Genomic DNA, 229,015 nt, shown 5'->3' with positions numbered 1-229,015 from the left:
GCACTTCCTGCGGGATCAGGACGAGGTCGGCAAGGGCGCCAAGCACGCGCTGCGCCACATCGTCGACGAGGCCGCTCCGTCCGGCAGCTACTTCGTGCTGTCGCACATGGTGGTGGCCGACCCGGAGAAGAAGGAGTGGATCAAGCAGTTCGCCGCCAAGGCAGGCATGCCGGTGCAGATCCGCACGACGGACGAGGTCGACGCGTTGATGGCGGGCCTCGAGCCGGTCGAGCCGGGTTTGGTGAACATCAACGACTGGCGCCCTGACCCGGCTCAGCCGGATCTGAACCCGGTTCCACCGGAGTTGCATCCGTTCGTCGGTGCCAGCGAGAAGAACAAGGAGCTCTTCGAGTACGGCGGCGTGCTCCGCAAGCCGTGACGAGACAAGGCGGCCGCCGGGAGACGGCGGCCGCCTTGTCTCGTCAGCTGGGGGACCACTCGGTGTTCGCCCCGCAAAGGATCACGCACGGGCGCTCGCCAGGCACCTCGCCGCTCAGCAGCGCGGCGAACGCGACAGCGGCGGCGGGTTCGACCGCGAGTCGGAACTCCTCCCAGAGCCGGTCACGGGCGGCCACGATCTGCTCCTCGGACACCAGAACGGATTGCGCCTTGGCCTCGGTCAGCAGCCCGAACGCGATCGTGCCGATGCGATTGGCGCCCAGCCCGGACGCGGCGATCGAGTCGACCGGGGCGTCGACCGGTTCGCCCGCCCGCACCGCGGCGTTGAAGCAACAGCAGCCTTCCGGCTCGGCGGCCACCACGTGCCTGCCGTCCGCGGCCAGCGCCACACCGGAGGCGAGCCCGCCACCGCCGACCGCGACGATGATCGAGTCGACCTCGGGCGCGTCCGCGACGATCTCCGCCGTGACGGTGCCCTGACCGGCGACGACGTCCGGGTCGTCGTACGGATGCACGTAGCGGACGCCCGGCTCTTTGCCTTCCTCGAGCGCGGCCGCGAAGACCTCGGCCATCTCCGGGTGCCGCACCAGCTTGGCCCCTGCCGCGGCCATCCGCTCGGCCTTCTGCGCGGGGACGAAGTCCGGCGTGTGCACCGTGACCGGCACACCCACCGAGGCGGCCGCCGTGGCGACGGCGAGCCCGTGATTGCCGCCGGACGCCGTGACGACGCGCTCCGGCAACGGGTGGCTGAGCAAGGCATTGGTGGCGCCGCGCAGTTTGAACGACCCGGTCCGCTGCAAGTGCTCGAGCTTGAACACCACCGGCCTGCCGTCCACCTCCGTCGACAGGATCGGCGTGCGGCGAACGTAGGGCCGGATGCGGTCGGCCGCGGCGGCGACGTCTGCAATCGTGGGGGTTGAAGTCACAAGCTCCAGTCTGCCGAAGGTCGCGTGCGCGAGTCAGGCGCTCTGCTGGCGGCGGAACGAGCGGACGGCACCAGGCGCTGCACGCCGATGGGCAGGGGCGGCTCCGCCAATGAGCGGCCCCCCGCCGGACGATCTTCGGGTCGGCGCCTGGCGAGCCCCTTGCGCGATCCTCGGCCGGTCGGTTGCGTGCAGCATCGGCCCGGCCGGTGGAACGAGACGATCTTCAAGCCGCCCCGAAGACGATCATCGTCCGTGCCGCGCGAGCCGCTAACCCGGCTGGGTGATCACGATCGGCCGGGACTGATCAACTGACCCAATCCGAGTGACGTCAGGTGTTCCAGGGAGTGGCCGGACGCGGGAAAACTGCGCAGAGTTGCGAATCCGGCCATCCCGATGGCGGAGTTGCTCACAAGATGCGGTGATCTTGGCGTGTCGCTACGCAGGCACCGGATCAGGTCATGCGTCAGCCGGTGGGATGACCTCGGTAGTGGGGGGCGCGGTCACGGAGTACGGATGGAGACGCGAAGACGCCGAGGGGCTGACAAGGGAGTGCACCATGAAACACACCGTGACCCGAGCGGTCACCGTCCTCGTCACCTGTGCGGCCCTGGCCGCCGGAGGCATCGGGATGGCCACCGCAGCACCCGACGACCGGGGCAAGGGAATCAGCAGCACCACGTCCACCGCCGCGGAAGTGCAGAAGCTGCATGACGACCTGGCGCAGGCGGTGGAGAACGAGGATGTCGAGGCTGTCGAAGGCGTCCTCGGCAAGGTCGACAAGACGATGGGAGCCATTCTCACCGCCAAGCAGTTCGACCGAGCCGCCGAAGTCCGCGCGGATGCCGGCAAGGCCCGCGATCTGAGCCGGGAACTGCAGACGAAGCTGACCACGGCACGCGTCGACAACCCGCTGGCGACGTTGAACGGCCTGCTGCAATCGCTGCTGGCCACGCTGTCCGGGTTGATCGACAGCCTGCTCGGCGGGGGTGTGCCGGTCCCGGAGGTGCCTGAGGTGCCCGGCGTGCCCGATGTGCCGGGCGTGCCGGATGTTCCCGAGGTGCCGGAAGTGCCTGGGACACCGGACGTCCCGGAGCTCCCGCCTGCTCCGCTGCCCTAGCCCAGGGGCAGCGTCGCCAGGGAGGCGAGCTCATCCATGGGGGAGGAACCCGGCGCTGGTGCCCCCGGCGCCGGGTTCTGTCGTGTCCGGGGCCGGTGAGCCGCAGCGGCGTGGCCGACCCCGGTGATGCGGACGCGGTGGGCCCGCGGGCCGAGGCTGGGGCGGAAGCAGTGGACCGGGGCGCCGTGGCTGGGGCCGGTAAGTCGGGACCGGCGGTGGGCCGGCGTGCCGTGACTGGCCCGGCACGCCGGGCGGCCCGAACCCCTCAGCGCGCGTAGGCGAGCCCGGTACGCAACGCCGCAGCGATCTCCAAGGTGGCTTCCCGGAACCGTCCGCCGAGCGGCACGAAGTTGATGAACCCGTGAATCAGGTCCCGGTGGCAGCGGTACGACACCGGCACACCTGCCTCCTGCAGCGCCTTCGCGTACGCCTCGCCGTTGTCCCGCAGCGGGTCGAAGCCGGCGGTGACCAGGTAGGCAGGCGGCAGCCCGGACAGGTCGGGCGCCAGCAGCGGCGAGAGCCGGGGATCGCTGCGGTCGTCGCTCGGAGCCAGATAGTGCCCCTCGAACCACCTCATGTCCGCATCGGTCAGCAGGAACTTGGTGGCGAACAGCCGCCGGGACCGCCGCCGGTTGACGAAGTCGACCTCCGGGTAGACGAGCAGCTGGAACACCGGCGCAGGCCCACCCCGCCGCGTGCTCTCCAATGCCGTGACCGCGGCCAGGTTGCCGCCTGCGCTGTCCCCGCCTACCGCGATCCGCGCCTGATCGACACCCAGCTCGTCGGCGTGCTTGTGCGCGTAGTCGAACGCCGCCAGCGCGTCGTCGACCGCCGCTGGGAAGCGGTGCTCCGGGGCCAGCCGGTACTCCACCGACAGCACCCGGACCCCGGCCTGTTCGGCCAGGAAGCGTGCGGCGTGGTCGTGTGACTCCACGCTGCCGATCACCCACCCGCCGCCGTGGAAGAACACCAGCAGCGGGGCCGGTTCCGGCACGTCGCGCGGACTGTACAGGCGCGCGGGAATCGGGCCGTTCGAGCTGGGAATCTGCAGGTCACGGGTCGGCACATCCGGCGAGGGGCCCGGCATGAGCCGCATGTTCATCTCCATTCCGGCGCGCGCCTGCTCCACCGACGGCGCGCTGAGGCTCACGCCGTTGAGCTCACCCATGCGCAGCAGAAGCTGCGCGTCGAGGGCGAGAGTCTGGCCGTCGAGGGTGATCGGCTTGCCCGCCAGGAGGCGTTTGAAAGCCTGCGGGAGGCGGAACACTGCACGCATGGTTGCGGCCTGCACGCCGAACGGCAGCCGGGCGGCCAGTCTCGTCATGGGCGACCTCCTTGTCGGGAGACGACGGATGACGGGAGTTTGCCACGAGAGGAGTCGCAACAGTGTTGGGTGCAATCCACGACACGTCGACTGGACCTCGAGTGCGCTGGAGGTCGTAGGGTGCGGATATGAAGGTGATCGGGATCGGCGGATCGCTGCGGTCGGGGTCGCAGAGCGAGTACGCGGTGCGCGTCGCCCTGCTCGGCGCCGAGGAAGCCGGAGCGAGCACCACCTTGATTGCGGGCGAGCAGTTGCAGTTGCCCTTCTACGACGTGGCGATTGCCGATCGCGCCGAGGCCGCGCGCAGGCTGGTCGAGGAGATCCGGCAGGCGGACGGGCTGATCGTGGGCTCGCCCGGGTACCACGGCGGGCCGTCCGGGCTGATCAAGAACGCCCTCGACTACCTGGAAGACCTGCGGGACGACGAACGGCCGTATCTCACCGGGCGGGCCGTCGGGCTGGTCGCGGTGGCGGCCGGCTGGCAAGCCGCGGTCGGCACGCTGAACCAGCTGCGCACGACGACGCACGCGCTGCGCGGCTGGCCGACCCCGCTCGGGTTGGCGATCAATTCCCGCGAGACGAAGTTCGACGACACCGGCGGCTGCAACGACACCGGGGTCTACGACAAGCTGCGGCTCATCGGGCGCCAGGTCGCCACGTTCAACGCAGATTGAGCTTGCGCAGCGCGAAGAACACCTCGATGGCCGTCTGCCGGATCACCTCGGCGACCACCAGCGAACCGTGCCCGGCGTCGTAGCGGTAGAAGGCGAAGTCCGCGTTCCGCTCGGCCAGTCTGTCCAGGTAGTTCTCGATCTGCCGGATGGGGCAGCGCGGGTCGTTGTCCCCGGCGAGCACCAGCACCGGCGCCCGGACCGCGTCGACGTAGGTGATCGGCGAGCACTCCCGGTACAGCTCGGGCAGCTCGTCCGGGGAACCGCCGAACAACGACCGGTCGAAGGCCCGCAGCGGCTCCATCTCGTCGGCGTAGGCCGTCACGTAGTCGGCGACGGGAACACCCGCGATGCCGACAGCCCAGCGTTCCGGCTGCACGCCGAGCGCCAGCAGCGTCAGGTAGCCGCCCCAGGAGGCGCCGTTGACGACACAACGCTGCGGATCAGCCAGCCCGCTCGCCACCGCCCAGTCGTGCACCGCGGCGATGTCCTCCAGCTCGGTCAACCCGGGGCGGCCCTCGATCGCGTCCCGCCATTGCGACCCGTAGCCGTCCGAGCCGCGGTAGTTGACCTCGACGACGGCGAACCCGGCGTCGACCCACACCGCGCGATAGGCCGAGAACCGGTCGGTGTCCGCGGCGTGCGGCCCGCCGTGAATGGCGAAGACGGTCGGCAGCGGCCCCGTGGCGCCCTCGGGTCGCGCGACGAGGGCGTGGATGGTTCCAGCGGGGCCCTCGACAAACGCATCGACCACGGGCACCGATCCGGGCGCTCGCGGACCCGGCGGGGCGAGCAGGACGTCGTCGGTGCCATCGGGCAGCCTGCGCCGGACGACCGACGGATGGGCGGCCGACGACCACGAGTACTCGATGCTGCCGTCGGGCCGCACGCCGGCGCTGCCGATGACGCCTGCTGGGGTCGGCAGCGGGGTGAGCTCGCCGGTGTCGAGTCGGTAGGTGTGCAGGGTGTCGAGTCGGTAGGTGTGCAGGGTGCTTCGTGCCTGGTGGTGCTGCAGGATCAGCAGCGCCTGGCCGTCCGGGTACCAGGTCCCGGTGATCTCGCCGGGCAGGTCGATGCGCAGCTCGGTCTGCTCGTCGGTGCGGACGTCCCACACCAGCAGTTCTTCGTGTCCGCGGCGTTCGTGCTGCACCAGCAGGCGCTGATCACCCGCGACCGGTGAGAACTCCAACGCCTCCAGACCACGGCCCGGACCGTCCCACAGCTCGCCGACGGTGCTGTCGTCCGCCAGCGCCAGCACCCGCAACGCGGGATGGCGCGAGTCGCCGTGCTCGGAATGCGAGATCGCCAGCAGCTTCTCGTCCCGGGAAAGGGCCGAAATGCCGGCGTCGTGCTCGCTTTCGTACACCGCGCGCGTGTGGCCGTCCGCGTGCACGAACAGCTTCGAGCCGTCGTCGGTGGAGACGCCGACACCCACGAGCCGGTGTCCGATGACCAGCCCCGCCGGATATCCCGCGTGCACGTCCTCGACTGCCACCTCGGCCGCGCCAGGTCCCGAGGTGAACGGCTGGCGCATCCAACGGCCGAACTCGTCGCCGTCGGTGTCGTCGAACCACCAGATCGCCGAGCCGTCCGGCGCGATGTCGGCGTGCATGGTGCCGTTCGGCCGGTCGGTCACCTTGCGGTGCTCGTCGCGGTCGCGGTCCCACGCGTACACCTCCCACACGCCGCTGGCGTTGGAGACGTACAGGTTGGCCGACGGAGCGTCCTGAGCCCAGTCCGGGGCGGACATCCGCGGCGCGGTGAACCGCGCACGCCAGCGAGATTCCGCAGCGTCGTCGTCGAACAGCCGATCGGGGACCTCAGGCGTTGGATACTGCACGGGAAGATCGTTGCACGGGCGGGCCGGAAACGACGAAGCGGCCTGCGAGAGAACTCGCAGGCCGCTTCATCAGGCACCGTCGGGGTGGCGGGATTTGAACCCACGACCTCCTCGACCCGAACGAGGCACGCTACCAAGCTGCGCCACACCCCGATGGCTAACGGGCCGAGACAGAGTTTAGCTGACCCCTTCGCCACGCTTTCAACCGGGAGTCTCGCTGCGTGCGATCGTGCTTCCAGTCCCGCGGAACCAGCGTCAAAAGGCTGGCCTCCGGCGGGCAGGCAAACCGCACCGGCGCATACGGAGAAGTGCCGAGACCAGCGGAAACGTGCAACCACATGTCCGCACCCCAGCGGCTGGCGCCCCGGGCTCGGGAGCGGTCGAGATCGCAATTGGTGACCAGCGCGCCGATGCCCGGCACCCGCAACTGCCCGCCGTGCGTGTGGCCGGCCAGCACCAAGTCGTAGCCGTCCGAGGCGAAGGCGTCCAGAATCCGGGGCTCCGGCGAGTGCGTCAGCCCGATCCGGACGGCCGCCGAAGCGTCCGCCCGCCCGGCGATCTCGTTGTACCGGTCGAACTGCAGGTGCGGGTCGTCCACGCCCGCGGCGAACAGCGACTGGCCGGCCACCTGCAGCGGCACCCGCTGATGGGTCAGGTCGTGCCAGCCGTGCTCGATGAACGCCGCGCGCAGGTCCTGCCACGGCAGCTCGGGACCGTGGATCAGCTTCTTGCGCCCGCGCGGCATCAGATAACGGGCCGGGTTCTTCGGTTTCGGCGCGAAATAGTCGTTGCTGCCGAAGACGAAAACACCCGGCACGTTCAACAGCGGCCCGAACGCGCGCAGGACCGCGGGGACGGCGGCGGGATGCGCGAGGTTGTCCCCGGTGTTGACGACCAAGTCGGGAGCCAATGCAGCCAGCGAGGCCACCCAGCGCTGCTTCGACGTCTGCCCGGGCAGCATGTGCAGATCGGAGATGTGCAGCACGCGCAGCGGGCGAGATCCCGGCTGCAACACCGGCAGCTGTGCGGTACGCAACGTCCAGAGCCGACGCTCGATCGCGGATGCGTAGGTCACGCCCGCGACGCCTGCCGCGGCGAGGGTTCCCACTGCTGCTCGCAGCCTGCTGTTCACCACGCACCGAGGATACGTCGGCGCAGGCAGCGACGTGGGCCGTTAGTTCGCCGCATCACGTCCCGAGCCGGTCAGCCGTTGCCGTGCAGGTACTTCTTGGGGGCCTTCGGGATGCCCTTCTTCGGCAGTCCCTCGTGGATCGGCTTCATCGCGTTGAACCACGTCCTGGCCGGGATCACACCACCGAACATGTTGCCTTCGCTGCACGTGTGCGCGCCCATCGGACCGCCGACGCACAGCGGCTGCGCATTGCCGTCCGGTTGGAAGATCATCGCCGCGCCGGACATGAACGGCGTGGCGCCCACGAACGTCGACGCCTTGTGGTCCTGCGCCGTGCCGGTCTTGCCGATCATCGGACGGTTCCAGCCCGCCTGCCTGGCCGCGCCCGCCGCGGTGCCCGAGACGTGGTCCTTGCTCAGCCCCTCCGCCAGTGCGTTCGCCAGGCCCTTGGAGATGACCTGTTCGCACTTGGCCTCCTTGATCGGGACCTTTTTGCCGTTGCGGTCCCGGATCTCCATGATCGGCGTCGGCGGGCACCAGCGGCCGTCGCTCATGATGGTCGCGCCGACATTGGCCAACTCGAGGCCGCTCAGCGGCGCCGGGCCCAGCGTGAACGAGCCCTTGCCCGGGGAGGTCTTGGACGGTCCGAAGTGCTGCCGCAGATCCTCGGCCACCAGTGGGTCGTCCGACGACGGGTCGGGCTTCTTGCCCTGCATGTTGCTGCTCATCGTCTTACGCATGCCCAGCTTGTAGGCCATGTCGACGATCGGCTTCATGCCGGTGCGCTCTTCCAGGATGACGAACGCGGTGTTCGGCGAGTTCGCCAGCGCCTGCTGCAGCGTCGGGTTGCCGCCCGGTGTGCCTGCGTAGTTCTGCACGCAGTACGGCACCACGCCGTCCGGCCGCTGACCACACCGCGGGTTACCGCCGCCGAACACCTTCGACGTGTAGCGGCCAGGGGCCGGGATCCGGTCCTGGATGCCGACGACACCCTTCTGCATCGCCGCGGCCGCGGTGAAGATCTTGTACGACGAGCCCGCGCCCTGCGTGTTGTAGACGCCCGCGGGCAAGGCGAGGAACGTCTCGTTCTTCTCCTTGTCACCGCCGTAGTCCCGGTTCGCGGCCAGCGCCACCACCTCGTGCCGCTTCTTGCCCGGCTTGACCAGCGACAGGGTGAGCGCGACGTCGTCGTTCTCCTTCGGCACCTGCTCCTCGGTGGCCTTCGCCGCCGCCCGGTTCGCCTTGCGGTCCAACGTGGTGCGGATCGTGTAGCCACCGGTGTAAAGCTGGTCGCGGCTCAATCCGACCTCGTTGACCAGGTAGTCCTCGACGTACTGGCAGAAGAAGCCGTCGGTGGCACCGGCACCCACGCAGTTGGCGGGCGGCTTCTTCGGCCCGCCCGGCACCACCCCGAGCGGCTGCTTCTTGTAGCGCTCCGCATCCTCCTTGGCGAGCTTGCGGTTCAGCACCATCTGGTCGAGCACCAGGTTGCGGCGCTTCTTGGCCGCCTCCGGGTGGGTCCACGGGTCCAGCGCCGCCGGGTTGTTCACCATGCCTGCCAGCAGCGCGGCCTGCGCCGGATCCAGCTCCTTGGCGGTGGTGTTGAAGTACGCCTTCGCCGCCGCGCCGACGCCGAAGATCCGCCGGGAGAACTCCACCACGTTCAGATACCCGGTGAGGATCTCCTCCTTGGTCATCTTCGACTCGAGGTTGATCGCGATGCGGGCTTCCTTGAGCTTGCGCGCGATCGACTGCTCCTGCGCCTTCTGCCTGCCGATCCGGTGCTTGGGGTCGTTGTCGTTCCAGTAGACGACGTTGATCAGGTAGTTCTTGACGTACTGCTGCGTCAGCGTGGACGCACCCTGCGTCTGGCCGCCCGACGTATTGGAGATGGCCGCGCGGACGGTGCCCTTCCAGTCGACACCCTTGTGCTCGTAGAAGCGACGGTCCTCGATCGAGATCAACGCCCACTTCATGGCGTCGGAGATCTCGTCCGGGGCGGTGGGGATGCGGTACTGCTGATACCACGTGGCGATCGGCTTGCCGTGCCGGTCGGTCACCGTGGTGACCAGCGGCGGAGCCTCGTTGGCCAGCTCGGTCGAGGTGTTCTCCACCGTGGCGCTGGCCTGGTTGGACAGCACACCTGCCCCGCCCACGATCGGGAACAACAGGCCGGCCACCAGCACACCGGCCAACAGACACAGCCCGAGGAGCTTGAGGATTCCGTCCGTCCTACGCACGTTTCGATGCTACGTGCTACCCCCGTAAGGTCGGCGTCACACGCTGGAGTCACCCCTGTTGGTCACGATTTGACCGGACCCGACTCGCCAAGGGGAACCAGAAACCTCTACAGTCCGTCAACGTCTCACGTTGGCACTGGGGAGTGCCTTGGGTGGAGTGTGAGAACCGTGACCAGTGAGGGAGCTGGGGGTTTATGAGTAACACGCAACCGGATTGGCGCGTGCACGCCGCGTGCCGTGACACCGATCCGGATGGCTTGTTCGTTCGAGGGGCGGAGCAGAACCGGGCCAAGCTGATCTGCATGGGGTGTCCGGTGCGTACCGAATGTCTTGCCGAAGCGCTGGACAACCGGATCAGCTTCGGCGTGTGGGGAGGAATGACCGAACGGGAGCGGCGGGCGCTGCTGCGTCGCCGTCCCGAGGTGGAATCCTGGGCGGACCTGTTGGACGCCGCCCGGCGGGAACACCACGAGGAGCTGCCCGCCAGGGCGGGCTGAGGCCCTCGCTGTTTCTCAGGCGTTTCCGTTGCCGGCCAGGCGCTCGCCGATGATGCGCAAGCCGGCGATGTCGTGCACGTCGCGGGGGAGCGCGGGCACGCCGACCATGGGAACGTCCGGATGAGCTCGGGTGAAGCGCTGCAGCAGCCGGCGTTCGCGTTTGTCCAGCGCGACCCGGTCGGCGTGCAGCCGTAACACGGCCGCGGCCAGGGGCGCGGACTTCTTGGCTTCCAGTGCCTCGGCCGCGGCCAGCGCGCGCGGCGCGGGCAGGTCGGCGAGCACCGGGTGGGTGCGGTTGGCCACCAGCCCGGTCAGCGGCATCGACTCCGAGGAAAGCCGCTCGACGAAGAACGACGCCTCGCGCAACGCGTCCGGCTCGGGCGCGGCAACGACCAGGAACGCGGTACCCGGCGAGCGCAGCAGCTCGGCGGTCTTCTGCGCGCGCTCCTTGAATCCGCCCGCGGTGGAGTTGAACGCCTGCATGAACGCCGACGCATCGGTGAGCAGCTGGCCACCGATGACGGTCGACACCGCTTTCATGCCGAGCGCCAGGCTGGCCGTCAGGGCTTTCCGGATGCCCCAACCACCCGCTCGCGCCGGTGCGGTCAGCAACCGGATCATCCGGCCGTCCAGCGCGCTGGACAGTCGCTTCGGCGCGTCCAGGAAGTCCAGCGCCGACCGGGACGGTGGGGTGTCGACGACGATCAGGTCCCACTCCGCGTCGGCCACCAGCTGGCCGAGCTTCTCCATCGCCATGTACTCCTGTGTGCCGGAGAACGACGTGGAGATCGTCTGGTAGAAGGGGCTGGCCAGCAGCTCCTGCGCCCGCTGCGGGTCGGTGTGGGCGATGATCATGTCGTCGAACGTGCGACGCATGTCGAGCATCATCGCCCAGAGTTCACCTTTCGGGTCGAATCCTTCGACCTCGACCTTGCGCGGCACGTTGTCCAGTTCGTCCAGGCCGAGCGACTGGGCCAGCCTGCGCGCCGGGTCGATGGTCAGCACCACGGTGGTGCGGCCACGTTCGGCGGCCCGCAACGCGAGTGCGGCGGCCGTGGTGGTCTTGCCGACGCCGCCGGACCCGCAGCACACGATGACCTTGGTCTTCGGGTTGTCGATGAGCCGGTCGATCTGCAGCGCCCCGCGCGAGGCCATCAACGAACTCCCTTCTCGACCAACAGCTCGGCCAGTTCGTACAGCGCGGCGACGTCGATCCCGTCCGGGAGATCAGGCAGTTGCAGCATCGGCTGGTTCGCGGCGGTGAGCTGTTCGGCCGCCGAACGCTCGGCGGCGACCCGGATCGCGTGCTCCACCGTCTCGGCGACCAGGCCCTCGATGACCTCGTCGGAGATGTCCAGCCCGGCTTCGACGAGCCCGGCACGGACCCGCGAGGCGTCGACTCGGCCGTCCGCGGCAGCGACCACCGAGCGGTCGGGCAGCCGTGGCGGACGGACCCGGTTGATCAGCACGGCGCCCGGGCGCAGGTCCTCCGCCTGCAGTTCGTCGATCGCCTCCAGCGTCTCGCGGATCGGCATTTCCTCCAGCAGCGTCACCACGTGCACCACGGTCTGATCCGAGTGCATCAGCTTCACCACGCCGTCGGCCTGGTTCTTGATCGGGCCGCTGCGCGTGACGTCGGTCAGCGCTCTGGTGACGTCCAGGAACTTCACCACCCGGCCGGTCGGCGGGGCGTCGACCACGACGTGGTCGTAGACGTAGCGGCCGTTGTCGGTACGGGTGACGCACTCCTTGATCTTTCCAGTGAGCAGCACGTCCCGCAGGCCGGGCGCCAGCGTGGTGGCGAACTCGATGGCACCCATGCGACGCAGCGTGCGGCCGGCGAAGCCGAGGTTGTAGAACATCTGGAAGTACTCCAGCAGCGCGGCTTCGGCGTCGATGTGCAGCGCGCGCAGCTCACCGCCGTCAGGCGCGGAGACCAGATGGCGCTCACCGTAGGGCAGCGGTTCGGTGTCGAACAGCTGCGCGATGCCCTGGCGGCCTTCCACTTCGACCAACAGCACCTTGCGGCCGCCCGCGGCCAGCGCGATCCCCAGCGCCGCGGCGACGGTGGTCTTGCCGGTGCCGCCCTTGCCGGTGACGAAGTGCAGGCGCGCACGTCGCAACTCGGGTGTCCAGACGCCCGCCGTGCGCGGGCCGACGGTAGCAGGGGAACCGGTGGTCACCGCACGAGATTATGTGAGCTGTGCTCAGGACGCCAGGACCATGACCGTCACCGTGACCCCGGCCACGACGACGAATGACCAGGCCAGCCAGGGTGCCAGCACCGTGGCCATGAGCACGCCGACGATCAACGAGGCGGCCAGCACGACGGCGCCCGCGGCGGCGGCCTTGCCGCCGGAGTCGGTGCGCTCGCGAACATTGGCCATGACGAACAACACCAGCGCCAACTGGGCCGCTGCGAACAGCGCAGTTGCGATGATGCGCCATGTCTCCATGGCCGAAAGGCTACGAGTGCGGTGATCGTTGTGGCGGCGCAACCCCCGCTGCTGTGGGCAGGCTCGCTTCCGCCTGGGCGGGACAGCGCGGCTACAACGGTCGTAGGCTGCCCCAGACGAAGAGGAAAAGGAGTGTGCCTTGAGCGCGACGAAGTGGGAGTACGCGACTGTTCCGTTGCTGATCCACGCCACCAAGCAGATCCTCGACCAGTGGGGTGAGGACGGCTGGGAGCTGGTGACCGTGGTGCCTGCCCCGACCGGTGAGCAGCACGTGGCGTACCTCAAGCGGGAGAAGGCATGAGCTGGAAGGCGAAGCTGGACGAACTCGGGATCTCGTTGCCCGCGGTGCCCGCCCCGGCAGGCGCCTACCTCCCCGCGGTGCAGACCGGGTCACTGGTCTACACCTCCGGTCAGGTGCCGCTGGCCGACGGCAAGCCGATCGCGACCGGCAAGGTCGGTGCGGACGTCAGCCCGGAGCAGGCGAAGGACCTGGCCCGCACGTGTGCGTTGAACGCGCTGGCCGCGGTGGACTCGCTGGTCGGCATCGACGCGATCGTGCGGGTGGTCAAGGTCGTCGGTTTCGTGGCGTCCGCGGAGGGCTTCGGCGGTCAGCCGGGCGTGATCAACGGCGCGTCCGAACTGTTCGGGGAGATCTTCGGCGAAGCGGGTCAGCACGCCCGGTCGGCGGTGGGAGTGGCCGAGCTGCCACTGAACGTGCCGGTCGAGGTGGAGATCATCGTCGAGGTGTCCTGACGTGGAGCCGATGCGGTTGCCTGACGGCTTCGAGTTCTCGCCACCCGAGCGGCCTGCGACCCCGAAGGACGCCGCCACCGTGATGCTGGTGCGCGATCACGACGGCAGGCTGGAGGTGTTCCTGCAGCAGCGGGTCTCCGCCATGGCGTTCGCCGGCGGGATGACGGTGTTCCCCGGCGGAGGGGTCGACCAGCGCGATGCGGATGCCACGGTGGCGTGGAACGGCCCGGGCCCGCAGTACTGGGCCGACGTGTTCGGGTGCTCGACCGAGCTGGCGCGCGCGTTGGTGTGCGCGGCGGTGCGGGAGACGTTCGAAGAGTGCGGTGTGCTGCTGGCCGGCCGCTCGGCGGACACCGTGGTCGACGACGCCGAGGAGTACCACGACGTCCGGCAGCGCCTGGTGTCCAAGGAACTGTCCCTGGCCGAGTTCCTCGACGCCGAGGGGCTGGTGCTGCGTGCCGATCTGCTCCGGCCGTGGTCGAGCTGGGTGACGCCGCCGCAGGAGCCCAGGCGCTACGACACCCGGTTCTTCCTGGCCGAGATGCCTGCCGGGCAACGGGCGGACGGGGCGACCTCGGAGGCCCAGTCGGCTGCCTGGAGCACGCCGGCCAGTGCGCTGGCCGACGTCGAGGCAGGCCGGACGCGGATGCTGCCGCCGACCGTGCACACGCTGCGCGAGCTGAGCAGCTACCGCACGGTGGCCGATGCGTTGTCCGCCGAGCGGGAGGTCTTCCGGGTCAGGCCCAATCTGGTGGCCGACGACGAGGGTGTCCGCGTCGAGTTCGACTAGCGAGGAGCGAGTGTGAAGCACCCGGCGTACGAGCAGCTCAGGCAGGTCAGCCCGATCGCGGGCGTGGTGCTGGAGAACAATCCGTCCGCGATGACGCTGGACGGCACCAACAGTTGGGTGCTGCGTGCCGAGGGGCACGGTGGCGGGATCGTGGTCGACCCCGGCTACGACGACCGCGAACACCTGAACGCGCTGCTCGGTGTGGCCGGTGACGTCGAGCTGGTGCTGTTGACGCACCACCACGGCGATCACTCCGAGGGCGCCGCCTGGTTCGCCGAGCAGGTCGGTGCGCCGGTGCGGGCGTTCGAACCGTCGTTGTGCCGTGACGCCGAGCCGCTGACCGATGGTGAGCGGCTCAGCGCAGGCGGGCTCGAACTGTCCGTGCTGCACACGCCGGGGCACACCGCTGACTCGGTGTGCTTCGTCATCGACGGCGAGCAGCCGCACGTGCTGACCGGGGACACCGTTCTGGGCAGCGGCACCACGGTGCTGGACGACCTTGGTGACTACCTCGACACGCTGGCCGAACTCGCCGACGTGCCGTCCGGCTCGCTCGGGCTCCCCGGCCACGGGCCCGAGCTGCCGGACCTGCTCGTCACCGTCAAGGAGTACCGCGAGCACCGCGAGCAGCGGTTGGACCAGGTGCGCGCGGCGCTGGCCGAGCTAGGCCCGGACGCCACTGCGCGACAGATCGTCGAGCTGGTCTACGCCGATGTCGACCCCGTTCTGTGGGGTCCGGCCGAGGCCAGTGTCCGGGCTCAGCTCGACTACCTCCGGCGGCGTGGCTGACATCGTCTTCCGGCGTAGGAAGACCACGGTGGCCAGCACGGTGCCGACGGTCAGCGCGGCGAGGAACGACCACGGTGGGCCATAGGCCTCCACGATCTGGCCGCTGAGGGAGTGACCCGCGGACAGGCCGAGGGTGACCGCGGTGACGATCCAGCCGAACGCTTCGGTCGCGGTGCCGCGCGGAGCCACCAGCTCGATCACCGACGAGTGTGTCGTGGACTGTGGCGTGATGAGGATGCCCGCCAGGATCATCGACAACCCGAGCGCCGGCATCGACTCCGGCGCCAGCGACGTGGGCAGCGCGACCAGGCCGACGCAGATCGCGAACGCGCCGAGCAGCACCGGCAGCCGCAGCTCGATCGAGCGCGGGATCGGGCGCAGGCTGTAGGCCACGCCGAACAACACCGAGCTCAGCGACCACACCGACAGCAGCAGGCCACCCAGCGTCGGCCGGCCGACTGCGGTGGCCGCCGCCGGGACGGCGACCTCGACGAATCCGATCACGATGCCGAACCCGGCCGCGGCGATCACCACGGTCCGCATACCCGGGCTGACCAGGGCGCCGAGCAACCGGCGCCGTTCACGATTCGTGGTCGGCCCCCAGGCCCGCACCACCCGGCTGAGCGCGAAGATCACCGATCCGACGACCATCATCGCCGCGCCGATGACCACTCCGAGTCCCGGCCACGGCAGGGCGATCATGACGCCGGCGAAGCCGGGCCCGATGATGAAGAAGACCTCCATGGAGATGGCTTCGTAGGCGTAGGCCGCCTCACGGAGCGGGCCGGACGGCAGGACGCGGGTCCACAGCGACCGGGACGACGACGCGACCTGCGGCTGACTGAGCCCGGACAGTATGGCGAGCGCCATCATCGTTACGGTCGGCGCGCCGTTCTCCACCGACAGCACCAGCCCGGTGATGGCCATGCCGAACAGGGCGGCTGCGACGAGCAGCGGCCACATGGGTCCGAGCCGGTCGATGATGCGGCCCTGCAGGACCGATCCGACGGCCACACCGATCAGCGAACCGGCGCCGACCAGCCCCGCGGTGGCGAACGAGCCGGTCGCACGCTGCACGTACAACAGCACCGAGAAGCCGACCATGGCCACCGGCAGCCGGGCGAGCAGCGACGACAGTACCGGCCGGAGCATGCCTGGCGCGGTCAGCGCGGCACGGTACGACGCGAGGGAAGTATGACCTGTCACCAGACCAGTATGAGCTTTTTTGGTACGGCAGTACCAGTCGATTTCCGGTTAGCTCCGTCACCGTGCGACCGGGCAGGTCTCGGCCAGAGGTCGGGCCGGTGAGGTGACTTGTGGTCGCAGGTCGGCCGGCTGGCCCCCGACCTGGTGTCGGCTTGGATCGTGGGGATGCTTGCCGCCGGCGCCAGGGGCGCCTGTTTCCCCCCAGGAGCGGCACGCGGCGTGAACGCCACGAACACCCCAGAGGAAACGCAATCCGTACATCTGTCTTATAAGCAATGCCCTGGCCGGAAGATCGCCTTCTCGGGTGCCGAACAACGGGGCGGGGAAACGTCGGCCCGGCGAATCTCGTGAATGTTGTTCGCGTCGGCGACGGTTGCAAACGCAACGCGGCGGACCGGCATCGCCGCCCGTCAACGGCCTACGGCGACCCGCGGCGGCCCGTCGGGCCGAATGGGATCAGCACCACGGGATCTCGGTTTGATAACGGTCAGTGATATTTGGCCGATATGGCGCAACATCTCGGCCGCAACGACGTCCTTGAGGGTGAACGGCCTTGAATTGTGGGGTACAGGTCGGGGATTGTGGGTATACCAACTGCAGAAGACTCCCTCCGGCAACACGGGTCGGGGCCTATGACCGGAGGGCGGGGAGCGCGGAACGTCGGGGGATGGGCCGCGCAAAGATGAAGGGCCGGTGCGCCACGTCGGGGGTGGCGCCCGGCCCTTCATCTCTGTCTTGGGGCGGCTCCTGACGAGCTCACCGCGCGCGGCGGGCGAGCCGCTCGGGGTCGAGGATCAGCACGCTCTTGCCCTCCAGCCGCAGCCAGCCGCGCTGTGCGAAGTCGGCGAGTGCCTTGTTGACGGTCTCGCGGGAGGCGCCGACGTACTGCGCGATCTCTTCCTGCGTCAGGTCGTGCGTCACGCGCAGCAGGCCGGCTTCCTGCGAGCCGAAGCGCTGGGCGAGCTGCAGCAGCGCCTTGGCCACGCGGCCCGGCACGTCGGTGAAGATCAGCTCGGCCACCATGTTGTTGGTACGGCGCAGGCGGCGGGCGACCACGCGCAGCAGCTGCTCGGCGATCTCCGGCCGAGTGGAGATCCACTGGCGCAGCGCGGGACGGTCCATGGTCACCGCCCGGACCTCGGTCACCGTGGTGGCGGTCGAGGTACGCGGACCGGGGTCGAAGATGGACAGCTCGCCGAACATGTCCGCGGGCCCGAAGATGCCGAGCAGGTTCTCCCTGCCGTCGGCGGACTTGCGGCCGATCTTCACCTTCCCGGACAGGATGATGTACAGCTTGTCACCGGGCTCACCCTCTTGGAAGATGACGTGGCCGCGCGGGAACTCCACGCTCTCCAACGTCTGCGCCAGCGCCTCCGCGGCGGCCGGCTCGACGCCTTGGAAGATGCCCGCCCGGGCAAGAACCTCGTCCACCTCATGCCTCCTGTCGCACGCGACATTTGCCCAGCTCATGGACCGTGTCGCTGATCGCTCCGTGCAGATCCTATCTACGGGTGGCGAGGGTGCGCCAACCCACCGGGTTCATCGGCGGTGCGCGTGTCTACTGACGGCGGGCGCGGACCCGCGCAGCGCGGCCGCCGAGACGACGCAGCCGGAACAGCTCAAGAGCCCGGCCGATGCCCTGCTTGTAAAGCGCTTTCACCTCGTGAGGTTGCGCCGACTCGAGGAACTCCTCGACGTCCGTCTCCCGCACGGTGACGTTGGCGAGCTTGCTCTCCACCCGTTCCATGAACAGGGCGAAGAAGAGAACGACCAGCGGTACGGCGATCACGAACCAGACAGTCATATCGGACAATCCTCGCTCACTGCCTCGGAATCCGGTCGGCAACCGGCTCTCCTTGGCGTGTTGTCGCGCCTGCTTGCGGTTGTTCCCGCGCCCCGCAGCGGGTGGAGCCCTGGCAGCGCTGGTGTGCGTGCTGCCGGTGCGCCATGGACCCCGCCTGCGTGTGCGACGGGATCCTCGCCCGTAGGCTATCCAGGTGCCCTCCGTAGCTAACACGCACCCTGGCGCCCGATCGGGTTCCCCCAGAAGGACGCGCAAGTTCGACGCCGAAAGCCGGCTGGCACTGACGAGACGCGCGCGGCGGATGAATCGTTGCCTCGGGGAGGCATTTCCGAACGCGCACTGCGAGCTGGACTACCGGACACCGTTGGACCTGCTGGTCGCGGTCATCCTGTCCGCCCAGTGCACCGACGAGCGCGTCAACCAGGTCACGCCGGAGCTGTTCCGGCGCTACCCGACGGCCGCGGACTACGCCGGAGCCGACCGCGCCGAGCTGGAGGAACTCATCCGCCCGACCGGGTTCTTCCGCAACAAGGCGAACGCGTTGATGGGCTTGGGCGCCGCGCTGGTGGAGCGGCACGGCGGCGAGCTGCCCAGCAAACTCGAGGACCTGGTGAAGCTGCCGGGTGTCGGCCGCAAGACGGCGAACGTGGTGCTGGGCGAAGCCTTCGGGGTGCCCGGGATCACCGTCGACACCCACTTCAACCGGCTGGTGCACCGCTGGAAGTGGACCGACGCGGAGGATCCGGTCAAGGTCGAGTTCGCCGTCGGCGAGCTGATCCCGCGCAAGGAGTGGACGGTGCTGTCGCACCGGGTGATCTTCCACGGTCGACGGGTCTGCCACGCCCGCAAGCCCGCGTGCGGAGCGTGCCTGCTGGCGCGGGACTGCCCCGCGTACGGCGCTGGACCGACCGAGTTCGACGCGGCCGCGAAGCTGGTCAAGGGGCCGGAACGCGAGCACCTGCTCGCACTGGTGAAAAAGCAGCTGAAGATCGACGAACCGGACGAGCCCGACGGAGCGGGCGCGGGGCAGTGACCAGAGCGGCGTGGGTGGCGCTGGCGGTCGGCGGGGTGCTGCTCGCCGCGCTCATCGTGCTGCTGCCGCAGTCACCGTCGAACGGCGGCACGGAACCCTCGTCCGCCGGCTCATTGGCTGACGCGCGCAACCAGGCCCATCTACGGCCCTGTCCGCAAGGTGCGGGTGAGCCGGTGTCCAAGCTCGCCGGGGTGAAGGCGACGTGCCTGGCCGACGGTCGTCAGGTCGATGTGGGACAGATGCTCGGCGGTCAGGTCACACTGATCAACGTCTGGGCGACGTGGTGCCCGCCGTGCCGTGACGAACTCCCCGTGCTGGAGGAGTACGCGCAGAGCTACGGCGCGGTGCAGGTCCTCACCGTGCAGGTCGACAGTCCGCAGGACGACGGTCTGCGCATGCTGAAGGATCTCGGCGTCCGCCTGCCCGGCGTGCATGACGGTGATCAGCGCTACGGTCCGTTGCGGCGGGCGCTGTCGACGCCTAACGTCCTGCCCGCTTCCTACCTGGTCGATCAGGACGGCACGGTGCGGTTCATCAGCAACCCACGGGTGTTCGCCTCCGTTGACCAAGTACGATCCGCCGTCACGCGCCACCTGAAGGGGGCGGAATGAACCGAGGCGCCCTGGTCGACGTGCACGCGGTGCCGCCGTGGCTGCGCAAGCTGGTGGAGGTCGCGGGCAGCACGCAAGCGCGCGACATCACCCGGTTCGTCCCGCCGCCGGACGAGAAGACCAAGGCTGCGGCCGTCCTCGTGCTGTTCGGTGACGGGGAGGCGGGCCGCGGGCACGACGTGCTGTTGCAACGCCGCGCGCACCATCCGAACGACCGGCACAGCGGCCAAGTGGCCTTCCCCGGCGGTGGCGCGGAGGACGGCGACGACGGCCCGGTCGGGACCGCGTTACGGGAGGCGGAAGAAGAAACCGGGCTGGATCCTGCCGGGGTGCTGCCCATCGCGGTGATGCCCGAGCTGTGGATCCCGGTGTCCGGCTTCGCCGTCACCCCGGTGCTGGCGTACTGGCAGCGGCCGAGCCGGGTGTGGGCGGTGGATCCGGCCGAGACGGCGGCGGTCGCTAGGGTGCCGATTGCCGATCTGGCCGACCCGGCGAACCGGTTCATGGTGTTCCGGGAGGACACCGGGTGGCGCGGGCCGGCGTTTTCGGTGCACGGCATGTTGGTATGGGGTTTCACCGCGGGCCTGCTCAGCGCACTACTGTCACTGGCCGGCTGGGAGCGCGAGTGGAACACCGAGGACGTCCGTCCGATCGAAGAGGCGCTGCGTGAGCACGGCGAGCGGCTCTGGACGGGCCGGGGACGGGAAGGCGACGGGTGAACTGGGTCGACGTGTTGGTGGTCGTGGTCGCCGTCATCGCCGCGGCGTCCGGGGCCAGGCAGGGAGTGATCATCGCCTTGCCCGCGTTTCTCGGTGTGCTCGCCGGCGCGGTCATCGGCATCAAGGTCGCCCCGCTGATCGTCGACATGTTCGACCACCCGGCAGCGAAGGTGGCCTTCGCGGTGGCCACCGTGGTCTTCCTGGTCGCGCTGGGTGAGACGTTCGGCGTGTGGATCGGCCGCACGATCAAGGAACGCGTCGATTCTCCGAAGCTGGCATGGCTGGACAACTCCCTCGGCGCCATCGTGCAGGGCATCGTGGTGTTCGTCGTCGCGTGGCTGATCGCGCTGCCGCTGACGTCGGTGAGCGGGCTGCCCGGGTTGGCGTCGGCGATCAACGGCTCTGCGGTGCTCAGCCAGGTCAACGACGTCATGCCGGAGCAGGCGCGGGCGCTGCCGAACGACCTGCGCAAGCTGCTCGACGTGTCGGGTCTGCCGTCGGTCATCGCACCGTTCGTGCAGCCGCCCGCGGCTGAGGTGCAACCGCCGGACAAGCGGCTGCAGCGTTCGCCCGTGGTGCGCGAGCTGCGGGACAAGGTGTTGAAGATTCGCGGTGACGCGCCGTCGTGCTCGCGGACGTTGGAAGGCAGTGGCTTCGTTGTCGCACCGCAGCGGGTGATGACGAACGCGCACGTCGTCGCGGGTACCACCAGCGTGCGGGTGGAGACCGACGAGGGGACGCTACCCGCGCGCGTGACGCACTTCGACCCGGACGTCGACGTCGCCGTGCTCGCGGTTCCGGACCTGAACGCAGCGCCGATTCCGTTCGCCGACGTCCCGGCGGCCAGTGGCGACAACGCGATCGTCCTGGGCTACCCGCTGGACGGCCCGTACACCGCGACGGCCGCGCGCATCCGGCAGCGCACAGAACTACGCGGTCCGGACATCTACGAGTCGAAGACCGTGCGCCGTGACGTCTTCACCGTGCGCGGCTCGATCCGTAGCGGGAACTCCGGCGGGCCGATGGTGAACCCGGACGGCGAGGTCATCGGGCTGGTGTTCGGCGCGTCGGTGCAGGACCCGGACACCGGTTTCACGCTCACCGCGGCGGAGGTCGAGCCGGAGGCACGCAGGGCGCCCGAGATGGTCAACGACGTCGGCACCGGCCGCTGCACGGCCTAGCGGGCGAGCCACTTCAGCAGCAGCTCGGTGGTCTTCTCCGGCGCTTCCAGCTGGGGATAGTGACCGACACCGGGAAGTTCCTGCAGCCACGACCCGGGGCCGGCCCAGGCAGCGGAGGCCTTGGCCGTGCGGGGCAGTACGCAACCGTCGACCCGACCGTGCAGTTGCAGCACCGGCGCCGGGCTCGGATCACGCATCGCGGCGGCGAACCGCCGGCCGTCCCCACGGAACAGCGAGCGGAACGCCCACCGGTAGAACTCCAACGCGCAGTGCGCCGCGCCCGGGATCTGCATGGCAGAGCGCAGATAGCGAGCGGTTTCGCCGAACTCCGGGGTGTCCACCCACGCGGGCCCGGCCCATTTGCGCAGGTAGTGCTCGACCGCCGCGGCGTCGTGGGCGACGAGGTCGCGCTCCGGCTTCATCGGAACCTGGAAGCGGTAGAAGTGCCCGGTCGCGCGCCGTTGCTCGCTGTTGTACAAGCACCGGCGCAGCCCCGGACGCAGCGCGAGCGGATGCCAGCCGCCGAGCACGCCCACCGAAGAGACGACCCGAGGGTGCAGGACGGCCGCCGTCCACGCGAGTGCGCCACCCCAGCCCTGTCCGATCAGATGCGCCTTACTGGCGCCCAACGCCCGCACCAGCCCGGCGATGTCACCGGAGAGCGTCCACGCGTCGTAACCACGTGGGGGCTTGTCCGAATCGCCGTAGCCGCGCAGGTCGGCGGCCACCACCCGATAGCCTGCCGCGGCCAGCTCGGGCATCTGCCGATGCCACACCCACCAGCAGCCGGCGAACCCGTGCAGCAGGACGACCAGCGGCCCGTCGGCCGGACCGTCCGCTTGCGCGACATGCAGCGAGATGCCGTTCGCGGAGACCGTGCGGTGGGTCCAGGGCCCCGGCGTGCGCACGCTCGACGGGTCGGGTGCCTGCTTCACATCAGCCGGTGGTCAGCTCACTCGACGCGGGCTGCTCGGACTGCTTGGGCCGCAGCGCCGCAGCGGTCTGCTTGACGCTGTCGATGGTGCGTTCCGGTGCCTTGATCTTGCGCACCCGCTGGTATCCCAGGAACGCGCACAAGCCGGCGACCAGCAGCATGATGCCGAAGACGATCGCGAACGACGCCCACCTCGGCAGCCACTCGGACAGCAGCTCGGCGAGGAAGAAGAAGAAAAAGAACGAGCTGTACAGCGCCACGGTCAGCGCGACGATGAACAGGACGCTGCCCTTGACGCCCTTCTTCACCTCGCCGACCAGCTCCGCCTTGGCCAGCTCCACCTCGGCACGGACCAGCGTCGACATGTGCGTGGTCGCGTCCTTGACCAGCGCGCCGATCGAGCGGTCGTCGCCCGCGCCGTTGCCGGCGCCCGGCTCGTCGGGGGTCAGCGGGAGGTACCCCACCGTGCCGCCTGCCTGGGACAATTGATCATCGCGCCTGCTCACCCTTGACATCGTGCCATGGGGTGGGCGGAGCGCAAGGCAGGACCCGGGCGAGTCGGCTGCTCAGCCTGCTTCGGCAGCTCGTTTGCGATGCGAACGGGAGCGGCGGCTCAGCATGAGCGCGGCCAGCAGCGAAGCCACCAGTGAGCCGAGCAGGACCGCGGCCTTGGCCGGTTCCCGCACGTCGTCCGGCAGGCCGAGATCGGCGATCAGCAAGCTGACGGTGAATCCCACGCCGCCCAGCAACGCCAAGGCCGTGATGTCGAGCCACCCGGTTCTGGCGGGCAGACGGGCCAGACCGGTCGCGACGGCCAGGCCGCTGGCGCCCAGAATGCCGATGAGTTTGCCCGCGACCAGGCCGACGGCGATGGCCAGCGGGATCGGTGTGCTCACCACCGTGGACAGCGCCTCCCCGTTGACCGGAACCCCGGCGGCGAACAGGGCGAACAGGGGAACCGCAAGCATGGCGGAGTACGGCTGCAGGCGATGTTCCAACCGGGCCGCCGGGGCTTCCTCCTCACCCGGATCGGTTCGGACGCGAGTCAGCATGCCCATCGCGACACCGGCGAGCGTGGCGTGCACGCCCATGGAGTGGACCGCGACCCAGATGACGACGGCGAGTGGCACGTACAGCCAGGAGGAGCGGATGCGTCGCCGCTGCAGCCACCAGTACAGCGTTAACCCGGCGGCCGCGATCAGTGCGGCGACGAGATCGATGCCGCTGGTGAACAGCACGGCGATGATGACGATGGCGCCGAGGTCGTCCACCACCGCCAGCGACAGCAGGAAGATTCGCGCCCCGCTCGGCAGGTGCCGTGCGGTCACCGCGAGCACGCCGAGCGCGAAGGCGATGTCGGTGGCCATCGGCACGGCCCACGCGGTACCCGAGCCCTCTTCGCCCCACGACATGACCAACGTGATCACGGCGGGAGCCAGCATGCCCCCTGCCGCCGCCAGGATCGGCAGGGTCGCGTCCTTGATCGATGCCAGTTCACCGAGGACCAGCTCGCGTTTGAGCTCCAGCCCGACGACGAAGAAGAACAGCGTCAGGACGCCGTCCTTGGCCCAGTCGCCCACGGTGAGGTCGAGATGCAGCTGCGAGGGGCCGAACTTGTGGTCACGGACCGCGGTGTAGACATCGCCGAGATCGGAGTTCGCCCAGATGAGCGCCACCGCGGTGGCGATGAGCAGGACGACACCGCCTGCGGTCTCGGTACGCAGGTAACGAGCGAACTCGGCAATGGGCCGGGGTGCGCGGCGCGGCCGTGTCGTCACGAAAACTCCCTGTCACGAGGGGACATCACGCCGACCAGACTTCCCGGCACACCTTTGCCGATCCTAACGGCTGAGGCGGCCCCGTCAGCCCACTGTGATACCGAACACGACTCCTACGTAGTACGTCACGAGCATGGCCAACACACCGACGCCGACGTTGCGTGTTATCGCCCGCCGTGCTCGGGCGCGGCCCAGCCGGGCGCTGATGTAGCCGGTCAACGCCAAGCCGACGACCACCGCGGCACCACACGCCCACACCCGCAGCGAGACGGGTGGCAGCGAGATCGCGACCAGCGGTAGCAGGCCGCCGATGGTGAAGGCCAGGAACGAGGCCCAGGCCGCCTGCCACGGGCTGGTCAGGTTGTCCGGGTCGATGTTCAGCTCCGCCTCGGCGTGCGCGCGCAGCGGATCCTTCGCCGTCAGTTCCTCCGCCACCTGCCGCGCCAGCGTCGGCGACAGGCCCTTCTCCTGGTAGATGGCCGCGAGCTCGTCGAGCTCCTCCTCAGGCATCTGTTCCAGTTCTTTGCGTTCCAGCCGGATCGCCGCCCGTTCGGTGTCGCGCTGCGTGCTGACCGAGACATACTCGCCACCGGCCATCGACAGCGCTCCCGCGACCAACCCGGCGATCCCCGCGGTCAGGATCGCGGTGGCGCTCGTCGTGGCGCCCGCGACCCCGACCACCAATCCAGCCATCGAGACGATGCCATCGTTCGCGCCGAGGACCCCGGCTCGCAGCCAGTTCAGCCGCTCACCGAGGTCCTCGCGCCGATGTTTCTCGCCCTCGTGGTACGAGGTGTCGCTCATCAGTCGGCGTTCTTGCCCGACTTCAGCCGGTCGGCGATCTGGTCCATCACGCTCGAGTCGGCCAGCGTGGTGACGTCTCCGATCTCCCGGTTCTCCGCCACGTCCCGCAGCAGCCGCCGCATGATCTTGCCGGAGCGCGTCTTCGGCAGCTCGGGGACGACCATGATCTGGCGCGGCTTGGCGATCGGGCCGATCTCCTTGGAGACGTGCTCGCGCAGCTCGGCGATCGCCTTCTCGCCCGCGGCCGCGGTGTCCGCGGAGCCGCGCAGGATGACGAACGCGACGATGCCCTGGCCGGTCGTCGGGTCCGGTGCGCCCACCACCGCGGCCTCGGCCACGTTCGGGTGGGACACCAGCGCCGACTCCACCTCGGTGGTGGAGATGCGGTGGCCGGAGACGTTCATGACGTCGTCGACCCGGCCGAGCAGCCAGATGTCGCCGTCGTTGTCGTACTTCGCGCCGTCACCGGCGAAGTAGTAGCCCTGGTCGGCGAAGCGCTGCCAGTAGGTCTCCTTGTAGCGCTCGTCGTCGCCCCAGATGCCGCGCAGCATCGCGGGCCACGGCTGGTCGAGCACCAGGTACCCGCCGCCGCCCTTGCCGACCTCGTTGCCCTGGTCGTCGACCACCTTCGCGGAGATGCCGGGCAGCGGACGCTGCGCCGAACCGGGCTTGGCGGCCGTGACACCGGGCAGCGGGGAGATCATGATCGCGCCGGTCTCGGTCTGCCACCAGGTGTCCACCACCGGCGTCTTCCCGGCGCCGATGTGCTCGCGGTACCAGACCCACGCCTCCGGGTTGATCGGCTCACCGACCGACCCGAGCAGCTTGAGCGACGACAGGTCGTACTTGGCCGGGATGTCGTTGCCCCACTTCATGAACGTGCGGATCAGCGTCGGCGCCGTGTAGTACTTGGTCACCTTGTACTGCTGCACGATCTCCCAGTGGCGGCCCTCGTGCGGCGTGTTCGGCGTGCCCTCGTACACCACCTGAGTTGCCCGGTTGGCCAGCGGGCCGTAGACGATGTAGCTGTGCCCGGTGACCCAGCCGATGTCGGCGGTGCACCAGTAGACGTCCTCGCCGGGCTTGTGGTCGAACACCACGTGGTGGGTGTAGGCGACCTGGGTCAGGTATCCGCCCGAGGTGTGCAGGATGCCCTTCGGCTTCCCGGTCGTGCCGGAGGTGTACAGGATGAACAGCGGGTGCTCGGAGTCGAACGCCTGCGGCTGGTGCTCGGCCGACTGCTTGCCGACCAGGTCGTGCCACCAGACGTCGCGCTCGTCGTTCCACGGCACGTCCGGCGTCTCGTCACCGGTACGCCGCACCACGATGACCTTCTCCACCGACGCTGCGCCCTCCAGCGCCTCGTCGACCTTCTCCTTCATCGGCGCGGCCTTGCCCCGGCGGTACTGCCCGTCGGAGGTGATGACGACCTTCGCGTCGGCGTCGTCCACCCGGGAGCGCAGCGCGGCCGCGGAGAAGCCACCGAACACCACGCTGTGCATGGCGCCGATGCGGGCGCAGGCCAGCATGGCCACGACCGCCTCGGGGATCATCTGCAGCTGGATCGCCACCCGGTCACCCGGCCCGACACCGAGCGACTCCAGCGCGTTGGCCGCCTTGCAGACCTCGTCCTTCAGCTGCGCGTAGGTGATGTCGCGGGTGTCGCCGGGCTCGCCGACCCAGTGGATGGCGACCTGGTCGCCGTAGCCGGCCTCCACATGGCGGTCGACGCAGTTGTAGGCGACGTTGAGCTTGCCGCCGACGAACCACTTGGCGAACGGCTTGTTGGACCAGTCCAGCACCTGGCTCCACCGGGTGTCCCAGTGCAGCCGGTCGGCCTGGGCCGCCCAGAAGGCCTCGCGATCGGCCTCCGCCTCGTCGTAGACGCTGGCGTCGACGTTCGCCGAGGCGGCGAAGTCCTCGGGCGGCGGGAACGTGCGATTTTCTGTGAGCAGGTTCTGCAACGTTGCTTGCTGCTCTGCCATTGTCGTGACGCCTCCTGGTGCTCAGGTGCTGGGCCTAGCAGTGTGCTGATGACAACACTCTTCCAGTGCCGACGTTAGCGCCCCGCACAATGGCGCGCACCACCGTTCGTCCCGCGCTGATGACCGTTCGTCCGCCGGTCGGTGTAACGTCCGGGCACGTGACCGATCCGCTTGCCCCGCTGCTCGAGCTCGCCGGGGTCGACGATGCCGTGCAGTCGGCGCGCCAGGCCGTCGACGCCGTCCACCGCCACCCGACCAACCGCAAGGGGTGGCCGACCACCGCCGCGGAAGCCTCGGTACGGGCCGCGCGTGCCTCGGCCGCGATCGACGGCGGCGATGCCGAGATCCCGCCGGACGGCGAGGTTCGCGAGCCGGTGCTGGCCGGAGCGCTGCGGGTGGCGGAGGCTCTCGGCGGGATGCTGTCGACGTGGCAGCGGTCGCCTCTGCAGGTCCTGGCGCGGCTGCACGTGTTGGCGGCGGCGGACCTGATCGAGAATCCGGATCGGCTGGGCAGGCCGCGGCAGGACGAGGCGGTCGCGCGGCGGCTGGAGTTGCTGGCCGAACTGGTGACCGGTGGGACGAGCGTGCCCGGTCCGGTGCAGGCGGCCGTGGTGCACGGGGAGCTGCTGGCGTTGCGGGCGTTCGGCCCGGGTGACGGCGTGATCGCCCGGGCAGCCGCCCGGCTGACCATGATCGCCACCGGCCTGGACCCCAAGGGGCTCGCGGTACCCGAGGTGGCGTTCTTCCGCCGGTTGGGGACCTACCAGGAAGCCGCGGAAGCCTTCGCGAGCGGGACGTCGGACGGCGTGCGCCAGTGGTTGTTGTTCCACTGCGAGGCGATCGAGACCGGCGCGAAGGAGGCCGTGGGGATAGCCGACGCGGCGGGTGAAGCGCGGTGAGCCGCCGCGGGCTCGCCGTGCTGGTCGCACTGGTGATGCCCGCGGGATGTGCGGTGGCCACCGAGCCCGGTGTGCCGACCGCGACGAGCAGCGCGCAGCCCGAGCAGTTCACGCTGGTGGCGACCGGTGATGTGTTGATCCACCCGGCGCTGACCGAGCAGGCCGAAGCGGATGCGGAGAGCGGGCGGGATTTCCGGCCCCTGTTCGCCGGTGTCCGGCCGATGATCAGCTCCGCCGATCTGGCGTTGTGTCATCTGGAGGTGCCGCTGGCCGGGCCGGACGGACCGTTCTCCGGCTATCCGTCGTTCAGTGCTCCGCCCGAGGTGGCCGATGCGCTGGCCGGCACCGGCTACGACGCGTGCTCGACGGCGTCCAACCACACGTTGGACCAGGGCGAAAAAGGCGTGCGCAGCACGTTGGATGCGCTGGACAAGGCGGGTTTGCAGCACACCGGCTCCTACCGGTCGGAGAAGGAATCGCGCGAGCCGTTGCTGCTCGAGGTCGGCGACGTGCTGGTCGGTCATGTTTCGATGACTTTCGGCTTCAACGGGATTTCGCTGCCGGATGACAAACCGTGGTTGGCGGACGAGCTGGATGTGCAGGCTGCCGCGCGGAAGGCTGCGGCGGCGCGCAAGGCCGGCGCCGACGTCGTGGTGGTGAGCGCGCACTGGGGTGTCGAGCACCAGCACGACCCGTCGCTCGAGCAGCGGAAGATGGCCGAGCAGCTGCTGGCGGACGAGAACATCGACCTCGTCCTCGGTCATCACGCGCACGCGGTGCAGCCGATGGAGAAGATCGGCGGCGAGTGGGTGGCTTACGGACTCGGCAACCATGTGGCGCGGCACGAGGACCCCACCGGTGACACCGAGGACGGGATAGCCGCGCGGTTCGCCTTCCGCCGGAACGGTTCCGGCTGGACGGTGCACAAGGCGGAGTATCTACCCACGTTCGTCGACCTCGGGCCGCCGATCCGGCTGAAGGATCTGTCCCGCGAGGAGGAAGGCGCGTACGCCGAATCGCTCGAGCGGATCGACGAAGCGGTGTTGTCGCTCGGGGCCGACGAGGACGGGCTCACGCGCCCCGGTCGGTGACGCGGTGGTGCGCCCAGGACGAGAAGACTCCCGTCCTGGGCGCATGGATGGCGCCGGGTGGCCGCCGCTTGCCGTCCCGGCGTCCCCTCACCTGTGGAGATGGTCCGGTGTCATCGGGTGCGGCCGTTTCCGCCTGCGGTCCTGCCGCACGCCGAGGCGGTGCGTCCCGGTGACGTCCTTGGCCGGGTCCAACGCCGCGGCCGCCGCCGGGCCGAGCCGTTGTGCGACGCCGACGAACAGGCAGTCGATCACGGTGAGCTGGGCGATCCGGCTGGCCGCGGACCCGGACCGGAACGTCGTCTCCCGGGCCGCGGTGGTGAGCGTGTGGTCGGCCGACGTGGCGATCGGTGACCGGGGGAAGTTGGTCAGCGCCACGGTGGTGGCGCCGCGCTCCTTCGCCGCACGCAGTGCCTCCAGGACGTCGGTCGTGGCGCCGCTGTGCGAGATGGCGATGGCGACGTCGCCGGAGTGGAGCACGCCTGCGGAGGTCAGCATGAGGTGCGTGTCCGACCAGGCGAAGCTGACCTTGGACAGCCGGTGCAGCTTGTGCTGCAACTCGTTGGCGACCAGCGAACTGGCACCGACGCCGTAGATGTCGATCCGCTCGGCCGCGGCGACCGCATCGACGACCCTGGTCAGCGCGGTGAGGTTGAGCTGACTGGCGGTGTCCTCGATCGCTCGGGCGTCGGCGAAGGTGACCTTGTTGACGACGGTGGCTATGTCGTCGTCGAGCTCGATGGTCCCGCCGTACATCTGGTTGACCCTGGCCTGCATGCGGGCCGCGTCGGCGGCGAGCGCGATGCGCAGCTGCGGGTAGCCGCCGACCCCGACGGCCTTGCAGAAGCGGGTCACGGTCGTTTCGCTCGTGCCTGCTGCCAGTGCCACTTCGGTGATGCTGCGGGTCGCGACCGCGGACGGGTCCTCCAGCACGACCTTGGCCACTCGCTGCTCGGCGCGGGCCAGCCCGGGAAGCAACGAACGGATGCGTACCAAGGGTCCCACGTCGGCGTCGTTGGCTTCGAAGAAGGGAGCGTCCAACGGCGTGCGGCCAGCGGGTTGTTGCGGTGGGGAGTCTGTGAGCGACACCGGCGATCACGCCCTTCGTAGTGGTGCAACCGTGAGGGGAGGTGGCGGCCGAGAAGCATTGGACAAACCGTACTTTTCAGCCCAAAGGTTGCTTGGGTTCGCCAGTTAAGGTCGCTCGATGGTGTGACTGCGTTAGCAGTCGGAAGTTAACGGATTGGCAAACGGCTTGGTGGGCCGGTCACCGGCGGTGATTTTCCGCGGACATAACGCAGGCGGCGGTCGTCGACACGAATGTCGGCGACCGCCGCCTGCTCGCGCGGGCACTCGGGTTACCAAGCGTGCAACTCGTGTCGTACCTATCGGGTACTCGGCGCCCAGCGTCCTGGTACGCAGTCCCTTGACGACAAGCCTCCCGCGGCGTGCTGCGCGTGGGTGCCCGGAGTCCGCGCACGGAGCCCGAACGGGGTGGATCCGGCTTCTCTTCGCCGGCTCCCTGGCCGAACCGGAGTCCGCACCTCCCTTTCTACCCAGTGACGGCGGTCACTTCAAGACGCCGGACGGGGTGCACCGGTCAAGACGTGTTCAGCTGGTGACACAAGCACCGATGGTTAGTAGGATTTTTCGTCGGCCCAAGGGGCGTTATCGCTGATCAGAGCCCCTTTCGGGGGTTTTATCCGTTCCGGTTCTCGCGTTTGCGGCGGCGCACGCCGTACCATGTCGCGCCCACCGCGGCGGCCGCCCCGACACCGACCCCCAAAACCACGGCGGCCGCGGTCGACTGCGGGATCCTCGAGCGCAGCGTGACAGGGCGGGAGAAGGTCAGAATCGGCCATCCGCGCTCGGTCGCGACCTTGCGCAGCAGCTTGTCCGGATTGACGGCGAACGGGTTGCCGACGGTCTCCAGCAGCGGGATGTCGGTGCTCGAGTCGCTGTAGGCGAAGCAGGTGTCCAGGTCGTATCCGCGCTCGGCGGCCAGCTTCCTGGCGGCGTTCGCCTTCTCCTGCCCGTAGCAGTAGAACTCCACCTCGCCGGAGTAGCGCCCGTCGACGATTTCCATCCGCGTGGCCACGGCGTGGGTGGCGCCCAGCATGTCGGCGACCGGAGCGACGACCTCTTGTCCGGTGGCCGACAGGATGATCACGTCGTGCCCGTCGGCCTTGTGTTTCTCGATCAGCTCGGCTGCCTCCGCGTACACCAGCGGGTCGACCACGTCGTGCAGGGTTTCCTCCACCACCGCCCGCACTTGCGCGACGTCCCAGCCGGCGCACAGCGCGGAGATCTGGGCGCGTAGCCGCTCGGTGGTTTGTTCGTCCGCTCCGGCCAAGCTGAACATCAGCTGCGCGTAGGCGCTGCGCAGGGCCGCGCGGCGATTGATCAGGCCTTGCCGCAGCAGCGGCTTGCTGAAGGCCAGCGCACTGGACGAGGCAATGATCGTCTTGTCGAGGTCGAAGAATGCCGCGACCGCCCCGGCTGACTCCATGCCGCCACGATAGCCGGACGAGTTGTCCACAAGAGGGTGGTTGTCCACAGCGGCACCGTCGTGCCCTGGCCGGCCGACGGTCCCCACCGGAACCTGGAGTAAGCGATCGCGCAGGCGATCGCGGGCACTCACGGACTGGGGGGAGCGATGTCGGAGCAGCACCGGCCGCTGGTCGTCATGCAGGACGAGGCGCTGCTGGACGAAGTGTTACGGCTCGCCGCCGCGGCGGGTTGTGAGGTCGAGGTCGCGCCGGATCCGCCAGCGGCTCGGGGTTCGTGGCTGCGCGCGCCGCAGGTGCTGGTGGACGGCACCGCGTTGCAGGCGGGCTTGCGTGGGCAGGTGCCGGCCCGAAGCGGTGTGGCGCTGGTGTGTCGCGGGCAGCCGCCGGACGGCTGCTGGCGGTCGGCGTTCACCGCGGGCGTCGAGCAGGTGTTGACGCTGCCGGAGGACGAGCAGTCGCTCATGGCGCTGCTCGCCGAGGTCGTGGACGGGCCGCCGGCGGGTGACGGCCGCGTGCTGGGAGTTGTCGGTGGCCGCGGCGGTGCGGGCGCTTCGGTGTTCGCGGCCGCGGTCGCCGTGGAGTCCGCGCGGCGCGGGGAGGATGCGTTGCTGGTCGACTGTGATGCGCTGGGCGGCGGGATCGATTTGCTTCTCGGCGCCGAGCACGACGGTGGATTGCGCTGGCCGGACGTGTCGGTGCGCGGCGGCCGGGTGTCGATGCAGTCGTTGCGATCGGCCTTGCCGCGGCTCACCTGCGGTGGCGGGTCCCTCGTCGTGCTGTCGTGCGCCCGCGAGGGCGCCGGCCCGAGCGCGCAGGGAGTTGCGGCGGTGGTCGACGCGGGCGTGCGCGCCGGTCACACGGTGGTGTGCGACCTTCCGCGTGAGCTCGATGCGGTGGGCTGGGAAGTCGTCGATCGTGCGGATCTGCTGGCCGTCGTGGTGCCTGCGGAAGTGCGCGCCACGGCTGCGGCGATGCGCGTGGTCGAGCGGCTCAGTGGTCGCGCACGGCGGGTCGGAGTCGTGGTGCGCGGGCCGGCCCCGGCCGCGTTGCCGGAAGCCGCGGTGGTCGAAGCGCTCGCTGTCGAGCCGCTCGCGGTGATGCGGGCCGAGCCGCGGCTGGCGCGGCGAACCGAGTGCGGCGAGTTCGGTCCGCGCCCCGGAGGGCCGCTCGCGCGGGCAGCGCGGGACGTGCTGAGCGCGTTGTGGCAGGAGCCGACCCCGGCGGAGGTCGCCTGATGCGCGCGGATCTTGTCGAGCGGGTGCGGCGTCGGCTTGCCGTACAGGGTGCAGATGTCAGCGCGGCCGCGGTGGCCGATGCGGTGCGTGCCGAAGCGGGCGGGGTCGCCGGGCATGGTGACGTGCTCGAGGCGGTCCGCCGGCTCCGCCAGGAGCTGGTGGGGCTCGGGCCGCTGGAGGAGCTGATCGCCGACGAAGCGGTGACGGATGTGCTGGTGACCGCGCCGGACCAGGTGTGGGTGGACGGCGCGGAAGGGCTGCGCCGGACCCGGATCCGGTTCGCCGACGAGTCCGCGGTGCGGCGACTGGCGCAGCGATTGGCGCTCGCGGCGGGCAGACGCCTGGACGACGCCCAGCCCTATGTGGACGGTTGGCTTCCTGGAGTGGGGCCACACGGGCGGGTTCGGCTGCACGCCGTGCTTCCGCCGGTGGCCGCCGACGGCACCTGCATCGCGTTGCGGGTCCTGCGTCAGGCGACGTTCGATCTGCAGCAGTTGCACAGGTCGGGCGCGTTCGACGCGGAGACAGCCCGGGTGCTCGAGGCAATCGTGTCCGCCCGGTTGGCGTTCCTGGTCAGCGGCGGGACGGGTGCAGGCAAGAGCACGTTGCTCGGTGCGTTGCTGGGCGTCGTACCGGCGCGCGAGCGCGTTGTCTGCGTCGAGGACGCGCAGGAGTTGGCGCCGCGTCATCCGCAATTCGTCCGTTTGGTTTCGCGTCCGCCGAACATCGAAGGTGCCGGGGAGATCACGCTGCACGACTTGGTGCGGCAGGCGCTCCGCATGCGGCCGGACAGGCTGGTGGTCGGCGAGGTTCGCGGAGGCGAGGTCGTCCCGATGCTCAACGCGCTGAACACCGGCCACGAGGGCGGCGCGGCCACGGTGCACGCCAACGCTCCGGCAGAGGTGCCCGCCCGGCTCGAAGGTCTCGCCGCGCTCGGCGGCCTGTCCCGCGAAGGGCTGCACAGCCAGCTTGCGGCCGCGGTGCACGTCGTTCTCCACATGCGACGGCAGGACGGTGGGGTGCGGGCGCTGACCGAGATCGGTGTGCTGCACCGAGAGACCACGCTGGTGCGGGTTCTCCCGGTATGGCAACGCGGGACGTGGACCGAGCACGCCGACCGGTTCGCCGAGTTGTTCCGCGCAAGGGGAGTGCAGCCGCCGTGTTGACATCGCTGATGCTGCTCGCCGCCGTGCTGTGCTGGCCGCCGTCGCCGGCGTTCCGGCTGCGGGCCGTTCGCGCACATCGCGGCCTGCGCCGGCGGAGGAAGCCGTCGGAGCGGGTCATCGCGGCCGCGGCAGTCGTCACTGTGGCCGTCGCCGGGTGGGTTCTTCTGGGGCCTGCGGGCGCCGTGGTGGGTGGACTGGCTGGGGTTGTGACGGCGCGGCGGCTTCGAGCTCGTCGGCAACGCGCGGCCGAGGCGGTGGAGTACCGGGTGATGGCGGAGGCCCTGGGCGGCTTGGTCGCCGAGCTCCGAGCGGGTGCACATCCGGCCGCTGCAGCCGCGTCCGTGGCCGCGGACGTTCCGGAAGGCACTGGTGCTTCGCGCGGGTTGCGCGCTGTGGCGGCGGCCGCGCGCCTGGGTGGCGATGCCGATATCGCATTGGCCGATGCCGCCCAGTCGTCCTCGATCGGCGCTGAATTGCTGCATCGGGTGGCGCGGGCATGGCGGCTCGCGCAGGAGCACGGTGTCCCGTTGGCCCCGGTGCTGGATGCGGTGCGTCGTGATGTGGAAGCGACCGCGCGGTTCGCCGATCACGTGCACGCGAAGCTGGCCGGACCACGGGCGAGCGCCGCCGTCCTGGCTTGCCTGCCGCTTGTCGGCATCGTGCTCGGCGAGGTCATGGGAGGCGCACCAGTGCGAGTGCTGTCCTCCACACCCGCCGGTCAGGCCCTGCTGATGGTCGGGAGTCTCCTGGTCTTCGCAGGAATGACCTGGGTAGGCAGGCTCACGCGAAAGGCGGTGACGGGGTGACGTCGCTGTGCCTGGTGGTCGCGGCTTTGCTGACCGCGCCCGCGGCGACCAATGTCAAGGGCCGCCTGGCTGCGGTGGTCGGCCCTCGCGCGGGATCTGGCTCGGTTGGGCCGTCGGCACCGCGCACGGACACCAACGACCGCCGCGGAAGCACTGCCGACCCGCTCGCGGTGGCAGCAGGTTGGGATCTGCTGGCCGCATCCCTGCGCGCGGGCCTTCCGATCGCCGAAGCTCTTCGCGCGATCGCCGACGGCCTTCCGGCGGCGGCGGCCGATGCGCTGCGGAGGACGAGCGAACTCCTCGCGCTGGGCGCCCCGGGCGATGAAGCATGGCGGCCGGCCGCGGCCTGTCCGGCGACGGCACCGTTGGCGCACGCGGCTCGCCGGTCCGCGCAATCGGGGAGTGCGCTGGCCGAGGCAGTCGACGACATGGCTGCTCGCTTGCGAGCCGAGCAGATCGAGGCGGCGGAGACGAGGGCCCAGCGTGCAGGCGTCCTCGTCACCGGCCCGCTCGGACTCTGCTTCTTACCGAGCTTTTTGTGCCTGGGCGTCGTGCCGGTGGTGATCGGTCTCGCCGGTCAGCTCACCGTGCTGCCCTGACTTGTCGGAGTGTCCGAATGGGCGCTCGCGGGAGAAGCGGCTGACTCTCACACCTGGGAGGGCTGATTCATGAATCTGTCACATCCTGCAACGAAGACCGTGGCTCGAGCGCTCCGCCTGCCGCTGCGCCGGTGGCCACTGCTTCGCGTGCCGCGACTGGTGGGTGACGACGGCATGACCACCACGGAATATGCCATCGGCACCGTAGTCGCAGCCGCGTTCGCCGCCGTGCTCTACGCGGTGGTGAGCAGCGACGAAGTGGTCGACGCACTGACTGGCTTGGTGCAGGACGCGCTAGCCGTCGACTTCTAGGCGGGCGCATGGAGCCGCACGAGGTCCTCGGTAAGGATCGGGGCGCGGTAACGGTCGAGGCGGCGATCGCGGTGAGCGCGCTCGTCATCGTCGTGGCGCTGTGCCTGGCCGGAGTGGGTGCGGTGGTGGACCAGATGCGGTGCACCGATGCCGCGCGAGAAGCAGCTCGGCTCATCGCTCGCGGTGACCGGCAGCTGGCCGATCGCGCCGTCGCCGAGATCGCTCCGGCCGGGGCTCGCCTCGACGTGGAGAAGTCCGCCGAGCTCATTCGGGTGCAGGTGAGCGCCGAGCCTGCCGGGGGCCTGTTGCCGATGAGCTTGACCGCGGAGGCGTTCGCCGTTGGCGAGCCCGGCGCCGAGCCTGCGCCGGAGACGGCGACCCCGGCGCAGGCATCGTCGTCGAGCAGCAACGGCTCCGGACCGGGAGGCCGGGTTCGATGACATCCGCGTCACGCGAGTGCGGAGACGAAGGTGTCGCCACAGTGTGGGCGGCGGGGGCGATCGCCGCTGTGTTGCTGGTATTCAGCGTCGTGGTCTGGCTCGGCGCAGGCTTGGTCACGCGACATCGCGCGGCATCCGCCGCCGATCTGGCTGCCCTCGCGGCAGCCACGTACGCCCGCGACGGCGAGTCGGTCGCCTGCGATCAGGCGAGGCGAATAGCCGAGCTGATGCGTGCCGATCTCGCAGGCTGTCGATTGCAGGAATGGGATGCGCTGGTGCGCGTCCGGGTGGACCCGCCCGGACCGGTGGCGATGTTCGGTCGCGCTGCTGCCAAGGCTCGGGCTGGGCCGATCGACAGCGTCGATGAGCGGTCGATGAACGGGCGTGGTAGCGAATTTGCGACCGGTTGGACGGTCATTGGGCGACGGTGAGCGGTATCACTACCGCCCGGCGTGAGCGGTTTCACGTCAGTTGATCACGGCGACACGTTCGGTTGAACCGTTGGACGTCCGTCGTTCAACGTTCGGTGACTACCGGTCGCCGAGCACCCACTACCCGCAATTTGCATGTTGCAGTTCACTCAATGGGGCGGGCAGGCCGTCCTGCGGTCGAGCCCCGAGAAAACGCAGGTTCACCTGCACCATTGCGCACGAATACCGAGGAGACGGAAAGACCGATGTTGCACACCGAGGGGCCGGAAGCCTGGCGCAGTGCGTTCCGTATCGAGCTGCGCACCGAGGCGGTAGATCTCGCGCTGCGCGGTTGGCCGGTCTTTCCGGGCAGCTATCCGGGAAGCGGCGAATGGCGCGGCCCGCAGCCTGTGACGGACGACTGGCGCCGCGGTGTGCGCGTCGACGCCAAGGCGGTCGCCGAGAAGTGGCACGAGGAGCCCTACAGCGTGCTCGTGGCGACCGGCACCGTGGTGGACGCGGTGGAAGTCGACGCCGAGCTGGGGCGCGCGGCAGCGGGTCTGCTGCGTGCCGAGGACAGGCCTGCCCCGATTCTGGCCATGCCGAACGGCCGGTGGATCTTCCTGACCGCCTCCGGGCCCGAACTCCCCGCACAGCTGGCCAACCGGCCCGGGGTGGTTCACCACGGCAAGGAAAGCTGGGTGCCCCTCCCGCCCAGCCCGTACCCCGGCGGCATCGTGCACTGGCGGGTCAAGCCCGAGGTGTGGGGATGGAAGCTCCCGCATGCAGCCGCGGTGCACGGCGTCCTGGCCAGGGCCGCCGGTCTGGTGGACGGCGCGCAGGCGAGGTTGCAGCCGAGCGCGGCGTAAGCGACAGGTGGCAGCGCCCCGACCGCTGCTCGCCGGTCGTGCCGGCATTCGCGGCCTGTTCAGCCCCGGTCGGCCGTGGATGCCGCGCCACAGCTCGAGACGGCACCGCCGCACCGAAGCCCATCCCCCCGATGCGGCGGTGCCGACCTCGAGCCACAGCTTCACAGGACAACTGAACAGTGGACCACAGTGTGGCCGTGCGAGCGCGCCGACGGTGGGCGGATCACCGCCTCCGCTGGTGAGGGGATTCCCCCCGCGTCCCCTTGCCATGATCCGCCCCGTTGATGGCACCCAGCACGGTGTCGAGCACGGCCACCGCCCCTGCCTTGTCCAGAGGTTCGTTGCCATTCCCGCACTTCGGCGACTGAACACAGGACGGGCAGCCGGTCGAGCACTCGCAGGAGACGATCGCCTCCCGCGTTGCGGCCAGCCAGGGCACCAGCGCCGCATGCCCACGCTCGGCGAATCCCGCGCCCCCGGGATGACCGTCGTGCACGAACACCGTGGCCTCCCCGGTGTCGGCATGCAGAGCGGTTGACACGCCCCCGATGTCCCAGCGGTCGCAGGTAGCGAAGAGCGGTAGCAGGCCGATCGCCGCGTGCTCGGCAGCGTGCAGGGAGCCGGGGATGCGCGCGGGTTCCAGCCCAGCGCCCCCCGGCCCCCTGCCGCAAAGCAACGACTCGCTGACCGTGTACCACACGGCGCGGGTGTGCAGGGTTTGCGCGGGCATGTCCAGCGGGGTCTGGTCCAGCACCTCTCCCGACGGCAGACGCCGCAGATAACTCACGACCTGCGAGGTCACCGCGACCCGGCCCAGGCACACCGTCACCCCGCCGTAGACCGCCTTCTCGTCGGTCTCCAGCACCTCGATGTCGATCACGTCCCGTGGCGAAGTGGTCCACTCCGGTTCCTCGGCATGCACCAACGCGAGCCGTTCCTCGAAATCCAATTCGTCCACCACATACGTGGCGCCCTGATGGAAGTACACCGCGCCCGGGTGCACGGTGGCACAAGCAGAGCTGGGATCGACCGTTCCGAGCAGCCGCGCCGTCTCGCTCTCCACCACGGCCACCTGCTCGCCGCCGGAGCCGCGAATACTCACCTCGTGATGCGGACGGTCACGCGCCGTCCAATACCAACCGCTGGACCGCCTGCGCAGCATCTTGTCCGCCACCAGGTCATCAAGCACCTCACGTGCGACCGACCCGCCGAAAATCGGCAGGTCCTTCGTGCGCAGCGGTAGCTCTGCGGCAGCGCAGGCGAGTTGCGGGGCCAGCACGTACGGATTCATCGGATCGAGCACCGCAGCCTCGACCGGCCGATCCAGCATCGCCTCCGGGTGGTGCACCAGGTAGGTGTCCAACGGGTCGTCCTTGGCGATGAAGACGACCAGCGCCGACTCCTCAGCCGTACGGCCCGCGCGACCGGCCTGTTGCCAGAACGAAGCGCGCGTGCCCGGATAACCCGCAAGAAGCACGGCATCCAGGCCGGAGATGTCCACCCCGAGCTCGAGTGCGTTGGTGCTGGCCACCGCCAGCAGCTCACCGGACATCAAAGCCGCTTCCAGCTTGCGGCGGTCCTCGGGCAGGTAGCCGGCGCGGTAGGCCGCCACCCGCTTGGCCAACGCAGGATCGACCTCGGTCAGAGTCCTGCGGGCAGACACGGCAGCGAGCTCCGCGCCGCGGCGCGACCGGACGAAGGCCAGCGTGCGGGCGCCTTCGATGACGAGATCAGCCATGATGCGCGCCGCCTCCGCACCTGCCGAGCGGCGAACCGGGGCGCCGTTCTCGCCAGTGATCTCCCGCAGCAGCGGTGGCTCCCACAGCGCGATGGTGCGGGGCCCGCGCGGCGAGCCGTCATCGACCACCGGCACGCACTCGAGCCCGGCAAGCCGCTGGGCGAATTCGGCCGGCTCGGCCACGGTCGCGGAGGCCAGCACGAAGGTCGGATTCGCGCCGTAGCGCGCGGCCACGCGGCGCAGCCTGCGCAACAGCAGCGCCACATGTGAACCGAACACGCCCCGGTAGCTGTGGCACTCGTCGACCACCACGTAGGCCAGCCGCTGGAAGAACCGAGCCCATCGCGAATGGGCCGCCAGCAGCCCGTGATGCAGCATGTCCGGGTTGGTGAACACCCAGTTCGCGTGCGCTCGCACCCAGTCGCGCTCCTCGAGCGGGGTGTCCCCGTCGAACGTGGCCGCCCGCACGCCGGAAATCTCCAGCGAAGCGACCGCCCGCAACTGGTCGTACCCCAGCGCTTTGGTGGGCGACAAATACAACGCCGTGCGTTTCGGCTTCTGCGTCAGCAGCGACAGCACCGGCAATTGATAGGCCAGCGACTTCCCGGACGCCGTGCCGGTCGACAGCACCACGTGGCGCTGGTGCCAGGCGTGGTCGGCAGCCTCCGCTTGGTGCGACCACGGCTGCTGCACACCGCAGTCGACGAACCGGCGCGCAACCTCCTCCGGAACCCACGATGGCCAGGGGACGCAGCGCGCCGGGCGTGCGGGCAGCGTACGCACGTGCGTGACCGGCTGCTCCCCTTCGGGAGTGCCCGCCAGCACGCGGGCCAGCAGGGAGTCAGCCCGCTTGAGCTCGGCGTCGGAATGCTGCACGACTTCGAGCTTGACACACCCCACCGACGCCGTAGCCGCGCGCAGGTGACACGGCCGAACGGGCGTGCTCCTTGGTGACCGACGGCAGGTCGCACGCTCGGCGGACGACGCATCTCGGTGCGGCCGAATGCAGCCGTGGGGTGTGGTCCGCACAGCACTGCAGTGGCGTCGAGCGGCGCCGTGGCGTCCGGCCCCGGCGTCGAGCAGTCTCGCGGCGTCCGGCCCCGGCGTCGAGCAGTCTCGCGGCGTCCGGCCCTGGCGTGGAGCAGCCTCGTGGCGCTCGATCCACGCCGACAGCGCCACCGGCGCGCCGGCAAGAAGCGCGTTCACGGCCGCGTCACACACCGCCGTCGGCTGCCCGAACGTCCCTGAGCGGAGGCAACTTTCGTCCCCGATGCGCCCCTGACGTGACGAAACCGACGGAGAACTGGTATGGGCCGTTGTCAGTGCTAGGAGGCCCAACCAATAGACTCCGGGCCCGAACATCGTCAGTCGGTGCACCGGCGGGAGAGAACCCGCACCTTTGCAGTACCGACCAACATGCGACACAGGAGGACGAATGTCCCGGCAGATCCTCGCGGACGGCATTTCGCTGTCCGGAGGCGACTACGGCATCGTGGCCGTGGTCGCAGTGATCGCCCTTGCCGCGCTCGGTATTGGTTACATCCTGCTCAAGGAGGTTCTGGCCGCCGGTCAGGGCACCACGAAGATGCAGGAGATCGCCAAGGCCGTGCAGGAAGGCGCGATTGCCTACCTCAAGCGGCAGCGCAACACCTTGGTCATTTTCGGCGCCGTGGTGTTCGTACTGCTGTTCTTCCTCCCGGCGGAGGACTGGGGCGAGCGCATCGGCCGCTCGCTGTTCTTCCTGGTCGGCGCCGGCTTCTCGTTCGCCATCGGCTACCTCGGCATGTGGCTGGCCACGCAGGCCAACCTGCGGGTGGCCGCGGCGTCGCGGGAGTCCGGTGGCCGGGAGAAGGCCATGCGGATCGCGTTCCGCACCGGCGGCACCGTCGGCATGATCACCGTCGGGCTCGGCCTGTTTGGCGCCGCGCTGGTGGTGCTGGTCTACGCGGGCCAGGCCCCCAAGGTGCTGGAGGGCTTCGGTTTCGGCGCCGCGCTGATCGCGATGTTCATGCGTGTTGGTGGCGGCATCTTCACCAAGGCCGCTGACGTCGGCGCGGACCTGGTCGGCAAGGTCGAGCAGAACATCCCGGAGGACGACCCGCGGAACGCGGCGACCATCGCCGACAACGTGGGTGACAACGTCGGTGACTGCGCCGGTATGGCCGCCGACCTGTTCGAGTCCTACGCGGTGACGCTGGTCGCGGCGCTGATCCTCGGCTCGGTCGCGCTCGGCGCGGACGGCCTGGTCTTCCCGCTGATCGTGCCCGCCATCGGGGTCATCACCGCGGTCATCGGTGTGTACATCACCAAGGCCCGCTCCGGCGAGAACGGCCTGGTCACCATCAACCGCTCGTTCTACATCTCGGCCGTCATCGCGGCCGTGCTGTGCACGGCGGCCTCGTTCATCTTCCTGCCCACCGACTTCGCCGGTGCGGAGGGCAACCCGGCCGTCATCGCCACCATCTCGGTGATCATCGGGATCGTGCTCGCCGGCGTCATCCTGTGGCTCACCGGCTACTTCACCGGCACCGAGCACAAGCCGGTCAAGACCGTCGGCGAGGCCTCCGAGACCGGTGCGGCCACCGTCGTGCTGTCCGGTATCTCCATCGGTCTCGAGTCGGCCGTCTACACCGCGGTGGTCATCGCCGCCGCCGTGTTCGGCGCCTACCTGATCGGCGGCACCGTCGCCCTGTTCGCCGTGGCGCTGGCCGGTACCGGCCTGCTCACCACGGTCGGCGTCATCGTCGCCATGGACACCTTCGGCCCGGTCAGCGACAACGCGCAGGGGATCGCGGAGATGTCCGGTGACGTCGACGAGAACGCCGCGGCGATCCTGACCGAGCTGGACGCGGTGGGCAACACCACCAAGGCCATCACCAAGGGCATCGCCATCGCCACCGCCGTGCTCGCGGCGACCGCGCTGTTCGGTTCCTACGTGACCGAGATCGTCAAGGCGGTCGAGGAGGCTGCGGCGGGCGGCGAGCTGCCGGATTCCTTCGGCTTCGAGGTGGTCAACCCGAACGTCCTGGTCGGCGTCATCGTCGGTGCCGCGGTCGTGTTCCTGTTCTCCGGTCTGGCCATCAACGCGGTCTCCCGCGCGGCAGGCGCCGTGGTGTGGGAGGTCCGCCGCCAGTTCCGGGAGATCCCGGGAATCATGGAGGGCACCGGCAAGCCCGAGTACGGCCGCGTGGTCGACCTGGTGACCCTGGACGCGCAGCGCGAGCTGGCCACCCCGGGTCTGCTCGCCGTGTTCGCACCGATCGCCGTCGGCTTCGGCCTCGGCACCGGTGCGCTGGCCGGTTACCTCGGTGGCGCCATCGCCGCCGGTGTCCTGATGGCCGTGTTCCTGGCCAACTCCGGTGGTGCCTGGGACAACGGCAAGAAGCTGGTCGAGGACGGCCACCACGGTGGCAAGGGCTCGCCCGCGCACGAGGCCACCGTCATCGGTGACACCGTCGGTGACCCGTTCAAGGACACCGCGGGCCCGGCGATCAACCCGCTGATCAAGGTGATGAACCTGGTGTCGCTGCTGATCGCCCCGGCGATCGTGCAGCTGTCCGTCGGCGAGAACGCCTCGGACGCCGCCCGGTTGATCATCTCGCTGGTCGCGGTGGCGATCATCGTCGTGGCGATCGTGGTGTCCAAGCGGCGTTCCAGCTCGCTGTCCGACTCCTCCCCGGCACAGCAAGCGGCGAACGTCTGATCGCCTGATTCAACGCTCGACGGCCCGTCCGGCCCGCTGAACGCGGCGCTGGGCGGGCCGTCGTGTTGGTCGCCGCATCTGATCGATGTCGACGTCGATGTCGCCGTAGTGGAGCAGCCAGAGGCCGACGGCGATCACGACGGTGAGGGTCAACGCCCGCGACAGCAGCCGTGCCCAGCGCGGCCACGCCGTCTCGGCGGGCACGTCGTACTGCAACGGCTTCCAGTGCGGAAGCATCGGCCCGGTCAGCCCTGCCATGTCCGCCATCCGATCCACAGGTTGGCTCGCGGGCTGTAGAGCCGGGGAGAGTACGCGGGCACCTTCCTGCCCTGCCGGTCGAAGCACCGCAACCGGGTCACCGCAAGGCCGCCGGACGGCCCGCAACTGATGCCCTTGGCGGTCAGCGTCTCGTCGGGCGAGACCGAGATGAACACGATCGCCCCACTGCGTGAGCCGGTCAGCACCAGCTCGCCGGTCCGGTAGTCGATGCGAACCGAGCGAACCCCCAGGCACGCGTGCGCCCTGTTCACATGCTTGCGGGCCAGCGTCCGGCCCATCCGGTCCTTACGGTCGAACCGGATGACGCAGCCGCGCAGCTGCACCTGCTCCTGACGCGCCACTGTGGTGGCCTCCGCAGGCGGATCGGCGCTCGTCTCCGGAGCCAACCGTGGACCTTCTGCGGCCAGCGAGACCGCTTCAGACTGTGTGGGTGTTGCCAGCTGCACGCCGACGGCCACCGCCGTCAGCCAGGCCACGACCAGCAGCACCACCGCTACGACATTGCGCACTTCCCCTGCCCCCCCCTCGGCGTGATCTGTCGCCCCTTAAAGGCGGGGCATATGCCGCAAACGTTGCGTGCCATTCGGAACAGACCGCGCTACGCCACCGTTGGCGAGGTAGGTGCGGCAAATGGCCGAGCGAGGCGGAGAGTGCCTGCTCGCCCTGAAAAGCGACTAGGCAATACTGAGGGGCGGGGCGGCATACTGACGATCACCCCCCGGGGGATTGACCACGGGTGGTGACGGGTAGCACACACCATGTCCGCGTATGCTGGCCCGCCAGCCGGCGGGCACCCGGTGTCGTCGGCCGTGCTAAAGCTGGAAAGGGAATGTCGCGCAGACCCGCCACTCGTCCGCGGCCAGGGTGGCGGCAGAGGAATGGAGGCAGCCGAACGTGGCTGGATCGACCAAGAGCTCGGGCGGCGATGACGTCCGTCGGCTGGTGATCGTCGAATCACCCGCTAAAGCTCGCAAAATAGCCTCCTACCTGGGCCGCAACTACGTGGTCGAATCGTCCAAGGGGCACATCCGCGACCTGCCGAGGGGCGCGGCGGACGTGCCTGCCAAGTACAAGGGCCAGCCGTGGGCCAGGCTGGGCGTGGACGTGGACAACGACTTCGAGCCGCTCTACATCGTCACGCCGGACAAGAAGTCCACGGTCACCGATCTGAAGGGCAAGCTCAAAGAGGTCGACGAGCTGTATCTCGCCACGGACGGTGACCGCGAAGGGGAAGCGATCGCGTGGCACCTCATCGAGGCGCTCAAGCCGAAGGTGCCGGTGCGCCGCATGGTCTTCCACGAGATCACCGAGCACGCCATCCGGGACGCCGCGGCGAATCCGCGTGACCTGGACACCGATCTGGTCGATGCGCAGGAGACCAGGCGCATCCTGGACCGGCTGTACGGCTACGAGGTCAGCCCGGTGCTGTGGAAGAAGATCATGCCGAAGCTGTCCGCGGGCCGGGTGCAGTCGGTGGCCACCCGCATCGTGGTGGAGCGGGAGCGCGAGCGGATGCGCTTCACATCGGCGGAGTACTGGGACATCGCGGCCACCATGTCCGCCGACGGCCAGGACTTCGGCGCCAAGCTGGTCGCCGTCGACGACGACAGGCTGGCCACCGGTAAGGACTTCACCTCCGACGGCGAGCTCAAGGCGTCGCTGAAGAACGTGCGGGTGCTCGGCGAGGCCGAAGCCACCCGGCTTGCCGAGGCGCTCACCGGCGCGGAGTTCACCGTCACCAGCGTCGAAGCCAAGCCGTACACGCGCAAGCCGTACGCGCCGTTCATGACGTCCACGCTGCAGCAGGAAGCGGGCCGCAAACTGCGCTTCTCCTCGGATCGCACGATGCGCACGGCCCAGCGGCTGTACGAGAACGGCTACATCACCTACATGCGTACCGACTCCACGACGCTGTCGGAGACGGCGATCGCGGCGGCCCGCTCCCAGGCGACGCAGCTGTACGGGGCCGAGTACGTGTCGAAGACGCCGCGCCAGTACACCCGCAAGGTGAAGAACGCGCAGGAGGCGCACGAAGCCATCCGGCCTGCGGGCGAGGTGTTCCGCACGCCGGGTGAGGTCGCCGCGGAGCTGGACCCGGACGAGTTCAAGCTGTACGAGCTGATCTGGCAGCGGACCATCGCCTCGCAGATGGCGGATGCGAAGGGCACCACGATGTCGGTGCGCATCACCGGCACCGCCGCGTCCGGCGAGGAGTGCACGTTCGCCGCCAGCGGCCGCACCATCAGCTTCCCGGGTTTCCTGCGTGCCTACGTCGAGGCGCTGGACAGCGAAGCGGGCGGCGAGGCCGATGACGCCGAGCGCAGGCTGCCGAACCTCACCAAGGATCAGCGGGTTCGCGCCGAGCGGCTGGACGCGGACGGCCACTCGACCTCTCCGCCGCCGCGCTACACCGAGGCCAGCCTGGTCAAGACGCTCGAGGAGCTGGGTATCGGCCGCCCGTCGACCTACGCGTCGATCATCAAGACGATCCAGGACCGCGGCTACGTGTGGAAGAAGGGCTCCGCCCTGGTGCCGTCGTGGGTGGCCTTCTCCGTGGTCGGCCTGCTCGAGCAGTACTTCGGCCGGCTGGTCGACTACGACTTCACCGCGGCGATGGAGGACGAGCTGGACGCGATCGCCGCGGGCAGGCAGGAGCGGACCAGGTGGCTGTCCGGCTTCTACTTCGGCGGCAACGACGGGGTCGAGGGCTCGGTCAGCAGGCTGGGCGGGCTGAAGAAGCTGGTCGGCTCGGGTGTCGACGCCATCGACGCCAGGGACATCAACTCGATCCCGATGTTCACCGACGACCAGGGCCGCACCGTGTACGTGCGGGTCGGCCGCTACGGCCCCTACCTGGAGCGCGAGGTCGACGGGGCGTCCCAGCGGGCCAACCTGCCGGAGGACCTGCCGCCGGACGAACTGACCGCGGAGATCGCCGAGAAGCTGTTCGCCACCCCGCAGGAGGGGCGTTCGCTCGGTGTGGACCCGGAGACCGGGCACGAGATCGTGGTCAAGGAGGGGCGCTTCGGGCCGTACGTCACCGAGGTGATCCCCGAGCAGGAGCAGCCCACCAACGGCTCGGGCAAGAAGAAGGCGGCCAAGGTCAAGCCGCGCACCGGCTCGCTGTTCAAGTCGATGACGCCCGAGACGGTCACGTTGGAGGACGCGCTGAAGCTGCTGTCGCTGCCGCGTGTGGTGGGCACCGACCCGGAGAGCGGTGAGGAGATCACCGCGCAGAACGGTCGCTACGGCCCGTACCTGAAGAAGGGTACGGATTCGCGATCGCTGGCCAGCGAGGAGCAGATCTTCGACATCACGCTGGACGAGGCGCTGAAGATCTACGCCGAGCCCAAGCGCAGGGGCAGGCAGGCCTCCGCCGCGCCGCTGAAAGAGCTCGGACCGGATCCGCAGTCGGGCAAGCCGATGCTGGTCAAGAGTGGTCGCTTCGGTCCGTACGTGACCGACGGCGAGTACAACGCGTCGCTGCGCAAGAGCGACAGTGTCGAGGAGCTGACCGTCGAGCGGGCGGCCGAGTTGCTGGCGGAGAAGAGGGCGAAGGGGCCGGCGCCCAAGAAGCGGGCCGCCGCACGGAAGAAGTAGCGGAACTTCACCGCGTGTAACTGGGGGGTAGCGGATTGCACCTGAACGATTGCGTGGTCGGATGACGACAGCGAGTTACCATCGTCCGGGAAGCAGCGCCGTGAGATCGGAAGCCGCCGTGGGGCACACCAGCTGGACGCCGGATGGAACGCAGTCCCTGCCACCGCTACCCCTGTTCCCGGACCCGCTCGCCGGTTTGGTGACGAGCGCACCCGCGGGCCTGGACGTCCAGGGCGATTCGTACGACGAGCCGGTCATCCCGGTCGCCAAGCCGGTGGAGCCCGACGAGGAACAGTCGCGTGCGATGGTCGAGGCCTTGTTGGCCGCGGAGGACGCGCCACCGGAGGGCCCGAGGGTCGCGCTGCCCCCACCTCCCGGCGTTTCCGCAGGTGGGCTCCCGCCCGGCATGGTCGCCACGCCCGAGAAGGTGCCCGCGCGTCAGCGCATGCGGCAGGCGCTCAGCGGCCGCAGCGATGCGGACGTGCAGAGCTGGCGTGAGGCGGTGCGCCAGCGCCGCGAGCAACTGCGGGCGAAGTCGAAGAGCGACCGGGAGTCGTCCAACGGCAGCGCAAGCGGCGGGTCGACCGTCGGTGGTGTGGTGGTCGCGCTGGTCGTCCTGGCGATCTTCGCCGTCATCGCCATACAGGTGATTTCCAGCATCGCGACGGGTATCGGCGAGTTGTTCCAGTAGCGACACCAGCGCCCCTACGCGTGGCATAACGCCTGTGCCGACTACCCTGGGTCGCGTTCGCCAGACGCCGACCATTCGAGTGATGTCGGTGGTCGACGAAGCGGAAGCGGGGTGTGGCTCATCGCAGGGGTGCTGGGTCCGACGCAGGTGCCCGAGTCCGGTGCGCCGGGGCTGTCGTCCGCTTCGACGCTCTACCGCGTCCGCCGGGTACTGGCGATCAAGCCGTTCCGGCGGCTCATAGGGGTGTCGTTCCTGTGCAGCACGGCGGACTGGCTGACGCTGCTCGGGCTCACCGGTTACGTCACCAAGCTCACCGAGTCCTACACCGCGCAGAACTTCGCGTTCACCGGTGTGGTGCTCACGCTGCTGCTCCCCGGCCTGATCTTCGCCCCGCTCGGCGGACTGCTCGCGGACAAGTTCGACCGCCGCGTGATCATGGTGATCGCCGACCTGATGCGGTGCGGTCTGCTGCTGTCGATCGCGATCGTCGGCTCACCGTGGTGGCTGTTCGTGGCCAACTTCCTGGTGGGCCTGTCGTCGACGATGTGGATTCCGTCCAAGGACGCGGCCGCACCCAACCTGCTGCGTCGTAAGGACCAGGTGGAGACGGCCAACCAGCTGGGCCTGGTGGTCACGTACGGGGTCTCCGTGGTGGCAGGCGCGGGCTTCTATGCGCTGGTCAGCGGTCTGCCGCAGGTGCTTGGCCTGCCGGAAGGAACGACCGGCGAGTTCGGCCTCGCGCGCATGGTCGTGGTCATCACCGGGCTGTTGTTCCTGTGCAGCGCGCTGGTGGTGTGGCGGATCCCCGAACTGTCGTTGCGCAACGTGCACGACGAGCCGGTGCTGCGCGCCGACGACGACAAGCCGAGCATGCTGCAGATGATCAAGGACGGCTTCACGTTCGTCCGCAGCACGAAGCTGGTGCGTGGCCTGCTGATCGGCATGGTCGGAGCGTTCGCCGCGGGCGGTGCGGTGGTCGGCTCGGCCAAGCCCTACTCGCAGAGCCTGCTGGCCGGCGACACCGCGTTCGGCATGATGTTCGTGGCGATCTTCATCGGGCTCGCGCTCGGGATGGCGGGGGCGCCGAAGCTGGCGCGCCGCCTGCCGCACGACCGGCTGTTCGGCGCGGCCATCGTGTTCGCCGGTCTCACCCTGTGCGTGGTGGCCCTTGCGCCCCACCTCATCGTCGCGATGTCGGCGATCGTGCTGGTCGGCGCTTGCGCGGGCGTTGCGTTCCTGACCGGCGTGACGATCATCGGTACCCGCATCGAGGACGATGTGCGCGGGCGGATCAACGCGGTCTACCAGTCCCTGATGAAGATCATCCTGGGCGGCTCGGTCGCCCTGGTGCCGCTGCTGATCGGTCTGGTCAAGCCGCGCAGGGTCGAACTGTTCGGCACCACGGTGCAGATCGACGGCACGCGCCCGGTGCTGCTCGGCGGCGGGATCCTGGCCACGCTGGTCGGCATCATCGCCTACCGGATGATGGACTCGCGGCGCGACGAGCCGATCATCAGCGACCTGCGCAATGCGCTGCGTCGGCGGCCTCGCCGGGTCAACGGCTTGCTGATCGCCATCGAGGGGACGACGGCCACGGACACCGCGGCTCAGGCGGCCAAGCTGGCGTTGTGGCTGCGCCGGACCGTGACGCCGCCGATCGCGTTGGCCACCGACCCAGCTCTGGACGACCAGCGCCTGCAGTCGATCTTGCACAACGCTTCGCTGACCGGAGCGCGGGCGAAGGCCTTGGCCGCGGCCGCCGTGCGAGCCGACATCGTGGAGCGCGACGTGCGGCCCGCGCTGGACGCCGGTGCGATCGTCGTGATGGAGCGGTTCGCCGACTCGTCGCTTGCGCACCTGTCGGCGGTGGCCGGGCTGGACATCGACGAGCTGGAGGGCCTGGCCGACTGGGCGATGGAACAGCTGCGCCCGGACCTGACCATCATGCTGGACGTCGACCCGGGCCAGCCGCAGGAGGACGGCAGCCCGGCGGAGACGGCGCTGCGGATCGGCGGGCTGCTGAGCGAGTGGGCCGCGGCCGATCCGGAAAATTATGTCGTGGTCGACGCCGAAGGTTCCCAGGACGAAGTCGCCGAGCGTGTGCGTGAGGCGGTGCGCCCGCTGCTGGACAAGCGGGGCATCCAGCCGTTGCAGCAGGCCGAGAAGCCGGTGGAGGCCGCGTCGTGAGCGTGTGGCAACAGCTCGTGGGGCAAGAGCCTGCGGTGGAGATCCTCTCCGCTGCGGCCGCAGGCGACGGTATGACGCACTCGTGGTTGTTCACCGGCCCACCGGGGTCCGGTCGCACGGTGGCCGCGCGGGCGTTCGCGGCGGCCCTGCAGTGCGAGAGCCGCACCGGGTGCGCTGACTGCGTCCACTGCCGGACGGTGATGGCCGGCACGCATGGTGACGTGCGGTTCGTGGAGCCCGAGGGCTTGTCGATCTCGGTGGCGGACATGCGGTCGTTGGTGCAGACGGCAGCGCGGCGGCCGTCCACCGGACGGTGGCAGATCGTGATCATCGCCGACGCCGACCGGCTGACCGAGGGCGCGTCGAATGCGCTGCTCAAGGCTGTCGAGGAGCCGCCGGAGCGCACCGTGTTCCTGCTGTGCGCGCCGTCGGACCACCCCGAAGACGTGATGGTGACGATCCGTTCGCGGTGTCGTGCGGTCAATCTGCGCACCCCGCCTCCCGATGCCATCGCCCGTGTCCTGGTGGAACGGGACGGGATCGACGAGGAGCGCGCCCGCTGGGCAGCGTCGGTGTGTGGCGGACATGTCGGGCGGGCACGACGGCTCGCCACGGACGAGGCTGCTCGTTCGCGTCGCGCCGATGTCCTCCGTATCCCGGTCGGGCTGCGGCGGCCGGATGATGTGTTCGCCTTCGCCGACTTGTTGATCACGGCGGCCGAGGCCGACGCCGTTGCGGAGAGCGCCAAGCGGGACGAGGTCGAGGAGTCGGAGCTGCGGGTCGCCATGGGTGGTGAGGGCACCGGGCGTGGGACGGCCGGTGCCAAGCGCGCTGCCGAGGCGGCGGTCAACCAGCTCCGGAAGCGGCAGAAGTCGCGGGCGACGCGGACTCAGCGGGACACGATCGATCTCGCCCTGGTCGACCTGGCGAATTTCTACCGTGACGTGCTGGTCTTCCCGACGGGTGCGACGCTGACCCATCCCGATCACGAGGAGCAGATCAAGGAGGCCGCGTCGCGCTGGAGCCCCGAGTCGACGCTGCGGCGGCTGGAAGCGGTGTTGGAGTGTCGCGAGGCGTTGAACCTCAACGTCAAGCCGCGCATCGCCGTCGAGGCCATGGTGTCCGCGCTGGCGAAAGGCTGAGTCACTCGCGACGTTTGCGGGGTCGTGCCACGGCGAGCAGGTACGCGCCGAGGAGTACGAGTCCCGCGCCGCCCCACAGCAGCACGCGGGTCGGGATGATGTCTGCGCTGCTCGGGGCAAGGGCTTCGGGCGGTGCCGCGACGGTGACTTCGCCGGCGCCCGGCGCGCCGCAGCGCGGGCCGGACGGCGGTGCTGCTGCCCGGACGACCTGCTCGCCGATCGTGTAGTGCGCGAGTGTGGAGGGCAGGTCGTAGCGGCCCTTGAGCGCATCGGTCAGCGTCTTGGTGGGCAGCAGTTGGACGTCGAGCAGCCGGGCCGACGCGGTGATCTGGGTGCCGTGGAAGGGTTTGTCGACCGCGGTCGACTGGGTGGTCAAGCCGCCGACCGAGAGGCGGAGCGCGAACAGTTCGGTGACTTTGCGCCGGTCGGCCCCGGACAGCCGGATTTCCTTGCCGCTCGGGTGTCGGGCATAGCCGTCGACCACCGGCATGGTCGTCCGTCCGCGCGTGATCACACCGATCCGGACGTCGCGGGTCTCGCGGGTTCGGTCCAGGCGGAAGAGCGTTCGGTTCCCGCGTTTGAAGTCCACGATGGGCGTGTCGTTGACGACGCGATCCTTGTCGGGCTTGCCCGTGCCGTGCGCGGTCAGGACCGGGGCATGGCGAACAGTCGCCGTCATGCCTAGGACTTCCAGACGGTCGGTCTGCACCTTCGACGTCGCGCGAACTTCCTTGCCGGAGACGTCCACCGTCGACGTGGTGGTCAGCGTGCCCGGTACTTCGACCAGGGGCTTGCTGTCACCGAGGAGTTGGCCGAGGGTGGCGAGGCTTCCGTTCGGCATCCGCCCGCGGCGGTCGAGTTCGGAGAACGGGATGTCCGGGAGCGTGGCTATCGCCGTACCCAGTCGGATCGATCCGGTCGACGTCGTCGCCTTCACGACGCGGCCGACGCAGGGGCCGTGGTCGGTGCTCCAGCGGGCATGCGCCTGGCCGGTCTGCCGCTCGGCTCGTATCAGCAGGTCAAGTGGGCTCTCCTGGTGCTTCAGCGTGCCGCGGCTCGGCTGGGGGTTGCTGGGTGGGGCGGTCTGGACGACTCCGCCCGGGACAGCGGCTCGCGCGTTGAGGGCCGTGCCCGACGGGCCGGCTTTGGCTATCGCGCGTTCGAACGGCAACTCGGCGCCGGTGTCGACGCTGACGGTGCTGAAACCGACGCCGCCTTCGAACGCGCGGGTCGACGATTCGAGTTGGGCCACCGCGGGCAGGGGAGAGGTTCGCGGAATCGAGCCGGGAAGCACACGGGTCAGCGCGGCGGCGGTGCCTGCGTCGCCGACCGCCGCACCCACGTCGACCTGGGCGTTCGCCTGGGCAGGATGGGCAGCGGCGGGCGCCGCGGAAGCGCCGAGCAGCCCGACCGTGAGAGCGAGCGCCCCGAGCTGTGACCGCACCTTCGCCTCCCACTCACCTCGTCGGCACGATCGTATGCGCCAACAGGGGTGGGGTCGCTGATCCACGCCAAGCGATGTCGCTACACTGTTGGGCGTTGCCGCCTTAGCTCAGTTGGCCAGAGCGATTCACTCGTAATGAATAGGTCGCGGGTTCGATTCCCGCAGGCGGCTCAGACGGAAGCCCCGTCGGACCTGCGTAGACGAGACCAGGTCCGACGGGGCTTCTGCATGGTCAGGTCGTGCGGTCTGACATTCGTGCCTCCTCGCGCGTCGGCGGCGTGGATCAGGTGCCTTCGTTCCGATCTCGAAACAGCTGGTCCATGACGATCGCGCCGTCCTCGATGACGGGCCGGATCTGCTTGCGGTAGACGCGCTCGGTGGTCGACGTGGTGCTGTGGCCAACAGGCGTGCGATCGTTTCGATCGGAACGCCCTTGTCGGACAGCAGCGACACGAAGCTGTGCCGGCGCTCCCTTGGTGTCCACTCGGCGCGCGCTGACGCAGGGCTGCGCGTGGATCTAGCAATAGCGCTACGCCAGCGTGGTGATGTCGTCGCGTCAAAGCAGCCGGCGCCGCGAGCGGCCGAGCCGGGTCGGTGCGTCAGCGCCGTCGGACAGCCAAGCTGCTTGCCGCCTGATCTCCTAGCGCAATCTATCCAGAGTCATCAAAAGTCCTACCAGCGAGCCAGAATTTTTGACTTCTCCTTCCGTGATGAGGCCTCGAACCCGATCCAAGGAAACCCATTCAAATTTTCCCTCATTCTTCTCGGTCGGATCGCCGACGTATTCGGCCCCGCGGCCAAGAAACACATGATGCGGGTTTCGAAGCATGCCGACGGCGGGCTCGAATGTAATTAGGTGCTCCAACGCGCGCGGCTTGTAGCCGGTCTCCTCAATCAGCTCGCGGGCTGCAGCAGCTTCAGGAGATTCGCCCTCGTCGACGATCCCGCCGGGCAGTTCCCAGTTCCAGATGTCCGGCGCGAAGCGATGACGCCACGCCATAAGAACGTTCTGCTCGGCGTCGTCTAGCAGGACAGTCATAGCCGGAGCGGGAAACCACACCACGTGGTGTTCGAATCGATCGCCCGACGGTTGCGAGATGTCGGCAAGCGAGACGCGCACCCAGTCGCTCTCATAGACGGGTCGCTCGCCATGGACGGTCCAGCGTTGGTCGTCGCGCAACGTGTGGTTCCTCCCTGAGTTGCCGTTCCGGCTGAATCCAGTGTGGCACGGTCCAGGCTTGGCGGGCGGTGCTTGTAACGGCCGCCTTGCGGCTCTGAAAACGCCCGTGGCGTCACGTCGCTGTAGGCTGGAGGGGAAGGGCGGCGTTGAAAATGATCTCGTCAGGAGAAGGTTCAGCCGCTGCAATGCGCCGGAAACGGCCGCCGCATTTGGCTTCTGAGGCGCTCGCGCACATTGCCTGGGGCGTTTTGGACGCGGCAGGTTCGCTGGGCGATCTACCAGATCGCTTCACGATGGCCTGCCGAGTGTCCGCACTGTCACACCTGTCACGGAATCACTCAAGCGCGACTGACTTGGGAAAACATGACTGACACCAGAGTGGCAGCTACGCGGAAGTTCACGTTCCCACACTCTCTACCTGACACCACCGCCAGTGCGGCCGCCACGAGATGGCTGGAACAGGGGACGATGTTCCAGCCCCGAGGTCCGGCGAAGGCTTTGAGCATCGCGGCTCAGGCCCGCCTGATCGGGGATGTGGCCACGTCTGACATCTGGTCTGACAACCGCAGTGGCTATCAAGGTTTCGCGGTGGACGTCTATGGAGGACGGGAGCAGGGTAAAGCGCACATCAGCACAGGTTGGCGACCTTGTAAGAGTGGCTCGTAATGAATACGTCGCGGGTTCGATTCCCGCAGGCGGCTCGCAGGTCAGGGCCCCATCCGCAGCACGCGGATGGGGCCCTGGTCATGTGGTGGACGACAAAGCGGATGACACCGATGCCGAGGTGGGCCGGTGCCCATGGCTGAGGTCACACCCGCCATCGCGGCGCCTTCGCCCGGTGGCTACCGTGAAGACGATGGGTAGGACACGTCCGGTCCACGTCATCGGAGCAGGCCTCGCAGGCAGCGAGTGCGCCTTTCAGCTCGCCGCGCGCGGCATTCCGGTGGTATTGCACGAGATGCGGCCGGAGCGCATGACTCCCGCGCACAGCACCGGCCGGTTCGCCGAACTGGTGTGCACGAATTCGCTGCGCTCGGACGACCCGGAGCACGCTGCTGGGCTGCTGAAGCGGGAAATGGAATCCTTCGGCTCCTTGGTGATCGGCGCGGCGCGTGCTTCGGCGGTGCCCGGCGGCGCGGCTCTGGTGGTCGACCGCGACCGCTTCTCCGCGCGCATCACGGCGACCCTTGAGCGCATGCCCACCGTGACCATCGAGCGGCACGAGGTGACCGAGCTCCCCGACGGTGACGTGGTCGTGGCGACGGGACCGCTCACCTCCCCCGATCTCACCGAGCGGATCCAGGAACTCCTCGGCTCGCGCCACCTCTACTTCTACGACTCCATCGCTCCCATCGTGGAGGCCGACAGTCTCGACACGAGCCGTATGTTCTGGGCGTCGCGCTATGGCAAAGGGGAAGGCGACGACTACCTCAACGTGCCGCTGACCCGGGACGAGTACCTTGCCTTTCACCAGCAGCTGGTCACCGCCGAGGTGATCGAGCTGCACGACTTCGAGCGCAACCTCTTCTTCGAGGGTTGCTTGCCGATCGAGGAGATGGCGCGGCGCGGCGTCGACGTCCTGCCGCACGGTCCGATGAAACCGGCGGGGCTCACCGCTCCGGACGGCACCCAACCCCACGCCGTGCTGCAGCTGCGTCAGGAGAACCTGTCCCGCAGCCAGCTCAACATGGTGGGCTTCCAGACGCGCATGAAGTGGAGTGAGCAGCGGCGTGTCTTCCGCACGCTGCCCGGCTTCGCCGATGCGAAGTTCGCGCGCTTCGGCCAGGTCCACCGCAACACGTTCATCAACGCGCCACAGCACCTGGACGAGTTCTACCGGCTCCGGAAGGAGCCGCGGATCCGCCTGGCCGGGCAGATCACCGGCGTCGAGGGGTACCTCGAGTCGGCCGCTGCCGGGCTCGTAGTGGGGCTCTACATTGCCCTCGAGCGCCACACGGAGTCGGCGTTCGAGCCGTTGCCCACGACCACTGCTCTTGGGGCCTTGGCACGCCACCTGACGCAGTCGGACCCTCGCCACTTCCAGCCGTCGAACATCCAGTACGGCTTGTTCTCCGAGCTCAACATGCGGCTACCGCGACGCAAGCGGCGTGCCGCTTACGCCGAACGCGCCCGCGGTGACTTGGCAACCTGGCGACGGAAGTTCGAGATACCCGCCGTCGTGCCCGTCTTCGCTGACGACGAGGCGCGCGATGACTCTCGGATGGATGTCCCGCCGGAAGTGGCCTGACCGCTCGAAGCTACGTAACAGCGGGACCCTCGGCCTGAATCCTCTCCCACCTGTCGCCGTCGGGGTAGATGATGTCGATACCGGCTCCCGTTACGTAGCTGACCAGGTCTTACTGCGGGCACGACGGGACAAGGACAGCCTTCTTGGCGTGCACCACAAAACGCCCATAGTCGAGTAACTGACCTACGGCCATTCGTAGCGCGTCGCGTGTAACAGTGCTTTTGCTTCGATCAGGGTGTCCTCTGTCTGGTCCCAGATATCGCCGTACAGGGGACGGCTTTCGCCAGCCGGAACAACTTGCATGCGCCCCACTTTGTGGCCTTCTTCGTGCAGGCGCTGACGATCGCCCCGTTGGCCCGCACCCACGTAGTGGAACAGGCCGTCTGAGCCCCAACCGTCGTAGTACCCGTGTTGATGCCCTTTCTTAGGATCCGTGAAGAACAGTACGGCCGCTGCTTGCTGGGACGGGGCGATACCTCCCTGTCGTATCCCGCCGAACTTGGCGTGTAGTTCGCGACGTAAGAGTTGGTCCCCGGGATTGAGCCCTGGCAGCATCTGGCCTCCCGTTGCGGTGAGGCGATTGGTTCGGCTTACTTGTGAGAGTCGAAAAACGGGGACGTATGTTGCACGATCCTGTGATCGGTTCGAGGTGGGAGTCTTCGCGCTGCAAGGCGGGTGAGCGCTCAGTTCAGCTGCGCATCGTTTGGAGCGGTCCGTGCCGCGCGCGGACTGACTCCTAGCCACCCACGTTATTGAGGAAGTTCGCGATACCATCGATCGCCTTGCCAGCCCCGCCGGCAATTGCGACTACCCAAGAAGCGGCATCGCCTGGGTGTCGCACCACGGTGAAGATCAGGGTGGCGATGAGTGCCAAACCGATGAGTTTTGGGATCGAGCTTTTGCTACTCGTGGTGAAGGTGACGCTGTTCTTTGTCATCGTGTTCTCCGTGCCAGTCGTGTTCTGTGGCGACTCATGCAATGCATCGAGCGTCCGGTACACGGAGAGTTCTGAGAACTGCCTCACGGCCTCACCCGCGCTGAACTTTTGCTGAACTTCCGCCCCTGAACTTTCACTGAACTTCGGGCTGGGAAGTGTGCCGTCCGACCGGGTCGGATGGGAGGCTGGAGGGATGAAGCTGAACGGTTCACCGGTGACGGCCGATGCGCTCAAGGCGCTGGCGCTGACGAACTTTGGGCACTTCACATCCATGCTGGTCGAACAGGGTCGTGTGCGCGGACTGAGTCTTCACCTGGGCCGTCTTGCACGGGACGCGCGCCAGCTGTTCGACGTCGACTTGGATACGGACCGTGTTCGTGCCTACGTTCGGGACGCACTGGAGAGCTCGCCGGAACGTGTCGTCGTTCGCGTCACGTGCTTCGACCCTGAACTGGACCTGGGGCGGATTGGGAACGACGCGAGCCCGCAGATCTTGATCACCACTAGGCCGGCGTCCGGCGCTCCTGCGCCACCGATGCATTTGCAGGCTGTGGCTTATCAGCGTGACCTTCCCGCGGTTAAGCACGTGGGCCTGTTCGGCGCACTGAAGCAGCGGCGCGACGCGCAACGACAGGGCTTTGACGATGTCCTTTTCGTCAATCGCGACGGGACCATTTCAGAAATTGCCACGTCGAATATTGGCTTTGTGCGTGGTAGCCAGGTTGTCTGGCCACGCTCGCCGTATCTGGCAGGCATAACGATGACGCTGCTGAACCAGGAGCTGGATGAGCCCGTCATTGCGGAGCCGCTTACTCCGTCCGATCTGGTAGAGATGGACGCAGCCTTCGCTACCAACGCCGCAACCGGAGTGCGGGCGGTGTCAGGGGTGGATGAGACCCGATGGCCAGTGGATCACCCGGTCCTGAGCAAGCTCAGGGAGCTGTACGAGGGTATTCCCGGGGAGAAGGTGTAACTGAGCGAAGTCAACCGGCTACTCTGCTGCGTGAGGTCCGACTGGGGAGAGGTACGTGGCGACTGTCGAACAGTGGTCAGGGGATTACGTACGGGCATTACGTGAAGCCAAGCGGATGAGCATTCGCGAGTTCGCAGCGCACCTTGGTGTCAGCGAGCGGATGATCTCCAAATGGGAAGCCGGCAGTACGCCTCGCCCGGTCAACCAAGCCGCTCTGGACACCTGCCTGGCGCGGAGCGATCCCGATACACAAGCGCGCTTCGTTCACCTCACCGGCGGAGCGTTGATCGGCGGCAATAGCGATTCAGCCTCGGTGGAGCTCATCGGCTCGAGCCAGCGTCGCCACCCACTCGACGGGACGCTGATGGTCAAAGTGGACGGAAGCGTGTTCCAGTACGGCCCGAGCAACGAGCCGGTATGGCTGCCTACCTACTACATCGATGTCTACCCCGTTAGCAATGCGGAGTACGCCCGCTTTCTGGCTGCAACCGGGCACAACGCCCCACGTCACTGGAAGGACGGTCAGCCACCGCCAAGGAAGGACGATCATCCCGTTGTCTTCGTGACTTGGAAGGACGCGAACGCCTACGCGCAGTGGGCCGGCAAGAAGTTGCCCAGCAGTCAGCAGTGGGAGAAGGCCGCTCGGGGCACGCGTGGAAACGTTTACCCGTGGGGTGATCAACCGACTCCCGCCAAGTGCAACGTGCGGGAGAACGGCGTTGGCGATACCACTTCAGTGAGCTGCTACCAGAGCGGCATCAGCCCGTATGGGGTCTACGACATGTGCGGCAACGTCTGGGAGTGGTGTGAGACCGAAAGCCGCCCCGGTCGCCGCGAGCTCAAGGGTGGGGCATGGACGAGCCCGTTTGATCGAGCGACGCCGTCGTCGTTCAACGATGCGGCTGAATCGATGTGTGATGACGACACAGGGTTCCGCTGTGTCGCTACTCCGGAAAGTTTCGACGAGACCTGACAGGCGCAAACCCCGCCTCCCGGGCCTCAGCGCGGCACTTTTCGGCCGCGCAGGCTTGCCCCTTGGGACATTGTGCGCCCCTGGCCTTGAAATCGATCCAGATTACCTGACCTGCGTAGACGCCGTGACTATCGAACGCGCACCGCGCCTATAGCGAGAATAATTCACGTTCTGCCTGGACTGTGGCGAAAAACTGGAAGTATTCTTATCAGAACGTTGTGGCTGACCTCACACCGCAACGGCAGCCGTGGGCCCGCGCTGCTCGACAAGACACCACATCCGTCCGAAATCCCCCTGCTATCGGAAGGAAAACGCATGTCGAGGAAGAGATGGCGGCTGCCCGCGTTCGGCGCGGCCGCACTCACCGTGGCGGGTCTGCTGGCTGCTGCTCCCGTCAACGCCGAGCCGGCGGCTACCCCGGCGAACGACGCCAAGGCCGCGGTCAGCGACGTGACACTGGGCTACTTCGTCCAATGGGGCGTCTACCAGCGCAACTACCACGTGAAGGACATCCATACGAGCGGGTCGGCGGAGAAGCTGACGCACATCAACTACGCGTTCGGCAATGTCGCCAACGGCAAGTGCCAGATCGGTGACGCCTACGCCGACTACGACAAGTTCTACGATGCCGCGTCCAGCGTCGACGGCGAAGCCGACACGTGGGATCAGGGCGCGCTGCGGGGCAACTTCAACCAGCTGCGCAAGCTCAAGAAGATGTACCCGCACCTGAAGATCCTCTACTCGTTCGGTGGCTGGACCTGGTCGAGCGGGTTCGGTGAGGCCGCCAAGGACCCCGAGGCGTTCGCGCAGTCCTGCTACGACCTGGTCGAGGACCCGCGCTGGGCGGACGTGTTCGACGGCATCGACATCGACTGGGAGTACCCGAACGCTTGCGGCGAGACCTGCGACGAAAGCGGGCGGGAGGCCTTCACCAACGTCATGAAGGCCATGCGGGACAAGTTCGGCCAGGACAACCTGGTCACCGCGGCCATCACCGCGGACGCGTCGGAAGGCGGCAAGATCGATGCCGCTGATTACGCGGGCGCCGCGCAGTACGTCGACTGGTACAACGTGATGACGTACGACTTCTTCGGCGGATTCGACGCCGACGGCCCGACCGCTCCGCACTCGCCGCTGACGTCCTACGAGGGCATCCCGACCGAGGGCTTCAACTCCGACGCGGCGATCCAGAAGCTCAAGTCGCTGGGCATCCCGTCCGACAAGCTGCTGCTCGGCATCGGGTTCTACGGCCGTGGCTGGACCGGCGTGACGCAGTCCGAGCCGGGCGGATCCGCCACCGGCCCGGCGGAGGGCAAGTACGAGAAGGGCATCGAGGACTACAAGGACATCAAGGATCGCTGCCCGGTCACCGGCGAGATCGCCGGCACCGCGTACGCGCACTGTGGCAGCGACTGGTGGAGCTACGACACCCCGGAGATCATCGCCGGAAAGATGGCCTACGTCAACGAGCAGCAGCTCGGCGGCGCCTTCTTCTGGGAGCTCAGCGGCGACACCAGCGACGGCGAACTCATCACCGCGATCGACGCCGGTCAGCGGGCCGGAAACCAGTAGGAGGAGGGACGACCCATGAGCAAGCGACGCACCCGCACCCTCGCCGTAGCCGCAGCACTCGGGGCGGCCGCCACCGTTGCGCTGGCCGCGCCCGCGACCGGCGCCCCGGCGAGCACGGTCGACCGGCAAGCCCAGCTGGCCGGGCACGCCGCCCCGTACCTGTACCTGGGTTGGGGCGAGCCGCCGAACGCGACCGACATCATGCAGCAGACCGGGATCCAGGGCTTCACGCTGGCCTTCATCCTGTCCTCCGGCGGCTGCGAACCGGCCTGGGACGGCCAGCGTCCGCTGACCGGTGGCACCGACGAACAGACGATCAAGGCGATTCAGGACGCAGGCGGCTTCGTCGTCCCGTCCATCGGCGGCTGGGGCGGCAACAAGCTCGGCCCGAACTGCTCGTCGCCCGAGGAGCTGGCCGGCGCGTACCAGAAGGTGATCGACGCGCACAACCTGACCGCGATCGACATCGACATCGAGAACTCCGACGAGTTCGAGAACGAGACGGTGCAGGACCGGATCCTCGGCGCGTTGAAGATCGTCAAGGAGAACAACCCGGGTATCCAGACGATCGTCACGATGCCGACCACGACGACCGGGCCGAACTACTACGGCAACCGGCTCATCGACCGGGCGGCCGAACTGCAGGCGAACATCGACGTGTTCACCGTGATGCCGTTCGACTTCGGCTCGAGCGACATCTACACCGACACCGTCAACGCGGTCACCGCGCTGAAGGACAAGCTCAAGGCCACGTTCGGCTGGTCGGACGAGGAAGCTTGGACGCACACCGGTCTGTCCGGCATGAACGGGCTGTCCGACCAGCACGAGGAGACCTCGGTCGAGACGTGGACGCAGATCCGCGACTGGGCGAAGTCCAACAACCTCGGCAGGCTGGCCTTCTGGTCGGTCAACCGTGACCGCGGCGGCTGCGACGGCCAGGTGGCCGCACACTGCAGCGGTATCCCGCAGGAGGACTGGGCCTTCACCAAGGTCACCGCGGACTTCTGAGTCCCGCACAACTCAGGGCCCCATCCGCGCCCGGATGGGGCCCTGAGTGTGTTCACACCTGGTCGGCCACCGGATCGTCGTCGGCGCGCTCGGGCACCGTTTTCGTCCTGACCTTCTGCAAGAACGTGGTCAACTCACGCTTGACCACCGGCGCCAGCAAGTAGAGCCCGATGATGTTGAACAGCGCGAGCAGGAACAGCACCGCGTCGGTGAATTCCAGCACGGCGTCGAACGACAGAACGGCGCCGCAGACGATGAGGACACAGAACACCACCTGATACGCACGCTCCGAGACGCGCGACTTGCCGAACAGGTACGTCCAGGCCTTCTGGCCGTAGTAGCACCACGTGATCATCGTCGACACGGCGAACAGCGCGACGGCCAGCGTCAACACGTACGGGAACCACGGCATGACCGTCTCGAAGGCGGACGACGTGATCGTGACCCCGTCGGGATTCTTGCCCTCGCTGGCGTAGACCTGCTGCGCCTCGTGCCAGGTCGGGGTGTTCGCGATGATGACCGTCAACGCCGTCATGGTGCAGATCACGACGGTGTCGATCAACGGCTCCAGCAGGGCGACCAGGCCTTCCGTCGCCGGGTAACGCGTCTTCACCGCCGAGTGTGCGATCGGCGCCGACCCAAGACCCGCCTCGTTCGAGAACGCTGCCCTGGTGAACCCGACGATCAGCGCACCGATGGTGCCACCCGCGACGCCCTCGCCGGTGAACGCGCTGGAGAGGATCTCGCCGAACGCGGCAGGTACGTGGGCGAGGTTGGTCCCGATGACGATCAGGCACCCGGCGACGTAGGTGACGCCCATGAACGGCACCAACTTGCTGGTCACCGCGCCGATGGACTTGATACCGCCGATGGCGACCGCGCCGACGATCACCGTGAGCAGGAGTCCGAGCAGCAGAGCCGACCCCTTGCCGCCGAGCAGACCGTCCTCCCCACCGGTGATGTCGCGCAGCTGGGCCACCGTCTGGTTCGCCTGGAACATGTTCCCGCCGCCGACACCGAAGAGCAGGATCATGACCGCAGCCAGGGCTGCCAGCACCTTGCCGACGGTCTGGCCCACCGGGTTGGGGAATCGCTCCGCGATGCCTTTCCGCAGGTAATGCATCGGACCGCCGGAGACCGTGCCGTCGGGGTGCTCGGTCCGGTACTTCACCCCCAGCGTGCACTCGACGAATTTCGAACACATGCCGAGCAGCCCGGCCATGATCATCCAGAAGGTCGCGCCGGGACCACCGATCGTCACGGCGACGCCGACACCGGCGATGTTCCCCAAACCCACTGTTCCGGACAATGCCGACGACAGCGCTTGAAAATGTGTGATCTCGCCGGGATCGTCGGGATCGCTGTATTTGCCCCGAACGAGGCGCACCGCGAGTTTGAGCTGCCGGAATTGGATGAATCTGAAGTAGAGCGTGAACACGAGTCCGGCGAGTACCAGCCAGAACACGATCCATGGAAATGTGAGTCCGAACACTGTCACTTCGCCGAAAACGAACGTACTCAGCGCGTTCGCGGCCGGCTCGAAAACGCTGTTGATCGCGTTCTCGATACTGCCGAGGATGCCGGTGTCCTGGCCTTCCGCTTGGGCCAGGAGCCCGCTGGCAAGGTCGGCTCCGGAGGCTGCACGAAACAGCACGAAATCTCCTTGGTCTTGACCTTAGATATTTGAATGGGCGGACGATAGCGCGGGCGCTAGCGGTTGCTTACGAGTAACTTGTGTTGCTTTTCCTTTTTGGACACCACAACGGCACAACCGCCCGTGACCTTTATCACGTGCCCGCCCCTACATGCTCTACACGGAAGAGCGACGCATTGAGTTCACGCAGGGTTGAGCGCTCGGTCGCGACGACGGCCGAGCGAGAGACAGCGGGGGCGCGAGCTCAGGTGGCCGATGGATTACCGAGCGCGGTGAGCTCCAGCAGAAGTGTCGGCGCCTAGTGGCTCGGGTTTTCAGGCAGCGCGAGCGCCGAGGCGAAGCGTTTGACCGTGGCGATCGCGTCCGGGTTGTGGCGGAATTCGCTGATTCGCGCCACGTCGTGGCCGATGGCCAGAATCGCGTAGACCCTCAGGGCCAGCTCGGCTTCGGTGCGGCCGGGTCTGGCTGAGAGCATCAGGTGTATCCATTCCTGGATGTACTCGCTCTGCAATTGCGCGGTTTGCGCACGTTCGGCGTTGCCCAGATGCCGGGCCTCGCTGAGCAGCACGTCCACGTGCTGGGGATGCCGGACCGCGAAATCAATGTAGGACTTGACCAGCCGGACGAGCCCTTCGGCGGGGCTTTGGCTGGACCGCAGCGCCCAATACAGGCCGTGCCGCAGCCATTCGTCCACCCTGGCCATGGCGGTCAACAACAAGTGTTGCTTCGACTCGAAGTGGTGGTACACGGTCGGCGCGGCGATGCCGGCCTGCCGCCCGATGTCCTCCATGGCGACGGCGGTGTAACCGTACTCGGCGAACAAGTTGATCGCTGCCGCAAGCAGCCGTTCGCGGCGGCCGACAGGACTGAGGCCGGGCTGGTCCGGCGGCACGACATCGGGCTCGCCGCCGCTGACCGGGTGCGCGTTCAGAATGGTGCGTATGATGTCGGTGAAGACCGTCCGCGCGCGGTTTGCCGGCAGCTCACCGGTAAGCCGCGACAGCCCGCACACTGCCGAGTAGGTACAGGAAGCCAGCAGCCGGGCGGACCACGAGTCCAGCTCGGGGCGGTGCGCCATGACCTGCTCGGCGAACACATCCACCGTGCGTGACACGGCGGCCCGCAGCGCGCTGAACTCCTCTCGCGGCAGGCTGCGCGCCTCCCGCTGCCACAGTGTGCCGAGCTGCTTGCGGTTCTGCGCGATCACCGCAAGCCGCTCGGCCACCGCGTCGAGGTCGTCCGGCACGTCGGCGAGCCAGCCGCGCACCTGCTCCATCTCGTCGATCACTGCGGCGGTGAGCAAGCTGGCTTTACTGGAGAAGTGCCGGTACAGCGCCGACGGCCGCACATGGACGGCGTCGGCGACCGCGCTCATGCTTACCCGCTCGTAGCCGTCGATGAGGAACAGCTCGGTGGCCGCCGCGATGATGAGCTCACGACGGTTGCGCGGGCGTGTTCCCCATGCCGGCGCCGTCCCGGTTTCCCCGCTCATCGCCATCCTCCCGCGGCTCACAGCGGCCATCGTAGAGATCAGCTGTTCAGCCGCACGACACTAGCTCGACGCCGTCTCCCCGTGACGCTCTGCCCAGTGCTGCCGGACTTCTCGGCGGGCGAGTTTGCCGATCGGGGTGCGCGGAACCGCGTCGACGAAATCGATTGAGGTGACCTTCTTCACCGAGCCCACCTTGTCCTTGGTCCAGGCGATGAGCGCTTCGGCGGTGACTGCATGCCCGTCGCGCAGGGCGACCTCCGCGTGTGGCGTCTCGCCCCACTTCGGGTGCGGCACGCCGACGACGGCTGCCTCAGCCACCGCGGGGTGCTGCTGCAGCGCATCCTCCAATTCCTTAGGCCAGATGTTGTAGCCGCCGGAGATAATCGTGTCTTCCTTGCGGTCAGTGAGGTAAAGGAAGCCGTCCTCCGACATCCAGCCAACATCACGCGTGCGCACCCAACCGTCCGGGCTCATCCGCTCGGCGGTTGCTTCCGGCGCACCCCACAGCTCGCGCATGGCTCCCGGACTACGGCCCACGATTTCGCCGACTTCACCCGGCGGCAACTCGTTGCCGTCGTCGTCCATGATGACGACCTCGGAGTTCGGCGTTGGCCGCCCCACCGACCGCAGCCAGCTGCGCTGCCGCTCGTCCCCATCGAGCACGTGGTGCTGCGGGGCCAGGATGGTCAACGGCAAGGCCTCACTCTGGCCGTAGATGTTGTACATGATGTTGCCCCACAGATTGATCGCGGCCGTGAGCGTGGCGACCGAGATCGGGGCGGTGCCGTAGATGACGGTGTGCAGGCTGGACAGATCGCGTTCGCGTACCCCGGGAGACTCGGTGATCATCTGGATCATGGTCGGCACGGCAAGAGCGACGGTCGCGCGCTCCCGCTCCACCAGGTCGAGGAAACCGGTGGTGTCGAAGGCCGGCATGACTACGGTGGCCGCGCCGACCGCCACCATCGGCCACACGAACAAGCCGGCCGCGTGGGTCAGTGGAGCCGGAGCCAGATAGCGGTCGTGCTCGGCCAGGCGCGATACAACCAGCGCCATCTCGTTGCCCATGTCCATAAACCCACGGACCGTGTGCAAAATGCCTTTCGGCTTGCCGGTTGTGCCCGCGGAGAAGCGAATGACGTGCGGGTCATCATCGGACAGCGTGACCGCGGGTGGGTGCGGGTCCGCATCCTGCATCGCCAGTTCGTAGTCGCGCTCGTCGTGGTCGCCGCCGATGACCAAGACGACCTTCAAGCCGGGAACTTCTGGCAGGACTGGTTCGAGCGCCTCGAGATGCGACTGATGGACGATGAGGGCCGTGGCTCCGGTCAGCTCAAGCAGGTACTGATGCTTGTCCGGGGTGTCATGGGCATACAGCGGGCAGCGGACGAAGCCGCCGAGCGCCAGGCCGCCGATGTGTTCCATCGTCTCGGCGGAGTTCGGGCCGAGCAGCGCCACTCGGTCGCCCTGCTGGATACCGCGTGCGCGCAGCGCGTTCGCCAGTCGGGCCGAACGTTCGAGCAATTCGGCATATGTTTGCCGCCGCTCGCCGCACACATAGGCGGTGTTGTTCCCGTAGAGCCGGGCCGACTTTTTCAACAGTGTTGCCGGATCCATCGGACCTCCTTGTGGTTTCCGGACTCAGCCGCGCATGATCGATCGAGCGACGATTTCCTTCATGATTTCGGTGGTGCCGCCGTAAATTCGGGCCACTCGGTTGTCCGCCCACATGTGCGAGATCGGGTACTCGGACATGTAGCCGTATCCGCCGTGCAGTTGCAGGCACTGGTCGATCGCCCGCATCGCGCGCTCGGTAGTCCACCACTTGGCCATCGCGGCGGTGACCTCATCGAGCTCTCCTGCCACGTGCTTCATGATGCAGTCGTCAATGAACGTTCTGGCCAGCTTGGCTTCGGTGGCCACTTCGGCCAGCGCGAAGCGGGTGTTCTGGAACTGATTGAGCGGCTTGCCGAAGGCGCGCCGATCCCGCGTGTAAGCCAGTGTGTGCTCCAGCGCGGTCTCCATCGCCGTCGTCGCGACCAGGGCGATGGTCAGCCGTTCCTGCGGCAACTGGCTCATCAGCTGGATGAAGCCTCGCCCCTCGACGCCGCCGAGCACGTTCTCCCGAGGTACGCGCACGTCGTCGAGGAAAAGCTCCGAAGCGTCCTGGCCGCGCTGGCCGATCTTGTCCAGGATGCGGCCCCGCCGGACCCCTGGCCGGTCGGTCTCCACCAGGATCAGCGAGATGCCGCGATGGCCCGCGTCCGGGGCGGTCTTCGCCACCACGATCACCAGGCCGGCTTGGCTCAGGTTGGTGATAAACGTCTTGGCGCCGTTGATGACGTACTCGTCGCCGTCGGCCACCGCGCGAGTGGTGATGCCCTGCAGGTCGGAGCCCGTGCCCGGCTCAGTCATCGCGATGGACACGACCGTTTCGCCGGAGGCCATCTTCGGCAGCCATGCCCGGCGCTGTTCCTCGGTCCCGTAGGCGAGCACGTAGTGCGCCGCCACCACGCAGTGCACGCCGATGCCCCAGGCGGTGTCGCCGACCCGGGCTTGCTCCTCCAACAGCACGGCTTCGTGAGCGAAAGTCCCGCCACCGCCGCCGTACTCTTCGGGTATCGACAGGCACAACAGGCCCGCTTTGGCGCCGGTGAACCAGATGTCACGGTCGACGTGGTGCTGTTCTCGCCAGCGTTGCTGGTTCGGCAGCAGCTCCTTCTCGCAGAAGGTACGAGCCAAGTCGCGCAGATGGTCGAGGTCGTCGGTCATCCACGGCGACCGGGTGCGGATCGCGGGTGTCATACCGAGAACCCCCCGCCACAGAGCAGCGTCTGGCCGCTGATGTAGTCCGACTCGGGGATGCACAGCAGGTACACCGCGCCCGCGGCGTCCTCCACCGTGCCGGCCCGGCCCAGCGGGATCGACCTCTCCATCGTCGCCATCAGGTCCGGATTCAGCCCGACCTTGATCTCCCGGCCGCCGACCTCGATCTTGGCGTCGGAATCGGCGGTGGCCTCGGTGAGCCGGGTGCGGATGAGGCCGTACGCAACCGCGTTGACCGTGACGTTGTAGCGGCCCCATTCCTTGGCCAGCGTCTTGGTCAACCCGAGGATGCCTGCTTTGGCCGCGGAGTAGTTCGCCTGCCCGACATTGCCGCCGGTGCCTGCCATCGAGGAGATGTTGACGACCTTCCGGCAATGCACCGGTTCGCCCGCTGCCCTCGCCTTTTTCACCGCCGCAGAGATCACCGGCTGGGCCGCCCGGAGAATCCTGAAGGGGGCCTTCAAATGCAGATCGACAATGGTGTCCCATTGTTCGTCGGACATCTTCTGCACGACGTTGTCCCAGGTGTAGCCCGCATTGTTGACGATGATGTCCACGCCGCCGTAGGCCTGCTGCGCGGTGTCGACGAAGCGTTGGGGAAAGTCGTCGTGAAGCACGTCGCCGAGGCAGGCGACGGCCTCACCGCCCGCGGCTTCGATCTGGGCGATCGTCTCTTTCGCCGGGTCGGCGTCGAGGTCGTTGACTACCACCCGGGCGCCCTCGGCGGCGAGCTTGCGCGCGATTGCCTGGCCGATGCCCCGACCGGAGCCGGTCACCAATGCGGTGCGTCCGTTGAGTTTGTTCACTGTGGCTCTCTTTCCTCTCTTGCTCTTAGGCCAGCGCCACGCGGGCTTGGCCGGTCAGGGTGGTGGTGCCGTCGGGGAGGGTCACCTGCAGCGAGATCGTCGCGACCGTCTCGTCGCCGGCCCGGTCGATGGCGGTGACCGTCCCGCGGCATTCCGGATGAGCGCCGACCGGTGTCACCGCGACGAACCGGGTTTGCAGGGAGCGAATCCGCTGTTGCGGGACCCAACGGGTGAGCAGCCGCCCGAGGTAAGCCATGCTGAGCATCCCGTGGGCGAAGACATCGTCGTAGCCGGCCGCGCGGGCCGCGTCGATGTCGACATGCACCGGGTTGTGGTCGCCCGCACCGCCGGCGAACAGCGCCAATGTGGTGCGGGAAATCGGCTCGACCCGCAGCGGCGGGAGCTCCGTCCCGACACTGAGCTGGGCGGCGTCGATCGGGGTTGGCATTGGTGGTGTCACTGATGGCCTCCCGGGATGACGACGATGTCCTTGAGTTCGGCCACCGTCGTCTCTCCGCGGCGCACAATCGAGTTGCGCACAATGAAGTTGAGCGCACCTCCTTTGCGTTGATAGATGTCGGCGATCCGGCTGGACAGAACCAGCCGGTCACCGGCATAGGCCAACGCGTGATACGTGAAGTGCTGCTCGCCGTGCAGCACCTGAGTCAGGTCGGAGCCGAGTTCGTTCAGCCAGTCGAATGGGTTGTCTCGCTCGTGCTGAATGGCGCACAGGAACGTCGGCGGAGCCGGAAGATCGGGATGCCCGGCGGCACGCGCGGCGTCCACATCGGTGTAGACCGGGTCCGTTTCACCGATCGCTTTGCAGAACAGCCGCAGCCTGCCGCGCTCGACGAGCATGCTCGCCTCGGGCAGCTCACGGCCGATGGCGGAGGTGTCGATCGTGGACATCAGCGCACCCGCCGGTACAGCGAAACCACGCAGGCGCCGCCCAGCCCGAGGTTGTGCTGCAGGGCGACGGCGGCCCCTGCCACCTGACGCGCGCCAGCTTGGCCGCGCAGCTGCCAAGTGAGCTCGGCGCATTGGGCCAGGCCGGTCGCGCCGAGCGGATGGCCCTTGGACAGCAGGCCGCCCGACGGATTGACCACGGTGCGACCGCCGTAGGTGTTGTCGCCATCCGCGATGAACTTCTCCGCCGAGCCTTCCGGCGTGAGGCCTAAGGCCTCATAGCTGATGACCTCGTTGGTGGTGAAGCAGTCATGCAGCTCCACGACGGGGATGTCTTCCGGCCCGATCCCAGCTTCCTCGTATACCTGCCGAGCTGCCCGCGCTGTCATGTCGTAACCGACCAGGCTCAGCATGTCCGGCGGGTCGAAGCTCCCCGGCTGGTCAGTCGTCGTCGACTGAGCGGTGATCTCCACCGAGGCGGCCAGCCCACGGCGGGCGGCGAACTCCGCGGAACACACCACCGCCGCCGCCGCGCCGCAGGTCGGCGGGCAGGCCTGCAACCTGGTCAGCGGGCCGTATAGGTGCGGCGAGTTGAGAACCTCCGCCTCAGTGACCGGCTCGCGAAACACCGCATGCGGGTTCTGCGCCGCGTGCTTGCGGGCTTTGACGGACACCTTCGCGAACATCTCCGGGGCCGCGCCGTACTTCTCCATGTAGGCCAGGCCCGCGCCACCGAAGTGCCGCGCAGCGATGGGCACTTCGGCAGGCGCCGCCTGCACCGCGTCCGCGACCGCGTTCAGCCTGTCGAACGGAGACGGTCGATCTGCCCAGTGCGAACCCAACGCGCCGGGTTGCATCTGCTCGAAACCGAAAGCGAGCACGCATTCCGCGGCGCCAGAAGCGACGGCCTGGCGTGCCAGCCACAGCGCCGACGACCCGGAAGCGCAGTTGTTGTTCACGTTCACTACCGGCACGCCGGTCATCCCCACGCGATACAGCGAATTCTGCCCTGATGTCGAATCACCGTACACATAGCCCGCGTAGACCTGATTGATGTCCGTCAGGCTCAAGTCGGCGTCAACTAGGGCGGCACGGATGGCCTCCTCGGCAATCTGGTCGTACGGAGCACTTTTCCTAGGCGTGCTGAATTTCCCCATGCCGACTCCGGCAACCCGAACGCTCACGGTCATCCCGCCACTCCTCGTCGCTCTCTCTGGTGACTTGCGCCATACATCGACTAATGATTCACTTAGGGGTATACCAGTCGGCAGTGGCGCTTGCCAAGAGGGCGAGCGCGGAAGGGCGGAGTGATGACCGAGCAGACCGCAGAAGTCCGCTACGACGGCTTCCAGTACCTCGAAGGGGCTCGTTGGCACGACGGACAGCTGTGGTGCTCCGATATCCCGCGCGGGAAGGTGTATCGGATCAACCCGGAGAGTGACGAGGTCGTCGTGGCGGCCGAAGAGGAGGGGGTGAAGCCGTCCGGTCTCGGCTTCCGGCCGGACGGCACGCCGCTGGTGGTCACGCAAGCAGATTCGAAGCTGCGCAAGATCACCCCGGAGGGGCGCATGGAGGTCGTCGCAGAGCTCGGCCACGTGGCCTTCGCGGCCAATGACATGTGGGTCGACAAGCACGGCCGTGCCTACATCACACAGATCGGCTACGACTTGTTCAACGGAGCCGAGGCGGAAGGCAGCCATGTCATCGTCGTCAGCCCGGATGGTGAGGTCAGCACTGCTGGGAAGGATCTGGTCTGTCCGAACGGAGTCGGCCTGAGCCCGGACGGCAAGACGCTCTACGTCGCCGAGACGTTCACCTTCCGGCTCAGCGCATTCGACGTGGACGAGAGCGGCCAGCTGTCCAATCAGCGGGTGTTCAAGCAGTTCGACAGCCTGGAGGCGGACGCCGTCGACGGGCTGTGCATGGACTCCGAGGGCGCCGTGTGGGTGACCTGCCCGTTCAGCAGCGAGGTGCGTCGGGTGCTGCCCGACGGCACTGTCACCGACGTGGTGCACACCGCCACCGAGGGGCACTGGGTGGTCTCCTGCGCGCTCGGCGGACCGGACCGGCGCACCCTGTTCCTGTGCGCGGCTGAGACGGATCTGGAACGGATGTCGGACAACTTCACCGGCACTGCCCGCATCGAGACAGCGCGCGTTGCAGTGCCTGGCTGATCACTCAGCAGAACGCTGCCCCGCTCGCCTTGGTGCGAGTGGGGCAGCGGAGTTCCTGTGTCCTTCAGGAGCGAATGAAGCGGGTATCGCCCGGCCGCACCGGAACCCAGCACCCCCGTGATTCAGCGGAGTCCGGCGTTTCCTCGGGGAGGGCAAGCATGGCGTCCAGAACGCCGGTGACTTCACCGTGGGTCTGCCACAGCACAGTGCGTGGCTCCATGATGTCCTGTTCGCCGACCGGCATCCGGGTAGCCGTGACGTCGTCCTCGGCGTGGATCTGCACCAGGTCGATCACCTGGCTGTGCACCCGGACGCCGACGACCGCCTGCACCTGGCCTTCGGCGTTGGTCGGGTGGAGGAACTGGAATCCGCGGTCGATCAGTTCGACCAAGCGGTCGCTGATGGGATCCGACTGTGCGGTCATCGGACCCTTTCCTCGCCGCAATCGGGCGACTGCCAATCCAGCTTGCCGTCCCACCGGCGCCTGTCGCGCCGGCGAGTCACTCGCGTTCCGGAAATGACCCCCGCCATCGCTCTGCCTCTTCACGCTGAGGATGCATTTGCACATGCATCAGTTCGTGAGCGCACACTATTCAGCGCCGACGGCGCTGGCAAGTGTCCATTCGGGTGGGTGGCACCCCTCCGTGTGCGCCGCCGGGGTGCGCTCGACTCGGTATCACCCGGACGGCCCACCGGGTCGTGATCGGGATGGCAAGCGGTAGGGAATCGGTGTGGCGACGGTCACGCGGGGTACGGCGAAAGGCGGAAGTTGGGGTGCACCGGGTGGTCCTGGGTATCTCTCGCCCGCCATGGGGATCCCGGCGTCGGCTCGGCTACCTCGCGGCGTTCGCTGCAACCGGCTCCCGCGCCGCCGTGAACTGGCCAAGACAGCGTTCATCCGACGCTCGGTGGCACCGGTGTCGGGATCGCACCTGGCCCGTTGCAGTTCGCGGCGAGCCATCACGATCTGCACCGTCGACAAGGTGATCCGCGACGTCCTCTCGCCCCGGCCACGGATGCCCGTCGCCGGATGGGTCGTTCACCGCTGGGTGCTCGTCGTGCGCAAGCGCTCACGAAGCGGTATTTTCCCTGGTCAGAATCGATTCTCCGGATTGTGGGACGGACGCGGGCGAACCGCTGATCGACCGGTTTCGACCCCTCGCGGCATGGCACTCCATCTGCGTCGGGGGCAGCGGTTAGATTGGGGCTTCAGCCGGCCTCGCGGGGGCCATCGGCGAGCGGTGCGGGAGGTAGTTGCAGGCGATGTCCGACAGCTCGTTCGTCCATCTTCACGTTCACACCGAGTACTCGATGCTCGACGGTGCCGCGAAGATCGGGCCGCTGTTTGCCGAGGCCGAGCGGTTGGGCATGCCGGCCGTGGGCATGACCGACCACGGCAACATGTACGGCGCCGACGAGTTCTATCAACAGGCGGTCAAGGCGGGCATCAAGCCGATCATCGGCATCGAGGCGTACGTGGCGCCGCAGAGCCGCCACCACAAGAAGCCGGTCTTCTGGGGCCAGACCAACCAGCGCGACACCGACGAGTTCGGTGAGGGCGGCGACGTCTCCGGTGGCGGTGCCTACACGCACATGACGATGCTCGCGGAGAACGCGCAGGGCCTGCGGAACCTGTTCACGCTGTCCTCGCTGGCCAGCATCGAGGGCTACTACCGCAAGCCCCGGATGGACAAGGAACTGATCGCCGAGCACGCCGAGGGCATCATCGCCACCACCGGGTGTCCGTCCGGCGAGGTGCAGACCAGGCTGCGGCTGGGGCAGAAGGACGAGGCGCTCGCCGCCGCCGCCGAGTACCGGGACATCTTCGGCAAGGGCAACTTCTTCCTCGAGCTGATGGACCACGGCCTGCCGATCGAGCGCGCCGTCCGCGAGGGCCTGCTGGAGATCGGCCGCAAGCTCGACCTGCCGCCGTTGGCCACGAACGACTCGCACTACGTCACCAAGGACCAGGCGGACCCGCACGCCGCGTTGCTGTGCGTGCAGTCCGGCAAGACGCTCAACGACCCGAACCGCTTCAAGTTCGACGGCGACGGCTACTACTTGAAGTCGGCCGACGAGATGCGCGAGTTCTGGGACGCCGAGGTCCCCGGCGCGTGCGACAGCACGTTGTTGATCGCCGAGCGGGTGCAGTCCTACGAAGAGGTCTACGCCCACCGGGATCTGATGCCGCGTTACGAGGTGCCGGAAGGGCACACCGAGGCGTCGTGGCTGCACCACGAGGTCATGGAGGGCCTCAAGCGCCGGTTCCCGGACGGCGTTCCGGACGGCTACATCGAGCGTGCCGAGCACGAGTTGAAGGTCATCGAGGAGAAGGGCTTCCCCGCCTACTTCCTGGTGGTCGGTGACCTGGTCCGCTATGCGCGCAGTGTCGGCATCCGGGTCGGCCCCGGTCGTGGGTCGGCGGCCGGGTCGCTGGTGGCCTACGCGCTGGGCATCACCAACATCGACCCGATCCCGCACGGTCTGCTGTTCGAGCGGTTCCTCAACCCCGAGCGCGTGTCGATGCCGGACATCGACATCGACTTCGACGACCGCCGCCGCGGCGAGATGATCCGCTACGCCACCGAGAAGTACGGCTCGGACAAGGTCGCGCAGGTCATCACGTTCGGCACGATCAAGACGAAGGCGGCGATCAAGGACGCCGCGCGCGTGCACTTCGGTCAGCCGGGTTACGCGATCGCGGACAAGATCACCAAGGCGTTGCCGCCGCCGATCATGGCCAAGGACATTCCGCTGTCCGGCATCGTCGACCCACAGCACGAGCGGTACGGCGAGGCCGCCGAGGTGCGGTCGCTGATCGAGAACGACCCCGAGGTCAAGACGATCTTCGAGACGGCCCGCGGCCTGGAGGGCCTGATCCGCAACGCGGGTGTGCACGCGTGCGCGGTCATCATGTCGAGCGAGCCGTTGATGGAAGTCATCCCGCTGTGGATGCGCGACGACGGCGCGATCATCACCGGCTGGGACTATCCGTCGTGCGAGGCCATCGGCCTGCTGAAGATGGACTTCCTCGGCCTGCGGAACCTGACCGTCATCGGCGACGCGATCGACAACATCAAGGCCAACCGCGGCGAGGAGATCGACCTCGACACCCTGCCGCTGGACGACAAGAAGACGTTCGAGCTGCTCGGCCGCGGCGACAGCCTCGGCGTGTTCCAGCTCGACGGTGGCGCCATGCGGGACCTGCTGCGCCGCATGCAGCCGACCGAGTTCAACGACATCACCGCGGTCAACGCGCTGTACCGGCCCGGCCCGATGGCGATGAACACGCACAACAACTACGCGGACCGCAAGAACGGCCGGCAGGAGATCACGCCGATCCACCCGGAGCTGGAGGAGCCGCTCCACGACATCCTGGCCGAGACCTACGGTCTGATCGTCTACCAAGAGCAGATCATGCAGATCGCGCAGAAGGTCGCCGGCTACTCGATGGGCCGAGCGGACATTCTGCGGCGCGCGATGGGCAAGAAGAAGAAGGAGGTCCTCGAGCAGGAGTTCACCGGTTTCGCCGAGGGCATGCGCGCCAACGGCTACTCCGAGGACGCGATCAAGACGCTGTGGGAGACGGTCCTGCCGTTCGCCGGCTACGCGTTCAACAAGTCGCACGCTGCCGGGTACGCGCTGGTCGGGTACTGGACGGCCTACCTGAAGGCGAACTACCCCGCGGAGTACATGGCCGCGCTGCTCACCTCGGTGGCGGACAACAAGGACAAGTCCGCGGTCTATCTGTCCGAGTGCCGCAGGCTCGGCATCAAGGTGCTGCCGCCGGACGTCAACGAATCGGTGGAACGCTTCTCGGCGGTCGGTGACGACATTCGCTTCGGCCTCGGCGCGGTGCGCAACGTCGGCGCGAACGTGGTGCAGTCGATCATCGCCACCCGTGAGGAGAAGGGGAAGTACTCCTCGTTCACCGACTTCATGGACAAGTCGGACCTGGTGGTGTGCAACAAGCGCGTCCTCGAGTCGCTGATCAAGGCGGGCGCGTTCGACTCGCTGGGCAACACCCGCCTGTCGCTGATCCAATGCCACGAGGAAGCCGTCGAGGCCGTCGTGCCGCTCAAGCGGCAGGAGGCCATGGGGCAGTTCGACCTGTTCGGTGGCTTCGGCGACGCCGAGGAACAACAGGAGACCGGCCACTCGCCGCTGGCCCACCTGAAGTTCACCGACGAGGAATACCCGCGCAAGCAGAAGCTCGGCTACGAGCGCGAGATGCTCGGCCTGTACGTGTCCGGGCATCCGCTGGACGGCGCCGAGCGCATCCTGCGCAAGCACGCGCCGAAACCGATCGCGGCGATCCTGGCCGACCCGCCCAAGGAAGGCGAGATCGTCATCTCCGGGCTGATCACCAGCATGGAACGCCGGGTGAACAAGAACGGCGAGCCGTGGGCGATCTGCACGGTGGAGGACCTGGACGCCGGCCTCGAGGTGTTGTTCTTCCCCAAGGCGTACGCGATCTTCGCCGCCGAGCTGCACGAGGACAACGCCGTCCTGGTCAAGGGCAGGGTGAACTGGCGCGAGGACAAGATGTCGGTCTTCGGCGGCGCGGTCGCCCCGCTCGACCTGTCGAACGTCGAGATGGGCGGGGAGGAAGAGCCGTTCGTGCTGCAAGCCGCCGCGGACAAGCTGGACGCCGCCGTGGTCACCGAGCTCAAGCGCACCCTCGAGGTGCACAAGGGCGACACCCCCGTGCAGCTCAAGCTGGTCGGCGGCAAGCACGAGACGCTGCTCGCGCTGGACAACTTCTCGGTCCGGCCGAGCCCGTCGTTGCTGGGTGAGCTGAAAGCGATCCCGGGCATCAGCGTCGCCAAGTCCGCGGTGAAGTCGGTCTGACGGTCCGCGAAGACCGCGCTGAGACCAGACATCGGCCCCGTGTGGACGTCGCTGCGATCGCGCTGACCTCGCCGCGAATGCGTCGGTGGGTCACAGCTGGGACGCCGCGAAGTCTGCGGAGCGATCGGCATCAGCGCGGGGCGGGCTGACGCCACTGTGAAGCTCGCCGGTGAGATCAGGCTGACAGGCCGCGAGGACCGTCAGGCGATCGGCATCAGCGCCGTGCGGGTCGTGGTGCCGTCGGGCTGACGCCACCGCGAAGGTAGGGCTACCCGGAGCACCGGGTGGGGTAGACCTCAGGGTCAATTCGGGGATCTTCCGGATGGGCTCTGACCTGCGGATTCGCCACCGTAATAGGCATGGCGAACATCGTTGTGGCACCCGCGCCGGTCGCATCGGCCCACCCATCCGTCCCTCGGTTGTCCTGGCCGCACCCGTTGGCGGTCGGGCGGTTCCTCGGCCTGACCGGCGTGGCGGGCGCCTTCGCGTTCATGCTCCTGCTGCACCTGTTCGCCGGATCCGCCATCCAGCCGGTGACCGAGACGCTGTCGAACGCCGTCTTCGCCCCGCAGGTCGGATGGATGTTCCCGGCCGGAGTGTTGAGCATGGCGGTCGGCGGGGTCGGCGTGATCACCACGCTGCGCGCCAGCGGCCTACCCATCGGCCGCGTGGCCATGCTGGGGGCGTGGCTGACCGCTCTGGGGTTGTTCCTGGTTGCGTTGTTCCCCACCGACCCGATCGGCCACGCGTCACTGTCGGCGCAGATCCACCGCTACGCCGCCGCGGTCGCCTTGGTCGCCGTGCCGGTCGTCGCGCTGCTGGTGGCGGCCGTCCTTCCGCGGGGACAGCGCGGCAGGCGAATGCTGCAAGCGGCCGCGATGGTCACCGGGGCGATCGTTCTGCTCACCGGCGTGGCGATCTTTCTCCCCGGCACCTTCGATCCGGTCCGCGGGGTGATCCAGCGAGTCCAGCTGATCAGCGAGCTGCTCGTGCTGGCGTTGCTGATCCAGCTGTCGGTGCGCTGCGCGCAGCATGGCCGACGTCACTGAACCGGGCACCGGCGGTCGGATAACGTTCGGCTATGCCTATCTACTCCTTCGAGGGGAAAACCCCGCGGGTGCATCCGGACGCCTGGGTCGCTCCGACCGCGACGCTGATCGGTGACGTCGAGGTAGGCGCGGGCGCGTCGATCTGGTACGGCGCGGTGCTGCGCGCGGACTTCGGCCGCATCGTCGTCGGCGAAGGCGCCAACATCCAGGACAACGCCGTGGTGCACGTCAACGACGGTGTGTGCGAGATCGGCAAGAACGTCACCGTCGGCCACCAGGTGCTGGTGCACGACTGCACCGTCGGCGAGCAGGCGCTGATCGGCAACGGGGCGACCGTGCTGGACAAGGCGGTGATCGGCAAGAAGGCGATGGTCGCCGCGGGCGCGGTGGTCACGCCCAACACCGAGGTGCCCCCGGAGTCGATCGCGATGGGCGCGCCCGCCAAGAAGATCCAGCCGCTGAGCGAGTCGCAGCGCGGTTGGGTGGAGTTCAACGCCACGGTCTACCAGCAGATGGCGCGCAGGCATCGGGACGGCATCGCGCCGGTCGACGAGGGCTGACCGGCACCGCGTGGTGCACCTCGCAGCGGTGCGACCCGAGTGCCGGTAGGGCGCTAGGCTCGGCTGCATGACGCACCAGCCGCAGATTTCCACCCTGTCCGCCACCGACCCCGAGGTGGCAGGCCTGATCGAGGCCGAAGCGCAACGCCAGCACGACAAGATCCGCATGATCGCCTCGGAGAACTACGTCTCCGAGGCCGTGCTGGAAGCGACCGGCACGGTGCTGACCAACAAGTACTCCGAGGGGTACGCGGGCAAGCGCTACTACGAGGGTCAGCAGGTCATCGACCAGATCGAGCAGCTGGCCATCGAGCGCGCGAAAGCGGTGTTCGGGGTCGAGCACGCCAACGTGCAGCCGTACTCCGGTTCGCCTGCGAACCTCGCGGTCTACCTGGCGTTCGCCAAGCCGGGCGACAAGGTCATGGGCATGGCGCTGCCCGACGGTGGACACCTGACCCACGGCTGGGGCGTGTCGGCCACGGGTAAGTGGTTCGACCCGGTGCGCTACGGGGTGCGCAAGGACACCGGCCGGGTGGACATGGACCAGGTGCGCGAGCTCGCGCTCGAGCACCGGCCGAAGGTGATCTTCTGCGGCGGCACGGCCATCCCGCGAACCATCGACTTCCCCGCATTCGCCGAGATCGCGCGCGAGGTGGACGCGGTCCTGGTGGCCGACATCGCGCACATCGCGGGCCTGGTCGCCGGTGGTGCGCACCCGTCGCCGGTGGGCCACGCGCCGGTGATCACCACGACGACGCACAAGACGCTGCGCGGCCCGCGCGGCGCCATGATCCTCACCGACGCCGAACACGCCAAGGCGATCGACAAGGCGGTGTTCCCCGGCCTGCAGGGCGGACCGCACAACCACACCACGGCGGCCATCGCCGTCGCGCTGCACGAGGCGCAGCAGCCGTCGTTCTCCGAGTACGCGCACACCGTGGTGGCCAACGCGAAGGCGCTGGCCGAGGCGATGATCGAGCGCGGCTTCGAGCTCGTGTCCGGCGGCACCGACAACCACCTGCTGCTGGTCGACCTGACGTCGAAGAACATCGGCGGCAAGCCCGCAGCGCAGGCGCTGGACCGCGCGGGCATCGAGCTGAACTACAACACGGTGCCGTTCGATCCGCGCAAGCCGTTCGACCCGTCCGGGATCCGCCTGGGAACCGGCGCTCTGACCACGCGAGGCCTCAAGCCGGAGCACCAGCCGCAGATCGCCGAGTGGATCGACCGCGCGGTCGCGGCCGCGGTGGCCGGGGACGAGCCCGCCATCGAGAAGATCGCCGCCGAGGTGCGGGAGCTGCTCGCGAGCTTCCCCATGCCCGGCTACCTGGTCTGAGACCACGAGAAAACGCCCCGGCCGAGAGCCGGGGCGTTTTTCTTCGCCGACAAGTCAGGCGTCGTGGTTGCCGTCGCCGGCCTCCTCGTCCGCCTTCTGCTGCTGGGCGCGCTCGTACGACGCGCGGATCTCGGCCTCCGCTTCGGCCCGGCCGACCCACTTGGCGCCTTCGACGCTCTTGCCCGGCTCCAGATCCTTGTACACCTCGAAGAAGTGCTGGATCTCCATCCGGTGATAGGTGTCCAGGTGGTGAATGTCCCGCATGTGCTCGGTGCGCGGGTCCTCGGCGGGGACGCACAGCACCTTGTCGTCGCCGCCCTTCTCGTCGGTCATCCGGAACATGCCGATCGCTCGTGCTCGGATCAGGCAGCCGGGGAACGTCGGCTCCTGGACCAGCACCAGCGCGTCCAGCGGGTCGCCGTCCATGCCGAGCGTGTCGTCGATGAAGCCGTAGTCGGCCGGGTACTGCGTGGCGGTGAACAGCGTGCGGTCCAGCTTGATCCGGCCGGTCCGGTGGTCCAGTTCGTACTTGTTGCGTTCCCCTTTGGGGATCTCGATCGTGACGTCGAACTCCATCTTTCTCCTTCGTCGCAGCCGGCCGGAGGGCAACGTGCACGGGTGTCCGTGCGTCACTCGAGCGACCACCTTCATCCGCCCGCGCTGCCGGACGCGTGGCGTGTCTAGTGTGGACCAGGCACGGGGCGGTTGCACCAAGAGGCACGGCGAGGGAGACATAGGTGACAGGTGAGCGCGGAGACGGCCAGGCGCGGGACGAATGGCCGACCGACGATCTGGATGCCCAGCAGTCTCCGCCGCCACGGCAGCAACCGCCACGGTATCCGCCGGGCTACGTGCGCCCGCCGGGCGAAGGGCTGCCGTTCCAGCCGCCGCAAGGACCCCCGCCGCCCAGGCAAGGGCCGCCGCGTCCCCCCAGCGAGGTTCCCGAGGTGCCGCTGCACGCGATGCCCACCCGCATCGTGCCCGCGGTGAACCTGCCGCCCAAGCCCACGGCGACGGAGCCCGAGCCGGAGCAGAAGCCGCGGAAGAGCCGACGCAAGCTGATCATCGCGCTCGCGGTGATCGTCGTGCTGCTCGCCGCCGCGGCGGTGGCGCTCACCCGGCCCGAGGTCGCCAACCGGCTCATGCTGCCGTGGGCGCCGAACAAGCCGAAGGGCGACGAGCCCGCGCCGGTGGCGGTGCAGCGCAGCATCACCACGCCGAAGGCGAAGCAGCAGCCGACCAGCGACGGGGTCTCGCAGGCGCTCGGCTCGGTGGTGGACGATCCGGCGCTCGGTTCGCTCTCCGGGGCCGTCGTCGACCCGAAGTCCGGTGACGTGTTGTGGGAGCGCGATCCCGATCGGCCGCTGGCGCCCGCGTCGACGTTGAAGGTGCTGACCGCCGCGGCCGCGTTGCTCGAGCTCGGCAGCGACGCCAGGTTGACCACGACGGTGGTGGAGGGCGATCAGGGCGAAGTGATCCTGGTCGGCGGCGGCGACCCGACGTTGACGGCGTTGAAAGACGCCGACGACTCGTTCTACCCGGGCGCGGCGACGCTGGACGAGCTGGCCGCCCAGGTTCGCAAAGCCACCGGCGGTGACGTCAAGACCGTCTCCGTCGACGTCGGTGCGTTCAGCGGCCCGACCACCGGGCCTGGCTGGGCGTCCGAGGACGCGCCGTCGACCTACGCCGCCCCGGTCGAGGCCGCGATGCTCGACGGCGGCAGGCAGAACCCGCGCGAATTCGACTCGATGCGCACCGGCGACCCCGCGGGGCACGTCGCCAAGGAGCTCGCCGACCGGCTGAACGCCCAGGTCGGCTCGACCGACGCGACCGCTCCGGAAGGCGCCAAGACGCTGGGCAAGGTGCAGTCGGCGCCGTTGGACGAGCTGGTCGCGATCGCCCTCACCGACTCGGACAACGTGCTGGCCGAGGCGCTGGCTCGCTGGGTGGCCCGCGAGGTCGGCGAGGAACCGTCGTTCGCCGGCGGCGCGCAAGCCGTCCGATCGGTGCTGGAGAAGGCCGGCTTCTCGCTGGACGGCCTCGAGCTGGCCGATGCCAGCGGCCTGTCCACCCGCAACAAGGTCCCGGCACGCCTGCTGACCGACATCCTGGCCGCGGCGGCCGGTGACGGCGAGCAAGCGGCCAAACTGCGGCCGTTGGTCGAGGGACTCCCGGTCGCAGGCGGCACCGGCACGCTGTCGGACCGGTACGTCGACGGCGAGGCCGAGCAGGCGAAGGGCTGGGTGCGGGCCAAGACCGGCACCCTGGACGGCGTCAACACACTCGCCGGCACGGTGCTCACCGAGGACGGCTCGGTGCTGGTGTTCGCGTTGATGTCGTCGGGAACCAATCCGTTGGACGCCCGGCCCGCATTGGACGAGGTTGCCGCGGCTCTGCGTGCCTGTGGCTGTTCATAAGCGGGTAGCGTCGAGGCTGTGAGTGAGCCGACTACCCGAGGCGAGTCCGCCGGCCCCGCGTTGGTCGACTGGGACATCGCCGCATCGACCGCCGCGGTGTTCGTCGGCGGCGGTCCCGCGGTACCGCCCGCCGAGGCGCAGGAGGCCGTCGCCGAGCTGACCCGGTTGGCCCGCGCGGCCGAACACCACGTGCGCGAGCTGACCGGGATGGGCGCGGGTCTGCCGATCCCGGAGGCCGTGGTGCTGGACCGGCGAGCCTGGGTGAAGGCAGCGGCGAGTGGACTGGACGCGTTGACCTCGCGAGCCTTGGCCGCCCAGCCACAGACCGCGGAAGCCATGACGGGCAAGCGGGTGATGGCCAAGAGCGCGGGGGTGCAGACCGGCCTCGCGCTGGCGTTCCTCGGCACCAAGGTGCTCGGCCAGTACGAGCCGTTCGGGCAGGACGGCAGTGGCGGACGGCTGCTGCTCGTGGCGCCGAACATCGTGCACGCCGAGCGGGCGCTGAACGTCCCCGCGGAGGAGTTCCGGCTGTGGGTGTGCCTGCACGAGACCACCCACCGGTTGCAGTTCTCCGCCGTGTCGTGGCTGACCGACTACTTCGTCGACGAGGTGGGCCGGTTCATCGCAGGCATCGAGGACGGCCAGTCGAACTTCTTCAGCCGCTTCCCGGACGTCATCCGGTCGGCCCGCGGCGGAACGCTCGGTTTGGTCGAGGCGATGCAGTCGCCGTCCCAGCGCCGCGCGTTCGACCGACTGGTGGCGTTGTCGACCCTGCTGGAAGGGCACGCCGACTTCGTCATGGACGCGGTCGGCCCGCAGGTGGTGCCCTCGGTGGTCAAGATTCGCCGCCGGTTCACCGAACGCCGCAAGGGCGGCAGCTTGCTCGATCGTTTGCTGCGCGTCCTGTTGGGGGTCGACGCCAAGATTCAGCAGTACGAGCAGGGTGGCGCGTTCGCCCGCCATGTGCACGAGCGTGTGGGCATGGAGGGCCTCAACGCGGTGTGGCGCTCGCCGAACACCTTGCCGACCAGAGCAGAGATTTCCGCACCGGACGCATGGCTACGCAGGATCAACCCGTAAAACACGCCGAGACCTCGCCTCATCGACCCGGCGCAGCGTCGTTGCAGGTCCGTGCCGCCGTCCGCACGCTGCTGGACGAGGCGAACGTGGAGGGGCCGGTCGGCGTGGCCGTCTCCGGCGGCGCGGATTCGCTCGCCCTCGCCGCAGCCGCCACCGCGACCGGTCGCGAGGTGCATGCCGTGGTGGTCGATCACGGTTTGCAGGAGGGGTCGTCCGAGGTTGCCGAGGTCGCCGCGATTGCGGCACACAAGCTCGGGGTGACGACGGCGAAGGTGGTTCCGGTGCAGGTCACCGGGCGGGGAGGGCTCGAGGCGGCGGCCCGTCGGGCGCGCTATGCCGCGTTGATCGAGGCGCTGCCGAACATGCCGGTGCTGCTCGGACACACCAGGGACGACCAGGCGGAGACGGTGCTGCTCGGCCTCGGCCGCGGCTCCGGGCCGCGGTCGATCGCGGGCATGCGGCCGATCGACTGGCCGTGGTTGCGGCCGCTGTTGGACGTGCCGCGGTCGGTGACGGTGCAGTCGTGCGCCGAACTCGGTGTCGAGCCGTGGCAGGACCCGCACAACTCGGACCCCTCGTTCACCCGCGTGCGGCTGCGCAGCGAGGTCATTCCGCTCCTCGACGACGTCCTGCAGGGTGGCGTGGTCGGCGCGCTCGCCCGTACGGCCAAGCAAGTCCGCGAAGACCTCGAGGCGCTGGACGCGCTGGCCGAGGACCTGCTGAGCGCCGCGCGGCTGCCCAGCGGTGAACTGGACGTCGATCCACTGGCCGCCGCGCATCCCGCGATCCGCCGCCGCGCGCTGCGCCGATGGCTGCTCGATCTCGGGGCGCGCGACCTCACCGAAGGCCACTTGCGCGCGGTCGACGAACTGGTGGGCAGGTGGCGAGGACAAGGGGGCGTGTGGCTTCCTGGAGACTTGGTAGCGGTCAGGGCGCGTGGCAGGGTTGCGCTGGCCGGCAGTCGGGAGCGTTGAAGCGAGGAGTGCGGATGAACGACGGTGGGGCCAAGGCACCCGCACCGGACGCGGCCCACGGGCCGTACGAGGGCGAGATCGCCGACGTACTGATCACCGAACAGCAGATCCGGGACAAGACGGCCGAACTCGCCAACAAGGTGGCGGCCGACTATCGCGGCATCGTCGCCGAGGGGGAGGACCTGCTGCTGGTCGGGGTGCTCAAGGGCGCGGTCATGTTCATGACCGACTTCGCCAGGGCACTGCCGATCCCCGCGCAACTGGAGTTCATGGCGGTCAGCTCGTACGGGTCGTCCACGTCGTCGTCCGGCGTGGTGCGCATCCTCAAGGACCTGGACCGCGACATCGCGGGCAGGCACGTGCTGATCGTGGAGGACATCGTCGACTCCGGGCTGACGCTGTCGTGGCTGCTGCGCAACCTGGCCACCCGCAACCCGGCGTCGCTGGCGGTGTGCTCGCTGCTGCGGAAACCGGAAGCGGTGAAGGTCGACGTGCCGGTCTCCTACGTGGGCTTCGACATCCCGAACGAGTTCGTGGTCGGCTACGGACTGGACTATGCGGAGCGTTACCGGGACCTGCCGTTCATCGGCACGCTCGACCCGAAAATGTACGCAGCGTGACGGCTTTTCCCGTCGGATCTGACGCCGTTGCTTTGCCGCTTGCGATCGGGAACCCTGATCGCCGTGAATGCGTCATAACGGCACAACAGGTGCGTTAACCTAAGCGAACAGGTGCCGCGCTGCGGGGCGCGGACTGGGGAACAGGGGAGAGTGACCATGGCCAAGACCCTCGCAGACGCGGAGGCGTTCGCCAGGGCTGCCGCTGAAGGCCAGATCGGCATCGATCCGGATGCCGCCAGGTCGGTACTCAGCAAGATTCGCACCGGCAAGGACCAGGTGGAAGAGCTGCTCCGCGCGTCCGCGTCGCTGCACACCAAGCCGCAGCTGGGGGCCAACCCGGTCGGCACCGCGATGGCGAAGAAGTGTGCCGACCGCGCGGCGGGCAGCGACGACTCCTACGAGCAGGCGCTGCGGAACTTGTATGCGCACTACGACAAGGTCGAGCGTGCCTTGGTCGCGGCCATCAAGAACTACGAGGAGATGGAGGCCGCGGGTGCCGACTCCTTCCGGCGGCAACTGTGATGTGCCACCCGCCCAGCCAACCGTCCTTCGTGTCCACTAGCAGGGGGAATCGTGTACGAGTCCACTGAGCAGCCGGGCGGCCACGACACACCAGCGCCCGGGCAGCCGACGCAGGATCTCCTCGGCGACAACTCCACCGCCGAGGCGCTGGTCCGCAACGCGCAGCGCAACCGCGACGACTTCCACTACGGCGACGACCGCGCGATCAGCAACCCGCCGAACTGGCCGTCGTACTCCAGCCGCGAGCTGTACGAGGGCGCGGTCAACAACAACGACCCGGGGTCGGCCGAGGAGCTCGGCGCACTGTGGATGTCGCAGGGCAAGCAGCTGAGCGAAGCCGCGGACGCGCTCTACGAGGCGATCACCCAGCTCGGCGGCGTGTGGGTCGGTAAGGCCTCCGGCGCCGCGCAAGGTGCGTTGGTCGGCGTGGCCAACGCCAGCAGCACGGCGGGCGACGCCGCGCGCACCATGGGCAAGCGGATGCAGGACCAGGCGCTGGCGGCCGCCGAGGTGAAGAAGATGCCGCCGCCCAAGGACTTCGACGTCGACCGCGCGCTGGCGGCCAGCCTGGCCGGTGGTCCCGCGGCGCTGGCGGCGGACATGAAGAAGCAGGCCGACGAGGCACGCGCGGTGCAGCAGGAGCAGCAGCGCTACATGAACGCCTACACCAAGGCGATGGCCGAGGTGGACTCGTCGACGCCGAGCTTCGCTCCGGAGTCGATCGGCCTGAAGCCGGTCGAGCAGGAGCACAGCGCCACCAGCTCGCGCTCGCAGGTGCACGGCTTCGGCGGTGGCGAGAGCCGCAACCTGTCCAGCATCGGCGGCAATGTCGACGGCATGAACGTCAACAAGCTGAGCGCAGGCAACTTCCACGCGGGCTCCGGCAGCGGCAGCCACGGTGGATCCGGTGCGATCTTCGCCGACGACGTGCGGCACGCGGCGCATGAGGGACCGGTCAGCGCCAGCGGCACGGCACAGGTCACCAACCAGGGCTCCGGCCCGAGCACGGGTGCCGCGCTGGGCACCGCTGCGCTGGGTGCCGGGCTCGGCTACGCCGGGGCGAAGGCGTTCAACAAGGCAGGTGGCAGGCACCAGGCGCGCAAGTTCGACGAGCCGGAGCCGCAGGAGTACGTGGCCGAGGGCGCCAAGACCACCGCGATGGACCCCGACGAGCTCGCCGCGCAGGGCGCCGCCACCGGTACCGCCCAGGTGCCCGAGCCGAACCAGCCGCTGCCGAATCCGGCGCAGCCGGGTGCCACGTCCGCCGTGGCCGCCGGCGACCCGCAGCACCAGCAGCAGATGCAGGCGAAGGCGGCGCAGGCGCAGATGTTCCAGCAGCAGCAGGCCGCCGCGATGCAGCCGGGCCCGGTGCAGCCGATGGGTGGCACCGCGGGCATGGGCGGCGGAATGGCCGGTGCTGCCGGAGCGGGCGCAGGCGAGGCGGAGGACAAGGAGCACAAGGCGGCCTCGTACCTCATCCAGCCGGACCCGGACGACGTGTTCGGCCCCACGGAAGCCGTCACCTCCGGTGTCATCGGGGCGGACTTCGAGGACGACGACGAGTAGCGCTGGGCCGGCTTACCGATGAATCAGCCCGCATCGCGGCCGATCACCGCGTTGGAATTCGATTTCCTGTGGGAGTTGGCCGAGCTGGGCGAGGTGCCGTACCCACTGGTGCGCAAGTCGCATGGCAAGACCATGGACGAGCGCGCCCACCTGCGCCGTCAGGTGCTGGCGGACCTCGCCCGGCGCGGTATCGTCGACGGCAACGGTCACCTGGAGCCGCAGCTGGCCGGGTACTTCGAAGTACTCGCCGGTGGTGAGCTGACGGTCGACTCGGTGCACATCCCGGATCAGGGCGCCAAGGCGGTGCTGGCCGTGGTCGGTTCGCTGCAGGGGCGCGGATTGCTCGCCGTGCAGGACGAGCGGGGCCTGTGGCTCAAGGAGGTCCCGCACGACGCATTGGCCAGCACGATCGTCTCGCTGCTCCCGCCGGGGCCGCGTGGCACGCTGCGCTCCATCACGATGCCGGTCGAGCAGCTGATGAGCGGCGCAGGCGCGGACTTCATGCAGCGCAAGGACCCGTCCGGCGAGTCCGGCGCGGCCGCGGAGGACCGCAAGATCCTCGCGCAGCTGCACGCCGAGGAGCGGATCCGTGGCGGGCAGATCGGCGCGAACGTCCGCACCGAAGTGGGCACGAAGTCGCGGTCGCCGGTGCTGAGCTGGTTCGACACCGCGTCGGGCCGCTATCTGACCAGGGCGAGTACGGGCAGCGACGGCCGCGAGTGGATCACCATCGCGCCTGCCGACGCGGCCACGCTGCGACAACGCATCAACGAGATGATCGGCGGGGTGCAGCGCACGGACAGGGAGGTCGTGTGAGCGAGCGTTTCCTCACCCCGATGCAGTTCGATTTCCTGTGGGAGCAGCTGCGGCTCGGCGAGTATCCGTATCCACTGCAGGTGCGATCGCACGGCAAGACGATGGACGAGCGCATCCACCTGCGGCACCGCGTGGAGCAGGAGCTGAAGTCGCTCGGGGTGAAGAACTCCTACGGCGAGGTGGATCCGCAGCTGGACACGTGGCTGCGGACGCTCGCGTTCCCCCGGGTGAGCGTGGACGCCGCGCACATCCCCGAGTTCAAGCACCCGCCGGTGTGTGCCGTGGCCGCCAGTGACGGCGAGAACGCCGTGCTGGTGAAGCAGACGCAGGACGGCATCAGCTTCCGCCCGATCTTCCCGGAGGCGCTGGCGTCGGAGATCATCTCGCTGCTGCCGCCCGGCGAGCGGGGTACGGCCCGGTCCATCACGTTGTCGTTGGACGACGCGCTGCGGACCAAGCCCGCGCTGGTCAAGGTCGGCGGGCCGGAGGAGAAGAGCGAGGAGAAGGAGAAGGCCGAGGCGCAGTCGAAGTCCCGGTTCGGCCTGTTCCGTAAGGAGCCGGAGAAGCCCAAGCCGGAGCCGCCCCGGCGCAGGCCGCTGTCCGAGCGCACCGCAGGCAGCCCGCAGGAGGACTACGCGATGCTGCTTGCCCAGCCGCGGCTGCGCGGTGGTCAGCTGGCCGCGAACGCCAGGGACGAGGCGGGCCGCAAGTTCCGCTCGCCTGCCCTGGCCTGGTTCGACACGGTCACCGGCCGCTACCTCAGCCTGTCCCGGACCGGTCCGGACGGCCACGAGTGGATCACCGTGTCCGGCGCGGATGTCAAGACGTTGCGCAGCAGGCTCGCCGAACTGGTGTCGTCGGTGCAGGCGCAGGCGAGCTGATGCCGGGATCGGTTGACGGGCCCGGTGGAACCTCAGGCAGGATTGCGACGTTATAAAAACAACGTGTCGTGTTCTGGGCTGTCCAGCTGCGCGCGTGTGCGGGTAGGAGTAGCTTCCGCGAGGGCGGTACGCTGGTAGGACGTGGTGTCTGCCCGCCTTTTCCAGGGTATGCACGCGCCGTGATGGCAGTCCGCGCAATCAGGGAGGTCAAGGCCGCCGAGGCCGATCAGCATGGACCGTAAGCGCCTGCTCAAGAACCCCCTGCTATGGCTCGTCGTCGCCATCGCAGCGTTCTTCGTGATCTCCACCCTCACCGACGAGAACCGTGACTACACCGCGGTGCCCACGTCGCAGGCGATGCAGCAGATCTCCGCGGACAACGTCAAGGAAGCCGTCCAGAAGGACCGCGAGCAGGAGATCCTGCTCACGTTGAAGGAGCCGATCGAGGTCGACGGCCAGCCCGTCGGCAAGATCATTTCCCAGTACCCGGCCGGGGCGGGCGAGGACCTGGTCAACCAGCTGGTCAAGAACAACACCAAGACCACGTCCGAGGTCACGCAGGACTCCATCTGGGGTCAGCTGCTGATCTACATGATCCCGCTCGGCCTGCTGCTGTTGCTGTTGTTCTGGATGATGAACAACGCCCAGGGCGGCGGCAACCGGGTGCTCAACTTCGGCAAGTCCAAGGCCAAGCAGCTGAGCAAGGACATGCCGAAGACGACGTTCGACGACGTCGCGGGCGCGGACGAGGCGGTCGAGGAGCTGGAGGAGATCAAGGACTTCCTGCAGAACCCGGCCCGCTACCAGGCGTTGGGCGCCAAGATCCCGAAGGGCGTGCTGCTGTACGGCCCGCCGGGCACCGGTAAGACGCTGCTGGCACGCGCGGTGGCCGGTGAGGCAGGAGTGCCGTTCTACACCATCTCCGGCTCGGACTTCGTGGAGATGTTCGTCGGTGTCGGTGCCTCCCGGGTGCGGGACCTGTTCGAGCAGGCCAAGCAGAACGCGCCGTGCATCATCTTCGTCGACGAGATCGACGCGGTCGGCCGCCAGCGTGGTGCGGGCCTCGGCGGCGGGCACGACGAGCGCGAGCAGACGCTGAACCAGCTGCTGGTGGAGATGGACGGGTTCGACTCGCGCGGCGGCATCATCCTGATCGCGGCGACGAACCGTCCGGACATCCTGGACCCGGCGCTGCTGCGTCCCGGCCGGTTCGACCGGCAGATCCCGGTGTCCGCGCCGGATCTGCGGGGCCGCCGGGCGATCCTGGAGGTGCACGCCAAGTCCAAGCCGCTGGCGCCGGACGTGAACCTGGACAGCCTGGCCAAGCGCACCGTCGGCATGTCGGGTGCGGACCTGGCCAACGTGCTCAACGAGGCCGCGCTGCTGACCGCACGACAGAACGGCACGCAGATCACCGACGCGGCGTTGGAGGAGTCCGTCGACAGAGTGATCGGCGGACCCGCCCGCAAGAGCCGGATCATCTCCGAGAAGGAGAAGAAGATCACCGCCTACCACGAGGGCGGGCACGCGCTGGCCGCGTGGGCGATGCCGGACATCGAGCCGGTGTACAAGCTCACCATTCTGCCGCGCGGACGTACCGGCGGGCACGCCTTGATCGTCCCGGAGGACGACAAGGAGTTGATGACCCGTTCGGAGATGATCGGTCGTCTGGTGTTCGCCATGGGCGGGCGCACCGCGGAGGAGCTGGTCTTCCACGAGCCGACCACCGGTGCCTCGTCAGACATCGAGCAGGCCACCAAGATCGCCAAGGCGATGGTCAAGGAGTACGGCATGAGCGCCCGGCTGGGTGCCGTGAAGTACGGCCAGGAGCAGGGCGATCCGTTCCTCGGTCGCTCCGCGGGCCGCGAGGCGGACTACTCGCTCGAGGTGGCGCACGAGATCGACGAAGAAGTGCGCAAGCTGATCGAGACCGCGCACACCGAGGCCTACGAAGTGCTGTCCACCTACCGCGACGTGCTCGACGACCTGGTGATGGAGCTGCTGGAGAAGGAGACGCTGCACCGCAGGGATCTCGAGCGCATCTTCGCCAAGGTGGAGAAGCGGCCGCGGATCACGGTGTTCAACGAGTTCGGCAAGCGCAAGCCGTCGGACAAGCCGCCGATCAAGACGCCCGCCGAGCTGGCCGCCGAGCGCGGTGAGCCGTGGCCCCCGCCGCAACAGCAGCCGGAGCAGGCAGGCGAGCCGCGTCCGCAGGAGGAGCCGGCCACCCAGCGCGTGGTGACCGCTCCGCCGGAGGAGCAGCCTGCGAACGTGCCCGGTACCAACGGTGGCGGCAACAGCGACAACCCGTACGCGTACCGGCCGGCTGGTGGCAGCAGGTCGAACGGTGGTGCGCCGCCGAACTACGGCGCTCCGCCCGGGTGGCGGCCGGCGACCTGGCCGAAGAACCGCAACCCCGGCACGTACACCCCGCCGCCGACGCCGCCGCACGGCACGGGCAACCAGCCGGGGCAGCATCGACGGGACGACGAGGACGGTCATCATCAACGGTGAGTTCCCGCGGCTGCGGGTGGACGTCAACGAGTACGAGGACGTCATCGAGCCGCGCGAGGAGTCGACGTTCGACGTGGCTCGCGCCGAGAAGGCGGTGCGTGAGCTGCTGCTGGCCTGTGGTGAGGACCCGGACCGGCCCGGTCTGCGGGACACGCCGGCACGGGTGGCGCGGGCCTACCAGGAGCTGTTCGCGGGCCTGCACACCAATCCCGACTCGGTGCTGGACCGCACGTTCGACGAGAGCCACGAAGAGTTGGTGTTGATCACCGACATCCCGATGTTCAGCACGTGCGAGCACCATTTGGTGCCGTTCCACGGGGTGGCGCACGTCGGTTACATTCCCGACGAGCGCGGTCGGGTGGCCGGGCTGTCCAAGATCGCGCGCCTGGTCGATCTGTACGCCAAGCGCCCGCAGGTGCAGGAGCGGCTGACGTCGCAGATCGCCGACGCGCTGGACCGCAAGCTGCAGCCACGCGGGGTGATCGTGGTGATCGAAGCCGAACACTTGTGCATGGCCATGCGGGGTATCCGTAAGCCGGGTGCCCGCACCACGACGTCGGCGGTGCGGGGCATCCTGAAGACGTCTGCTGCCTCCAGGGCGGAGGCGCTTGACCTGATCAAGGCCCGGCGATGAGTTCCCGGTTGCCGCGCCCGGGTCGTTGCGTGGTGATGGGGGTGCTGAACGTGACGCCCGATTCGTTCTCGGACGGCGGGCGGTATCTGCACCTCGACGAGGCGTTGGCGCACGCGGCCACGATGGCCGAGGAAGGCGCGGACCTGATCGACGTCGGCGGGGAGTCCACCAGGCCGGGTGCCGAGCGGGTGGCGGCCGAGGTCGAGCGTGACCGGGTCGTTCCGGTGATCAAGGAGCTGGCCGCGGACGGGCTGGTGCTGTCGGTGGACACCACGCGCGCGGCGGTGGCCGCTGCGGCGTTGGAGGCGGGCGCGGCCGTGATCAACGATGTGTCCGGCGGCTTGGCCGACCCGGAGATGGTGCACGTCGCCGCGGATTCCAAGGCGCCGATCGTGTTGATGCACTGGCGGGGCCACAGCCGTGACATGGACCGGTTGGCCACCTACGACGACGTGGTCACCGATGTGCGGAACGAGTTGAGCCGCCGGGTCGACGCGGCGCTGGCCGCTGGGGTCGCTCCCGAGCAGATCGTGCTGGACCCCGGCCTGGGGTTCGCCAAGCGTGCCGAGCACAACTGGGCGCTGCTGCACCGCCTGGCGGAGATCCGGGAGCTCGGGTTCCCGGTGTTGATCGGAGCTTCCCGCAAGCGCTTCCTGGGCAGTCTGCTCGCCGACGGCGACAGCCCGCGTCAGCCGAGTGGCCGGGAGGACGCCACGACGGCCATCTCGGCGTTGGCGGCGGTCAACGGGGCGTGGGGAGTTCGGGTGCACTCGGTGCGGCCCTCCTTGGACGCCGTGCGGGTCGCGGATGCCTGGGTGCGGGGCGAGCCGTGAGCGATCGCATCACGCTGACCGGATTGCGGGTGCGCGGCAGGCACGGGGTGTTCGAGCACGAGAAGCGGGACGGCCAGGAGTTCGTGGTCGACGTGGTGGTGTGGCTCGATCTCGCCAAGGCAGCCGCGACCGACGACCTGGCGGACACCTTGGACTACGGTGCGCTCGCCGAGCAGGCGGCGGAGATCGTCGGCGGCGAGCCGTGCGACCTGATCGAGACCGTCGCGGAGCGGATCGCCCAGCAGGTGTTGACCGACGCACGGGTGCGCGCCACCGAAGTCACGGTGCACAAGCCTTCCGCGCCGATCCCGCGCCAGTTCGCCGACGTCGCGGTGACGGTTCACCGCAGCCGGGACGCGTCATGACCGAGGCGGTGCTGTCCCTGGGGTCCAATCTCGGGGACCGGCTCGGGTATCTGCAGCTGGCCGTAAACGGTCTCGGCCACCGGGTGCGTTCGGTGTCGCCGGTGTACGAGACCGAGCCGTGGGGTGTCACCGACCAGCCACGGTTCTTGAACGCCGTGGTGCTCGCCGCGGACGAGGCGCTGGATCACTGGGGTTGGCTGCGGATCGCGCAGGAGCTGGAGCAGAAGGCGCACCGGGTGCGTCAGCTCCGCTGGGGTCCGCGCACGCTGGACGTCGATGTGGTGTCGGTCGATCGGGTGCGCTCGGACGACCCACGGTTGCTGCTGCCGCATCCCGGCACGCCGGAACGCTCCAGCGTGCTGATTCCGTGGCTGGCGGTGGACCCGGACGCGCAGCTGCCCGGCCACGGGCGGGTGGAGGCGCTGCTGGCGGCACGTCCCGAGGACGAGCGGGCAGGCGTGGTGCTGCGCGAGGATCTGGTTCTGCGCGCCGAGTGACGCCGTCGACCTGGGTGGCCGTCGCCCGTCCTGCGCCGGCGGGGGACTGCCACTGCCCGGCTCGCGCGGGCAGCAAACGACGCGCGATACCGACGCACCTGCGGCCGTCATGCGCGGCACGGTGTGCCGGCCGCGCCGGCGGTGGCGCCGTCCGGGCTCGCGGGCAGCGGCATCGTGCGCCCGACTGCGCGGGAGTCACACCGCCCGGCCACACGGACAGCCGCACCGTCCGGCTATCCAGGCAGCGGCTAGCCGTCACACCGCCCGACGGCATGGGCAGCGACAACACGCCCCGCTCGGGCCGCAAAGCCATCGACTCCACCACTGGCGCGGTGTGTCGCGGCGGGAAGATCTCGTACCTGCCCTCAGGTGGCTACGCTGGCGTCGTGCATTTCACCCGCGTCACCGACCTGCTGCTGGCGGGCCTGATCGGTCTGGGTGCGGGCTATTTGGTCTTCGACGTCGCCTCGTCGCAGATTCCCCGGCTCCCCGTCGGAGGCGGCGGGCTGCTCGCGGTGCTGGCCGTCATCGAGGGCGGGCTCGCGCTCTGGGTCAAGGCGCGCATCAAACAGCGGCAGATCACGCAGCCCATCGTCATCGCGCGGTGCGTCGTGCTGGCCAAGGCCTCCTCGCTGCTCGGTGCGCTGATGCTCGGTGGCTGGCTGGGCGCCTACCTCTACCTGGCCGGGCAGTCCAGCGTCGTCGCCGACGAGGAGATCCCGGCGACGATGGTCGGCGCGGTGTGCGCCGCCGCGCTGATCGGTACTGCGCTGTGGTTGGAGTACAACTGCCGGACGCCGGATCAAAAGGACGAAAAGCACGACGATCAGGCAAGGGACTCATAGATCTCGATACGAGTTGGTCTCGGGGAGATAACTACCGGGTACGCTCGAGGCCATGTCTCAGGACGCACACCGGTCGAGCCGTGCCTGGCTCATCGCCGGAGGGATCTTCGCCGTGGTGGCCACGGCGTTGCTCGTGCTGTCCGATGATGCGCGCTGGCTGCGCCTCGGCATCGTCGCCGCGCTGTGGGCCGCTTTCCTCGGCGGGTTCCTCGCCACGCACTACCGGCGGCAGGCGGACCGGGTCATCGAGTCGATGGAAGACGCCCAGGCGATGTACGAGCTCGAGCTGGAGCGCGAAGTCGCCGCTCGCCGCGAGCACGAGCTCCAGGTGGAGGCGGACGCGAAGCAGGCCGCGGAGGAGACCGCGCGCAAGGAGTTGGACGCCTTGCGCCACGAGGTCGCCACGCTGCGCGAGACGCTGCAGAAGCTGATGGGCGGCGACGTCCTCTACGAACGGGTTGCGCTGACCGCCCAGTCGACCAGGGTGCGCTCGCTGCGCAGCGAACCGAAACCCAAGACGATCGAAGCGTCGCCGCAGCCCAACGGAGCGGAAACCCGCAAGGGGCTGCGCAGGGCATCCGCCATGGCAGAACAGCACACCGAGGTGATCGACCGCGTGCTGGACCCGGTGCGGACGGAGCCCGCGCCACCGAAACCGCCGGGCGGGGCCCGTCGCCCCGCCGGCCCGCCGATCAACGACGGCCACATCAACGAGCCACCGTTGGGGCCGCGGCGCAACGGCGCAGACGGCCCCGGAGAGCCGGCCCTCGCACGGTCGCAGCCCACCGAGCCCGCGCCGCCGGTAGGGCCTCCTGCCGGGCCTGTGCGTGGGCGTCCCGGTCGACCAGCGCCCACCGAGCCTCCGCTGTCGGACCGTGCCGACGAGCCGCCGCGCCGGATCGACGAACCGACACGCGTCGAACAACCCCCGCTTCGCCGGGCCGAGCCGGAACGTGCCGAGGAACCCCCGCGCCGTCGAGCTGAGCCGGTGGGCGCCGAGGAACCCCCGCGCCGTCGAGTCGAGCCGGTGCGCGCTGAAGAGCCCCCGCGTCGCCGAGCTGAGCCGGTGGGCGCCGAGGAACCCCCGCTTCGCCGGGCCGAGCCGGTACGTGCTGAAGAGCCCCCGCGTCGCCGAGCTGAGCCGGTGGGCGCCGATCTGGACGCCGACGACGCCCCATGGACCGGCGGCCGCAGGCGCCAGGAAGCGCCGCCGCCCGCAGGCCCAGTGCGTCGCAGGCGAGCCGAACCGGACGGGGAGGTCTCGATGCCGTGGCTGGCCGGATCGGAGCCCAGCAGGCCCGCCAGGCGCCGCGCCGCCGATGACGACGGCCTGGACCGCGTCAACGGTGAGCCGAGCACGCGCTACGGCGACGAGGATCAGCCGAGCGGGCGCCGGGCGCTGGATCGCGCCGGAGAAGAGTCGCGCCACGCGGTGAACCTGACGCTGCCGGAAGCGGCTCGGCAGAACCTGCGCCCTGGTGGCCGTCGCCGCAAGCCGGAGCAGGACCCGGTGGACCAAGCGTCCCGGCATGGTGTCGACGAGCCGTGGTCCGACGGCTCCGTCACCTCGCTGCCCTCCGTCGAGCCGGACGTGGCCGACGACGACTCCGGCTCCCACGCCGAAGGTCGCTCGGTGGCCGAGCTGCTGGCCGCGTACGGCGATGTGCCGCGCAGGCGCCGCCGCCGCGACTGAATGTGTCGTAGAACGCACCGTCACCGTCGGTGTGATCGGTCACCTCGGCACAGCAGGATGCAATTGCAGTGAGTTACGCTGCGTCGCGTCGTCCGGTACCCACAACTGGAGCGTGGGACTGGAACGAGCGAAGGAGCAACGATGCAGTTGAGCTCCCCCATGCCGCAGGACGACGGGCGGCGGGAGGCCAGGTTGGCGGTCGGCGTGGTCTCCGCGGGCCGCGTCGGGAGCGTGCTCGGAGCCGCGCTGCGGCGCGCAGGGCACACGATTGTGGCCGCTTCCGGGGTGTCCGCCGCGTCCGTCCGCCGGGCGGAAAATCTCCTGCCGGATGTTCCCCTGTTGTCGCCGGACGAGGTGGCGCGGCAGGCCGATCTCGTTCTTCTCGCTCTTCCCGACGATGCCCTGGCCGGGACCGTGCGCGGGCTGGTCGCCACCGAGTCACTGCGAGCCGGGCAGATCGTCATCCACACTTCCGGCGCCCACGGTGTCGACGTGCTGCAGCCGGCAGCCGAGATCGGTGCGCTGTGCATCGCTTTGCACCCCGCCATGACGTTCACCGGGCGCGAGGAGGACATCGAACGCCTCGGCACCGCCTGCATCGGGATCACGGCGGCCGACGGCGACGACGCCGCCGCCAACGTCGGTGAAGCCCTCGCGGTCGAGATGGGGGCGGAGCCGGTACGGATTCCGCAGTCCGCCCGGCCGCTGTACCACGCGGCGCTGACGCACGGCGCCAATCACCTCATCACGCTGGTCGCCGACAGCACGGACCTGCTGCGTCGAGCGGGCATCGAGAACGCCGACCGGGTGCTCGGGCCGCTGTTGTCCGCCGCGTTGGACAACGCGCTGCGCCATGGAGACCGCGCGCTGACCGGTCCAGTTGCTCGTGGCGACGCAGGCACGGTGCGCGCTCACCTAGGCGTGTTGGTCGACGAGGCGTCCGACGTCCTGCCGTCCTACACTGCGCTAGCCAACCGCACAGCGGTCAGGGCGCGCGCGTCCGGCATGTTGCGCGAGGACGGGTACGCAGCCATCAACGGTGTTCTGGGGGGAGGAAACCAATGACGTCCAGCAAGCCGCGATTCGTGCGCGGCAAGGCGAACGTGATCGTCGAGCCCGACGAGGTTTCCCGCACCACGGCCGCCCTGCGCGCGGTCGGCCAGACCGTCGTCCTGGTGCCGACGATGGGTGCGCTGCACGCCGGCCACCTCGAGTTGATCCGCCGGGCCAAGCGCATCCCGGGCAATGTCACCGTGGCGGTGTCGATCTTCGTCAACCCGCTGCAGTTCGGCCCGAACGAGGACCTGGACAAGTACCCGAGGACCCTGGAGTCCGACCTGGAGAAGCTCGAGCAGGCGGGCGTCGAGCTGGTGTTCACCCCGACCGTCGAGCACATGTACCCCGAGGGCGCGCAGGTGACCGTGCACCCCGGCCCGCTCGGCGACGAGCTGGAGGGCGCCTTCCGGCCGGGACATTTCGCCGGCGTGCTCACCGTGGTGGCCAAGCTGTTCAACATCGTGCGGCCGGCGTATGCGTTCTTCGGCGAGAAGGACTACCAGCAGCTGACGTTGATCAAGGCGATGGTCCGGGACCTGAACATGGAAGTGAAGGTCATCGGCGTGCCGACGGTGCGTGAGCCGGACGGCCTGGCGTTGTCCTCACGCAACGCGTACCTGTCGCCGCACGAGCGCGAACTCGCCGTGACGCTGTCGGCCGCGCTGGCTGCCGGGGCGCACGCCGCCCACGAAGGTGGTCCGGCCGCCCTCGCTGCCGCCGAAGCGACGCTGGCGGCGCGGCCGGAGGTCAAGGTCGACTACCTGGAGCTGCGGGATCCCCAGCTCGGACCCGCACCCGAAGCCGGCGCCGCCCGGCTGCTGGTGGCCGCCAAGGTCGGCACGACGCGGTTGATCGACAACGTGGGAATCGTGCTGGGGGAACCGGCTGAGTAGGAAGGCACACTCATGCTTCGGACGATGCTGAAGTCCAAGATCCACCGGGCCACGGTGACGCAGGCGGACCTGCACTACGTCGGCTCGGTGACGGTGGACGAGAGCCTGATGGCCGCGGCGGATCTGCTGCCCGGCGAGCAGGTCGCGATCGTCGACATCACCAACGGCGCCCGCCTGGAGACCTACGTCATCCCCGGCGAAGCGGGCAGCGGCATCATCGGCATCAACGGTGCGGCCGCACACCTGGTGCAGCCCGGTGACCTGGTGATCCTCATGTCGTACGCGCAGATGGACGAGGCGGAGGCGCGCAGCTACCAGCCCAAGATCGTCTTTGTCGACGCGGACAACAAGATCGTGGAGAAAGGGAGCGACCCGAGCAGCGCCCCGGAGGGCTCGGGCCTGATCAGCGGCTCGGTGCCGGTCAGCAGGACGGCATCGGAGGCGCCGGAGACAGTGGACGCGGCGAAGCTGGACGCTTTGCTGCACGCTGAGAGCTGATGCTGCTGACCGTCGCCGCCCGGGACACGGACCTCACGTTCGGCCTGTACGCGGGCCGGGGCGACAGCGCGCGCCTGGTGCGGGATTGGCGCATCCGCACCGACAACCGGCACACCGCCGACGAGTTCGCGCTGACCATTCGCGGCATGCTCGGCGAACATGCCGACGACGTCACCGGCGTGAGTGTGTTGTCGACCGTGCCGCCGGTGCGCCGCGAGCTGCGCGCCATGCTGAGCCGTTATTACCCGGACGTCCCGCGTGTGATCATCGAGCCAGGGGTGCGGACCGGCGTGCCGCTACTGGTCGACAACCCGAAGGAAGTCGGCCAGGACCGCCTGGTGAACGCGCTGGCGGTGCACGCGCTGCACCCCGACCGGGCGTGCGTCGTGGTGGATTTCGGGACGGCGACCGTGGTCGACGCGGTGTCTTCCCGCGGCGAATTCCTCGGTGGCGCTTTCGCGCCGGGAATCGAGATCTCACTGGACGCATTGGCGACGCGCGCCGCGGCGTTGCGGACCGTCGAGCTGGTCCGTCCCCGTTCGGTGATCGGCAAGAACACCGTGGAGTGCCTGCAGGCAGGCATTCTGTACGGGTTTGCCGGACAGGTCGACGGACTCGTCAGCCGGGTACTGGCCGAATGGGGGGCGAATCCTGGCGAGGTGGCGGTGGTGGCGACCGGTGGCCTGGCCGGGCTGGTTTTGGCGGAATCGCGCACGATCACCGAGCACCGACCCGATTTGACCTTGCTCGGCTTGCGATTGGCCTACGAGCGCAACAAGCGAGAACGGTGAGTCCACCTGGGCGAACAGCTCGGCAAGAATCGACGTTTTGAACCGCTGACAGTCCACTGTGGACTTTGCTGCTACCAGTATTTGTCCGCGGTGAGGTCATCACCGTCAACTGCGGGGAACGGTCCGTACTTGCCGATCGCCGCCCGGCGGGGCGAGAAACGCAGAACGTACAGCATAAAGTCGACCAGGTCAGCACGCAGCGAGGCGCGCGCACGACGTGACTCATTTCACTGTGCGGCCACCGTTGACTCGGCATTCTGCTCCGTCCGCCTTGCGCGGGCCACGGAAGTGTTTTCTCAAACCGTGCGATGTGGGCGCTCTGGACAACGCGTTCGAGATCATCCGAAACTTCTTCGGCGGAGCGGGGCGGGCGCCGATCGGTGCCGGTCACGCTTTCCGGTCGGGCCGATCACCATCTGTCAGCAGCACGTAGCCACTGGTCAGGGAGGTTCTGCGGCGGCAACGCCCGCTATCCGGATCCTGCCGGGTCGGGATCGCTGAGAAGTGGGATCTTTATCTGCACCGATTCGGACTGGTTGACGGGCAAAAGCCGAGCTGGTCGATGCGATGCCGAAACGGCAACTGCGCGCTGTGGCCAGTTGACCACCGTCGCTTGCGGTACCGCCGAAGCGATGCAGCTCGACGCGGTTTTTCTTGCGCGCGTCGGAGTACGTTATGCCGCCGACCGGCGGCATCGGAATGGGTAGCCGAAGGTGTACCCGGTGTCCGGTTATAGGTGAGACGAACCTGTTCAGCTTGGCGCGCGAGGAATACCACCCCACATTAGGTACTGTTTGCGCCGGCCGTAGAATGCAGGTATTAATGACTTGTCCTGCCTTGCTGTGGCATGCACGGACGTCTGATCATTCAGCCGGAGCATTACCCCGGGAGGAAAGCTATGGCGCAGAAGGTGCTGGTCTCGCTCATTGACGATTTGGACGGCTCGGATGCCGACGAGACCGTCGAGTTCGGCCTGGACGGGGTGACCTACCAGATCGACCTGTCGGCCAAGAATGCAAAAAACCTGCGCGACGCGCTCGCGAAGTATGTGGACCACGCGCGTCGTTCGGGTGGCCGTAAGCGCCCCGCACGCTCGGCGTCGGCGGGCAAGTCCGCGACGGTCGACCGCGAGCAGAACCAGGCCATTCGCGCGTGGGCGCGGAAAAACGGTTACACCGTCTCCGATCGTGGCCGTATCCCGACCGAAGTTGTCGAGGCGTACCACAAGAAGAACTGACCCTCCGGTGGAGCGAGAATTCGCTCCAAAGACTCCGGCAGAGCGAGGGGCCGTCCGCCGAGCAGGCTGGCGGCCCTTTTGCTGTGCGCCGGACCGTGGTGCGCGGGCGGCTGGAGCCAGTCGTGCGGGCGCGCGGGCGGCGCAACCCGATTTCCCAGCGCCTCGTTCCGCCGCCCTTGCCCGCAAACTCCTCCTGCCCACCTCGTCGCCGTCCTAGTGTTGGCACCGTGATCACCGCGAGCCGCCACGTGCTGCGCTGCGTCTACGTCATCGCCACCGCCGCGATGCCGGTCCTCGAGGTCGCCCGCCCCATCGAACTGCTCAAGAACAGGGGCTGGACGGTCGGTGTCATCCTGAGCCCGACCGCAGCGGAGTGGCTCGACGACAAACGCCTGGCGGAGTTCACCGGCTGCATCGTGCGTTCGGCTCCGCGTATGCCGACCGAGGACGACCCGTTGCCTGACGCAGACGCTGTGCTCGCTGCGCCACTCACCTTCAACTCACTCAACAAATGGGCCGCCGGCCTCGCCGACACCGTCGCCGTCGGCAATCTGTGCGAATCGCTCGGCACGGGAGTTCCCATCGTCGCCGCCCCTTGCGTCAACGACGAGTTACGGCGCCATCCCGCTTATTCGGACAGCATCGAACGGCTCAGTGCCGCCGGCGTCCATTTCATCGATCCGGACACCGTGAGCCGCCAGGACGACAACGCTTTCGACTGGGACGCCGTCCTGCGGGAGTTCGAACGGCACGTCGGGCGCTGAGAATCACCGCTTGGGGACGGTTCGGGGGCAGTCCGCACACGCCTCGCCGTCATTGACCAAGTAAGAAAAGCAGCACGACTCGCGCCTCCTGCTCCAGCACGGCGAACCATCGACCGAGTGGCAGCGCAACGTGCTGGCCGAGGTGAACGGCTTCGTCGCCTCCGGCAGAACGAGCGCGGCGTCGGCCACGCCCGCCCCTTCGTCGCCACCGAGCTGGCCGGCCATCCAGAGCCCGGTGTCCAGCGCGTCCGTGGCCGTCGCCCACAACGTGTGCCGTCCGAAACGCACCTTGGGCCGGTAGCTGGCGATGAACCGAGCGGCGTGACCGGCGAACCGTGCCCGCAACAGAGCGGCAAGCGCGTGCGGGGACGCGACCGTCGTCGCGGTGCTGGTGCCCTCGGCCGGGTCGCCGGGGAGGCACGCGAACTCGTCGGACAACACGGCCACGCCCGAGACATCCGGCCGGCCTTCGGGAGAGATCCGTACCAATAAGTCGGAAGGACGCAGCGACGGCACCCGGCGTTGGTGGTGGAACAGCATCGCCGCCGACGTCGCGATGGCGCACAGGTACCACCACCGCAAGAAGCCCGCGGCGGTGCGCTCGGGAGCGTGGCCGTACTCGGCGTGCAGCCATTCCAGTAGCCGGTCGTGCCACGCGGCGAGTCCGGTGCTGCCCGGTGACAGCAGGTCGTCGCACCGGTGCCAGCCGGGCTCTCCCGCCGGAACGCCGTACTCCAGGCGCAGCCAGCCGACCGGGAACAGGTCGTTGATCTTCGAGATGGAATCGGCCAAGCCGAGCGAATCCGGCGCGAGTGGCAGCGACGTGTGCAGTGCCACACGATCGACCGCCATCCGTGCCTCCTTCGAAGCTTAGGCTTGCCTAACCTTAACGCTGTGTGCAGTGGACTGGTCGACAGGGGTGACCGACGCCGCCTGCGCCGAGCACGGCTGTTCGCGGTTAGCGGACACGCTGCGTACTGGGGAATCCCCTGACATGCGGGCACGTTGTCACGGGCGAGCCCGCAGGGTGGAATACAACTGAGTGGTTACGCCGAGGCCATGGTGTGGCTACTACAGTGGCATTACGGTGCTGCACACATCACGTCGTCAGGCGTGATGGCCCAGACACCGCCAACGCAGTCAGGGAGTAGAGATGTTCGAGAGGTTCACCGACCGCGCTCGGCGGGTGGTCGTCCTGGCCCAGGAAGAGGCCCGGATGCTCAACCACAACTACATCGGCACCGAGCACATCCTCTTGGGTCTGATCCACGAGGGTGAAGGCGTAGCCGCCAAGGCTCTCGAATCGCTGGGCATCGCGCTGGAAGGCGTGCGTCAGCAGGTCGAGGAGATCATTGGCCAGGGGCAGCAGGCGCCGAGCGGGCACATCCCGTTCACGCCGCGGGCCAAGAAGGTGCTCGAGCTGTCGCTGCGGGAGGCGCTGCAGCTCGGTCACAACTACATCGGCACGGAGCACATCCTGCTCGGCCTGATCCGCGAGGGCGAGGGCGTGGCTGCCCAGGTGCTGGTCAAGCTGGGTGCGGACCTGAACCGCGTGCGGCAGCAGGTGTTGCAGCTGCTGTCGGGTTACCAGGGCAAGGAGCCCGCTGAGGCGGGCACCGGGGGCCGCGAGGGCACGCCGTCCTCGTCGCTGGTGCTCGACCAGTTCGGCCGCAACCTGACCGCGAGTGCTCGCGAAGGCAAGCTCGACCCGGTGATCGGCCGGGAGAAGGAAATCGAGCGGGTCATGCAGGTGCTGTCCCGCCGGACCAAGAACAACCCGGTGCTGATCGGCGAGCCGGGTGTCGGCAAGACCGCGGTCGTCGAGGGCTTGGCGCAGAACATCGTCAAGGGCGAGGTGCCCGAGACTCTGAAGGACAAGCAGCTGTACACGCTGGACCTCGGCTCGCTGGTCGCGGGTTCGCGCTACCGCGGTGACTTCGAAGAGCGGCTGAAGAAGGTCCTCAAGGAGATCAAGACGCGCGGCGACATCATCCTGTTCATCGACGAGCTGCACACGCTGGTCGGTGCCGGTGCCGCCGAAGGCGCGATCGACGCCGCGTCGATCCTCAAGCCGATGCTGGCCAGGGGCGAGCTGCAGACCATCGGCGCGACCACGCTCGAGGAGTACCGCAAGTACGTCGAGAAGGACGCGGCGTTGGAGCGGCGGTTCCAGCCCATCCAGGTCGGTGAGCCGAGCCTGGAGCACACGATCGAGATCCTGAAGGGTCTGCGTGACCGGTACGAGGCGCACCACCGGGTGACGATCACCGACTCGGCGCTGGTGGCCGCCTCCACGCTGGCCGACCGCTACATCAACGACCGGTACCTGCCGGACAAGGCGATCGACCTGATCGACGAGGCGGGCGCGCGGATGCGGATCCGCCGGATGACCGCGCCGCCGGACCTGCGCGAGTTCGACGAGAAGATCGCCGAGGTGCGGCGGAACAAGGAGTCCGCGATCGACGCGCAGGACTTCGAGCGTGCCGCGCGGCTGCGCGACGAGGAGAAGACGCTGCTCAACCAGAAGGCCGAGCGGGAGAAGCAGTGGAAGGACGGTGACCTGGACGTCGTCGCCGAGGTCGACGACGAGCAGATCGCCGAGGTCCTGGCCAACTGGACCGGCATCCCGGTGTTCAAGTTGACCGAGGAGGAGACCACCCGCCTGCTGCGGATGGAGGACGAGCTGCACAAGCGGATCATCGGCCAGGAGGACGCCGTCAAGGCGGTCTCGCAGGCGATCCGCCGGACCCGTGCGGGTCTGAAGGACCCGAAGCGGCCGAGTGGCTCGTTCATCTTCGCCGGCCCGTCCGGTGTCGGTAAGACGGAGCTGTCCAAGGCGCTGGCGAACTTCCTGTTCGGCGACGACGACGCCCTGATCCAGATCGACATGGGCGAGTTCCACGACCGCTACACCGCCTCGCGGCTGTTTGGTGCCCCTCCGGGGTACGTCGGCTACGAGGAGGGCGGCCAGCTGACCGAGAAGGTTCGCCGCAAGCCGTTCTCCGTGGTGCTGTTCGACGAGATCGAGAAGGCGCACCAGGAGATCTACAACACGCTGCTGCAGGTGTTGGAGGACGGCAGGCTGACCGACGGCCAGGGCCGCACGGTCGACTTCAAGAACACGGTGCTGATCTTCACCTCGAACCTGGGTACGCAGGACATCTCCAAGTCCGTCAGCCTCGGGTTCTCGTCCAAGTCGGACGACGTGGGCCGCTACGAGAAGATGAAGCAGAAGGTCCACGAGGAGATGAAGAAGCACTTCCGGCCGGAGTTCCTCAACCGGATCGACGACATCATCGTCTTCCACCAGCTGACCGAGGACCAGATCGTGCAGATGGTGGACCTGATGATCGGCCGGGTCGAGGAGCAGCTGAAGAGCAAGGACATGGACCTCGAGCTGACCGACAAGGCCAAGCGGCTGCTGGCTCAGCGCGGGTTCGACCGGGTGCTGGGTGCCCGGCCGCTGCGCCGGACGATCCAGCGCGAGATCGAGGACCAGCTGTCCGAGAAGATCCTCTTCGGCGAGGTGGAGCCGGGGCAGATCATCATCGTCGACGTCGAGGGCTGGGACGGCGATCCCGGGTCCCCGACCGACAAGGCCACGTTCACCTTCCGCGGTGAGCCGAAGCCGAAGGATGTCCCGGACGCCCCGCCGGTGGATGTCGCCGCGGCCAGCGGTGGCGAAGCCGGAGAGGCCGCCGAAGGCGAGTAAGACGCCGAACTGACGACGGCGGGCCCGCACGTGGTGCGGGCCCGCCGTTCGTTTGTGTGCTGGTGGTGGGTGGCCGGGGGGGGGGTTGGTGCCTGCAGAGCCCGGCCGCACGAGGGGGCAGTTTGCCTCGGGGCTCGGCTGATGCGAGTGGGTGGCAGGTGCCCCGGTTCGGCGCCGGCGGTCCGGCGCGTGGGCGGCAGCGTCCCCTGGTGTTCGGTTTGGCACGAGTGGGCAGCGGCGTCCCCTGGTGTTCGGCGGCACGAGTGGGCGGCAGTGTCCCCTGGGGCTCGGCTGGCGCGAGTGGGCGGCAAATCCCCCTCAGGGCTCGGCTGATGCGAGCGGGCGGCAAATCCCCCTCGAGCTCGGTCCGGCGGGGTGGCCGCACCGGATTGCCCACGGCCTCGGCCGCTGTCCCGCCAAGATCCGGTTTCGGCCCGGCATCGAACGATCTTTCCGCCCGGTTTTTCCGCGCGCCGTGCGGCATGCTGTCGCCGTGACCGTGCTCCCAGGGGGCTTCGACGCGCCGGAACAGCCACGGCGCCGCCGACCCGGCGGCCCGGTGTTCGGCGGCTTCCTCGTGGTCACGGCCACCCTGTACGCAGCGTTCGCGCTGTGGCGGCTGGTGGTCTCCGGTCTGTTCGACTGGGACGGCATCAGCCTCACCATCGCCGGGCTGGCGCTCACGCCGTACGTCGTCGCCGCCGGTCTGCTGCTGACCGTGTTCGTCGCCGTGTTCCGTCGCTGGGGATCGGCGGTCGTCGTGTTCTCCCTGAGCCTGGCCCTGGCGCTGACCGTGCTTCCCCGCTACATCGCCGATGCCCAGCCCGGCACCGGTGGGCCGGTCATGCGCCTGCTGGCCGTCAACATGTACTACGGGCGCGCGGATGCCGACGCCGTCGTCTCCCTGGCCAGGGAACGCGCGGTCGATGTCCTGGCCATCTCGGAGATGACTCCCGAAGCGGCCGCGGCGTTGCAGAGCGCCGGCCTGTCCGAACTGCTGCCACATCGGCACTTCCAGCCCGGGCCGGGCGCATCCGGATCCGGCGTGGCCTCCCGCCACCCGCTCGACGCGCTCGATCTGACCGGGCGGACCACCTTCGCGCAACCCTCCGTCGCCCTGCAGATCGAGGAACAGCCGGTCGAGGTCGTCGCGGTGCACTCGATGCCGCCGGTGAGCGATTCCGACGCCTGGCGGTCGGACCTGCGCAGCCTGCCGCGGGCCGACAAGCAAGGCGCCGTTCGCATCCTCGCGGGCGACTTCAACGCCACGCTCGATCACGCGGAATTCCGCCGACTGCTCAACGGTGGCTACGTGGACGCCGCTGATCTGCTCGGCAAGGGCTTGGCGACGACCTGGCCGAGCATCGGGAACTGGCCACCGGTCACGCTGGATCATGTGCTGATCGATTCCCGCGCGGCCGTGCGCAACTTCCAGATCATCGACGTACCGGGCTCCGACCATCGTGCGGTGCTGGTGACCGTGCGGCTGCCTGGTTCGGTATTCGCCGAGTGAGGCCTATTTGCTCAACCTGCCGGGGTACAGGTACCGCTCAGCGGGCTTCTCGGTGCCGCGGAACCAGGCGTCGAAGAATCCGTCGAGGTCCTTGCCGCTGACCCGTTCGACATGCCGCTCGAACTCGGGCCAGGTCGCGTTGCGGTGCCGCTTCTTCGCCGCCCACTCGGTCAGGATCTTGTCGAACGTCTTGTCGCCGACTTCGGCGCGCAACGCGTGCATGGCCAGCGCACCTTTGTCGTAAACGCCGTCGAACTCGTGGCCGCGGCCCATGTCGTACAGCTTCGACGACCACAGATCGGCCGAGGCGATCTCGACCTCGGCCTGATAGCGGGTGTCCAGGTCTGCGCCCTCTTCGGCCTCCGCCCACAACCATTCCGCGTAGCTGGCCAGGCATTCGTTCAGACAGATGTCCGACCACGAGGTCAGCAGCACCGAATTGCCGAACCACTGGTGGGCGTATTCGTGCACGATCACCGACAGACTGACCCACGGCGCATAGGTCGGCCGCCCGTTGGTTTCCAGCGCGAACGGGATATCCACATCCAGGTAGATCCCACCCGCCGATTTCTGTGGATAACTGCCGAACCGACTGCTGAGAAACCGCACGACCTCGTCGAGTCGGGAAGCGAGCGCCTTCTTGTCCTCCGCGCCCGGTGCGAAGGCGTCGACGACCGGGACGCCGGAGGACAGCTTGCTCTGTCGGATGTCGAACTTGTCGATGGCGAGAGTGGTGAGGTAACTGGGGATCGCGGTCGATTCTTTCCAGCGAAAGGTCGTCCACCCGTCGCCCGAGCTCGTCTTTCCGCGCCGGCCGATGGACACCGCCGTCCATCCCTCCGGCACGTGCGCGATGAGCTCGAACGAGGCCGGGTCGCGCGGCGTCTCGTTGACCGGGTACCAGAACGACGCGGAGTGCGGCTCCCCGAGCGCGTACACGGCGCCGCTGCGCTTCGTCAGCCAACCGAGCTGACCGACACCGGACTTCGCCTCGCGGGACGGTTGGCCGCCGTATCGCACGCGCACGGTGAACGTCGACCCCTTCGCCAACGGCTTCGCCGGGGTGATGGTCAACTCCGAGCCACGGTGACCGAAGCGGGCGGGCTGCGCATCGACCTCGACTTCTCCGACGGTGAGCGTGCGCAGATCGAGGTTGAAGCGCTGCAACGTCTGGGTGGCTTCGGCGGTCATCGTGCTGGTCCCTGCCAGCCGCCGGGTTTGCGGGTTGTAGCGCACTTCCACGCGGTAGCTGGTGGCGTCGTAGCCGCCGTTGCCGTCGGTGGGGTAGTACGGATCGCCTGCGCCGGCCGCCCCGACGCCGGGCGCGGGCTTTGCGGTGGCGGGCGGCTGCTGCGGGTCTTGTGCCGTGCAGGCCACTAGGGTGCTGATCAAGCAGCAGACCAGCCACATCGTCGTCACCCGCACAAAGGGAGCTTAGGTGAGCGACCGTCAAGGTCTCGTTGAGTTCGGCGGTTCCGGCCGCCTCATCGTGTTGTTGCACGGGCTGATGGGCCGAGCGACGACGTGGTGGCCGGTGGCGCGATGGCTCACCGCCCATGGGCGCGTGGTCGGCTGGGACGCCCGCGCGCACGGTCGTAATCCACACCGCGAAGCGGCGTCCACCGAGGAATTCGCGGACGACGTCGCTGCGTTGGTCGACGAGTTGGGTGGCCCGGCGGTGGTGATCGGCCACTCGATGGGTGGCCTGCACGCCCTGGTGACCGCGGCCCGGCATCCCGAGCTGGTGCGTGGCGTCGTGGTCGAGGACATGGCCCCGGACCAGCGCGGACGCACCGTTGAGGCGTGGCGCCCGTATTTCGACTCCTGGCCGGCCGTGTTCGCATCGCCGGCACACGTGCGGGAGTTCTTCGCGCCCTACGGGGACTACTTCATCGAGTGCGTGGAAGAGCGCGACGGTGGCTACCACCTGATCGCCGACCTGGAGGTCATGTACCGGATCGCCGCGGAGTGGGGTGAGCGGTCGTACTGGCCCTACGCCGATCAGGTTCGCTGCCCGCTGTTGGTGATCGAGGCCGAGCACACCGCGATGCCGGAAGGGCAGCAGGTCGAGCTCGCGCGCCGGACAGGAGGACGTCACGTGCGGATTCCCGGCACCGGGCACGTGGTGCACGCGGACGCTCCGGACGCCTATCACGAGGTCGTCGAGGAGTTCCTGACGGAGATCAGCGACTAGCAGGCTGAAACAGCTCGACGAGGTTCCCCGACGGGTCGGCCAGCAGGATCTGCTGCCCTCCGGGACCGGAAACGACCTCGCTGCGGAAGGTCAGCCCGCGCTCCCGAAGGCGGGCGATCTCCGCCGCGAGATCGTCGAATTCGAGATGGATGCGGTTGCGCCCCGGCCCGGCAGCATCTTCGGGAGTCGCGCGTGCACCGGAGCTCGTGGCGCCGGACAACAACAACCGCAGCGGTCCGCGCACGACATCGGCGAACCCGGGCGCCAGGTTCATCCGCACGCTGAACCCCAGGTGCTCGGTGTAGAAGTCGACCGCCGCCTGTACGTCGTCGACGAGGTAGCGAACGCTTGCCAGCTGCTCGGTCATGCGGGTCTCCTTTCCTCGGCGAGCAGCGGCAGCAGGTGCCGTACTCGCGCGTCGATCTCCCGCGCCGTGTCGAGGAAGCGCCGGAAGCTTTCGTGCTCCGGGCCGCCCGCGGGGTCCGGCAGGCTCCAGTGTGTTCGGTGTGCGTCGACCTGAGGGAGCGCTTCGCGGGCCCTGTCGCACAACGTGATCACTCGGTCGAACCGTTGGTGGGACAGCACGCTGCCCACGTCCCGGGGGTGCTGCTCGGCGATGTCGACACCGATGATCTCCCGTAAAGCACGGGTGACGAGGGGGTGCTGCCGTGGTCTGGGCTTGGTGCCCGCGCTGATCGCGCGCACGCGACCGCGAGTGTGATGGCGCAGCAGGGCTTCGGCCATGGGTGACCGCGCGCAGTTGCCGGTGCAGACGAACAACACCACGGCGGTCTTCGGCTTTCCCGGCGGTGTCGAGTTGAGCGCGATCGCGGGATGGAGCGCGTGACCTGCGGCGGCGACGGCGTCCGAGCACCGTTCGAGATCCAGGTGGTAGTAGGACTCCCGCCCGTCGAAGCTGCTGCGCCTTGCGGTGACGAGGCCCTGATCGCGTAGCAGGCGAAGGTGGTAGGAGACGAGATTCTGCGGCTCGTCGAGCAACGCGACCAAGTCGCGGACGCGGAGGTCGCTCTCGGCCAGCAGGGTCATCATCCGCCATCGCACGGGATTGGCCGCCGCTTGCACGAACGCCGGTGGGGTCGTCTCGCCCATCACTCGACTATACATCAATTCAGATTGATGTATATGGTCGTGCGGGGTGGGCGAGAATCGTGGCCGTGAAAAAGTGGGTGTTCGTAGTCGCGGCGGCGGTGCTGACGTGGGGAGAGTGTGCGCATTGGCGGTCGTCGTCCCGACGCCTTGGCGGTCGGCCTGCTGACGGTCCCGAGGTCACCGTGGTCCTGGGCTTCGGCAATCGCGGCACGAAGCCCAACGTCGTCAACCGCTACCGCGTCCGTGCCGCACTGCGATCTCTGCGCTCACGAAACCCGCGGCTGGTGTGCAGCGGGGGATCGGTGCACGGCACGGTCAGCGAGGCCGAGCTGCTGGCCGGCCACGCCCGGCAGCTGGGCTATCGCGGGGAGCTGATCACCGAATCCGGCAGCCGGTCGACCTGGGAGAACATCACCAACGTCCTCCCGTACCTGGAGGATGCGGGCCGGATCAGGATCGTGTCGAACTCGCTGCACGCCGAGAAGGCCCGCGCCTACCTGCGGCACCTGCGTCCGGACCTCGCCGAGCGGCTGGTCAAAGCCGACGACTACCGCTTCGGCGAGTTGATCCTGCTCAAGCCGATCATGGCGGCGCTCGGCGCCTGGAGCCTGCGCCGCCTGCCGGTCACTCTGGCCGAAGCGAAGCCTCCCACTCGGCGGTCGACCGTTCCCCGGTGACGATCCACGACTGCTCGTGCGGTGCGGCCTCCCTGCCGGGCACCGCCACGGTGCCACGAAGCATCTGGTCGGCCTGGGTGCTCGGGCCGGAATGCCTGCTGGATGTGGTCAGACCTGCGAGGTGTTCGTGGACCGAGTACGGAACGAGGACGTCGATTGCCTCGAGGGCATGTCGTCGGATTTCACCGGACGTAAGCAGGCCGCACGCGAGTACGAGATACGCGACATCGATCGGCCCGAATTCGGTCATCCTTCGACGGACTCAGGCGATGGTGGCTCGGCCATGGTTTCGAGCTGGTGGACCCCGGTTCTCGGCGGGCTGCCGCCCCCGCGTCAGGGCAGTGGATTCTGGTCGTCCGAATCGAAGGTGACGGGCGACGTGCTCGGGACCCGCCAAGCCTCCAGTGTTGGATCGGTCAGAATCGCGTCGATGCATGCGCGGCTGCCGCCAATGTGCGTCACCATGAGGTCGATGTCGGTGGCGATGTACCAGGAGCGGCAATCGGGCCACCATGCGTACGGCGACTGATGGAAGATGTCCTCCGGGGAGTTGTTCATCGAGGTCGTGACGGCCTCCAGGCTCCCGGAGAGCAGGATCAACTCGCGTCCCAGCGGCAGCGTGAACCGTGGCCCGCGAGCCCAGTCGCGGCGGAAGTCGCTGCCGTCCCACACCGCGAACCAGCACCGCTCAGGGCGTTCGGTGTACGGCTGCAAGATCTCGGCCAGCCGCTTTGCCTGCGCTCGGGGAAGCGATCCGGATTCCGGTTCTTCGGTGAACGGTGGCGGAAGTTCCGGATCGACCGGGTTGGCGATGGGGTCCCACTGGGCGCGGGAATGCATGACGCGACCACTCCACCGCGCGACCGCTGCCCAGGAGACCGGCCGTTGGTCGACATCCATCGCTGGATGAAAGATGCGCGCGTAGTCCTCGAAAACCTCCGGAACCAGCGAGCGAACGTTGTATTCCTCGACCAGCGCCTGGTGAATCCATTCGACGACGCCTGACGTGTCGGCCGCTGGAGTCAGATCGCCCATTGGAGCCCCCCAGTGCGCAGAACCCGGTCTGTCAGTCACATTGTGAGCTCGCCCGCCGGCTTCTGGATACCGAATTCTCCCGCCGGCCAGGCTGATCAGCGCTGCAGCGAAGCCTTCCACTCGGCGGTCGACCGCTCGCCGGTGACGATCAGCGGCCAGATGTCCGCACCCAGCAGACCGTGCTCGTTCGCGTGGGCGGCTGCCGTGCACGTGTGCCGCGGAACGCCGTGCTCGGCCGCGAAAGCGTCGACAGCTTCCGCGGTGCGTGGCCCGTAGTATCCGTCGGCCGGGATCTTCACGCCCTGTTTGCGCAGCAGACGCTGAGCCGTGCGAACGCTCTCGCCCCGGTCGCCGACCCGCAGCAACGGCCACTGGGGACGGGACGTCGGCGCCGGCGTACCAAGGATCCCGGCCACCTCTTCGCGCAGTTCCGGGAGCCGCGCGTACAGCACGTCGCCCGGGCATTGTGTCGAGTTGAAGTCCCGGTGCCCCATGATCTGCTCGACCGGGATCCCGTATTGCGACGCCATGCAGGCGACCAGCTGGACCAGCGAGTCCCACAACGCCTGCGGCACCTCGGTCTCGACGTAGTTGCCTTCGTTCTCGATGCCGATGACCTCGCTGTTGTGGTTGGCCACGTTGGCGCCCTGGACGTGCTGGGTGCCCCCTTGCAGCACTTCCAGGCTGCGGTGCCGTCCCTCGGTGACATAGCCACCACGGGAATTGGTGAACTGCTGGCCGGAGTCGACCCAGCCGTTGGAATCCATGTGGAAGTTCTGGATCGCGCGGGAGATCTCGAAGGCGCGTTCCTTGCTGAAGTCCTCGCTGTTGCCCGGCTCGACCGTGTGGTGCACGACGATGTAGGTCGGCGCATGGTCCTCGACGATGATCTCGCCGTTCGGTGGGCGTGCTCCCCACTCGGTCGTGCCATAGATCTGCGGGGCTTCGACCGAAGCCCGCGCGGTGCCGGTGGGCCGCGCCAGCGCCGACGGCGCCGCGACTCCGCCGATCACGGTTGCCGCCAATCCGCCTTTGAGCAGGGTTCGACGGTGGAATGCGGCATCGGCCATGGGTGGTCCCTCCCTCGCGCAGGACGCTCACCCGGGGTGCAGCTGTCTGTGAGTGAGCGCAAGTTCGCCGACCGTAACTCCGTCGGGCGATGCCGCCAAACGCTGACGAACGGTATGTGGCCGCTTGCGAATTACTTACCGTTCACAGTTGGGTGCTCGCCGGGCAGTGCGAACCGGCCGTCCGCGCCCTGCTCCACCAGGCCGTCCTCGAGCAGCGAGTGCAGACATCGATCGCGCTGACCGTCGACGGCCCACACCGCGTCGAGCCGAGCCTTCTCCACCGGGTCCGGCGACTCGCGCAGGACGTCCAACAGCAGCCCACGCACGTGCCGGTCGGTCCCCACATAGCGCTGGACCGGCTTGCTTGCGCCGGTGTATTCCGGGCATCCAGCGCGCTGCCAGGCGCACGTTTCCACCAGCGGGCAGCTCGAGCACCGCGGGCTCCGCGCGACGCACACCAGCGCACCCAGCTCCATCAACGCCGCCGACATCCGCGCTGCGCGGGCGTCGTCCTCGGGCAGTAGCCGCTCGACATCGGCCATGTCGCGGGTCGTGGACGGCGGGCCGGAATCGCCTGCGCCGTGCACCGCCCTGGCGACCACGCGCCGGACGTTCGTGTCCACCACCGGGGCGCGTTTGTCGTAGGCGAAGGCGGCGACGGCTCGCGCGGTGTAGGCACCGATCCCGGGCAGGCTCAGCAGCGTGTCCACATCGGACGGGACGACGTCACCGTGCTCGGCGGCGATCACCGTCGCCGTCTGGTGCAGCCGCAACGCGCGACGCGGGTACCCGAGCTTGCCCCAGGCACGCAGGACGTCACCTTGACCAGCACTGGCCAGCGACGACGGCTTGGGCCAGCGTTGCATCCACTCCTGGTACACCGGAAGGACCCGGTTGACCGGCGTCTGCTGCAGCATGATCTCGCTGACCAGCACCCGCCAACCGCGATTCGCCGACGGCTCGCGCTCCCGCCACGGCAACCGGCGCGCGTGCTCGTCGAACCAGTCCAGCAGCAGCTCGGGATCCACGAAGCAGACGGTACCTACAACGTCACTTCGGTGATCGCGGCGGTGTTCACGTCGTAGACGAATCCGCGGACGTTGTCGGTGTAGGGGATGAACGGGCTCTGCCGGATGCGCCGCAGCGTCTGCTGCACGCTGTCCTTGACTTCCCGGAACGACTCGATCGCCCACGGCGGTCGCAGCCCGGTGGCTTCCTCGATCTCGTCCTTGAACGAGTCCTCGGTGATCAGCGACAAACCGCACTGGGTGTGCTGCATCACGATGATTTCCCTGGTCTGCAGTTTGCGCTGGCTGATGGTCAGCGACCGGATCATGTCGTCGGTCGCCACCCCGCCGGCGTTGCGCAGAATGTGCGCCTCGCCGTGCCGCAGGCCGAACACGTCGAACACCTTGATCCGGGCATCCATGCAGGTCACCACGGCTATCCCCAGGCTGGGTATCGGGGTGTGGATGGTGGGTGCGCCGTGATCGACGCCCTCGACATGGCGTCGTAACAACAGGTCGATCTTGCTCACCGCGCACCTCCGAACTTCCGGGCTCAATTCGAGCCTGCCCGCATCGGGCATGGCAAGTCGAGCGGGAGCTACATCACGTCACGCCATCAGGGGCCGAACCAGCGCTGCTCGGCCGTCCGCGGCGGCGCGGACGTGCGGCCGATGCGCAGCTCGGTGTCCAGCGTGATGACCTCCGGATCGACCGCGGCACGCCCGACCCTTCTGCCGGGGTCCAGCAGCAACTTGCCGGCACACCGGCCCTTCTCCCGGACCGGCTGGCGCACGGTCGTCAGATCCGCGCGCTCACCCTCGGGTACACCGTCGAACCCGGTGATCGTCAGGTCCGCGGGCACCTGCAGTCTGCGGCGCGAAGCCTCCTTCAGTGCGCCCAACGCCAGGATGTCCGACGTGCAGACCAGCGCGGTGACATGCGGGTGCGCGTCGAGCAGCTGGGCCGCGGCGGACGCGCCGTCGTCGATGGTGTGCTCGAAGCGCTCCACGACCGGAACCGTCGACCAGTCGACCCCGACGGCTTCGAACGCTTCGGCCAGTGCCGCGAGCCGGGCGCGCTGCACGTGGTAGTTCGCGTTCTCCTGCCGTTCCCGGGGGACGAAGCCGTTGCGCCGCTCCCTGGTCAGCCGCATGCACAGCACACCGATGTCGCGATGGCCCAGCTCGATCAGGTGCTCGGCCAGCGACGTCATGGCCGCTTTGTCGTCCGGCCCGACCCGGTCCACGTCCGGCACCACCGGCTGGTCGATGATCACGGTCGGGACCGGCCGTTGCAACACCGCCTGCAGGTGGGGATCGTCGTCCGGCACCGAATACACCACGAAGCCGTCCACGCCGGCCCGGTGCACCGCGTCCAGGTTCTCCTTGCCGGGCCCCGCGGGCACCAGCTGCACGCCGACGCCGGCGTCCTCACAGGCCAGTGCCAGCCCTTCCAGTACGCCGAGCGCGGCCGGATCGCGGAAGGCGTACGACAAGGCCTCGGTCAGCAACAGACCGACCGCGCCCGCTTTGCGCGTGCGCAGCGAGCGAGCCACCGGGTCGGGGCCCGGGTATCCCAGTTTGCGTGCGGTTTCCAGGACACGGCGGCGTAGCTCCGGCGAGAGCTGGTCCGGCCGGTTGTAGGCGTTGGACACCGTTGTCCTGGACACGCCGAGTTCGGCGGCGAGCGACGCCAAAGTGGCTTGCCGCCGGGTGCGCATCGGACGGCCCATGCACCGAACGTTAACGGTTCAGTAGCCAGGCTGAGAACCCACGGCCGGGAAATGATCACGGAATGTCGTACTGGTTCACGCGGTGATCACAACCGGGCGGCGCAACGACCCGCACGCGGCACGCTGTCACTCGTCTGCGGTACGCTGTTGATAACGGATTCCATTTTCTTCCACGACCCGGAGGGAGTACGCATGACCGCGCGTGTTCCGGTGCTGGCCGCTGTGGCCTGCATTGCCGTCGTCGCCGTGTCGGGGTGCGGGGACAGCGCGGCGAGCGACTCCGGTGATGGGCTGTCGGTCGCCGCGTCGACCGGTGCCTGGGCCAGTGTCGCGCGCGCCATCGGCGGGGAGAGTGTTCACGTGTCGGCGGTGATCGACGATCCGGTGGCCGACCCGCACTCGTACGAGTCGACCGCGGAGGACGTGCTGACGTTCACCAGGGCGGATCTGGCTGTCGTCAACGGCGGCGGCTACGACTCGTTCGCCGAGGGCTTGGCGGATCAGGCGCCGGACGTACCGGTCATCGACGCGTTCGCGCTGTCCGGGCACGAGGCCCCCGAGCACGAGGAGGCCGAGCACGAGGAGGCCGAGCACGAGGAGGCCGGGCACGAGCACGACCACGCGCACGAGCACGGCGGGGTGAACGAGCACGTCTGGTACGACCTGCACGTCGTGGAGCAGGTCGCGGACGAGCTGGTCGAGCGGCTCAGCAAGCTGGCGCCCGAGCAAGCGGCGGAGTTCGAGGCGAACGGCAAGAAGTTCGCCGACGGCCTGGCGAAGCTGCGCGCCGAGTTGGCCGCGGTGAAGAAGCAGGCGGGCGGGGCCGAGGTCGTCTCGACCGAACCGGTCGCGTTCTACCTGCTGGAAGCCGCCGGGCTGCGCGACGTCACGCCGAAGGCGTTCAGCAACGCGATCGAGGGCGACTCGGACGTGCCGGTGGCGGCCCAGGCCGAAGTGAGGCGCCGGGTGGAAAGTGGAACAGTTGCTGCCGTGGTGAACAACCCGCAGACCGAGACCGCGGTCACCCGCGAGCTGGTGTCGGTGGCCGAGCGGGCGGGCACACCCGTGGTGGAGATCGGCGAGATGCCGCCGGACGGCGAATCCGACTATCTGCGCTGGGTGGAAGCGGAGGTGGCGAAGCTGAAAGCGGCGGTGGCGAAGTCATGACCACGCAACCCGCGGTACGGCTGGTCGACGCGAGCTTGCGGTTCGGTGAACGCACCCTCTGGTCCCGGCTGACCATGGCCGTGCAGCGGGGCGAGTTCGTCGCGGTGCTCGGGCCGAACGGTTCGGGCAAGACCAGCTTGCTGAAGGTGCTGCTCGGGCAGCAGCGGTTGTCCTCCGGCACCGCGGAAGTCATCGGCGGTGCCTCGGCGATCGGCTACGTGCCACAGCAGGGCGCCTCGGAGGCCGCGAACGCCATCCGGGGCATCGATCTCGTCGGCCTCGGCCTGGACGGCCAGCGCTGGGGCCTCGGCCTGCGCGGCATGCGGAAGCGGCGCCAGCGGGTCGAGGAAGCCGTGGCCGCGGTCGGCGCGGAGCAGTTCGCCGGCAAGCCGTTCAACCAACTCTCCGGCGGTGAGCAGCAGCGCTTGCGGGTCGCCCAGGCGCTGGTGGGCGAGCCGTCGGTGTTGCTGTGCGACGAGCCGCTGCTGTCGCTGGACCTGGCGCATCAGCAGGCGATCAGCGAGCTGATCGACCGGCAGCGCCGGGAAGCGGGCACGGCCGTGCTGTTCGTGACGCACGAGATCAACCCGATCCTGCAGTACGTGGACCAGGTGCTGTACCTGGTCGACGGGCGGTTCCGGATCGGCAGGCCGGAGGAGGTGATGACCACGCAGGTGCTGTCGGAGCTGTATCGGGCGCCGGTGCGGGTGGTCAACCTGGACGGCCAGTTGCACGTCGCGGGCGCGCACAGCGCGGTGTGTGAGGACGAACCGCATCACGTACACCAGGCGGCGGGCTGATGGACAAGTTCGGTGATGTCGAGCTGACCATCGACCTGCTTGCGCTGCCGTTCGTGCAGACGGCGCTGCTCGCGGCGGCGATCCTCGGCGTGGTCGCCGGCGTGATCGGACCGTTGATCGTGCGACGGCAGATGGCCTTCGCGGTCCATGGCACGGCGGAGCTGGGTTTCACCGGCGCGGCCGCTGCGTTGCTGCTCGGCGTCGGCGTCGAGTACGGCGCGGTGGCCGGAGCCGTCGTCGCTGCGTTGGCGCTCGGGTTGCTCGGTGCGAAGGCGTCCGAGCGGGACTCGGTCATCGGGGTGGTGCTGTCGTTCGGGCTCGGCCTCGGCGTGCTGCTGCTGTGGTTCTACGAGGGCAGGGCGTCCAGCAAGCTCGGCCTGCTGTTCGGTCAGGTGATCACGGTCGACTCGGCCAACCTCACGGTGTTCGCCGGGTCCGCGGTGCTGGTGCTCGGTGTGCTCGCGGTGATCTACCGGCCGTTGTTGTTCGCGTCCGTCGATCCGGTGGTGGCGGCCGCCCGTGGTGTCCCGCTGCGGGTGCTGACCCCGCTGTTCGCCGTCCTGGTCGGCATCGCCACGGCGCTGGGGGTGCAGACCGTCGGCGTGCTGCTGGTGCTGGCGCTGCTGGTGACGCCCGCGGCCGCGGCCTGCCGGGTGACGTCGAGTCCGTTCGTGGCGACCGTGCTGTCCATCGTGTTCGCCGAGGTCGCGGTGCTTGGCGGCATCGTGCTCTCGTTGGCGCCCGGCGCTCCGATCAGCGCGTTCGTCACGTCGATCTCGTTCGTCATCTACCTGGCCTGCCGCCTCGTCGAGTGGGCGCGGAGCCGGGTCACCGGACGGGTGCCGCAGCCAGTTTCGGCGCCAGCTTCTCGATGAATCCGTCGTAGAGGAAGCCGGCGGTGCCCGAGGCCAGGGCACGCTCGACGACTTCCACCACGACGACCTTCGACTCCACGAATGCCTTGATGGTCGTGTCCAGGTCCTCGTTCGCCGCCGAGTAGCTGAGCATCGTCACGTCGGAGAACCCGGCGGTCAGGTAGCCGGAGGCGGCCTTGGTGAACGAGTCACCGAAGACCAGCGTCGGCTCCGTGATCGTGCCGGGCACCGCGGGCTGTTGGCGCCGCACCGGCCGGTCGATGTCCAGGGCGAGCACGGTGGTGCGGTTCGTCTGCCCGTCCGGCATGACCGAGTAGCTGATGGACGTCTTCGACCCCTTGCGGCCGATCATCTTCGGCAGATCGGCCGACGACGTGTAGGCGCCGCCCGGCACCACCCGCCAGCCTTGCGTCAGGCCCGGCCGCAGGTTCTCCACCAACGTCATCGTCATCGCCACCGAGCCTTCGTCGGTCCAGTGGGTGTCGTTGGGGTAGTAGACCGGCCGTTGGACGTTGGCGGCCGCCTTCTCCAACAGCGGGCGGACGTCGATCGCTTCGGCTTCCTCGATCAGCCGCGGCCACAACTTGCGGGTGAACGCCTCGGCGCAGTCCTTGCCCGCGTAGCGGTCCGGCAGGTGCTCCGGCACCATCGTGGTCTTGTCCGGCGCCACGATGAGCCGGAATTCTCGCCCGGACGCCTCGACGGCCTTGCGCAGCTTGTTCAGCCCGGCGATGGTGCGGTTCAGCGGCTTGCGCGGATGGCATTTGCCGCGCACGTCGTCGCCCAGGTACAGCCAGCCGTCGTCGCCTTCGATGACCTGGCGGTAGCCGGTGGCGACATCGGGGGACTCGTCGGTGGCGGGCGGCGTGCTGCCGGGCAGCGGTCCGGTCGGTTGCCGCTGGGTGCCGAACGGTGGTGGCTCGCCGAAGATGCCGCGGCTGATGCCGTCCGCCGCGTCGATCGCCGCACCGCGGAACACCAGCTGGTCGATCGCCCACCGCGGCAGCTTGGTGAACATGCCCCAGCCGTCGGTGATGCTGGGGAACGAGGCGAGCTTGTGGTTCTCGATCTCGGTCGGACGCAGGCCGACGACCCACAGCGCGGTCGGGGTGACGAAGAAGACCAGCGCGCAGATCAGCGCGACCAGCTGTCGTCCGCCGTGCCGGGGCCGATGCAGCGCGTGCTCCCGTGGCAGCCACGCCTCGTGCACCGGAGGTAGCCGTGTGGAGTCCGAGACCACGCGCCACACGGTACCGGCAGGCTTGTCGGCACGAGGGCCGAACGGTCAACTAAGCGATCGGGAGCACCATCTGCAGTGCGCCCGCGGCCGCGCCGAGCAGCGCGACGAAGATCGTCAGCGGCAGGCGAGCGGTGTGCAGTGCGGGACGGGTCAGCAGCTCGAACTCGGCGTCGGACAGCTCGGCCACGCGGTAGGAGACGGTGCGCTCGACGGCCATGGCCTCGGCGAGATAGCGGTGCGCGGGCCGCGCGGTGTACGGCAGGTTCTCCAGCGCTCGCGCGGCCGCGGTCCGTTTCATCTCCGGCAGGCGCTCGGTGCCGATCGTGGCCTTGACCAGGGCCCGCAGCGCCATGGCGTGCTCGTCGACGAGCTCTCCGACGATGTCTGCCAGCACCGCGCGAGCTTGCAGCCGTTCGACGCCGTTGGCCAGCGCATCGAGCATGACTTCCGGTGTCAGCACCTCTTCGGCGATCGTCTTCGCGTAGGTGCGGGTGATCCCCGCACGGTGGCGGTGGACCGGGCCACGGACGACGATGCCGCCCACCTTGTGCGCACTCCGCGGCCGGTAGATCAGCTCGCCTGCGGTCCAGCATGCGCCCACCGCGATGGCTGCTCCGCAGATCGGAAGCAACGGCGACCACCCGGTGACGGCCAGCAGGATCGCTTCACCGACCCCGGCCACCAGGCCGAAGGCGAGCGCGGCCAGTGTGCTGCGGCGCAGGTCGGCAATGGTCATGGACCGCACGAGCCTGCTCATCCGCTCCGGATCGGACAGCCGCTTGATGACGACGTCCCGGATGTCGACGATCCAGTCGGCGTTGGTGCGCAACCGGTCCACCAGCTCGCGGACGATCCACGGGCCGGACGCCTGCAGCCGCTTGACGACGATGTCCTGCACGAACGGTGGCAGGGCTTCCCAGACCGTCGGGTGGTGTTTGGCCAGCGTCTCGTGGGCGACGGTGTCGATGGTGCGCAGCAGGGGCTGTTCGACGTGCGCCAGCAGCCGCTGCGCGTCCACGTCGGTGAACAGTTCCTGCGTGGTCAGCAGCCTGCCGGTGATGAGGTCGGCGTTGACGGTGGCGAGCTTGGTCGCGGAGCGGGGGACGGCGCCCTGCCAGCCCAGCGGCCCGACGCCGAGGAAACGCCGTGGCTTGAACAGCAGCACGACGATCAGCGCGCGGGTGCCCAGGCCGAGTGCAGCCGCCACCAGCGGAATGCTCAGCAGGACCGCCCAGTGCACGGCTGAACCCTAGCCCACCGGCGCGCGCACTCGGCGGATGCCGCGATCAATGCAGCATGAGCAAAACCTGCATTTCACCGACCAGGCCGCCGATCACCGCGCCGACGGCGATCAGTTTCCACTCGTCCTGCCGGAACGCGGGGCGCAGCAGTTGCTCGAACTCCAGCCGGTTGAGCTGACGCATCCGCTGCACGATGGTGTTGCGGACGTCCAGCGCGCCGGTTGCGTAGTCCTCGGCGTAAACGACGGTCTGCGGTACGCGTTGCACGGTCTTCTCCGCCACCGACAGCTTCATCTGCTGGAAGCGGGTCGATCCCACGGCGGCGACCAGCACCGGTTTGATCACGCCGGCTTGCTCGTCGATGGTGCGCTGCACTTCGCGTTGGATGATCTGGAACAGGCGGTCGGACTTCGGACCGGTGAGCACCGCCTCGACGATGTTCGGGATGGTGATGATCTCCCTGGCGATCATGTCGCCGTAGTCCGCCGCCACCTGGTCCCTGCGCTTCTGGAACACGCCCTGCCAGGTGAACACCCCGAAGAACCTCTTCGGCTCGCGCGGCAGGAACACCATCTTGAGCGCCAGCCAGTCGGTGACCCAGCCGATGAAGAAGCCGAACACCGGCATCACCAGCGGCTCGTGGGTCAGCGTCCACACGATCAGCTGCACGATGCCGAGCCCGAACCCGAAAAAGATGCCCGAGCGTGCGATGAACGACATCTCCGGCCGCGAGATGTCCCGGATCAGCCGGTTCAGCAGCGCTTTGTCGCGCACCAGGTTGGTCACGACCATGTGCTTGAGGTCGAAGACGTCGTCGATGTTGTCGGCGAACTGCTTCATGATCGACGCGATCGCCTTTGGTGCCTGCGCGCGCACGCGGTCCAGCAGCAGTTGTTTCGCCGCGGGCGGCAGCCGCTCCCACAGCTGCGGCTGGTATTCCGTCATCACCTCGCGGGTGACCTCGTCGACCGCTTCCAACAGTGGCTTCTCGACTTCCCGGGCGATCTGCTCGGGGTCCAGCCGGGAGAAGATCTCGCGCGGGTCGACCAGGTTGCGGGTGAGGGTCTCGGTCGCGATGCTCGCCATCCGTTCGGCGTTGGCGGGAAGCACACCCTGCCAGCCGAGCAGTGGCGGGATGCCGACGAACTCCAGCGGGCGGAACATCATCTCGATGGCCACCCGCTTGGTGACGTAGCCGATCAGGGCCGCGATGAACGGGATCGAGGCGTACAGCGGCCAGCGGTCGGACACGTCGGCGACGATGGTTCCCCAGTCGACCATCGCGCTCCTTCCCTCGCGCTCGACGAGCGTTTCCCCGTCGCTGTGACGGTAACCGAGCGGGGGGCGATCGGGGTCTGCGAGTACGGGTGACACGCACCCGGATGGCGGCGGACGATCAGGCCACGCCCTGTGGTCCAAAAAGGACGGACAGATTACTCCGTTTGGAGGTATGTGGCCTGGCTGGGTGAGTCATTATGGTGGCGCAATGCCAAACCCCGAACCATCCCCCAACCCTGCGAAGAAGCCCGTTTTCGGCACCGCGTATCGCGGATACAACAAGGCCGAGGTCGACCAGCAGATCGAACGCCTGACGACCGAGATGGCGACCATCGCGCGGCAGCGTGACGAAGCCGTCGAGTCGGTGGCCGAACTCACCAAGTCGCTGGCGTACACGCAGAAGGAACTCACCGAAGCCAAAGCGGCACTGGCCCGGCTGGCGGAGGACCCGTCCGGCCCGGCGGCGATGTCCGAGCGCGTCAAGGCGATGATGCAGCTCGCCGAGGAGGAGATCGCCGAGCACAAGGCCAAGGCGGAAGAGGACGCCAACGCCACCAGGGAGGCCGCGGAGGCGTACGCGGACAAGACGCGGAAGAAGGCCGAGGAGACCGCTGCGCAGCTGGCCGAGGAGGCCAAGGCCGAACGGGAACGGCTGGACGCCGAGGCCGCGGACCGTCGGGCCGAGGCCGAGCGCAAGTCCGCCGAGGCCATCGCGAAGGCCGAGAAGGAGTCCGCGGACAAGATCGCCGAGGCGGAGCGGAAGTCCGCCGAGGAGATCGCCGCCAAGAAGGCGCAGGCGGAGAAGGAGGTGGCCGAGCTGCACGCCGACGCGAAGGCGCGCACCGACGCCATGCTCGCCGACGCCGAGGCCCGGCTGGCGGACGCCACCAAACAGCAGAAGGCCGCGGTGGAGTTCCGCAAGAAGGTCTCCGAGCGGCTGTCGGCCACCTACTCGGCGCTGCAGGAGGCGGTGGACACGCTCGGCGACATGCCGGACTTCGACGGTGGCCCGGACAAGGCCAAGTCCAGCAGCAACGGCAGTGGATCGAAAGTGAAGCAGCCTGCCTGACCATGATTCGGCCGGGCGCGGCTGAACACGTGGATGGCCCGGAGGCCGTGGCGGCCTCCGGGCCATTCCGCTGTCCGGGTCGGGTCGAGGTCTGGCGCTGCTGTTCACCGTCCGGGCCCGATCGCCTGCGTGGTGGCAGCCGTGCCGTCCCGGTCCCGCAGGCGGGCAAGGCAGTAAATCGCTGGCTCCGAGGTAGCGCCGGTTGTCACGGTGAGCCGGCTGTGCCGAGCTCGAGGAGGTGGTACCCGTGATTGCTGTGACATGGGTGCTCCCCTGCGAGGGCACGGTCGGGCGGTAGGTCGTCCGGGAGCGCCGTAGCGACTCCCGAAAGGCGCGACCATGCAATTTCTCACCGAGCAGCAGCTCGGCAACGTTCTGCAACGCAATTTCGTGCTGGGCGAGGTCCCCGGCGTTGTCTGGATTCCTCGTTCCGGCCCGGCTCCGCTCGTCCTGATCGGCCACCCCGGCGGACTCTCGACGATGCACCCGCGGTTGCTGGCGCGCGCTCAGCACCTCGCGAACGACGGCTTCGCGTCGGCGGCACTGGAACTTCCCGGTTGTGGTGAACGGCCGCGGATCGCCGCGGCGGACGAGGCGCGAGCCGAGCTGCGCCGCGCGGTACGAGCAGGCGAACCCGTCGGCGAAGATGTCCTCGAGCGGCTGGTGCTGCCTCTGGTGGACCAGGCGGCGCCGGAATGGCAGCACGCCGTGGACGTACTACTTCAGCTGCCCGGTATCACCGGCCCGGTCGGCTACGCGGGCGGGCTCATCGCCCTCGGTGTCCGGCTCGCCGTGGTCGAACCAAGGATCGAGGCCGCCGTCCTGTTCGCCGGGAGCTACGTGCCTCGGGGCATGTTCGCCGAAGCGAAAACGGTCGCCATCCCCTTGCAGGTGCTGTTGCAGTGGGACGACGAGGGCAACGACCGGCAACTGGCGCTGGACCTGTTCGACGCGCTCGGTTCCGGCGAGAAATCACTGCACGCCAACATGGGTGGACACACCGGCGTCCCACCGTTCGCGGTCGACGACGGGGCCAGGTTCTTCGCCCGCCATCTGCAGGCAGGATGAGCCGGAGGCGGTCAGAACTGGTAGTACAGGAACGGGCTGAACGTGCCCGTGGCGACCAGGATCGCCGCGTAGATCAGCCCGCACGTCATCACCCCGACGCGCAGCACGCCGGCCGGGGTCGACCGCGAGGACTCCAGCAGCGGTCCGGTGACCGGATGCGCAGGCAGGAAGAAGATGCTCGCCGCCGCGAGCAGGATGACCAGCCGCTGATTGGTGAAGGCCTCTTCCACCACGTCGGTCAGCCCGGTGAAGTCCGGCAACAGCATGTGGCCGATCATGGTCAGCGCCGAGCCCAGGTCGGCCGAGTTGAACAGCACCCAGCCGAAGATCACCAGAACGATGGTCAGCATGCGCCGCAGCGCACGCGCGACGGGCTTGGCGGGTGCTTCGGCGAGGCCGAAACTCCGCTCGATGATCAGCAGCGCGCCGTGCCAGATGCCCCACAGCAGGTACGTCCACGCGGCTCCGTGCCAGAACCCGGTGAGCACGAAAACGATGCACAGGTTGCGGTAGGTCTTACGCGGCCCCGCCCGGTTGCCGCCGAGCGGGATGTAGACGTAGTCGCGGAACCATCGCGACAGCGACATGTGCCAGCGCCGCCAGAACTCGGTGACGGTCACCGAGGCGTAGGGACGCGCGAAGTTCTCCGGCAGCCGGAAGCCGAGCATCCGGCCCAGCCCGATCGCCATGTCCGAATACCCGGAGAAGTCGAAGAACAGCTGCAGCGTGTAGGTGATCGCACCCAGCCAGGCGATCGCGAACGTCATGTCCTCGGCCGGGGTGCGGAAACACGCGGTGGCCAGCGGCGCCAGCGAGTCGGCGACGATCGCCTTCTTGCACAGGCCGAGCGCGAACCGGGGGAAACCGGCCGCGATGTCGTCGAGCCGGTGCAGCCTGCGTTGCGGCAGCTGGTCGGCGATCTCCTTGAACCGCACGATCGGACCCGCGATGAGCTGCGGGAACATCGAGATGTACGTGGCGAACGAGACCGGGTTGCGCAGCGCCTTGCGTTCCCCGCGGTAGATGTCGACCACGTACGAGATGTGGTGGAAGGTGTAGAACGAGATGCCGATCGGCAACGCCAGGTGCACGACCGGGAAGTCCCCGCCGAGCAACTGGGCGAGCGCGTCGAACTGTTCGGTGGCGAACCCGGCGTACTTCCACACCGCGAGCACCGCCGCGTCGAACGTCACCACACCGATGAGCACGCGGCGCCGATACGGCTTCGGCCGACCGAACTCGTCCGGCTCCAGCAGTGGCCCGGCCAGGAAGTTGACCACCATGCAGGACAACAGCAGCAGCGTGGTCGCGCCCGCCCCGGTGGCGTAGAAGATCAGGCTGCCGATCGCCACGATGCCGTTGCGCCACGCCCGCGGGCACACCAGCACCGCGAACAGCACTGCGGGCATGAAGTACCACAGGAACAGTGGTGACGCGAACGACATGCTCTTCGATCCCCCTGCGAGCGGCGGAAGCAGTCAGACACTACCGAAGGCGTCGGGGGATCCGTGGCGGATCCGGCTACGTCACACAGACCATGACCGACATGACGATCGCGGACCGACGCGTGGCCGACCCGCGCCACACAACCGCTTATGTGGCCTCGGGCGTGCTGCTTCTGCTGTACGGCATCGTGCCGCTCGCGTGGACGGTCTACGCGCTGAGCGTGCGAGAAACGCCGATCGAGGAATTCTTCCGGGCTCTCGTGTGGCCCGAGGTCGACGATCCGGTGCGGGCGATGACGCCGTACGAGTGGGCATTGGGCGTGGCGTTCATCGTGGTCGGCGCCTTCGCCGTGGCGCGCCGCCGAGCCGCGCGAGGGGGAGCGATCGTGCTCGCCGTCGGCCTTGTGGCGTCATCGGTTCGCGAGGCGATCGGCCTGCTCGATTCGTCCTACCGCGCGGAATACGACTACCTGGACGACACACCATGGCTGCTCGCGACCAGGGTGGCCGCGCTGCTCATCGGTCTCGTGGTCCTGGTTTCGATGATGCGCGCCAAGGACGACCGCAATCCTCGCCTCACCGGCAGGGCCACGCTCCCGATCGTCGGAGCCGTGATTCTGGTCGCGGCCGCGCTGCAGCTGGCGTTGCGGATCTCGCTGCCGGGCCGAAGGACTTTTTGCGCATGGTCGTCACCCCGGCCGACTACTCGCCCGCCAACATGTTCGCCGGCGTGCCGTTCTACCAGGGGTTCGTCATCGTCGCGCTGTTCGTCGTGGGCATCATGGCGCTGCGCTACCGAAGGATCGCGCGCGGCGCGGCGTTGGCGATCGTGCCGGTGGCGGGCTACATCGGGTACTACAGCGTCGCTCCGCTGCTGCCGTACCTGAGCTTCGACGCCATCTTCAGCCACGGCCTCGCTGCGCTGACGTACGCGGCATCCCTGAGCACCGTGCTCGCCGCCATCCTGGTCCTGGCGCTGTTGTCGCTGCGCGACCCCGACGACGAGCCCGAGACCGACGACCCGCTAGATCCGTCCGCGCTCACGCCGCCGGCGAGCGATTTCGGCCAGCAGTACCCCGGCGGCCACTGAGGCGTTGAGCGACTCCACACCGGCCGCCATCGGGATCGAGATCGTCATGTCACAGGTCTCGCGGACCAGCCGGGACAGCCCTCGGCCCTCGGAGCCCAGCACGACGACCAGCGGGTCGGTGGCCAGCGGGAAGTCGTCGATGCTGGTGTCCCCGTCGGCATCCAGGCCGACGATCATCAGACCCTTCTCGGCGTAGTCCTTGAGCAGACGAGTCAGATTGGTGGCCTGAGCGATCGGGAGCTGGGCAGCGGTTCCCGCGCTCGTCCGCCACGCCACGGCCGTCATGCCCGCGCTACGCCTGCTGGGCAGCAGCACGCCGTGCGCGCCGAACGCGGCCGCGGACCGCACCACGGCGCCCAGGTTGCGGGGATCGGTGACGCCGTCCAACGCGACCAGCAGCGGATGATCGTCGGACTCGGCGGCGGCGACCAGCAGGTCGTCCGGATCCGCGTAGGAAAACGGTGGCACCTGCAGGCCCAGCCCCTGGTGCACGGCGTTGCGTGTCTTCCGGTCCAGTTCGTCGCGCGGGACCTCGAGGATCGTGATGCCACGGTCCGCGGCGAGCCGGACGGCTTCGGTCACCCGGTCGTCGGCGTCGACCCCGATCGCCACGTACAGCGCTTCGGCAGGCACCTCCGCCCGCAGCGCCTCCACCACCGGGTTCCGCCCGGCGATCAGTTCCGGACCCTGGGCAGCGCGCTGCTCCTTGGCCTTCTCCGCCCGCGCCTTGGCCGCGGCACGGCGCTGCGCGGGATGACCCGGCCGCATCTCCGCCTTCGGCGTCGGCCCCTTGCCGCGCAGGCCCCTTTTGCGCTGGCCACCGGAACCGGTGACCGCGCCCTTCTTGGTCCCCGGCTTGCGCACCGCTCCGCGGCGCCGCGAATTACCGGCCATCTGCCACCGTCCACTGTGGACCGCTCGGGGTGTCCTCCACGACGATGCCTGCCTCCTGCAGTCGGTCCCGCAGCCGGTCCGCGGTGGCGAAGTCCTTCTCCGCGCGCGCCCGCGACCGGTCTTCCAGGACCGCCTCGACCAGCACGCTCAGCGCCTGCCGCACCTTGTCGTCGCCGCGCTCGTCCGCCCACTGCTCCGACAGCGGGTCGATACCCAGGACCGCGGTCATGGCGCGCACGGCCGAGGCCGCTTGCCGTGCCTTGTCGTCGTCCCCGGCGTCGAACGCGGTGTTGCCTTCGCGGACCACGTTGTGCATGACCGCGAAAGCCTTCGGGGTGGCCAGGTCGTCGTTCATCGCGTCGACGAATTCGGCCGGAAGCTCGCCGGGCACGACCTCGCCGTGTGCGGCGACCCGGCGCAGGAACTGCTCGATGCGGCGGTAGCCCTGCGCGGCCTCGTGCAGTGCCTCGTCGGAGTACTCGATCAGCGACCGGTAGTGCGGCTGGATGAGGTAGTAGCGCAGCTCCGGGGCGCGTGCCTTGCGCAACATCGCCGGAATCGACACCACATTGCCCAGCGACTTGGACATCTTCTCGCCCGCCATGCCGACCAGGCCGTTGTGCATCCAGATCCGGGCGAACGGGTCACCGGCCGCTCGGGACTGGGCCAGCTCGTTCTCGTGGTGCGGGAAGACCAGGTCCAGCCCGCCGCCGTGGATGTCGAACTCCGCGCCCAGGTAGGTGCAGGCCATCACCGAGCACTCCAGATGCCAACCGGGACGGCCGGCGCCCCACGGCGTCGGCCACGACGGCTCACCCGGTTTGGCGCTCTTCCACAGCGTGAAGTCGCGGTGGTCACGCTTGCCCGCCGCCGCCGACTCGCCCTGCTGCACCTCGTCGAGCTGCTGGCGGGACAGGGAGCCGTACTCGTCGAACGACTGCACGTCGAAGTACACGTCGCCCTCGGCCGCGTAGGCGTGCCCCTTGTCGATCAAGCGTTGCATCAGCTCGATCATCTGGGTCACGTGTCCGGTGGCGCGCGGGGAGATGGCCGCGGGCCGGCAGCCCAGCGCGGTGTAGGCGTCCTCGAACTCGCGCTCGTAGCGGGCCGAGTGCTGCCACCACGGACGACCCTCCGCCGCGGCCTTGACCAAGATCTTGTCGTCGATGTCGGTGACGTTGCGGACCAGCGTGACGTCCAGCCCGCCGTGTTCCAGCCAGCGCGCCAGCACGTCGTAGTTCAACGCGCTGCGCACATGACCGATGTGCGGCGGGCCTTGCGGGGTCGGCCCACAGACGTAGATGGACGCCGCCCCGGCTCGCACGGGCGTGAACTCCCGCACACTGCGGGATGCGGTGTCGTAAAGCTGAAGGGCCACCCAGGAATGGTACGGGGCGAGCCGTCGACGCTCCGAAGTGTCCCCGGGCCTCGGACTACAGGCCGTGCGCGGCGAGCGCGTCCCGCAAGGCCGTCGGCCGCTCCTCCGGAGCCGTCGGCGGGACCAGGCTGAATCGCATGCCCAGCGCGAGCGCGCCGCCGTCGGCGTGCTGGCTGTCGCCGACCATCAGTGCGTGCTCGGCCTCGACGCCGATGGCTTTCAGCGCGATCTCGAAGATCCGCCGGTCGGGTTTGACCACGCCGTGCTCGTAGCTGAGAACGTATTCCGTCACGTGTTGGTCGACTCCGGTGGCGGTGAACGCGGGCCGGATGTCGAACCCGATGTTGCTGACCACGGCGATCGGGATGTCCCGCTCGGCAAGGAGCTGGAAGACCTCGGGCACGTCGTCGAACGGCGTCCAACCGGACGTGTCGATCATCCGCTCGTACAGCACCGTCGCGTGTTCTTCCGCGACGACGCCCGCCCGGCGAATCGCCTCCACGAAGGCCTTGCGATGCAGTTCGGGGTCGAGGTCCCGGTTCTGCCACGCGTGCGCGAACTCTCCGTCCAGCGCGACGCCGTGCACCGGGGAGATCACCTTGCGGACCAGCTCGCCGAACGCGTCCGGCGTCAGCTCGTTGCCCTCGACGTCGGTGATCCCGGCCAGGTCGTCGACCTTGGGTTCGGCGCTGAACAGTGTGCCTGCGAAATCGAACAACACCCCACGAATCGTCACGACGGCCACGGTACTGATGTCCGCGGGGAGAGTCAGGCCGCGCTGATGTCCGCGGTGAAAATCATGTCGCACAGGTGTCCGCGGTGGGGAGGTTGGCCGCTGTCACAGGTGCCCGTGGTGGGGCCAGGCCGCGCTCACTGGGAGCCGGGCCGCCGTCACTGATGTTCGCGGCGGGGAGTCACTCCACCGGCACCAGCAGCGCGGTGGCGACGGCCGCGATGCCTTCCCCGCGACCGGTCAGCCCGAGCCCGTCGCTGGTCGTCCCGGAGACGCTGACCGGGCCGCCCGCGGCCTTCGACAGCACCTCTTGTGCCTCTTGCCTGCGGGTGCCGATACGCGGCGCATTGCCGATGACCTGCACCGCGGCATTGCTCAACCGCCAGCCGGCCGACTCCACGCGCACGCGCGCCTCCTCGAGCAGTCGCACGGAGGAGGCTCCGGCGTACTCGGCGCGGCCGGTGCCGAACAGCTGGCCGAGGTCACCCTGGCCCGCGGCGGACAACATCGCGTCGATCAGTGCGTGGGTGGCGACGTCGCCGTCGGAATGCCCGGCGCAGCCGTCCACCCCTTCCCAGCGAATCCCCGCGATCCAGCACTCCCGGCCCGCTTCGATCGCGTGCACGTCGACGCCCTGGCCGATGCGTGGACTCATGGCTGCTCCACCAGGATCTTCTCGGCGATCTGCAGATCGAACGGGGTGGTGATCTTCATGGCATGGGGATGGCCCATCACCGTAGCGACGGGGATACCGACCCGCTCGACGAGGGAAGCGTCGTCGGTCGCCGATCCCGGCGCACTCGCATGCACGCGACGCAGCAAGGGCTCGGCGAAACCTTGCGGTGTCTGCACCGCGCGCAAGGAACTGCGATCCGGCGTGCCCGTGACGACGCCGTCGGCATCCACCTGTTTGACGGTGTCCGCCAGCGGAAGCACTGGCACCACTGCTTGTGCGCCGCCGGAAAGCGCTTCGATCACCGCGCACGGAACCGTCGGCGGTGTGAATGCTCGCGCGGCGTCGTGCACCAGGACGGCGTCGAACGCGCCGCTGGCTACTGATTCCAGGGCCGCCCGCACGGAACTCGTGCGATCCGCCCCGCCGGCGACGACGCTGCACCGGTCACCGAATTCCGCCAGACAGGACTCGAAATCGCCGAGGTGATCCGCGGGCGCGGCCACCACGACCGCGTCCACCACCCCGGAATCGAGAAGCCCGCGCGTGGCCCTGGTGACCAGGGGTGTCCCGGCCACGGGAACCAGAGCCTTGGGAACGTGCGCGCCGAGGCGTTCACCCCGCCCGGCGGCAGGTACCAGCGCAACGACCTTCAACCGGCCATTCCGACCGGGCAAGGAAAGAACTGCTCAGCTGTCGATGCCGGCGCCGACCGGTTTGGCGTCGGACGTCTCGTCGGCCGTGGCCAGGACTTCGTCCAGCAGCCCCTCGGCCTTCTCCTCGTCCGTGCCTTCAGCGAGCGCCAGCTCGCTGACCAGGATCTGCCGCGCCTTGGCCAGCATGCGCTTCTCGCCGGCGGACAGGCCACGGTCCTTCTCACGCCGCCAGAGATCGCGCACCACTTCGGCCACCTTGTTCACATCGCCGGAGGCGAGCTTCTCCAGGTTGGCCTTGTACCGACGAGACCAGTTGGTTGGCTCTTCGGTGTGGGGAGTACGCAGCACATCGAATACGCGATTGAGCCCGTCCTGGCCGACGACATCACGCACACCGACGATCTCGGCGTTGTCGGCGGGGACGCGCACCGTAAGATCACCTTGAGCGACCTTGAGAACGAGGTATTGCTTCTCCTCGCCTTTGATGACGCGAGTCTCGATCGCTTCGATGAGTGCTGCACCGTGGTGCGGGTAGACGACGGTCTCTCCGACCTTGAAAACCATGTGTCCTCTGCCCCTTTCGCTTCCTCCATGTTAGCACGCGCAACGGTGCCCTCGATAGCGCCCCGTGTCCGTCGTCGCAGGTCAGCGCCCTGATCGGGCCCGTGGTGGGGGTTGACAAACCCGCGGTCGGTGTGCTCACGCAGGTAGTGGCGGGGGCCGAAAGTACTCGGCGTCACAGTCCATTGTGGACTGTGCGCGGGCGGAGTAACGGCCGGAGTTCGGCCCGCGCGCACGCCGAGATAGTCTTGCTGGCGCAGGCTTGCGGGACACGAAAGGATTCCGGTATGCCCAGCAGTTCCGGTAAGCGCCGGGTGAAGCTCGGCTTCGCCACGCTCGCGCTCGCCGCCGTCGTGACCGGCACGGCAGGTTGTGGTGCCGGTCAGATCACGCAGACCGACACCCAGCTGGCCGCCGTCAACGGTGACCAGGCGCAGGTGGGCGCGTTGCATGTGAACAACGCAGCGCTGGCCTACCCGGAGGACGGGTACTGGGCAACGGGCTCCGACGTTCCGCTGAAGATGGCCATCGCCAACAACGGGGCGACGGCCGACGAGCTCGAGCAGATCAGCACCACCGACGCCGCGAGCGTGGACGTCAAGGGCGACTCGGTCATCCCGTCGCAGCGCGCGCTGTACGTGGGCATGGAGCCGCCGAAGCCCGCCGGTGAGGAGGACGCGGGCTCCGACGCCGGTGACGTCGGCACGGCCACCGTCACGCTGAAGGGCCTGAAGAAGAACCTGTACCCGGGCATGGTCGTCGAGATGACGCTGATGTTCCGGGAGTCGGGCGCGCTGAAGCTGCGGGTGCCGATCGAGGCGCCGGAGAAGGTGCGCACCGAAGAGGCCGCCGAGTCCGAGCACTGATCCTCCCGGTCACGACTCCGTCGGGGATATATCCGCGCTGGACCGTGAGGCTAGCCTCGCGCGCGTGTCCAGCGTCGAGGAATTGCGCGCCAACCGGCCGGCCCAGGCAGCGCAGGCGCGGATCTGCGCCGTCATCGCTGCGGTGCTGTGGGTCCCGGTGATCGGCGGCCTGGTGGTGCCGGAGACCCCGGACAGTTACGCCGGATTGCCCGCGATCGCCGCGGTGCTGCACGCGTGGGGGTCGTTCGGGGTCGTCAAGGGCAGGCAGTCCGGCCGCGTCGTGTGCGTGGTCACCGCGGTCGTGCTGTGGGTCATGGTGCTGCCTTACAGCTGGATCGGGATGAGCTCCGACGACACCTACGCGTCGGTTTACGCGGTGTTGGACCTCGTCGCCGTCGCGTTGTCGGTTGCCGGGATCGCCCTGCAGTTCTCGCGGCCGGTGACCGAGTACGTCAACGCGGTGTCGCACGCGATGCGGGCGCAAGACGAGACGCGGTAGCGCGCCGCTGCCGAAAATGTCGGGGCCGCCCGCTACGGTGCGGGTCGTGGGGAAGAAAAGCGCCGGCTACCGCTGTGTGGAATGCGGATACGAGGTCGCGAAGTGGGTCGGCCGCTGCCCGGAGTGTCAGGCGTGGGGGACCGTCGAGGAGCGCGGTGTGCCCAACCCTGCGCTGGCCACCGTGGCCGCGGGCGCGCCGTCGTCGCCTGCCCGGCCGATCGTCGACGTCGATCTTGATTCCGCGCGGGCCCAGCCGACCGGGGTCGCGGAGCTGGACCGGGTGCTGGGCGGCGGTCTGGTTCCCGGCGCCGTGGTGCTGTTGGCAGGCGAGCCCGGGGTCGGGAAGTCGACGCTGCTGCTGGAGGTCGCCCAGCGCTGGGCAGGCAGCCGCGGGCGCGCGTTGTATGTGACGGGTGAGGAGTCGGCAGGGCAGGTGCGGCTGCGGGCGGAGCGCACGTCCGCGTTGCACGAGTCGCTGTTCGTGGCGGCGGAAAGTGATCTGTCCGCGGTGCTGGGGCATGTCGACGCGGTACAGCCGGGAGTGCTGATCGTCGACTCGGCCCAGACGATGGTGTCGCCGAAGGTGGAGGGGTCGCCCGGCGGTGTCACGCAGGTGAAGGCCGTGGCGGCGGCGCTGGTGGCGTTGGCCAAGGAGCGAGCCCTGCCGGTGATCCTGGTCGGGCACGTCACGAAGGACGGTTCGGTGGCCGGGCCCCGGGTGCTCGAGCATCTGGTCGACGTGGTGCTGCATTTCGAGGGTGACAAGCACTCCACGTTGCGGATGGTCCGTGGGGTGAAGAACCGCTTCGGGCCGGCCGACGAAGTGGGCTGCTTCGAGCTGCGCGACGACGGCATCGTGGGTGTGGCGGACCCGTCGGGGCTGTTCCTGAACCGGCGGGGAGATCCGGTGGCCGGGACGGCGGTGACGGTGACGGTGGAGGGCAAGCGGCCACTGCTCGCCGAGGTGCAGTCGCTGGTCACCACGTCGTCCTTGCCCACGCCGCGGCGGGCGGCCAGCGGGCTGGACTCGTCGCGGATCGGGATGATCCTCGCGGTGCTGGAGAAGCATGCGCGGATCCGGTTCGGCGAGCGGGATGTCTACGTCGCCACGGTGGGCGGCATGCGGCTGACCGAACCGGCGGCGGACCTGGCGGTGGCGTTGGCGGTCGCGTCGTCGGTGAGCGAAGCGGAATTGCCAAGCGGGATCGTTGCTGTGGGGGAGGTGGGACTGGCGGGTGAGTTGAGAAGGGTCACCGGCGTGCAGCGCAGGCTGGCCGAGGCTCAGCGCATGGGGTTCACGCACGCGCTCATCCCGCCGGATTGTGGTCCGGCTCCGGACGGGATGACGGTGAAGGAGATTCCCGACCTGCCGAGCGCACTGCAGCTGGCGTTCAGCTGAGCGCCGTCGGCCGGCGGTGCCGGCGGCTGAGGTAGTCGGCGGCACCAGCCCTCAGGCGCGTGCCGAGGGGCTCGGCCAATGTCGATGCGCACGGAGAGGCCGCGGCGTGCAGTGCCCTGCGCAGGCGGCCCGCATCGTCGGAGAGGATTCGAGGTGGCGAACGACCGCGCTCATTCCTCGGCCTCCGGCCGGTGGCGAGCACGCCGCGGTGCACGCAGCAAAATGGCGCCCGCACCCGCCGGCCGGCAGGTACAGGCGCCATGGCGCTCGGGGCCGGGTCGTGGCCCGCGGTGGACTACTGGTCGAGCAGGATCGCGCAGCGGATCAACCCGAGGTGCGAGTACGCCTGCGGGTGGTTGCCCAGCGAGCGCTCCGCGATCGGGTCGTACTGCTCGGGCAGCAGGCCAGTCGGGCCGGAACAGTCGACGATCTGCTGGAAGAGCTCCTCGGCCTCGGTTCGCCGCCCGGTGAGCAGGTACGCCTCGACCATCCACGCGGCGCACAGGTGGAAGCCGCCCTCGTTGCCGGGCAGGCCGTCGTCGCGCCGGTAGCGGTAGACAGTGGAGCCGCTGCGGAGTTCCCCTTCGATCGCGGTGACGGTCGACTGGAACCGCTCGTCGGACGGGTCGATCAACCCGGACAGCCCGATGAACAGCGACGCCGCGTCGAGGTCCGTGCCGTCGTAGGCGGTGGTGAACGCCTGCACTTCGTCGTTCCAGCCGTTCTCCAGCACATCGGCCGCGATCGTGTCGCGTAGCTCCGGCCACGCCGAGGGCATCTCACGGCCGTAGCGCTCGGCCAGCTTGACGGCCCGATCCATGGTCACCCAGCACATGACGCGCGAGTACACCCGGTGCCGCGGGACGTGCCGCTCTTCCCAGATGCCGTGGTCCGGCTCGCTCCAGCGGCGCTTGACCGCCTCGGCCATGGCGCGCACCAGCTGCCAGTCCTCGTCGCGCAGATCGCCGCGAACCTCGGCCAGGTCGGCGATCAGCTCGACCACCGGGCCGAACACGTCGAGCTGCACCTGGTGGTTGGCCAGGTTGCCGACGCGCACCGGGCGGGATCCCGCGTAGCCGGGCAGCGAGTCGATGACCGCCTCGGCGCCGAGCTGCGTACCCGCCACGGTGTACAGCGGGTGCAGGCGTTCCGGGCCGGCCAGTTGGCTCAGCACGCCGTGCAGCCACCGCAGGTAGCCCTCGGCCTCCTCGGTCGAACCGAGCGAAACCAGGGCGCGCACGGTCATGGCCGCGTCGCGGATCCAGCAGTACCGGTAGTCCCAGTTGCGGACGCCGCCGATCTCCTCGGGCAGGGAAGTGGTGGCCGCGGCCAGGACACCCCCGCTCTCGGCGTCGCACAGGCCGCGCAGCGTCAGCGCGGACCGGCGCACCAGCTCGGTCTCGACGCCCGGCAGCTTCAGCCCGGCCGCCCACTTGCTCCAGTACTCGCCTGCGCGGGCCCTGCGGTCCACTTCGGGCAGGTCGTGCGGGCCCAGGTCGGTCGTGCCGCAGCGCAGCTCCAGCACGATCGGCTCGTCCGGCGTCGGCCGAACGGTGGCCTTCGCGGTGTCGTGCAGCCCGTCGGAAGTGATTTCCCAGGTCACGCCGGGTGCGCGCAGTACGAACGGCTCCGACGTGCCCAGCACACGCAGGCCCTCCTGTTCGGCGACCAGCCGGACCGGCACACCGCCGAACTCGGGCCGCGGCGCGAACGTGATGCTGGCTTCGGTGTCGCCGGAGATCACCCGCACCAGGTCGGTCCGGTGCTTGGCCGACTCCGGCTCCAGGTAGTCCGTCACCAGCAGCCGGGACCAGCGCGTCTCCACCGTCATGGTGTTGGGCAGGTAGCGCTGACCGAGTGGGAGGCCGTTGCGGGTCGGCTTGATGCTGAAATGCCCCGCGCCAGGGCCGCCGAGCAGATCGGCGAACACCGCGGGTGCGTCCGGGCCCGGGTGGCAGAGCCACGTCAGCCGGGCGTCCGGTGTCACCAGGGCCACCGAGCGTTCGTTGGCCAGCATGGTCAGCCGCTCGATCGGCGGAGCCTGCTCGCCGTACAGCCAGTGGCGCCGCTCCTCGAGCACGAACGCGAGCACGGTGGCGACGTCCTCGGTGTCGGAGATGCGGTACTGCGCCAACGTCTCGCCCTCGCCGACGTGGATGCCCACGTCCGGGCCGGAGAGCCGGGTGAACGCCTTCTCGTCAGTGACGTCGTCGCCGAGGAACAGGGCCGCGGTCGCGCCGACCTGGTGCCGCAGGACGTCCAGCGCATGCCCCTTGTCGGTGGCCACGACGGCCAGCTCGACCACCGCCTTGCCGTCGGTGACCGAGATGCCGTCCCACTTGCCTGGCCCTTCGTGCACGGCGTCGATCACCCGCGCGCCGTCCTCTTCCGACGCCTGCCGCACATGGACGGCGATGCTCGCCGGTTTGATCTCCAGCGTGACGCCGGGGATGCCGTCGACCAGGCGGTTCAGTTCCGCCTCCAGCCTGCGGTGCAGTTCTCGGGCCTCGGCGTTGAGCTCGTGCACGAAGCCGATGTCGAATTCCGAACCGTGCGAGCCGATCAGATGGACTTCCGCGGGCAGCCGGGACAGGGTGGCCAGATCGCGCAGCGCCCGTCCGGAAATCACCGCGGTGGTCGTCTCGTGCAGCGCGGCGAGCGAACGCAGCGCACCGACCGACTCCGGTCGTGGCCGCGCGGTGTCCGGGTTCTCCACGATCGGCGCGAGGGTCCCGTCGTAATCGCAGGCCACCAGCAAGCGTGGCGTGCGAGCGATATGCACGATCGCTCTGCGCAGTTCGGCGGGTAGGGACTCGGCGGTCAACGCCCCTCCAGGAAAGGTTTTCACGGTCAAGAATGTGCCGGGCTACGGCACCATAACTCCCGCGTTCTATCAGCCGTCCAGCGCGTCGAGGAACGAGCGGGCCCACCGATCCACGTCGTGAGTCAGTACCTGGCGACGCAGCGCACGCATGCGCCTGCGACCCTCCGCCGGGTCGAGGTTGATCGCCGCGTGCAAAGTTCGTTTCACCCCGTCGAGATCGTGCGGATTGACCAAGAACGCGCTGGTCAGCTCGGCTGCCGCGCCCGCGAACTCACTGAGCACCAAAGCGCCCGTCTGGTCATGCTTGCACGCCACGTACTCCTTGCACACCAGGTTCATGCCGTCGCGCAGTGGCGTGACAACCATGACGTCGGCGGCCCGGTAAAACGCGGCAAGTTCCGGCCGTCCGACCGATTGATGCAAATAGTGCACGACCGGGTGACCGACACGAGCGAATTCGCCATTGATCCGGCTGACCAATCGCTCGATGTCACCGCGCATGCGCTGATAGTGCTCGACCCGTTCCCGGCTGGGGGTGGCCAATTGCACGAACGTGACCTCGGCCGGGTCGACCGTGCCTTCCCGGAGCAATTCGTGCAGTGCCTTCAGCCGGAGGTCGATGCCCTTGGTGTAGTCGAGCCGGTCGACCCCGAGCAGCATCGTCTTCGGGTCACCGAGTGACGCGCGGACCTCGGCGGCCCGCTTGGTCACCTCTGCGCTGCGCGCCAAGGAGTCCAGCCCGGCGGAGTCGATCGAAATGGGGAACGCGCCGACTCGCACGGTACGGTCGCCGACGCGCACGATGCCCGACCGGGAGCGCACGCCGACCGAGCCGCGGCTGGACTCCAGCCCGATCAGCTGACCGGCCAGCCACAGGAAGTTCTGCGCCCCACCGGGACGGTGGAACCCGACCAGGTCCGCGCCGAGCAGGCCGCGGACGATCTCGGCCCGCCACGGCAGCTGCATGAACAGCTCGACCGGCGGGAACGGGATGTGCAGGAAGAAGCCGATGCGCAGATCCGGCCGCAGCTCCCGCAACATCGACGGCACCAGCTGCAGCTGGTAGTCCTGCACCCACACGGTCGCACCCTGCGCGGCCACTTTCGCGCTCGCTTCCGCGAAGCGCTGGTTGACCCGCACGTAGGCGTCCCACCACCGGCGCTCGAACACCGGCGGTTGCACGACGTCGTGGTACAGCGGCCACAGCGTGGCGTTGGAGAAGCCTTCGTAGTAGTCGCGCACCTCGGCGGCGCTGAGCGACACCGGATGCAGCACCAGACCGTCGTCGGTGAATTCCTCGACCTCGATATCAGGTACTCCGGGCCAGCCGACCCACGCGCCTTTCCGGCTCCGCAGGAACGGCTCGAGTGCCGAAACCAGGCCGCCCGGGCTCTGCGTCCAGCGCTGGCCGCCGTCCGGCGACCGATCCAGATCCACCGGCAACCTATTGGCCACCACGACGAAATCGGGGTCGCTCATATGTTTCAGCCTACTGTGCGAACTCTGTGATCGGGCTCTCGATCGTGCGGCGTCCGGGTGGACTTACTGCCCACGCGGACCTGGCCCGATGCCGCTGCATGCGGGTCGGCGGCCGACGCTCGTGCACCGGCCGCCGACCCGCGACAAGCCCTACTGCACTTCGTGTGCGACGGCTGCAGCGGTCCGGCCACGGATGGGCCGGCGGCCGAGCTGGAAGCGGGGCTTACTGCAGTTTCCTGCGCGACGGCCGCAGCGGGCCCGCCATGCGTGGACCGGCCAGTTTCCGCTCGAGACGCCCGAGCTGGGTGCGCACCGGCTGCGCCAGGTACTCGCCGAACACCACGCCGGCGGCCAGAGCCAGCCCGACCGCGAAGGCCTGCATCAGCGTGCCGAGCTGGCCGCCCGGTTCGACGCCCGCTTCGTACAGGCCGCGGAAAGCCAGCAGACCGGGCAGCAACGGCGTGATACCGGAGACCGCCACCACCAGCGGCGTGACGCGCAGCCGGCGCGACAGCACGCCACCGCAGAAACCGAGCAGCACGGCCGCGAGCGCGGTCGCGGTGATCTTGTCGGCCTCGGCCAGCCGGAGCACGCTGTACACCGTGGTGCCCACGCCACCTGCGGTCGCCGCCAGCAGGAGCGCACGCAGGCGGGCGTAACTGGCCAGCGCGAAGAAGCCCGCGGCGGCCGCACCGGCCACGATCTCGACCGGCAGGCTGATGGCGCTCGGGCCGGGCAGCGTGGGCAGCGGCGCCCTGGGGATGCCCAGCGTCAACGCCAGCTGCAGGGCGATCACCACACCGGTGACCAAGCCCGCCGTCATCATGATGACTTCCATCGTCCGGCCCGCCGCCGTGACGTTGTAGCCGGTGACGGCGTCGTGCACCGCCGAGACGGTGCCCAGCCCGGACAGCAACACCGTGATCGCGGCGGCGGCGACCAGGCTGGGTGACTCGAACGGCAGGTCGCTGCTGAGCGCCAGCACGCTGAACAGCGACGCGATCAAGCCGCCGACGACCTGCTGGAAGAACAGCGGCAGCGCGCGCCGGTTCAGGATGCGACCTACCCGGTCGATCAACGCACTGACCACGAAGGCCAGGGCCGCGGTGAGCGGGTCACCGCCGATCAGCACGGTGATCGACGCGGCCATGGCGCCCAGCGCGAGCGTGGCAACCCACCGCGGGTACGGGTGCGGCGCCTCGTTGATCCGGTTGATCTCACTGGCCGCCGTGTGCACGTCGACCCGCCCACGGGTGATCTTGGTGACCAGCTCTTCCGTCTCGCTCAACCGCGTGTAGTCCATGCTGCGGCTACGCACGACGCGCACGGCGGTGATGGGAGAGGCTTCCGAACCGCGGTGGCAGGTGACGGTGATGGACGTGCCGACGACGTTGACCTCGCACTGCGGGAGACCGAATCCGTCGGTCACCGCGAGAATGGTGGCGGTGACGTCGGAGGCACCCGCGCCGGTGGCCATCTGCACTTCGCCGATGCGCAGGGCAGTGTCTAGTGCGAAATGGATCGACCCCTCGTCGAGCAGCCGTGGCCCAATGGGCTGAGGCGGAGCAGTCTGCTCCGGCACCCGTACACGATGCTGCCTCGCCAAGAGTTTCACGTCGTCCACCTCCCACTTCGTCCCGCGCCTTGTTACGCCGTCCGGCAGGTCCATCGGCGTCGTCCAGGCGACCGTTGCACGCTTGATCCGTGGCGTCCATCACGATTGGTCGCGTCGGCGAAATGGGGCCGTTGCGGCGTCGTGAAAGTGGTGGATGAACGGCGTCTGAACTGCCGTTTCCGGCCCACGGTGGAGTGGCAACCCCGCGGCGGATCAAGCGCCGATCAACCCTCCGTTTCCAGTCTGGCGCTTTGTGGCTTTCTTGCCACTTGAGCGAGTGGCGGGTGGACGGCTCGCGGGCGCCGCACCCAGGGGTTCGCGGGCCGCGAGGCGACTGCTTCGGGCACGGGTGGGCAGGTTCTCGGCGCGCGCGGAGGCAAGTCCGGCGATCAGGCGGGGCAGTCGCTTCAGTCCGGGCGACCGGGGCCTACGATGGGGGTGGCCGAACGGCCGCGCCGACATAGCTCAGTTGGTAGAGCAGCTGTCTTGTAAACAGCAGGTCAGGGGTTCGAGTCCCCTTGTCGGCTCCACGTTTCCCAGTGATGCCGCAGCGAGTGACTGCGGGTCGACCCGCCTCCACGTGACTGGTGTCCAGCCCGCAAGCACGCTCCGGTGAGCTTGTGCATCCCGCCCAGCCCGGCCGGAACCGGCAACGTCAGTTCAGCCACTTCGTGACGGTTTCCGTCATCGCCTGGTTGATCTTGTCGGGCAGGTCGGAGGAGACCTTCGGCTTGTCGAGTCCAGGGGCCTGCATCTGTACCTCGATACGCAGCCCGCCACGGTCGTCGAGGCTGCCGGCGTGCGAGACCACCACGCCGTAAACGTCCTTGTCGTCGCTGTAGAAGGTGGCCGCGGGCTTGCCGGCCAGCTGCGTTTCCTGTGCCTGGGACGAGCTCAGCGGCACCTTCGCCACGTCGCGTGCCTTCATGAAGGTGGGCACGACCTCGGTGACGACCTCGATCTTCTTGTCCGGCTCGACGAAGATGCACTGATTTCTTTCGCGGTCGACGACCGGCTCGAGCTTCGCCGACACCTTCGCCTTGACCCCGTCGAGGAACACCGCGCAGATCACGTGCGGGTTCTGCTGAACCTGGGCGGCGATGGCCTCGTAGCCCTTCGGTGGCGCGACCTCCTGGTACTCCTCGCAGTCCTTGTCGCCGCGGCTGAAGTTCCGGCACGCCCCCGTCGTCGGGCTGTCCGGATCGTTCGGCCCGTACAGCAGCTTGGTGGCCGGCTTCGCCGGATTCTCCGGCTTCTTCGCGGCCAGCTGGATGATCTTCTCGGTCAGCCCGTCCGCCAGTGTGCAGGGCGCCTCGAGGGTGATGACGGTGTCGCCGATGTCGCCGCGCCCGAGCCGCTGCACCCACTCGCGCTCACAGGTGTCAGACCGGTCGTCGGTGGCGACCTTCTTGCCCGCGATCTCGCGCGTCTGCGCAGTGGAGTCGAGCTCGTGGTCGAACTCGTAGCGCGCCTCGAAGTCGATCGGCTCGACGCCGGCACCCTCGGCGGGCTCAGCCTTGCAGCCGCTCAACGGGTCGTCGTCGCCATCTGGCAGGTAGGTGTACTTGTCGGGTTCGCTCAGGCTCTGTTTGACCAGCGTGCACCCGTCCCACGCCGCCAGGGGCCAGGCGGCGGACTGCTTGACCGAGTACGGCTTGCGCAGTTTGCCCACGGCGTACTTGGCCCAGCTGCGCACCGACTTGCAGGTCGCGGCGACGGTGCCGGACTTGGCGCGCTGCAGCTCGATGCCGAGCGTGAAGCTCACCGGGATGGTCACCGTGCAGGCGTCGTCGTCGCGGGCTTCGTAGGCTTTCGCTCCGGCGACGGTCAGCGGCTTCTGGTCGAGGCGTGCATCCGCAGGGAACGAGACGCCCACCTTGACCCCTGCGGCTTTCGTCGCGACGTACTCGTCCTCGTTCACCGCGACACAGGCATGCGGGCCGTCGGGGTAGATGTCGTACTTACGCAGCTGCTTCTTGTCGACCAGTGCGCACGGGTCGATCTGCCGCAGCGCGGCCAGGATCGCTTCGTGCTCACGGTCTTGCGGCTGATTCGTGGGCGCGGGCGCGGGACCTGGGGCGCCCGCGGGCCCGGGAGCGCCGCTGCTCGGCACCGGTGCGGCACCAGGTGGCACGGCTCTGCCGTCGACGGTTGAACTGCACCCGGACACGATCAGGCAACCGGCTACCAACGCCAGCACAGAGCGTCGCATGCTCCCCCTCGTTCTCGATCTCCCCAGCCGACCAGGCGGCATCCTCCCACATCTTCCCGGCGCGAGGGCGACGGTGTGGCGGGGTCTCCGGTTGTGCACCGGTTCGTGCGACCGTGCACCCACCTCATCGGCTGTCATGGCGCCCGCAGCGAATCCGGCAAATCAGGGGAGCGCAATCCGGCCCCGTTCGTGCCAAACTCGGGTATCTCGCAGCGACGCGTGAGGAGGAAGTCAATGCCGGTCCCTGCCCAGCTCAGCTACAGCTCCGGAACCTCCGACGTCCCCCTGCTCGGGGACACCATCGGCGCGAATCTGGATCGCACGGTCGCCGCTTTCCCCGATCGTGAGGCGCTGGTCGACTGCGCGTCCGGGCGGCGCTGGACGTACCGCGAGTTCGTTGACGACGTCAACACCGTTGCGCTCGGGCTGGCCGCCCGCGGCATCGGTAAAGGCGACCGCGTGGGCATCTGGTCGCCGAACCGCGCGGAGTGGACGCTGGTGCAGTACGCGACCGCCAAGCTCGGCGCGATCCTGGTCAACATCAACCCGGCCTACCGCACGCACGAGCTCACCTACGTGCTCAACCAGGCAGGCATCCGCATGTTGATCGCGGCGCCGTCGTTCAAGACCTCCGACTACGCCGCCATGATCGACGAGGCGCGGCCGGACTGCCCGAAACTGACCGACGTCATCTTGTTCGACGGCCCGAGCTGGGACGACGTGCTCGCCGCGGGCAAGAAGGGCGACCCGGCGACGCTGGACGACATCGAGCTCACCGCCGACGACCCGATCAACATCCAGTACACATCGGGCACCACCGGGTTCCCGAAGGGTGCCACGCTCAGCCACCACAACATCCTCAACAACGGGTTCTTCGTCGGCGAGCTGTGCTCGTACACCGAGGAGGACCGCATCTGCATCCCGGTGCCCTTCTACCACTGCTTCGGCATGGTCATGGGCAACCTGGCGGCCACCAGCCACGGCGCCTGCATGGTCATCCCCGCGCCCGGTTTCGACCCGACCGCGACGCTCAAGGCGGTGGCCGACGAGAAGTGCACGTCGCTGTACGGCGTGCCGACCATGTTCATCGCGGAGCTGGCCGACCCGACGTTCGAAGACCACGACCTGTCCAGCTTGCGCACCGGCATCATGGCGGGGTCGCCGTGCCCGGTGGAGGTGATGAAGCAGGTCATCGAGCGGATGGGCATGACGGAAGTGACCATCTGCTATGGCATGACCGAGACCTCGCCGGTGTCCACCCAGACGCGCGCCGACGACTCGCTGGACCGCCGCGTCTCCACGGTCGGCCGGGTACACCCGCACCTCGAGGTGAAGATCATCGACCCGGAGACCGGGCTGACCGTTCCGCGCGGCGAGCCGGGCGAGCTGTGCACCCGTGGCTACTCGGTGATGCTGGGCTACTGGGAACAGCCGGACAAGACCGCCGAGGCCATCGACACCGCGCGCTGGATGCACACCGGCGACCTCGCGGTGATGGACGAGGACGGCTACGTGCAGATCACCGGCCGGATCAAGGACATGGTCATCCGCGGCGGCGAGAACATCTACCCGAGGGAGATCGAGGAGTTCCTCTACACCCACCCGGACATCCAGGACGTGCAGGTCATCGGCGTGCCGGACGAGAAGTACGGCGAGGAACTCATGGCATGGGTGATCCTGCGCGAGGGCGCCGAGGAGCTCACCGCGGAGAAGCTGCGCGAGTTCTGCCAGGGCAAGCTCGCCCACTACAAGATCCCGCGCTACGTGCACATCGTGGACGAGTTCCCGATGACCGTGACCGGAAAGGTGCGCAAGGTCGAAATGCGCGAAATCGCCGGCAAGTTGTTGGGTAAGGACAAATAGCGCGGCAATATTCGCCCGACAGCCACTGGCACACCGCTGGCGAAACGCCATCGCGTCGTCGCGGCCGGGCCGTCAGCCTCGGTCGCGGCGACGCGAATTTTGTGCCTGTGACCAGCGAAGACAGCGAGTGCTGCGGCTGAGAATTGGCGGTCGAATCGATTGCTCGCCGGCGTTTGTGCGGTTTTACAAGCGCGACTGCCTCGTCTCGTTCGGCGTATTGACGGCCGAAATGACGTCCCGCACTGTAGTGGGCACTCAGTACAGGCAACGTCGCCCGGGACGGCGGCACGGCGGTGTCGAGGAGGCAGCCGAATGAGCGATGTGCGCCCAGTCGACGTCCACGAACTCCTCGCGGAGCGGGACATGTCCATCGACGAGGTGTGGGCGGCCGCGGAAGCTCGGCTGGACCGCCCGGTGTCGGAGGGGTTGAACACCGCGCACGAGGCGTGTGACCGATGGGCGCGCGACCGGGCTCGCCTGGCGATGATCGTCCGCCACCCGGACGGCAGCAGCGAGCGCTGGACGTTCGCCGATCTGGCCGCGGCTTCCAGTCGTTTCGCGACCGCGATGCGCGCGGCAGGTATCCGGCGGGGCGATCGGCTCGCCGCGCTGCTGCCGCAGGGCATCGAGGCCTACATCGCCGCATTGGCCGCCTGGCGTTCCGGCGTGATCTACATGCCGCTGTTCGTCGGCTTCGGGCCGGACGCGCTGGCCGAGCGGCTCAACGGTGGAGAGCCGAAGGCCATCGTGGTCGACCACCGCTATCGGGATGCGTTCGAGTCGGCGCGGCATCTGCTCACCGGTGATCCGCACGTTTACACCGTCGTCGGGGGACGCGGTGGCGGATTGCTTGCCGGAGATCGAAGTTTCTGGGCGGAAATAGACCGGCACCCCGCTGATACGCCAGTTCTGCACACGGCGGCGGACGAACCCGCGACACTGATCTACACCAGTGGGACGACCGGACCGCCGAAAGGCTGCATTCAGCCCCACCACCTGTTGCTCACGATCCAACCGTTTCTTCGCCACACGTTCGCACTGCAACCGTCGGACATGCTTTTCTCCGGTGCGAATCCCGGGTGGTCCTACGGGCTTTACACCACGGGGATCGGGGTCATGGCGCTCGGCTGCCCGCGAGTCGTCTACACCGGGGATTTCAAGCCGGCCGACTGGCTGAGAATCTTCGAAGAAGAACGGGTCACGTATGTCGCGGCCGCGCCGAGTGCGTTCCGGCAATTGGTCAAGGTCGCGCAGCGTTCCGGTGGCCTGCCGCCCGACATCCGCGGTGCGACGAGTGCGGGCGAGCCGTTGGACCGGCCGCTGGTGGAAGCGTGGCGCCAGTTCGGCGTGGCGGACATCCAGGACGGCTACGGCCAGAGCGAATCGGCGATGTCGCTGGCGAACCTGGCCCACTCGAAGGAGCCGGTGGTTCCCGGGGCGCTGTCGTCGGTCGTGCCCGGATTCGACGTGGCGCTGGTCGACGACGACGGCAACCTGCAGGACGAACAGGGCATCATCGCCCTGCGGAAACCGCGCTACCAGGCCAGCGTCGGGTACTGGAACGCGCAGCAGCAGTGGGATGCGCGCTGGCGTGGCGAGTGGTTCCTGACCGGCGACGTGGCCCGGCGCGACGAGGAAGGTCGCTGGTGGTTCGTCGGCCGCGACGACGACCTGATCGTCACGTCCGGCTACAACGTCGGCCCGACCGAGGTGGAAAACGTCATCCTCGACCACCCCGGCGTCGACGATGCTGCCGTGGTGGCCGCGGCCGATCCCGATCGGGGTTCGGTGGTGCGAGCCGTCGTGGTGGCCAATGGTTCCGTTCCGCAGGACCGGCTGACCGAGGAAATCCAGGCCGCCGTGCGCGAGCGCGTGGGCAGGCACGCCTATCCGCGCATCGTCGATTTCGTGGACGCATTACCGCGAACCGAATCCGGAAAAATTCGACGACACGTGCTGCGCCAGCAGTAGAAGCGGAACTGACCGGAAAACCGACCGTAAGGTGAATTTTGCAATGACGCAGTACCACATCGGCTGCGACATCGGTGGCACGTTCACCGACATCGTCGTGGCTACCAGTGACGGAGAGGTTTTCACCGACAAAGCCGACACGACTCCGCTGAATCTCGCCGACGGATTACTGCAGGCGTTGGACAACGTCGCCGAGCAAATCGGCGTGGCGGTGGAAGAATTGCTCGGCAATTGCCGCCGCTTCGTCAACGGCACGACCGTGGTCACCAACTCCATCGCCGAGCTGAAGGGCGCGCGCGTCGGGTTGATCACCACGAAGGGCTTCGGTGACAACCTGCTGATCGCCCGCTCGGCCCGCAACGCCCACCGCGACCACCACAAGCAACTGAACCTGCCACAGATCGTCGACCGTGACGACGTCGTCGAGGTCACCGAGCGGTTGGACCGCAAAGGACGCGTGGTCGTCCCGCTGACCGAGGACGAAGCGCGCCGCGCCGTGCGCGAGCTGGCCGACCGCGGCGTCGAGGCCGTCGCCGTCTCGCTGCTGTGGAGCTTCCTCAACCCGGTGCACGAGGAACTCGTCGCGCGCATCGCCGCCGAGGAGTACCCGAAGCTCTTCCTCAGCGTCTCGTCCCGGTTGCACCCGGTCATCCGGGAGTACGAGCGGACGATGACCACCGTGCTCAACTCGTTCACCGGGTTGCGGGTCGCCGAATACACCGAGCGGATCGAACGCGAGCTCGCCGAGCGCGGCCTGCGCGTCCCGGTGGCCTTCATGCAGGGTTTCGGCGGGACGCTGTCGGCCACCGAGGCACGGGACCGGCCGATCACCCTGATCGACTCCGGCCCGGCAGGCGGCGTGATCGGCGCTCGGGAACTGGCCACTCGCCTGGGCATCCGCGACGTCGTCACCGCCGACATGGGCGGCACGTCGTTCGACGTGTCGGTCCTGCAGGACGCCAAGACGATGGTGACCCAGCGGGTCATGCTGCGCGACCAGTTCCTCACCGCGTTGTCCAAGATCGACGTGTTCCCGATCGGCGCGGGCGGTGGGAGCATCGCGTGGCTCGACGCGCGCGGCATCCCGCAGGTCGGCCCGCACAGTGCCGGGGCGGAACCCGGACCGATCTGTTACGGCAAGGGCGGCACCGCGCCGACAGTGACCGACGCGTCGGCCGTGCTCGGTCTGCTGGACCCGAAGGCGTTCTTCGGCGGGCGCAGGCGGCTGGACATCGCTCCGGCGGCGGACGCGCTGCAGCGTGAGGTCGGCGAGCGGCTCGGCCTGGATGCCCGGCAAGCAGCGGCCGCCGTTTACCGCATGGTCACGTCGAACATGAGCAACGCCGTACGTGCGGTGACCGTCGAGCGGGGCCACGACCCGCGCACGTTCTCGTTGTTCTGTTTCGGCGGTGCGATCGGCATCTTCGCCGCGGACATCGCCCGCAGCATCGGCATCCGCAAAGTCGTCATCCCGTCCGACGCCGCGGTCTTCTCCGCACACGGGCTGCTCGCCACCGACGATGTCCGCACCCAGACGCGGTCGACCATGTGGAGCGGCGGTGACGCCTCGCACGTCGCGCAGAGCCTGCGTGAGCTGGAAGAAGAGCAGGTAGCGGCGCTGCGCGAGGCGGGCTACTCGGACGAGCGGATCGACATCGAGTGGCAGGGCGACTTCAAGTTCGCCGGCCAGCAGTGGGAGCTGCGGGTGCCGATCCCGCGCAAGCCCGATCTGGCCGAGGCGGACCTGGTCGCTCTGCAGGAGAGCTTCCCGCAGCGTTACGAAGCCGAGTACGGAGCGGGCACTGCGTGGGTGAACAGTCCGGTGGTGCTGATGTCGGTGCGCGTGGTCGCCACGGGCCGGGCGGAGACGTTCGAGCGTGCTCCCGCCCGCATTGGCCAGCCGGCCGAGGTCGCTCCGCGCCGTCGCCGCCCGGTCTACCTGCCGCTGGCCGGGGAGCAGCAGGACGTGGACGTCTACGACGCGGCCGATCTGGTGCCCGGATCCACCCTGACCGGCCCGGCGATGGTCGAGCATCCGCTGACCACGATCCAGGTGCCGTCGCACTGGCAGTTCACCGTCGACGAATGGAGCAACTTCATCCTCACCGACACCCGTGACCGGGCCGAGCAGGCCGACGAGCACCGGACGCTGATGGAGGCAACACGGTGAGCACGCAGACCCACCACGACACCGACGTCGATCCCGTCACTGTCGAGATCTTCTCGAAGGCGCTGGACAACATCACCGGCGAGATGGGCCTGGTGATGATGCGGGCCTCGGGCAGTCCGGTGATCGCCGAAGCGGTCGACTTCTCCACGTTCATGGCCGACGCGGACGGCGACATCATCTCCTACTCCGGGTACATCACGATGTATCTCGGTACCGCCCGCCAGGCCGTACGCCATGTGTTGCAGACCGTGCCGCGCGAGGACATCCACCCGGGCGACATGTTCATCTGCAACGACCCGTTCACCACGGGCAACGCGCACCAGGTGGACGTCGGCGTCGTCCGTCCGTTGTTCTATCGGGACGAGCTGGTCGCCTGGTGTTGGGCGGAAGCGCACGTGTCCGACTTCGGTGGCGTCGCGCCCGGCGGCTTCGCGCCGATGGCGACCGAGACGTACGGCGAGGCGCTGCGGTTGCCCGGCGTGAAGATCGTCGACCGGGGCGAACTGGTCGACGACATCTGGCGCATCATCGAGACCAACATCCGGGTGCCCAACCTGGTGCTCAGCGACATCCGGTGCTTCATCGCCGCGTGCAACCGGTGTGACGATCGGTTGCGGGATCTGCTCGACCGGTACGGCATCGAGGACTTCCGGCGCTACATCGCCATCGCCAAGGACCTCGCCGAGCAGGCGGTTCGCCATCGCATCCGGGCGCTGCCCAACGGGGTGTACGAGGCGGAGGACTTCGTCGAGCACAACGGGCACACCAACGGGCTGCACCGCGTGCACTGCCGGATGACCGTGGACGACGAGCACATGACGTTCGACTTCTCCCGGTCGGCGCCGCAGACCGACGGGTTCGTCAACGTCAGCGCGCCGATGACGCTGGGGTGCGCGATGACCCCGGTGCTGGCGTCACTGCTGTGTGACCTGCCGATCAACCAGGGCACGCTGCGGCCGATCGACGTGATCACGAAGCCGGGCACGGTGTGCGACGTGCAGATGCCTGCACCGGTCTCGTCCGGGCACATGGAGACCGGGCTGCGGGTGTGCAAGGTAGTGACGCGACTGCTGGCGGAGGTGCAGTCGGCCAGCGACGACCCGTTCGTCCGCGACCACGTCATGGCGCCCTGGCAGGACTCGTGGAACGGGGTCATCTTCTACGCGCCGGACGAGAACGGTCAGCTTGCGCCGTTCTTGGACATGCACGGTGGGGGAAGCGGTGCGGGCGCCCAGGCGGTGGCCGATGGCATGGACGTCGGTGGCGCGCTTGCGCAGCCGCAGAACAGCGTGCCGGACATCGAGATCAACGAGCTCGGTTTCCCGGTGCTGTATCTGTGGCGCAAGCTCAACACCAACTCCGGCGGGCCGAGCAAGTACCGGGGCGGCGACGGCGTCGATCTCGCCTGGACACCGTGGTACACGCCGGGCGGGCAGACCCACGTGTTCGGCGCGTGCTGGCAGGTTCCGCCGAGCGGCACGGCCGGCGGATACCCCGGCTCGACCAGCGGGTTCCATCTCGTCAGCGGTGCAGGCGCGGACAAGGTGCTCGCGTCCGGCCAGATCCCCGGACACCTGGACGAACTCGACGGAGATCTGCAGGCACTCGAGGGCAAGCAGTTCGGCTTGGTCTGCTCGCCCGGCGACGTCGTGCACCTGCACGCCGGTGGCGGTGGTGCCTACGGTGATCCGCTCGACCGGGATCCGAAGTTGGTCGCGTCCGATGTCGCCGCGGGCATCACCTCCGCGGCCGCGGCCCACGCGGCATACGGCGTGGTGATCGACAATGAGGGCCAGCTGGACGAGGAAGCCACGGCGGCGCGACGTCAGGCGATCCGCGACGAGCGGCTCACGTGGCCGCTCGAAGGCGACGTCCGGGTGCGTCGGACGCAGGCCGCGGCACGGTTGGCCGAGTTCGACCAGTGGGCCCAGCCGATGGAGCAGGTTCAGCTGGTGGAGCAGGCCGATCCGGAGACCGGCGCGTTGCTGCGGGTCGACGTGCAGGTGCTGCAGGAAACCTGAGGCACGTGGTCGCCGGTGGTGGCGGGCACCACCGGCGACCGGCCGACGAGGAAGGATGGGCCCGCCGACCGACAGTTGATCACCGAGGCGGGGCAGCAGATGCACCAGGGCAACCAGGACACCGGCGAAGCGCCGGCTCGGCGGCGAGTGAGCGCACGGCGGGAAGAAGTGCTGTCCACCATCGTCGCCACCGCGACCGAGATGTTCGCCGCGCGCGGGTACCACGCCACCGGGGTGGCTGAGCTGGGGCGGGCCGTCGGCCTGGGTGCGGGAGCCTTCTACCACTACATCGGTTCGAAGGAAGAGCTGCTGTTCACCATCGTCAAAGGCCACCTGGAGCGGGTGATCGAGTTCGGCCGAGAGCTGCTCGAACGCGACATCTCCGGGGTGGAAAAGCTGTACGAGCTGGGCCGCGAACACATGCGCCTGGTGGCGTACCGGCGGCTGGAACTGCAGGTCATGCTCCGGGAGATCGACTCGCTGACCGGGCAGCGTCGCGAGGACATGCTGGCCATGCGGCAAGCGGTGGAGGACATCTGGACCGAGGTGGTGCGGCAGGCGCAGCAAGCGGGGGAGTTGCGGGTGGTCGATCCGTTCTTCGTCAAGGTCGCCCTCGGCGCGCTGAACTATTCGGTGCTGTGGTTCCGCGCCGACGGGTCCGCCACGCCGGAGGAAATGGGTGACCGCATCATCCGCATGCTGCTCACCGGCCAGGGCGAGCAGACATCCGAGCACCGGGAGAATTAGGAGAGTCGATGGTGGACCTGCAGGGCAAAGTCGCGTTGGTCACCGGTGGAAGCCGCGGCATGGGCAGGCAGATGGTGGAGGCCTTTGCCGCGCACGGTGCGGACGTCATCGTCGCCAGCCGCAAGTACGACGGCTGTGCCGAGGTCGCCGAAGCAGTCCACCGCGAACACGGTGTGCGCGCGCTGCCCGTCGCCTGCAACGTCTCGCACTGGGACCAATGCGACGACCTCGTCGAGACCGCTTACCGCGAGTTCGGACGCGTCGACGTCCTGGTCAACAACGCGGGCCTCTCGCCGCTGTATCCGAGTCTCGCCGAGGTCAGCGAGGGCCTGTTCGACAAGGTCATCGCGGTGAACCTGAAAGGACCGTTCCGGCTGGCGGCCGCGATCGGAACCCGGATGGCCGCAGGCGACGGCGGCGCGATCATCAACATCGGCTCGATCGAAGCCATCAGACCGGATCCCGAGGCGCTGCCGTACGCCATGGCGAAGGCCGGGCTGGTGACGATGACCGAAGGCCTGGCGAAAGCGTTCGGGCCGTCGGTGCGGGTCAACACCATTCAGGCCGGCCCGTTCCTGACCGACATCTCCGCGGCGTGGGCGCCGGGAACGGAGGAGAAGTTCAATCGGATGCTCGCGCTGGGGCGGTGTGGCAGACCGGAGGAAATCGTCGGAGCCGCGCTGTTCTTCGCCACCGAGGCGTCGTCGTTCTGCACCGGGGCGACGCTGCGGCTGGACGGAGGCGTGCCGTGAGGGGGCTGGTTTACGCGGGTCCGCGGCACGTCTCGGTCACCACGGTCGCCGATCCGGTCGTGCCCGGCGAGCACGGCGCGGTCGTGCGCGTCGCCGCCGCCGGCATCTGCGGCAGTGACCTGCACATCTACCACGGTCACGGCTTCAGTTCCGACACCGGTTACTGCCTCGGCCATGAGGCCGTCGGCGAGGTGGTCGAGGTCGGTGGTGCGGTCACCAGCTTCGGTCCGGGTGATCGCGTGTTGGTGCCGGGCTCGGTCGGATGCTCGACGTGCGCGGCGTGCCGCAGCGGTGACGTGCTGCGCTGCTCGAACTTGAGCTTCGGCGAGACGATCTCGTGTTACGGCCTGAGCCACGCGCTGCCGGGCAGCCAGGCGGAGATGGTGGCGGTGCCGCACGCCGAGACGAACCTGGTCCCGGTGCCGCCGCAGATCTCCGACGAGGCCGCGGTGCTGCTGACCGACAACGCGCCCACCGCGTGGTACGGCGCCCGGCGGGCCCGGATCGCGCCGGGGGACACCGTGGCGGTCATCGGTCTCGGTCCGGTGGGGCTGATGGCCGTGCAGGCCGCGTTCGTCATGGGCGCGGCGCGCGTGGTGGGGGTCGACCGGGTTCCTGCCCGGCTCCAGCGCGCAGCGGAACTGGGCGCCGAGCCGGTCGAGGCGGACAGCGCCAAGGCCGACATCCGGACGGCGACCGCAGGCGGTACGGATGTCGCCATCGAAGCCGTCGGGAGTGACACCACGATCGCGCTCGCCATCAGCGCGGTCCGGCAGGGCGGCCGGGTGAGCGTGGTCGGAGTCAGCCACAACAAGGCGTTTCCGCTGCACATGCAGGCCATGCAGCTGAAGGAACTGGAATTCGCCATCGGGCTGTGCTCGGTGCAACGCGAACTGCCCACGCTGGTGAATCTGACCGCGGCAGGACGGTTGAAGCCCGAGGCGGTGGTGTCGCACCGGCTGCCGCTGTCGCAGGGGGTCGAGGCTTATCGCATGGTGTCCGAACGGGCAGCCGGGGTTTGCAAGGTCATCCTGGACCCGAGCCGGTAGTCAGCTCTCCGCGACAAGCAGAACCACCTGCGTGGCGATCACGGCGAGTCGCACGAGCCACTGGGCTCCCGGGCGCCACCGCCGCACCAGGGCAACCAGCAGGACGACGATGCCGACGACCCCTGCGGCGATGAGCGCGGCGGGCCACCCGGGACGCGACGTCGTCAGGCCGGTGCCGATGGCGATGGCCGAGGCCAGCAAGGCGGCGAACAGTGCGGCGTTGCGCAGGTACTCGACAGCCAGTGCCCCGACAAACGTCGAGATCAGGCCGGCGACGGCCCGGCGGCGTCGGCGTTTGTCGGTGGCTTTGTCCACAGCCTCGGCTTGCCGCATCGACGCGCGGTGCAGCAGCCCTTCGTCGTTGGTGGATTCCTCGGTCATGGCCCCCCCGACCCCGGTGCTGACGAGAACGTGCCGCCACATTACCGATGGGTAGGGTCCGAGAAAAGTGCGTGACCTGCAAGTCTGCCCGTCATTACCCTCCTTGTCGTGCGACTGAAGGTGCTGGGTGGAACGGGCGCTTGGCCCGATGCGGGGCAAGCGTGCAGCGGATATCTGGTCGAGCACGCGGGGTTCCGTCTGCTGCTCGATCCCGGCTACGCCACAGCGCCGCAGCTGCTGCGGTGGGTCCGGCCCGAGCAGGTGGACGCCGTGTACGTCACGCACGGGCATCCGGATCACTGCGCGGACCTGAACCCGTTGCTGCGGGCCCGCGCGCTGCGGGACGACCCGCCACCGGCACTCCCGCTGTACGCGCCGCACGGGGCGCTGGATGTGGTGCTCGCGCTGGACCGTCCGGGCATGCTGGACGCGGCGTACCACCGGCACGACTTCGAGCCCGGCGACTCGCTGACCATCGGACCGTTCGAAGCCAGGACATGGCTGTTGCCGCATTCGAAGCCGAACGCGGGCGTGCGGTTGGAGGCCGACGGGGTGGTGCTGGCGTTCACCGGCGACACCGGCCCGAGTCCGCACCTGAAGGAGCTCGCTCAGGACGCGGACGTGCTGATCGCGGACTCCAGCTACGTCGACGAAGTCCCGGAGGACGAACGCGGCACGTTGTTCACCGCGCGCGAAGCGGGGCGGTTGGCGACCGAGGCGGGCGTGCGTCGGCTGGTGTTGGCGCATGTGATGCCGGAAACCGACGTTATGGCCGCCCTCCAGGCGGCGTCCGCGGGCTTCGCCGGCCTGATCGAGGTTGCCTCGATCGGCCTGGAGGTCACCGTCGATGCTGCAGCACGGTAGCCAGGCCCTGCCGTAGGTCGCCGACGAAGAGGTCGGGGACCTCCAGCGAAGGGAAATGCCCGCCGGCTTCGGGCGTCGCCCAGCGCACGATCTGCCGATATCGCTGCTCGGCCCACGGACGCGGGCACTTCTCGATGTCACGCGGGTAGATGGTGATCGCCGCGGGAACGTCGACGGTGAGCCGCGGATCGACCGTGTTCACCCCGCCGTGGCTCTCGTAGTAGATCCGCGCGGCGGACGCGCCGCTGCGGGTCAGCCAGTACAACGTGACGTCGTCGAGGATCCGGTCGACGGAGATCCGCTCGAACGGGGTGTCCTCGGTGTCGGTCCACTCGGCGAACTTGTCGAAGATCCAGGCGAGCAAGCCGACCGGGGAGTCCACGAGTGAGTAGCCGATGGTCTGCGGCCGGGTGGACTGCTGTTTCGCGTACGCGGCGCGATCGCGCCAGAAGTCACGAGTGCCGTCGGCCCAGGCCCGCTCCTGGTCGGTCAAGCCGTCGGTGCTCAGCCCGGTCGGTGCCTGCGCCAACGTCGAGTGGATCCCGATGACGCGTTCGGGGAACAGGCCGCCGAGGACCGTGGTGACCACGCCGCCCCAGTCACCGCCGTGCGCCAGGAATTCGTCGTAGCTCAACCTGTTCATCAGCTCGACCCACGCCCCGGCGATCGTGGCGACGCCCCAGCCGGTGGTGGACGGCTTGCCACTGAAACCGAATCCGGCCAGGGGCGGCACCACGACATGGAACGCCGGTGCTCCCGCCGCGGTCGGTTCCGCCAGTTCGTCGACGAGATGGACGAATTCGGCGATGCTGCCCGGCCAGCCGTGCGTCAGCAGGAGCGGCGCGGCGTCCGGCCGCGGGGAGCGTCGATGCAGGAAATGAATCTGCAGGCCGTCGATCGTGGTGCTGAACTGTCCGATGTCGTTCAGGCGCGCCTCGAAAGCCCGCCAGTCGTAGCCGGAATGCCAGTAGTCGACGACATCGACGAGGTCGGCCAGCGGTACGCCTTGATCCCAGCGGCGCCTGTCCGGTGCGGCGCGGTAGACCGTCTCCACCTCGGGAAAGCGCGCGGCGGCCAGGCGGTTGCGTAGATCGTCGAGGTCGGCATCGGCGGCGCGAGCGGTGAACGGTCGCACGCTGGTGTCGTGGTGGGGCATGGCGCACCTCCGGGCAGGCTCGGACGGACGACCGAGCGGCCGAGCATAGGTGCTTTCAGGCGCGTTCGTGCTCGTGGCGAGTGACCGTGACGAGGAGGTCCGAGACACCGTGGGCGGAGGCGCACTCCGCGAGAGCTTGTGCCACCCAGCCCACCGCATCCGGCGTCCACGCCGCCAGCGACCCGTGCACCGTAAGCGTCGCGCCCGCCGGCCCGCCCCAGAACGAGTCGTCGAACGGGGTGACCGGCGCCGCCGCCGACCCGGTGACCCGGAGCGAGGTCACGACGGACTGTTCCAACCGGACGAAATCCGCGGCTGTGCGCCTGAGGGCTTCGCGGGAACCGCCCTGGCCGAGCGCGAGCTGCACCTCGGCGGACACCCGTGCTTCGGGCGCCAGTGGCGCGAACCAGCCGGCCGTGCGCATGGTCGCGACCGCATGGGGCGACCGCGGGCCGAGCCGATGCACCGGAAGCAGCATCAGCACCTTCTCGGCGGGACCGATGCCCAGCCGCTCGTTCACGGCCACAGCGGCCTGCAGGAACGGCAGCACCGGCAGCGGCCGGCCTGCGGGCACGGGATCGACTTCCACCTGGAACCACGCACGCGGACCGTCACCGTAAGAATTGCCGCCGGCGTCATTCATTCCCCACAAACCGGAGTGGTTGTCGTCCGTCAACCAACCCATCGCATCCGAGTAGGCGACGAAAAGGGAAAAATGGTCCTGCTCGTGCGGAATTTCCGGCGTGCTGGTGAATTCGCCGTAAAACGCAGCGAACATCGGAGCAGGGGAAAGCGCGGCGAGCCCCGGCGCATGCTCGTCGTCGCGATAGCGCCGGGGCATTCGTGGCGAAGTCACGGGAAAAGGCTACGCCACGCAGGCGACCGCGGCCTGCCGCATCGGTTTCTCCGCCGTGTCCCATTCGCCGACGACGTCCACGTCGACGTGATTGCGCCACTGCCTGACCGCCGTGCCTGCGCAGTCGCGGCGAGCCACCGTCCGATGGGAGCTGCCGCCTCCCGGCTTCAACTCCTTGGACTGCGAGCACGCCTTCTGGTACCAGTAGCCGTCGTCGTGCTGCATGTACAGGCAGTTGTAGACCACGGCCCGGTTGCTCGAGCAGTCGCCCTTGTCCCACCATCCGTGCCCGGACGCGGCCACCCCGGTGCTCGACCGATGCGGGTTGTCCACGCCGCTGACCGGCGTGCACGGCGGCAACGCTCGCTCCTGTTCGGCGGCGTCGGGGTTCGGGTTGTCCATCGGGATACCGAATTCATCGACCGGAATGACATTTCCCCGCTGGTCGATATAGACGTCGTCCGGGCTCGGCCGGACCGGCACGAACTCGCCGAGCGGTAACGCGATTGCCGAATTCGGTGCCGCGAAAACCGACATCAGTACGGTGGCCAGCGTGACTTGGGCAAGCTTCTTCAGCATTCATTCCCCCAGCTGTGACTTTTCCACATCCCAACATCGAACACTATCGAAACTGTGGGTCGGAGTCATCGCTCGTCAGGTGGAACTTCGCCGCAGGCGCACCCGATACGAATAGTGTTCGGGTCGGAAGTAGCTGACGGCCAGCTCGACCGGGTCGCCGTCGGTGTCCAGATACGTCCGGTCCACTCGTAGCAGCGGGTCACCCGGCGCGCACCCGAGCCGGCCGGCGACGACCTCGGTCGCGGCGACCGCGGTGATGCTTTGTTCCGCCTCGGCGATCGGCCGCTCGGCGTGCTTGTCGATCAGCCCGATGACCGTGGCGTCGCTGACCGCGCCGGACGCCCGCAGCTGCGGCAGATCGATCAGCCGCGCGCCGATGTCCGGCGGCAGCCACACCGTGGTCAGGCAGAACGACACGTCCTGATGCACCCGGCGGAAGCTGGTCCGGTACACCACGTCGGTGCTCAGCCGCAGCCGCCCGGCCGCCTCCACGTCGACCAGCCGCCGCAGCGGGTCGAGCACCACCAGCTCGGTGTCCTCGGACAGCGCGAGCAGATCCTCCACCGAGCCGAACTGGCGCAGGTACTCGCCGCTGCGTTTCGTCGCGTAGGTGCCGCGGCCGGGGATCCGCTGCACCAGGCCTTCCGCCACCAGGTCGTGGAAGGCCCGACGCACGGTCTGCCTGCTGACCTGGTACTGCGCGGCGAGCTCCGCCTCGGTGGGAAGCCGCGTGTCACCGGAGTAGCGGCCGCGCAGGATGTCCTCGCGCAGTTCCCGGGACAGCCGCGCGTAGGCCGCTTCAGGACGGACGGTCATGAGCAGACCTTATGGCAGGCCGCGCGACATGAGTTGCTCGGCGATCACCGTGCGCTGGATCTCGTTCGTGCCCTCACCGACGATCATCAGCGGCGCATCGCGGAAGTACCGCTCGACGTCGAACTCGGTCGAGTAGCCGTAGCCGCCGTGGATGCGCACCGCGTTCAGCGCGATCTCCATCGCGACCTCGGACGCGAACAGCTTGGCCATGCCTGCTTCCATGTCGCACCGCTGTCCGGAGTCGTGCCGCTGCGCGGCGAACAAGACCAGCTGGCGGGCCGCGGTGTACTTCGTGGCCATCTCGGCCAGGTAGTTGCCGATCGTCTGGTGCTTCCAGATCGGCTTGCCGAACGTCTCCCGCTCCTGCGCGTAGCGCATCGCGTCGTCCAACGCCGCGCGAGCCACGCCCAGCGCGCGCGAAGCCACCTGGATGCGGCCCGCTTCCAGGCCGTTCATCATCTGGCTGAAGCCCTTGCCTTCCACACCGCCGAGCACCGAGTCCAACGGTGTCCGGTAGTCGTCGAAGTGCAGCTCGCAGCTCTCCACGCCCTTGTAGCCCAGCTTGGGCAGGTCACGGGACACCGTCAGCCCCGGTCCGTGCTCGACCAGCAGGATGCTGATGCCGCGATAGCGCGGTTCGGCATTCGGGTCGGTCTTGCACAGCAAGGCGATCAGACCGGAGCGGCGCGAGTTGGTGATCCACGTCTTGGCGCCGTTGATCACGTAGTGGTCGCCGTCCTTGCGGGCCACGGTCTTCATCGCCTGCAGGTCCGAACCGCCGCCCGGCTCGGTCAACGCCATCGTGGCGCGCAGCTCGCCGGTGGCCATCCTGGGCAGGTAGCGCTGTTTCTGTTCTTCGGTGCCGTAGCGGGCGATCAGTTTCGCCACCACGCTGTGCCCGCCCATCGCACCGGCCAGGCTCATCCAGCCGCGCGCCAGCTGTTCGGTCACCGCCACGTAGCACGGCGTGGACACCGCGACCTCACCGTAGGGCTCGGGCACCATCAGGCCGAAGATGCCCATCTGCTTCATCTGGTCGATCAGCTCGGCCGGATAGGTGTTGGTGTGCTCCAGCTCGCGCACCACCGGCTTGACCTCGCGGTCGACCCAGTCGCGCACGGTGTCGACGATGGCTTGCTCTTCCTGGCTCAGCATGGGTGTCCTCTCACACGGTGTCGGCGGCGCGCAGCGCGTCGATGTCCTCGTCGGTGCGGCCGAGTTCACGCAGGATGGCCTCGGTGTGCTCGCCCACCGCGGGAACCGGGCCGAGCGCGGGCTCCAGCCCGTCGATGTCCACCGGCGGGCGCAGCACGGCCAGGTCGCCGCCCGGGCTCGGCACGCTGCGCCAGCGGTCGCGCGCGGCCAGCACCGGATGCTCGAGGAAGTCCTGCACCGTGTTGACCCGGCCGTTGGCCACGCGGGCCTCGCTCAGCCGCTGGATCACCGTGTCGGTGTCGAGCTTGTCGAACTTCCGCTGGATGACGGCGTTGAGCTCGTCGCGGTGTGCCACGCGCGCCGAGTTGGTGGCGAACCGGGGATCGCGCGCGATGTCGGGATCTTCCAGCAGGATGCGGCACAGCGACACCCATTCGCGCTCGTTCTGTACCGCCAGGACGACGACATCCTCGTCCCGTGTCGTGTACGGCCCGTACGGGGCGATGGTGGCGTGCTGGGCACCGACGCGCTTCGGGGCCGAGCCGCTGTACCGGGTGTAGAACGCCGGCTGTCCCATCCATTCGGCGAGCGCTTCGAACAACGAGACCTCGAGTGTCGAGCCTTCGCCGGTGGTGGCGCGGCGGAGCAGGGCGGCAAGTATGCCGGAGTAGGCGTACATGCCTGCCGCGATGTCGGCGACCGAGATGCCGACCTTGACCATGTCCTCGTCCGTGCCGGTGAGCGACACCAGCCCCGTTTCGCACTGCACCAGCAGGTCGTAGGCCTTGCGGTCGGCCCACGGGCCGGTGGTCCCGTACCCGGAGATCGTGCAGTGCACCAGCTCGGGGTGCTTGGCCCTGAGCCGTTCCGCGGTGATGCCCAGCCTGTCGGCCGCCCCCGGCCCGAGGTTGTGCACCACGACGTCGGCCCGGGCGATCAGGTCGTCGAGGACCTCCGCGCCCTCGGGTTGTTTGACGTCCAGCGTGATCGACTCCTTGGAGCGGTTGAGCCAGACGAAGTAGCTGGACTGGCCGCGCGCCGCCTGGTCGTAGCGGCGGGCGAAGTCCCCGCCGTCCGGGCGTTCCACCTTGATCACGCGAGCGCCGAGGTCGGCGAGTTGACGAGTGGCGTACGGCGCGGCCACGGCCTGCTCCACGCTCACCACCGTGATGCCCTCGAGCGGCAATGTCATGACGTGCTCCCTGGCAGTTCGGCGGACAGCAGCTCGGCTGCCCGCTTCCAGTCCACTGTGGACACCTCGGACGCTCCGCACGCGGCGAGTTTCTCCGCGAACTCGTCGTCCGACGGGGGCCGCTGCGGAGCGCCTGGCGGCAGCTCGAGCGAAGCGTGTCGTCGAGTGCCGTCACCGAGTTCGAGCACGATATCCACCGACCCGTGCAGCAGGCCTGCACCGCCCGGTTCGGTGATCACCTCGGTGGCTTTGATCAGCCGCTGTGCTTCGGGGCGCTGCACGGCCTCGTCGGTGAATGCGGCGAAGCCGGGGAAGGGGTCGAGCAGCGCGGTGGCCACGGCGTACTCCATGGAGAACTTCCCCTGCAGGCCGGTCTTCGGGCTGTGGTGATGCAGCGGCTGCACGGCGACTGCGGGCGTGCGGACGACGATCCTGATGACGTCTTCGGGTTTGACGTCGGTGACTCGCTCGCGCAGGGCCGCGATCGGGCGCTGCAGCGCGTAGCAGCAGGGGAAGATCTTGATCGCCAGCCCGTCCGGCACGGCGGGCCCGGACAGGTCGAGTTCACCGTCGGCGCCGACCAGCTGCAACCACTGGTCGAGCGCGGCCGGATCGGCTTGCGCGCCGGCAGCAGCCAGCCTTGCGGCCCGCACTCCCGCGTCGGTCGCCAGTCCGACCTGCAGTGCCTTGCCGTCGGACCCGAACGCGGCCTGGACGCCGCCCGCTTGCGGCACTGCCAGGGCAATGGCGTGCGCAATCTGCTCCTTCGACAGCCCCAATGCGACGGCGGCCCCGGCCGCGGCTGCCGGAGCGCCAGCCGTGCAGGTGACGTGCCAGCCGCTGGCGTAGTGCTGCCAGCCGAGGCGGGTGCCCAGCCGAGCCATGACCCCGGCCCCGGCCAGGTACGCACGCTCGTCGCCGCCGACCGCCAGGGCAGCGGGGACGCAGACCACGCTGATATGCGCCGTGGACGGCAGGTGCAGATCGTCGAAATCCAGCACATGCCCGACGGTGGACCAGCGCGCGGCCGCAGGCAGGCCGACGGTGAGCGACGCCATGCGCGAATCCGTCGCAGCGAGCGTCACCGCCACGGTGTCCTGCAGAGCCCGGCGGGCCAGGTCGCGGTCCGCCGCGGTGGGCCGGTAGTCGGCCGCCCAGGCCGCCAGCTGCTCCGCGGTCGTCGTCATCGCGCCTCCCGTGCCGAAATGTACGGCCAATGTTTCGTTCCGTTGCCTGGGATGTCAACCCTCGCATACGGTTGGGCGCATGAATTGGCCGGATAAAGTCGAAGGCCCGTACTTCGACGAGCTGACCCGAGGACAGAAGTTCGCCGGTGCGCCGGGAGTGACCCTGACAGAAGGGCACGCGGCGGTCCACCAGGCCATCGTGGGCGACCGGATGCGCCTGCCGCTGGACCACGCGTTGTGCGCCGAGGTGACCGGGAACGACGCTCCGCTGGCGCACCCGGCACTGGTGTGGGACGTCGCGATCGGACAGTCGACCCTGGCGACGCATCACGTGCGGGCGAACCTGTTCTACCGAGGGCTGGCGTTCCGCCGCTTTCCCGTACTGGGGGACACGCTGCGCACGGTCACCGAGGTGGTCGGACTCCGGGAGAACAGCAGGCGCCCCGGCCGCAAGCCGACCGGAATGGCCGCGCTGCGCATCACGACCGTGGACCAGCACGATCGCCCGGTGCTGGACTTCTGGCGCTGCGCGATGCTGCCGCTGCGTCGTCCCGACCAGGAGACCGGGCACGCCGACGACCTGTCCGAGCTGGGCGCGGGCCCGCTGCCAAAGCCGCCGCTGGAGGACTGGCAGCTGGCGGCGTTCCGAGACCGGGTCCCGGGCGAGCACTTCGCCGATCTGACGGTCGGCCGCACGTGGCAGGTGGTCGGCGCCGACGTGGTTTCCAGCGCCCCCGAGCTGGCCAGGTTGACGCTGAACATCGCCCGCGCGCACCACGACGCCGCGGCCGCCGGAGGTACCCGGCTGGTGTACGGTGGCCACACCATCGGCCTGGCGCTCAGCCACACCACCCGGGCCCTGCCGAACATCGTCGCGGTCACCGCGTGGGACGGCTGCGACCACTTGGCACCTGTGCACGAGAACGACTCGCTGACCAGCGAGGTGGAGGTCACCGGTTTGCGCGCGTTGCCGGACGGCGGTGGGCTGGTCGACCTGCGGGTGGTGGTGAGCGCCGCCGAGCCCGTTCTGGACTGGCGCTTCACGGTGGTGATGGCATGACGGTGCTGGCCAGCGCTCGCACATTGCTGTTCGTCCCGGGCAATCGCCCGGATCGGTTCGCCAAAGCGGCCGCCAGCGGCGCGGACGCCGTGGTGCTCGACCTGGAGGACGCGGTCGCGCCGGAGCAGAAGCCTGCCGCGCGCGAGCACGTCGCCGAGTGGCTGAAGGCGGGCAACAGCGCGGTGGTCCGGGTCAACGCGGCGGGCACGCCGTGGCATGACGACGACGTCGCCGCGGTCGGCGACGTGGCCATGGCGCTGATGGTCCCCAAGGCCGAGCGGGCCGAAGACCTGCCGCGCGGCACGGTGATTCCCCTGGTGGAGACGGCCGCCGGGATCGACAACGCGCGGGCGGTGTGCTCGGCTCCCGGTGTGGTGCGGCCCGCGTTCGGCAGCGTCGACCTGGCCGCGGAGCTCGGGGTGGACCCGGCGTCCTACTACGCGCTGCTGCACGCCAGATCGGCTCTCGTGCTGGCTGCGGCCGCGGCCGGGTGCGCGCCGCCGGTGGACGGTGTGACGACGTCGTTGGACGAGGTCGGCCTGTTGCGGGCGGACACCGCGCACGCGGTGGAGCTGGGCTTCACCGGCAAGCTGTGCATCCACCCACGGCAGATCGAACACGTCCACGCGGCGCTGCGGCCGACGGACTCCGAGCTGGACTGGGCCCGCCGAGTGGTGGCCGCCGCCGACGGCGGGGTGAGCGTGGTGGACGGTCAGATGGTCGACCGGCCGGTGGTGCTGCGCGCCGAGCGGCTGCTCAGCCGGGGCGGGACGTTGCGGTAGCCGAGTCGAGCCGGTCGCACGGCACGGGGTTCAGATCGGAGGCGTCGGCCGTCCAGTAGATCCTGGTGAACGACGCAGCGAGCGCGTCTTCGGAGTACAGCAGCCATGGTGTGTCCACCGATTCCGGCTGCCACAGGTTGCCCGGGTGCTCGGCGATGCAGTGCAGCGGCACCGCGACGGTGATCCGCTGTCCCACCGGCAGTCGCTTCAGCAAGCCGTCGATCTCCACGCTGGCGTAGCACGGGTGATCGCACTGCACCTGGAGTGACACGTTGCCTTTCGGCGGCTTGAACACCGCGACGTTGAACACCAGGGCGGACTTGTCGTCACGGAAGTAGGACTGCAGGTCCTTCTTCCTGCCGCTTTGCAGGTAGACCTGGCCTTCGCCGGTCCAGATCACGTCCAGGTGGCCGTGGTCGATGCGCCCGGTGATGGTCTCGGTCTGCGCGCCGTCGTCGTCGATCTCCACGCCTGCCCACCTGTCGACCGGCGAGCCGACGTAGGCGCGCCATGGCGGGATGAGCTCGCCCTCGTCGAAAAGCGGCTCGTGCATGAGCGTTGTGGTCGGTCGCACCAACGGCGCCGGCGTCGGCACGAGGACAAGTGCCAGGACGAGCGCGACGACGGCCGCGACGGCTCCGGCGATGGTCACCGGAATCCACCGGCGACGCTTCTCGGGACCGGACGATTCGGGTGGCGTTGGCGGTGCGGTCGGTTTCGGCGGTGGACTGTGCCGGGGAGTCGGCCGTGGCGGCGGGGTCACCACCGTTCGTTTCGCAGGCCGCTTCGGTGGCTCCGTCCGCAGGCGTTCGGTGATGTGTGCAGCGCCCAGGGCCACCGTGTGCTTCGGATGCGCGGAGGTGCGTACCGGCCTGCCGAACTCCTGCGACAACAGCTGAGCGACCAGTGGAATGCGCGCCGAACCACCGGACAGCACGATCGCCTTGAGGTCCTTCGGCGCCAGCCTGGCCGACGACAGCGCACGACGGACCGCGTCGATGGTCGAGGTGAGCCGCGGCTTGATCAGGTCGTTGAACTCGAGCCGGGAGATCGACACCTCGGGCGAGTCCGGCAGCGGGACGCTGACTGTCACGTCCGGCTCGATGGACAAATCCTCCTTGGCCTTGACCGCCAGTTCGCGGATCCGACCGCGTAGCGCGGCCTGCTCCGGGTCCTTGGTGTCCAGCCGGGAGATGGCGCCGTCGACGCGGTTGTCGATCTCGGCGAGGAGAAGCTCGTCGAAGGCGTCCCCGCCCAGGTCGTCGATGGCCTCCGGGGTGCCGAGGACGTCCGCCCGGTCGGCGCGCAGGCGCAGGATCGTGATGTCGAATGTTTCGCCGCCCAGGTCGTAGACGGCGATGACGTCGCCCTCGTCGAACGGGTTCTGCTTGCAGTAGTGCGCCGCGACCGCCGTCGGTTCGCTGACCAGCTGGAAGTTGCTGATCCCGGCTAGCCGCGGGACCTCGGTGAACTGCTCGCGCCGGTAGGCGTTCCAGGTCGCCGGGTGGGTGAGCACCACGGCGGCGGGCGGCCGGTCGTGGACGCGCGTCACCTCGGCCATGATGTCGCGCAGCTGAGCCGCCATCAGTGCCGCCGCCGAGTACGGATGGCCGCCGAGGATCAGCGGCGACGGCTCACCCAGCTTCCGCTTGAACCCGCGCGCGAGGCGTTTCGGATCCTCGCCCTTCTCCGCTTCGACCCCGGTGACCAGGGTCGATTCATCATCCAAATAGGCGACGGACGGGACGACGACATTGGGTGGCAAGAAGACCGTGCGGACGCCGCTCGGGGCAGCCACGGCCGCGGCGGAGAACGAAATGCCGAGATCAACGCCCAGCCCGTACCGCACCTCGCCACCCCTTGTGACAGCGTCGACGCGTAGCTGCCGGGGAAACCGTACCGGACCGGTGCGAGATTTCGGTAAGGCTCGAACTCCAACTCAGCCGAGGTGGATGCCGCCGTTGACGTTGATCGTCTGTCCGGTGACGGCGGACCACCAGCACCACGTCGTGGCGTCGCGCGCCGGGCGCAGCGTGATCGCGCTGCCGATGTTGCGGCCTGCGTCGGTGATCAGCGCGGTCGGTCGAGACACCGTGAGCTTTCGTCCTGATCACCCGCGACGAGGCGGCCGCAGGTGTCCGGTCGCCTCGTCGAACGAGCGCAATTGTCCGGACCGGCCGCGGCGACCGGAACCCGTCGGACCGGCCCACACACCCCAGAACAGACCACTGCGCCCGCGGGCGGAGGGATCCCGCGGGCGCAGCGCGAAGGGCGTTGTTACTCGAACGAGGTGAGGGTGATGGCGGCCGACTGCGGGTTGCCGTCGTGCACCAGGGATTCCTGTGCCATCACGTCGTCGAACGGGAAGCCGTAGGCCCGGCCGTCGACCATGTTCTCGTGGATCAGCCGCGAGTAGTGGTTGGTCAGATCCTCGCGGTAGAAGTCCGCCGCCGGGTCACCGCCGGGCTGCACGTCGATCTTGTGCAGCGTGCCACGGTGCAGCGCCGCGCACAGCGTGCGGGCGATCGGCCCGACGACCTCGTCGTTCGGGGCGTGCAGGTTGCCGTCGCAACCCCAGACGTCCGCGGTGGAAGGCTTGTCGAACGTGGCGACCTGCTGACCGCTGGTGTCGGTGAAGGCCATGGTCGATCCCGACGTGCGCCCGATGAACTTCGTGTCCGGCTGGTCGGCGAACGGCACCACGGTCAGGTCCTTGTCCGTGTAGGCGTTCCATGCCTGGTCGATGTACGGGTCGAGGTAGTTGGCATCGAGCAGACCGGCTTCGGCCGCCTTGCCGGGCGCGAGCGCACGCAGCACCGTTCCGTCGCCGCGGGTCACGATGGTGTCCCCCCATCCGGCCTGGTCACGCAGGCCGTCGAACACCGCGTTGCGGCCACCCGGCTTGAGCTCGCCGCGGGTCTGCGTGGTGCCGTCCGCGCCGGTCACCGACACCGCGTGCGGAACGGCGAACATGTCCACCTGGGTGCTGTTCAGCCACAGGCCCTCGTCGTTGTAGGTCAGCTCGCTCCAGTCGAAGAGGATGTCGTGGTTGGGGTCGCTCGGGTTCCACGGCGCGGGCTGCACCAGACCGTCCGGGGTCAGGAAGAACTCGAGTTCGTCGCCGAACGACATGTAGATCCGGCCGGACAGACCCTTCGGGATGTTGACCGTCGTCGACTCGCCGGCGGCGGGTCCGGGGATGGAGACGTCCGGCGCGGGCGACGGCGGGTTGGATCCCGGCGGCCATGCGCTGAAGTCACCGGCCTGGTCGACGTAACCCAGCTGGCCGTCCTTGATGCCGAGCACGTAGAGGTGCACTTGCTCGGACCGGCCGCTGTCGTTGGTGACGGTCACCGGCAGCTTGTCCGGTGCGGCGGCGCTCTGCGCTGACGCCGAGGGCATGACCGCGATCGCTGAGGCCGCGATGCCTGCGGCCACCGCAGCGAGCGCGCCGAACCACTTCGTTCGTACTCGCATGTCGACTCCTTGTGTGCAGGGGTGCCAGCCAGTGTGGGTCGACTGCGCGCGTGCTGTGGCGGTGATCACCGAGCGGCGGGGAGAGTCTGCCCGAGCTACCCACGACACGGTGCACTTCCGCGCACCCTTCGCGTCCGTTCGGTCGTTACTGTCGCGTATTCGATCAACGAAGCGAGGTGCTTGATGGGGAACGTTCGCAGGTTCGGTTCCGCATTGGTTGCTGTGCTGGCCGGGGTTTCGCTGGGGGTGGGGGCCGCGCCTGCAGCGTCCGCGGCGGCCATCGTCACCGAAGGCTGTCTGGAGAGCGTGCCGGATCCGGGCACGTCGACACCGGTGTCGATCTGCTACACGCTCTACCAGCCGCCGAACACCGGCGCGGACAACCAGGTCCCGGTGATCTTCGAAGGTCACGGCTGGGGCGGCAACAGGCAGACCGATCCGTCGGCGTTTTCCTCGCTGATCGATGCTGGGTTCGGTGTCCTCAGCTTCGACCAGCGCGGATTCGGCGACAGTGGCGGCAAGGCGCATCTGATGCGCCCGGAGGTCGAGGGCAAGGACGTGCAGCGGCTGATCGACTTCGTCGCCGAGCAGCCGTGGGTGGCCAAGGATGCTCCGGGTGATCCGGTGCTCGGCGCGATGGGCGGCTCCTACGGCGGCGGGTATCAGTTCGTCGGCGCGATGAGCGAGATCATGGAGAAGTCGGCCACCCGCTTCGACGCACTCGCGCCGGAGATCACCTGGCACAGCCTGAGCGAGAGCTTGGCGCCGCAAGGGGTGGCCAGGACCGAATGGGCATTGCTGCTCTACCTGGGCGGCCTGCCGTCGGACGCGCACACCACGACGGTGACCAAGGCGCTGCTCGAGGCGCTGGTGACCGGCAACATCCCGGTGTCGCTGGAGAAGTTCCTCGAGCGCAACGGCCCGGCGTTCCACGTGGCGGAGGGCCGCAAGCTGGACATCCCGGTGCTGATGCGGCAGGGCCTGACGGACAACCTGTTCCCGATGGATCAAGCCATCAAGACCTACGACAAGCTGCTCACTCCCGAGGCGCGCGAACGCAGCGTGTTGATCGGGCACAACGGCGGCCACGTGCTGCCGAGCGTCATCCCGCCCGGCACCAACGACGCGCTGGCGTCGTTGGCAGGCGGGACCGTGGAGTCCGACCCGTGCTCGAAGGAGCTGGGCGGCACGTTCGGCGAACTGCGGTTGAAGTTCTTCCAGCGTGAGCTGCAGGGCAAGGACGTGGACATCCCCGGCGAAGGGCAGTACCACCTGGCCACGGCCGACGGACGTTGCCAGACGGTGTCGAGCGTGCAGGCGAACACGACGGTCGAACTGGGCAAGACGGCCAACCTGGTCGGGGTCGGCGCGCCGATCGCGGTGCCGATCAAGTCGGGCCCGCTCACCGTGGCAGGCACGCCGACGCTGGACGCCAAGGTCACGTCACTGGCACTGGACGGCCGCATGTTCGTCTCGCTCGCGGTGGGCACGAGCCCGCTGAACGCCAAGATCGTGCAGAACAACATGTTGCCGATCCGCGAGCCGGGCATCGTGGTGGACAAGCCGCGCAAGGACATCGAACTGCCGTCGGTCGCGGTCGACGTGCCGGCGGGGAAGACGTTGTACCTGCTGGTCACCCCGATCTCGGACATGTCGTTCGGGCACGGCAGCCGGGTGCCGGGCGCGATGATCCTGAAGGGCATGAAGATCCACCTGCCGCTGGTCGGCTGACCTCGTCACATCGGCCGGGTGTCCCTCGTCAGTGATCGGGAGCACGCCCGGAGGACGGTGCCGCGTGAACGCGCGTGAACGTATCCTCCGTGGTAGTGGCACTTGATCCTCCGTTCGAGGGGCACCCGGCCTCGAGGGGCACCGGGACATTCGGGAGGTGGCATGGCTGAGCAATTCGCGCGCGGTGTCAACGACGGAATCGACCTGTGTTTCGAGACGTTCGGCGACCCGACCGGGGAGCCGTTGCTGCTGATCATCGGGCTCGGCTCGCCGATGACGTGGTGGGACACCGAGTTCTGCGAGATGCTCGCCGACCGCGGGTTCTACGTGGTCCGGTTCGACAACCGGGACAGCGGCCGGTCCACGTGGCTGGACGGCGAGGTGGATCTCGCGCGTGCGTTGCTGCTGCGCCGCGCGCCGTACCGCCTCGAGGACATGGCCCGGGACACCGTCGGCCTGCTCGACCACCTCGGGTTGTCCCAGGTGCACCTGGTCGGCGCGTCGATGGGCGGCATGATCGCTCAGCTGATAGCGCTCGACTACTCCTCGCGCGTCCGCTCCCTCACCTCCGTCATGTCGAACACCGGGAGCAAGCTGGTGGGGAGGCCGACGTTGACGGGGTGGCGGACGCTGTTGCTGTCCGCCCCGCAAGATCGCGACGGCTACATCGAGCACCAGGTACGGGTGGCCCACCGGTTGCACTCGCCCGGGTTCGGGGTGGACGAGGAGCGCGTGCGCAGGCGCGCGATCGAAAGCTACGAGCGCGGGCTCAATCCGGACGGTCGGGCCCGGCAGTTCGCGGCGATCCTGGCCGCGCCGGACCGGACACCCCGGCTGCGCCAGCTCCGCGTGCCGACCACGGTCATCCACGGCACCGACGACCACTTGGTGAACGTCAGCGGGGGGTTGGCCACCGCGCGGGCGATCCCGGGCGCGGAGCTGCACGTGATCAACGGGCTGGGGCACGAGCTGCCGCCCGCGTTGTGGCCGCGGTGCGTGCGGTACATCGAGCACACCGCGGAGCGGGCCGCCGCGGCGGCGCCCGAGCACAGCTCGCACTGACGCGGCACTGTTTGCGGTAGCGCCCGGGCACAGCACGCACCGACGCCGCGATGCTTGCGGCGGCGCCCGCACACAGCGCGCACGACGCCGCGATGCTGGCGGCGGCGCCCGCGCACAGCCCCCGCTGACATGGCGCTGCATGCGCCGACGGCGAGTCCTACCCGGCCCCTGATGCTCGGCTCGCCATGGTCAGGGGCTGCTGCGAGCAGGCCCCGGTCCAGGGTCAGCGCGGCCCGCCGCACAGTCGGTTCAGCTTGCGGCTGCCAACGCCACCCGGTCCTCGACCACTTCCTCCAGTGCCCGCAGGGCCTGCTGGATCTGCGGGCTCTGCCGGCTGCCCCGCCGCACACACGTCATGATCTGCCGGGTCGGCACCGGCTCGACGGTCAGCGGCAGCCGCACCAGCTCGTACCGCGCGGGTAGCTCGGTGAGCCGCGGGACCAGCGAGATCCCCAACCCGCACGCGACCAAAGCGGCCACCGCGCTCCAGTCGGTGGCGTGGTGCGCCACGTGCGGCGTGAACCCGGCGACCGCGCAGGCGACCATGGCGCGATCGTGGTGGTCGCACGTCCCAGGCACCGGCAGGATCCACGGCTCGCACCCGGCGTCGGCCAACGCGAGCTTCTTCTTCTTGGTGAGTGGGTGATCGGCCGGGACCAGCAGGTCCAGCGGCTCGGACATCATCGGCTGCTGATCGAACCGGGGGTCGTCCGGTGCCGGGCCGCTGTCGGTCGGCGTCAACAGCAGCACGTCGGTCTCGTCGGCCAGCAGCAGCTTGAACCCTTCCTCCGACTCGCTCTCCCGCACGGTCACCTGCAGCCCGGGATTGCGTTCCTGCAGCAGGACGGCCGCCGGGGCGATGAGCGCCATCGCGGTGGGGAAGCCGCTCAACCGCAGCATCCCGGAAGCGCCCGCGCGGAAGGCCTCCAGCGCCGAACGGGCCTCCTCCCAGCGCGCCAACAGATCGTCCGCGTGCTTGACCAGCACCAGGGCGGCCGGGGTCAAGCGAACCTTTCGGCCGTGCGGCTCGAGCAGCGGCGTCTGCAACTCGCGCGCCAACTCGCGAATCTGGTGCGACACCGCCGACGGCGTCAGGTGGAGCGCGGCGGCCGCGGCGGTCACCGTGCCGTGCTGGTGAACGGACCGCAGGACCTGCAGCCGGCGAAGGTCAATCATGAAGAGAAATTAGACAATACTTCGAAGAAATATGCAATGGACCTCAACGGTGAACGCGTCCAGTATGGAGGTATGACCACCGCGACCCTCTCCACCGCCACGACCGAGACCCGTACCGGCTACACGATCGTTTCCCGCCATCGCACCAGCCAGGGCGAAGTGCTCTACGTGCGCTGCGACGCGTGCCAGAGGTTGCGCATGCTCAGCGCCGTTGCAGTCGCCGGCGGACACGCCGAGGCGTGCCCCTTCTGCCGCTGAATTACGCCAATTCGGTCATTCCGCCGGTATCCCCACCAGCAGCGCCGTATCGTCAGACCAACTTGGCGGTACGGCGCTGCTGTTCGGGGAGGGGAGCATGGGGAAGAACCCTGCCGACGAGCACGGGTCGGACATTTCCGCGTACCCGGAAGTCGAGAAGGATGGCGCGGGTCGCCGCATCGGTGAGGGCGGGCCGCCGCTGACCACCGGCCTGTTCAAGACGGCGGACGACATCGTCGACGCGGTCCAGGGTGAGGCCACGGGCGGGGAGACCGCGAAAGCTCTGGCTACCGACATCGGCATGCTTGCCGCGGGCGCCGTGCTGACCATCAAGGACCCGTTCTACATGCTGGCCGACTTCGGCCTGACCATGGTCTTCGAGCTGGTCGAGCCACTGAACGAGCTGGTCGAGGAAGTCACCGGGGATCCGGACGAGATGGACCGGCTGGAGCGGGTCTGGGAGCAGGTGCAGCAGGCGACCGAGGCGCTCAGCGAAGAGGTCGCGGAAGCCGTGGACAGCAAGATTCCGACCTGGTCGGGTCAGGCAGCGCAGGCGGCGAAAGGGTTCATGGCCGCGCTGCAGAAATCGATCTGGGGCATGGCGCAGGAGGCCTATCAGGTCCGGGAGGTGCTGCAGGGCGCCAAAGCCGTCGCCGAGGCGCTGTTCGCGATCATCAAAAGCATCCTCGCCGAGCTCGTCGCGTGGTTGATCATGCGGGGACTGATCGCGCTGGCCAACAGCACCTGGAGTTTCGGCGCCTCCATCGCCGAGTTCATGCTGTCCGGCGCCATCAAGGCGCAGCAGGCGGTGACCCGAGCGATCGAGAAGATCCAGAAGGCGGTCGGCATCTTCGGCAAACTGGTCGGGCTGCTGGCCAAGTTCATGAACGGCAAAGGCAAGCCCTTGATCAAGGCGGTGCTGACACGTGCCGGTGTGACGGCCGGCCTCCAGGGTGGAAAGGCGGTCGCGAAGGCCTTGCTCGCCCACCCGAAGTCGGCGCACATCCCGCCGGGGCTCGGCGAGGGTGGTCCGGGCTGTTTCGACGTCGACGTCAGCGAGCTGGAAGCGTTGGGGGTCGAGATGGACCGGATCTCCACCAACGCGGGCAAGATCGAGGCGGTGGCCCGGGAGGCTGCCGCGGGCAACGACCTCACCTGGGGCGCTCCCGGTCTGTTCCTCAAGGGCAGTTACGACCAGGCCTGCCAGGAGTTCCTCGACCTGCTCACCGCGTGCGCTCCGGCCTGCCAAGGAGCGGGAGAACGGGTGAAGTCGGCAGGCAAGGTGTACAGCGAGATCGACGGCGGATTCGCCAGCGAGCTGAACGGGCTGGCGCCGAAAATCGGTGACGTGCAGCCGAAGGCGACCGTCACGTGAGTGCTCCGGGGGCACGACGGCAGGTCTTTGCGCACGCCATGGTCGGGTTCGCCTTGGTCGGCGTGCCGCTGGCGGCCGGTGCGTACTACCTGGCGATCAATGCTGCGCTGAAGGAAGATCCGGCGCTCGCGGTCAAGGGCGCCTGCTTCAGTGCAGTTTTCGCCGTGCCCGGGGCCTTGACGTGGCTGTTCGGCGGGCGACGCCCCGGGGACTGGGCGATGTACGCGATCTACGTGAACGTGTGGACTGCGCTGGGCCTGGCTTTCCCCATGGTCTTCTTCGTCGCCCTGGGTGAGGAGAACCCTTGGCGCTGGCTGATCGTTGGTGCCGGTTTGCTGGCGATGCCGCTCATCCTGGTTGCCTCTTTCGCGCTGGCGGCCCGGGCCGCGCGCATGCTGACTTTGCCCGTGTCGGCGGCGATGGCGGACAGTTCCTATCACTGGCCCATTCCGCTGCGCGGTCTGCGGCGCACCATGCTGGTGGTCGGCACGAAGGTGATCGAGGTCCGCAGGCAATCGATACCGGTGCTCGACTTCTTCGACATCGACCACCACAGCGGCGGCACCAAGTACCCGTTGACCAAGGTGACCTGGGTGTGGGACGCCACGACGAACGGCGAGGCGCCCGCCACCCTGCCGAAAGCACTCAAGGTCGATGTCGAGACGATCTCCGGCCCGGCGGTCGGTTTGCGGGTGGATGGTCACGAGTGGGTCCTGCCCGTCGATCGTCCGGCCGAAGTCGTCGCGCTGCTGCAGCGCCGGATCGAGCGAGCCAACGCCGCCGCGGACACCAGTCGTGCCCCTCGGTAACCGGGAAAAAGGTTGGACGGGTCACATTCGGGGAATTACCTGCACATCATCGGCCCAGGTGAGACTGGTCATCACGCTCAGTAGTCCTGGACTCACCGCCGAGTTCTGTTACGTTGAGAGTCCTTATGTCGGGGAATAGCAACGCACCCGCCGACGGTGGAACATCCGCCGCCGGCGAGTTGGTCATCGACAATCTCCGGAAGTCCGACGGGGCGGCGCTGTGGCGGATGGCCCGCGATTCCGGCAAGCTCGACCTCAACTCCTCCTACGCCTACCTGTTGTGGGCGGTTGATTTCGCCGACACGTCCGTGATCGCGCGGCTGGACGGGGAGCCGGTCGGATTCGTCATTGGATACCGCAAGCAGCGTGCACCGGACACCGCGGTCGTCTGGCAGGTCGCGGTCGACGCACGTGCCCGCGGGCGTGGGGTTGCCGGCAAATTGCTCGACCGGATGTACACGCCGTTGGTGCGGGACGGTGTTCGCTATCTGGAGACCACCATCACTCCGGACAACGAGGCGTCCATCGCCCTGTTCGCCGCGTTCGCCAAGCGCTGGGGCGCCGAGATGGAGCGCAGCCCGCTGTTCTCCGCGGACGATTTCCCGGACGAGCACGAGCCCGAGGACCTGTACCGGATCGGACCGCTGCGTATCCGGCGCTGATTCCGGCTATTCACACATGACGAACCCGAGTCGCGAACGGAGCGAAGGTGAGTATTTTCGAGGAACTTGAATCGCAGGTACGCAGCTACAGCCGCGGATGGCCTGTGGTGTTCGACAAGGCCAAGGGCACTTGGCTCTACAGCGAAGACGGCAAGCCCTACCTGGACTTCTTCGCGGGCGCGGGCGCGCTCAACTACGGGCACAACCACCCGGACCTCAAGCGTGCGCTGATCGAGTACATCTCCGACGACGGGGTCACGCACTCGCTGGACATGTACACGTCGGCGAAGCGGCGCTTCCTGGAGGCGTTCAACGAGATCGTGCTGCAGCCCCGCGACATGCAGTACAAGGTGATCTTCCCGGGGCCCGGCGGCGCGAACGCCGTCGAGGCGGCGCTGAAGCTGGCCCGCAAGGTGACCGGCAGGGAGTCGGTCATCAACTTCACCAACGCGTTCCACGGCATGACGCTCGGCGCGCTGTCGGTGACCGGTAACTCGATGAAGCGCGGCGGCGCGGGTGTCCCGCTGGTGCACGCCACACCGATGCCCTACGACAACTACTTCGACGGCGAGTTCCCGGACTTCTTCTACCTGGAGAAGCTGCTGGAGGACTCCGGCAGCGGGTTGAACGAGCCTGCCGCGGTGATCGTGGAGACGCTGCAGGGCGAGGGCGGCATCAACCCGGCGCGAGCCGAGTGGCTGCGGGCGCTGTCCGAGCTGTGCCAACGGCACGAGATCCTGCTGATCGTCGACGACGTGCAGATGGGCTGCGGCCGCACCGGGCCGTTCTTCAGCTTCGAGGAAGCAGGCATCAAGCCGGACATCGTCTGCCTGTCCAAGTCGATCAGCGGCTACGGCATCCCGATGGCGCTCACGTTGATCCGGCCCGAGCTCGACGTGTGGGAACCCGGCGAGCACAACGGTACGTTCCGCGGCATCAGCCCGGCTTTCGTCACCGCCGCCGAGGCGCTGAACCTGTTCTGGCGGACCGACGAGCTGGAGAAGTCCACCAAGGCCAAGGGTGAGCGGATCGGTACCGCGCTCACCGAGATCGCCGAGGCCTACCCCCAGGCGGGCCTGGTCGCCAAGGGCAAAGGCCTGGCCCGCGGCATCGAAATGGGGGAAGGTGACCAAGGCGGTGACTTGGCGAGCAAGGTGTGCCGGGAAGCGTTCCAGCGCGGCATGCTGATGGAGACCTCCGGTCCGGAGGGCGAGGTCGTCAAGTTGCTGCCACCGCTGACCGTGTCCGATGCCGAGGTCGATCAGGGCCTGGAGATCCTGCGTGCCTCGGTGGACGCGGTACTCGGCTGACCCGACGAGCAGAAGGAGAACGAACTTGATCGTCCGCCACCTCGACGACATCACCGGCACCGAAGCCGATGTGGAGACGGAAAACTGGCGCAGCAAGCGCATCGTGCTGGCCAAGGACAAAGTGGGCTTCTCGGTGCACGAGACCGTGCTGAAAGCGGGCACGGTGAACAAATTCTGGTACGCCAACCACATCGAGGCGGTGTTCATCGTCTCCGGTGAAGGTGAGATCACCGACCTGGGCACGGGCGAGACCCACCAGCTGCGGCCGGGATCGCTGTACCTGCTCAACGACCACGACAAGCACGAGCTGCGGCCGAAGACCGAGATGCGCACGGTGTGCGTGTTCAACCCGCCGGTGACCGGCCGCGAGGTGCACGACGAGAACGGCGTCTACCCGCTCATCGTCGAAGAGGACTGAGCAGGAAGGCAAAAAAGTTCGCTCGGCGAGGGAACCTTTTCGCCCTCCAGCGACTCTTAATGGATGTACGGACGTCGTGCGCGGCGGAACCGCCCGGCCATCGGAGGGGGAACGACCGGCGGGTGCCAGCACACGCGGCGGGACCGCCGAGGCGCGCGGTGACCGGCTTGGGGAGCGGTCGGCCATCGCGCGGTGAAGGGGGCGCAGACGGCCGGACGGGAGCGGTCGGCACGTGTGGGGGCGTGCCGGCCGCTCCCGCCATTTCTGCGGTTTTTCGCCACGTCACCGTGGCTCTCCGGTGAGCTCTACGCCAGCTGCGGGCCACACCGTCCCGAACTGAGCTTGCGCCACGTCAGCAGGGCTCACCCGCGAGCTCGGCGTCGGCCGCGAGGCAACGCTCGGAAGAGCTACCGTCCTCGAACCACAAAGGCCGCCGCATCCGGACAACCGGACGCGGCGGCCTTTCTCGTCCAACGGGCTCAGCCCAGCGCGGCGTGCGCCTCGGTGAGCACCTTGACCAGGTCGTCCCGCCCGGCAGGCAGGCACTGGATCATCGGCTCAGCCCCGGACTCGTCCACGAACGTGACCACGCGGCCCTCGTCGATGATGTCCACCACGGCGTACGGGCCCACCCGCTTGCGGCTCGTGCCGCCGGAACGCTTGGCGGTGTAGATCTGGTAGATCGCCTCGCGCTTGGCCTGCATCAGGTTGCGCAGCCTGGTGGCGGGGTCGACCTCGTCCCGGTCCTCTTCGTAGGTGAAGGTGAACTCTTCGTCGTCGTCGGCATCCTGCGCCGGGGCCTCCACCGAGAAGTCCTTCTTCGGCACGCTCAGCTTCGGAATGTCCGCCGGGTCGGTCGGCTTGAAGGCATCCACCAGCAGCCCGGCCAGATCCTCCGTGGGGGCAGGCGCGAACCCGATCGCCTGCTGGTCCCTGGCCATGCGCACGGCTTCCGTGCCGTTACCGGCGACCAAGACGGCGCCGGTGAAGTTGGACGTGACGCCGTTGACCCAGGCGTAGTACTCCTCGCTCGCGGTGGCCAGCAGGCGCAGCGTCTCGACCAACTCCGGCGCCGGCTCGTCCAGCGAACCGAGGCCTTGCTGGCCGAGTACCTCGTTGATGGCCTGGGCGACCCGGGGCCGGTCGTCCTCGGCGACCCACATGTCACCGATGCCGAGCGCGGGATGCGCCGGACCGGGCGCGACGGACTTCCACAGCCAGTCGAGCCCGATCAGGGGCAGTTCGACCGTGTCACTGATGATGCTCATTTCTCACCGATCACCGGAGGGACGGACTTCTCGTCGGAACCGAACAGCTTGTTCGGATCCTCGGTCGCCTGGAACTTGCGCTTGTGCTCCTTGTCGTCGCCTTTGCCGCCGGCGGCTCCGGCGCCGCCCATCATGCCGCCCATACCCATGCCACCGCGCATGCCACCCATGCCGGCTCCGCGCGCGGCGGCGGCAGCGCCACCTGCGCCGCCAGGAGCTCCGCCACCGGCGAAAGCGCCGCTTGCCCGGCCACCGTCGGCGGCCGAGCCGCTGCCCGAGCCGCTACCGAAGGCGCCGGCACCCAAGCCGCCCGCGCCGGTGCCCGAACCGGCGAAGTCGGACGGGGAGAAGCTCGACGCCGAGGTGCTACCGAGCTTCGGACTGGACGGGGTGAACGAACTCCCGGCCAGCTCCTCGCGGGCCCGGCGCGCGCGTTCCGCGGCCTCCTGCTGGCGCCTGCGCGCCTCCTCCTCCTCCATCTGGCGGCGCTGTTCCTCGGCGCGCCGCTGCGCCTCCTGCTGACGCCTGCGGGCTTCTTCCTCCTGGCGGCGGCGCTCGGCCTCCATCTGGCGGCGCTGCTCCTCGGCGCGCCGCTGCGCCTCCTCCTGGCGCCTGCGGGCTTCTTCCTCCTGGCGGCGGCGCTCGGCCTCCATCTGGCGGCGCTGTTCCTCGGCGCGCCGCTGCGCTTCCTCCTGGCGCCTGCGGGCTTCTTCCTGCGCCTGCCGGTCATTCGTGCCCGGTGGGGTGTACGGGCGCTCCTTCTCGTTCGGCGTCTTCTCCCGGTCGTCCGGCGGCGTCGTCGTCTGGCTGCCGGGGTTGCCCGCGTGGCCGTACTTCTCGGTCAGGCTCTCCGCGTTGGACTTTGACGTCTGCGAGTACTTGTCGTACAGGTCCAGATTGTGCTGCGCCGCCTCCTGGTTGCGCTGCACCGCCTTCTCCGCGTCGGTGTCCCACGGCGCCAGCCGGTCCAGGAAACCCGACCCCTCCGGGGGCGGATTGTCCATCGGCTTCATCTTGTGCTTGATGTCGTCGAAGGCCCGGCCCTGGGAGTCGTAGCTCTTGGAGTTCTTGTCCAGCGACTTGCTGGTCTCCCGCGCGCTCTCCGACAGCTTCTTGATCTTCTTCTCGGCCTTCTCGGCCGACTCGCCCTTCCACGCGTCGTTGAGCAGCTTGCGCAGCTTGTCGGCGTTGTCGGCGAAGGTGTCCTGCTTCCTGGAGTGCTCGGCGGCCAGCTGCGACGCCTCGAACAGCGGCCGCGGACTGCCGTCCTGGATAGCCAAGTAGATCGGCAATGCCTTGTGAACCTGACTCAGGTCGTCACTGCCGAAGATTGCTCCAGCGATCCAAGCGCCGGGCGACAGCACACCGACCCAGCCAGGTACCGGGTTGGACATCGAAGCCCCCTCTGCGGAGATGGACGATCAGTGATCTGGCGATGGCGCTTACTGCACCTGGTTCTGCTTGCTGCGCATCGACTCGCCGATGGATTCCTCGGACTGCTCGTAGCTGCTCAATGCGCTCTGCAGGTTGGGGATCAGCTGGCTCAGGTACTGCATCTGGCCCTGGAACGCCTCGTGATACGCCTGCGCGGTGGCGACGGCCGACGTGCGCGCGCCGACCTTCTGTCCGTTGTGGTACTCGTTGGTGACCTTGTCCTCCTGCGTGGACGGCGCAGGCATGCCGACCAGGTCAGGAACTTCGTACGCGCGCTCCTCGAGTTCCTCGAGCATCGACTCGGCGAGCTTGATCGCCTCACGCATCTTGTCCGGGTCGACCTCGTAGCCCTTGCCGTTGCCCATGTGCGGATCTCCCCTGTTCCCTTCGGATCCCTCGCCTGCTCGCGACGTCTCATGAGACGACGCGCGCGTCACCCTGGTTCCGGGCAGAACCAGAGTAATGGAATGCCGCTGGGAACAGGGGATTCTTGAGGGGATTCGACCAGCTCAGCGGACGCCGGTGGGCTAGTGCGCGTTGACCATCTCGCCGTCGCCGGCCGGCTGCGCCGGGGGCGTCAACGGCATCAGCTTCGGCCGCTTCGGCTGCAGGCCGTCGCCGGTGGAGATGCCGCGAATCTGCCGCTTGATCCACGGCCAGAAGTACGTGCGCGTCCACACCAGGTCGTCACGGCGGGCGCGCAGCCAGTCCCGGCGACGGGCGGGCTTCGGCCACGGCTCGCGCCAGTCCTGCTCGACCGGCAGGCCGAGTTCCTCCGCGACACGCAGCGCGATCCGGCGGTGCGCCTCCGGGCTGAAGTGCAGCCTGTCCTCGCTGAACGCGCGCGGGTCACGCAGCGGCTCCATCGCCCACAGGTCCACCACCAGCGTGCGGTACTTCTGCGCGATGGCGTGCAGGTGCGCGTTGTACAGGGCCACTTTGCCGCGCAGCCGGTTCACCACCGAGACCTCGCGTACGTCGGGTCCGGTGAAGATCAGCACGTCGATTCCCGCTTCGACCAGCTGCCGGATCATGCCGTCGAACATCTCCGCGATGTGGTCGACGTTGGAGCCGGGGGCGATGACGTCGTTGCCGCCCGCGCAGACGGTGACCAGGTCCGGCCGTGCCTCCAGTGCGACCGGGAGCTGCTCGTCGATGATCTGGCGCAGTGTCTTGCCGCGAATGGCGAGATTGGCGTACGAGAAGCCGGGGTTGTCCTTGGCGAGCATCTCTGCGAGGCGGTCGGCCCAGCCGCGGAACGTGCCGTCAGGCAGTTCGTCGTTCATACCCTCGGTGAAGCTGTCGCCCAAGGCCATGAAGCTGGTGAACCGATGCATGCAGAGTCTCCCTTCTCCTTCCCGGCGGGTCACTGCGCGACGACATCCCGGCAGGCAGCACGCCTCGTGGCCCCTTTTCGGGCGTGCGCCGATGATGTCGAGAATGCCGGATTTGAAGCGACTTTCGCCACTACCGGTAATCCGTACAGACGTACTCATAGTAGCCTGCGCACCCAAGCCCCCTTTCTGACGTGGGCAAACAGCGTCGCACGTGGACGTGCTGAGTTGATCACACCCGGTCGGCTCACGGTGGCCAAGGAAAGTTAGGCTTACCTTCCTTCTGATTTTGCGGCAGGCTGGATGCGTGAGTGTCCGTCCCGAGTCGTTGGCCACGGTGCTCGGCGGTCGCCGCGGAGCGCTCGACGCCAGCCTGCCTCCCGTCGCGTTCGTGCTCGGCTGGTTGGTCTCCGGACGGTCGATCGGATGGGGTGCTGCGGTTGCCATCACGGTCGCCGTCGTGGTCGGAGTCGTCCGGCTGTTGCGGGGTCAACGTGTCGCCGCCGTCGTGATCAGCCTGGCCGCCGTCGTGGCCGCCGCTCTGGTGGCGCTGTACACCGGCCGCGCTCAAGACTTCTTCCTGCTGCAGGTGCTGGCCAACGTCGGCAGTGCGTTGGCGTGGGCGGCGAGCATCCTGATCCGGTGGCCGCTGCTGGGCGTGATCGTCGGCGTCGTGCTGGGGCAGAAGACGCGCTGGCGTCGTGACCCCGCGTTGCTGCGCGCCTACTCGTTGGCCAGCTGGGTCTGGTTCGGACAGTACGTGCTGCGCGTGGCCGTGTTCGGCGTGCTGTGGTGGGGCGGACAAGTGGTGGCGCTCGGCGTGGCCCGCACGGTGCTGAGCTGGCCGCTGGTCGCCGCGGTGATCGCGGTCAGCGGTTGGGTGCTGCACAAGGCGCTGCCGCGCGAGCACCCCGGCTTCCGCCACCCCGCTACCGAGCTTGCAGCACCTCGGCCAGCAGAGTCGGATCGACGTTCCCCCCGGTGACGACCGCCACCGTCGGGCCGGCGGGCAGCTCGTGCTGGTGGAACAGCCACGCCGCCACGCTGACCGCGCCGGAGGGCTCGGCGACCAATCTGGCCCGGGTGGCCAGCACGCGCATGGCCTGACGGATCTCGTCCTCGGTCACCGTGACGACGCCTTCCACCGTCGCGCGCAGGTGCGCGAAGGTCAGCTCGGACGGCTCGGTCCGCAAGCCGTCGGCGATCGTGCGCGCCCGGTCGGCCGCGTCCCACCGCACCAGACGCCCGGCGCGCAGCGACTCGGCGGTGTCCGCGGCCAGCTCCGGTTCGACACCGATCACCCGGGCGTCGGGGCACAACGCGGTGATCGCCGTGCCGACCCCGGAGGCCAGGCCGCCCCCGGAGATTGGCACCAGGACCGTGCTGACCGCGGGCAGATCCTCGGCGATCTCCAGCCCGATCGTGCCCTGGCCGGCGATGACGTCCGGGTGGTCGAACGGAGGGATGACGACGCGCCCGAGCCGCTCGGCAAGTCGGCGGGCAACCGCGCGGCGCTCGGTCATCGGGGCCTCGACCACCTCGGCGCCGAACGCCTTGGTGGCCGAGATCTTCACCTGCGGGGCGCCGTCCTGCACGACGATGGTCGCGGGCACCCCGAACTGCTGGGCCGCATATGCCACGGCTTGGGCGTGATTTCCGCTGGAGTAACTGACCACCCCGCGCGCCCGCACCTCTTCGTCCAGCGCGGCCAGCGCGTTGACGGCGCCGCGCACCTTGAATGCACCGATCGGTTGCAGGTTCTCCGGTTTCAGCCACAGCTCGCGCTCGTCCCAGGTCTGGCGGAGCAGCGGAGTGCGGAGGGCGTGACCGCCGATCCGGTCGGATGCGGCGCGGACGTCGTCAATGGTGATCAAGCGCATGTGTCCAGATTGCCCGAGATGCGCGCGGCGGGTAAGGAGCGATTGGTCACCTGGGGGAGCGGGGCGGGGCGTGCCGTCGCGCGTCCGGCGGTAGCCGCGAGCGACCGTCCGACGTCCGGCTGTGACCGATTTCAGTCCACTGTGGACGGTTGCACGTGTTGTCCGTTACGTCCGGCAACGATTCCCGGCGCGCACGCGTTGGCCGGGTGGAGGGTTCAGCTGCAATACGTGTGGGGAAGTTGGCGTAAGTGAAGGAAGAAAGAAACGGACTCCGGCCTGCTCAGGTCGTGGCGGGTGCGTTGGCCGCGATCACGGCTGCGTTCGTCGGCGCGCAGCTCGGGGTGTACGGCACCGTGATCGGCGCAGGTTTGCTCAGCCTGGGCACCACCGTCGGCAGCGAGCTCTACTTGCGTTCGCTGGAACGCACCAAGCAGGCGGCCAAGCGGACGAAGGAAGCCGCGCTGGCCAAGGTGGCGCTGCGGGCGTACGCGCGGGGCTCGGACGCCACGCGGGTGATGCCCGGGCAGGACGCGACGCGCACCATGCCTGCTCAGCAGGGTCCTGGTGGCACGCAGAAGTTGCCGGCGCAGAACGGCACGCGCCTCATGCACGCAGACCCCGAGGCGACGCAATGGCTTCCTGCGCCGAACAACGCGGACGGCCCCGTCGACCCGGACGCGCCGACCGTGTTCATCCCACGGCCGCGCGGCGAGGAAGTCGCCCCGGCCGAGGACCAGGACAAGCCCCGGCGCCGCATCCGCTGGGGAGTCGTGCTCGGCGGGACGGTCGCGGCCTTCTTGCTCGGCATGGCGGTCATCACCGGCATCGAGCTGCTCACCGGCAACGCCATCTCCGGCGAGAAGGGCCGCACGATCACCAACGTGCTCGGCGTCGACGAGTCCGGCAACGAGCAGCAGCAGAAGGACCAGCCCACGGCGCCGGACGACGGCAAGTCCAGCACGCCGTCCACGCCCGCGGATTCGGACGAGAGCTCTCAGGACGAGCAGGAGCAGGACGCGCCCGAGGTCCCGCAGGACTCCGAGGAACCGCAGCAGCCGCCGACGACGGAACAGCCGCCGGCCAGCACGACACCGACGCAACCGTCGACTCCGCAGCAGGAGCAGCCGGACGAGCAGCTGCCGCAGCTGCCTGGGCAGAACGAGCGCCCGGGCCAGCAGCCGGCGGAGTAACGCTCAGCGCGCCCGCAAGGCGGTGCTGAGCGCCTCGGCGGCTGCCCTGGGGTCCTCGGCTTCGGTGATCGCGCGCACCACGACGATCCGTCGGGCGCCCGCGTCCAGTACCTCGGGCAGCCGCTGCTGATCGATGCCGCCGATGGCGAACCACGGGCGCTGCGGGCCGGCCGCCGCCACCGCGCGGACCAGGTCGAGCCCGGGCGCCGGTCGTCCCGGCTTGGTCGGGGTCGGCCAGCACGGCCCGGTGCAGAAGTAATCCACCCCGTTCGTCTCGGCCGCGGCCAGGGCCTGCTCGATCGAGTGCGACGACAAGCCGACGACCATCTCGTCGCCGACCACTCGGCGGGCGATCTCGACCGGAAGGTCGTCCTGCCCCAGGTGCAGAACGTCGGCCTCCGCCGCCAGCGCGACGTCCGCTCGGTCGTTGACCGCAAGAAGCGCGCCGTGCCGCTCGCACGCTTCGGCCAGCACCTCGAGCGCCGCCAGCTCCTCGCGGGCCTCGAGCGGCACCCCGCCCGCCTTGTCGCGGAGCTGGATGAGGTCCACCCCGCCGGCCAGCGCGGCGTCGGCGAACTCGGCCAGGTCGCCGCGCGACCGCCGGGCGTCGGTGCACAAGTACAGCCGCGCGTCGGCCAGCCGAGCGCGGATCTGATCGCCGTTCAATCCAGGCACGTCGTCACGGTACCCACCCGGCCGGGGTGGGCAGCGCCACGGTCGTGAGGTTGGCACTGTCGCGGCTGATCACGCTACGGTTGAGGCGTCCGCACGGGAGCCCGAGCAGCGGGCTGAGAGGGAGCGGCAGCTCCGACCGTGGAACCTGATCCGGGTCATGCCGGCGCAGGGAGCGTGATCATGACGACCGAGAGCCGCAAGCAAGCCCGGGTAGCCGTCGTGGGCGGCGGCGTCATCGGGCTTGCCGTCGCCTGGCGGGCCGCCGTGGCCGGTCATGCGGTGACGCTGTTCGATCCCGAACCCGCCGCGGGAGCCTCCTGGGTGGCCGGTGGCATGCTCGCGCCGGTGGCCGAGGCGTGGCCGGGCGAAGAAGCCGTGCTCGAGCTGGGCGAGGAGTCGCTGGCGCAATGGCCGCAGTTCGCCGACGAGCTGACCACCGACGGCGCCGACCCGGTGATGAACACCGCGGGCACGATCATCGCCGCGTGGGATCCGGGCGATGCCGCGCAGCTGGAAGTGCTCGCGGACTACCTGCGCCGGGTCGGCCGGGGCGCCGAGCTGGTGCACGGTCATGAGCTGCGAAAACGCGTCCCTGGGCTGACGAGCAGGCTGCGCGCCGGGCTGGTGGTTCCCGGTGACCTGGCCGTCGACAACCGGCGGTTGCTGAAGGCTTTGCTGCTGGCGGGCGAACGCCGTGGTGTCGACTACCGGCGCGAGTGGGTCGAGGCGGTCGGACCTGGCACGGTGCGCACCGAGTCCGGCGAGTTCGACTGCGACGAAGTGGTGCTGGCCGCCGGCGCACGGACCGGCGCGCTGCACGACGAGCTACGCGGGCTGGTGCGTCCGCTCAAGGGCGAGATCCTGCGGCTACGGGCCCGCCGGACCAGCCTGCCGCCGCCACCGATGACGGTCCGCGCCGTGGTGGAGAACCGGCCGCTGTACCTCGTTCCGCGCTCGGACGGCGAAGTCGTCGTCGGAGCCACCCAGTACGAAGCAGGATTCGACGAGACGGTGGCCGCGGGCGGTGTGCGCGAGCTGCTGGACGCGGCCGAGCGGGTCTACCCCAGCGTGGCCGAGTACGAATTGGCCGAGACGGCTGCCGGACTGCGGTCGGCGAGTACGGACAACCTTCCGTTGATCGGCAGACTGTCCGACGGAGTGATCGTCGCGACCGGGCATTACCGCAACGGCCTGTTGCACGCGCCGGTCACGGCGCGGGCCGTCGTCGCGTTGCTGGACGGCGGCGAACTGCCGGGTGCCGCGCGCGCGGCCGACCCGGCCCGGGTCGAGAAGGAGGCATCGGTGTGATCGAGGTCGAGGTCAACGGCGAGACTCGCGAGGTCGCTCCGGAGACGACGGTCGCGGCGCTGCTGGAGGAACTCGGTGCCGCGCGCCCCGGTGTCGCGGTGGCGATGAACGGTCATGTCGTGTCCCGCAGCAACTGGGCGGACACGACGTTGTCGGATGGCGCGCAGGTGGAGATCCTCAGCGCCGTGCAAGGAGGCTGACGGTGGCACAGACGCCGCAAGACCCGCTGGTCATCGGCGACCAGAAGTTCGACTCGCGGCTGATCATCGGGACCGGTGGGGCGAGCAGCCTCAGCGTGCTGGAGCGGACGTTGGTCGCCTCCGGCACGCAGCTGACCACGGTGGCGATGCGCCGCACGGACGCCGAGGGCGGGTCGGGCGTACTCGAGCTGATCCGGCGCCTCGGCATCCGCCTGCTGCCCAACACGGCCGGTTGTCGCAGCGCCGCCGACGCCGTGCTCACCGCGCAGCTGGCCCGCGAAGCGCTCGAGACGAACTGGGTCAAGCTCGAGGTGCACGCCGACGACCGCACGCTGCTGCCCGACCCGGTCGAGACGCTGGAGGCGGCGGAGCGGCTGGTCGCGGACGGCTTCACCGTTCTCGTCTACACCAACGACGACCCGGTGCTGGCGCTGCAGCTGGAGGAGGCCGGATGCGCCGCGGTGATGCCGCTCGGCGCGCCGATCGGGACCGGCCTGGGGATCCGCAACCCGCACAACATCGAGCTGATCGTGGCGCGGGCCTCGGTGCCGATCATCCTGGACGCGGGCATCGGCACCGCATCGGACGCGGCGCTGGCCATGGAGCTGGGGTGCGACGGCGTGCTGCTGTCCACCGCGGTGACGCGCGCCGAGGACCCGGTCGGCATGGCGACGGCGATGAAGCACGGTGTGATCGCCGGACGCTACGCACGCCTGTCCGGGCGGGTGCCGAAACGGTTCTGGGCGCACGCGTCCAGCCCGCCACGGTGAGCAGGTCGGTGCGGGTCGCCTGGCTTGCCCGTCCGCCGCGGCGCGTGAGCCGCCCGCCTCGTCTGCCCGCGACGGCAGCCGCCCGGGGAAGACCGCCGGCCGCCTCGGCCGGAGTCCCGCCCCTCGGTGCGCAGACAGCGGGGACGTAGCCCTGCCCGCCGGTGGCGAGCTAGTCGGTGGAGACCTTCTGCCCGTCGAGCCCGGCACGCAGCGCAGCCACTTCGGCCCGCAACGCCTGGAGCTCGGCCAGGATCGTCGCGTTCGAGTCGGTCAGCTCCTGATGGTGCTGCTCGCCCTCTTCCTGGATCTCCTCGCGCAGCTGTTCCTCCATCGCGTTGACCACCACCGCGATGAACAGGTTCAGCACCGCGAACGTCGAGATCAGGATGTAGATGACGAAGAAGATCCAGGCCAGCGGCATCTCGGCCATCACGGCCTCGGCGATGTCCGGCCACGATTCCCCGGTCATGATCTGGAACAGCGCGAACAGCGACGTGCCGATGTCACCGAAGTACTCCGGCGCCACGTCCCGGAACAGGTTGGTGGCCATCACCCCGGAGACGAACAGCACCAGCCCGAGCAGCGCGACGATGGACGCCATGCCGGGGATCGCCGACAGCAGGCCGTTGACGACCTTGCGCATGGCGGGCACGGCCGAGATCAGCCGCAACACCCGCAGCACGCGCAGCGCACGCAGCACGGCGAACGGCCCGCTGGCCGGAATCAGCGCGATCGCCACCACCACGAAGTCGAAGGCGTTCCAGCCGTCGGAGAAGAACTTGGGGCCGTAGGCCGTCAGTTTCATGACCAGCTCGGCGACGAACACCGCCAGCATGATCTTGTCCAGCACATGCAGCAGGTCGCCGTTGCTCGCCATGATCGACTGCGACGTCTCCATCGCCAGCGTGATCGCGTTGAACACGATGACCGCGATGATGAACTGCTGGAACCGCCGGTTCTCCACCACGGCGGCCAGGCGGTCACGCCACTGCATCGGCATCCTCCTGGGTGCACTTCTCGTCGCTGGAAAGCAGACGATGATTCGGACGGCTCAACCGGTCGCACGGTTGCGCAGGGCCGCGAGGTCGGCGCGGATGGCGGCCAGTTCGGCGAGGACCCGTTCATGGGCCGCGGCCAGCTCGTCGGCTTGTTGCTGCTCCTCGGCGCGCATGTCCTCGCGCAGCTGCTCCTCCATCTCGCTGACCACCACCGCGATGAACAGGTTCAGCACGGCGAAACTGGAGATCAGGATGTAGATGACGAAGAAAACCCAGGCGACCGGCTGTTCCGCCATGACTTCCTCGGCGATGTCCGGCCACGACTCCCCGGTCATGACCTGGAACAGCGAGAACAGCGACCGTCCGAGATCACCGAAGTAGTGCGGGGACGCATCGGCGAACAGCGTCGTGCCCATCACGCCCGCGACGAAGATGACCAGCGCGGCCAACGCCACGATGGACAACATGCCGGGGATGGCGCCGAGCAGCGCGCCGACCACGCGGCGCATCGAGCCGACCGCGGAGATCAACCGCAGCACCCGCAAAATGCGCAGCGCACGCAGCACGGCGAACGGCCCGGTGGCGGGGATCAGCGCGACCGCCACGATCACGAAGTCGAACACGTTCCACGGGTCACGGAAGAACGCCGTCCGGTACGCGTAGAGCTTCATGGCCAGCTCGACCACGAAGACCGCCAGCGCCGCGACGTCCAACGCGTCGATCAAGCTGTGGTAATGCTCCGCCAGCGGAGCCGAGGTCTGCACGCCGAGCAACACCGCGTTGAGCACGATCACCGCGATGATGAATCGCTGGAAGTACGGGTGCTCCACCAGCGCGGTGATTCGTTCGCGTGGCGTCACCCGTGGCATCCCTACGTCATCGGCTACCTCGACCGAGCGCATCGTAACGGCCGTCCGGTCGCATGATCATCGGTACGGCTGATTTGTGACGCGTCGCTCGTACCGCGACGGATGCTCGGCGGGCCCCCGCGGTCGACAACCCGTCGCCGCGGGAGCCCGCGCTCGGTGCGCTCAGTCGTCCAGCACCCACAGCGGCGACACCGGGCCGGTTCCGGAGCCCAGCGGATACGACGCCTGCACGCTGCGCCCGATGAACCATTTGCCGTGCCGCACCGCCTCCGGCACCGACGCGCCCTTGGCCAGCGCGGACGTGATCGACGCCGCTAACGTGTCGCCGCCGCCGTGCGTGTTCGTGGTGTCGTAGCGCGGGCCGGTCAGCTCGGTGAACGTGTTGCCGTCGTAGAGCAGATCGGTGCACTCCGGGTCGTCGCGCATGTGGCCGCCCTTGACCAGCACCCACTGCGGCCCGAGCTCGTGCAGCACCTTCGCCGCTTCGCGCTGCTGGTCGTGCGTGCGCACGTCGATGCCCACCAGCAGCCGGACCTCGTCCAGGTTCGGCGTCACCAGCGTGGCTCGCGGGAACATGAGGCTGCGAATCGCCTCCATGGCCTCTTCCCGCAGCAACGGATCCCCGTGCATCGAGGCCGCCACCGGGTCGACGACCAACGGTGTGCTGCCGTCGCGCCCGATGCCGACCTCGTCGACCGCCTTGGCGATCGCGGTGATGATGTCCGCGCTGGCCAGCATGCCGGTCTTGGCCGCGTCCACCCCGATGTCGGAGGCCACCGCGTGGATCTGCGCGGCGACCTTGTCCGGCGGGATCTCCACGACCCCGCTCACTCCGACCGAGTTCTGCACCGTCACGGCGGTGATGGCGGACATGCCGTGCACGCCGTTGGCGAAGAACGTGCGCAGATCCGCCTGCTGGCCCGCACCACCGCCGGAGTCGGATCCGGCGATGGTGAGGGCCCTTTTCGGCGTGGGCCGACCAGTGCTCATCTCTGACTGCTTTCCGCGGGGCTGTTTCCCGTCACGGTATCCAACGGCACATAGACCTTCTTGCCGCGCTCGGTGAATTCGCGCGCCTTCTCGGCCATGCCCGCTTCGATCGCCTCGACGGTCTCCAGCCCGTGCTCCGCGGCGTACTCCCGGATGTCCTGGGTGATCCGCATCGAGCAGAACTTCGGCCCGCACATCGAGCAGAAGTGCGCGGTCTTGGCCGGCTCGGCGGGCAGCGTCTCGTCGTGGAACGCGCGCGCCGTCTCCGGGTCCAGCGACAGGTTGAACTGGTCCTCCCAGCGGAACTCGAACCGCGCCTTGGACAGCTCGTCGTCCCACTCCTGCGCGTACGGGTGGCCCTTGGCCAGATCCGCCGCGTGCGCCGCGATCTTGTAGGTGATCACGCCGGTCTTCACGTCGTCCTTGTTCGGCAGGCCGAGGTGTTCCTTCGGCGTGACGTAGCAGAGCATCGCGGTGCCGTGCCAGCCGATCTGCGCCGCACCGATGGCCGACGTGATGTGGTCGTAGGCCGGAGCGACGTCCGTGGCGAGCGGGCCGAGCGTGTAGAACGGCGCCTCGCCGCAGAGCTTCTCCTCCAGCTCCACGTTCACCTTGATCTTGTGCATCGGCACGTGGCCGGGGCCCTCGATCATGACCTGCACGTCGTGCTCACGGGCGATCTTGGTCAGCTCGCCGAGCGTTTCCAGCTCGGCGAACTGCGCGCGGTCGTTCGCGTCGGCGATCGAGCCGGGCCGCAGACCGTCACCGAGCGAGAACGTCACGTCGTAGGCGCGCAGGATCTCGCACAGCTCCTCGAAGTGCGTGTACAGGAACGACTCCTTGTGGTGCGCCAGGCACCACGCGGCCATGATCGAGCCGCCGCGGGAGACGATGCCGGTGACCCGGTTGGCGGTCAGCGGGACGTACCGCAGCAGCACGCCCGCGTGCACCGTCATGTAGTCCACGCCCTGCTCGCACTGCTCGATGACGGTGTCCCGGTAGACCTCCCAGCTGAGTTTGGCCGGATCGCCCTTGACCTTTTCCAGCGCCTGATAGATCGGCACGGTCCCGATCGGCACCGGCGAGTTGCGCAGGATCCACTCGCGGGTCTCGTGGATCCGCTTGCCGGTGGACAGGTCCATCACGGTGTCGGCGCCCCAGCGGGTGGCCCACACCATCTTCTCGACCTCCTCCTCCACCGAGGACCACACCGCCGAGTTGCCGATGTTGGCGTTGACCTTCACCAGGAAGTTCTTGCCGATGATGGCCGGCTCGGACTCCGGGTGCTTGCGGTTGACCGGGATGACCGCGCGCCCGGCGGCCACCTCGTCGCGCACGAACTCCGGGCTGACCCGTTCGCGCGCGGCGATGAACTCCATCTCCTCGGTGATGATCCCGGCTTTGGCGTAGCCGAGCTGGGTGTTGTGCTCGCGGCCGTCGATCCACGGCTGGCGCAGCTTCGGCAGCCCACGATGCACGTCGATTTCTGCGTTCTCGTCGGTGTACGGACCTGACGTGTCGTAGACGTCGAAGTGATCACCGTTGGTGAGTCCGATCCGCCGCACGGGCACCCGCAGACCACGCTCGGTGGTCACGTAGTGCTTGCGAGAACCGGGGATCGGGCCGGTGGTGATGGTGGGCTTGACGTCGTTGAGCCGCGTCGAATCACTCAGCGTTGACACGCGAATCCTCCCTACGCCGGCATTACCCGGACAGGTTCGTGCGGTCGGCGGCACCGAGTCGCGAAGACATCAGCCGCCCTCTCAGCCCGCTGTGGACGTTTCCGGCGCGAGCTCCCGCGTGGGTGTGTAGTTGTCGCTCCGACCATGCCACGGCCGGTGCGCCGGTTCAAGGTCGCCGCTACCGTGGGCGCCAGGACCTCGAGGGGGAGCGATGAATCAGCGGTACATCAAGCCGGGCAAGGCGACCATGGTGTTCAACTGGGTGGTGGTGCGGCTGATCCGGCTCGGGATCAGCGTCGCCGGCAGCCGCGAACTGCGCGTCCGGGGGCGGAAGACGGGCCAGATCCGGCGCGTCCCGGTCAATGTGCTGAAGCTGGACGGCGAGCGGTACCTCATCGCCCCTCGGGGGCACGCGCAGTGGGTGAGGAACTTGCGGGCGGCCGGGGAAGGCGAATTGCGGGTCGGCCGCCGGCCCGAGCCGTTCACCGCGACAGAACTGGGCGACGACGAGAAGCTGCCCATGCTGCGCGAGTACTTGCGACGTTGGGCATGGGAGGTCAAGGCGTTCCTGGGCGATCTGACCGTCGACTCGCCCGACGAGGATTTGCGGGCGGCCGCGCCCGGGTTCCCGGTCTTCCGGATCAACCGAGGCTGAGCTCGGTCGGCGTCGCGAAGACGTCGACCATGGCTCCGTTACGCAGCACGGTCACCGCCAGCCGAGTACCGATGACCTCGGCGAACAGCTGACGCTGGATGCCTTGCGCGTCGCTGACCTCGGTGCGGGCCACGGTCAGGATGATGTCCCCGGCGCGCAGTCCCGCGCGGTCCGCCGGCCCACCGGGGACGGTCTCCACGATCCGCAGGCCGGCCCGCTGCCCGGTCCGTTCCGCGACTTCGTCCGGCAAGGGCGCCGGAGTTCCGACGATGCCCAGATACGCGCGCCGCACACGACCCTCGACCAGCAACGTGTCGATGATCCGGCGCGTGGTCGAGTTCATCGGCACGGCCAGCCCGACCCCGATGCCCGCCAGCGCGGTGTTGATCCCGACGACACGGCCGGCCGAGTCGGCGAGCGCGCCGCCGGAGTTGCCCGGGTTGAGCGCGGCGTCGGTCTGGATGACGTCCTCGATCATCCGGCTGGCCCTGCCGTGCCGGGCGGGCAGCGCACGCCCGAGCGCGGACACCACGCCTGCGGTGACCGATCCGGACAGCCCGAGAGGGCTGCCCACCGCGACGACCAGCTGGCCGACCACCAGCTGATCGGCGTCGCCGAGTTCGGCGGGCATGGGCAGGTCGCCGTCCACGCGGAGGACGGCCAGATCGGACAGCGGATCCGAGCCGACCACCTCGAACGGCGCCTCGGCACCGTCGGAGAACGTCGCTTTGCCGTGCCGCGCACCACCGACGACGTGCGCGTTGGTGATCAAGTGGTCGTAGTCGAACACCACGGCCGACCCGCCGCCGCGCAGCAGTTGCACGCTGGCGACCTGCGGGGTGAGCCGACGCGCCACGGAGGTGACCACGCGGGAGTAGGCGTCCAGGGCGTCTTCGTCCGGCCTGCGGGTGTCCGCCATGACGACCACCTCCAACTCCGATTACACCGTTACAACGTGTTGCCGGGCGGGAGAATGCCCGGCTTGTGCGGTGTTCGCCCTCAGCGAGCGGGTCGGAATTTCGCGGTGGCCGTTACGCGCTCACGGCTTCGGTTTCTCGTCGCTGGGGTCCCAGCTCAGCCCGGGCACGCCCCAGCCGTTGCGCTTGATCATCTTCTTCGCCGCGCGGGCGTGCCTGCCGACCAGCCGGTCCAGGTAGATGTAGCCGTCCAGGTGATCGGTCTCGTGCTGCAGGCAGCGGGCGAAGAAACCCTTGCCCTCGACCTCGATCGGCTCACCGTCGAGGTCGAAACCGGTGACTTTCGCCCACGTCGCCCGGCCGGTCGGGAACGACTCACCGGGTACGGACAGGCAGCCTTCCCAGTCGTTGTCCGGGTCCGGCATGCCTTCCGGTCGTTCCGAGGTCTCCAGCACGGGGTTGACCACCAGGCCCTTCCGCCGCTCGCCGAGCTCTTCGTCCGGGCAGTCGTAGACGAAGATGCGCAGATCGACGCCGATCTGGTTGGCCGCCAGGCCCACACCCTCGGCGGCGTACATGGTCTCGAACATGTCATCGGCGAGCGTGCGCAGCGACTCGTCGAACTTCTCCACCGGACGCGTCGGGTTGTGCAGCACGGGGTCGCCGGCGATGCGGATCGGGTGAATGGTCACAGCGGGTGAGTGTAAGCCGGACGCGCCGGGCGCAGCGCCAGGCGGGTGCCGGTCACGCATGATCTAATGGCTGTGGCGGAATCACAGGCTTGTGATTCCGGCGGACGAACAGGCGACGCCGGTGAGTCGATCGGAGGAGGATGGACGCTGCGGAGTCGATGCCCCGGCGGGAGGAGGCCGCAAGCGCGGTCGCCCCGGTCCTCGGCGACCCGCGCGGTCCGGCTGCCGCGGAGCTGTCCGAGTTGGAACAGCGCATCCTGGCGTTCGAGCGCCAGTGGTGGCAGTACGCAGGCGCCAAGGAAAAGGCCATCCGTGAGCAGTTCGGCATGTCGTCGACCCGCTACTACCAGCTGCTGAACCGGCTGCTGGACACCGAACGGGCGCTGCGCGCGGACCCGATGCTGGTCAAGCGGCTGCGCAAGACACGGGCCGCGCGCAAGCGTAAGCGCAGCGCCCGCAGGTTGGGGATCGAGCTGTGATGACACATCGCGGACCAGCCCGGCCGTTGCGGGCCGGGGGCCTGGCCCTGCTCGGGGTGGCCGCAGTCGCGGCCGTGATCGGGACAGCGAGCGCGATACTCGGCGACGAGGACGACCAGGCCGCGCAACAGCCCGAGCAGCCTGGCACGTCGCAGACACCGGCGCCGGGGGACGAAGGGCCCGGGCAGAAGCCGGACGAGTCCGATCAGTCGAAGACGCCGCAGGAGTCGGAGTCGGTTTCCGCTCCGCCGAAGTCGTCGTCCTCGACCGCGCGTCCGCCCGAGTCCGGTAAGCCGAGCGCTCCGGGCGCGGACAAGCCTGGCGGCTCGTCCGACAGCACGCAGCGGCCGGTAGCCGGTAGCAAGGGCGATGCCTACAAGTACCTGTCGATCCGCGTCTACAACAACAGCAAGATCAAGGGCTTGGCGTCCCGTGCGGCCGATGACCTGCGCGCTCGCGGCTGGAACGTGGTGCAGGTCGGCAACTACTCCGAGGGCATCATCTACCAGAGCACGGTCTACTACCGGCCGGGCACGAGCGAGAAGGCGGCCGCGGAAGCCATCGGCGCCGAGTTCGGTATGCGGGTCGAGCCGCGGTTCGACGGCATCGCCAAGTCCAGCCCCGGTGTGATCGTCATCGTCACCAAGGACTACGCGGGCGGGAAGAAGTAGCGCTCAGCGCGACTGTTGTCGTGTAGCGGTATCTGCCCTTTTCGGGGTGTGAATTGCCGACGCCGGCTGAACGAAGCCGGAAGAGTACCGTCGGGGCGTGGCGGCGAGCATGACTGACCTCGTTCGGCACTCAGCGGAGCTGGCTGAGCGTTTGGTGCGACCGCTCGGGAGACGGTGGGCACATGTTCAAGCCGTGGCCAGGGTCGCGACCAGCCTGACCCGCGTGGTGTCTGCGCAGGACGGTCCGATCCTGGTCTCTGCAGCCTGGCTGCATGATGTCGGGTACGCCGCCGAACTCGTCGACACCGGCTTCCATCCCCTTGACGGTGCTCGCTACCTGCGTGCCGAGGGATACCCGAGTCGGATCGTCAATCTTGTCGCGCACCATTCGGGGGCGCGCTTCGAAGCCGCCGAACGTGATCTCGAGCTGCAACTTGCCGAGTTCGAGTTCGAAAACAGTCCGGTCATGGACGCGCTGATCACCGCGGACCTCACCACGGGTCCCTCCGGGGAGACGATGAGCTACCAGGACCGAATCGCTGAAATCCTGCGGCGTTATCCACCCGAAGATCCGGTGCACCGAGCGTGGGTGCGAGGCGCTGGGCCGTTGGAGGGCTCGATACGTCGGACCCGAACGCGCCTGCGTCGTCATCCGATGAACGGCTTCGACCGCCCGGCCAGATAGTGTTGGATGCGCAGGCGCATGGATGGGTGAATGGTCAGGCGGTCGAGGTCTACCGGGTCGACCCAACGTACTTCGCTTGTCTCGGTGCCGTCCTGGCGAGGCTCTCCGCCTACCAAGCGAGCCGAGAAACAGATCGAGAACTGTTGTCGGACCTCCCCGTCGTCATACGCCATGACATGGTTCGGGTCCGTGTAGAGCCCGATGATGCCGGTGGGCTCCACGATCACGCCGGTTTCTTCCTTGACTTCGCGCACCGCCGTTTCCGAGATCGACTCGCCGATCTCGTGTCCGCCACCCGGCAACGCCCATAGGTCGTTGTCCGTTTTGTGCACAAGAAGGATGCGCCCACGCCGGTCTTGAACGGCCACCGTTACCGAAGGCACGACGCTGTTGGCCTTGGGAGCGTCCGGGTCGTAGTAGTAATCGATGCGTGTCACGTCAGCGGATCACCCCAAGCTCTCGACAGGTTCAGCCGCGTCCCACACACGTTGGAAGCTTTGCAGGTAATGGTCGAAGACGCGGCCGCCAGGGACCTGCTGCAGGTGCATCACCGGATTGAAGGGCGCACCGGACCCGTAGGTGTGGGGGTTCACCAGCATCGTCGTGTCACTGCGGTAGATTGAGTTGTACAAAGGGGTGTCGTGCAGCCGTACCTCGATACCCGGTCTGTCGAGAATCTTGTTCAGGTAGCTCAGGACGATGTTGATCCGGTTCGCCAAGGCGGTAGCAGGCAGGCCCTCCTCGGCACTGCGAAGACTGACTGCGGTGGAATCCGGGTCGCCGAACAGCAGGCGAACACGTACCCCGATTCCGGCTTTCTCGATCAACACATCCGGGATATCGGGTCGACTGTCGAAGAGAAATTGTCCCGAGTACACGAGGATATCGAGCGCTTCCTCTGTGTTGTCGATTAGCTGGGTCCACAATGTGTAGGGAACGCTTCCCCGGCTCGGGTAGAGGCGAACCAGTTCCGCGTTCGACGCCTCGTGCGTCACCGGGTCCTCGTTGAGTTGTGGCCACAAATACGTTTCGTCGCAGCCCAGGAGGGCAGCGGTTTTCCAGCGATGATCGCGATAGGGAAGCCGGTGCTTGGTGATCCACCGTTCGACCGTCTTGCGGTCCACGCCCACCTGTTCGGCTAGTTCAGCGACCGTCAGCCCGGCCGCTGAGATACACCCACGCAGTCGCTCGTTCGGCACCGTGCCCCCTTTGGTACTCGATGGGACGCCAACCGAAATGTCACGCGTCCCAGGACGTCCTGAGATGTCCCGGTAGGCCGTTTCTCGTCCGTTGAAAATGCGATTTTATGCGAACGAACACATCAACGCTTTGGTAAGACTGCACGCATAGGGGGCGAGTTCTCCATTGCCGCAACGGGCTCGATTTGCCGACTGTGACGACAGTGCCCGCCGAGGGCCAGGCGCCGTCAGGGCAGAAGCGGGCGGGGCCTTGTCGCTGAGCCGGAACGAGTGGGCATGCACTCCGCATGCCTACGATTACCGCCACCCGAACTACCCGTGCGCCAAATGTGGGTTCTGGCCAGGGGACGCCATCCACCAGGTGCAGGCCCTGTGACGAGAGACGACATGGAGCTGGCCGTGGTGCTCCGTCAATTGCAGTGGGCACTCGACAGCGCGGCTCGGGATTGCAGGATGCTGACCACTGACCGCGCAGAAGAACTGGCATCCCTGCTGGAGGACACAGCAAGTCTCCTCCGTGTGAGCCGAGGCCACGGGGTCATCGAGGGTGGGGCGCTCAGCGACTAGTTCCGCGCTCAGCGCGACTGTGCATACGCCGCCAGCGCCGCCAGCTGTTCCGGATCCAGCGAAGGCTTGACGTTCTCCCGCGCCTTCGCCAGGTGGTCGGCCGTCACCTCGGTGGCCTCCAACGATTCCCGCATGGCGGTGAGTGCAGCCTCCCGGATCAGTGCGGCACAGTCGGCCGCCGAGTACCCGTCCAGCTCTTCCGCCAGCGCGTTCAGGTCGACCGAGTCGGCCAGTGGGGTGTTCTTCGCCGTGGCGCGCAGGATGGCCGCGCGGGCCTCGGCGTCCGGTGGCGGCAGGTAGATCAACCGCTCCAGGCGTCCTGGCCGCAACAGCGCGGGGTCGACCAGCTCAGGGCGGTTGGTCGCGCCGAGGACCACGACGTTGCGCATCGGCTCGACACCGTCCAGCTCGGTGAGCAGGGCAGCGACCACGCGGTCCGAGACCCCGGAGTCCGACGACTGCCCGCGACGCGGCGCCAGCGCGTCGACCTCGTCCAGGAACACCAGTGACGGCGCGGCATCCCGGGCGCGACGGAACAGCTCGCGGACGGCCCGCTCGGACTCGCCCACCCACTTGTCCATCAGTTCCGCGCCCTTCACGGCGAACACGTTGAGCGCGCCGGTGCCCGCCAGCGCGCGGACCAAGTACGTCTTGCCGCCGCCGGGTGGGCCGTAGAGCAGCACACCACGCGGTGCGGACACCCCGAGCCGGGCGAACGAGTCGGGGTAGCGCAGCGGCCACAGCACCGACTCCGTCAGGGCCTGCTTCACCTCGGTCATGTCGCCGACGTCGTCCAGCGTCAGGCCGCCGGTGGCCAGCGTGTCGGACTCCGACATCGAGATCGGCCGTACGGTCTGCAGCGCGTCGAGCAGGTCCTGCTGGGAGATGACCGGGTTGTCCGCGTCGCGCTGACGTACGGCGGCCCGCAGCGCGGCGTCGCGGCGCAGAGCGAGCAGGTCCGCAGCCACGAAACCCGGCGTCTGCTCCGCGATGGCTCCCAGGTCGGTGTCTGCTTCCAGGGGGACGTCGCGGAGCAAGATCCGCAGCAGCTCGGTCCGGACCTCCTTGGTGGGCAAGGACAACCCGAGCTCGCGATCGAGCAGGCCGACCGTGCGCAGGCGCGGGTCCACCGCCTCGGGGTGAGCCGTCGTGGCGACCACCGCCAGGCCCGGCGTGGTCATGGCCGCGCGCAGGCGGTCGAGCAGCACGGTCGCCACCGGGGGCGGTTGGTGGGCCGGAAGCAACGCATCGACGTCGGTCACCAGCAGGACACCGGGCCCTTGCTGACGAGCACGCTCCACGGCAGCCTCAAGCGCCGCGACGGCCGCGTTCGGTTCGAGTACCGCGACCGACGGCCCGGCGAGCAGCGACACGGGCAGATCAGCCGCGTGCGCCACCGAATGCACAACCGTGGTCTTGCCGACGCCCTCCGGGCCGGCCAGCAGCACGCCGAGCTGTCCGGACGCGCCGAGCTTCTCCAACAGCTCGGGATGACGGAAAGCCAGGTCGAACCACTCGGTCAACGTCTGCGCCACGGAGCGCGCGCCGGCGAGGTCGGCGACCGGGACGGGTTTCGGCAGCTCGGGCTCCGGCTGTTGCACAAGGACTCGCACGGACTCCGTCTGCGTGGTGGCTTGCGTGGCCGGTGACGCCGTCGGTGTCGCCGTGGTCGTTGCTGTGGTCACCGCCGGCCGGCTCGGGTTCGGCCGAGGCGGGTCGTGCCGCCAGCCCACCACCGTCGACGGTCCGACCGACACCGGTCCGTCGGGATCGGTGGCGGTGATGGTCAGCAGCTCGGACGTCCACGTGGCACCGATGGTCCGGGACAACGTGGTGCGGGCTTGGGCCGGGTCGACCCCTGGCTCCGGCGCGAGGTCCTGCGGCAGCAGCGAGACCGCGTCCCCGGCGGTGAGGACCTTGCCCATCAGCGCCAACCGCAGCGTGTCGGCCTGCAGCGACGAGGTGGCCATGCGCGAACCGGCGACGGTCACGGTGCGGGCGTGGGCCACGGTGGCCGGAGCGACGACGACCTCCGCGCCTTCGGTGAGCCCGAGGTTGGACAGCGTCACGTCGTCGACGAGCACGACACCCGTCGGCTGGCTGTCCTCGCCCGGGGCGGCGAGCGCGGCGCTGATCCGGGAGCCGATGAGCCGCACGGCGTCCCACGCTCGCAGCCCGAGGGCGTCGATGACCTCACGGTGCAACCGCACCACGCCGCGACGGGTGTCGAGGGCGGACGGGGTGAGGCGGACGGTCAAGGTCAACTGCGGTTCGGTCACGCTTCTCTCCCGGTGAGCGGCATGGTCGTGAGCCTAGTCGCGAGCGGCCGCGGGCAAGGTCAGGATCAGCGTCCTGGGTTGTTGCGACGCAGGCCGATGCGCCGCCAGTCGCGCTGCCGTTCGCCACGGTGCCCGTTGGCCGACCGGGCGGCCCGCCGAGTGTCCGCCGCGCTCAAGCCACCGCGGGACAACCGTGCCCGAGCTCCCGCGATGCGCGCCACGCGCGGACGCCGGATACCCAGTCGCCGAGCCCGCCGACCACTGCGCCGGATGGCTCGACGCTCACGCGGCGGGACGTCCCACGCCTCGGGGTGATTGGCCAGCCAGTGGTGCCGGTGCACCGCGTACGGGATGTGGGCCAGATAGCCGAGCAGCAGCACCATCAACGTGATCACCGAGAACTGGATCACCGCGGCGGCGAGCAGGCCGACGCCGACCAGCAGTGGGGCGACCGCTTTCGCGGGAACCTTGACCGCCTTCACCGACAACGTCGGGATACGGCTGATGGCGAGCAGCGCGATCGCGATGATCCAGCCCCACACCACCGGGCCGTCGGACCACCAACCGGTGCCGAACGCCACAGAGGCCATGACCGGCATCAGCGCGAGCAGGCCACCGGCGGGCGCAGGCACCCCGACGAAGAACTCGTTGGCGTACGGCGGCTGATCGTCGTCGTCGAGCAGCGTGTTGAACCTGGCCAGGCGCAGCACCATGCAGACGGCGAAGATCAACGCGGCCACCCAGCCGAACCGGTTGCCGTCCGCTTGCCAGACGAACAGGATCAGCGCGGGCGCCACCCCGAACGAGACCGCGTCGGACAGCGAGTCCAGCTCGGCGCCCATCTTCGACGTGGCGTCCAACAGCCGCGCGATGCGTCCGTCGAGACTGTCCAGGACCGCGGCCACGACCACGCACGCGATCGCCAACCCGAAGCTGCCCTGCAGGGCGAACTGCACCGACGACAACCCCGCGCACAGGGCGAGCACGGTGATGGCGTTGGGGAGTAGACGGACCCCACTCGCAGGCTTCATGCCTTCGACGACTCCTGATGGTCAGCAGGCAGCTCGGCCACGGTGGTCTCACCGCCGATGGTGCGCTGGCCGACGCGCACCGACAGCGTGCTGCCCGCGGGCAGATACAGATCGACCCGGGATCCGAACCGGATGAGGCCGTAGGTCTGACCGACGTGCACGGTGTCGCCTTCGGACACCTGGCACACGATGCGGCGTGCGACCAATCCGGCGATCTGCACGACGGCCAGCTCGTGGCCGCTCGTCGTGCGCAGCAGGACGCTGTTGCGTTCGTTCTCCTCGCTGGCTTTGTCCAAATCAGCGGAGAGGAACTTGCCCGGCCGGTAGGCCACGCGCTGAACGCGACCGGACGCCGGCACGCGCTGGACGTGCACGTCGAACACCGACAGGAAGATGCTCACCCGCGTGCGCGGCTGGGGGTCCATGCCCAGCTCGGGCGGTGGCACCGCCTCCTCGATCAGCGACACCACGCCGTCGGCGGGAGCCACCGCGACGTCGTCCCGCGCCGGCGGGACCCGCTTGGGTTCGCGGAAGAACCACGCCGTCGCGGCCGCGCCGATGAAGCCGAGCGTGCCGAGCGGACGGGCGAGCTTACGCAGTGCCAAGGCGCCTGCCAACGCGCCGAGCACGAACGGACGACCCGCCGGGTGCATCGGTGGGATCGTCTCCCGCGCGAGCTGGGCAGCGTGCTGCACTGTGCCGCGCATGCTCGACTCCGGCGCGGGCGTTTCGGGTCTGGCCACGCCTTTACGCTACCGCCTGCGAGAAAGCTCCCCGGTGACGGCTTTCAGCAGAACCAGCAGCACGATCGCGCCGAGCACCGCGACACCGAAACTGCCGAAGTCGAACTCGAAGAACTTCTCCCTGCCGGTGATGAGCCGGTAGATCAGCCCGCCGAGCGCGGCGCCGACCACGCCGATGAGCACGCTGACCAGGCAGCCGCGGCGGCGGCGTTGCCTGCCGTCGACCACCACGTTGGCGGCCCAACCGGCCAGGGCACCGAACACGATCCAGGCGAGCAGACCCATGTGTTCGATCTTAGGTAAGCAGCAGCACGTCGACGAGGTCGCCTTCGGCGAGCTCGGTGGTGTCCTCCGGGATGTCGATCAGGCAGTTCGCCTGGCTGAACGCCGCCAGCAGGTGCGAGCCCGGGCCGCCGCGCGGGCCGACCGTGCCGGTGACGCTGCCTTCGTCCCACTCGTGGTAGCCGCGCCGGAACTGTCGCTTGCCCGCCGGGGCGGTGAGAGGCTCGAGCAGCCGTGCCCGGACGCGTTGCCGTTCGGTCTGCTGATGGCCGAGCAGGCCCAGCAGCGCGGGACGCAGGAACACCTCGAACGACACCGCCACGCTGACCGGGTTCCCGGGCAGCGTCACGATCGGCGTCGCGTCGATGCGCCCGCAGCCCTGCGGCCCACCCGGCTGCATGGCGACCTTGGTGAACTCCACTCCGCGGGCGGTGAGGGCGTCCTTCACCACCTCGTAGGCGCCCGCGCTCACCCCGCCGGACGTCACCACCAGGTCGACGTCGGCCGCGCGGGACCTCAGGGCCTGCAGGAAGGTGTCGACGTCGTCCGCGACCGCGCGGAGCACATCGACCTGGCAGCCGAGCGATTCCAGGGCGGTGGCCAGGTAGACCGAGTTGGACTCGTAGATCTGGCCGTGTTGCAGGGGAGCGGGCGGGACGACCAGCTCCGAGCCGGTGGCCACCACGAGCACCTTCGGCGGCAACCACACCGGCAGTTCGCCGCGGCCGATGGCGGCGGCGAGCGCGAGCTGCGCCGGGCCGAGGCGGGTGCCCGCGGTCAGCGCGAGGGCGTCCTTGCGGATGTCCTCACCAGCACGTCGCACGCTGGTCCCGACCGGAGGGGCCGCGTGGATGGTGACGTTCTCCGTGCCCGCGTCGGTGTCCTCGACCTTCACCACGGTGTCCGCGCCGGACGGCATCGGGGCCCCGGTCATGATCCGGTGCGCGGTGCCGGGCTGGAGCGCGGGAACGTCCGTGCGGCCCGCTGGAATGTCCGCGGTGACCGGCAGGACTACGGGCTGCTCGCCCGCTCCCGCCACGTCTTCGGCCCGTACCGCGTAGCCGTCCATCGCCGAGTTGTCGAACGGTGGCAGGTCGACGTCCGCGCTGACGTCGTCGGCCAGCACGAGCCCGACGCAGTCGCGCAACGGCAAGATGCCGACCCGTCGCGCAGGCATGAGATCGGCGATCACCGCGCGGTGTTCGCCGACCGATCGGGGGGCCGTGGAGTGTGAGTTCGCTCTGGTCATGGTGAGCACATCATCCCGCGTCTGCCGGTCATGCCACACTCTGCTGTCGCTGGAGTCGCTTATCGCGCGAACGGAGGAACGTGGTGGAGGTTCACACCCGGCACACGCCGTCGTTCGGTGTCGCGCGCTTGGCGCTGGCCGGCGGCGAGGCCGTGCGCGCCGACCGCAACGCCCTGCTGGCCTGCAGCTTCGGCGTCACCATCACGACCGACGGGCGCGGCAAGGGCAGCCTGGCGGTGTTCACCGCGCCTGCCGACGGTGGCTGGATCGACCTGGCGCCCGACACTGCCGGTGATGTCTACCCGCTGGAGCTGGACGGTCAGCGCGGCTGGTGTGTCGCCCGGGACGCCGTGCTGGCGGAGCCGCCCGGCGTGCGCCGTAATCCGCAGTGGCCGGGGTTCGCCCCGCTGTTCGGATCCGACGCGGGGTTTCTCGAGTACTGCAGCGGCATGGGCACGTTGGTGCTGACCTGCGCGGGGCCGATCGACGCGTTCGAGCTCGGGCACGGCGAACTGATCTCCATGAACCCCGCGTACCTGCTGGCCTACCCGGAGGGCATGCAGTGCAGGTTGCGGGCGATCGATCCCGCGGGCCACCAGTCGCTGCGCACCGGCGAGGGCCTGTTGCTCGACTTCGCCGGGCCGGGAACCGTGTTGTCCCGCGCCCGTTCACCACGCGCGTCGGTCTAGGCTGTCGGCGAGCAGGCAGAGAAGGGATGAGCATGCCGGACGAGGCGGCTGCCGACCCGGAGGCGGGGGAACGCCCCGCCAGGGACGCGTCCGATCTGACCGGCCGCAGGCTGGGCAACTATCGCATCGAGAGCGTCCTCGGCAAGGGCGGCATGAGCGTCATGTACCGCGCCACCGACGTGCGGCTGGGACGCAAGGTCGCGCTGAAAGTGATCGGCGAGCACCTGGGGGCCGATGCGGAGTTCCGTGAGCGGTTCGTCGACGAGGCGCGCAACACCGCGGCCATCGACCATCCCAACATCGTGCCGCTGTACGACTTCGGCGAGCTGGACGGCATGCATTACATCGGCATGCGGCTGGTGGACGGTGCCGATCTGGCCAGCATCATCTCCGGCGGCCCGATCGAGCCGTCCCGCGCACTGAGCCTGCTCGAGCAGGTCGCCGACGCGCTGGACACCTTGCACAAGCGTGGTCTGGTCCACTTGGACGTCAAGCCGGCCAACGTGCTGGTGACCCAGCGGGAGTCGATCCGGGAGCACGTCTACGTCGCCGACTTCGGGTTGACCAGGCGCGGCGCGACCGGTCACCGCACCCGTGGGGGTGATTTTCTCGGATCGCCGACGTACGCGGCGCCGGAGCACCTGCGCGGTGAGCCGCTGGACGGCCGGACGGATCAGTACGCGCTGGCGTGTGTGCTGTATGCGTGCCTGACCGGGCGGCCGCCGTTCACCGGCGACGTGCCGACGGTGATCAAGGGGCACTTGAACACCCCGCCGCCGCGCGTGACGGCGCACGCGCGCAATCTGCCGCCGGCCATCGACGCCGTGCTGGCGCGCGGCATGGCGAAGAACCCGAAGGAGCGGTTCGGCAGCTGTGTCGAGCTGATCACCGCCGCCCGTGAGGTGCTGACGGAGAAGCCGAACGGGTCGCGGCCGCCGAGTGGCAGGCCGTCCGGGCCGGGGAGCAGCGGCCCGCACCAGATGCAGCGCCCGCAGCCGCCCCACGCCATGCCGCCGTTGCAACGACCACCGGGGCCGCAGTTCGGTGCGCCGCCCGGCTACGGCTCCGCGATGTCCGACCCGGTGCGCGTGCGGCCACCGCAGCCTGCTGCGGGCTCGGCGTTCACCGCGCCGCCCGCGGTGGCCACCAGCAAAGGACCGCCTGCCTGGTTGGTGCCGGTGCTGTGCGGTGTCATCGCGGTGCTGGTGATCGTGATCGTCATCATCGCGGCAGCCGGCTGATGGAACGGCCCCGGTCCGCGCCGGGCGAACCGGGGCCGGGATCAGGATGGGTCAGCCGCCGTAGACACAGACGACCCACGGGCGGACGACCACGTCGTCGCTGCCCTCGTTGATGACGTCGACACGCCACGCGTTCGGCTGGAACGAGTCCGCCGCGTCGCCCGGGATCTTCTCCGGATTGGTGAGAAGCTCGCTCTCGCGAACCTGAGCCGGCTCGGACGCCGTCACATGAAGGTTCTTCTTCGCCGTCAGCGAAGCGTCGGCCGCCAGGTGGAAGCCGCCGCCGATCGCGACCTTCTTCGGGGCGCACTGCACCCACACGGTCTGCGCCGACTTGCCTTCGTCGCCCTTGACCAGCTCGTCCGAGTTGTCGCCCTGGTCCTCCAGCTTGCCCAGGTCGGTCTCGCCGGGGTAGGGCCCGTCCGCCTCGAAGCCGGTGTCGGCCGGGCCGGGGTTCAGCTTGCTCTGCAACTCCTTGTCCAGGTCCTGCTCGGAGATGGTGCCCGCCTTGATCTGGTCGGTGGTGATCGCACCCTGGCGGATGTCGCCGCCGTTGATCGAGCCGTTCTTGATGTTCAGTCCGGTCAGGCTGTTCTGCTTGACGTCGACCTCGACGATCGTGCGGTTGACGATGTCGGAGGATCGCACCGTGTTCGCGCCGCTGGCGGTGCCGGTGAACGCGAGTGTCAGCAGGGCGGCAGTCAGGACAGCCCCGGCGGCGATGGTCTTGCGCTTGGTCATCAACGTTCCTTCGTTTCGTGGTGGGTGTCGCGTTCGCTGCTGGAGGAAGCACGCACGACGCATCGGCCGGCAGCTGGCAGCAAACCGGCGAGGTAACGGGTTGGAATGACGGGCCGAACGGCCCAGCAGGAGCCCCTCGACGTACCAGTCGACGTTCCACCAGAAAGCGTTACAAAGCGGATGAAACGGACTAACGTGCGCTGAGGGGTGCCGGTCGGCAGGGTACGTCGGCAGGCCGCGAGGGCAGGCAATCCGTGGGGCCGAGCGGGGCGTCGGGAGGCGTCCGGCAGCTCCCGAAGCAGGGGGCCGCTGCATCCCGCTCGCGTGCCGCGTGACAGGCTCGGTGCGACGCCTCTCAATACCGGGGGGTCAACTTGCACTCGAACACCGAGAGTGCTAAACACGGAGTTGGCACTCTCGATGTGAGAGTGCTAGGTCGGGACGGTGAGGCCGCTCTGATGCAGAGCAGGTCGTCCGTCGCGGGCACCGAGCCTGGCCAAGCTGTAAGAGTCCTGCCGTGCGGCCGTGGAAGCTGCCGTTACGGCGCCCAATACCGGAGGACCATACCGACATGGCCAAATTGATCGCGTTCGACGAGGACGCCCGCCGCGGTCTCGAGCGCGGCCTGAACACCCTCGCCGAAGCCGTCAAGGTGACGCTGGGCCCGCGTGGCCGCAACGTCGTGCTCGAGAAGAAGTGGGGCGCGCCGACCATCACCAACGACGGTGTATCCATCGCCAAGGAGATCGAGCTCGAGGACCCGTGGGAGAAGATCGGGGCCGAGCTCGTCAAGGAAGTCGCCAAGAAGACCGACGATGTCGCCGGTGACGGCACCACCACGGCCACCGTGCTGGCTCAGGCCCTGGTGAAGGAAGGCCTGCGCAACGTCGCGGCCGGCGCCGACCCGGTCGCCCTCAAGCGCGGCATCGAGCAGGCCGTCGAGGCGGTGACCGAGCAGCTGCACAAGTCCGCCAAGGAGGTCGAGACCAAGGAGCAGATCGCCGCGACGGCGTCCATCTCCGCGGCCGACCGCACCATCGGTGAGCTGATCGCCGAGGCGCTGGACAAGGTGGGCAAGGAAGGCGTCGTCACCGTCGAGGAGTCGCAGACCTTCGGCCTCGAGCTGGAGCTCACCGAGGGTATGCGCTTCGACAAGGGCTACATCTCGGGCTACTTCGTCACGGACGCGGAGCGCCAGGAGTGCGTCCTGGAGGACCCGTACATCCTGCTGTACGGCTCGAAGATCTCCAACGTCAAGGACCTTCTCCCGCTGCTGGAGAAGGTCATGCAGACCAACAAGCCGCTGCTGATCATCGCCGAGGACGTCGAGGGCGAGGCGCTGGCCACCCTGGTCGTCAACAAGATCCGCGGCACGTTCAAGTCCGCCGCCGTCAAGGCGCCGGGCTTCGGCGACCGCCGCAAGGCGATCCTGCAGGACATCGCGATCCTGACCGGCGGCCAGGTCATCACCGAGGACGTCGGCCTGAAGCTGGAGAACGCCGACCTGTCGCTGCTGGGTAAGGCCCGCAAGGCCGTCATCACCAAGGACGAGACCACCATCGTCGAGGGTGCCGGCGACGCGGACCAGATCCAGGGCCGGGTCAACCAGATCCGCGCCGAGATCGAGAACAGCGACTCGGACTACGACCGCGAGAAGCTGCAGGAGCGGCTGGCCAAGCTGGCCGGTGGCGTGGCCGTCATCAAGGCGGGTGCCGCCACCGAGGTCGAGCTGAAGGAGCGCAAGCACCGCATCGAGGACGCGGTGCGCAACGCGAAGGCCGCGGTCGAGGAGGGCATCGTCGCAGGCGGTGGCGTCGCGCTGCTGCAGGCTTCCAAGGCCGCGTTCGACGGTCTGAAGCTCGAGGGCGACGAGGCCACCGGCGCCAACATCGTCAAGGTGGCGGTGGAGGCTCCGCTCAAGCAGATCGCCATCAACAGCGGTCTCGAGGGCGGCGTCGTGGTGGAGAAGGTCAAGTCCCTGCCCGAGGGCCACGGCCTGAACGCCGCTTCCGGTGAGTACGAGGACCTGGTCGCCGCCGGCGTCATCGACCCGGCCAAGGTGACCCGCTCGGCGCTGCAGAACGCCGCGTCGATCGCCGGTCTGTTCCTCACCACCGAGGCCGTTGTCGCCGACAAGCCGGAGAAGGAGAAGGCCGGCGCGGCCGACCCGACCGGCGGCATGGGCGGCATGGACTTCTGACGGACGCCGGCTTCGGCGACCGTCAAGGTCGAGCCACACGAAAGGCCCGGGTGCCGAGCACCCGGGCCTTTCGCATGTGTGCGGAACGGGCGGCTCGCCCGCGGTTCGGCGGTCCGCGTAGCGGCTCACCCGGCGCGCCTGCGGCAGGCTGCCTCAGTTCGCCCGCGGCAGGCTGCCTCGCCCCGGCGCGGGTCGCCTCGGCGCACTCGGCTCGCCCGAGCCGGCCGCCTCGGCTCACCCGGTCCGTCCGGCGCAGGACGCCGACCCGAGCCACGTGTGCGGATTCCCCGCCCAGCACCACCCGAGCTTCGGCGCCTTCTGGCTGATCCACAGCGCAGGCACGCGCTTGTCCCCGCACCGGGAAGCCAGCAGCGAGAAACAGTTGTTCTTCTCCAGCGAGGCCGGGAACTGGGTGATGAACGCGATGCCTTCGGCCACCGTCAACGGCGAGCGGCCCTGTTCGAGAATGTGCGGCAGCGCCTTGTTCGGCGCCACGTTCAGGGTGGCCGCGCCACGATCGACGTCCGTCACCAGGTAAGCATCGCCGGGCGGGATCGTGACGTCCTCGATCGGGTCGAATCGGCCGATGTCCTCCGGGTCGAACACGCTGAACCCGGGGTTGCCGTTCAGCTCGGTGCGGGCGATCTGCTCGGGGATCGGCACCAGTCTCGGGCTGATGACCAGCACGAAGGGCACCCGCGCCCGGGTGGGCTCACCGGCGACGGCGTGCTCACGCAGCGGGGCGACCAGCGCGCGCAGGTCGGACTCGGACACTCCAGCGGCCGCCGGATAGCCCTTGTCCACCAGGTTCTGCACCTGACGGTCGAATTCGGCTCCAGCGTCATGGGAAATGGGCACGGGCACCTCCGGAAGTGGCAGCGTCAGGGCTACAACGGCGGAGGCCGTGCCGGTGTTCCCGGATGATCACTCCTCCGGCATGAGCACCCAGCAGATCACGTAGAGCAGCACCGGGGTGCCGATACCGAAGACCGTGGCGGCGGCCAGCAGGATGCGCAGGATCGCGGCGTCGACCCCGAGGTAGGCCGCCCAGCCACCACACACGCCGGCAAGCATCCGGTCGGTGGTGCTGCGCCGCAGCCGCTTCGTGGTCGACGTGTTCGTCTCAGTCATGACTCCAGGGTCGTCCCCGCAGCGGCCGCGCACATCGGGGAGCGACCCTGAATCAACCCTGATCCTGCGCCAGCGCCCGTACCCGCTCGAGCCGGTCGAGCCAGCGTCGTGTGGTCGCCTCGTCGGCCGCGGGGAAGTCGTCCGGGTCGGGCTGCGGTGGCTCGGTCAACACCGGCAGGTATCCGTCGACCGGGCCGAGCGACGGCCGCGCCGCGTCCCTGGTCAGCAAGCTGAGCGTGCCCAGGCCGCAGGCGTAACCCAGCTCGGGCAGCGCGGCGGCCAGCGCGACCCCGGCGGCCAACCCCACGCTGCTTTCCACCGCGGACGACACCACGCACGGCAGCCCGCAGGCTTCGGCGACCCGCAGGGCCCGGCGAACCCCGCCCAGCGGGGCGACCTTCACCACGGCGACATCCGCTGCCTCGGCGACCGCGACCCGCAGAGGATCGTCGGCCCGCCGGATCGACTCGTCGGCCGCGATCGGCACGTCGAGCTTGCGCCGGACCGCCGCCAGCTCGTCCAGGCCGGCGCACGGCTGCTCCACGTACTGCAACCCACCCGCGGCCCGGTCCAGCTGCCGGATCGCCGTCACCGCGGTGTCGACATCCCAGGCGCCGTTCGCGTCGACCCGCACAGCACCGTCCGGCCCCAGTGCATCCCGCACCGCGGCGACTCGCTCGCAGTCGTCGGCCAGGCCCACCTCGGGCGCGGCCACCTTCACCTTCGCCGTCCGCGCTCCGGAGGCTCGTACCAGCTCGAACGCTCGCTCAGGCGGGACCACCGCAACCGTGGTGTTCACCTCGATGCGGTCCCGCACGGGCGCGGGCCAGCCTTCGTTCGCCGATTCCAGCGCGGACAGCAGCCACGGCACGGATTCGGTGTCGGAATAGTCGTCGAACGGGCAGAACTCGCCCCAGCCTGCCGGACCGCGCAGCAGCACGCCTTCGCGCACGGTGACGCCGCGGAAGCGATTGCGCAGCGGAATCGCGTAGACATGAACGTCCATCGAGTCCCCATCCTGGCACGAGGTTTGAGCCACCCGGCCAGTGTGCAACCCGCTGGTACCGATAGAGGAGGTAGCAGTGGCTAACACCCTGGAAGGCAAGACGATCGCTTTCGTGGTCGCACCCGAGGGCACCGAGCAGGTCGAACTGACCGAGCCCTGGAAGGCCGTCGAACAGGCGGGCGGCACCCCGAAGCTGTTGTCCACCCAGCGTGGTTCCATCCAGGCGTTCAACCACCTGGACAAGGGCGACCAGTTCTCCGTGGACGAGTCCGTGGAGGCCGCTTCGGTGGAGGATTACGACGGGCTGGTCCTTCCTGGCGGGGTAGCCAACCCGGACAACCTGCGGATGAACCCGTCCGCCGTGCGGTTCATCGGTGAGTTCTTCTCCCGGCAGCTGCCCGTGGCGGCCATCTGCCACGCGCCGTGGACGCTCATCGAGGCGGACGTGGTGCGCGGGCGTCGGATGACCTCGTGGCCCAGCCTGCGCACCGACCTGATCAACGCCGGCGCGGAGTGGGTCGACGAGGAGGTCGTGGTGGACAACGGCCTGGTGACCAGCCGCAAGCCGGACGACCTGCCCGCGTTCTGCGCGAAGATGGTCGAGGAGTTCGCCGAAGGCAAGCACGCAGGCCAAGCCAGCGGTGCGGCCGCCGCCAAGGCCTGACCCCGAGCCGACAACAAGGCCCGGACGACACGGCCCTGCAGCACAAGAAGGCCCTGTCGCACAACCAGGCCGTGCAGCACAACAAGGCCCTGTCGCACAACCAGGCCGTGCAACACAACAAGGCCCTGCCACCCCGGAGGAGGGGAGCGGCAGGGCCTTGTCTGTCAGCAACCGCTGCGGGTGAATCCCCGAACGACCCGCGGCGACTACTCGGACTACCCGGACGCTGCTCGACATCAACGAGTACAGCCAGACACCTCATGGCGCCCGGGTGCCCGGGTCAGTGGGCCGAACGCAGCGAGCGGCGCGCCCGGCGGGTTTCCCTGTGCGGCCGGCTGTCGGTGCGACGAGCCAGGATCTCTTTCCCCGCGCGCTCGGCCTTGGCCTCCGCGCGCAACGTGTTGGCCCGCTCGTTAGCCAGCTTGGTGTAGATGTAATCGTTCACTTCGGGCCTCCTACTTCCGCCTCGATTACCAGAGTCGGGGTAAGGCCCACCCGCCGACATCAGGCATTCGCCTCGTGATTCGGCCCGGGTAAGGGCATCGGCGGCCCGCGGGTAAGGGATCACGCAGTCGGACGTGAAGTAGCTCTCATCAATCCTTACACAGTGCCGCTGACCTGCGGAAATCAGCCTTCGAAGGCCTCCGCGTCGCGGATGGTGTAGGCGTAGCCCTGCTCGGCGAGGAAACGCTGCCGGTGGGCCGCGTAGTCGGCGTCCACGGTGTCTCGCGCGACGATCGAATAGAAGTGCGCCTGCCGTCCGTCCGCCTTGGGCCGCAGCAGTCTGCCGAGCCGCTGCGCCTCCTCCTGGCGCGACCCGAAGGTGCCGGAGATCTGAATCGCCACCGCTGCCTCGGGCAGGTCGATGGAGAAGTTCGCCACCTTCGACACCACCAGCGCACGCAGCTCGCCCGAGCGGAACGCGTCGAACAGCCGCTCGCGCTCGGCCGTGCGCGTCGACCCCTGGATCACCGGGGCGTCCAGCTCCGCGCCGATCTCTTCGAGTTGCTCCAGGTAGGCGCCGATGATCAGCACCTGCTCGTCGGCGTGCTTGTTCACGATCGACTTGATCGCCGGCGTCTTCGACCGCGCGGTCGAGCAGATCCGGTAGCGCTGGTCCGCGTCGGCCGTTGCGTAGGCCATCCGCTCGGAATCCGTGAGCGTCACGCGCACCTCGATGCACTCGGCGGGCGCGATCCAGCCCTGCTGCTCGATGTCCCGCCACGGCACGTCGTACCGCTTCGGCCCGATCAGCGAGAACACGTCGCCCTCTCGGCCGTCCTCGCGCACCAGCGTGGCGGTCAGGCCCAGCCTGCGACGGGATTGCAGATCTGCGGTCATCCGGAACACCGGAGCGGGCAGCAGGTGCACCTCGTCGTAGATCACCAGCCCCCAGTCCCGGGAGTCGAACAGCTCCAGGTGCCGGTAGGAACCCTTGGTCTTGCGCGTGAGCACCTGGTACGTGGCGATGGTGACCGGGCGGATCTCCTTGCGCTCGCCGGAGTACTCGCCGATCTCGTTCTCGGTCAGCGACGTGCGGGCCAACAGCTCGCGCTTCCACTGCCGACCCGCCACCGTGTTGGTCACCATGATCAGCGTGGTGGCCTCGGCGCGGGCCATGGCGGCCGCGCCGACCAGCGTCTTCCCCGCGCCGCACGGCAGCACCACGACGCCTGAACCACCAGCCCAGAACGCGTCCGCGGCCTGGCGCTGGTAGTCACGCAGCTGCCAGCCGTCCTCGCGCAGGGACATCGGGTGCGCTTCGCCGTCGACGTAGCCCGCGTGGTCCTCAGCGGGCCAACCGATCTTCAGCAGCGCCTGCTTGAGCCGCCCACGCTCGGACGGGTGCACGACGACGGTGTCCTCGTCGATCCGCTCGCCGAGCATCGGACTGATCTTCTTGTTGCGCAGCACCTCTTCCAGCACCGCGCGGTCGGTCGTGGTCATCACCAGCCCGTGCGCCGGGTGGTTGACCAGCTGCAGGCGGCCGAAGCGCGCCATGGTGTCGACCACGTCGATCAGCAACGGTTGCGGGACGGGGAAGCGCGAGTGCTTCGTCAGCGCGTCCACGACCTGCTCGGCGTCATGCCCGGCTGCGCGCGCGTTCCACAACGCCAGCGGCGTGATTCGGTACGTGTGGACATGCTCCGGTGCGCGCTCGAGCTCGGCGAACGGCGCGATGGCCATCCGGGCCTCGTCGGCACCTTCGTGGTCGACCTCGAGCAGTACGGTCTTGTCCGACTGGACGATCAACGGACCATTGCTCATCCGTCCTTTATAGCTGCGCCCACCGACTCGCTCGCCGCTCGGTGTGATGCACGGGTCACCAGATGAGGCTGCGCGCCGCGGCTTGCGTGCGTGGCGGCGGCACGAACTGCCTGGCGGAAGGGGTCTACGCAGCTTCTGCCGCCGGGGCGCGTCAGGAGGCGGCGCGTCCCGGCAGCAGCTCGACCACGGCGATGCGCTCGGCCACCACCCCGGAGCGATGCAGCAGATCGGCCACCCGCTGCAGCCTGCCCTCGTTCAGCGACGTGGGGAACGTGCCGAGGGCGACCATCTGTGTCGTGGTCCTGTCCAGCCCGGTCAGCTTGCTCAACTCCGAACGCACGGCCGCACCGTCGGCCGCGAGCGCCTGCGAGCGCACCAAGGCGCGACGAAAAGCCGCATACGTCTCCGGTCGGGCGTGTGCGCGGTGGTGCGGCGCCACATAGGAGGAGAGCGGAAAGTCCATCAGCGCGCCCCGGGCGGTGTCCATGATGATCTCCGCGCCGTGCTCCTTCTGCGCGCGGCTGATATTGGGTTCGGTCATCCACACCGCGTCGACCTTCCCGGACTGCAGCGCATCCATCATCGCCGAGAACCCCAGCTCGACGAACGTGATGTCGTCCGGGTCGACGCCCTCGGTGGACAGCCGCATCCTGGTGGCCAGCTCGCCGAACGGCCTACCCGGTTCGACGCCGATGATCGGGTCGGGCTTGTCCGTCGGCACCTCGTAGCCGTGCCCCGGCAGGGCAACCAGCGCCATCGTGTTCGGACCGCACGTGTACGCCTCACCCTGCACTTCGAAGCGTGTCCCCTCGGCCGCTCTGCGCAACATCAAGTAATTGCTGACCAGGCCGACATCGGCGGTGCCGTCCATGACCGCCCGGAGCACGCCGGCGTCGGTGGGCTGCTTGACGAACCGGAGCTGCAAACCCTCTTCGCGGAAGAAGCCGCGCCGCACGCCGAGCCGCAGCGGAACCACGTCGACCGACGCCCTGGCCGCTACACGGAGAGTTTGCTGCTCCACCGGATACGGCCGTTCGGGTGAGATCGTCGTACAAGCGACGCCGATCAGGGCCACGCACATGCTCATCCCCAGCACGGACAGGCGCCGGAGGCGACGGATGAGCGTCACGCGCATTGTGTGCCGTCCGAATCGGAGATTGTGCAGGTCTGGGCGGATTCTAGTCAGCACGCACCGACCGGGGGATACGGTTCGTCGGCGGTTCTCGCCGCGCGGAAATCCGGCAAATCGGACCGCCTGCACGCTCCGTCAGCAAGCACTACTGCAATTGCAGGACCTTTGCTCTGTTTCGCTCGCGCATTACCCTCCAGGAGTTCTCATTCGTTCCCACAAGAACTGAGCAGCTCCGTAGGCCGCACGGGGCACCGGCCCACGCGGAGCGCCGGACGGATGCAGTACCGAAAGGGGCGTAGTGCGGAGGAAGGCCCGGGAGGGTGACGCGGTGAGCCGTGCGCCCGAACCTGCGCGCACCGGACGCGATCGCCTTGGCAAGACGATCGCGCAGATGCGCCGCACCCGGTCCGGAACGCCGTGGCGGCTGCGCAACTGGTCGCTGCGCACCAAGCTGATCGCGGTCCTGCTCATCCCGACCCTGACCGCGTTGGTGTTGATCGGACTGCACTTCAACACCCAGCTGCGGGCGGCCAACAACCTCAGTGAGCTGTCGGCGCGGGTGACGGCCGACCGGGCGCTGGCGGGCCTGGTGCACGCATTGCAGCGCGAGCGCGATCTGACGGTCCGGTTCGTGGCCAACGGGCGCAAGGCCGACGACGAGACCGAGTTCGCCGAGCAGCGCAGGCGGGTGAACGCGCGGCTGGGCACGTTCAGCGAGGTCTACAACGCGGTCAAGCCGAAGATGTCGGACCCGGCCGTGAAGGACCTGGAGCAGGTGCGCAAGGAACTCGGCGGCTTGCCGCGGCTGCGTTACGGCGCTCAGCACGACAAGTACCCGGCGAACAAGGTGCTCAGCGGGTACGGCTCGTTGATCTCGGACATCCTGGCGGCCCGTGGTCGCACGGTTGCCGGGGTCAGTGAGCCGGAGCTGGTGCGCCTGCAGCTGGCCACCACCGCGGTGAGCCGGATCAAGGACCAGCTGTCGATCACCCGTGGCCTGGTCGACGAAGCGCTCGTGGTCGGCAAGCTGTCGGTCGACCTGCGCCGCGAGCTGGCCGGCGCGAACTCCGACCTCGAGGCCTGGCGCAGCGAGTTCGAGACGTTCGCGACGCCCGAACAAGAGCGGATGTACGACGACAAGGTCACCGGTACCTTGGTCGACCAACGCAACGACATGCTGGACACGGTCGTCGCGCGCAGCGAGAACGGGCGCTCGTTGCAGGGCATCGATCGTGCCCAGTGGGACACCGCGTCGACCTACATGGCCAACCTGGTGTTCGAGGTCGAACAGGCCCTGCAGGCGCAGATGCAGGAACGCACCGACGCGTTGGCCGACCAGGCGCGCACGTCCGCGCTGCGGGACGGCGCCATCGTGCTGGCTCTGCTCACGATCGCCGCCCTGCTGGCCGTTGTCATCGGTCGTTCGCTGATCCGTCCGCTTCGGACGCTGCGCAGCACCGCGCTCGAGGTGGCCGAGTATCGGCTGCCTGCCGCGGTCCACGGGCTGCTGGCCAATCCGCGCAATCCGCGCAAGACCGACGTCGCGCCGGTGCCGGTGGACAGCACCGAGGAGGTCGGTCAGGTCGCCAGGGCGTTCGACGCGGTGCACGGGGAAGCGGTGCGGCTGGCCGGTGAGCAGGCCGAGCTGCGGCAGAACGTCAACGCCATGTTCCTCAACCTGGCCAGGCGTGGTCAGGAACTGGCCGAGCGGCAGCTGGACGTGCTCGACGGCATGGAAGCCGACGAGCAGGACCCTGATGTGCTGGCCAAACTGTTCGAGCTGGATCACCTGGCCACCCGATCGCGGCGAGTGGCGGAGAACCTGCTGGTGCTGACGGGCAACGACTTCGCGCGGATGCTTCCCGGTTCGATCCCCGCGTCCGAGGTGATGGCCGCTTCGCTGTCGGAGATCGAGCACTACCAGCGTGTGCAGCTGTCCACGATCCCGGAGATCGCCGTCCGTGGTGACGCCGTCGGCGACGTGGTGCACGTCATCTCCGAGCTGCTGGAGAACGCCACCAACGAGTCCGAGGACGAGACGGTCTCGGTGGTCAGCTCGATCACCAGGGAAGGCTGCTGGAAGGTCGAGATCACCGACAGCGGCGAGGGCATGACCGACGAGGAGATCGACCGGGCCAACGCGCGGCTGGCCGATCCGCCGGAGATCGACGTGGAAGCCTCCCGCCGGATGGGTCTGTACGTGGTCGCCCGGTTGGCCAAGCGCAACGGCCTCGAGGTGCGGTTGCGGCACGCGCCCACCGGTGGTCTGACCGCCGTGGTGATCGTGCCCGCGCGGTTGATCGGGGAGATGCCGCCGACGGGCACCCGGCGGACCGAGGAGGACGACCCGAACCGGCCGCTGGACTGGCTGGAAACGGCCTCGCGCAGGCAGGCCGTGCGGGAGGCCCGCACGGCCCAGACCAAGGGCACGTCGCGGCCGCCGCGGGTGGCGCCGATCGAGGAGCGCAGGCCGGACCCGGAGTTGGTGCCCGGTCATCCGCTCGAGGAGGACGGCCCCACCGAGCGGATGCCCGCCTACCGCGATCTGCTCAGCAAATGGTTCGAACAGGTGCAGACCGGGCTGCGGGATCGCGACGGCGGGGACGAGCAGGAGGATTCCGCGGACTCCGGCGAGGACTTCGAGGTGTTGACCGAGGCCGACATGGCTGCTGCGGCGCAAGCGGCCGAGCGGCGCACGGAGAAACGGAGGGCGGCCACCGAACCGCCGACGAAGCCCGAGTACCAGCCGGCGTCGGTGTCCACCAGCAGTGACTCGCAGGACGATCGGCAGGAAGCCGATCCCGATGCGCCCACGCGACGTCAGCGCGAGCCGGTGCGGACCTCCGCTCGGTCGGAGTCGTCCGGGCCCGAGCTGGACTCCCGAACGGTGCGCATGACCAGGCGGCAGCACGCGGCGATCGAGGTGAGCGCGCAGCTGGCCGCCGCAGAAGGGAAGCCGGCGCCCACGAACGGGTCGCCGCACGGCGACAACGACCGGACGGTGCGGCAGCACACCGGCTCCTCGAACGGCTCGGCGCACGGCACTGCCTCGAACGGTGCGAGCCGTGGCAACAGCGGCGCGGCACGCGGAAACGGCTCGAGCGGTGTGGGCCGCGGCAACGACTCGAGCGGCGCGGCTCGTGGCTCGAGCGGCTCGGCGCACGGCAACGGCTCCGCGAACGGCGCGACCCGCGGCAGCGGCTCTTCCGGCGCCGACCGTGATCACACTGCCCGGAGGGGCACGCCGAACGGATCGAACGGGACCAATGGGAGCAACGAACGGCAGACGGCTGCCACGGTGCGTAGCCGACCAATCTCTCGTGCACCGGAAGCGGTACGCGGACGCATGAAAAGCTTGGCCGAAGGGCGGCGTAGGGCTCGACAGCCGCGGCGCGATGAATACGCTGAGTCCGGGCAGCCAGCGACCGTCGGATCACCACGGCAGTCCTGGCCCGCGAGCAGGCCAGGAACGGGAGGCGAGAAGGAGGGCTAGTGACCGCGTCCGCTGGACAGTCCGCCGGTTACGGCTGGCTGGTGTCGGACTTCGTTCAGCGGGTCGCGGGGGTCGCTCACGCGGTCATCGTCGAACCGGACGGGCGCATGCGAGCCGGTTCCCGACGACTGCCGCCGGAGCGGGCCGAACAGTTGTGCTCGATCGCGGCGCGGCTGATGCGGCTGACGGAAGAGGCCGCCGCTTCGTTCAAGGGCGGGGCGGTGGCGCAGACGATGGTGGAGATGGAGCTCGGGTACTTGTTCCTCATGTCGATCGGCGACGGTTCCGCGCTCGCCACGCTCGCTTCGCCCCGCTGTGACCTCGGTGAGGTGGCCTACGAGATGACCACGCTGGTCGACGTGATGAACGAGCGACTCGGCACGAATCATGCGCGGTGAGGAGCATGCAGGGGATGGATGAACCGACCAGGTATCCGGTTTCCGAAACCGCCGGCCCGCCTGCGCCGCGACATGTCTCGCTGGCCAGGCCGTACGCGCGCACCGGTGGGCGGACCAGGCCTGATCAGGATCTGTCCCTGGAAGCGCTGGTCACCACGAGCGAGCAGGGCAGGCGCTACGAGGGCGCCCGCACCGAAGAACACCGCAGGATCTGTGACTTCTGCGCCAACGCCCGCACGGTGGCCGACATCGTGGCGGAGCTGCAGCTGCCGCTCGGTGTGGTGAAGGTGATCGTCGCCGACATGGCCGCCGAGGGCCTGGTGTTGGTGCACCAGCCCGGGTTGGCGTTCGGCGACCGGTCGTCCCGCGAGTTCATGCAGCGGCTGCTGAACAGCCTGCACGCGCTGTAGGTCGTCCCACGGTCATTCCACATAGGCGGCGGACGTGATCCGGTGCAACGGGTACCGGTCGTTGTCCGCGCCGTCCAGGATCCCCGCACTGACGCGCACCGGCGTGACCACCCGCTGTGCCGCGGTGCCGTTCGCGTCGACGTAGCCGATCCAGACCTGCCGTCCGGTGCGCACCGCTTCGGCCAGAAGCTCGAGCGTCGCGGACGTGTCGCCGGTGCCGCCCGCGTTGCGGACGCCTGCGCCACGGCGCGCTGACGCTGCTGCGTCGCCTGCCCGCATGCGCGCGACCACCTCCTCGGCCTGCTCCGGGGAGAGCTGGTTGCGGGTGGGCAGGGCCCGGCGAGCTGGGCCGCGCGGGGCGGCGACTCGGCGCCCCCGCGGAGTCAGGTCGACGACCTGACCGTTCATGCCTTCCGCCGCAGGCGAGAACCCCGCCGCGCGCAGCCCGTCAAGTACCTCGGCCAACGGCAGCGGGCTGACCAACACCGTCGGGGCGATCCGGCGTAGCTGGAGTTCTTCCGCGGCCGGGTGGGCGAGCACCTCGGCGATCAACACTTCGTCATCGCTGCGCAGGAACGAGGAGGCGGCCCCGCCGCGCAGCCGTCCGTGCCGGCGAGCGACGTCGTCGATCAGGTACGTCAACGACTGCGGCACCGGAGTGCGGGACCGCTTGGCGAACAACTCGTGCAGTTCGCTTGCGGTGCGGCCGCTGTCCAGCGCGCGCCGAACCGACTGCTCGCTGATCCGGTAGACCGTGGCGTGGCCGGCCGACTCGATGTCGGCGACCGCGGCGATGTCGTCGGCGAGTCCCGGTTCCAGCGGGCCGGGGGCGACCACCGTGAGGTCGGCCTGTACCAGCACGTGGTCGACCGGGTCGGGGAGCGCTTCGGCCATCGCCACGGTTGCGCGACGGCGCAGGTCGTCCGGCGTCTCGCCCGGCTCGACGTCGGCCAGCAGCGCACGGGTGGCCGAGGGGACCGCGCCGAGCGCGATCACCCCCAGCGCCGCCGCCTCCGCCAACACCCAGCGGGCGGCGTCGTCACGAAGCCGGCCGCCGCGCCGGGGGTTGCGCCACGCCAGCAGGGCGATGAGTTCGGCGTTGTCGACGATCCCGGTGCCCGGTGGCAGCTCCGCAAGGGCTCCGAGCACCCGGCGCCGCACCGAGGGTGCGGTGGGACGGTGCAGCCGATCGGACAGCGGCGCGGGCACGTCGGTGCGCCGTGCCGACCCGGATTGGTCGTCCGGCCAGTCGTGCACCAGGCCGGGCAACCTGGGCATGTCGAGCCAGGCAGCGGCCAGCAACGCCCACCGGGCCGCCGGCCCGGTGGCCAGCCAGCTGTCGGCCAGGGTGGTGGGCACGAACTCCGGCGTGGTCGAGCCGCTGTCCGCGACCAGCCCCGCGGCCACCACGACCTCGGCGAGCAGCACCGCCCGCGGCTCGTCGATCTCCAGCTCGCGGCAGATCCGGCGCACCTCGCGCACACCGAGCCCGCCCGCCTTCAGCACTGGCGGTGGGTTCTGCGACCACGACGACAGCAGTTCGCCGACCTGCCTGCACAGCTCCATCGCCTCGCCCGCGGCGGTCTGGTCGACCGACTCCTGGCTGAACGACCGGGTGCGCAGTTCCGGCTCGTGAAGGGTCTGCGGGCCGAATGCTCGGCCGCCGCGCAGATGCAGGCCGATCTCGCGGGGCAGCTCGACCGTCTGGCTGTCCCGGCGCACGAGCAGCCCCCGGGCCAGCAGACGTTGCACCGGTGTACGCGCGGACTCCAGATCGACGTCGACCGAGGCGTCGCGGGTACGGCCGATCGGCGCGCCCGTCGCCAGCTTGGTCAGCACGTTCTTCTCGTCGTCCGGCAGCTCGTCGAGCATCGCGGCCACGTCGGCGTCGGCCGGCGTGGGCAGGCTGCGGCCCAGACCGGCGGGGAACGGTCCGAGTGTCTCGCGGACGGCCGGGAGGGTGCTGATGCCCTCGTCGGTCGACCAGCACAGCGCAAGGCGCTCCAGCGCGGCGAGATCCTCCGCCGCGTCGATGCCCAGCAGCTCGTCGATTGCTGACTTCGGCACCGGCTTGGTGTCGGCGTCCAGCAGCAGCAACGCTTCCGCGGTGGCCAGCTGGCGGGCATTCAGCTGCTCGCACGCCCGGGCGACCGAGCCAGGCGTCGCGGCCCGGCGGGCCAGGACCTCGGTGTCCGCGGGCGGCGGTGTGGCCAGGTCGCGGCGGGCCAGCAGCAGCGCGGCGAGCTGCTCGTCGGAAGCGGCACGCAAGACGTCAGCAAGCATCATGGCAACAATACGGAGCGACGCTTCGCGGTGGCAGGTCCGGGCGAAAGGCCGATCATCGCGGGGCCCAGATCGCCCCAACCGGCGGACATTCCGTCCCTGCGGCCGGTCATCGCCGGGCTCGCGATGGAAAAGGCAACCGTATGCCTTAGGCTGTCGAACGCCGGTGAGAAGTCGGTGGACAGCGGAGGATGACGTGGCTGGCGGCAAGAGGGTGAGCAAAGAGCGGATCGACCCGGCCTGGCCCGAGGTGCCCGACGGGAACGTCCCGGTGAGCGAGCTTGCCGCGGACCGGCAGGGTTCGCTCTCGCCGTTCGGTGAGGTGTCCTTCCCGCAGGAGCGCGTGCCTTACGTGCACCCGGAAACCAAGATCAACAAGGAGCCCTGACCTCTCCACGGCGGCCCGCGGGCCGGTTGAGCAAGTTCGACGACAACATTCAACAGCGGAGTGTCCCATGGCTGTCCCTGGTCCCGGTTACTCGATCACGGTCCGGGTGGAAGCCCCGGCCGCGGCCAGCACCGCGGGTGATCTGACCACGACGGTCGGCCAGGTAGGCGGGGTGCTCACCGCGTTCGACATCGTGGAGTCGCACGCGGACTCCATCGTCGTCGACATCAGCGCCAATGTGCTGGACGCCGAGCACGCTACGGGCGTGACCGAGGCGCTGGACAAGCTGCCGGGTGTTCGGGTTCGCAAGGTCTCCGACCGGACGTTCCTGATCCACCTCGGCGGAAAGATCGAGGTGACCAGCAAGGTCGCGTTGAAGAACCGTGACGATCTGTCCCGCGCCTACACACCGGGCGTGGCCCGGGTCTGCAACGCGATCGCCGAGAACCCGGAGGACGCGCGGCGCCTGACCATCAAGCGCAACACGATCGCGGTGGTCACCGACGGGTCCGCGGTGCTGGGCCTGGGCAACATCGGCCCGGCGGCCGCCCTTCCGGTGATGGAGGGCAAGGCGGCACTGTTCAAGAAGTTCGCCGGGGTGGACGCGTGGCCGGTGTGCCTGGACACCCAGGACACCGAGGAGATCATCCGGACCTGCGAGATCCTCGCGCCGCAGTACGCCGGCATCAACCTGGAGGACATCAGCGCCCCGCGGTGCTTCGAGATCGAGGCGCGGCTGCGGGAGAAGCTGGACATCCCGGTGTTCCACGACGACCAGCACGGTACGGCGATCGTGGTGCTGGCCGCGCTGCGCAACGCGCTGCGGGTGGTGGGCAAGCGGATCGAGGACTGCACGATCGTGGTGTGCGGCGTCGGTGCTGCGGGCTCGGCGATCATCCGGCTGCTGCAGCTGAACAACCCGGGCAACATCGTGGCGGTCGGCCGGGACGGCATCGTCACGACGGAGACCAACGACAAGTCGGCGAACATGCTCCACATCGCGCAGACGACCAACAAGAACGGCATCTCCGGGTCGCTGCACGATGCGCTGGTCGGTGCCGACGTGTTCATCGGCGTGTCCGCGCCGAACCTGTTCGGAGCCGAGCAGGTCGCCACGATGGCCGATGACGCGATCGTGTTCGCGTTGGCCAACCCGGACCCGGAGATCGACCCGATCGAGGCGCAGAAGCACGCCGCGGTGGTCGCCACCGGCCGGAGCGACTACCCGAACCAGATCAACAACGTGCTGGCGTTCCCCGGTGTGTTCCGCGGCCTGCTGGACGCTCAGGCCCGCAACATCACCGACGACATGTTGGTCGCCGCGGCGAACGCGATCGCGGACGTGGTGGACGGCGACCGGTTGAACCCGTCGTTCATCGTGCCCAGCGTGTTCGACTCGGCCGTCGCGCCCGCGGTGGCCGAGGCGGTGAGCGCGGTGGCGCGCGGGGAGAAGCGCGACTGATCGCGTCCGCCGGCCGGGACCATTCGTCGGCCACGTAGCTCGTGCGCGTGGTACCCGGTGAACTGGCTCCGTCCACGCGCACTGCGCGGCAGTAGCCTGCATATGTGAGCGAGTTGAGTCACCTCGACGCAGCGGGCGCGGCCCGCATGGTCGACGTATCCGGTAAGGCCGAGTCCTCCCGGACGGCGGTGGCGTCCGGTGTGGTGCGGACGACGCCCGAGGTCATCGGCCTGATCAGCGAAGGCGGGCTGCCGAAGGGCGACGCGCTGGCGACCGCGCGGATCGCGGGCATCATGGGCGCCAAACGCACGCCGGAGCTGATTCCGCTGTGCCATCCGCTGGCCATCTCCGGTGTCACGGTCGACTTCGAGCTCGGTGAAGCGGAGGTGCGCATCGTGGCCACCGTGAAGACGACCGACCGCACCGGGGTGGAGATGGAGGCGCTCACCGCGGTGGCGGTGGCCGGGCTGACCGTGCACGACATGATCAAGGCGGTCGACCCGGCGGCGACGCTCGATGCCGTGCAGCTGGACCGCAAGGAAGGCGGAAAGCGGGGTGTGTGGACTCGTGACTGACCATCAAGCCCAGCAGACACGCAGCGCACGGGTGATCGTGGCGTCGAACCGCGCGGCCGCCGGGGTCTATCCGGACCGCACCGGTCCGATCATCGCCCAGTGGCTCGCAGCGCGCGGCTTCGCCGTCGAAGGTCCGTTGGTCGTGCCGGACGGTGAGCCGGTGGGCGCCGCGCTGCGGGAGGCCGTGGGCGCGCGAGTGCACGTGGTGATCACGACTGGCGGCACCGGCATCTCGCCGACGGACCGCACGCCGGAAGTCACCGCCGAGGTGCTCGACTACCAGGTTCCCGGCCTGGCCGACGCCGTTCGTCGCGCCGGCCTGCCCGATGTGCCGACCGCGGTGCTGTCGCGCGGCTTGGCCGGGGTCGCGGGCCGCACGCTGATCGTCAACCTGCCGGGATCACGTGGCGGGGTCACCGACGGTCTGGAGGTCCTCGACGGGGTGCTCGACCACGCGCTCTCCCAGCTCGCCGGCGGGGATCACCCGCAGACGCAGCAGAGTTCCGCCGTGCAGGTCGCTGAGCAGCCTGCTGAGCCCACGACGACCGAGTCCGGCACCGCCCGCGTGGTCCTCGTCGAGATCAGCGAGGACGACCTCGACGTGGCCGAGCACGAGCGGCTGGTCGCCGACGAGGCGGCCGGGGCCGTGGTGTCGTTCGCCGGGGTAGTTCGCAACCACGACGGCGGCCGTTCGGTTGCCGCACTGCACTACGAAGGCCACCCCACCGCCAAGGACGTCCTGCGCGCGGTGGTGGCCGAAGTCGCCGCGCGACACCCGCAGATGAAGGCCGTTGCGGTCAGCCACCGCGTGGGGGATCTGAGCATCGGCGATGTAGCGCTGGCGTGCGCCGTGTCGGCGGCGCATCGGCGGGAAGCCTTCGCGGCCTGCGCGGACCTGGTCGACACGGCCAAGGCCCGGCTGCCGATCTGGAAGCACCAGCAGTTCACCGACGGCACCGACGAGTGGGTCAACTCGCCGTAAGGCCGCGCCGACTTCCTCGACGGTTCTGGTCGACTCGGCGTGCGGCGCGCCCGCGTCCTCGACCGTTCTGGTCGGCGTGTAGCGCGCCCGTCGACAGTGCTGGTTGACTCGGCCCGTTGCGCGCCCGCGTCCTCGACGGCACTGGTCGATTCGGCCTGTAGCGCGCCCGCGTCCTCGACGGGTTTCGGCGACTCGCCGCGAGGCCGGCGCGCGGCCCCGGGGCGGAGCCTCGAGAGGGCGTGAGCGTGCGCGCGGCGGGACCTCGAGATGTGCGAGCGTGCCCGGGGTGGGCTCGAGCGTGTGCTGGGCGGCCTTCAGGCGAGCGTGCGCGGGGCGGGGCCGGGGTGCGGAGCATGGCGCGTCGGCACCCTCATAGATGCGCTGAAAGCCCCGAAACCCGCAGGGACTCCGGCCGGCGCACCACCGCCAAGGCCGCTCAGCGGCTCTGAGAGAGCCACTGAGGCCCTGCGGCAGCTTGTCCGGCGGGTGCCCTGGGGTCGGGGCCCAGCGGGGACGGGGAGCGCGAAGGGGCCCGCGATGCGCCCACCGCCGGGCCCCTCCGGGTCAGATCACTTGGTCGCGATCTTCTGGCCGACCAGGATCAGGTCCGGGTCGCCGATGTAGTCCTCGTTCAGCTCGTGCAGCTTCTTCCAGCCGCCCTTGACGTGCTTCTTCGCCGCGATCTCCGACAGCGTGTCGCCCTTGCGGACGGTGTAGTCGCCGTTCGGGTTCGACTTGGTCACGCGGGCACGCTCCGGGGCGGCCTTCGGGGCCTGCTCCTCGGTCTTCTGCTGCTTCTGCTGCGGCTGCTCCTGAGCGCCACCACCCTCGGTGTTGGTGCCCTGGTAGCTCTGGCCGCCACCACCGGCGTTGAACCAGCCGGTCTTGGCCGAGCAGGCGGGCCATGCGTTCGGGCCCTGTGCGGCGAGGACCTTCTCCGCGATGCGGATCTGCTCCTGCTTGGAGGCCTGGTGCGGCATGCCCTGGCCGCCGTAGGCCTGCCAGGTGCTCGCGGAGAACTGCAGACCACCGTAGTACCCGTTGCCGGTGTTGGTGGCCCAGTTCCCGCTGCTCTCACACTGGGCGAGCATGTCCCAGTTCGGGTTGTACTCGGCAGCGTTGGCCGGGGTCGCGGCGATCGCCAGCGGCGCACCGACGGCCATGCCGGTCGCGGCCACGCGAGCAAGGTTGCGACTTACAGTGGACGGCTTTCGATGCTTGCCTCGATAAGACATAGGGACGTACTCGTACCTCCGCGCCGCCGACTCAGCAGGGGTCAACCCGCGCGTCCCTGTCCCGGAGTTCTTTCGTTCGGGGGATGGGTTCGGGGCTCCACCGGACAGGGCATGGCGAGCGGAACCCCGGTTGTGCGGTCGGTTCGGGGCCGACCGAGCATCGACGGTACGTAATCGGATTCGATAACGGAAATGAAACGAAGCGTGATCTAGATCATAGTAACGAAGATTTCTCACCGACGATCCCGGCGTTTCCGCAGTTCAGAGCGTCGTTACCAGCTTGTAGCCTTGCCGAGATCAATTACGCTGGGTGAGGTTTAGCTCACGTACTCTTCCGCTCGTTACGCCCTTCGTGGGTGAGGGTGTGACGGCGTTCGGACGAGTGGGTGGAGTACTTCGCCCCGGGCACTCAGCCACCTGCGAATGGTGGGAGCACGTCCACCTGGGCGCCGTCGGGCAGCGTTCGCGAGCGGTCGGTGGTCGCCACACCGTTGATCAGGAAGCTGGCCACGGTCAACACCTTCTCCAGCTTGCCGGGGTGATCGGCGGCCAGGCGCGCGATCAGATCGTTCACCGTGGCGCCGTCCGGCAGTGCGATGGCTTCCGAGTCGGTGCCCGCCGCGGCACGGGCCGACGCGAAGAAGTTGACCTGGACCTTGAGCATGTCACCCGCCGATCGCGCTCATCGGGCGCAGCGGCTGCGCGAACCCCTCGGAGTTGATCTCGTGCCCCGGCCCCTTGGCCCACATGGTGGCGCGCCACACGTTGGCGATGTCCTCGTCCGAGCCGCCGTTGCGCAACACGGTGCGTAGATCGGCCTCGTCCGTACTGAACAGGCACGAGCGCAGCGAACCGTCGGCGGTCAGCCGCGTGCGGTTGCAGGCCTGGCAGAACGGTCGCGTGACCGAGGCGATGACGCCGACCTCACCGGGGCCGCCGTCGACCAGCCATCGCTCGGCCGGCGCGGCGCCCCGCTCCTGGTCGCTCGGCTGCAGCGAGAACTCCCGGGAGAGGATCTGCAGGATCTCCTCGGCGGTGATCATCGACGCGCGATCCCACTGGTGCTGGGCATCCAGCGGCATCTGTTCGATGAACCGCAGGTGGTAGCCGTGCTCGAGGCAGAACCGCAGCAGTGAGCACGCCTGGTGGTCGTTGACCCCGCGCAGCAGGACGGCGTTGACCTTCACCGGGCGCAACCCGGCCTCCTGGGCGGCGCGCAAGCCGTCCAGCACGTGGTGCAGCCGGTCCCGTCGGGTGATCTCGGTGAACGTCTGCCGGTCGATCGTGTCCAGCGAGACGTTGATGCGGTCAAGACCGGCGGCGGCCAGTGCGGGGGCTCGCTTGGCCAGGCCGATGCCGTTGGTGGTCATCGCCACGCGCGGGCGCGGCCGCAGCGCGGTGATCTCGGCGACCAGGTCCTCGAGCCCGCGCCGCAGCAGCGGCTCCCCGCCGGTCAGGCGGATGTCGGTGACGCCGAGCATCTGCACGGCCACGCGCAGGACCCGCAGCAACTCCTCGTCGGTGAGGATGTCCTCCCTCGGCAGCCAGTCGAGGCCCTCCGCGGGCATGCAGTAGCTGCAGCGCAGATTGCATCGATCGGTCAGCGACACGCGTAGATCCGTGGCCACCCGGCCGAACTTGTCGATCAACCCCGGGGTGTCCGGGCGGCCAGCCATGTCGCCTCCGCCGTAGTCGCGCACCATGCGCGGGATTCCGAGGTTGATGACCGTCACACCCCCAGGGTAGCTGCGAGGGCAATGGGTGCGCGCCAGTGATTTCCGCGCCGTGAGCAGCTGATTCGGTCTTGCGGACGATTAGCCGTGGATTATTCCGTAGATGCGGATCTAAACTCCATTTTGTGCCGCAGTATCGGATCTCAGAAGCGGCCCGGCTGCTGGCCGTCAGCGACGACACGGTGCGCCGCTGGGTCAAGGCGGGCGAGTTGACCGCGACCACGGACGCCGCGGGGCGCGCGGTGATCGACGGCGAGGAGCTGGCGGCGCGGGCCCGCAAGTACGCGGCCGAGGTGGCGGACCCGTCGGAAGTGAACCGGTCGGCCCGCAATCGGTTCGTCGGTCTGGTCACCGATGTCGTCACCGACACCGTGATGGCACAGGTCGAACTGCAGTGCGGGCCGCACCGGGTGGTCTCCCTGATGAGCTCCGAGGCGGTCCGCGAACTCGGCCTGCGTCCCGGCTCGTTGGCTGTTGCCGTTGTCAAGGCCACCACCGTCGTGGTGGAGACCCCGCAGCGGAGGTCGGCATGAGAACCGTCGCGCTGGCTCTGGCCGCGGCGCTCCTGGCGGCCTGCTCCCCGGCGGAGGCCACACGCACGGTGACGGTGTTCGCCGCGGCATCGCTGACCGAGACCTTCGAGCAGCTGGCGAAGAAGTTCGAAGCGCAGCACGACGGCGTCGATGTGCGGCTGAGCTTCGGCGGGTCGTCCCGGCTGGCGGAGCAGATCGTCGAGGGAGCACCGGCGGAGGTTTTCGCGGCGGCCGACGAGAAGGCGATGGCGAAGGTGACCGCGGCGCGTCTCGCTGACGGCAAGCCGCGGGTGTTCGCGCGCAACCGGCTGACCATCGCCGTGCCGCCAGGTAACCCGATGGGCCTCAAGGGTCTTGCTGACCTGCGAAAAGACGACCTGACGGTGGTCATGTGCGCTGCCGAGGTGCCGTGCGGCCGGGCAGCTCGCGCGCTGACGACCGCCGCGCAGGTGCAGCTCGAGCCGGCGAGTGAGGAGCCGGACGTGAAGTCGGTGCTCGGCAAGGTCGCTACGGGCGAGGCGGACGCCGGACTGGTGTACGTCACGGATGTGCGCGCCGCCGACGACAAGGTCGACGGGGTACCGATCGCCGGGGCGGACGCGGCAGCGAACTCGTACCCGATCGTGATGCTGCGGGAGGCCGCCGAGAACAAGCTGGCGCGACAGTTCGTGCAATTCGTTCTGAGCGACGAAGGGCAGCGGGTGCTCCGTGACGCGGGATTCGACGCTCCGTAGCGGCCTGCGCTCGCCGCGACTGCTGTGGGTCCCCGCAGTGGTCGGGCTGGCGCTGATCGTGCTGCCGGTCGCCGGTTTGCTGCTTCGCGTCGACTTCGCCCGGCTGCCCGCTCTGTTGACCTCGCCGGCCTCCCTGGATGCACTCGAGCTGTCACTGGTGACCGCCGCCATCTCCACACTGCTGTGCGTACTGCTCGGGGTGCCGCTGGCGGTGGTGTTGGCTCGGGTCCGGCGCGGAGCTCGCGTGCTGCGGGCGATCGTCGTGCTGCCGCTGGTGATGCCTCCCGTTGTCGGTGGCCTCGCGCTGTTGTATTTGCTCGGGCGGAACGGCTTCGCCGGCTATCTGCTCGACGTCGTCGCCGGCGTGCGTGTCCCGTTCACCACGGCCGCGGTCGTCCTGGCGCAGACGTTCGTGGCGATGCCGTTCCTGGTGATCAGCCTGGATGGCGCCATCCGTGCCGGGGGAGATCAGTACGAGCGGGTCGCCGCGACGTTGGGAGCAAGCCCGTGGGTCGTCTTCACCCGCGTGACGCTGCCGTTGCTGCTGCCCGCGCTCGGCTCCGGTGTGGTGCTCAGCTTCGCTCGCGCGCTCGGTGAATTCGGCGCGACGATCACGTTCGCGGGCAGCCTGCAGGCGGTGACGCGAACGCTGCCTCTGGAGGTGTATGCGCGGGCCGAAGCGGACGTGGACAGCGCGGTGGCGTTGTCGTTGCTGCTGATCGTGGTGGCCATCGTGGTGATCATGGCCTCCGGGCGCCGGATGACCGATGGGGTGCGGCCATGACGCTGCACGCCGTGGTCCGTGCGGTGCGGGGGCAGTTCGAGCTGTCCGTGGAGCTGTCCGCCGAACCGGGACACGTCGTCGCCGTGCTCGGCCACAACGGCGCGGGCAAGTCGACGCTGCTGGACTGCCTCGCCGGGTTGCTGCATTCGCCGGAGACGTCCGTTCGGCTCGACGGCCGAGAGCTCAGCTTGCTGCCGCCATACCGTCGACGGGTCGGTGTCCTCCGTCAGCGACCGCTGCTGTTTCCGCACCTGAACGTGCGGGACAACGTGGCCTTCGGCCCACGGGCGGCGGGTGCGCGCCGCCGTCAAGCGCGCGAACTGGCCGACCGGTGGCTGGCCGCCGTCGATGCTGCCGAGTTGGCCGATCGCAGGCCGGCGCAGCTGTCCGGCGGCCAGGCGCAGCGAGTGGCGCTGGCCCGTGCGCTGGCCACTGATCCCGAGCTGCTGCTGCTCGACGAACCGCTGGCAGCGCTGGACGTCGACGCCGCCCCTGCGATGCGCGGCCTCCTGCGCGATGTGCTGCGTACGAACACCGGGCGAGTGACAGTCCTGGTGACACACGACCCGCTGGACGCCCTGGCGTTGGCCGACACCGCCGTGGTCCTGGCAAACGGTCGTGTCGTCGAACACGGGCCGACGCAGCGCGTGCTGTCCGCTCCGCGGACGCCGTTCGCGGCGCGGTTGGCCGGGTTGAACCTGGTCGCGGGCGAGGCCGTCGAGGGCGGCCTGCGCACGGCGGACGGCGCCCTGCTCCATGGCCTGCACGCCGCCGACACCGAGCAGAATTCGCCTGCCGTTGCGGTGTTCGCCCCGTCCGCGGTCTCGGTGTACCCGCGGGATGGGCGCGTCCCCGGGAGCCCGCGCAACACCGCCGATGCCGTCGTGGCGGCGTTGGAGCCGCACGGGCCGGTGATCCGGCTGCGCACGCAAGCGGCCGCCGGCTGGGCGGGGGGATTGGCCGCGGATCTGACGCCCGCTGCGGTGGCCGACTTGGCGCTGGAACCCGGCACACCCGTCACGGTCGTGGTGAAAGCGACCGCGGTCGACGTCCATCCCGCGTGGCCTTCCGGGCTTGCTCGCGGTCCTGAACTGCCGGAACGCTCCGGGCAGGCCTACAGTTGAATCAACTATGGATGACAGGGAGCGGCCCACGTACGTCGTCGGCGATGTGCACGGCCACCGGGAGGAGCTGGCCACGGCGCTGCGCGCTGCCGGTTTGCTCGACGACGACGATCGGTGGGCAGGTGGCGAGTCCCGGGTGTGGTTCCTGGGTGATTTCGTCGATCGTGGGCCGGACGGCATCGGTGTCATCAACCTGGTGATGGATCTGGTGGACCAGGCCGCCGACGCGGGCGGGTCGGTCGACACGCTGCTCGGCAACCACGAGATCCTCATGCTGGGTATGTACGCGTTCGGTGACACCGCCGTGCCGTCGGATTTCGGTGTGCGCAGTTTCGCGCGGAGCTGGCTGCTCAACGGCGGCCGTCCCGACGACATCAAGGGCCTGACCGACCGGCACCTGGAGTGGTTGTCCACCCGGCCGGTCATCGCGCACGCCGAGGATCACCTGCTGATGCACTCCGACACCACGGAGTACCTGGAGTGGGGCGACGACGAGAAGTCGATCAACGACGCCGTGCGGGAGATCCTCGCCGATGACGACCTGACCGAGTGGTGGGAGATCTGGCGTCGCATGACCACGCGGTACGCGTTCCGCGGGCCGGACGGACCCGAGGTCGCCGACCTGATGCTGCAGCGGCTGGGCGGCACGCGCATCGTGCACGGGCACAGCGTGATCGCCGACCAGATGGGTGTGGCGCCGGAGGAGATCACCAAGCCGCTGTTGTACGCCGGGGGCAAGGTGCTCGGCGTCGACGGTGGGGTGTTCGTCGGCGGGCCGATGCTGGTGGTCTCCCTGCCGTACGACGAAGACGAATGACCCGCTGTGGTGTGGATTTCTGCACCCTGGAGGTGGACTGCGGTCGGTGGAGTCGGCACGTAAAGTGTCGGCTTGACTACTCGGTCCGGACGGCTGCGGGGAGGTGCGGGCGATGAGCGCCTTTCGGTGGCGTGGCCGGCGCCGTGAGGCCGCTGTGGCCGTGCAGGACCCCGAGCCCGTTGAGAACCGTGACGACGTGAAGGACGAGCAGGCTGCGACGCCCACCGTGGAGCGGAAAGAAGCGAGCGACCAGGTGGACGGCGAGCACGCGTGGCCGGTGGAGGAGCCGGACGAGGTCGTCCCGCCCGCCGAGGGCCCCGAGGACGCCGGCGAGCAGGAGCCTGCCGCGGCCGTGGACGCCGAACCCGATGGCGCACAACGTGCCCGGGCCGCCGCGACGGAGGCGCAGCCCGCGAGCACGGCGGCGGTCCCGATGGCGACGGACGCGGCTGAGGATTCCGAGCTTGGCGATGCCGAGCCCGAGCAAGGGGCATCCGAGGCTGCCGCGAGGGACTCAGCGGACGATCCCGCGCCGAGTGACCGAGACCGTGAGCACGAGCTCCCCGAGACCGCGGTGAGCGACGCGTCCGAGGACTCCGCGTCGACCGGCGGGGAACCGGAGCGGGAGACCTCTGATCCCACACCGGACTCCTCCGAGCAATCCAGCGACGCCACTGAGTCGACACCTGCCGAAGACTCCGCAGAGCCGAGTGACCCCGAGCCGCAAGCCACGGAGCCCGACCAAGAACAGCAGCTCGAGGACGCCCAGCTCACGCAGACCGCGCAGGCGGTTACCGATGCGGAAC

The 229,015-nt window shown here is 68.8% G+C and carries 215 protein-coding genes, 3 tRNA genes, 1 pseudogene and 1 riboswitch (2 of these 220 running past the window's edge); of the genes and pseudogenes, 117 read left to right on the top strand and 102 right to left on the bottom strand.

The annotated features are described in order from the left end of the window. Positions 1–379, top strand: partial view of an SAM-dependent methyltransferase gene (locus YWM_RS0105010; RefSeq protein WP_028849791.1) — the 3' end only. Its footprint begins 485 nt before the window's first position; only the last 379 of its 864 coding nucleotides appear in the window; its start codon lies off the left edge, out of view; its stop codon occupies positions 377–379. A 43-nt stretch (positions 380–422) separates the two neighbouring features. On the opposite strand, the gene YWM_RS0105005 is transcribed toward YWM_RS0105010, so the two are convergent. Continuing rightward, positions 423–1,325, bottom strand: a complete 903-nt coding sequence (locus tag YWM_RS0105005; protein WP_028849790.1) for a threonine/serine dehydratase — start codon at positions 1,323–1,325, stop codon at positions 423–425. Between the two features lie 556 nt (positions 1,326–1,881). Between YWM_RS0105005 and YWM_RS22255 the strand changes: the two genes are divergently transcribed. Further along, a complete protein-coding gene (locus tag YWM_RS22255) occupies positions 1,882–2,442 on the top strand; it encodes a hypothetical protein (RefSeq protein WP_043659636.1) in 561 nt (186 codons plus the stop codon). 265 nt (positions 2,443–2,707) lie between these two features. On the opposite strand, the gene YWM_RS0104995 is transcribed toward YWM_RS22255, so the two are convergent. Next, complete coding sequence (locus tag YWM_RS0104995; protein WP_028849789.1) at positions 2,708–3,757, bottom strand: alpha/beta hydrolase; 1,050 nt, start codon at positions 3,755–3,757, stop codon at positions 2,708–2,710. 137 nt (positions 3,758–3,894) lie between these two features. Between YWM_RS0104995 and YWM_RS0104990 the strand changes: the two genes are divergently transcribed. After that, a complete protein-coding gene (locus YWM_RS0104990; protein WP_043659633.1) occupies positions 3,895–4,440 on the top strand; it encodes an NADPH-dependent FMN reductase in 546 nt (181 codons plus the stop codon). Here the strand turns inward: YWM_RS0104990 and YWM_RS0104985 are convergent. From YWM_RS0104985 to YWM_RS0104970, 4 genes are all read right to left on the bottom strand, one after another. Further along, complete coding sequence (locus YWM_RS0104985) at positions 4,427–6,277, bottom strand: S9 family peptidase (protein WP_028849787.1); 1,851 nt, start codon at positions 6,275–6,277, stop codon at positions 4,427–4,429. The two genes, YWM_RS0104990 and YWM_RS0104985, sit on opposite strands and share 14 nt — an antisense overlap. A gap of 79 nt (positions 6,278–6,356) precedes the next feature. Next, positions 6,357–6,430: transfer RNA gene (locus YWM_RS0104980), tRNA-Pro, on the bottom strand. Between the two features lie 4 nt (positions 6,431–6,434). Continuing rightward, on the bottom strand, positions 6,435–7,412 hold the full coding sequence (locus tag YWM_RS0104975; RefSeq protein WP_425426493.1) for a metallophosphoesterase: 978 nt from the start codon (positions 7,410–7,412) through the stop codon (positions 6,435–6,437). 68 nt (positions 7,413–7,480) lie between these two features. Next, complete coding sequence (locus YWM_RS0104970; RefSeq protein ID WP_028849785.1) at positions 7,481–9,649, bottom strand: transglycosylase domain-containing protein; 2,169 nt, start codon at positions 9,647–9,649, stop codon at positions 7,481–7,483. Between the two features lie 194 nt (positions 9,650–9,843). Between YWM_RS0104970 and YWM_RS0104965 the strand changes: the two genes are divergently transcribed. Beyond that, positions 9,844–10,146: a WhiB family transcriptional regulator gene (locus YWM_RS0104965; protein ID WP_028849784.1), complete on the top strand. Its 303-nt coding sequence runs from the start codon at positions 9,844–9,846 to the stop codon at positions 10,144–10,146. 15 nt (positions 10,147–10,161) lie between these two features. Here the strand turns inward: YWM_RS0104965 and bagB are convergent, their stop codons facing one another. Genes bagB through YWM_RS0104950 form a run of 3 tightly spaced genes read right to left on the bottom strand, consistent with a single transcriptional unit; the run spans position 10,162 to position 12,602 of the window. Further along, entirely contained in the window at positions 10,162–11,301 is a 1,140-nt protein-coding gene (bagB, locus tag YWM_RS0104960) for an ATPase BagB (protein WP_028849783.1), read from the bottom strand. Next, entirely contained in the window at positions 11,301–12,329 is a 1,029-nt protein-coding gene (gene bagA, locus YWM_RS0104955) for an ATPase BagA (RefSeq protein ID WP_052344561.1), read from the bottom strand. Before bagA ends, bagB begins: the two co-directional genes overlap by 1 nt. Before the next feature lie 24 nt (positions 12,330–12,353). Continuing rightward, the gene (locus YWM_RS0104950) at positions 12,354–12,602 is read right to left on the bottom strand and encodes a hypothetical protein (protein ID WP_028849781.1); all 249 of its coding nucleotides are present in this window, start codon (positions 12,600–12,602) and stop codon (positions 12,354–12,356) included. 139 nt (positions 12,603–12,741) lie between these two features. Between YWM_RS0104950 and sp36 the strand changes: the two genes are divergently transcribed. The 4 genes from sp36 to YWM_RS0104930 are packed head-to-tail and all read left to right on the top strand — an operon-like array spanning position 12,742 to position 14,934. Next, entirely contained in the window at positions 12,742–12,903 is a 162-nt protein-coding gene (sp36, locus tag YWM_RS26060) for a Sp36 family protein (RefSeq protein ID WP_156914646.1), read from the top strand. Next, positions 12,900–13,355, top strand: coding sequence for a RidA family protein (locus tag YWM_RS0104940; protein WP_028849780.1), 456 nt, complete (start codon positions 12,900–12,902; stop codon positions 13,353–13,355). Before sp36 ends, YWM_RS0104940 begins: the two co-directional genes overlap by 4 nt. Before the next feature lie 10 nt (positions 13,356–13,365). Further along, entirely contained in the window at positions 13,366–14,145 is a 780-nt protein-coding gene (locus YWM_RS0104935) for an NUDIX hydrolase (RefSeq protein ID WP_028849779.1), read from the top strand. A gap of 12 nt (positions 14,146–14,157) precedes the next feature. Then, complete coding sequence (locus YWM_RS0104930) at positions 14,158–14,934, top strand: MBL fold metallo-hydrolase (RefSeq protein ID WP_028849778.1); 777 nt, start codon at positions 14,158–14,160, stop codon at positions 14,932–14,934. On the opposite strand, the pseudogene YWM_RS22250 reads toward YWM_RS0104930, so the two are convergent. From YWM_RS22250 to YWM_RS0104915, 3 genes and pseudogenes are all read right to left on the bottom strand, one after another. Next, positions 14,911–16,086: pseudogene (locus YWM_RS22250) on the bottom strand (MFS transporter); the annotation flags it as partial. The gene YWM_RS0104930 and the pseudogene YWM_RS22250 overlap by 24 nt on opposite strands. Positions 16,087–16,896: 810 nt before the next feature. Further along, the gene (locus YWM_RS0104920) at positions 16,897–17,571 is read right to left on the bottom strand and encodes a Crp/Fnr family transcriptional regulator (RefSeq protein ID WP_028849777.1); all 675 of its coding nucleotides are present in this window, start codon (positions 17,569–17,571) and stop codon (positions 16,897–16,899) included. A 127-nt stretch (positions 17,572–17,698) separates the two neighbouring features. After that, positions 17,699–17,944 carry a hypothetical protein gene (locus YWM_RS0104915; protein WP_028849776.1) on the bottom strand — a complete coding sequence of 82 codons (246 nt, stop codon included), beginning with the start codon at positions 17,942–17,944 and terminating at the stop codon, positions 17,699–17,701. A 301-nt stretch (positions 17,945–18,245) separates the two neighbouring features. On the opposite strand from YWM_RS0104915, the gene nth reads away from it, so the two are divergent. Genes nth through YWM_RS0104895 form a run of 4 tightly spaced genes read left to right on the top strand, consistent with a single transcriptional unit; the run spans position 18,246 to position 21,488 of the window. Beyond that, the gene (nth, locus tag YWM_RS22245) at positions 18,246–18,977 is read left to right on the top strand and encodes an endonuclease III (protein WP_052344560.1); all 732 of its coding nucleotides are present in this window, start codon (positions 18,246–18,248) and stop codon (positions 18,975–18,977) included. Next, a complete protein-coding gene (locus tag YWM_RS0104905; protein WP_028849775.1) occupies positions 18,974–19,588 on the top strand; it encodes a TlpA family protein disulfide reductase in 615 nt (204 codons plus the stop codon). Before nth ends, YWM_RS0104905 begins: the two co-directional genes overlap by 4 nt. Continuing rightward, positions 19,585–20,307, top strand: coding sequence for an NUDIX hydrolase (locus YWM_RS0104900; protein ID WP_028849774.1), 723 nt, complete (start codon positions 19,585–19,587; stop codon positions 20,305–20,307). Before YWM_RS0104905 ends, YWM_RS0104900 begins: the two co-directional genes overlap by 4 nt. Next, positions 20,304–21,488 (top strand): MarP family serine protease, encoded by a 1,185-nt coding sequence (locus tag YWM_RS0104895; RefSeq protein ID WP_028849773.1) that lies wholly within the window; start codon positions 20,304–20,306, stop codon positions 21,486–21,488. The genes YWM_RS0104900 and YWM_RS0104895 overlap by 4 nt, the downstream gene beginning before the upstream one ends. On the opposite strand, the gene YWM_RS0104890 is transcribed toward YWM_RS0104895, so the two are convergent. The 5 genes from YWM_RS0104890 to acs all read right to left on the bottom strand — a co-directional run bounded on the left by YWM_RS0104890 (position 21,485) and on the right by acs (position 26,989). Next, on the bottom strand, positions 21,485–22,423 hold the full coding sequence (locus YWM_RS0104890) for an alpha/beta fold hydrolase (protein WP_028849772.1): 939 nt from the start codon (positions 22,421–22,423) through the stop codon (positions 21,485–21,487). The two genes, YWM_RS0104895 and YWM_RS0104890, sit on opposite strands and share 4 nt — an antisense overlap. Before the next feature lies 1 nt (position 22,424). Next, positions 22,425–22,937: a phage holin family protein gene (locus YWM_RS0104885; protein WP_028849771.1), complete on the bottom strand. Its 513-nt coding sequence runs from the start codon at positions 22,935–22,937 to the stop codon at positions 22,425–22,427. Between the two features lie 51 nt (positions 22,938–22,988). Further along, positions 22,989–24,200, bottom strand: a complete 1,212-nt coding sequence (gene nhaA, locus YWM_RS0104880; protein ID WP_043659631.1) for a Na+/H+ antiporter NhaA — start codon at positions 24,198–24,200, stop codon at positions 22,989–22,991. Positions 24,201–24,284: 84 nt separating this feature from the next. Further along, the gene (locus YWM_RS0104875; protein ID WP_028849769.1) at positions 24,285–25,004 is read right to left on the bottom strand and encodes a VIT1/CCC1 transporter family protein; all 720 of its coding nucleotides are present in this window, start codon (positions 25,002–25,004) and stop codon (positions 24,285–24,287) included. Next, positions 25,004–26,989, bottom strand: a complete 1,986-nt coding sequence (gene acs, locus YWM_RS0104870; protein ID WP_028849768.1) for an acetate--CoA ligase — start codon at positions 26,987–26,989, stop codon at positions 25,004–25,006. Before acs ends, YWM_RS0104875 begins: the two co-directional genes overlap by 1 nt. Positions 26,990–27,147: 158 nt before the next feature. On the opposite strand from acs, the gene YWM_RS0104865 reads away from it, so the two are divergent. Both YWM_RS0104865 and YWM_RS0104860 read left to right on the top strand, forming a co-directional pair. Then, positions 27,148–27,888: a Fic family protein gene (locus tag YWM_RS0104865; RefSeq protein WP_028849767.1), complete on the top strand. Its 741-nt coding sequence runs from the start codon at positions 27,148–27,150 to the stop codon at positions 27,886–27,888. Next, positions 27,885–28,979 (top strand): CapA family protein, encoded by a 1,095-nt coding sequence (locus YWM_RS0104860; RefSeq protein WP_028849766.1) that lies wholly within the window; start codon positions 27,885–27,887, stop codon positions 28,977–28,979. The genes YWM_RS0104865 and YWM_RS0104860 overlap by 4 nt, the downstream gene beginning before the upstream one ends. A gap of 87 nt (positions 28,980–29,066) precedes the next feature. Here the strand turns inward: YWM_RS0104860 and YWM_RS0104855 are convergent, their stop codons facing one another. Next, on the bottom strand, positions 29,067–30,017 hold the full coding sequence (locus YWM_RS0104855) for a MurR/RpiR family transcriptional regulator (RefSeq protein ID WP_028849765.1): 951 nt from the start codon (positions 30,015–30,017) through the stop codon (positions 29,067–29,069). 658 nt (positions 30,018–30,675) lie between these two features. Continuing rightward, the gene (locus YWM_RS0104850) at positions 30,676–31,485 is read right to left on the bottom strand and encodes an HAD family hydrolase (protein WP_028849764.1); all 810 of its coding nucleotides are present in this window, start codon (positions 31,483–31,485) and stop codon (positions 30,676–30,678) included. 147 nt (positions 31,486–31,632) lie between these two features. Here YWM_RS0104850 and ssd point away from each other — a divergent pair, with 147 nt between their 5' ends. The 8 genes from ssd (at position 31,633) to YWM_RS0104810 (ending at position 37,323) form a co-directional block, all read left to right on the top strand. Beyond that, positions 31,633–32,721 carry a septum site-determining protein Ssd gene (gene ssd / locus YWM_RS0104845; RefSeq protein WP_028849763.1) on the top strand — a complete coding sequence of 363 codons (1,089 nt, stop codon included), beginning with the start codon at positions 31,633–31,635 and terminating at the stop codon, positions 32,719–32,721. Beyond that, positions 32,721–33,887: a TadA family conjugal transfer-associated ATPase gene (locus tag YWM_RS0104840; protein WP_028849762.1), complete on the top strand. Its 1,167-nt coding sequence runs from the start codon at positions 32,721–32,723 to the stop codon at positions 33,885–33,887. The genes ssd and YWM_RS0104840 overlap by 1 nt, the downstream gene beginning before the upstream one ends. Further along, positions 33,881–34,693 (top strand): type II secretion system F family protein, encoded by an 813-nt coding sequence (locus YWM_RS0104835; RefSeq protein WP_043659629.1) that lies wholly within the window; start codon positions 33,881–33,883, stop codon positions 34,691–34,693. Before YWM_RS0104840 ends, YWM_RS0104835 begins: the two co-directional genes overlap by 7 nt. Continuing rightward, on the top strand, positions 34,690–35,292 hold the full coding sequence (locus YWM_RS22240; RefSeq protein WP_043659628.1) for a type II secretion system F family protein: 603 nt from the start codon (positions 34,690–34,692) through the stop codon (positions 35,290–35,292). The genes YWM_RS0104835 and YWM_RS22240 overlap by 4 nt, the downstream gene beginning before the upstream one ends. 147 nt (positions 35,293–35,439) lie before the next feature. Beyond that, positions 35,440–35,604: a DUF4244 domain-containing protein gene (locus YWM_RS27030; RefSeq protein ID WP_342664924.1), complete on the top strand. Its 165-nt coding sequence runs from the start codon at positions 35,440–35,442 to the stop codon at positions 35,602–35,604. A gap of 8 nt (positions 35,605–35,612) precedes the next feature. Continuing rightward, positions 35,613–36,044 carry a TadE family type IV pilus minor pilin gene (locus tag YWM_RS22235; RefSeq protein ID WP_084612183.1) on the top strand — a complete coding sequence of 144 codons (432 nt, stop codon included), beginning with the start codon at positions 35,613–35,615 and terminating at the stop codon, positions 36,042–36,044. After that, positions 36,041–36,475, top strand: coding sequence for an Rv3654c family TadE-like protein (locus YWM_RS22230; protein ID WP_052344558.1), 435 nt, complete (start codon positions 36,041–36,043; stop codon positions 36,473–36,475). The genes YWM_RS22235 and YWM_RS22230 overlap by 4 nt, the downstream gene beginning before the upstream one ends. Before the next feature lie 245 nt (positions 36,476–36,720). Continuing rightward, positions 36,721–37,323 (top strand): bifunctional DNA primase/polymerase, encoded by a 603-nt coding sequence (locus YWM_RS0104810; protein WP_028849759.1) that lies wholly within the window; start codon positions 36,721–36,723, stop codon positions 37,321–37,323. 223 nt (positions 37,324–37,546) lie between these two features. Here the strand turns inward: YWM_RS0104810 and YWM_RS22225 are convergent, their stop codons facing one another. Further along, the gene (locus tag YWM_RS22225) at positions 37,547–39,937 is read right to left on the bottom strand and encodes a DEAD/DEAH box helicase (RefSeq protein WP_052344582.1); all 2,391 of its coding nucleotides are present in this window, start codon (positions 39,935–39,937) and stop codon (positions 37,547–37,549) included. Positions 39,938–40,496: 559 nt separating this feature from the next. Between YWM_RS22225 and YWM_RS0104800 the strand changes: the two genes are divergently transcribed. Beyond that, positions 40,497–42,764 (top strand): sodium-translocating pyrophosphatase, encoded by a 2,268-nt coding sequence (locus YWM_RS0104800; protein ID WP_028849758.1) that lies wholly within the window; start codon positions 40,497–40,499, stop codon positions 42,762–42,764. Positions 42,765–42,773: 9 nt separating this feature from the next. Here YWM_RS0104800 and YWM_RS0104795 read toward each other — a convergent pair whose 3' ends face one another. Both YWM_RS0104795 and YWM_RS25100 read right to left on the bottom strand, forming a co-directional pair. Next, positions 42,774–43,022, bottom strand: a complete 249-nt coding sequence (locus YWM_RS0104795; RefSeq protein ID WP_156914645.1) for a hypothetical protein — start codon at positions 43,020–43,022, stop codon at positions 42,774–42,776. Continuing rightward, positions 43,010–43,552, bottom strand: coding sequence for a hypothetical protein (locus YWM_RS25100; RefSeq protein WP_156914644.1), 543 nt, complete (start codon positions 43,550–43,552; stop codon positions 43,010–43,012). Before YWM_RS25100 ends, YWM_RS0104795 begins: the two co-directional genes overlap by 13 nt. Positions 43,553–43,937: 385 nt before the next feature. Between YWM_RS25100 and topA the strand changes: the two genes are divergently transcribed. The 4 genes from topA to YWM_RS0104770 all read left to right on the top strand — a co-directional run bounded on the left by topA (position 43,938) and on the right by YWM_RS0104770 (position 50,663). Further along, positions 43,938–46,643, top strand: a complete 2,706-nt coding sequence (gene topA, locus YWM_RS0104785; protein ID WP_028849756.1) for a type I DNA topoisomerase — start codon at positions 43,938–43,940, stop codon at positions 46,641–46,643. A gap of 100 nt (positions 46,644–46,743) precedes the next feature. Then, a complete protein-coding gene (locus YWM_RS0104780; protein WP_028849755.1) occupies positions 46,744–47,334 on the top strand; it encodes a hypothetical protein in 591 nt (196 codons plus the stop codon). Positions 47,335–47,445: 111 nt separating this feature from the next. Next, positions 47,446–49,521 carry a bifunctional MFS transporter/dTMP kinase gene (locus YWM_RS0104775; protein WP_156914643.1) on the top strand — a complete coding sequence of 692 codons (2,076 nt, stop codon included), beginning with the start codon at positions 47,446–47,448 and terminating at the stop codon, positions 49,519–49,521. Then, positions 49,518–50,663: a DNA polymerase III subunit delta' gene (locus tag YWM_RS0104770; protein ID WP_028849753.1), complete on the top strand. Its 1,146-nt coding sequence runs from the start codon at positions 49,518–49,520 to the stop codon at positions 50,661–50,663. The genes YWM_RS0104775 and YWM_RS0104770 overlap by 4 nt, the downstream gene beginning before the upstream one ends. A 1-nt stretch (position 50,664) precedes the next feature. Here YWM_RS0104770 and YWM_RS0104765 read toward each other — a convergent pair whose 3' ends face one another. Beyond that, on the bottom strand, positions 50,665–52,107 hold the full coding sequence (locus tag YWM_RS0104765) for a hypothetical protein (RefSeq protein WP_028849752.1): 1,443 nt from the start codon (positions 52,105–52,107) through the stop codon (positions 50,665–50,667). Positions 52,108–52,204: 97 nt separating this feature from the next. Here YWM_RS0104765 and YWM_RS0104760 point away from each other — a divergent pair. Continuing rightward, a tRNA-Thr gene (locus tag YWM_RS0104760) sits at positions 52,205–52,278 on the top strand. A gap of 112 nt (positions 52,279–52,390) precedes the next feature. On the opposite strand, the gene YWM_RS0104755 is transcribed toward YWM_RS0104760, so the two are convergent. After that, complete coding sequence (locus tag YWM_RS0104755) at positions 52,391–52,591, bottom strand: hypothetical protein (protein WP_028849751.1); 201 nt, start codon at positions 52,589–52,591, stop codon at positions 52,391–52,393. Positions 52,592–52,747: 156 nt separating this feature from the next. Then, positions 52,748–53,287: an NUDIX hydrolase gene (locus YWM_RS0104750; protein ID WP_028849750.1), complete on the bottom strand. Its 540-nt coding sequence runs from the start codon at positions 53,285–53,287 to the stop codon at positions 52,748–52,750. An 856-nt stretch (positions 53,288–54,143) separates the two neighbouring features. Between YWM_RS0104750 and trmFO the strand changes: the two genes are divergently transcribed. Continuing rightward, the gene (trmFO, locus tag YWM_RS0104745) at positions 54,144–55,535 is read left to right on the top strand and encodes a methylenetetrahydrofolate--tRNA-(uracil(54)-C(5))-methyltransferase (FADH(2)-oxidizing) TrmFO (RefSeq protein WP_028849749.1); all 1,392 of its coding nucleotides are present in this window, start codon (positions 54,144–54,146) and stop codon (positions 55,533–55,535) included. A gap of 183 nt (positions 55,536–55,718) precedes the next feature. On the opposite strand, the gene YWM_RS26055 is transcribed toward trmFO, so the two are convergent. After that, the gene (locus tag YWM_RS26055) at positions 55,719–56,090 is read right to left on the bottom strand and encodes an SRA domain-containing endonuclease (protein WP_156914642.1); all 372 of its coding nucleotides are present in this window, start codon (positions 56,088–56,090) and stop codon (positions 55,719–55,721) included. Positions 56,091–56,271: 181 nt separating this feature from the next. Continuing rightward, positions 56,272–56,472, bottom strand: a complete 201-nt coding sequence (locus YWM_RS26050) for a hypothetical protein (protein ID WP_156914641.1) — start codon at positions 56,470–56,472, stop codon at positions 56,272–56,274. A gap of 193 nt (positions 56,473–56,665) precedes the next feature. Between YWM_RS26050 and YWM_RS0104735 the strand changes: the two genes are divergently transcribed. From YWM_RS0104735 to YWM_RS0104720, 4 genes are all read left to right on the top strand, one after another. After that, positions 56,666–57,445, top strand: coding sequence for an aminotransferase class IV family protein (locus tag YWM_RS0104735; RefSeq protein WP_028849748.1), 780 nt, complete (start codon positions 56,666–56,668; stop codon positions 57,443–57,445). Between the two features lie 55 nt (positions 57,446–57,500). Then, on the top strand, positions 57,501–58,418 hold the full coding sequence (locus YWM_RS0104730) for an SUMF1/EgtB/PvdO family nonheme iron enzyme (protein WP_084612181.1): 918 nt from the start codon (positions 57,501–57,503) through the stop codon (positions 58,416–58,418). A gap of 315 nt (positions 58,419–58,733) precedes the next feature. Beyond that, positions 58,734–59,990 carry a glycoside hydrolase family 18 protein gene (locus YWM_RS0104725; protein WP_028849746.1) on the top strand — a complete coding sequence of 419 codons (1,257 nt, stop codon included), beginning with the start codon at positions 58,734–58,736 and terminating at the stop codon, positions 59,988–59,990. Between the two features lie 15 nt (positions 59,991–60,005). Further along, the gene (locus YWM_RS0104720) at positions 60,006–60,998 is read left to right on the top strand and encodes a chitinase (RefSeq protein WP_028849745.1); all 993 of its coding nucleotides are present in this window, start codon (positions 60,006–60,008) and stop codon (positions 60,996–60,998) included. Positions 60,999–61,050: 52 nt separating this feature from the next. On the opposite strand, the gene YWM_RS0104715 is transcribed toward YWM_RS0104720, so the two are convergent. From YWM_RS0104715 to YWM_RS0104680, 8 genes are all read right to left on the bottom strand, one after another. Beyond that, the gene (locus YWM_RS0104715) at positions 61,051–62,652 is read right to left on the bottom strand and encodes an alanine/glycine:cation symporter family protein (protein WP_211232428.1); all 1,602 of its coding nucleotides are present in this window, start codon (positions 62,650–62,652) and stop codon (positions 61,051–61,053) included. Between the two features lie 298 nt (positions 62,653–62,950). Continuing rightward, positions 62,951–64,165: a TetR/AcrR family transcriptional regulator gene (locus YWM_RS0104710; protein ID WP_169720959.1), complete on the bottom strand. Its 1,215-nt coding sequence runs from the start codon at positions 64,163–64,165 to the stop codon at positions 62,951–62,953. Between the two features lie 39 nt (positions 64,166–64,204). Continuing rightward, a complete protein-coding gene (locus YWM_RS0104705; protein ID WP_028849742.1) occupies positions 64,205–65,761 on the bottom strand; it encodes a class I adenylate-forming enzyme family protein in 1,557 nt (518 codons plus the stop codon). A 24-nt stretch (positions 65,762–65,785) separates the two neighbouring features. Continuing rightward, positions 65,786–66,949 (bottom strand): acyl-CoA dehydrogenase family protein, encoded by a 1,164-nt coding sequence (locus YWM_RS0104700; RefSeq protein ID WP_028849741.1) that lies wholly within the window; start codon positions 66,947–66,949, stop codon positions 65,786–65,788. Further along, complete coding sequence (locus YWM_RS0104695; RefSeq protein WP_028849740.1) at positions 66,946–67,776, bottom strand: SDR family NAD(P)-dependent oxidoreductase; 831 nt, start codon at positions 67,774–67,776, stop codon at positions 66,946–66,948. Before YWM_RS0104695 ends, YWM_RS0104700 begins: the two co-directional genes overlap by 4 nt. A gap of 25 nt (positions 67,777–67,801) precedes the next feature. After that, positions 67,802–68,224, bottom strand: coding sequence for a MaoC/PaaZ C-terminal domain-containing protein (locus tag YWM_RS0104690; protein ID WP_043659624.1), 423 nt, complete (start codon positions 68,222–68,224; stop codon positions 67,802–67,804). An 8-nt stretch (positions 68,225–68,232) separates the two neighbouring features. Continuing rightward, positions 68,233–68,685 carry a MaoC family dehydratase N-terminal domain-containing protein gene (locus tag YWM_RS0104685; protein WP_028849738.1) on the bottom strand — a complete coding sequence of 151 codons (453 nt, stop codon included), beginning with the start codon at positions 68,683–68,685 and terminating at the stop codon, positions 68,233–68,235. Next, complete coding sequence (locus YWM_RS0104680; protein WP_028849737.1) at positions 68,685–69,872, bottom strand: lipid-transfer protein; 1,188 nt, start codon at positions 69,870–69,872, stop codon at positions 68,685–68,687. Before YWM_RS0104680 ends, YWM_RS0104685 begins: the two co-directional genes overlap by 1 nt. A gap of 120 nt (positions 69,873–69,992) precedes the next feature. On the opposite strand from YWM_RS0104680, the gene YWM_RS0104675 reads away from it, so the two are divergent. Further along, a complete protein-coding gene (locus tag YWM_RS0104675) occupies positions 69,993–70,856 on the top strand; it encodes an SMP-30/gluconolactonase/LRE family protein (protein ID WP_028849736.1) in 864 nt (287 codons plus the stop codon). 64 nt (positions 70,857–70,920) lie between these two features. Here the strand turns inward: YWM_RS0104675 and YWM_RS0104670 are convergent, their stop codons facing one another. Continuing rightward, positions 70,921–71,280 (bottom strand): hypothetical protein, encoded by a 360-nt coding sequence (locus tag YWM_RS0104670; protein ID WP_028849735.1) that lies wholly within the window; start codon positions 71,278–71,280, stop codon positions 70,921–70,923. An 839-nt stretch (positions 71,281–72,119) separates the two neighbouring features. Here YWM_RS0104670 and dnaE point away from each other — a divergent pair. The 4 genes from dnaE to YWM_RS0104645 all read left to right on the top strand — a co-directional run bounded on the left by dnaE (position 72,120) and on the right by YWM_RS0104645 (position 78,652). Then, positions 72,120–75,707 (top strand): DNA polymerase III subunit alpha, encoded by a 3,588-nt coding sequence (gene dnaE / locus YWM_RS0104665; protein ID WP_028849734.1) that lies wholly within the window; start codon positions 72,120–72,122, stop codon positions 75,705–75,707. A 359-nt stretch (positions 75,708–76,066) separates the two neighbouring features. After that, positions 76,067–76,756 carry a DUF998 domain-containing protein gene (locus tag YWM_RS25095; protein WP_052344556.1) on the top strand — a complete coding sequence of 230 codons (690 nt, stop codon included), beginning with the start codon at positions 76,067–76,069 and terminating at the stop codon, positions 76,754–76,756. 32 nt (positions 76,757–76,788) lie between these two features. Further along, entirely contained in the window at positions 76,789–77,316 is a 528-nt protein-coding gene (locus YWM_RS0104650) for a gamma carbonic anhydrase family protein (RefSeq protein WP_028849733.1), read from the top strand. 67 nt (positions 77,317–77,383) lie between these two features. Next, the gene (locus YWM_RS0104645; RefSeq protein ID WP_028849732.1) at positions 77,384–78,652 is read left to right on the top strand and encodes a serine hydroxymethyltransferase; all 1,269 of its coding nucleotides are present in this window, start codon (positions 77,384–77,386) and stop codon (positions 78,650–78,652) included. Positions 78,653–78,706: 54 nt separating this feature from the next. Here the strand turns inward: YWM_RS0104645 and YWM_RS0104640 are convergent, their stop codons facing one another. Next, entirely contained in the window at positions 78,707–79,228 is a 522-nt protein-coding gene (locus tag YWM_RS0104640; protein ID WP_028849731.1) for an inorganic diphosphatase, read from the bottom strand. A 161-nt stretch (positions 79,229–79,389) separates the two neighbouring features. Between YWM_RS0104640 and dacB the strand changes: the two genes are divergently transcribed. The 21 genes from dacB to YWM_RS0104530 all read left to right on the top strand — a co-directional run bounded on the left by dacB (position 79,390) and on the right by YWM_RS0104530 (position 100,148). Then, positions 79,390–81,069 (top strand): D-alanyl-D-alanine carboxypeptidase/D-alanyl-D-alanine endopeptidase, encoded by a 1,680-nt coding sequence (gene dacB / locus YWM_RS22210; RefSeq protein WP_156914640.1) that lies wholly within the window; start codon positions 79,390–79,392, stop codon positions 81,067–81,069. A 60-nt stretch (positions 81,070–81,129) separates the two neighbouring features. Beyond that, positions 81,130–82,149 carry a zinc-dependent metalloprotease gene (locus tag YWM_RS0104625; RefSeq protein WP_028849730.1) on the top strand — a complete coding sequence of 340 codons (1,020 nt, stop codon included), beginning with the start codon at positions 81,130–81,132 and terminating at the stop codon, positions 82,147–82,149. Next, positions 82,125–83,123 (top strand): tRNA lysidine(34) synthetase TilS, encoded by a 999-nt coding sequence (tilS, locus tag YWM_RS0104620; protein WP_052344555.1) that lies wholly within the window; start codon positions 82,125–82,127, stop codon positions 83,121–83,123. Before YWM_RS0104625 ends, tilS begins: the two co-directional genes overlap by 25 nt. A gap of 14 nt (positions 83,124–83,137) precedes the next feature. Further along, positions 83,138–83,743, top strand: coding sequence for a hypoxanthine phosphoribosyltransferase (hpt, locus tag YWM_RS0104615; protein ID WP_052344554.1), 606 nt, complete (start codon positions 83,138–83,140; stop codon positions 83,741–83,743). 156 nt (positions 83,744–83,899) lie between these two features. After that, positions 83,900–84,265 carry a hypothetical protein gene (locus YWM_RS0104610; protein ID WP_043659746.1) on the top strand — a complete coding sequence of 122 codons (366 nt, stop codon included), beginning with the start codon at positions 83,900–83,902 and terminating at the stop codon, positions 84,263–84,265. Positions 84,266–84,316: 51 nt separating this feature from the next. Next, positions 84,317–85,831 carry a hypothetical protein gene (locus YWM_RS26570; RefSeq protein WP_052344553.1) on the top strand — a complete coding sequence of 505 codons (1,515 nt, stop codon included), beginning with the start codon at positions 84,317–84,319 and terminating at the stop codon, positions 85,829–85,831. Between the two features lie 18 nt (positions 85,832–85,849). After that, positions 85,850–86,647, top strand: a complete 798-nt coding sequence (locus YWM_RS0104600) for an ESX secretion-associated protein EspG (RefSeq protein ID WP_028849725.1) — start codon at positions 85,850–85,852, stop codon at positions 86,645–86,647. A gap of 20 nt (positions 86,648–86,667) precedes the next feature. Then, entirely contained in the window at positions 86,668–87,528 is an 861-nt protein-coding gene (locus tag YWM_RS0104595; RefSeq protein ID WP_052344577.1) for an ESX secretion-associated protein EspG, read from the top strand. A gap of 231 nt (positions 87,529–87,759) precedes the next feature. Further along, positions 87,760–90,042, top strand: a complete 2,283-nt coding sequence (gene ftsH / locus YWM_RS0104590) for an ATP-dependent zinc metalloprotease FtsH (protein ID WP_028849723.1) — start codon at positions 87,760–87,762, stop codon at positions 90,040–90,042. A 16-nt stretch (positions 90,043–90,058) separates the two neighbouring features. Next, entirely contained in the window at positions 90,059–90,676 is a 618-nt protein-coding gene (gene folE, locus YWM_RS0104585; protein WP_425426488.1) for a GTP cyclohydrolase I FolE, read from the top strand. Then, on the top strand, positions 90,673–91,509 hold the full coding sequence (folP, locus tag YWM_RS0104580; protein WP_052344552.1) for a dihydropteroate synthase: 837 nt from the start codon (positions 90,673–90,675) through the stop codon (positions 91,507–91,509). Before folE ends, folP begins: the two co-directional genes overlap by 4 nt. Then, on the top strand, positions 91,506–91,874 hold the full coding sequence (gene folB / locus YWM_RS0104575; protein ID WP_028849720.1) for a dihydroneopterin aldolase: 369 nt from the start codon (positions 91,506–91,508) through the stop codon (positions 91,872–91,874). The genes folP and folB overlap by 4 nt, the downstream gene beginning before the upstream one ends. After that, positions 91,871–92,371, top strand: coding sequence for a 2-amino-4-hydroxy-6-hydroxymethyldihydropteridine diphosphokinase (gene folK / locus YWM_RS0104570; protein ID WP_028849719.1), 501 nt, complete (start codon positions 91,871–91,873; stop codon positions 92,369–92,371). The genes folB and folK overlap by 4 nt, the downstream gene beginning before the upstream one ends. 272 nt (positions 92,372–92,643) lie before the next feature. Further along, a complete protein-coding gene (locus YWM_RS0104565) occupies positions 92,644–93,216 on the top strand; it encodes a DUF3180 domain-containing protein (protein WP_342664923.1) in 573 nt (190 codons plus the stop codon). 52 nt (positions 93,217–93,268) lie between these two features. Beyond that, positions 93,269–94,909 (top strand): DUF6779 domain-containing protein, encoded by a 1,641-nt coding sequence (locus YWM_RS0104560; RefSeq protein WP_028849717.1) that lies wholly within the window; start codon positions 93,269–93,271, stop codon positions 94,907–94,909. Between the two features lie 141 nt (positions 94,910–95,050). Continuing rightward, positions 95,051–95,974 carry a Rossmann-like and DUF2520 domain-containing protein gene (locus YWM_RS0104555; RefSeq protein WP_245565917.1) on the top strand — a complete coding sequence of 308 codons (924 nt, stop codon included), beginning with the start codon at positions 95,051–95,053 and terminating at the stop codon, positions 95,972–95,974. Then, positions 95,971–96,858 carry a pantoate--beta-alanine ligase gene (gene panC, locus YWM_RS0104550; protein WP_028849715.1) on the top strand — a complete coding sequence of 296 codons (888 nt, stop codon included), beginning with the start codon at positions 95,971–95,973 and terminating at the stop codon, positions 96,856–96,858. The genes YWM_RS0104555 and panC overlap by 4 nt, the downstream gene beginning before the upstream one ends. Before the next feature lie 12 nt (positions 96,859–96,870). After that, positions 96,871–97,356: an aspartate 1-decarboxylase gene (gene panD / locus YWM_RS0104545; protein ID WP_028849714.1), complete on the top strand. Its 486-nt coding sequence runs from the start codon at positions 96,871–96,873 to the stop codon at positions 97,354–97,356. Next, the gene (locus tag YWM_RS0104540; protein WP_028849713.1) at positions 97,356–98,147 is read left to right on the top strand and encodes a type III pantothenate kinase; all 792 of its coding nucleotides are present in this window, start codon (positions 97,356–97,358) and stop codon (positions 98,145–98,147) included. Before panD ends, YWM_RS0104540 begins: the two co-directional genes overlap by 1 nt. Positions 98,148–99,045: 898 nt before the next feature. Next, complete coding sequence (locus YWM_RS0104535) at positions 99,046–99,384, top strand: histone-like nucleoid-structuring protein Lsr2 (RefSeq protein ID WP_028849712.1); 339 nt, start codon at positions 99,046–99,048, stop codon at positions 99,382–99,384. Between the two features lie 83 nt (positions 99,385–99,467). After that, the gene (locus tag YWM_RS0104530; RefSeq protein WP_245565916.1) at positions 99,468–100,148 is read left to right on the top strand and encodes a flavoprotein; all 681 of its coding nucleotides are present in this window, start codon (positions 99,468–99,470) and stop codon (positions 100,146–100,148) included. A 3-nt stretch (positions 100,149–100,151) separates the two neighbouring features. Here YWM_RS0104530 and YWM_RS0104525 read toward each other — a convergent pair whose 3' ends face one another. Continuing rightward, the gene (locus tag YWM_RS0104525) at positions 100,152–101,000 is read right to left on the bottom strand and encodes a (2Fe-2S)-binding protein (protein WP_084612179.1); all 849 of its coding nucleotides are present in this window, start codon (positions 100,998–101,000) and stop codon (positions 100,152–100,154) included. 301 nt (positions 101,001–101,301) lie between these two features. Here YWM_RS0104525 and YWM_RS0104520 point away from each other — a divergent pair, with 301 nt between their 5' ends. Together YWM_RS0104520 and YWM_RS22205 are read left to right on the top strand one after the other, a co-directional pair. After that, positions 101,302–103,860: an ATP-dependent Clp protease ATP-binding subunit gene (locus YWM_RS0104520; protein ID WP_028849709.1), complete on the top strand. Its 2,559-nt coding sequence runs from the start codon at positions 101,302–101,304 to the stop codon at positions 103,858–103,860. 493 nt (positions 103,861–104,353) lie between these two features. Continuing rightward, positions 104,354–105,373, top strand: coding sequence for an endonuclease/exonuclease/phosphatase family protein (locus YWM_RS22205; RefSeq protein WP_245565915.1), 1,020 nt, complete (start codon positions 104,354–104,356; stop codon positions 105,371–105,373). 3 nt (positions 105,374–105,376) lie between these two features. Here YWM_RS22205 and YWM_RS0104510 read toward each other — a convergent pair whose 3' ends face one another. Next, complete coding sequence (locus tag YWM_RS0104510; RefSeq protein WP_245565914.1) at positions 105,377–106,798, bottom strand: M1 family metallopeptidase; 1,422 nt, start codon at positions 106,796–106,798, stop codon at positions 105,377–105,379. Between the two features lie 13 nt (positions 106,799–106,811). Between YWM_RS0104510 and YWM_RS0104505 the strand changes: the two genes are divergently transcribed. Next, positions 106,812–107,567 (top strand): alpha/beta fold hydrolase, encoded by a 756-nt coding sequence (locus YWM_RS0104505; protein ID WP_028849707.1) that lies wholly within the window; start codon positions 106,812–106,814, stop codon positions 107,565–107,567. Here YWM_RS0104505 and YWM_RS0104500 read toward each other — a convergent pair. Together YWM_RS0104500 and YWM_RS0104495 are read right to left on the bottom strand one after the other, a co-directional pair. Continuing rightward, the gene (locus YWM_RS0104500) at positions 107,557–107,934 is read right to left on the bottom strand and encodes a VOC family protein (protein ID WP_028849706.1); all 378 of its coding nucleotides are present in this window, start codon (positions 107,932–107,934) and stop codon (positions 107,557–107,559) included. The two genes, YWM_RS0104505 and YWM_RS0104500, sit on opposite strands and share 11 nt — an antisense overlap. Next, positions 107,931–108,677 carry a metalloregulator ArsR/SmtB family transcription factor gene (locus YWM_RS0104495; RefSeq protein ID WP_043659617.1) on the bottom strand — a complete coding sequence of 249 codons (747 nt, stop codon included), beginning with the start codon at positions 108,675–108,677 and terminating at the stop codon, positions 107,931–107,933. Before YWM_RS0104495 ends, YWM_RS0104500 begins: the two co-directional genes overlap by 4 nt. A 65-nt stretch (positions 108,678–108,742) precedes the next feature. Between YWM_RS0104495 and YWM_RS22200 the strand changes: the two genes are divergently transcribed. Further along, entirely contained in the window at positions 108,743–109,354 is a 612-nt protein-coding gene (locus tag YWM_RS22200) for a YdcF family protein (protein ID WP_245565913.1), read from the top strand. 333 nt (positions 109,355–109,687) lie between these two features. Here YWM_RS22200 and YWM_RS22195 read toward each other — a convergent pair whose 3' ends face one another. The 5 genes from YWM_RS22195 to YWM_RS0104460 all read right to left on the bottom strand — a co-directional run bounded on the left by YWM_RS22195 (position 109,688) and on the right by YWM_RS0104460 (position 114,198). Next, positions 109,688–110,509, bottom strand: a complete 822-nt coding sequence (locus YWM_RS22195; protein ID WP_156914639.1) for a hypothetical protein — start codon at positions 110,507–110,509, stop codon at positions 109,688–109,690. Then, positions 110,485–111,459: a peptidoglycan recognition protein family protein gene (locus YWM_RS0104475; protein WP_028849703.1), complete on the bottom strand. Its 975-nt coding sequence runs from the start codon at positions 111,457–111,459 to the stop codon at positions 110,485–110,487. Before YWM_RS0104475 ends, YWM_RS22195 begins: the two co-directional genes overlap by 25 nt. Positions 111,460–111,590: 131 nt before the next feature. Beyond that, positions 111,591–112,487 carry an HhH-GPD family protein gene (locus tag YWM_RS0104470; RefSeq protein WP_028849702.1) on the bottom strand — a complete coding sequence of 299 codons (897 nt, stop codon included), beginning with the start codon at positions 112,485–112,487 and terminating at the stop codon, positions 111,591–111,593. A gap of 14 nt (positions 112,488–112,501) precedes the next feature. Continuing rightward, complete coding sequence (locus tag YWM_RS0104465) at positions 112,502–112,996, bottom strand: beta-class carbonic anhydrase (RefSeq protein ID WP_028849701.1); 495 nt, start codon at positions 112,994–112,996, stop codon at positions 112,502–112,504. Between the two features lie 86 nt (positions 112,997–113,082). Continuing rightward, positions 113,083–114,198, bottom strand: a complete 1,116-nt coding sequence (locus YWM_RS0104460) for a LacI family DNA-binding transcriptional regulator (RefSeq protein WP_028849700.1) — start codon at positions 114,196–114,198, stop codon at positions 113,083–113,085. Between the two features lie 192 nt (positions 114,199–114,390). On the opposite strand from YWM_RS0104460, the gene YWM_RS0104455 reads away from it, so the two are divergent. Genes YWM_RS0104455 through YWM_RS0104445 form a run of 3 tightly spaced genes read left to right on the top strand, consistent with a single transcriptional unit; the run spans position 114,391 to position 117,040 of the window. Next, a complete protein-coding gene (locus YWM_RS0104455) occupies positions 114,391–115,365 on the top strand; it encodes a metal ABC transporter solute-binding protein, Zn/Mn family (protein WP_028849699.1) in 975 nt (324 codons plus the stop codon). Then, complete coding sequence (locus YWM_RS0104450) at positions 115,362–116,165, top strand: metal ABC transporter ATP-binding protein (RefSeq protein ID WP_028849698.1); 804 nt, start codon at positions 115,362–115,364, stop codon at positions 116,163–116,165. The genes YWM_RS0104455 and YWM_RS0104450 overlap by 4 nt, the downstream gene beginning before the upstream one ends. Continuing rightward, on the top strand, positions 116,165–117,040 hold the full coding sequence (locus YWM_RS0104445) for a metal ABC transporter permease (protein ID WP_028849697.1): 876 nt from the start codon (positions 116,165–116,167) through the stop codon (positions 117,038–117,040). The genes YWM_RS0104450 and YWM_RS0104445 overlap by 1 nt, the downstream gene beginning before the upstream one ends. On the opposite strand, the gene YWM_RS0104440 is transcribed toward YWM_RS0104445, so the two are convergent. Genes YWM_RS0104440 through YWM_RS0104430 form a run of 3 tightly spaced genes read right to left on the bottom strand, consistent with a single transcriptional unit; the run spans position 116,994 to position 120,802 of the window. Next, positions 116,994–118,280, bottom strand: coding sequence for an alginate O-acetyltransferase AlgX-related protein (locus tag YWM_RS0104440; RefSeq protein WP_028849696.1), 1,287 nt, complete (start codon positions 118,278–118,280; stop codon positions 116,994–116,996). The two genes, YWM_RS0104445 and YWM_RS0104440, sit on opposite strands and share 47 nt — an antisense overlap. Before the next feature lie 49 nt (positions 118,281–118,329). Next, positions 118,330–119,520: a DUF445 domain-containing protein gene (locus YWM_RS22190; RefSeq protein WP_052344549.1), complete on the bottom strand. Its 1,191-nt coding sequence runs from the start codon at positions 119,518–119,520 to the stop codon at positions 118,330–118,332. 46 nt (positions 119,521–119,566) lie between these two features. Continuing rightward, on the bottom strand, positions 119,567–120,802 hold the full coding sequence (locus YWM_RS0104430) for a DUF445 family protein (protein ID WP_043659614.1): 1,236 nt from the start codon (positions 120,800–120,802) through the stop codon (positions 119,567–119,569). 205 nt (positions 120,803–121,007) lie between these two features. Between YWM_RS0104430 and YWM_RS0104425 the strand changes: the two genes are divergently transcribed. Then, the gene (locus tag YWM_RS0104425; RefSeq protein ID WP_028849694.1) at positions 121,008–121,868 is read left to right on the top strand and encodes a coiled-coil domain-containing protein; all 861 of its coding nucleotides are present in this window, start codon (positions 121,008–121,010) and stop codon (positions 121,866–121,868) included. A 339-nt stretch (positions 121,869–122,207) separates the two neighbouring features. Beyond that, positions 122,208–122,936: a dienelactone hydrolase family protein gene (locus tag YWM_RS0104420; protein WP_028849693.1), complete on the top strand. Its 729-nt coding sequence runs from the start codon at positions 122,208–122,210 to the stop codon at positions 122,934–122,936. A gap of 11 nt (positions 122,937–122,947) precedes the next feature. Here YWM_RS0104420 and YWM_RS0104415 read toward each other — a convergent pair whose 3' ends face one another. Next, positions 122,948–124,381, bottom strand: a complete 1,434-nt coding sequence (locus YWM_RS0104415; RefSeq protein WP_028849692.1) for an MBOAT family O-acyltransferase — start codon at positions 124,379–124,381, stop codon at positions 122,948–122,950. A gap of 682 nt (positions 124,382–125,063) precedes the next feature. Between YWM_RS0104415 and YWM_RS0104410 the strand changes: the two genes are divergently transcribed. Further along, positions 125,064–125,471 carry a hypothetical protein gene (locus YWM_RS0104410; protein ID WP_028849691.1) on the top strand — a complete coding sequence of 136 codons (408 nt, stop codon included), beginning with the start codon at positions 125,064–125,066 and terminating at the stop codon, positions 125,469–125,471. Here the strand turns inward: YWM_RS0104410 and rlmB are convergent. The 6 genes from rlmB to YWM_RS22185 form a co-directional block, all read right to left on the bottom strand. Beyond that, positions 125,406–126,365 carry a 23S rRNA (guanosine(2251)-2'-O)-methyltransferase RlmB gene (rlmB, locus tag YWM_RS0104405; RefSeq protein ID WP_028849690.1) on the bottom strand — a complete coding sequence of 320 codons (960 nt, stop codon included), beginning with the start codon at positions 126,363–126,365 and terminating at the stop codon, positions 125,406–125,408. The two genes, YWM_RS0104410 and rlmB, sit on opposite strands and share 66 nt — an antisense overlap. Then, the gene (cysS, locus tag YWM_RS0104400) at positions 126,355–127,743 is read right to left on the bottom strand and encodes a cysteine--tRNA ligase (protein ID WP_028849689.1); all 1,389 of its coding nucleotides are present in this window, start codon (positions 127,741–127,743) and stop codon (positions 126,355–126,357) included. Before cysS ends, rlmB begins: the two co-directional genes overlap by 11 nt. A gap of 55 nt (positions 127,744–127,798) precedes the next feature. Then, the gene (locus YWM_RS0104395) at positions 127,799–128,479 is read right to left on the bottom strand and encodes an HAD family hydrolase (protein WP_028849688.1); all 681 of its coding nucleotides are present in this window, start codon (positions 128,477–128,479) and stop codon (positions 127,799–127,801) included. A gap of 178 nt (positions 128,480–128,657) precedes the next feature. Continuing rightward, positions 128,658–129,131, bottom strand: a complete 474-nt coding sequence (gene ispF, locus YWM_RS0104390; RefSeq protein WP_028849687.1) for a 2-C-methyl-D-erythritol 2,4-cyclodiphosphate synthase — start codon at positions 129,129–129,131, stop codon at positions 128,658–128,660. Continuing rightward, entirely contained in the window at positions 129,128–129,805 is a 678-nt protein-coding gene (gene ispD, locus YWM_RS0104385) for a 2-C-methyl-D-erythritol 4-phosphate cytidylyltransferase (protein WP_028849686.1), read from the bottom strand. The genes ispF and ispD overlap by 4 nt, the downstream gene beginning before the upstream one ends. Before the next feature lie 33 nt (positions 129,806–129,838). After that, positions 129,839–130,369: a CarD family transcriptional regulator gene (locus YWM_RS22185; RefSeq protein ID WP_052344548.1), complete on the bottom strand. Its 531-nt coding sequence runs from the start codon at positions 130,367–130,369 to the stop codon at positions 129,839–129,841. A 284-nt stretch (positions 130,370–130,653) separates the two neighbouring features. On the opposite strand from YWM_RS22185, the gene YWM_RS0104375 reads away from it, so the two are divergent. The 3 genes from YWM_RS0104375 (at position 130,654) to radA (ending at position 133,130) form a co-directional block, all read left to right on the top strand. Beyond that, positions 130,654–131,232 (top strand): copper chaperone PCu(A)C domain-containing protein, encoded by a 579-nt coding sequence (locus tag YWM_RS0104375; protein ID WP_052344547.1) that lies wholly within the window; start codon positions 130,654–130,656, stop codon positions 131,230–131,232. 64 nt (positions 131,233–131,296) lie between these two features. After that, positions 131,297–131,731, top strand: a complete 435-nt coding sequence (locus tag YWM_RS0104370; protein WP_028849684.1) for a hypothetical protein — start codon at positions 131,297–131,299, stop codon at positions 131,729–131,731. A 46-nt stretch (positions 131,732–131,777) separates the two neighbouring features. Beyond that, complete coding sequence (radA, locus tag YWM_RS0104365) at positions 131,778–133,130, top strand: DNA repair protein RadA (RefSeq protein ID WP_028849683.1); 1,353 nt, start codon at positions 131,778–131,780, stop codon at positions 133,128–133,130. Between the two features lie 295 nt (positions 133,131–133,425). On the opposite strand, the gene otsB is transcribed toward radA, so the two are convergent. From otsB to YWM_RS22180, 3 genes are all read right to left on the bottom strand, one after another. Beyond that, complete coding sequence (gene otsB / locus YWM_RS0104360; protein ID WP_028849682.1) at positions 133,426–135,954, bottom strand: trehalose-phosphatase; 2,529 nt, start codon at positions 135,952–135,954, stop codon at positions 133,426–133,428. Positions 135,955–136,023: 69 nt separating this feature from the next. Then, complete coding sequence (locus YWM_RS0104355; protein ID WP_028849681.1) at positions 136,024–137,433, bottom strand: alpha,alpha-trehalose-phosphate synthase (UDP-forming); 1,410 nt, start codon at positions 137,431–137,433, stop codon at positions 136,024–136,026. A gap of 223 nt (positions 137,434–137,656) precedes the next feature. After that, a complete protein-coding gene (locus tag YWM_RS22180; protein WP_425426476.1) occupies positions 137,657–139,048 on the bottom strand; it encodes a threonine/serine exporter family protein in 1,392 nt (463 codons plus the stop codon). A gap of 454 nt (positions 139,049–139,502) precedes the next feature. Between YWM_RS22180 and YWM_RS0104345 the strand changes: the two genes are divergently transcribed. Further along, a tRNA-Thr gene (locus tag YWM_RS0104345) sits at positions 139,503–139,578 on the top strand. A 125-nt stretch (positions 139,579–139,703) separates the two neighbouring features. On the opposite strand, the gene YWM_RS0104340 is transcribed toward YWM_RS0104345, so the two are convergent. Next, complete coding sequence (locus YWM_RS0104340) at positions 139,704–141,260, bottom strand: hypothetical protein (RefSeq protein WP_169720958.1); 1,557 nt, start codon at positions 141,258–141,260, stop codon at positions 139,704–139,706. A gap of 234 nt (positions 141,261–141,494) precedes the next feature. Here YWM_RS0104340 and YWM_RS0104335 point away from each other — a divergent pair, with 234 nt between their 5' ends. From YWM_RS0104335 to YWM_RS0104305, 7 genes are all read left to right on the top strand, one after another. Then, entirely contained in the window at positions 141,495–143,123 is a 1,629-nt protein-coding gene (locus YWM_RS0104335) for an AMP-binding protein (protein WP_028849679.1), read from the top strand. A 312-nt stretch (positions 143,124–143,435) separates the two neighbouring features. Beyond that, positions 143,436–145,094: an acetate--CoA ligase gene (locus YWM_RS0104330; protein ID WP_052344545.1), complete on the top strand. Its 1,659-nt coding sequence runs from the start codon at positions 143,436–143,438 to the stop codon at positions 145,092–145,094. Positions 145,095–145,137: 43 nt separating this feature from the next. Then, positions 145,138–147,264, top strand: coding sequence for a hydantoinase/oxoprolinase family protein (locus YWM_RS22175; protein ID WP_052344544.1), 2,127 nt, complete (start codon positions 145,138–145,140; stop codon positions 147,262–147,264). Then, complete coding sequence (locus tag YWM_RS22170; protein WP_052344543.1) at positions 147,261–149,285, top strand: hydantoinase B/oxoprolinase family protein; 2,025 nt, start codon at positions 147,261–147,263, stop codon at positions 149,283–149,285. The genes YWM_RS22175 and YWM_RS22170 overlap by 4 nt, the downstream gene beginning before the upstream one ends. 18 nt (positions 149,286–149,303) lie before the next feature. Then, positions 149,304–150,032: a TetR/AcrR family transcriptional regulator gene (locus YWM_RS22165; RefSeq protein WP_156914636.1), complete on the top strand. Its 729-nt coding sequence runs from the start codon at positions 149,304–149,306 to the stop codon at positions 150,030–150,032. Between the two features lie 8 nt (positions 150,033–150,040). Continuing rightward, on the top strand, positions 150,041–150,784 hold the full coding sequence (locus YWM_RS0104310; RefSeq protein ID WP_043659612.1) for an SDR family NAD(P)-dependent oxidoreductase: 744 nt from the start codon (positions 150,041–150,043) through the stop codon (positions 150,782–150,784). Further along, positions 150,781–151,833 carry a zinc-binding dehydrogenase gene (locus tag YWM_RS0104305; protein ID WP_028849676.1) on the top strand — a complete coding sequence of 351 codons (1,053 nt, stop codon included), beginning with the start codon at positions 150,781–150,783 and terminating at the stop codon, positions 151,831–151,833. Before YWM_RS0104310 ends, YWM_RS0104305 begins: the two co-directional genes overlap by 4 nt. On the opposite strand, the gene YWM_RS0104300 is transcribed toward YWM_RS0104305, so the two are convergent. Next, the gene (locus YWM_RS0104300; RefSeq protein ID WP_028849675.1) at positions 151,834–152,214 is read right to left on the bottom strand and encodes a hypothetical protein; all 381 of its coding nucleotides are present in this window, start codon (positions 152,212–152,214) and stop codon (positions 151,834–151,836) included. 108 nt (positions 152,215–152,322) lie between these two features. Here YWM_RS0104300 and YWM_RS0104295 point away from each other — a divergent pair, with 108 nt between their 5' ends. Beyond that, entirely contained in the window at positions 152,323–153,078 is a 756-nt protein-coding gene (locus tag YWM_RS0104295) for an MBL fold metallo-hydrolase (RefSeq protein WP_028849674.1), read from the top strand. On the opposite strand, the gene YWM_RS0104290 is transcribed toward YWM_RS0104295, so the two are convergent. The 7 genes from YWM_RS0104290 to YWM_RS0104260 form a co-directional block, all read right to left on the bottom strand. Beyond that, the gene (locus tag YWM_RS0104290) at positions 153,053–154,234 is read right to left on the bottom strand and encodes an epoxide hydrolase family protein (RefSeq protein ID WP_028849673.1); all 1,182 of its coding nucleotides are present in this window, start codon (positions 154,232–154,234) and stop codon (positions 153,053–153,055) included. The genes YWM_RS0104295 and YWM_RS0104290 overlap by 26 nt on opposite strands. Before the next feature lie 55 nt (positions 154,235–154,289). Next, on the bottom strand, positions 154,290–155,090 hold the full coding sequence (locus YWM_RS0104285; RefSeq protein ID WP_156914635.1) for a hypothetical protein: 801 nt from the start codon (positions 155,088–155,090) through the stop codon (positions 154,290–154,292). Positions 155,091–155,099: 9 nt separating this feature from the next. After that, a complete protein-coding gene (locus tag YWM_RS26565) occupies positions 155,100–155,669 on the bottom strand; it encodes a hypothetical protein (protein ID WP_211232427.1) in 570 nt (189 codons plus the stop codon). A 75-nt stretch (positions 155,670–155,744) separates the two neighbouring features. Continuing rightward, positions 155,745–156,485, bottom strand: a complete 741-nt coding sequence (locus tag YWM_RS0104275; RefSeq protein WP_028849670.1) for a GntR family transcriptional regulator — start codon at positions 156,483–156,485, stop codon at positions 155,745–155,747. 9 nt (positions 156,486–156,494) lie between these two features. Beyond that, positions 156,495–157,640, bottom strand: coding sequence for an acyl-CoA dehydrogenase family protein (locus YWM_RS0104270; RefSeq protein WP_028849669.1), 1,146 nt, complete (start codon positions 157,638–157,640; stop codon positions 156,495–156,497). Positions 157,641–157,650: 10 nt separating this feature from the next. Next, entirely contained in the window at positions 157,651–158,832 is a 1,182-nt protein-coding gene (locus YWM_RS0104265; protein ID WP_028849668.1) for a CaiB/BaiF CoA transferase family protein, read from the bottom strand. Beyond that, the gene (locus YWM_RS0104260) at positions 158,829–160,019 is read right to left on the bottom strand and encodes an MmgE/PrpD family protein (protein WP_028849667.1); all 1,191 of its coding nucleotides are present in this window, start codon (positions 160,017–160,019) and stop codon (positions 158,829–158,831) included. Before YWM_RS0104260 ends, YWM_RS0104265 begins: the two co-directional genes overlap by 4 nt. Positions 160,020–160,098: 79 nt before the next feature. Between YWM_RS0104260 and YWM_RS0104255 the strand changes: the two genes are divergently transcribed. Further along, positions 160,099–161,079 (top strand): MaoC family dehydratase, encoded by a 981-nt coding sequence (locus YWM_RS0104255; RefSeq protein WP_028849666.1) that lies wholly within the window; start codon positions 160,099–160,101, stop codon positions 161,077–161,079. Then, on the top strand, positions 161,076–161,861 hold the full coding sequence (locus YWM_RS0104250; protein ID WP_028849665.1) for an HpcH/HpaI aldolase/citrate lyase family protein: 786 nt from the start codon (positions 161,076–161,078) through the stop codon (positions 161,859–161,861). The genes YWM_RS0104255 and YWM_RS0104250 overlap by 4 nt, the downstream gene beginning before the upstream one ends. On the opposite strand, the gene YWM_RS22160 is transcribed toward YWM_RS0104250, so the two are convergent. The 3 genes from YWM_RS22160 to YWM_RS22155 form a co-directional block, all read right to left on the bottom strand. Continuing rightward, the gene (locus YWM_RS22160; protein WP_043659610.1) at positions 161,836–163,710 is read right to left on the bottom strand and encodes an Hsp70 family protein; all 1,875 of its coding nucleotides are present in this window, start codon (positions 163,708–163,710) and stop codon (positions 161,836–161,838) included. The two genes, YWM_RS0104250 and YWM_RS22160, sit on opposite strands and share 26 nt — an antisense overlap. Positions 163,711–163,800: 90 nt before the next feature. Then, positions 163,801–163,953 carry a hypothetical protein gene (locus YWM_RS26040; RefSeq protein ID WP_156914633.1) on the bottom strand — a complete coding sequence of 51 codons (153 nt, stop codon included), beginning with the start codon at positions 163,951–163,953 and terminating at the stop codon, positions 163,801–163,803. A gap of 185 nt (positions 163,954–164,138) precedes the next feature. Continuing rightward, positions 164,139–165,338, bottom strand: coding sequence for a glycoside hydrolase family 64 protein (locus YWM_RS22155; protein WP_043659607.1), 1,200 nt, complete (start codon positions 165,336–165,338; stop codon positions 164,139–164,141). A gap of 183 nt (positions 165,339–165,521) precedes the next feature. On the opposite strand from YWM_RS22155, the gene YWM_RS0104225 reads away from it, so the two are divergent. Together YWM_RS0104225 and YWM_RS0104220 are read left to right on the top strand one after the other, a co-directional pair. Next, positions 165,522–167,069, top strand: coding sequence for a CocE/NonD family hydrolase (locus YWM_RS0104225; RefSeq protein ID WP_043659604.1), 1,548 nt, complete (start codon positions 165,522–165,524; stop codon positions 167,067–167,069). A gap of 162 nt (positions 167,070–167,231) precedes the next feature. Beyond that, positions 167,232–168,131, top strand: a complete 900-nt coding sequence (locus tag YWM_RS0104220; RefSeq protein WP_028849662.1) for an alpha/beta fold hydrolase — start codon at positions 167,232–167,234, stop codon at positions 168,129–168,131. A 249-nt stretch (positions 168,132–168,380) separates the two neighbouring features. Here YWM_RS0104220 and YWM_RS22150 read toward each other — a convergent pair whose 3' ends face one another. Continuing rightward, a complete protein-coding gene (locus YWM_RS22150) occupies positions 168,381–169,307 on the bottom strand; it encodes a LysR family transcriptional regulator (RefSeq protein WP_043659602.1) in 927 nt (308 codons plus the stop codon). Between the two features lie 72 nt (positions 169,308–169,379). Between YWM_RS22150 and YWM_RS0104210 the strand changes: the two genes are divergently transcribed. The 6 genes from YWM_RS0104210 to YWM_RS0104185 all read left to right on the top strand — a co-directional run bounded on the left by YWM_RS0104210 (position 169,380) and on the right by YWM_RS0104185 (position 174,139). Beyond that, the gene (locus YWM_RS0104210; protein WP_156914632.1) at positions 169,380–169,565 is read left to right on the top strand and encodes a hypothetical protein; all 186 of its coding nucleotides are present in this window, start codon (positions 169,380–169,382) and stop codon (positions 169,563–169,565) included. A 97-nt stretch (positions 169,566–169,662) separates the two neighbouring features. After that, on the top strand, positions 169,663–170,940 hold the full coding sequence (locus YWM_RS0104205; protein WP_028849660.1) for a hypothetical protein: 1,278 nt from the start codon (positions 169,663–169,665) through the stop codon (positions 170,938–170,940). After that, positions 170,937–171,749, top strand: a complete 813-nt coding sequence (locus tag YWM_RS0104200) for a hypothetical protein (RefSeq protein WP_156914631.1) — start codon at positions 170,937–170,939, stop codon at positions 171,747–171,749. The genes YWM_RS0104205 and YWM_RS0104200 overlap by 4 nt, the downstream gene beginning before the upstream one ends. Before the next feature lie 125 nt (positions 171,750–171,874). After that, positions 171,875–172,411, top strand: coding sequence for a diaminobutyrate acetyltransferase (gene ectA / locus YWM_RS0104195; RefSeq protein WP_028849658.1), 537 nt, complete (start codon positions 171,875–171,877; stop codon positions 172,409–172,411). A gap of 47 nt (positions 172,412–172,458) precedes the next feature. Continuing rightward, positions 172,459–173,721, top strand: a complete 1,263-nt coding sequence (gene ectB / locus YWM_RS0104190) for a diaminobutyrate--2-oxoglutarate transaminase (RefSeq protein WP_028849657.1) — start codon at positions 172,459–172,461, stop codon at positions 173,719–173,721. Positions 173,722–173,746: 25 nt separating this feature from the next. Then, complete coding sequence (locus YWM_RS0104185; protein WP_028849656.1) at positions 173,747–174,139, top strand: ectoine synthase; 393 nt, start codon at positions 173,747–173,749, stop codon at positions 174,137–174,139. Positions 174,140–174,618: 479 nt separating this feature from the next. Here YWM_RS0104185 and YWM_RS0104180 read toward each other — a convergent pair whose 3' ends face one another. The 4 genes from YWM_RS0104180 to YWM_RS22140 all read right to left on the bottom strand — a co-directional run bounded on the left by YWM_RS0104180 (position 174,619) and on the right by YWM_RS22140 (position 178,178). Further along, the gene (locus tag YWM_RS0104180) at positions 174,619–175,407 is read right to left on the bottom strand and encodes an ESX secretion-associated protein EspG (RefSeq protein WP_028849655.1); all 789 of its coding nucleotides are present in this window, start codon (positions 175,405–175,407) and stop codon (positions 174,619–174,621) included. Continuing rightward, entirely contained in the window at positions 175,404–176,801 is a 1,398-nt protein-coding gene (locus tag YWM_RS27025; RefSeq protein WP_028849654.1) for a hypothetical protein, read from the bottom strand. The genes YWM_RS0104180 and YWM_RS27025 overlap by 4 nt, the downstream gene beginning before the upstream one ends. A gap of 48 nt (positions 176,802–176,849) precedes the next feature. Beyond that, entirely contained in the window at positions 176,850–177,206 is a 357-nt protein-coding gene (locus YWM_RS0104170; protein WP_028849653.1) for a hypothetical protein, read from the bottom strand. Positions 177,207–177,368: 162 nt separating this feature from the next. Continuing rightward, complete coding sequence (locus tag YWM_RS22140) at positions 177,369–178,178, bottom strand: SGNH/GDSL hydrolase family protein (RefSeq protein ID WP_043659599.1); 810 nt, start codon at positions 178,176–178,178, stop codon at positions 177,369–177,371. A 304-nt stretch (positions 178,179–178,482) separates the two neighbouring features. On the opposite strand from YWM_RS22140, the gene YWM_RS0104160 reads away from it, so the two are divergent. After that, positions 178,483–179,160 carry a DUF3159 domain-containing protein gene (locus tag YWM_RS0104160; protein ID WP_028849652.1) on the top strand — a complete coding sequence of 226 codons (678 nt, stop codon included), beginning with the start codon at positions 178,483–178,485 and terminating at the stop codon, positions 179,158–179,160. Here the strand turns inward: YWM_RS0104160 and YWM_RS0104155 are convergent. Further along, positions 179,105–180,055 carry a threonine ammonia-lyase gene (locus YWM_RS0104155; RefSeq protein WP_028849651.1) on the bottom strand — a complete coding sequence of 317 codons (951 nt, stop codon included), beginning with the start codon at positions 180,053–180,055 and terminating at the stop codon, positions 179,105–179,107. The two genes, YWM_RS0104160 and YWM_RS0104155, sit on opposite strands and share 56 nt — an antisense overlap. 248 nt (positions 180,056–180,303) lie before the next feature. Between YWM_RS0104155 and YWM_RS26560 the strand changes: the two genes are divergently transcribed. Next, complete coding sequence (locus YWM_RS26560) at positions 180,304–181,245, top strand: hypothetical protein (protein ID WP_211232426.1); 942 nt, start codon at positions 180,304–180,306, stop codon at positions 181,243–181,245. A 3-nt stretch (positions 181,246–181,248) separates the two neighbouring features. Here YWM_RS26560 and thiE read toward each other — a convergent pair whose 3' ends face one another. Then, entirely contained in the window at positions 181,249–181,920 is a 672-nt protein-coding gene (gene thiE, locus YWM_RS0104145; protein ID WP_028849650.1) for a thiamine phosphate synthase, read from the bottom strand. Positions 181,921–182,003: 83 nt separating this feature from the next. Further along, positions 182,004–182,109, top strand: a riboswitch (TPP riboswitch). Here thiE and thiO point away from each other — a divergent pair. From thiO to thiG, 3 genes are all read left to right on the top strand, one after another. Beyond that, positions 182,101–183,228, top strand: coding sequence for a glycine oxidase ThiO (thiO, locus tag YWM_RS0104140; RefSeq protein WP_043659696.1), 1,128 nt, complete (start codon positions 182,101–182,103; stop codon positions 183,226–183,228). (Overlaps the previous riboswitch by 9 nt.) Next, a complete protein-coding gene (thiS, locus tag YWM_RS0104135) occupies positions 183,225–183,428 on the top strand; it encodes a sulfur carrier protein ThiS (protein ID WP_425426473.1) in 204 nt (67 codons plus the stop codon). The genes thiO and thiS overlap by 4 nt, the downstream gene beginning before the upstream one ends. A gap of 2 nt (positions 183,429–183,430) precedes the next feature. Further along, a complete protein-coding gene (gene thiG / locus YWM_RS0104130; protein WP_043659596.1) occupies positions 183,431–184,198 on the top strand; it encodes a thiazole synthase in 768 nt (255 codons plus the stop codon). Positions 184,199–184,367: 169 nt separating this feature from the next. Here the strand turns inward: thiG and YWM_RS22130 are convergent, their stop codons facing one another. The 4 genes from YWM_RS22130 to thiC all read right to left on the bottom strand — a co-directional run bounded on the left by YWM_RS22130 (position 184,368) and on the right by thiC (position 188,737). Next, a complete protein-coding gene (locus YWM_RS22130; RefSeq protein ID WP_043659693.1) occupies positions 184,368–185,192 on the bottom strand; it encodes an ion transporter in 825 nt (274 codons plus the stop codon). Positions 185,193–185,249: 57 nt separating this feature from the next. Next, positions 185,250–186,056, bottom strand: coding sequence for an ion transporter (locus YWM_RS0104120; protein WP_028849647.1), 807 nt, complete (start codon positions 186,054–186,056; stop codon positions 185,250–185,252). A gap of 171 nt (positions 186,057–186,227) precedes the next feature. After that, the gene (gene thiD / locus YWM_RS0104115) at positions 186,228–187,055 is read right to left on the bottom strand and encodes a bifunctional hydroxymethylpyrimidine kinase/phosphomethylpyrimidine kinase (protein WP_028849646.1); all 828 of its coding nucleotides are present in this window, start codon (positions 187,053–187,055) and stop codon (positions 186,228–186,230) included. Continuing rightward, on the bottom strand, positions 187,052–188,737 hold the full coding sequence (thiC, locus tag YWM_RS22125) for a phosphomethylpyrimidine synthase ThiC (protein ID WP_084612176.1): 1,686 nt from the start codon (positions 188,735–188,737) through the stop codon (positions 187,052–187,054). The genes thiD and thiC overlap by 4 nt, the downstream gene beginning before the upstream one ends. A gap of 211 nt (positions 188,738–188,948) precedes the next feature. Between thiC and YWM_RS0104105 the strand changes: the two genes are divergently transcribed. Then, positions 188,949–189,392, top strand: coding sequence for a nitroreductase family deazaflavin-dependent oxidoreductase (locus YWM_RS0104105; RefSeq protein WP_028849645.1), 444 nt, complete (start codon positions 188,949–188,951; stop codon positions 189,390–189,392). Here YWM_RS0104105 and YWM_RS0104100 read toward each other — a convergent pair. Together YWM_RS0104100 and YWM_RS0104095 are read right to left on the bottom strand one after the other, a co-directional pair. Further along, positions 189,379–190,311 carry a S1C family serine protease gene (locus YWM_RS0104100; RefSeq protein ID WP_028849644.1) on the bottom strand — a complete coding sequence of 311 codons (933 nt, stop codon included), beginning with the start codon at positions 190,309–190,311 and terminating at the stop codon, positions 189,379–189,381. The two genes, YWM_RS0104105 and YWM_RS0104100, sit on opposite strands and share 14 nt — an antisense overlap. A gap of 120 nt (positions 190,312–190,431) precedes the next feature. Next, positions 190,432–191,001: a peptide deformylase gene (locus YWM_RS0104095; protein WP_028849643.1), complete on the bottom strand. Its 570-nt coding sequence runs from the start codon at positions 190,999–191,001 to the stop codon at positions 190,432–190,434. A gap of 140 nt (positions 191,002–191,141) precedes the next feature. Between YWM_RS0104095 and YWM_RS0104090 the strand changes: the two genes are divergently transcribed. From YWM_RS0104090 to YWM_RS0104080, 3 genes are all read left to right on the top strand, one after another. Continuing rightward, complete coding sequence (locus tag YWM_RS0104090; protein WP_028849642.1) at positions 191,142–191,480, top strand: DUF3263 domain-containing protein; 339 nt, start codon at positions 191,142–191,144, stop codon at positions 191,478–191,480. Next, positions 191,480–192,151, top strand: a complete 672-nt coding sequence (locus YWM_RS0104085) for a LytR C-terminal domain-containing protein (RefSeq protein WP_043659593.1) — start codon at positions 191,480–191,482, stop codon at positions 192,149–192,151. The genes YWM_RS0104090 and YWM_RS0104085 overlap by 1 nt, the downstream gene beginning before the upstream one ends. A 109-nt stretch (positions 192,152–192,260) precedes the next feature. After that, entirely contained in the window at positions 192,261–192,836 is a 576-nt protein-coding gene (locus YWM_RS0104080) for an HDIG domain-containing metalloprotein (protein ID WP_043659590.1), read from the top strand. Here the strand turns inward: YWM_RS0104080 and YWM_RS0104075 are convergent. The 7 genes from YWM_RS0104075 to moeA all read right to left on the bottom strand — a co-directional run bounded on the left by YWM_RS0104075 (position 192,800) and on the right by moeA (position 200,186). Further along, complete coding sequence (locus YWM_RS0104075) at positions 192,800–193,273, bottom strand: NUDIX hydrolase (protein WP_028849639.1); 474 nt, start codon at positions 193,271–193,273, stop codon at positions 192,800–192,802. The two genes, YWM_RS0104080 and YWM_RS0104075, sit on opposite strands and share 37 nt — an antisense overlap. Positions 193,274–193,282: 9 nt before the next feature. Beyond that, positions 193,283–194,035, bottom strand: a complete 753-nt coding sequence (locus YWM_RS0104070) for a helix-turn-helix domain-containing protein (protein ID WP_028849638.1) — start codon at positions 194,033–194,035, stop codon at positions 193,283–193,285. A gap of 575 nt (positions 194,036–194,610) precedes the next feature. Beyond that, the gene (locus YWM_RS0104060; protein WP_028849636.1) at positions 194,611–196,881 is read right to left on the bottom strand and encodes an AAA family ATPase; all 2,271 of its coding nucleotides are present in this window, start codon (positions 196,879–196,881) and stop codon (positions 194,611–194,613) included. A 65-nt stretch (positions 196,882–196,946) separates the two neighbouring features. Then, positions 196,947–197,912 carry a CDP-diacylglycerol--serine O-phosphatidyltransferase gene (gene pssA / locus YWM_RS0104055; protein ID WP_028849635.1) on the bottom strand — a complete coding sequence of 322 codons (966 nt, stop codon included), beginning with the start codon at positions 197,910–197,912 and terminating at the stop codon, positions 196,947–196,949. Next, positions 197,909–198,619: a phosphatidylserine decarboxylase gene (locus YWM_RS0104050; RefSeq protein WP_028849634.1), complete on the bottom strand. Its 711-nt coding sequence runs from the start codon at positions 198,617–198,619 to the stop codon at positions 197,909–197,911. The genes pssA and YWM_RS0104050 overlap by 4 nt, the downstream gene beginning before the upstream one ends. Positions 198,620–198,664: 45 nt before the next feature. Further along, the gene (locus YWM_RS0104045) at positions 198,665–198,940 is read right to left on the bottom strand and encodes a GlsB/YeaQ/YmgE family stress response membrane protein (RefSeq protein ID WP_028849633.1); all 276 of its coding nucleotides are present in this window, start codon (positions 198,938–198,940) and stop codon (positions 198,665–198,667) included. 10 nt (positions 198,941–198,950) lie between these two features. Next, a complete protein-coding gene (gene moeA, locus YWM_RS0104040; protein ID WP_052344573.1) occupies positions 198,951–200,186 on the bottom strand; it encodes a molybdopterin molybdotransferase MoeA in 1,236 nt (411 codons plus the stop codon). 83 nt (positions 200,187–200,269) lie between these two features. Here moeA and YWM_RS0104035 point away from each other — a divergent pair, with 83 nt between their 5' ends. Together YWM_RS0104035 and YWM_RS22120 are read left to right on the top strand one after the other, a co-directional pair. Then, the gene (locus YWM_RS0104035) at positions 200,270–200,875 is read left to right on the top strand and encodes an AIM24 family protein (RefSeq protein WP_028849631.1); all 606 of its coding nucleotides are present in this window, start codon (positions 200,270–200,272) and stop codon (positions 200,873–200,875) included. Between the two features lie 26 nt (positions 200,876–200,901). After that, positions 200,902–202,116, top strand: a complete 1,215-nt coding sequence (locus tag YWM_RS22120) for a serine/threonine-protein kinase (protein ID WP_425426470.1) — start codon at positions 200,902–200,904, stop codon at positions 202,114–202,116. Positions 202,117–202,167: 51 nt separating this feature from the next. Here YWM_RS22120 and YWM_RS0104025 read toward each other — a convergent pair whose 3' ends face one another. Further along, positions 202,168–202,857, bottom strand: a complete 690-nt coding sequence (locus tag YWM_RS0104025) for a hypothetical protein (RefSeq protein WP_028849630.1) — start codon at positions 202,855–202,857, stop codon at positions 202,168–202,170. 571 nt (positions 202,858–203,428) lie between these two features. On the opposite strand from YWM_RS0104025, the gene groL reads away from it, so the two are divergent. Beyond that, positions 203,429–205,057 carry a chaperonin GroEL gene (groL, locus tag YWM_RS0104020; protein ID WP_028849629.1) on the top strand — a complete coding sequence of 543 codons (1,629 nt, stop codon included), beginning with the start codon at positions 203,429–203,431 and terminating at the stop codon, positions 205,055–205,057. A 234-nt stretch (positions 205,058–205,291) separates the two neighbouring features. On the opposite strand, the gene YWM_RS0104015 is transcribed toward groL, so the two are convergent. The 3 genes from YWM_RS0104015 to YWM_RS0104005 all read right to left on the bottom strand — a co-directional run bounded on the left by YWM_RS0104015 (position 205,292) and on the right by YWM_RS0104005 (position 207,194). Then, positions 205,292–205,915 carry a DUF5701 family protein gene (locus YWM_RS0104015; protein WP_342664921.1) on the bottom strand — a complete coding sequence of 208 codons (624 nt, stop codon included), beginning with the start codon at positions 205,913–205,915 and terminating at the stop codon, positions 205,292–205,294. A 66-nt stretch (positions 205,916–205,981) separates the two neighbouring features. Beyond that, positions 205,982–206,188, bottom strand: a complete 207-nt coding sequence (locus YWM_RS0104010) for a PspC domain-containing protein (protein ID WP_028849627.1) — start codon at positions 206,186–206,188, stop codon at positions 205,982–205,984. Between the two features lie 52 nt (positions 206,189–206,240). Further along, positions 206,241–207,194, bottom strand: a complete 954-nt coding sequence (locus tag YWM_RS0104005) for an o-succinylbenzoate synthase (protein WP_028849626.1) — start codon at positions 207,192–207,194, stop codon at positions 206,241–206,243. Positions 207,195–207,270: 76 nt separating this feature from the next. On the opposite strand from YWM_RS0104005, the gene YWM_RS0104000 reads away from it, so the two are divergent. Then, positions 207,271–207,858 (top strand): type 1 glutamine amidotransferase domain-containing protein, encoded by a 588-nt coding sequence (locus YWM_RS0104000; protein WP_028849625.1) that lies wholly within the window; start codon positions 207,271–207,273, stop codon positions 207,856–207,858. Between the two features lie 280 nt (positions 207,859–208,138). Here the strand turns inward: YWM_RS0104000 and YWM_RS26035 are convergent, their stop codons facing one another. From YWM_RS26035 to YWM_RS0103985, 3 genes are all read right to left on the bottom strand, one after another. Continuing rightward, on the bottom strand, positions 208,139–208,303 hold the full coding sequence (locus YWM_RS26035) for a hypothetical protein (protein ID WP_156914629.1): 165 nt from the start codon (positions 208,301–208,303) through the stop codon (positions 208,139–208,141). Between the two features lie 182 nt (positions 208,304–208,485). Next, positions 208,486–210,126 carry a DNA repair helicase XPB gene (locus tag YWM_RS0103990; RefSeq protein ID WP_028849624.1) on the bottom strand — a complete coding sequence of 547 codons (1,641 nt, stop codon included), beginning with the start codon at positions 210,124–210,126 and terminating at the stop codon, positions 208,486–208,488. Positions 210,127–210,277: 151 nt separating this feature from the next. Further along, a complete protein-coding gene (locus YWM_RS0103985) occupies positions 210,278–211,255 on the bottom strand; it encodes an ABC transporter substrate-binding protein (RefSeq protein ID WP_169720957.1) in 978 nt (325 codons plus the stop codon). A 331-nt stretch (positions 211,256–211,586) separates the two neighbouring features. Between YWM_RS0103985 and YWM_RS22115 the strand changes: the two genes are divergently transcribed. From YWM_RS22115 to YWM_RS0103970, 3 genes are read left to right on the top strand one after another with little or no spacing between them, the layout of a single operon-like run. After that, positions 211,587–214,751 (top strand): sensor histidine kinase, encoded by a 3,165-nt coding sequence (locus tag YWM_RS22115; protein WP_052344536.1) that lies wholly within the window; start codon positions 211,587–211,589, stop codon positions 214,749–214,751. Continuing rightward, the gene (locus tag YWM_RS0103975; protein ID WP_028849622.1) at positions 214,751–215,149 is read left to right on the top strand and encodes a roadblock/LC7 domain-containing protein; all 399 of its coding nucleotides are present in this window, start codon (positions 214,751–214,753) and stop codon (positions 215,147–215,149) included. Before YWM_RS22115 ends, YWM_RS0103975 begins: the two co-directional genes overlap by 1 nt. Before the next feature lie 14 nt (positions 215,150–215,163). Then, entirely contained in the window at positions 215,164–215,559 is a 396-nt protein-coding gene (locus YWM_RS0103970) for a DUF742 domain-containing protein (RefSeq protein WP_156914628.1), read from the top strand. Positions 215,560–215,571: 12 nt separating this feature from the next. Here the strand turns inward: YWM_RS0103970 and YWM_RS0103965 are convergent, their stop codons facing one another. Further along, entirely contained in the window at positions 215,572–217,854 is a 2,283-nt protein-coding gene (locus YWM_RS0103965) for a helicase-associated domain-containing protein (protein WP_028849620.1), read from the bottom strand. A gap of 184 nt (positions 217,855–218,038) precedes the next feature. On the opposite strand from YWM_RS0103965, the gene YWM_RS0103960 reads away from it, so the two are divergent. From YWM_RS0103960 to YWM_RS0103945, 4 genes are all read left to right on the top strand, one after another. After that, a complete protein-coding gene (locus YWM_RS0103960) occupies positions 218,039–218,230 on the top strand; it encodes a hypothetical protein (protein ID WP_028849619.1) in 192 nt (63 codons plus the stop codon). Positions 218,231–218,297: 67 nt separating this feature from the next. Next, on the top strand, positions 218,298–219,692 hold the full coding sequence (locus tag YWM_RS0103955) for an NAD-dependent malic enzyme (RefSeq protein WP_028849618.1): 1,395 nt from the start codon (positions 218,298–218,300) through the stop codon (positions 219,690–219,692). Between the two features lie 104 nt (positions 219,693–219,796). Beyond that, positions 219,797–220,267: a cyclic pyranopterin monophosphate synthase MoaC gene (gene moaC, locus YWM_RS0103950; RefSeq protein ID WP_028849617.1), complete on the top strand. Its 471-nt coding sequence runs from the start codon at positions 219,797–219,799 to the stop codon at positions 220,265–220,267. Then, the gene (locus YWM_RS0103945; RefSeq protein WP_028849616.1) at positions 220,260–221,249 is read left to right on the top strand and encodes a molybdenum cofactor biosynthesis protein MoaE; all 990 of its coding nucleotides are present in this window, start codon (positions 220,260–220,262) and stop codon (positions 221,247–221,249) included. Before moaC ends, YWM_RS0103945 begins: the two co-directional genes overlap by 8 nt. A gap of 569 nt (positions 221,250–221,818) precedes the next feature. Here the strand turns inward: YWM_RS0103945 and YWM_RS0103940 are convergent. The 3 genes from YWM_RS0103940 to moaA form a co-directional block, all read right to left on the bottom strand. Then, positions 221,819–222,484: a LysM peptidoglycan-binding domain-containing protein gene (locus tag YWM_RS0103940; RefSeq protein ID WP_028849615.1), complete on the bottom strand. Its 666-nt coding sequence runs from the start codon at positions 222,482–222,484 to the stop codon at positions 221,819–221,821. Between the two features lie 409 nt (positions 222,485–222,893). Then, positions 222,894–223,148, bottom strand: coding sequence for a MoaD/ThiS family protein (locus tag YWM_RS0103935; RefSeq protein WP_028849614.1), 255 nt, complete (start codon positions 223,146–223,148; stop codon positions 222,894–222,896). 1 nt (position 223,149) lies between these two features. Next, complete coding sequence (gene moaA / locus YWM_RS0103930; RefSeq protein ID WP_084612172.1) at positions 223,150–224,187, bottom strand: GTP 3',8-cyclase MoaA; 1,038 nt, start codon at positions 224,185–224,187, stop codon at positions 223,150–223,152. Between the two features lie 155 nt (positions 224,188–224,342). On the opposite strand from moaA, the gene YWM_RS0103925 reads away from it, so the two are divergent. The 6 genes from YWM_RS0103925 to YWM_RS25085 all read left to right on the top strand — a co-directional run. Continuing rightward, positions 224,343–224,750 (top strand): TOBE domain-containing protein, encoded by a 408-nt coding sequence (locus YWM_RS0103925; RefSeq protein WP_028849612.1) that lies wholly within the window; start codon positions 224,343–224,345, stop codon positions 224,748–224,750. Next, positions 224,747–225,484 carry a molybdate ABC transporter substrate-binding protein gene (gene modA, locus YWM_RS0103920; protein ID WP_028849611.1) on the top strand — a complete coding sequence of 246 codons (738 nt, stop codon included), beginning with the start codon at positions 224,747–224,749 and terminating at the stop codon, positions 225,482–225,484. The genes YWM_RS0103925 and modA overlap by 4 nt, the downstream gene beginning before the upstream one ends. Beyond that, on the top strand, positions 225,459–226,268 hold the full coding sequence (locus YWM_RS0103915; RefSeq protein ID WP_043659585.1) for an ABC transporter permease: 810 nt from the start codon (positions 225,459–225,461) through the stop codon (positions 226,266–226,268). The genes modA and YWM_RS0103915 overlap by 26 nt, the downstream gene beginning before the upstream one ends. Further along, complete coding sequence (locus YWM_RS22110) at positions 226,265–227,392, top strand: sulfate/molybdate ABC transporter ATP-binding protein (RefSeq protein WP_052344534.1); 1,128 nt, start codon at positions 226,265–226,267, stop codon at positions 227,390–227,392. The genes YWM_RS0103915 and YWM_RS22110 overlap by 4 nt, the downstream gene beginning before the upstream one ends. A 7-nt stretch (positions 227,393–227,399) precedes the next feature. Continuing rightward, a complete protein-coding gene (locus YWM_RS0103905) occupies positions 227,400–228,209 on the top strand; it encodes a metallophosphoesterase (protein ID WP_028849609.1) in 810 nt (269 codons plus the stop codon). A 112-nt stretch (positions 228,210–228,321) separates the two neighbouring features. Then, a protein-coding gene (locus tag YWM_RS25085; protein ID WP_084612171.1) for a DUF742 domain-containing protein crosses the window boundary here: on the top strand, positions 228,322–229,015 show its 5' portion. Its footprint extends 341 nt past the window's final position; 694 of the gene's 1,035 nt are visible here — the first part of the coding sequence; its start codon is at positions 228,322–228,324; its stop codon lies off the right edge, out of view.

Origin of the sequence: Thermocrispum municipale DSM 44069, from assembly GCF_000427825.1 — a bacterium.
GTDB lineage: Bacteria > Actinomycetota > Actinomycetes > Mycobacteriales > Pseudonocardiaceae > Thermocrispum > Thermocrispum municipale.
Note: the sequence above shows the minus strand (reverse complement) of the source record. Positions and strands in the feature narration are given on the sequence as shown.

Coding starts and splice junctions, on each gene's coding strand:
- YWM_RS22255 (WP_043659636.1), top strand. CDS start 1,882: ATGAAACACACCGTGACCCGAGCGGTCACCGTCCTCGTCACCTGTGCG.
- YWM_RS0104990 (WP_043659633.1), top strand. CDS start 3,895: ATGAAGGTGATCGGGATCGGCGGATCGCTGCGGTCGGGGTCGCAGAGC.
- YWM_RS0104965 (WP_028849784.1), top strand. CDS start 9,844: ATGAGTAACACGCAACCGGATTGGCGCGTGCACGCCGCGTGCCGTGAC.
- bagB (WP_028849783.1), bottom strand. CDS start 11,301: ATGGCCTCGCGCGGGGCGCTGCAGATCGACCGGCTCATCGACAACCCG.
- YWM_RS0104950 (WP_028849781.1), bottom strand. CDS start 12,602: ATGGAGACATGGCGCATCATCGCAACTGCGCTGTTCGCAGCGGCCCAG.
- YWM_RS0104940 (WP_028849780.1), top strand. CDS start 12,900: ATGAGCTGGAAGGCGAAGCTGGACGAACTCGGGATCTCGTTGCCCGCG.
- YWM_RS0104935 (WP_028849779.1), top strand. CDS start 13,366: ATGCGGTTGCCTGACGGCTTCGAGTTCTCGCCACCCGAGCGGCCTGCG.
- YWM_RS0104915 (WP_028849776.1), bottom strand. CDS start 17,944: ATGACTGTCTGGTTCGTGATCGCCGTACCGCTGGTCGTTCTCTTCTTC.
- nth (WP_052344560.1), top strand. CDS start 18,246: ATGAATCGTTGCCTCGGGGAGGCATTTCCGAACGCGCACTGCGAGCTG.
- YWM_RS0104900 (WP_028849774.1), top strand. CDS start 19,585: ATGAACCGAGGCGCCCTGGTCGACGTGCACGCGGTGCCGCCGTGGCTG.
- YWM_RS0104885 (WP_028849771.1), bottom strand. CDS start 22,937: ATGTCAAGGGTGAGCAGGCGCGATGATCAATTGTCCCAGGCAGGCGGC.
- YWM_RS0104875 (WP_028849769.1), bottom strand. CDS start 25,004: ATGAGCGACACCTCGTACCACGAGGGCGAGAAACATCGGCGCGAGGAC.
- acs (WP_028849768.1), bottom strand. CDS start 26,989: ATGGCAGAGCAGCAAGCAACGTTGCAGAACCTGCTCACAGAAAATCGC.
- YWM_RS0104850 (WP_028849764.1), bottom strand. CDS start 31,485: ATGGAGTCAGCCGGGGCGGTCGCGGCATTCTTCGACCTCGACAAGACG.
- ssd (WP_028849763.1), top strand. CDS start 31,633: ATGTCGGAGCAGCACCGGCCGCTGGTCGTCATGCAGGACGAGGCGCTG.
- YWM_RS0104840 (WP_028849762.1), top strand. CDS start 32,721: ATGCGCGCGGATCTTGTCGAGCGGGTGCGGCGTCGGCTTGCCGTACAG.
- YWM_RS22235 (WP_084612183.1), top strand. CDS start 35,613: ATGGAGCCGCACGAGGTCCTCGGTAAGGATCGGGGCGCGGTAACGGTC.
- YWM_RS22230 (WP_052344558.1), top strand. CDS start 36,041: ATGACATCCGCGTCACGCGAGTGCGGAGACGAAGGTGTCGCCACAGTG.
- YWM_RS0104810 (WP_028849759.1), top strand. CDS start 36,721: ATGTTGCACACCGAGGGGCCGGAAGCCTGGCGCAGTGCGTTCCGTATC.
- YWM_RS0104800 (WP_028849758.1), top strand. CDS start 40,497: ATGTCCCGGCAGATCCTCGCGGACGGCATTTCGCTGTCCGGAGGCGAC.
- YWM_RS0104795 (WP_156914645.1), bottom strand. CDS start 43,022: ATGGCAGGGCTGACCGGGCCGATGCTTCCGCACTGGAAGCCGTTGCAG.
- trmFO (WP_028849749.1), top strand. CDS start 54,144: ATGGGTAGGACACGTCCGGTCCACGTCATCGGAGCAGGCCTCGCAGGC.
- YWM_RS26055 (WP_156914642.1), bottom strand. CDS start 56,090: ATGCTGCCAGGGCTCAATCCCGGGGACCAACTCTTACGTCGCGAACTA.
- YWM_RS26050 (WP_156914641.1), bottom strand. CDS start 56,472: ATGACAAAGAACAGCGTCACCTTCACCACGAGTAGCAAAAGCTCGATC.
- YWM_RS0104735 (WP_028849748.1), top strand. CDS start 56,666: ATGAAGCTGAACGGTTCACCGGTGACGGCCGATGCGCTCAAGGCGCTG.
- YWM_RS0104725 (WP_028849746.1), top strand. CDS start 58,734: ATGTCGAGGAAGAGATGGCGGCTGCCCGCGTTCGGCGCGGCCGCACTC.
- YWM_RS0104720 (WP_028849745.1), top strand. CDS start 60,006: ATGAGCAAGCGACGCACCCGCACCCTCGCCGTAGCCGCAGCACTCGGG.
- YWM_RS0104705 (WP_028849742.1), bottom strand. CDS start 65,761: ATGGATCCGGCAACACTGTTGAAAAAGTCGGCCCGGCTCTACGGGAAC.
- YWM_RS0104700 (WP_028849741.1), bottom strand. CDS start 66,949: ATGACACCCGCGATCCGCACCCGGTCGCCGTGGATGACCGACGACCTC.
- YWM_RS0104690 (WP_043659624.1), bottom strand. CDS start 68,224: ATGCCAACCCCGATCGACGCCGCCCAGCTCAGTGTCGGGACGGAGCTC.
- YWM_RS0104685 (WP_028849738.1), bottom strand. CDS start 68,685: ATGTCCACGATCGACACCTCCGCCATCGGCCGTGAGCTGCCCGAGGCG.
- YWM_RS0104680 (WP_028849737.1), bottom strand. CDS start 69,872: ATGACCGTGAGCGTTCGGGTTGCCGGAGTCGGCATGGGGAAATTCAGC.
- YWM_RS0104675 (WP_028849736.1), top strand. CDS start 69,993: ATGACCGAGCAGACCGCAGAAGTCCGCTACGACGGCTTCCAGTACCTC.
- YWM_RS0104670 (WP_028849735.1), bottom strand. CDS start 71,280: ATGACCGCACAGTCGGATCCCATCAGCGACCGCTTGGTCGAACTGATC.
- dnaE (WP_028849734.1), top strand. CDS start 72,120: ATGTCCGACAGCTCGTTCGTCCATCTTCACGTTCACACCGAGTACTCG.
- YWM_RS25095 (WP_052344556.1), top strand. CDS start 76,067: ATGGCGAACATCGTTGTGGCACCCGCGCCGGTCGCATCGGCCCACCCA.
- YWM_RS0104650 (WP_028849733.1), top strand. CDS start 76,789: ATGCCTATCTACTCCTTCGAGGGGAAAACCCCGCGGGTGCATCCGGAC.
- YWM_RS0104645 (WP_028849732.1), top strand. CDS start 77,384: ATGACGCACCAGCCGCAGATTTCCACCCTGTCCGCCACCGACCCCGAG.
- YWM_RS0104640 (WP_028849731.1), bottom strand. CDS start 79,228: ATGGAGTTCGACGTCACGATCGAGATCCCCAAAGGGGAACGCAACAAG.
- tilS (WP_052344555.1), top strand. CDS start 82,125: ATGGCTACGCAGGATCAACCCGTAAAACACGCCGAGACCTCGCCTCAT.
- hpt (WP_052344554.1), top strand. CDS start 83,138: ATGAACGACGGTGGGGCCAAGGCACCCGCACCGGACGCGGCCCACGGG.
- YWM_RS0104610 (WP_043659746.1), top strand. CDS start 83,900: ATGGCCAAGACCCTCGCAGACGCGGAGGCGTTCGCCAGGGCTGCCGCT.
- YWM_RS0104600 (WP_028849725.1), top strand. CDS start 85,850: ATGAATCAGCCCGCATCGCGGCCGATCACCGCGTTGGAATTCGATTTC.
- YWM_RS0104595 (WP_052344577.1), top strand. CDS start 86,668: ATGCAGTTCGATTTCCTGTGGGAGCAGCTGCGGCTCGGCGAGTATCCG.
- ftsH (WP_028849723.1), top strand. CDS start 87,760: ATGGACCGTAAGCGCCTGCTCAAGAACCCCCTGCTATGGCTCGTCGTC.
- folP (WP_052344552.1), top strand. CDS start 90,673: ATGAGTTCCCGGTTGCCGCGCCCGGGTCGTTGCGTGGTGATGGGGGTG.
- folK (WP_028849719.1), top strand. CDS start 91,871: ATGACCGAGGCGGTGCTGTCCCTGGGGTCCAATCTCGGGGACCGGCTC.
- YWM_RS0104565 (WP_342664923.1), top strand. CDS start 92,644: ATGGGCAGCGACAACACGCCCCGCTCGGGCCGCAAAGCCATCGACTCC.
- YWM_RS0104560 (WP_028849717.1), top strand. CDS start 93,269: ATGTCTCAGGACGCACACCGGTCGAGCCGTGCCTGGCTCATCGCCGGA.
- YWM_RS0104555 (WP_245565917.1), top strand. CDS start 95,051: ATGCAGTTGAGCTCCCCCATGCCGCAGGACGACGGGCGGCGGGAGGCC.
- panC (WP_028849715.1), top strand. CDS start 95,971: ATGACGTCCAGCAAGCCGCGATTCGTGCGCGGCAAGGCGAACGTGATC.
- panD (WP_028849714.1), top strand. CDS start 96,871: ATGCTTCGGACGATGCTGAAGTCCAAGATCCACCGGGCCACGGTGACG.
- YWM_RS0104540 (WP_028849713.1), top strand. CDS start 97,356: ATGCTGCTGACCGTCGCCGCCCGGGACACGGACCTCACGTTCGGCCTG.
- YWM_RS0104535 (WP_028849712.1), top strand. CDS start 99,046: ATGGCGCAGAAGGTGCTGGTCTCGCTCATTGACGATTTGGACGGCTCG.
- YWM_RS0104525 (WP_084612179.1), bottom strand. CDS start 101,000: ATGGCGGTCGATCGTGTGGCACTGCACACGTCGCTGCCACTCGCGCCG.
- YWM_RS0104520 (WP_028849709.1), top strand. CDS start 101,302: ATGTTCGAGAGGTTCACCGACCGCGCTCGGCGGGTGGTCGTCCTGGCC.
- YWM_RS0104500 (WP_028849706.1), bottom strand. CDS start 107,934: ATGACCGAGCAGCTGGCAAGCGTTCGCTACCTCGTCGACGACGTACAG.
- YWM_RS0104495 (WP_043659617.1), bottom strand. CDS start 108,677: ATGGGCGAGACGACCCCACCGGCGTTCGTGCAAGCGGCGGCCAATCCC.
- YWM_RS0104475 (WP_028849703.1), bottom strand. CDS start 111,459: ATGGCCGATGCCGCATTCCACCGTCGAACCCTGCTCAAAGGCGGATTG.
- YWM_RS0104460 (WP_028849700.1), bottom strand. CDS start 114,198: ATGGGCCGTCCGATGCGCACCCGGCGGCAAGCCACTTTGGCGTCGCTC.
- YWM_RS0104455 (WP_028849699.1), top strand. CDS start 114,391: ATGACCGCGCGTGTTCCGGTGCTGGCCGCTGTGGCCTGCATTGCCGTC.
- YWM_RS0104450 (WP_028849698.1), top strand. CDS start 115,362: ATGACCACGCAACCCGCGGTACGGCTGGTCGACGCGAGCTTGCGGTTC.
- YWM_RS0104445 (WP_028849697.1), top strand. CDS start 116,165: ATGGACAAGTTCGGTGATGTCGAGCTGACCATCGACCTGCTTGCGCTG.
- YWM_RS0104430 (WP_043659614.1), bottom strand. CDS start 120,802: ATGGTCGACTGGGGAACCATCGTCGCCGACGTGTCCGACCGCTGGCCG.
- YWM_RS0104425 (WP_028849694.1), top strand. CDS start 121,008: ATGCCAAACCCCGAACCATCCCCCAACCCTGCGAAGAAGCCCGTTTTC.
- YWM_RS0104420 (WP_028849693.1), top strand. CDS start 122,208: ATGCAATTTCTCACCGAGCAGCAGCTCGGCAACGTTCTGCAACGCAAT.
- YWM_RS0104415 (WP_028849692.1), bottom strand. CDS start 124,381: ATGTCGTTCGCGTCACCACTGTTCCTGTGGTACTTCATGCCCGCAGTG.
- YWM_RS0104410 (WP_028849691.1), top strand. CDS start 125,064: ATGGTCGTCACCCCGGCCGACTACTCGCCCGCCAACATGTTCGCCGGC.
- rlmB (WP_028849690.1), bottom strand. CDS start 126,365: ATGGCCGGTAATTCGCGGCGCCGCGGAGCGGTGCGCAAGCCGGGGACC.
- ispF (WP_028849687.1), bottom strand. CDS start 129,131: ATGAGTCCACGCATCGGCCAGGGCGTCGACGTGCACGCGATCGAAGCG.
- YWM_RS22185 (WP_052344548.1), bottom strand. CDS start 130,369: ATGGTTTTCAAGGTCGGAGAGACCGTCGTCTACCCGCACCACGGTGCA.
- YWM_RS0104375 (WP_052344547.1), top strand. CDS start 130,654: ATGCCCAGCAGTTCCGGTAAGCGCCGGGTGAAGCTCGGCTTCGCCACG.
- YWM_RS0104355 (WP_028849681.1), bottom strand. CDS start 137,433: ATGAGCGACCCCGATTTCGTCGTGGTGGCCAATAGGTTGCCGGTGGAT.
- YWM_RS0104340 (WP_169720958.1), bottom strand. CDS start 141,260: ATGCGACGCTCTGTGCTGGCGTTGGTAGCCGGTTGCCTGATCGTGTCC.
- YWM_RS0104335 (WP_028849679.1), top strand. CDS start 141,495: ATGCCGGTCCCTGCCCAGCTCAGCTACAGCTCCGGAACCTCCGACGTC.
- YWM_RS0104330 (WP_052344545.1), top strand. CDS start 143,436: ATGAGCGATGTGCGCCCAGTCGACGTCCACGAACTCCTCGCGGAGCGG.
- YWM_RS22175 (WP_052344544.1), top strand. CDS start 145,138: ATGACGCAGTACCACATCGGCTGCGACATCGGTGGCACGTTCACCGAC.
- YWM_RS0104310 (WP_043659612.1), top strand. CDS start 150,041: ATGGTGGACCTGCAGGGCAAAGTCGCGTTGGTCACCGGTGGAAGCCGC.
- YWM_RS0104300 (WP_028849675.1), bottom strand. CDS start 152,214: ATGACCGAGGAATCCACCAACGACGAAGGGCTGCTGCACCGCGCGTCG.
- YWM_RS0104290 (WP_028849673.1), bottom strand. CDS start 154,234: ATGCCCCACCACGACACCAGCGTGCGACCGTTCACCGCTCGCGCCGCC.
- YWM_RS26565 (WP_211232427.1), bottom strand. CDS start 155,669: ATGCTGAAGAAGCTTGCCCAAGTCACGCTGGCCACCGTACTGATGTCG.
- YWM_RS0104275 (WP_028849670.1), bottom strand. CDS start 156,485: ATGACCGTCCGTCCTGAAGCGGCCTACGCGCGGCTGTCCCGGGAACTG.
- YWM_RS0104270 (WP_028849669.1), bottom strand. CDS start 157,640: ATGCTGAGCCAGGAAGAGCAAGCCATCGTCGACACCGTGCGCGACTGG.
- YWM_RS0104265 (WP_028849668.1), bottom strand. CDS start 158,832: ATGACATTGCCGCTCGAGGGCATCACGGTGGTGAGCGTGGAGCAGGCC.
- YWM_RS0104260 (WP_028849667.1), bottom strand. CDS start 160,019: ATGACGACGACCGCGGAGCAGCTGGCGGCCTGGGCGGCCGACTACCGG.
- YWM_RS0104255 (WP_028849666.1), top strand. CDS start 160,099: ATGAATTGGCCGGATAAAGTCGAAGGCCCGTACTTCGACGAGCTGACC.
- YWM_RS0104250 (WP_028849665.1), top strand. CDS start 161,076: ATGACGGTGCTGGCCAGCGCTCGCACATTGCTGTTCGTCCCGGGCAAT.
- YWM_RS22155 (WP_043659607.1), bottom strand. CDS start 165,338: ATGCGAGTACGAACGAAGTGGTTCGGCGCGCTCGCTGCGGTGGCCGCA.
- YWM_RS0104225 (WP_043659604.1), top strand. CDS start 165,522: ATGGGGAACGTTCGCAGGTTCGGTTCCGCATTGGTTGCTGTGCTGGCC.
- YWM_RS0104220 (WP_028849662.1), top strand. CDS start 167,232: ATGGCTGAGCAATTCGCGCGCGGTGTCAACGACGGAATCGACCTGTGT.
- YWM_RS22150 (WP_043659602.1), bottom strand. CDS start 169,307: ATGATTGACCTTCGCCGGCTGCAGGTCCTGCGGTCCGTTCACCAGCAC.
- YWM_RS0104210 (WP_156914632.1), top strand. CDS start 169,380: ATGACCACCGCGACCCTCTCCACCGCCACGACCGAGACCCGTACCGGC.
- YWM_RS0104205 (WP_028849660.1), top strand. CDS start 169,663: ATGGGGAAGAACCCTGCCGACGAGCACGGGTCGGACATTTCCGCGTAC.
- ectA (WP_028849658.1), top strand. CDS start 171,875: ATGTCGGGGAATAGCAACGCACCCGCCGACGGTGGAACATCCGCCGCC.
- YWM_RS0104180 (WP_028849655.1), bottom strand. CDS start 175,407: ATGAGCATCATCAGTGACACGGTCGAACTGCCCCTGATCGGGCTCGAC.
- YWM_RS27025 (WP_028849654.1), bottom strand. CDS start 176,801: ATGTCCAACCCGGTACCTGGCTGGGTCGGTGTGCTGTCGCCCGGCGCT.
- YWM_RS0104170 (WP_028849653.1), bottom strand. CDS start 177,206: ATGGGCAACGGCAAGGGCTACGAGGTCGACCCGGACAAGATGCGTGAG.
- YWM_RS22140 (WP_043659599.1), bottom strand. CDS start 178,178: ATGCATCGGTTCACCAGCTTCATGGCCTTGGGCGACAGCTTCACCGAG.
- YWM_RS0104155 (WP_028849651.1), bottom strand. CDS start 180,055: ATGCGCTTGATCACCATTGACGACGTCCGCGCCGCATCCGACCGGATC.
- thiO (WP_043659696.1), top strand. CDS start 182,101: ATGACGACCGAGAGCCGCAAGCAAGCCCGGGTAGCCGTCGTGGGCGGC.
- YWM_RS22130 (WP_043659693.1), bottom strand. CDS start 185,192: ATGCAGTGGCGTGACCGCCTGGCCGCCGTGGTGGAGAACCGGCGGTTC.
- thiD (WP_028849646.1), bottom strand. CDS start 187,055: ATGAGCACTGGTCGGCCCACGCCGAAAAGGGCCCTCACCATCGCCGGA.
- YWM_RS0104105 (WP_028849645.1), top strand. CDS start 188,949: ATGAATCAGCGGTACATCAAGCCGGGCAAGGCGACCATGGTGTTCAAC.
- YWM_RS0104100 (WP_028849644.1), bottom strand. CDS start 190,311: ATGGCGGACACCCGCAGGCCGGACGAAGACGCCCTGGACGCCTACTCC.
- YWM_RS0104090 (WP_028849642.1), top strand. CDS start 191,142: ATGGACGCTGCGGAGTCGATGCCCCGGCGGGAGGAGGCCGCAAGCGCG.
- YWM_RS0104085 (WP_043659593.1), top strand. CDS start 191,480: ATGACACATCGCGGACCAGCCCGGCCGTTGCGGGCCGGGGGCCTGGCC.
- YWM_RS0104080 (WP_043659590.1), top strand. CDS start 192,261: ATGACTGACCTCGTTCGGCACTCAGCGGAGCTGGCTGAGCGTTTGGTG.
- pssA (WP_028849635.1), bottom strand. CDS start 197,912: ATGAAGCCTGCGAGTGGGGTCCGTCTACTCCCCAACGCCATCACCGTG.
- YWM_RS0104050 (WP_028849634.1), bottom strand. CDS start 198,619: ATGCGCGGCACAGTGCAGCACGCTGCCCAGCTCGCGCGGGAGACGATC.
- YWM_RS0104045 (WP_028849633.1), bottom strand. CDS start 198,940: ATGGGTCTGCTCGCCTGGATCGTGTTCGGTGCCCTGGCCGGTTGGGCC.
- moeA (WP_052344573.1), bottom strand. CDS start 200,186: ATGACCAGAGCGAACTCACACTCCACGGCCCCCCGATCGGTCGGCGAA.
- YWM_RS22120 (WP_425426470.1), top strand. CDS start 200,902: ATGAGCATGCCGGACGAGGCGGCTGCCGACCCGGAGGCGGGGGAACGC.
- YWM_RS0104025 (WP_028849630.1), bottom strand. CDS start 202,857: ATGACCAAGCGCAAGACCATCGCCGCCGGGGCTGTCCTGACTGCCGCC.
- groL (WP_028849629.1), top strand. CDS start 203,429: ATGGCCAAATTGATCGCGTTCGACGAGGACGCCCGCCGCGGTCTCGAG.
- YWM_RS0104010 (WP_028849627.1), bottom strand. CDS start 206,188: ATGACTGAGACGAACACGTCGACCACGAAGCGGCTGCGGCGCAGCACC.
- YWM_RS0104005 (WP_028849626.1), bottom strand. CDS start 207,194: ATGGACGTTCATGTCTACGCGATTCCGCTGCGCAATCGCTTCCGCGGC.
- YWM_RS0103990 (WP_028849624.1), bottom strand. CDS start 210,126: ATGAGCAATGGTCCGTTGATCGTCCAGTCGGACAAGACCGTACTGCTC.
- YWM_RS0103970 (WP_156914628.1), top strand. CDS start 215,164: ATGGATGAACCGACCAGGTATCCGGTTTCCGAAACCGCCGGCCCGCCT.
- YWM_RS0103955 (WP_028849618.1), top strand. CDS start 218,298: ATGGCTGTCCCTGGTCCCGGTTACTCGATCACGGTCCGGGTGGAAGCC.
- YWM_RS0103940 (WP_028849615.1), bottom strand. CDS start 222,484: ATGTCTTATCGAGGCAAGCATCGAAAGCCGTCCACTGTAAGTCGCAAC.
- YWM_RS0103935 (WP_028849614.1), bottom strand. CDS start 223,148: ATGCTCAAGGTCCAGGTCAACTTCTTCGCGTCGGCCCGTGCCGCGGCG.
- moaA (WP_084612172.1), bottom strand. CDS start 224,187: ATGGTGCGCGACTACGGCGGAGGCGACATGGCTGGCCGCCCGGACACC.
- modA (WP_028849611.1), top strand. CDS start 224,747: ATGAGAACCGTCGCGCTGGCTCTGGCCGCGGCGCTCCTGGCGGCCTGC.
- YWM_RS22110 (WP_052344534.1), top strand. CDS start 226,265: ATGACGCTGCACGCCGTGGTCCGTGCGGTGCGGGGGCAGTTCGAGCTG.
- YWM_RS0103905 (WP_028849609.1), top strand. CDS start 227,400: ATGGATGACAGGGAGCGGCCCACGTACGTCGTCGGCGATGTGCACGGC.